At 33.8% G+C, this 167,847-nt stretch carries 161 protein-coding genes, 1 pseudogene and 1 riboswitch; of the genes and pseudogenes, 74 read left to right on the top strand and 88 right to left on the bottom strand.

All coding sequences use genetic code 11. The features are described 5' to 3' along the window. Nucleotides 1-192 precede the first annotated feature (192 nt). From WFH39_RS15340 to WFH39_RS15330, 3 genes are all read right to left on the bottom strand, one after another. On the bottom strand, nucleotides 193-792 hold the full coding sequence (locus WFH39_RS15340) for an IS1096 element passenger TnpR family protein (protein ID WP_336690493.1): 600 nt from the start codon (nucleotides 790-792) through the stop codon (nucleotides 193-195). A 130-nt stretch (nucleotides 793-922) separates the two neighbouring features. Continuing rightward, complete coding sequence (locus WFH39_RS15335; RefSeq protein ID WP_076396548.1) at nucleotides 923-1,954, bottom strand: sensor histidine kinase; 1,032 nt, start codon at nucleotides 1,952-1,954, stop codon at nucleotides 923-925. 51 nt (nucleotides 1,955-2,005) lie between these two features. Beyond that, nucleotides 2,006-2,683 carry a response regulator transcription factor gene (locus tag WFH39_RS15330; RefSeq protein WP_076396546.1) on the bottom strand — a complete coding sequence of 226 codons (678 nt, stop codon included), beginning with the start codon at nucleotides 2,681-2,683 and terminating at the stop codon, nucleotides 2,006-2,008. Nucleotides 2,684-2,875: 192 nt separating this feature from the next. Between WFH39_RS15330 and WFH39_RS15325 the strand changes: the two genes are divergently transcribed. The 3 genes from WFH39_RS15325 to WFH39_RS15315 all read left to right on the top strand — a co-directional run bounded on the left by WFH39_RS15325 (nucleotide 2,876) and on the right by WFH39_RS15315 (nucleotide 8,502). Then, nucleotides 2,876-5,677 carry a TonB-dependent receptor gene (locus tag WFH39_RS15325; RefSeq protein WP_336690492.1) on the top strand — a complete coding sequence of 934 codons (2,802 nt, stop codon included), beginning with the start codon at nucleotides 2,876-2,878 and terminating at the stop codon, nucleotides 5,675-5,677. Between the two features lie 47 nt (nucleotides 5,678-5,724). Next, on the top strand, nucleotides 5,725-7,143 hold the full coding sequence (locus tag WFH39_RS15320; RefSeq protein WP_214590503.1) for a hypothetical protein: 1,419 nt from the start codon (nucleotides 5,725-5,727) through the stop codon (nucleotides 7,141-7,143). Between the two features lie 195 nt (nucleotides 7,144-7,338). Next, nucleotides 7,339-8,502 carry a hypothetical protein gene (locus WFH39_RS15315; protein ID WP_336690491.1) on the top strand — a complete coding sequence of 388 codons (1,164 nt, stop codon included), beginning with the start codon at nucleotides 7,339-7,341 and terminating at the stop codon, nucleotides 8,500-8,502. 102 nt (nucleotides 8,503-8,604) lie between these two features. On the opposite strand, the gene hemL is transcribed toward WFH39_RS15315, so the two are convergent. The 4 genes from hemL to WFH39_RS15295 form a co-directional block, all read right to left on the bottom strand. Continuing rightward, the gene (gene hemL / locus WFH39_RS15310) at nucleotides 8,605-9,888 is read right to left on the bottom strand and encodes a glutamate-1-semialdehyde 2,1-aminomutase (protein ID WP_336690490.1); all 1,284 of its coding nucleotides are present in this window, start codon (nucleotides 9,886-9,888) and stop codon (nucleotides 8,605-8,607) included. A gap of 74 nt (nucleotides 9,889-9,962) precedes the next feature. Further along, nucleotides 9,963-11,021, bottom strand: a complete 1,059-nt coding sequence (locus WFH39_RS15305) for a glucosaminidase domain-containing protein (protein ID WP_235129942.1) — start codon at nucleotides 11,019-11,021, stop codon at nucleotides 9,963-9,965. Between the two features lie 15 nt (nucleotides 11,022-11,036). Beyond that, on the bottom strand, nucleotides 11,037-11,945 hold the full coding sequence (locus tag WFH39_RS15300) for a 1-aminocyclopropane-1-carboxylate deaminase/D-cysteine desulfhydrase (protein ID WP_336690489.1): 909 nt from the start codon (nucleotides 11,943-11,945) through the stop codon (nucleotides 11,037-11,039). A 231-nt stretch (nucleotides 11,946-12,176) separates the two neighbouring features. Then, a complete protein-coding gene (locus WFH39_RS15295) occupies nucleotides 12,177-12,503 on the bottom strand; it encodes a hypothetical protein (protein ID WP_235129940.1) in 327 nt (108 codons plus the stop codon). 40 nt (nucleotides 12,504-12,543) lie between these two features. On the opposite strand from WFH39_RS15295, the gene WFH39_RS15290 reads away from it, so the two are divergent. Together WFH39_RS15290 and WFH39_RS15285 are read left to right on the top strand one after the other, a co-directional pair. Continuing rightward, nucleotides 12,544-12,726: a DUF5522 domain-containing protein gene (locus tag WFH39_RS15290; RefSeq protein WP_029294953.1), complete on the top strand. Its 183-nt coding sequence runs from the start codon at nucleotides 12,544-12,546 to the stop codon at nucleotides 12,724-12,726. Nucleotide 12,727: 1 nt separating this feature from the next. Then, nucleotides 12,728-13,252: a DUF4136 domain-containing protein gene (locus tag WFH39_RS15285; RefSeq protein ID WP_076396528.1), complete on the top strand. Its 525-nt coding sequence runs from the start codon at nucleotides 12,728-12,730 to the stop codon at nucleotides 13,250-13,252. A 63-nt stretch (nucleotides 13,253-13,315) separates the two neighbouring features. On the opposite strand, the gene WFH39_RS15280 is transcribed toward WFH39_RS15285, so the two are convergent. Beyond that, nucleotides 13,316-13,630, bottom strand: coding sequence for a hypothetical protein (locus WFH39_RS15280; protein WP_336690488.1), 315 nt, complete (start codon nucleotides 13,628-13,630; stop codon nucleotides 13,316-13,318). Between the two features lie 222 nt (nucleotides 13,631-13,852). Between WFH39_RS15280 and WFH39_RS15275 the strand changes: the two genes are divergently transcribed. Further along, nucleotides 13,853-15,388: an endonuclease gene (locus tag WFH39_RS15275; protein ID WP_336690487.1), complete on the top strand. Its 1,536-nt coding sequence runs from the start codon at nucleotides 13,853-13,855 to the stop codon at nucleotides 15,386-15,388. A gap of 139 nt (nucleotides 15,389-15,527) precedes the next feature. After that, complete coding sequence (locus WFH39_RS15270; protein ID WP_336690486.1) at nucleotides 15,528-17,588, top strand: endonuclease; 2,061 nt, start codon at nucleotides 15,528-15,530, stop codon at nucleotides 17,586-17,588. Nucleotides 17,589-17,658: 70 nt separating this feature from the next. On the opposite strand, the gene WFH39_RS15265 is transcribed toward WFH39_RS15270, so the two are convergent. The 3 genes from WFH39_RS15265 to namA are packed head-to-tail and all read right to left on the bottom strand — an operon-like array spanning nucleotide 17,659 to nucleotide 19,393. Further along, nucleotides 17,659-17,991, bottom strand: coding sequence for a CCC motif membrane protein (locus tag WFH39_RS15265; protein ID WP_336690485.1), 333 nt, complete (start codon nucleotides 17,989-17,991; stop codon nucleotides 17,659-17,661). A gap of 17 nt (nucleotides 17,992-18,008) precedes the next feature. Beyond that, nucleotides 18,009-18,302: a DUF2752 domain-containing protein gene (locus tag WFH39_RS15260; protein WP_336690484.1), complete on the bottom strand. Its 294-nt coding sequence runs from the start codon at nucleotides 18,300-18,302 to the stop codon at nucleotides 18,009-18,011. 38 nt (nucleotides 18,303-18,340) lie between these two features. Next, nucleotides 18,341-19,393, bottom strand: coding sequence for an NADPH dehydrogenase NamA (gene namA / locus WFH39_RS15255; protein ID WP_336690483.1), 1,053 nt, complete (start codon nucleotides 19,391-19,393; stop codon nucleotides 18,341-18,343). A gap of 98 nt (nucleotides 19,394-19,491) precedes the next feature. On the opposite strand from namA, the gene cdd reads away from it, so the two are divergent. From cdd to WFH39_RS15240, 3 genes are all read left to right on the top strand, one after another. After that, entirely contained in the window at nucleotides 19,492-19,974 is a 483-nt protein-coding gene (gene cdd, locus WFH39_RS15250) for a cytidine deaminase (RefSeq protein ID WP_336690482.1), read from the top strand. Between the two features lie 910 nt (nucleotides 19,975-20,884). Continuing rightward, nucleotides 20,885-21,061: riboswitch (cobalamin riboswitch) on the top strand. A 31-nt stretch (nucleotides 21,062-21,092) separates the two neighbouring features. After that, nucleotides 21,093-22,922, top strand: a complete 1,830-nt coding sequence (locus WFH39_RS15245; RefSeq protein WP_336690481.1) for a TonB-dependent receptor plug domain-containing protein — start codon at nucleotides 21,093-21,095, stop codon at nucleotides 22,920-22,922. A gap of 16 nt (nucleotides 22,923-22,938) precedes the next feature. Further along, nucleotides 22,939-23,982 (top strand): YncE family protein, encoded by a 1,044-nt coding sequence (locus tag WFH39_RS15240; RefSeq protein WP_336690480.1) that lies wholly within the window; start codon nucleotides 22,939-22,941, stop codon nucleotides 23,980-23,982. A gap of 58 nt (nucleotides 23,983-24,040) precedes the next feature. On the opposite strand, the gene WFH39_RS15235 is transcribed toward WFH39_RS15240, so the two are convergent. The 13 genes from WFH39_RS15235 to gldB form a co-directional block, all read right to left on the bottom strand. Further along, nucleotides 24,041-26,386, bottom strand: coding sequence for a hypothetical protein (locus WFH39_RS15235; protein ID WP_336690479.1), 2,346 nt, complete (start codon nucleotides 26,384-26,386; stop codon nucleotides 24,041-24,043). Further along, the gene (locus WFH39_RS15230; protein ID WP_336690478.1) at nucleotides 26,346-27,389 is read right to left on the bottom strand and encodes a hypothetical protein; all 1,044 of its coding nucleotides are present in this window, start codon (nucleotides 27,387-27,389) and stop codon (nucleotides 26,346-26,348) included. The genes WFH39_RS15235 and WFH39_RS15230 overlap by 41 nt, the downstream gene beginning before the upstream one ends. Before the next feature lie 407 nt (nucleotides 27,390-27,796). Beyond that, on the bottom strand, nucleotides 27,797-29,218 hold the full coding sequence (locus WFH39_RS15225; RefSeq protein WP_336690477.1) for a CCA tRNA nucleotidyltransferase: 1,422 nt from the start codon (nucleotides 29,216-29,218) through the stop codon (nucleotides 27,797-27,799). Nucleotides 29,219-29,242: 24 nt separating this feature from the next. Then, nucleotides 29,243-29,587, bottom strand: coding sequence for a nuclear transport factor 2 family protein (locus tag WFH39_RS15220; RefSeq protein WP_336690476.1), 345 nt, complete (start codon nucleotides 29,585-29,587; stop codon nucleotides 29,243-29,245). A 100-nt stretch (nucleotides 29,588-29,687) separates the two neighbouring features. Beyond that, entirely contained in the window at nucleotides 29,688-30,236 is a 549-nt protein-coding gene (locus tag WFH39_RS15215; protein WP_336690475.1) for an L-threonylcarbamoyladenylate synthase, read from the bottom strand. A gap of 207 nt (nucleotides 30,237-30,443) precedes the next feature. Continuing rightward, complete coding sequence (tnpA, locus tag WFH39_RS15210) at nucleotides 30,444-30,869, bottom strand: IS200/IS605 family transposase (RefSeq protein WP_336690474.1); 426 nt, start codon at nucleotides 30,867-30,869, stop codon at nucleotides 30,444-30,446. Between the two features lie 119 nt (nucleotides 30,870-30,988). Next, entirely contained in the window at nucleotides 30,989-31,585 is a 597-nt protein-coding gene (locus WFH39_RS15205; RefSeq protein WP_336690473.1) for a hypothetical protein, read from the bottom strand. A 411-nt stretch (nucleotides 31,586-31,996) separates the two neighbouring features. Then, nucleotides 31,997-32,500 (bottom strand): DinB family protein, encoded by a 504-nt coding sequence (locus WFH39_RS15200; protein WP_336690472.1) that lies wholly within the window; start codon nucleotides 32,498-32,500, stop codon nucleotides 31,997-31,999. Nucleotides 32,501-32,570: 70 nt separating this feature from the next. Beyond that, a complete protein-coding gene (locus tag WFH39_RS15195; RefSeq protein ID WP_336690471.1) occupies nucleotides 32,571-33,011 on the bottom strand; it encodes a GNAT family N-acetyltransferase in 441 nt (146 codons plus the stop codon). 60 nt (nucleotides 33,012-33,071) lie between these two features. Further along, entirely contained in the window at nucleotides 33,072-33,551 is a 480-nt protein-coding gene (locus WFH39_RS15190) for a nuclear transport factor 2 family protein (RefSeq protein WP_336690470.1), read from the bottom strand. Between the two features lie 377 nt (nucleotides 33,552-33,928). Continuing rightward, on the bottom strand, nucleotides 33,929-35,134 hold the full coding sequence (locus tag WFH39_RS15185; RefSeq protein ID WP_290266593.1) for a cystathionine gamma-synthase: 1,206 nt from the start codon (nucleotides 35,132-35,134) through the stop codon (nucleotides 33,929-33,931). 24 nt (nucleotides 35,135-35,158) lie between these two features. After that, nucleotides 35,159-35,485: a gliding motility protein GldC gene (gene gldC / locus WFH39_RS15180; RefSeq protein ID WP_076396489.1), complete on the bottom strand. Its 327-nt coding sequence runs from the start codon at nucleotides 35,483-35,485 to the stop codon at nucleotides 35,159-35,161. A 62-nt stretch (nucleotides 35,486-35,547) separates the two neighbouring features. Further along, nucleotides 35,548-36,531, bottom strand: coding sequence for a gliding motility lipoprotein GldB (gene gldB, locus WFH39_RS15175; RefSeq protein WP_336690469.1), 984 nt, complete (start codon nucleotides 36,529-36,531; stop codon nucleotides 35,548-35,550). Nucleotides 36,532-36,585: 54 nt separating this feature from the next. Between gldB and WFH39_RS15170 the strand changes: the two genes are divergently transcribed. The 7 genes from WFH39_RS15170 (at nucleotide 36,586) to WFH39_RS15140 (ending at nucleotide 41,110) form a co-directional block, all read left to right on the top strand. Continuing rightward, on the top strand, nucleotides 36,586-37,221 hold the full coding sequence (locus tag WFH39_RS15170) for a leucine-rich repeat domain-containing protein (protein ID WP_336690468.1): 636 nt from the start codon (nucleotides 36,586-36,588) through the stop codon (nucleotides 37,219-37,221). Between the two features lie 4 nt (nucleotides 37,222-37,225). Further along, nucleotides 37,226-37,753: a GNAT family N-acetyltransferase gene (locus WFH39_RS15165; protein ID WP_336690467.1), complete on the top strand. Its 528-nt coding sequence runs from the start codon at nucleotides 37,226-37,228 to the stop codon at nucleotides 37,751-37,753. A 57-nt stretch (nucleotides 37,754-37,810) separates the two neighbouring features. After that, complete coding sequence (gene nadE, locus WFH39_RS15160) at nucleotides 37,811-38,602, top strand: NAD(+) synthase (RefSeq protein WP_336690466.1); 792 nt, start codon at nucleotides 37,811-37,813, stop codon at nucleotides 38,600-38,602. 304 nt (nucleotides 38,603-38,906) lie between these two features. Beyond that, nucleotides 38,907-39,407, top strand: a complete 501-nt coding sequence (locus tag WFH39_RS15155; RefSeq protein ID WP_336690465.1) for a ribonuclease domain-containing protein — start codon at nucleotides 38,907-38,909, stop codon at nucleotides 39,405-39,407. Then, a complete protein-coding gene (locus WFH39_RS15150) occupies nucleotides 39,394-40,005 on the top strand; it encodes a matrixin family metalloprotease (RefSeq protein ID WP_336690464.1) in 612 nt (203 codons plus the stop codon). Before WFH39_RS15155 ends, WFH39_RS15150 begins: the two co-directional genes overlap by 14 nt. A 1-nt stretch (nucleotide 40,006) precedes the next feature. After that, the gene (locus WFH39_RS15145) at nucleotides 40,007-40,318 is read left to right on the top strand and encodes a barstar family protein (protein WP_336690463.1); all 312 of its coding nucleotides are present in this window, start codon (nucleotides 40,007-40,009) and stop codon (nucleotides 40,316-40,318) included. A 195-nt stretch (nucleotides 40,319-40,513) separates the two neighbouring features. Further along, nucleotides 40,514-41,110 (top strand): Crp/Fnr family transcriptional regulator, encoded by a 597-nt coding sequence (locus WFH39_RS15140; RefSeq protein WP_336690462.1) that lies wholly within the window; start codon nucleotides 40,514-40,516, stop codon nucleotides 41,108-41,110. A 53-nt stretch (nucleotides 41,111-41,163) separates the two neighbouring features. On the opposite strand, the gene pafA is transcribed toward WFH39_RS15140, so the two are convergent. Then, a complete protein-coding gene (pafA, locus tag WFH39_RS15135; protein ID WP_214590534.1) occupies nucleotides 41,164-42,810 on the bottom strand; it encodes an alkaline phosphatase PafA in 1,647 nt (548 codons plus the stop codon). Nucleotides 42,811-42,909: 99 nt separating this feature from the next. Between pafA and WFH39_RS15130 the strand changes: the two genes are divergently transcribed. The 6 genes from WFH39_RS15130 (at nucleotide 42,910) to WFH39_RS15105 (ending at nucleotide 46,786) form a co-directional block, all read left to right on the top strand. Further along, nucleotides 42,910-43,482 (top strand): DUF6896 domain-containing protein, encoded by a 573-nt coding sequence (locus WFH39_RS15130; protein WP_336690461.1) that lies wholly within the window; start codon nucleotides 42,910-42,912, stop codon nucleotides 43,480-43,482. A 58-nt stretch (nucleotides 43,483-43,540) separates the two neighbouring features. Further along, nucleotides 43,541-43,864, top strand: coding sequence for a hypothetical protein (locus tag WFH39_RS15125; RefSeq protein WP_235129912.1), 324 nt, complete (start codon nucleotides 43,541-43,543; stop codon nucleotides 43,862-43,864). Nucleotides 43,865-43,867: 3 nt separating this feature from the next. Continuing rightward, nucleotides 43,868-44,404, top strand: coding sequence for a GNAT family N-acetyltransferase (locus WFH39_RS15120; RefSeq protein ID WP_336690460.1), 537 nt, complete (start codon nucleotides 43,868-43,870; stop codon nucleotides 44,402-44,404). An 84-nt stretch (nucleotides 44,405-44,488) separates the two neighbouring features. Then, nucleotides 44,489-45,244: an ATP-grasp domain-containing protein gene (locus tag WFH39_RS15115; RefSeq protein ID WP_336690459.1), complete on the top strand. Its 756-nt coding sequence runs from the start codon at nucleotides 44,489-44,491 to the stop codon at nucleotides 45,242-45,244. A 71-nt stretch (nucleotides 45,245-45,315) separates the two neighbouring features. Next, nucleotides 45,316-46,266, top strand: coding sequence for a hypothetical protein (locus tag WFH39_RS15110; RefSeq protein WP_336690458.1), 951 nt, complete (start codon nucleotides 45,316-45,318; stop codon nucleotides 46,264-46,266). After that, nucleotides 46,259-46,786 (top strand): hypothetical protein, encoded by a 528-nt coding sequence (locus WFH39_RS15105; RefSeq protein WP_336690457.1) that lies wholly within the window; start codon nucleotides 46,259-46,261, stop codon nucleotides 46,784-46,786. The genes WFH39_RS15110 and WFH39_RS15105 overlap by 8 nt, the downstream gene beginning before the upstream one ends. A 49-nt stretch (nucleotides 46,787-46,835) precedes the next feature. On the opposite strand, the gene WFH39_RS15100 is transcribed toward WFH39_RS15105, so the two are convergent. The 4 genes from WFH39_RS15100 to WFH39_RS15085 all read right to left on the bottom strand — a co-directional run bounded on the left by WFH39_RS15100 (nucleotide 46,836) and on the right by WFH39_RS15085 (nucleotide 52,128). Further along, entirely contained in the window at nucleotides 46,836-47,762 is a 927-nt protein-coding gene (locus tag WFH39_RS15100; protein WP_029294870.1) for a malate dehydrogenase, read from the bottom strand. 203 nt (nucleotides 47,763-47,965) lie between these two features. Further along, complete coding sequence (locus WFH39_RS15095) at nucleotides 47,966-48,517, bottom strand: biliverdin-producing heme oxygenase (RefSeq protein ID WP_336690456.1); 552 nt, start codon at nucleotides 48,515-48,517, stop codon at nucleotides 47,966-47,968. Between the two features lie 25 nt (nucleotides 48,518-48,542). Further along, entirely contained in the window at nucleotides 48,543-50,735 is a 2,193-nt protein-coding gene (locus WFH39_RS15090) for an ATP-binding protein (protein ID WP_235129905.1), read from the bottom strand. Between the two features lie 379 nt (nucleotides 50,736-51,114). Continuing rightward, entirely contained in the window at nucleotides 51,115-52,128 is a 1,014-nt protein-coding gene (locus WFH39_RS15085; RefSeq protein ID WP_235129904.1) for a nucleoid-associated protein, read from the bottom strand. A 208-nt stretch (nucleotides 52,129-52,336) separates the two neighbouring features. Between WFH39_RS15085 and WFH39_RS15080 the strand changes: the two genes are divergently transcribed. The 4 genes from WFH39_RS15080 (at nucleotide 52,337) to WFH39_RS15065 (ending at nucleotide 53,516) form a co-directional block, all read left to right on the top strand. Further along, nucleotides 52,337-52,501 carry a hypothetical protein gene (locus WFH39_RS15080; protein WP_214590566.1) on the top strand — a complete coding sequence of 55 codons (165 nt, stop codon included), beginning with the start codon at nucleotides 52,337-52,339 and terminating at the stop codon, nucleotides 52,499-52,501. Nucleotide 52,502: 1 nt separating this feature from the next. Then, the gene (locus WFH39_RS15075) at nucleotides 52,503-52,859 is read left to right on the top strand and encodes a DUF7674 family protein (RefSeq protein ID WP_235129903.1); all 357 of its coding nucleotides are present in this window, start codon (nucleotides 52,503-52,505) and stop codon (nucleotides 52,857-52,859) included. Between the two features lie 78 nt (nucleotides 52,860-52,937). Further along, entirely contained in the window at nucleotides 52,938-53,069 is a 132-nt protein-coding gene (locus WFH39_RS15070) for a hypothetical protein (protein ID WP_256041157.1), read from the top strand. A 51-nt stretch (nucleotides 53,070-53,120) separates the two neighbouring features. Continuing rightward, nucleotides 53,121-53,516, top strand: coding sequence for a DUF7674 family protein (locus WFH39_RS15065; protein ID WP_214590568.1), 396 nt, complete (start codon nucleotides 53,121-53,123; stop codon nucleotides 53,514-53,516). Nucleotides 53,517-53,566: 50 nt separating this feature from the next. On the opposite strand, the gene WFH39_RS15060 is transcribed toward WFH39_RS15065, so the two are convergent. Beyond that, entirely contained in the window at nucleotides 53,567-54,082 is a 516-nt protein-coding gene (locus tag WFH39_RS15060; protein WP_336690455.1) for a DUF255 domain-containing protein, read from the bottom strand. Between the two features lie 112 nt (nucleotides 54,083-54,194). Between WFH39_RS15060 and WFH39_RS15055 the strand changes: the two genes are divergently transcribed. Then, nucleotides 54,195-54,752, top strand: coding sequence for a hypothetical protein (locus tag WFH39_RS15055; protein ID WP_336690454.1), 558 nt, complete (start codon nucleotides 54,195-54,197; stop codon nucleotides 54,750-54,752). Nucleotides 54,753-55,036: 284 nt separating this feature from the next. On the opposite strand, the gene WFH39_RS15050 is transcribed toward WFH39_RS15055, so the two are convergent. The 16 genes from WFH39_RS15050 to WFH39_RS14980 all read right to left on the bottom strand — a co-directional run bounded on the left by WFH39_RS15050 (nucleotide 55,037) and on the right by WFH39_RS14980 (nucleotide 80,083). After that, a complete protein-coding gene (locus WFH39_RS15050) occupies nucleotides 55,037-56,110 on the bottom strand; it encodes an endonuclease (RefSeq protein WP_002977387.1) in 1,074 nt (357 codons plus the stop codon). Nucleotides 56,111-56,376: 266 nt separating this feature from the next. Beyond that, complete coding sequence (locus tag WFH39_RS15045; protein ID WP_228457505.1) at nucleotides 56,377-57,117, bottom strand: phosphatase PAP2 family protein; 741 nt, start codon at nucleotides 57,115-57,117, stop codon at nucleotides 56,377-56,379. 200 nt (nucleotides 57,118-57,317) lie between these two features. Continuing rightward, a complete protein-coding gene (locus WFH39_RS15040; RefSeq protein ID WP_002977380.1) occupies nucleotides 57,318-59,378 on the bottom strand; it encodes a heavy metal translocating P-type ATPase in 2,061 nt (686 codons plus the stop codon). A 30-nt stretch (nucleotides 59,379-59,408) separates the two neighbouring features. Continuing rightward, entirely contained in the window at nucleotides 59,409-59,861 is a 453-nt protein-coding gene (locus WFH39_RS15035; RefSeq protein WP_002977378.1) for an MgtC/SapB family protein, read from the bottom strand. A gap of 21 nt (nucleotides 59,862-59,882) precedes the next feature. After that, nucleotides 59,883-61,841: an LTA synthase family protein gene (locus WFH39_RS15030; protein ID WP_336690453.1), complete on the bottom strand. Its 1,959-nt coding sequence runs from the start codon at nucleotides 61,839-61,841 to the stop codon at nucleotides 59,883-59,885. A gap of 160 nt (nucleotides 61,842-62,001) precedes the next feature. Continuing rightward, on the bottom strand, nucleotides 62,002-62,895 hold the full coding sequence (locus WFH39_RS15025) for a cation diffusion facilitator family transporter (RefSeq protein WP_002977374.1): 894 nt from the start codon (nucleotides 62,893-62,895) through the stop codon (nucleotides 62,002-62,004). A gap of 27 nt (nucleotides 62,896-62,922) precedes the next feature. After that, complete coding sequence (locus WFH39_RS15020; RefSeq protein ID WP_002977372.1) at nucleotides 62,923-63,801, bottom strand: bestrophin family protein; 879 nt, start codon at nucleotides 63,799-63,801, stop codon at nucleotides 62,923-62,925. A 17-nt stretch (nucleotides 63,802-63,818) separates the two neighbouring features. After that, nucleotides 63,819-64,583 (bottom strand): methyltransferase family protein, encoded by a 765-nt coding sequence (locus tag WFH39_RS15015; RefSeq protein WP_228370503.1) that lies wholly within the window; start codon nucleotides 64,581-64,583, stop codon nucleotides 63,819-63,821. Between the two features lie 38 nt (nucleotides 64,584-64,621). Then, nucleotides 64,622-65,935 carry an efflux RND transporter periplasmic adaptor subunit gene (locus WFH39_RS15010; protein WP_002977368.1) on the bottom strand — a complete coding sequence of 438 codons (1,314 nt, stop codon included), beginning with the start codon at nucleotides 65,933-65,935 and terminating at the stop codon, nucleotides 64,622-64,624. A 4-nt stretch (nucleotides 65,936-65,939) separates the two neighbouring features. Next, the gene (locus WFH39_RS15005) at nucleotides 65,940-70,304 is read right to left on the bottom strand and encodes a CusA/CzcA family heavy metal efflux RND transporter (RefSeq protein ID WP_002977367.1); all 4,365 of its coding nucleotides are present in this window, start codon (nucleotides 70,302-70,304) and stop codon (nucleotides 65,940-65,942) included. Nucleotides 70,305-70,460: 156 nt separating this feature from the next. Then, on the bottom strand, nucleotides 70,461-70,790 hold the full coding sequence (locus tag WFH39_RS21235; protein WP_050791101.1) for a DUF6660 family protein: 330 nt from the start codon (nucleotides 70,788-70,790) through the stop codon (nucleotides 70,461-70,463). A 417-nt stretch (nucleotides 70,791-71,207) separates the two neighbouring features. Next, nucleotides 71,208-72,479: an ATP-binding protein gene (locus WFH39_RS15000; protein ID WP_002977365.1), complete on the bottom strand. Its 1,272-nt coding sequence runs from the start codon at nucleotides 72,477-72,479 to the stop codon at nucleotides 71,208-71,210. Nucleotides 72,480-72,535: 56 nt separating this feature from the next. Further along, nucleotides 72,536-77,413: a hypothetical protein gene (locus WFH39_RS14995; RefSeq protein WP_002977363.1), complete on the bottom strand. Its 4,878-nt coding sequence runs from the start codon at nucleotides 77,411-77,413 to the stop codon at nucleotides 72,536-72,538. Next, entirely contained in the window at nucleotides 77,410-78,483 is a 1,074-nt protein-coding gene (locus WFH39_RS14990; protein ID WP_002977362.1) for a ComEC/Rec2 family competence protein, read from the bottom strand. Before WFH39_RS14990 ends, WFH39_RS14995 begins: the two co-directional genes overlap by 4 nt. A gap of 72 nt (nucleotides 78,484-78,555) precedes the next feature. Then, nucleotides 78,556-79,161: an alpha-ketoglutarate-dependent dioxygenase AlkB family protein gene (locus WFH39_RS14985; protein WP_002977361.1), complete on the bottom strand. Its 606-nt coding sequence runs from the start codon at nucleotides 79,159-79,161 to the stop codon at nucleotides 78,556-78,558. A gap of 145 nt (nucleotides 79,162-79,306) precedes the next feature. Then, nucleotides 79,307-80,083: an XRE family transcriptional regulator gene (locus WFH39_RS14980; RefSeq protein ID WP_027383734.1), complete on the bottom strand. Its 777-nt coding sequence runs from the start codon at nucleotides 80,081-80,083 to the stop codon at nucleotides 79,307-79,309. 61 nt (nucleotides 80,084-80,144) lie between these two features. Between WFH39_RS14980 and dinB the strand changes: the two genes are divergently transcribed. Both dinB and WFH39_RS14970 read left to right on the top strand, forming a co-directional pair. Then, the gene (gene dinB / locus WFH39_RS14975; RefSeq protein WP_027383735.1) at nucleotides 80,145-81,290 is read left to right on the top strand and encodes a DNA polymerase IV; all 1,146 of its coding nucleotides are present in this window, start codon (nucleotides 80,145-80,147) and stop codon (nucleotides 81,288-81,290) included. An 8-nt stretch (nucleotides 81,291-81,298) separates the two neighbouring features. Then, nucleotides 81,299-84,373 (top strand): DNA polymerase III subunit alpha, encoded by a 3,075-nt coding sequence (locus WFH39_RS14970; protein ID WP_002977358.1) that lies wholly within the window; start codon nucleotides 81,299-81,301, stop codon nucleotides 84,371-84,373. A gap of 16 nt (nucleotides 84,374-84,389) precedes the next feature. Here the strand turns inward: WFH39_RS14970 and WFH39_RS14965 are convergent, their stop codons facing one another. The 11 genes from WFH39_RS14965 to WFH39_RS14915 all read right to left on the bottom strand — a co-directional run bounded on the left by WFH39_RS14965 (nucleotide 84,390) and on the right by WFH39_RS14915 (nucleotide 93,567). After that, nucleotides 84,390-84,731 carry a DUF2511 domain-containing protein gene (locus WFH39_RS14965; protein ID WP_002977357.1) on the bottom strand — a complete coding sequence of 114 codons (342 nt, stop codon included), beginning with the start codon at nucleotides 84,729-84,731 and terminating at the stop codon, nucleotides 84,390-84,392. A 79-nt stretch (nucleotides 84,732-84,810) separates the two neighbouring features. Next, nucleotides 84,811-85,659 (bottom strand): restriction endonuclease, encoded by an 849-nt coding sequence (locus WFH39_RS14960; RefSeq protein ID WP_002977356.1) that lies wholly within the window; start codon nucleotides 85,657-85,659, stop codon nucleotides 84,811-84,813. 11 nt (nucleotides 85,660-85,670) lie between these two features. Continuing rightward, a complete protein-coding gene (locus WFH39_RS14955; protein ID WP_002977355.1) occupies nucleotides 85,671-86,120 on the bottom strand; it encodes a hypothetical protein in 450 nt (149 codons plus the stop codon). A 55-nt stretch (nucleotides 86,121-86,175) separates the two neighbouring features. Next, nucleotides 86,176-87,921 (bottom strand): DUF262 domain-containing protein, encoded by a 1,746-nt coding sequence (locus WFH39_RS14950; protein ID WP_002977354.1) that lies wholly within the window; start codon nucleotides 87,919-87,921, stop codon nucleotides 86,176-86,178. Between the two features lie 82 nt (nucleotides 87,922-88,003). After that, a complete protein-coding gene (locus WFH39_RS14945) occupies nucleotides 88,004-89,029 on the bottom strand; it encodes a hypothetical protein (protein ID WP_002977353.1) in 1,026 nt (341 codons plus the stop codon). 90 nt (nucleotides 89,030-89,119) lie between these two features. Beyond that, nucleotides 89,120-89,650, bottom strand: coding sequence for a hypothetical protein (locus tag WFH39_RS14940; RefSeq protein ID WP_002977352.1), 531 nt, complete (start codon nucleotides 89,648-89,650; stop codon nucleotides 89,120-89,122). 79 nt (nucleotides 89,651-89,729) lie between these two features. Continuing rightward, nucleotides 89,730-89,852, bottom strand: coding sequence for a hypothetical protein (locus tag WFH39_RS14935; protein ID WP_002977351.1), 123 nt, complete (start codon nucleotides 89,850-89,852; stop codon nucleotides 89,730-89,732). Between the two features lie 124 nt (nucleotides 89,853-89,976). Continuing rightward, complete coding sequence (locus WFH39_RS14930) at nucleotides 89,977-90,678, bottom strand: hypothetical protein (protein ID WP_002977350.1); 702 nt, start codon at nucleotides 90,676-90,678, stop codon at nucleotides 89,977-89,979. A 61-nt stretch (nucleotides 90,679-90,739) separates the two neighbouring features. After that, the gene (locus WFH39_RS14925) at nucleotides 90,740-91,729 is read right to left on the bottom strand and encodes a hypothetical protein (protein WP_002977349.1); all 990 of its coding nucleotides are present in this window, start codon (nucleotides 91,727-91,729) and stop codon (nucleotides 90,740-90,742) included. 40 nt (nucleotides 91,730-91,769) lie between these two features. After that, nucleotides 91,770-92,453 carry an AbiU2 domain-containing protein gene (locus tag WFH39_RS14920; RefSeq protein WP_002977348.1) on the bottom strand — a complete coding sequence of 228 codons (684 nt, stop codon included), beginning with the start codon at nucleotides 92,451-92,453 and terminating at the stop codon, nucleotides 91,770-91,772. Between the two features lie 274 nt (nucleotides 92,454-92,727). After that, entirely contained in the window at nucleotides 92,728-93,567 is an 840-nt protein-coding gene (locus tag WFH39_RS14915; protein ID WP_002977347.1) for a hypothetical protein, read from the bottom strand. Nucleotides 93,568-93,734: 167 nt separating this feature from the next. Between WFH39_RS14915 and WFH39_RS14910 the strand changes: the two genes are divergently transcribed. The 10 genes from WFH39_RS14910 to WFH39_RS14865 all read left to right on the top strand — a co-directional run bounded on the left by WFH39_RS14910 (nucleotide 93,735) and on the right by WFH39_RS14865 (nucleotide 100,866). Then, nucleotides 93,735-94,469, top strand: a complete 735-nt coding sequence (locus tag WFH39_RS14910; RefSeq protein ID WP_002977346.1) for a hypothetical protein — start codon at nucleotides 93,735-93,737, stop codon at nucleotides 94,467-94,469. 442 nt (nucleotides 94,470-94,911) lie between these two features. Further along, nucleotides 94,912-96,345: a transglutaminase family protein gene (locus WFH39_RS14905; protein ID WP_027383737.1), complete on the top strand. Its 1,434-nt coding sequence runs from the start codon at nucleotides 94,912-94,914 to the stop codon at nucleotides 96,343-96,345. Between the two features lie 10 nt (nucleotides 96,346-96,355). Then, a complete protein-coding gene (locus tag WFH39_RS14900; protein ID WP_002977343.1) occupies nucleotides 96,356-97,462 on the top strand; it encodes a hypothetical protein in 1,107 nt (368 codons plus the stop codon). A gap of 8 nt (nucleotides 97,463-97,470) precedes the next feature. Further along, nucleotides 97,471-98,586, top strand: coding sequence for an RHS repeat-associated core domain-containing protein (locus WFH39_RS14895; RefSeq protein ID WP_002977342.1), 1,116 nt, complete (start codon nucleotides 97,471-97,473; stop codon nucleotides 98,584-98,586). A gap of 10 nt (nucleotides 98,587-98,596) precedes the next feature. Further along, nucleotides 98,597-98,965, top strand: a complete 369-nt coding sequence (locus tag WFH39_RS14890) for a hypothetical protein (protein ID WP_002977341.1) — start codon at nucleotides 98,597-98,599, stop codon at nucleotides 98,963-98,965. A 48-nt stretch (nucleotides 98,966-99,013) separates the two neighbouring features. After that, the gene (locus tag WFH39_RS14885) at nucleotides 99,014-99,358 is read left to right on the top strand and encodes a hypothetical protein (RefSeq protein ID WP_027383739.1); all 345 of its coding nucleotides are present in this window, start codon (nucleotides 99,014-99,016) and stop codon (nucleotides 99,356-99,358) included. A gap of 4 nt (nucleotides 99,359-99,362) precedes the next feature. After that, nucleotides 99,363-99,713, top strand: coding sequence for a hypothetical protein (locus tag WFH39_RS14880; protein WP_002977339.1), 351 nt, complete (start codon nucleotides 99,363-99,365; stop codon nucleotides 99,711-99,713). Nucleotides 99,714-99,737: 24 nt separating this feature from the next. Further along, a complete protein-coding gene (locus tag WFH39_RS14875; RefSeq protein ID WP_002977338.1) occupies nucleotides 99,738-100,088 on the top strand; it encodes an immunity protein Imm33 domain-containing protein in 351 nt (116 codons plus the stop codon). A 45-nt stretch (nucleotides 100,089-100,133) separates the two neighbouring features. After that, on the top strand, nucleotides 100,134-100,688 hold the full coding sequence (locus tag WFH39_RS14870; RefSeq protein ID WP_002977337.1) for a hypothetical protein: 555 nt from the start codon (nucleotides 100,134-100,136) through the stop codon (nucleotides 100,686-100,688). 28 nt (nucleotides 100,689-100,716) lie between these two features. Next, nucleotides 100,717-100,866 (top strand): hypothetical protein, encoded by a 150-nt coding sequence (locus WFH39_RS14865; RefSeq protein WP_336690452.1) that lies wholly within the window; start codon nucleotides 100,717-100,719, stop codon nucleotides 100,864-100,866. A 31-nt stretch (nucleotides 100,867-100,897) separates the two neighbouring features. Here the strand turns inward: WFH39_RS14865 and WFH39_RS14860 are convergent, their stop codons facing one another. Beyond that, nucleotides 100,898-101,158 (bottom strand): helix-turn-helix domain-containing protein, encoded by a 261-nt coding sequence (locus tag WFH39_RS14860; protein WP_002977335.1) that lies wholly within the window; start codon nucleotides 101,156-101,158, stop codon nucleotides 100,898-100,900. 642 nt (nucleotides 101,159-101,800) lie between these two features. On the opposite strand from WFH39_RS14860, the gene WFH39_RS14855 reads away from it, so the two are divergent. Genes WFH39_RS14855 through WFH39_RS14845 form a run of 3 tightly spaced genes read left to right on the top strand, consistent with a single transcriptional unit; the run spans nucleotide 101,801 to nucleotide 108,685 of the window. Further along, nucleotides 101,801-104,809: a SusC/RagA family TonB-linked outer membrane protein gene (locus tag WFH39_RS14855; protein ID WP_002977334.1), complete on the top strand. Its 3,009-nt coding sequence runs from the start codon at nucleotides 101,801-101,803 to the stop codon at nucleotides 104,807-104,809. Nucleotides 104,810-104,819: 10 nt separating this feature from the next. Continuing rightward, nucleotides 104,820-106,193, top strand: a complete 1,374-nt coding sequence (locus WFH39_RS14850) for a RagB/SusD family nutrient uptake outer membrane protein (RefSeq protein WP_027383741.1) — start codon at nucleotides 104,820-104,822, stop codon at nucleotides 106,191-106,193. Continuing rightward, on the top strand, nucleotides 106,193-108,685 hold the full coding sequence (locus WFH39_RS14845) for an alpha/beta hydrolase family protein (protein ID WP_002977332.1): 2,493 nt from the start codon (nucleotides 106,193-106,195) through the stop codon (nucleotides 108,683-108,685). Before WFH39_RS14850 ends, WFH39_RS14845 begins: the two co-directional genes overlap by 1 nt. 10 nt (nucleotides 108,686-108,695) lie before the next feature. Here the strand turns inward: WFH39_RS14845 and WFH39_RS14840 are convergent, their stop codons facing one another. From WFH39_RS14840 to WFH39_RS14830, 3 genes are all read right to left on the bottom strand, one after another. Next, nucleotides 108,696-108,965, bottom strand: a complete 270-nt coding sequence (locus tag WFH39_RS14840) for a DUF6520 family protein (RefSeq protein WP_002977331.1) — start codon at nucleotides 108,963-108,965, stop codon at nucleotides 108,696-108,698. Between the two features lie 28 nt (nucleotides 108,966-108,993). Next, nucleotides 108,994-110,505 (bottom strand): MauE/DoxX family redox-associated membrane protein, encoded by a 1,512-nt coding sequence (locus tag WFH39_RS14835; RefSeq protein ID WP_002977330.1) that lies wholly within the window; start codon nucleotides 110,503-110,505, stop codon nucleotides 108,994-108,996. 154 nt (nucleotides 110,506-110,659) lie between these two features. Next, nucleotides 110,660-110,860, bottom strand: coding sequence for a hypothetical protein (locus WFH39_RS14830; RefSeq protein WP_002977329.1), 201 nt, complete (start codon nucleotides 110,858-110,860; stop codon nucleotides 110,660-110,662). 343 nt (nucleotides 110,861-111,203) lie between these two features. On the opposite strand from WFH39_RS14830, the gene WFH39_RS14825 reads away from it, so the two are divergent. The 23 genes and pseudogenes from WFH39_RS14825 (at nucleotide 111,204) to WFH39_RS14715 (ending at nucleotide 134,132) form a co-directional block, all read left to right on the top strand. After that, nucleotides 111,204-112,853 (top strand): helix-turn-helix domain-containing protein, encoded by a 1,650-nt coding sequence (locus WFH39_RS14825; protein WP_164720332.1) that lies wholly within the window; start codon nucleotides 111,204-111,206, stop codon nucleotides 112,851-112,853. Between the two features lie 142 nt (nucleotides 112,854-112,995). Continuing rightward, on the top strand, nucleotides 112,996-113,370 hold the full coding sequence (locus tag WFH39_RS14820) for a hypothetical protein (RefSeq protein WP_002977327.1): 375 nt from the start codon (nucleotides 112,996-112,998) through the stop codon (nucleotides 113,368-113,370). Continuing rightward, complete coding sequence (locus tag WFH39_RS14815; protein ID WP_002977326.1) at nucleotides 113,367-114,806, top strand: relaxase/mobilization nuclease domain-containing protein; 1,440 nt, start codon at nucleotides 113,367-113,369, stop codon at nucleotides 114,804-114,806. Before WFH39_RS14820 ends, WFH39_RS14815 begins: the two co-directional genes overlap by 4 nt. Then, on the top strand, nucleotides 114,803-115,438 hold the full coding sequence (locus WFH39_RS14810) for a ParA family protein (RefSeq protein WP_002977325.1): 636 nt from the start codon (nucleotides 114,803-114,805) through the stop codon (nucleotides 115,436-115,438). The genes WFH39_RS14815 and WFH39_RS14810 overlap by 4 nt, the downstream gene beginning before the upstream one ends. Next, nucleotides 115,426-115,812, top strand: coding sequence for a hypothetical protein (locus tag WFH39_RS14805; RefSeq protein WP_002977324.1), 387 nt, complete (start codon nucleotides 115,426-115,428; stop codon nucleotides 115,810-115,812). The genes WFH39_RS14810 and WFH39_RS14805 overlap by 13 nt, the downstream gene beginning before the upstream one ends. Nucleotides 115,813-115,818: 6 nt before the next feature. After that, nucleotides 115,819-116,355, top strand: a complete 537-nt coding sequence (locus WFH39_RS14800; RefSeq protein ID WP_002977323.1) for a hypothetical protein — start codon at nucleotides 115,819-115,821, stop codon at nucleotides 116,353-116,355. A gap of 139 nt (nucleotides 116,356-116,494) precedes the next feature. Next, nucleotides 116,495-116,830 carry a DUF4134 domain-containing protein gene (locus WFH39_RS14795; protein ID WP_002977322.1) on the top strand — a complete coding sequence of 112 codons (336 nt, stop codon included), beginning with the start codon at nucleotides 116,495-116,497 and terminating at the stop codon, nucleotides 116,828-116,830. Between the two features lie 3 nt (nucleotides 116,831-116,833). After that, the gene (locus tag WFH39_RS14790) at nucleotides 116,834-117,139 is read left to right on the top strand and encodes a DUF4133 domain-containing protein (RefSeq protein WP_002977321.1); all 306 of its coding nucleotides are present in this window, start codon (nucleotides 116,834-116,836) and stop codon (nucleotides 117,137-117,139) included. A 12-nt stretch (nucleotides 117,140-117,151) separates the two neighbouring features. After that, nucleotides 117,152-120,212: pseudogene (locus WFH39_RS14785) on the top strand (TraG family conjugative transposon ATPase). Next, nucleotides 120,199-120,858 (top strand): hypothetical protein, encoded by a 660-nt coding sequence (locus WFH39_RS14780; protein ID WP_027383743.1) that lies wholly within the window; start codon nucleotides 120,199-120,201, stop codon nucleotides 120,856-120,858. Before WFH39_RS14785 ends, WFH39_RS14780 begins: the two are co-directional and overlap by 14 nt. Next, nucleotides 120,855-121,529 (top strand): hypothetical protein, encoded by a 675-nt coding sequence (locus WFH39_RS14775; RefSeq protein WP_002977317.1) that lies wholly within the window; start codon nucleotides 120,855-120,857, stop codon nucleotides 121,527-121,529. The genes WFH39_RS14780 and WFH39_RS14775 overlap by 4 nt, the downstream gene beginning before the upstream one ends. Nucleotide 121,530: 1 nt before the next feature. After that, on the top strand, nucleotides 121,531-122,208 hold the full coding sequence (locus WFH39_RS14770) for a hypothetical protein (protein WP_050791097.1): 678 nt from the start codon (nucleotides 121,531-121,533) through the stop codon (nucleotides 122,206-122,208). A gap of 11 nt (nucleotides 122,209-122,219) precedes the next feature. Continuing rightward, nucleotides 122,220-123,029: a hypothetical protein gene (locus tag WFH39_RS14765; protein ID WP_002977315.1), complete on the top strand. Its 810-nt coding sequence runs from the start codon at nucleotides 122,220-122,222 to the stop codon at nucleotides 123,027-123,029. Between the two features lie 11 nt (nucleotides 123,030-123,040). Further along, nucleotides 123,041-124,213 (top strand): hypothetical protein, encoded by a 1,173-nt coding sequence (locus WFH39_RS14760; RefSeq protein WP_002977314.1) that lies wholly within the window; start codon nucleotides 123,041-123,043, stop codon nucleotides 124,211-124,213. A 2-nt stretch (nucleotides 124,214-124,215) separates the two neighbouring features. Then, the gene (traK, locus tag WFH39_RS14755; RefSeq protein WP_002977313.1) at nucleotides 124,216-124,830 is read left to right on the top strand and encodes a conjugative transposon protein TraK; all 615 of its coding nucleotides are present in this window, start codon (nucleotides 124,216-124,218) and stop codon (nucleotides 124,828-124,830) included. Next, nucleotides 124,830-125,210, top strand: coding sequence for a hypothetical protein (locus WFH39_RS14750; protein ID WP_002977312.1), 381 nt, complete (start codon nucleotides 124,830-124,832; stop codon nucleotides 125,208-125,210). The genes traK and WFH39_RS14750 overlap by 1 nt, the downstream gene beginning before the upstream one ends. Next, nucleotides 125,207-126,466, top strand: coding sequence for a conjugative transposon protein TraM (traM, locus tag WFH39_RS14745; RefSeq protein ID WP_002977311.1), 1,260 nt, complete (start codon nucleotides 125,207-125,209; stop codon nucleotides 126,464-126,466). The genes WFH39_RS14750 and traM overlap by 4 nt, the downstream gene beginning before the upstream one ends. Before the next feature lie 3 nt (nucleotides 126,467-126,469). Then, complete coding sequence (traN, locus tag WFH39_RS14740; RefSeq protein WP_002977310.1) at nucleotides 126,470-127,360, top strand: conjugative transposon protein TraN; 891 nt, start codon at nucleotides 126,470-126,472, stop codon at nucleotides 127,358-127,360. Nucleotides 127,361-127,440: 80 nt separating this feature from the next. Beyond that, nucleotides 127,441-129,423 (top strand): type IV secretion system DNA-binding domain-containing protein, encoded by a 1,983-nt coding sequence (locus WFH39_RS14735; RefSeq protein ID WP_002977309.1) that lies wholly within the window; start codon nucleotides 127,441-127,443, stop codon nucleotides 129,421-129,423. 26 nt (nucleotides 129,424-129,449) lie between these two features. Next, nucleotides 129,450-130,265, top strand: a complete 816-nt coding sequence (locus tag WFH39_RS14730; RefSeq protein ID WP_002977308.1) for a M23 family metallopeptidase — start codon at nucleotides 129,450-129,452, stop codon at nucleotides 130,263-130,265. Continuing rightward, nucleotides 130,252-131,433, top strand: coding sequence for a hypothetical protein (locus WFH39_RS14725; RefSeq protein WP_002977307.1), 1,182 nt, complete (start codon nucleotides 130,252-130,254; stop codon nucleotides 131,431-131,433). The genes WFH39_RS14730 and WFH39_RS14725 overlap by 14 nt, the downstream gene beginning before the upstream one ends. Nucleotides 131,434-132,420: 987 nt before the next feature. Continuing rightward, nucleotides 132,421-133,446: a hypothetical protein gene (locus WFH39_RS14720; RefSeq protein WP_185205013.1), complete on the top strand. Its 1,026-nt coding sequence runs from the start codon at nucleotides 132,421-132,423 to the stop codon at nucleotides 133,444-133,446. A 5-nt stretch (nucleotides 133,447-133,451) separates the two neighbouring features. Next, complete coding sequence (locus WFH39_RS14715) at nucleotides 133,452-134,132, top strand: hypothetical protein (protein WP_002977304.1); 681 nt, start codon at nucleotides 133,452-133,454, stop codon at nucleotides 134,130-134,132. Between the two features lie 654 nt (nucleotides 134,133-134,786). On the opposite strand, the gene WFH39_RS14710 is transcribed toward WFH39_RS14715, so the two are convergent. From WFH39_RS14710 to WFH39_RS14685, 6 genes are all read right to left on the bottom strand, one after another. Continuing rightward, entirely contained in the window at nucleotides 134,787-136,190 is a 1,404-nt protein-coding gene (locus tag WFH39_RS14710) for a hypothetical protein (protein ID WP_002977303.1), read from the bottom strand. Nucleotides 136,191-136,623: 433 nt separating this feature from the next. Further along, nucleotides 136,624-137,070, bottom strand: coding sequence for a hypothetical protein (locus WFH39_RS14705; protein ID WP_002977302.1), 447 nt, complete (start codon nucleotides 137,068-137,070; stop codon nucleotides 136,624-136,626). A 109-nt stretch (nucleotides 137,071-137,179) separates the two neighbouring features. Continuing rightward, nucleotides 137,180-137,656 carry a hypothetical protein gene (locus tag WFH39_RS14700; RefSeq protein ID WP_002977301.1) on the bottom strand — a complete coding sequence of 159 codons (477 nt, stop codon included), beginning with the start codon at nucleotides 137,654-137,656 and terminating at the stop codon, nucleotides 137,180-137,182. 362 nt (nucleotides 137,657-138,018) lie between these two features. Then, nucleotides 138,019-138,975: a zincin-like metallopeptidase domain-containing protein gene (locus tag WFH39_RS14695; protein WP_002977297.1), complete on the bottom strand. Its 957-nt coding sequence runs from the start codon at nucleotides 138,973-138,975 to the stop codon at nucleotides 138,019-138,021. A 259-nt stretch (nucleotides 138,976-139,234) separates the two neighbouring features. Beyond that, nucleotides 139,235-139,660: a hypothetical protein gene (locus tag WFH39_RS14690; RefSeq protein ID WP_002977295.1), complete on the bottom strand. Its 426-nt coding sequence runs from the start codon at nucleotides 139,658-139,660 to the stop codon at nucleotides 139,235-139,237. Nucleotides 139,661-139,733: 73 nt separating this feature from the next. Next, nucleotides 139,734-140,093: a DUF6876 family protein gene (locus WFH39_RS14685; protein WP_002977293.1), complete on the bottom strand. Its 360-nt coding sequence runs from the start codon at nucleotides 140,091-140,093 to the stop codon at nucleotides 139,734-139,736. Between the two features lie 360 nt (nucleotides 140,094-140,453). On the opposite strand from WFH39_RS14685, the gene WFH39_RS14680 reads away from it, so the two are divergent. The 3 genes from WFH39_RS14680 to WFH39_RS14670 all read left to right on the top strand — a co-directional run bounded on the left by WFH39_RS14680 (nucleotide 140,454) and on the right by WFH39_RS14670 (nucleotide 143,162). Continuing rightward, complete coding sequence (locus WFH39_RS14680; protein ID WP_002977288.1) at nucleotides 140,454-141,167, top strand: hypothetical protein; 714 nt, start codon at nucleotides 140,454-140,456, stop codon at nucleotides 141,165-141,167. Between the two features lie 130 nt (nucleotides 141,168-141,297). Next, complete coding sequence (locus WFH39_RS14675) at nucleotides 141,298-141,843, top strand: hypothetical protein (RefSeq protein WP_002977286.1); 546 nt, start codon at nucleotides 141,298-141,300, stop codon at nucleotides 141,841-141,843. Then, the gene (locus WFH39_RS14670; protein WP_336690451.1) at nucleotides 141,840-143,162 is read left to right on the top strand and encodes a hypothetical protein; all 1,323 of its coding nucleotides are present in this window, start codon (nucleotides 141,840-141,842) and stop codon (nucleotides 143,160-143,162) included. The genes WFH39_RS14675 and WFH39_RS14670 overlap by 4 nt, the downstream gene beginning before the upstream one ends. 46 nt (nucleotides 143,163-143,208) lie before the next feature. On the opposite strand, the gene WFH39_RS14665 is transcribed toward WFH39_RS14670, so the two are convergent. The 10 genes from WFH39_RS14665 to WFH39_RS14620 form a co-directional block, all read right to left on the bottom strand. Continuing rightward, nucleotides 143,209-143,895 carry a hypothetical protein gene (locus tag WFH39_RS14665; protein ID WP_002977283.1) on the bottom strand — a complete coding sequence of 229 codons (687 nt, stop codon included), beginning with the start codon at nucleotides 143,893-143,895 and terminating at the stop codon, nucleotides 143,209-143,211. A 51-nt stretch (nucleotides 143,896-143,946) separates the two neighbouring features. Continuing rightward, complete coding sequence (locus WFH39_RS14660; protein ID WP_164720334.1) at nucleotides 143,947-145,635, bottom strand: phospholipase D-like domain-containing protein; 1,689 nt, start codon at nucleotides 145,633-145,635, stop codon at nucleotides 143,947-143,949. Nucleotides 145,636-145,868: 233 nt separating this feature from the next. After that, the gene (locus WFH39_RS14655; RefSeq protein ID WP_002977279.1) at nucleotides 145,869-146,696 is read right to left on the bottom strand and encodes a PRTRC system ThiF family protein; all 828 of its coding nucleotides are present in this window, start codon (nucleotides 146,694-146,696) and stop codon (nucleotides 145,869-145,871) included. Beyond that, entirely contained in the window at nucleotides 146,696-147,436 is a 741-nt protein-coding gene (locus WFH39_RS14650) for a PRTRC system protein B (protein ID WP_002977276.1), read from the bottom strand. The genes WFH39_RS14655 and WFH39_RS14650 overlap by 1 nt, the downstream gene beginning before the upstream one ends. 19 nt (nucleotides 147,437-147,455) lie before the next feature. After that, nucleotides 147,456-148,397 (bottom strand): hypothetical protein, encoded by a 942-nt coding sequence (locus WFH39_RS14645; RefSeq protein ID WP_002977274.1) that lies wholly within the window; start codon nucleotides 148,395-148,397, stop codon nucleotides 147,456-147,458. Nucleotides 148,398-148,468: 71 nt separating this feature from the next. Continuing rightward, nucleotides 148,469-148,645, bottom strand: coding sequence for a hypothetical protein (locus WFH39_RS14640; RefSeq protein WP_002977271.1), 177 nt, complete (start codon nucleotides 148,643-148,645; stop codon nucleotides 148,469-148,471). Between the two features lie 31 nt (nucleotides 148,646-148,676). Then, entirely contained in the window at nucleotides 148,677-148,895 is a 219-nt protein-coding gene (locus WFH39_RS14635) for a PRTRC system protein C (RefSeq protein ID WP_002977268.1), read from the bottom strand. 9 nt (nucleotides 148,896-148,904) lie between these two features. Further along, nucleotides 148,905-149,453 (bottom strand): PRTRC system protein E, encoded by a 549-nt coding sequence (locus tag WFH39_RS14630; RefSeq protein WP_336690450.1) that lies wholly within the window; start codon nucleotides 149,451-149,453, stop codon nucleotides 148,905-148,907. A gap of 9 nt (nucleotides 149,454-149,462) precedes the next feature. Further along, nucleotides 149,463-149,900: a hypothetical protein gene (locus WFH39_RS14625; protein WP_002977264.1), complete on the bottom strand. Its 438-nt coding sequence runs from the start codon at nucleotides 149,898-149,900 to the stop codon at nucleotides 149,463-149,465. A gap of 15 nt (nucleotides 149,901-149,915) precedes the next feature. Then, the gene (locus tag WFH39_RS14620) at nucleotides 149,916-150,317 is read right to left on the bottom strand and encodes a single-stranded DNA-binding protein (protein ID WP_002977263.1); all 402 of its coding nucleotides are present in this window, start codon (nucleotides 150,315-150,317) and stop codon (nucleotides 149,916-149,918) included. 1,182 nt (nucleotides 150,318-151,499) lie between these two features. Between WFH39_RS14620 and WFH39_RS14615 the strand changes: the two genes are divergently transcribed. Continuing rightward, on the top strand, nucleotides 151,500-152,291 hold the full coding sequence (locus tag WFH39_RS14615; RefSeq protein ID WP_002977259.1) for a hypothetical protein: 792 nt from the start codon (nucleotides 151,500-151,502) through the stop codon (nucleotides 152,289-152,291). A gap of 54 nt (nucleotides 152,292-152,345) precedes the next feature. After that, nucleotides 152,346-153,440 (top strand): hypothetical protein, encoded by a 1,095-nt coding sequence (locus tag WFH39_RS14610; RefSeq protein WP_002977257.1) that lies wholly within the window; start codon nucleotides 152,346-152,348, stop codon nucleotides 153,438-153,440. A gap of 62 nt (nucleotides 153,441-153,502) precedes the next feature. Here WFH39_RS14610 and WFH39_RS14605 read toward each other — a convergent pair whose 3' ends face one another. From WFH39_RS14605 to WFH39_RS14580, 6 genes are all read right to left on the bottom strand, one after another. After that, entirely contained in the window at nucleotides 153,503-154,339 is an 837-nt protein-coding gene (locus tag WFH39_RS14605; protein ID WP_002977256.1) for a toprim domain-containing protein, read from the bottom strand. A 22-nt stretch (nucleotides 154,340-154,361) separates the two neighbouring features. Further along, nucleotides 154,362-155,453, bottom strand: a complete 1,092-nt coding sequence (locus tag WFH39_RS14600) for a hypothetical protein (RefSeq protein ID WP_027383751.1) — start codon at nucleotides 155,451-155,453, stop codon at nucleotides 154,362-154,364. Next, on the bottom strand, nucleotides 155,437-155,793 hold the full coding sequence (locus tag WFH39_RS14595; protein WP_002977252.1) for a DUF3853 family protein: 357 nt from the start codon (nucleotides 155,791-155,793) through the stop codon (nucleotides 155,437-155,439). The genes WFH39_RS14600 and WFH39_RS14595 overlap by 17 nt, the downstream gene beginning before the upstream one ends. 14 nt (nucleotides 155,794-155,807) lie before the next feature. After that, nucleotides 155,808-156,158 (bottom strand): helix-turn-helix domain-containing protein, encoded by a 351-nt coding sequence (locus WFH39_RS14590; protein ID WP_002977250.1) that lies wholly within the window; start codon nucleotides 156,156-156,158, stop codon nucleotides 155,808-155,810. 204 nt (nucleotides 156,159-156,362) lie between these two features. After that, nucleotides 156,363-157,619 (bottom strand): type II toxin-antitoxin system HipA family toxin, encoded by a 1,257-nt coding sequence (locus WFH39_RS14585; RefSeq protein WP_002977248.1) that lies wholly within the window; start codon nucleotides 157,617-157,619, stop codon nucleotides 156,363-156,365. 9 nt (nucleotides 157,620-157,628) lie between these two features. Continuing rightward, the gene (locus tag WFH39_RS14580; RefSeq protein ID WP_002977244.1) at nucleotides 157,629-157,916 is read right to left on the bottom strand and encodes a helix-turn-helix domain-containing protein; all 288 of its coding nucleotides are present in this window, start codon (nucleotides 157,914-157,916) and stop codon (nucleotides 157,629-157,631) included. 148 nt (nucleotides 157,917-158,064) lie between these two features. On the opposite strand from WFH39_RS14580, the gene WFH39_RS14575 reads away from it, so the two are divergent. Continuing rightward, nucleotides 158,065-158,883 (top strand): hypothetical protein, encoded by an 819-nt coding sequence (locus WFH39_RS14575; protein WP_002977242.1) that lies wholly within the window; start codon nucleotides 158,065-158,067, stop codon nucleotides 158,881-158,883. A 5-nt stretch (nucleotides 158,884-158,888) separates the two neighbouring features. On the opposite strand, the gene WFH39_RS14570 is transcribed toward WFH39_RS14575, so the two are convergent. From WFH39_RS14570 to dnaK, 5 genes are all read right to left on the bottom strand, one after another. Then, nucleotides 158,889-159,419: a hypothetical protein gene (locus tag WFH39_RS14570; protein ID WP_002977239.1), complete on the bottom strand. Its 531-nt coding sequence runs from the start codon at nucleotides 159,417-159,419 to the stop codon at nucleotides 158,889-158,891. 176 nt (nucleotides 159,420-159,595) lie between these two features. Next, nucleotides 159,596-160,267, bottom strand: a complete 672-nt coding sequence (locus tag WFH39_RS14565) for a hypothetical protein (RefSeq protein ID WP_002977238.1) — start codon at nucleotides 160,265-160,267, stop codon at nucleotides 159,596-159,598. Nucleotides 160,268-160,272: 5 nt separating this feature from the next. After that, nucleotides 160,273-161,562: a site-specific integrase gene (locus tag WFH39_RS14560; RefSeq protein ID WP_002977236.1), complete on the bottom strand. Its 1,290-nt coding sequence runs from the start codon at nucleotides 161,560-161,562 to the stop codon at nucleotides 160,273-160,275. Between the two features lie 4 nt (nucleotides 161,563-161,566). After that, nucleotides 161,567-162,166 (bottom strand): helix-turn-helix domain-containing protein, encoded by a 600-nt coding sequence (locus WFH39_RS14555; protein ID WP_228370502.1) that lies wholly within the window; start codon nucleotides 162,164-162,166, stop codon nucleotides 161,567-161,569. 158 nt (nucleotides 162,167-162,324) lie between these two features. Then, complete coding sequence (gene dnaK, locus WFH39_RS14550) at nucleotides 162,325-164,217, bottom strand: molecular chaperone DnaK (protein ID WP_214590575.1); 1,893 nt, start codon at nucleotides 164,215-164,217, stop codon at nucleotides 162,325-162,327. A 435-nt stretch (nucleotides 164,218-164,652) separates the two neighbouring features. Between dnaK and ppk1 the strand changes: the two genes are divergently transcribed. Both ppk1 and WFH39_RS14540 read left to right on the top strand, forming a co-directional pair. After that, a complete protein-coding gene (gene ppk1, locus WFH39_RS14545) occupies nucleotides 164,653-166,725 on the top strand; it encodes a polyphosphate kinase 1 (RefSeq protein ID WP_336690449.1) in 2,073 nt (690 codons plus the stop codon). Beyond that, nucleotides 166,722-167,606 carry a Ppx/GppA phosphatase family protein gene (locus WFH39_RS14540; protein WP_235129897.1) on the top strand — a complete coding sequence of 295 codons (885 nt, stop codon included), beginning with the start codon at nucleotides 166,722-166,724 and terminating at the stop codon, nucleotides 167,604-167,606. Before ppk1 ends, WFH39_RS14540 begins: the two co-directional genes overlap by 4 nt. The last annotated feature ends 241 nt before the right edge of the window (nucleotides 167,607-167,847 follow it).

Below are 167,847 nucleotides of genomic sequence, written 5' to 3'. Positions count from 1 at the left end.
CCCCCCATATTACTCGGTGTTTTGCGCTCTTCTTTTTTTCATTTTTTTTTTTTGGGGGCCCGCCCCCCCCCCCCCCCCCCCCCCAAAAAAACGAAAAAGCGAGTAGCGAAAGCGCGAAACAGCTCCTTATAGTACAGAATAAAAAAGCCCCAAACTTATGTTCAGGGCGGTATATTTTAGAATTTCTTCCGATTATCTTTCATCATCGTTGTCGTCTTCATCATCGAAAGCATCGTCGTTGTAGTCTTCTTCTTCCTCATCATCAAAAGCATCATCATCTTCGTCTGCAAAGTTTCCGGTAGTTCCGAAGTCGTCTTCAAAACCGAAATCATCGTCCATTAATGGCATTGCCGATTTCTTTTTAGAACCTCCTGCGCTTCCGTTTTTACCTGGCGCTTTCAAAGGAACGTTTCCAAATCTGTAGACCGTAATCGGATAATTAACGCCTTTGGTTTCCTCGATAATCTCTACCAATTCGCAGAAAAATTCCCAAAGGTCAAGAAGTCCGTATTGGAACTGAGCTTTATCTCCTACATTTTCGAACGCCTCATCGATGTACACATCCGACATAATTTCTCCGTCGCCATCGTCACTCATATCTTCTAACGGAACACCTTTTACTATTGTTCCGTCTTCTTCAAGCAGATTAAAAGTGGAAAGCTCATCTCCCTGCAAGCTGAATGCACTCTTAATACCTAAATGTAAGTTCCATAGCGTCTGTTTTCCTTTTACTTCGATATCCCGGAAAATATCTTCTTTTGCATCTAATATTACGCGGATTTTATAAACCATCAGTTTTTAAATTACTTTTTGCCGTTGTTATTATGATAAATCTCTGTTGCAAATATAAAATAAATGAGATGTGACAAAAAAATATTTCATCATTTTTTAAAACATTTTTTTTTCATACATTTTGCAAAAATTATTTGCTTTTCTCCAGCATGAAACTGAATTTCGTGCCTTCCAGATAAACACTTTCTACGGTGATGTTTTCGTTATGGGCTTCAAGAATATGTTTTACAATGGCAAGACCAAGCCCGGAACCTCCTTCCCTTCTGCTTCGGCTGGTTTCCACACGGTAAAATCTTTCAAAAATTCTTGGTAGACTTTCGGATTTTATTCCCATCCCGTTGTCTATAACTTCTATTAAAACTTTATTTTTAAGGACGCTGGTTTTTACCACTACTTTTGCTTCCTGTCTGTTGGCATAGTGAATTGCATTGGAAATCAGGTTAATAAAGACCTGCGAAATTTTCTGTTTGTCTGCCTCTACAAAAATCTGTGGTTGCAAAGTCTGGATCTGCAAGCTTGCATTATGCTTTTCTGCTTCGAGATCGAGAAGATCAAAAATTTCTTTAATTAATAAATTAACGTCAAATTTAGAAACGGTAAGATTAATTTCTCCTGCTTCCAGCCTGTTGATCATATCGAGATCCGTTACAATCGCAATTAAACGTTCTACAGATTTATCGATTCTTTCCAGATATTTATCCCGGATCGTAAGGTTATCTACTCCGCCGTCGCGCAGCGTTTCCACATATCCCTGAATGGAAAAAAGGGGTGTCTTCAGCTCGTGGGAAACGTTTCCGATGTATTCTTTCCTGTAACTTTCCATTTCTTTCATCATATCCAGTTCGGTCACTTTTCTTTGGTTGAGGTCTGAAAATCTTTCTCCCAGTTCTTTAATGGTAATGTTTTCATCATCATCATGAACAATTTCCTGCGGTAAAAGCTGCGAAAGACCGCGAACCTGCTTTTTGCCATAGTAATTGAACAAAAGCTCTAGAACGATATAATTGATGATAAAAATCAGGACAAGGCAAATAACCAGTCCGATTTTAAAAAATGGTGTACTGTAATAAATATCTTTTAGTGAATCGAAAATGATTACTAAAAGAAACATCACCAATGTCAGAAGACAAGAGGCGACGAGGGTAAGTCTGTAAAATTTCAATTTTACAAAGTTTTATTGGTTGATGTAAAGGTAAGAAATTGAAATTGAGTATTAAACAATAAGTTTATACCCAATTCCTTTTAATGTCTGAATCGTGTTGATTCCCAGTTTTTCTCTCAGTCTTCTGATGTGAACGTCGATGGTTCTTTCTCCCACGATAACGTCATTTCCCCAGACTTTTTCCAGAATTTCTTCTCTTTTAAAAACTTTTTCCGTGTTGGAAGCCAGCAAATACAGAAGATCGAATTCTTTTTTAGGAAGCAGAAACTGCTGTCCGTTTTTAGAAACCCTGAAATTATCTTTATCAATAATTAAATCTCCGATTTCAATTAATTTAGAGTTGTCTGAAACCTGAGAAGTTAACTGCAATAAAGCGTTTACTTTGGAGATCAGAATTTTCGGTTTGATTAATTTAACAATGTAGTCGTTTGCACCTGCCTGAAAACCGGCTAATTGTGAAAACTCTTCGCTTCTTGCAGAAAGAAAAACAATTAAAGTTTTTTGAAGTTCTTTAATTTTTCTAAGTTCCTGGCAGGTTTCGATACCGTCTTTTTCGGGCATCATGACATCCAATAAAATCAGATCCGGAACAATTTCCTTCGCTTTGTCGATACCTTCATTTCCATTAGTGGCTGTATAAATGTCGTAGCCTTCCTTTTCCAAGTTGTAAGACAGAATCTCTAAAATATCCAGTTCGTCGTCGATTAAGAGGATTTTCTTTTGGTTCATTTTTAATTTTTACGAGTCAAAGTTAATAATATTTTAATCACTGTTTAACAAAACGGGTATCGTTCACATAAAGTTAACAATTATATTCTTTTCTTAATGTTTAGTTAAGAAAAAATTAAATTTTGCTAAACTACCTAACCCATAAATTCTTTATTCCTTTGCACCGAAAGAATCGAGTAAGATATAGTAAAAATGAAAAAACAAATCCACAAGAGCATTATGCTGCTTGCCTTGTTTTCCGCCGGCTATGCATTTGCACAAAGCCAGGTTCTAGAAGGCAGGGTACTGGACGAGAAAGATAACACGCCTATTGAAGGGGTAAAAATCAAGGTAAATGATCAGGAAGTAACAACTGACATTTCCGGAAACTACTCTCTGAGCCTTCCCCCTGGAACCAATTACGTCATCACGGTAACTTCTAACGGATACAACCGAAAAGAAATAAGTGAAGTGGTTGTAAAAAGTGATGCCAATACTCACCTTGATATTGTCTTAGATAAGCCTAATACGTCTGCAAAAGAAAAACAGATTGAAGGGGTTGTTATTAAATCCAACGCAAGAAAAGAAACCATTGCTTCTACCATCGGTCTGCAAAGAAATGCAGGTGTTGTTTCTCAGGTGATTGGTGTGGAAGCTATTAAAAGAAGTCCGGACAGAAACACGGGTGAAGTTCTGAAAAGAGTTTCCGGAGTGAGTTTATTTGACGGAAAATATATTGTTGTAAGAGGTTTATCTGACCGTTACAATCAGGCAATGCTGAATGGCATCCAGTTATCCAGTACTGAGCCGGACAGAAAAACGTTCTCTTTCGACCTTTTTCCTGCTAACGTTATTGAAACACTGGTAATCAACAAAACATTTATTCCGGAATATACCGGAGAATGGGGAGGCGGATTAATTCAGGTAAATACTAAGGATATTCCCAATAAAAATTTCTTCAACGCGCAAGTGGGTGTAGGAGGAAATTCTATTACAATGGGGCAGGAATTTAAAATGCAGAAAGGAGGAAAGTGGGATTTCTTAGGAATTGATGACGGAACAAGAAAACTTCCTGCGGGAATGCCTGCCAAGAATTCTTTCACGCTTCTTAGTGATGCAGATAAAACGGATTATGGAAGAAAATATGTGAAAAATCTGGGGTATGATACGAATGGTTTTCCACAGAATATAAGCTTACAGCTTGATGGTGGTTTCAATACTAAAGTTTTTGGGAAAGATCTGGGAGTAATTGCAGTTTTAAACTACAGCAACAATAAAAGAAGAATTGAAACGCAAAACAGTTTCTTCACGATCAACGGAACGAAAGCAGATACCAACTTCGATTACTATACAGAAAAATATCAGAATGATGTTATTTTAGGAGGTTTGTTAAATTTAACATTAAAGCTGAATAATAATAACAAAATCTCCCTGAAAAACATTATTACCAACAATACGGTAAACCATATGTCTTTCAGAACAGGAAAAGATTTTGAATTTGATCCGGTAAACGGAACAAATATCATGGCAAGAGAGATTGGATTTAAAGAAACTACTTTCTACAATTCCACTCTTAACGGAACTCATAAGATTGATGCTCTCGGCGGTTTTACGGTTAACTGGTACGGAAGTTTCGGAATCCTGGATCAGTACATTCCGTTGTTACAGCGTTTACAGTACAACCAATATCCGGATATCAGCGGAAGCCCATATCTGGCTTTGATCTCTAACGGTCTTTCTCAAAAATCAGGAAGTGTATTCTACTCTACACTTAGCGATTATTTATACAATGCAGGAGGTGATGTTTCCAAAACTTTCGAAATGTTCGGAGGCCAGAAACAAACCATTAAAGGAGGATATTTATTTCAGGTGAAAGACAGGGTTTACAACTCAAGACCTTTCTCTGTAAGACTTGCAGGATATAATCAGTCATTGCTTTCACAACCTTTCGAAACTATTTTCAATTCTGAAAATTTCGGTACCACAGGAAACAAGTTTACTTTCGACGAAATTGCAGGAAACCAGTACAGATATATCGCAAATACGATTTTAAATGCAGGGTATCTGCAGATGGATAACAACTTTACTTCATGGTTCAGAGCAGTTTGGGGATTAAGAGTTGAAAACTTCGATCAGTTGGTAGGAAGCACGAAAAGAAGCGATGACCGTTTTGTAAACACCCGTGTTACAGACTTTTTACCTGCTTTGAATATGACATTCAAGCTTACCAATAACATGAATTTACGTGTTGCAGGTTCACAGACTGTAGTTAGACCTGAATTCAGAGAGGTTTCTCCATTAGCTTATTATGATTTTGATTTGGGAGCTACCGTAATCGGTAATAAATATATCCAGAGAACAAAAATTACCAATGCGGATGTTCGTTGGGAATGGTATCCGAGAAACGGGGAGATTCTTTCGGTTGCGGGATTCTATAAAAACTTTAAAAATCCTATCGAATTATATTTCAACCAATCCGGAGTAGGAACCAGTAATACATTCAATTACTTAAATGTAGACAAGGCAGATGCTTATGGAGCGGAATTAGAATTCAGAAAGAAACTGGACTTTGTAAGTGCATTTAAAAACTTTACACTGGGAGGTAACTTTGCTTTAATTAAAAACAGGGTAACAGATGCTGCAACCAATGTAGACAGACCAATGCAGGGACAGTCTCCTTACACCGTAAACTTAAGCATGCAGTATGATTCTGAAAAATCCGGATGGTCTTCAACAGTACTTTTTAATATGATTGGAAGAAGAATTCTTTATGTAGGAAATGATCAGGTTCCGCCAATCTGGGAAAATCCAAGACCGCTTCTTGATTTCCAGATCGCTAAAAAACTATGGCAGAACAAGGGAGAAATTAAGCTGAATGTTTCGGATATCCTGAACCGTCATGCGAAATTCTATCATGATCTGAACAACAATAAAAAATACGACAGTGCTGATGCACTGGCAATCGACAGAGTAACAGGAACAAACTTCAGTTTAACTCTCGGATACAACTTCTAATTACAATTAAATCAATTATCTAATAAAAAATAATAAGTCTTTATAACATGAAAAAATTTGTTTTATACTCTTTAATGCTTGGTACTTTAGCAACTACTGTTACAGCATGTAGAAACATAGAAGAAGATGGACAAACTATAGTTCAGAACTCAGGCAGCGGAAGCACTGAAAATCTTATTCTTTCAGGAAAGATTACTTCAAATCTTACTCTTAAAGCTAACAATATCTATAAGTTGAGAGGATTGGTATATGTAACAAACGGTGCTACTTTAACCATCGAACCGGGAACTAAAATCGTAGGGGAAGCGGATAAAAACGGAGCATTGATTATTACAAGAGGAAGTAAGATTATGGCAGAAGGTACAGCTGCGAACCCGATTATTTTCACTTCTGAAAAACCAAGTCCGAAAAGAGGAGACTGGGCAGGTCTTGTAATCTTAGGAGCTGCTCCTACCAATTCTTCTTTCAATGGTCAGGCTGGTGTAGGTGAAATCGAAGGAGGAATCAACAACAGTGAAGGTTTAGGTCTTTACGGAGGAACAAATGCTGCAGACAACAGTGGTGTATTAAAATATGTAAGAGTAGAATATGCAGGGTATGCATTTTTACCGGATAAAGAGATCAACGGAATTACTTTCGGAGGTGTAGGTAACGGAACAACTGTGGATTATGTAGAAGTTGCTTATGCAAACGATGACAGTTTCGAATGGTTTGGAGGAACGGTAAACTGTTCTCACCTTATTGCCTATAAAGGTCTTGATGATGATTTTGATACAGATAACGGTTTCTCAGGAAAAATTCAGTTCGGTATCGGGGTAAGAGATTCTCAGGTAGCAGACGTTTCAGGATCTAACGCTTTTGAATCAGACAACGATGCTAACGGATCTTCTTTAACTCCTCAAACGGGTGCAACATTCTCAAACATGACGATTATAGGACCTGTAAACTCTAATTCTACAAGTACAAATGCAGGTACAATTAACGCATTGTTCCAGAATGCATTACAAATAAGAAGAAATTCTGCGATTTCTGTATTCAACTCTGTATTCACAGGATATCCGGTAGGTTTATTTATTGATGCTACAAAAGGTACTCCTACAGACAATAACATCGGAAATTCAAGCTTAGTATTCCAAAACAATATTTTAGCAGGAAATATTACACCGTTAAAATTCGCAGGATCTACTACAACGCCTACAACTTTCTCATTAACAGATCTTACGAACTGGTATAACTCAAACGGAAATTCTACGCTGACTTATTCTGCTGACGTTAAATTAACAGGAGCTTGGGCACCGGCAGGAACAACTCCGAACTTCTCTCCGGCTTCAGGATCTCCATTATTAACAGGAGGTGTATTTACTCATCCAAAGTTAAGCAGCTGGTTTACGGCAGTAACTTACAGAGGAGCTGTTAAAGATGCTACCGATACTTGGTACGCAGGCTGGACAAACTACAATTTGTAATAGTAATTAGTTTCTTCATATTAAATTCAAAAGCGGCATCGGAAAAAATTTTCCGATGCCGCTTTCATGAGTAAGTAAATTTAATTCAGCAAAAAATACCATTGGGAAAATAAGAAGAAAAATGGTAATTTGGTCTTTTCAAATAAAACACAGATCTTTAAAAATCTGTTTAAAGAAGTAAAATCTAAAAACATTATGAAAAACCGCTTTCAGCATATTTTAGCAGCCCTTATTATAAGTACCTCACTTGTTGTTCATTCCTGTAATAAAGAAGATGATGACGTTGCCACTATTCCGGTGGTAGGGATTGCAAAAGATCCGGGTAATTTCAAGGGGGAAGTTACCAGTGGACAGGTTGTAACACTGGATGCCACAAAAGTATACGTACTTAACGGTGCTGTTACTGTAAAAAACGGAGGAAAACTTGTTATTCCGGCGGGAACGCGAATTGTTGCCACAGCGGGCGCATCATCTTATGTTTTGGTGCAACAAGGAGGGCAGCTCTTTGCAAACGGAACCCTTAATTCACCCGTTTCTTTCCGTTCTTCTACAGAAACTTCCGGAAGCTGGGGCGGCGTTGTTATTTGCGGAAAGGCTCCTGTAAATACCGGTGCAGCCAATACTTCTGAAATTTTAAATTCTGCTTACGGAGGAACTTCGGCAACAGATAATTCCGGTTCTCTGACGTATGTAAAGATCGAAAATGCAGGAATCACTTTTTCTACCAGTGTAAAATTCAACGGACTTTCTCTTTTTGGAGTTGGCAGCGATACAAAAGTTGAGAATGTTGCTTTGATTAATAGTGCTGAAGACGGAATCCAGATGTATGGAGGAACGGTAAATCTTTCCAATATTGTCTCCATCGGAAGCGAGGATGATGCTTTTGTATGGACAGACGGATGGATCGGAACCGCTACCAATATTTTCACTAAAAGAAAAACAAACGGTTCTGGAAATACTGCAATAAAAGGACTTAATAATGCTTCGAATACTGCAGCAACTCCGGTCTCAAAACCTACTATTAAAAATGTGACGCTTTTAGGCGGAACTTCGGGAGAATCCAAAGCCATCAGATTATATTCCGGAACATATGCAAGTTTTGAAAATGTAGTGGTTTCTAACTGGACGAACGGATTTTCTATTGAAAGTGATCCTACTGTAACTTATTTTAACGGACAAAGTAAAATTAAAGATGCCTTTTTTGATACGAACGTTACGAATAAAGTAACTGCCACTTCTACTTCCGGTTCCAATGTAACGCTTTTAAGCAATACCTACAACGAGAAATCAGATGCTTTAGGAGCAGGAAACAAATTGGGAAATCCGGCTTGGGCAATCGGCTGGTCTACTTTACAGTAAAAAGTTTATGGTCTAAAATAAAAACATCGGCTTCAGATAAATCTGAAGCCGATGCTGTTTCAACAAAGGATTGAAATCATCGATCCTTTAATATTTTTTCAACTAAGAATATTCGAATTTTCTAACTGCTTCCAGCGTCATATCTATTTCTCTGTCTTTAATCGCATCACTGATGAAATAAGTCTCATAACCGCTCGGCGGAAGATAAACTCCGTTTTGCAGCATCTGATGGAAGAAATTATTAAACAATGCATGATTGGCTTCCTGAGCTTCATCAAAATTAGAAACACTATTGATATGGAAGAAAACCGACATCATCGATCCTTTTCTGTTGATTTTGTGGGCAATTCCTTTTTCGTTTAAAATTTTACCTATTTCAAAATCTAAGGTTTCCGTAGTTTTTGCCAGTCTGCTGAAGAATTCAGGATCATTTTTAATCAACTGTAAAGTTTTCAGTCCGGCTCTCATGGCTAAAGGATTTCCGCTTAAAGTTCCTGCCTGATAAACGCCTCCTTTTGGAGCCAGATGATCCATAATTTCGTTTCTTCCTGCAAAAGCACCTACCGGAAGTCCGCCTCCGATCACTTTTCCGTATGTTACCAAATCTGCTTTTACATTGTACAGTTCCTGAGCTCCTCCGAAAGCAAGTCTGAAACCGGTCATCACCTCATCAAAAATTAATAAAGCTCCGTTTTCGTCGCAGATTATTCTCAATTTCTGAAGGAATTCATTTTCCGGCAAAACACAACCCATATTTCCGGCAACCGGCTCAATAATAACCGCTGCAACTTCGCCCGGATTATGTCTGAAAAGATCTTCAACCTGCTCAAAATCATTATATCTTGCCAGTAAAGTATCTTTTGCCGTTCCAGCCGTTACACCCGGCGAATTCGGATTTCCGAAAGTCGCCGCACCACTTCCCGCTTTTATCAGAAATGAATCTGAATGACCGTGATAACAGCCTTCAAATTTTATGAATTTATCTCTTCCTGTAAAACCTCTTGCGAGTCGGATCGCGCTCATACAAGCTTCCGTACCTGAAGAAACCATTCTGATCTGATCTACATTCGGAACATTTTCTGTAATGAATTTTGCGATTTCCGTTTCCAGTTCTGTCGGAGCTCCGAAAGAGAATCCTTTCTCAGCCTGAATTTTCAGTTCTTCCAAAACTTCAGGATGTGTATGTCCTAAAATGGCAGGTCCCCACGAATTGATGTAATCGATGTACGTATTGTCATCTGCATCCGTAAGATAGGCTCCTTTTGCAGATTTCATAAAAACAGGCACTCCTCCTACAGATTTGAATGCTCTCACCGGAGAATTTACCCCTCCCGGAATGTATTTGTAAGCTTCTTCGAATAAAGCTGAACTTCTTTGATATTTCATATGTAGTTGTTGGTTAACAGTTTATAGCTGTTAGTTTTAACCATCAACCAACAACTATAAACCATCAACGAAAATTAATTTCTGGGTTTTTTATCAATCAAATAAATTACTTGTCCGGCGGAAGGTTTCTGTCCTTCGTCCATCCTATTTTTAGCGTATAATTTATTTAATTTAATTCCGAATTTCTGGGCGATATCATGCATATCTTCGCCTGCTTCGGCTTTGTAGGTTGCAGTATTTCCGTCTGAGTTTTTAGATTCAAGGAAAACAATTTCATTTTTCTTCAGGACATCACTTTCCAGTTCATTCCATTTCATCAGTTTGCTTTCACTGATCTTGAATTTTTTGGCAATAAATTCTACGTTAGTATCTTCAGGAATGATGATGTATTTTAATCCGTCATTTGGGTGACTTTTAATTAAAATGGTATTAAGAATTTCTGCTTTTGTTTTAATTCTTTCCACTCTTTTCTGTTGCTGAGCGTAAGAAGTCTGTTTGTAAGGAACTTCAACAGTTACAGGTTCTTTTACTTTTCTGGTATATTTTTCCGGTTCCAGCTGAGCCATAAAAGTTCTGTCGTCTTTCAGATCCGGATACAGTTTCAGAACGGCGTATAAAGCTTCTTTTGAATTGGTATTGTCAAATTCGTACAATTTATACCTTTCTATTTTTCCAATTAATATGGAAGCGTAACGTGGATTTGTTGCATACCCTGCTTTTTTAAGACCTGTTGCCCACGCTTTATAATCTTTCATATCTAAATTGAAAAGATTAGCGTAATATTTTCTTGTGGATAAAAAGATGGAATGATCTTCATATGACTGTCGCGGATCGTCGTAAACACGGAAACATTCGTTCGGAGCGTCATCGGTGTGCTTCATTGTTTTTCCGGTCCAGTCTTCCTTACATTTAATCCCGAAATGGTTTTTCCCTTCCAGAGCCAATCGGCTTTGTCCGCCTCCTGTTTCCAAAAGTCCCTGTGCAAGCGTGATGGAAGCCGGAATTTTGTATTTTTCCATTTCTTCCACTGCATATTTTGCAAACTTCTGGATATACTGATCTTCGGTTGCCCAAGTCTGGGCTGAGAATTTTGATAAAACTAAAAGGCTTACGATGGTGAAAAGTCTTTTCATGTTTTTCAATTTAGATTATATAATTAAATTTCTGTTCTGTTTTTCTAAAAGCAAATTGGCTCCTTCAATCCCCTGCAAACCGCCGGTGTGAAAGCACAAGATCTTGCTGTTCTCAGGAAAATAATCTTCATCAATTAATTCAAAAATTTTCTGCATCATCTTTCCTGTATAAACCGGCTCCAGCGGAATTCCGTATTTCTCTCTAAAATCATTGATAAAACGGATATTTTCATTCTTTATTTTACCATAACCTCCAAAACTTGAATTTATTAGATCAAAATTTTTCTTAGAAGTTAGTTCTGAAATTTTATTTTCCAGCGAATCGTCGTCAACCGCCTTAAAGCCGATAACTTTCTGATTTTCTTCACTGAATTTTAAAATTCCGGCAACCGTTCCTCCTGTTCCGACTGCGGTGCAAAGATAATCAAAATCTTTTGTATCGTCATTCAGCATCATTTTTACGCCTTCTACAGCGGCTTCGTTGGTTCCTCCTTCCGGTACGATGAGCGCTTCCGGAAATTCTTTTTGTAAAAATTCAGTCAGTTTTTCTTTGTGGCGATATTCTTCGCGGGTTACAAACTGCAGATTCATCCCGTTTCTTTTAGCAAAAAGTAAAGTCGGATTATCGCGCCATTTGTCTTTCAGCTCCTCTCCTCTTATAATTCCCAAAGTCGGAATTCCAGCTAAATTTCCGACCGCAGAAACCGCAGAAATATGATTTGAAAATGCACCACCAAAAGTAATGATGTAGGGTTTTGCAGGATTTCTGGACAGATAATTATTAACATTGAAAAAAAGCTTCCAGTATTTATTTCCTGAAATCTGCGGATGGATTAGATCTTCCCTTTTCATGAAAAGTTTTACCTTTTTATCAATGGGAATTTCCTGAATCGGGATTTTTTCGGATGGAACATTTAATACCATTTAGGCTGAATCTATTTTACAAAAATAGTGTTTTTTGGGTGTTTAGTCTTGCTTTGGACAGGTGAGGTTTATCATTGAAGATAAAGATGGGTAATTTTATTTTTACTTATTTAACCACCCCGTCAAAAATTCTTTCGAATTTTCGCCACCCCTCCAGAGGAGGGGAATTTTGTGACGTGTTATTGGAAATCTAATCTCTGAGAACTATTATCGACGAACGGCTGCCAGATTTTAAAGATATTTTCTGAAACTCCAGAATTTTCTTTTCCTGAGATAATTCAGATTATGTTCATTGGAATAAGCTTCTCTTTCAAAGGAGATTCTTTTGTACGCCTGATAACTGTCTTTCAGTTTAAAAAACCAGTAATAATATTCGATTACATAAAAAATGTAGAAAAAAATGATGAGCATTTCCAACTGCTGCCTTAAATGTATTTTTTCATGATTAATCAATATTTTATTTTTCTTATCTTCGGGATTCCTAATGAAGATAAAAGGGAACAGAGCAATGCCGTTGATTTTTAATTTTTTTAAAGGCTTTTGGCATATAATTATCATACTAACAAATATAAAGTTTTTTGACTTAGAGATTTAACCTATGGCACTTTTTGACATCAAAGAAGGTGAAGACTTTTACTACAACGAGCAGGGTTATAAGGTTTTTACGGAAAAGTTTCATCTGAAGAGAGGACATTGCTGTAAAAGTGGCTGTAGACATTGTCCTTACGGATACGATAAAAAGACCGATACATTTATTAAAAACGATAAAAAAAATAAATAAAATGAAGCGATATATCTTCTTACTGTTGGCTTCGGCTACTTTGGGTTTAACGTCTTGCAGTCCTTTCAACGTACGTTCTGACTATGCGGACACGGCAAATTTTAATTCATACAAAACTTATAAATTAAGAATTGATGATTTAAAACTAAATGATATTGATAAAGACAGAGTTTTGAATGAGCTTTCGAGACAGCTTCAAAGCAAAGGTCTTCAATCCGGAGAAAATCCTGATCTGATTGTAAATGTAAAAGCAAACCATAAAAAAGTAACGGACGTTACCACTACTTCACCTTACGGAGCCTGGGGTTGGGGCGGACCTTTCGGATGGGGAATCGGCATGAACAGAACATGGACGAGCAATTATAATGAAGGAGCCATTATTGTGGATCTGGTAGATGCAAAAACCAATAAACTGGTTTGGCAGGGAATCGGAAGCGGAATTTCTGTTGACAGACCTAAAGCGAAACAAAAGCAAATTCCTGAGATCATGGCGGAAATCATGAAGAATTATCCTCCGATGAAATAAGATATAAATCAATCAAATATATAAGAAAGTCAATGCCGTAACTGCATTGACTTTTTTATTGAATTAGTGATGTCTGGTTCCTTTATGATGATAGCCGACATTTTGGGGATGAACTTCATAATTTTTCTGAATCGTTTCCTGCTGAAATTTTTGATTTGAAGTTTTTTCTGATGTTTCAGGTGTTTTAAAATGAACTTCTTTTCCGTTTTTGTATATTTTACCGTCTGCTGTAAAGTAAGTTTCATCTTTCTGATAGACTTTGCCGTCTTCTCCTGTGAAAGTTTCAGGTTCGTTCTTTGAGTTTTTCAGCTTTCGGCTAAGATAAACCAAAGTTCCGCCGGTAATTAATGCCAGTGCAATTTTTATTTTGTGATTCATAATGGTGATTTTTAAAGAATAACACAAAATATCTGCCAAAAATAATTTTGAAAAGTCATCTTTTTTCGCAAAAAAAGTATGCAATAACTATTCAGAACAACTTTATTCTTAATAAAAAGTAAAGATTTAACACCGTATACAATTCTATGCATAATTAAAATTAACAATTCCGTAATTTTATTTTGATAAAATTATAGTAATCTTAAAGTCTAAAATCTTGACATGAAAAAACAATTACTAATGATTGTATTTGCTTCTGTTTTAGCAAATGCTCAGGCTCCTTCGGGATATTACAATTCGGCAAACGGACTTTCCGGAGCTTCTTTAAAAACAGCTTTAAGTACCATTATTACCAATGGACATCAGGACAAGGGTTACAACGGACTATGGACTGCTTATAAAACCACTGACATCGACAAGAATTATGAAAATGACGGTTCTATTCTGGATATTTATTCGGAAAAACCTGTGGGTACAGATCCTTATAAATTTACGCCGGTTACGAACCAGTGCGGAACGTATTCTGTTGAAGGAAACTGCTACAATCGGGAACATATTATCCCTCAGAGTTTATTTAATCAAGCTTCACCCATGGTATCGGATATTAATTTCATCAGAGCAACTGACGGAAAAGTAAACGGAATGCGCTCCAATTATCCTTTCGGGAAAGTGGGAACCGCAACATTTACTTCAAAGAACGGCTCTAAGTTGGGAAATTCTGTTTCTTCAGGATATGCCGGAACAGTTTTCGAACCTATCGATGAGTTTAAAGGCGATGTGGCAAGAATGATATTTTATTTTGTTACGAGATACCAAAGCAAACTTTCTACTTTTACATCCGGAGATATGTTGGGCAGTTCTGCTTTTCCGGGTTTACAGACGTGGGAATTAAATGTTTTATTGGCATGGCATAATCAGGATCCCGTTTCTCAGGCAGAAATTAACAGAAATAATGCTTCTTATACTTATCAGGGAAACAGAAATCCTTTTATCGATAATCCGAATTACGTGACCCAAATCTGGGGTTCCGCTTCCGGTTCCGGAGGTTCATCCACTCCACCAAGTTCGTCAAGCTGCGGCAATGAAACATTTGAAACAATTCCAGCTGAAAGTTCAGCTTCGTACCTAACAAGAACATGGACGAACAATGGTATTACATGGACAGCAACAGATTCCAGAACAGATCAGACGATCTCCACCAAAGCAATCACGATAAGAGACGGCGCGTTAACTTCAAGCAGTTCAGCGAATGGAATCGGATCTCTGACTGTTACCACGCAACTGAAATTTACAGGTTCTAACGATACCTTCACCGTTAAAGTAAACGGAACAGCGGTAGGAACCGTACCTTACAATACTTCTGCAACAACAACCACTATCAGCAATATTAATGTTTCGGGGAACGTTGTTATAACTTTAGAAAACAATTCTACAACCAACAGAGTTGCCATCGATAATCTGAGCTGGACCTGTTATTCGGGAACTGCAAGACAGGCTCCAAGTATTTCTTCAGCATCAAATTCTGACCAGAATACATTACAGATTTCGCCAAATCCTGTTTCCAATAATGAAATTTTTGTAAAAGGAGAAACGCAGAATATTAAGAAAGCAGAGATCTACAATCTTCACGGAAAAGTAATACAGACCATCGATCAGCCTTTTAAAAACAGTAGAAATTCTATTAAAATTAAAAATCTCGAGCAGGGAATTTATATTTTAAAATTAGACGCTTCTTCTTTGAAGTTTATTGTGAAATAAAATTTAGCTTAATAAATAACAAAAGCCTTCTTTCAATAGAGAGAAGGCTTTTATTTGTATGAATCTTATTAAAAATTAACGATTCTGTAATTCTATATTCATAAATTTTATGGTAATATTACGATCTTAAAAATTTACCATGAAAAAACAGTTATTCATTTTGGGCTTTGCTTCGGTTTTAGCAAATGCTCAGGCTCCTGCGGGCTATTACAATTCGGCAAACGGACTTTCCGGAGCTTCTCTGAAAACAGCACTGAGTTCAATCATCACGAACGGTCATCAGGACAAGGGCTATAACGCACTCTGGACAGGTTTTAAAATAACCGATATCGATAAGAATTATGAAAATGACGGTTCTATTCTGGATATTTATTCTGAAAATCCGACCGGCGCAGATCCTTACAATTTTATTCCTGTAACCAACCAATGCGGAACGTATACAGAAGAAGGAAATTGCTATAACAGAGAACATATTATTCCTCAGAGCTTATTTAATTCTGCTTCGCCGATGTATTCCGACATCAATTTCATCAGAGCAACAGACGGAAAAGTAAATGCCATGAGGGCAGATTATCCTTTTGGAATCGTAGGAACTGCGACTTCGCTATCGTCTAACGGTTCTAAACTTGGAAGTTCTGCTTCACCCGGATATTCAGGGATTGTTTTTGAACCTGTTAATGAATTTAAAGGGGATGTGGCAAGAATGATTTTTTATTTTGTAACCCGCTATCAGAGTAAGCTTGCTACATTTTCTTCTGGAGATATTTTAGGTAATTCTGCTTTTCCGGGGTTGCAGACCTGGGAACTTAATGTTCTGCTGGCTTGGCACAATCAGGATCCTGTTTCTCAGGCGGAAATCAACCGGAACAATGCTACCTATGCTTATCAGGGAAACAGAAATCCTTTCATCGATAATCCGAATTATGTAAACCAGATCTGGGCTCCCGCAGATACACAGGCTCCGACAACAGTGACAGGGCTTAGTGTTTCCGGAACTACTTCAAGCAGCATTTCGCTTTCATGGAATGCTTCAACCGATAATGTCGGGGTTACATCGTATAATGTGTATATGAACGGAAATTTACAGGCAACAGTAAGCTCCACTTCTGCAACTATTTCCGGATTAAGTCCTTCCACCACTTATCCTTTTTATATTGTAGCGAAAGATGCAGCAGGAAATTCATCTCCTAACAGCTCTATTGTTTCAGGTACAACCTATGCCCCGATCGATACACAGGCTCCTTCCACTGTTACCGGTCTTGCGGTTACGGGAACTTCGCCAAGCAGCATTTCGCTGTCATGGAATGCTTCGTCAGATAATGTTGGCGTTACTTCGTATGATGTCTACATGAACGGAAATTTAAAAACATCGGTAAGTGCAACTTCTGCGACCATTTCAGGCTTAAATGCATCCACCACTTATACATTTAATGTGATTGCTAAAGATGCTGCAGGAAATTCTTCAGCCAACAGCTCTACAGTTTCGGGAACTACGGATGCGGTTCCTCCTCCGACAAATTGCGTCTATGAAAATTTTGAAAATATTCCTGCAGGTACAACAGGATATTTAACGAGAACATGGACAAACAACGGCATTACGTGGACAGCAACGGATGCAAGAACGGATCAGACGATTTCCAACAAAGCGATTACAATAAGAGACGGCGCGTTAACATCCAGCAGTTCAGCGAATGGAATTGGATCACTGACTGTAACTACTCAACTGAAATTTACAGGTTCTAACGGAACTTTCACCGTTAAAGTAAACGGAACGGCTGTAGGAACAATTCCTTACAACATCAGCGCAGCAACCATCACAATAAGCAATATTAATATTCCGGGGAATGTGGTGGTAACTTTAGAAAATAATTCTACCACCAACAGAGTTGCTCTTGATGATCTGAGCTGGACGTGTTATTCGGGAACGGCAAAGCAGGTTCAAAGTTTTTCTACTGAAACCATTTCAGCTCAGAATACATTACAGGTTTCGCCAAATCCTGTTTCCAATAATGAAGTTTTTGTAAAAGGAGAAACGCAGAATATTAAGAAAGCGGAGATCTATAATCTTCACGGAAAAGTAATGCAGACAATAGATCAGCCTTTTAAAAACAGTAAAAACTCAATTAAAATTAAAAATCTGGAGCAGGGAATTTATATTCTAAAATTAGATGCTTCTTCACTGAAGTTTATTGTGAAATAAATTTTCTTTTAAGAACAATAAAGCCTTCTTTCGGTTGAAAGAAGGCTTTTATTTTTAAATTAATGAGCAATTATTTACCCATCAGTTCTCTCATTCTTTCCTGCATCAATTGCGGGTCTTTCATAGCGTCCCAGCCAATAGTAGAAATCATGACAACAACGTAAACTACGTATAAAATACTTAATACAATTCCGATGATTGCCATTATTTTTCCGGCATTCAATTGTCCGTAATTTGAATAAGCCGCCGGATTTTTTCTGTAGAGTTCTCCGTCTTTTTTAGCCAGAACCAATGCAATGATCCCTGCAATAAGTCCCGGAAGTCCGTAACAGCAACACCCGACAATTGATACAATTCCCAAGATTAATACCGCCGTTGCGTTAGGTAATTTTTGTTGTTCCATAGTTATAATTTAATTGATTAATGTATAGGTAAGTATAAATGTTTATAAAAATAAGAAGTAACCATAATGACGGCATTGATAATGGCAAGAAAAACCAAAATATTACTGTAATTGCGTTTTCTGTCTATAAAATTCAGAAAGACCGTTCCGAAAAAAAGCAATAAAGTGTAGACTGCAGGAAACATATGAAATGCTTCGCCAAATCTGCATTCAAAAACCATGACGATAGCTCTCTGCGTTCCGCACCCAAAACAATCGATTCCAAAGAATTTCTTGATGGGACAAGGCAGCATAAAGTCTTCTATTTTCATTGTAATGCAGGGTTATGATTCTCAAATATATAAAAAAATTATTTAGAAATTTTTGCTCTTAAATACTGATGCGGAAAAAAGCAGTCTTCATCCATTTCAAAGGAACCCTGAACGGCGATGTAAGGATTTCTTAAGCTTTCTCTGGCGATGAAAATTAAATCTGCCTCTCCTTTCTGCAGAATTTCCTCTGCCTGATTGACTCTCGTAATTAATCCTACTGCTCCTGTTTTTGTTTCTGAATCATTTTTTACCTTTGAAGCAAGCGGAACCTGATAACCTTCGTGAACCGGAATTTTTACTCCGTGAATATTTCCTCCGCTGGAAACATCAACAAGATCAACGGAATGGTTTTTAAGGATTTTAGCAAGTTCGGCACTGTCTTCTATTTCCCAGCCGTTTTCTGCGTATTCTGTTCCGGAAATTCTTACAAATAAGGCAACGTTTTCATTTAATTCTTCGTTAACTGCGTCTACGATTTCAATTAAAAATCGTACTCTGTTCTCAAAACTTCCGCCATATTCATCGGTTCTGATATTAGAAAGAGGTGATAAAAACTGATGGATAAGATAACCATGTGCCGCGTGAATTTCTATTACATCGAAACCTGCATCTACAGATCTTCTTGCTGCCTGTCTGAAGTTTTCAACCTGTTCTTTGATTTCCTCGATGGTTAAAACATGTGGAATTCTTTCGGTCGGATGATACGGAATCGGACTGGGTGCGATGGTTTCCCAGCCTTCTTCTATCGGGATCTGTACATTGTTCCATGTAGATCCTTTTCTTCCGGCATGCGCAAGCTGAATGCCTATTTTGGTTTCTGAGTTCTGGTGTACAAATTCTACAATTTTCTTGAGCTTTTCTGCCTGTTCGTCATTCCAGATTCCCATACAATGGTTGGTAATTCTTCCGCGCGGTTCTACGCCCGTTGCTTCAAGGATGATTAGTCCGGTTCCGCCCTGCGCTCTGCTTCCGTAATGTACAAAATGGAAATCGTTGGCTAATCCGTTTTCGGAAGAATACATACACATTGGAGACATTACCCAACGGTTTTTCAATTCAACATTTCTGAATCTGATTGGAGTGTATAACATTTTTGATCTGATTTTTTGAAATTTTAAAGAATGAGATAATATTGCCCACTTCATGAAAAAGAAGTAAATTTATCCCCCTTTTTTTAAACCCACAATATATGAAAAAAGAAACTCATATCAGTTACGAATATTTCAACAATAACGCTGAACTGAACGATATAGAAAAAAAATTATTTGCAAAAGCAAAAGAAGCGCGCGAGAACGCTTATGCTCCCTATTCTAACTTTTTGGTTGGCTGTTCTGTGCTTCTGGAAAACGGAGAAATTTATACCGGAAACAATCAGGAGAATGCGGCATATCCTTCCGGACTTTGCGCTGAGAGAACGGCTTTGTTCTGGATCGGGGCAAATTTTCCGTCTGAAAAAATAAAGAAAATCTTTATTGTAGGCGGACCAAAGGAGTTTTCTGAGAAAAATCCACCGATTCCTCCATGCGGATCGTGCAGACAGAGTATTATTGAATATGAAACGAAGCAGAATGAAAATATTGAGCTTTATTTTTCTAATCTGAATGATGAGGTGGTGAAGGTAAATTCTATTAAAGATCTTTTGCCGTTTTATTTTGACGGTACTTTTTTATAGTTAAAATGTTTAAATAATAGAATAGATGAATTCAGGTTGGATTTTCGCAAAGTCGCAAAATTGTTTAAGATAGTGTGCTTTAAGGCGCAAGGATTTTATCTGCGATAAAATTTTATCAGCATTATAAAAGATAATTTTTGATTTTCTCCTTGCTTCTTAAAAGAATAGAAATTTTATCAAACCTTTCACCTTAGCGTTTTCCCAATAAGAATATTTTTATTTTAAAAAGTTTAAACAAACTCTTTACTTCTGTTTGGATTTTTATTTAAGGGAAAGTTTTTAAGAAGGGACTTTCTTTCATCATATGAGATTTTGAATGATGCGTATTTAGAATAGAAGAACACATTAGTATTTAAAAATCTATGATTTTCTTCTTTAATGATGTTTATTTTAAAGTAATTAAATAACCTGCTTAAATTTTTTACCACAAAAGAGGCAAAAGATTTAAACCCTTTAGTTTTTTAAGTTTAGTCCTTCAATGGAAAAAAAAGAGCACATAGGTTTAAAAAATCAAAGATTTTTTCTCTTTGCAGACTTTTGAAATACTTTAAATAATGTCTTTTGTATTCTTTAGGTTAAATTTAAAATTAATTTAAAGAAACTTAAAGTAAGATTTTAATACATTTTAAATAATTCTGGCTAAAAATGATTATTTATTTTTCAATAGAATCTGAATTTTATAAAAACTGTTTATTTTCTGCGGTTTTATTTTCCTAGCCCAGATTGAGCGGCATGTCTGAGCTCTTTTTTTGATTCGGCGGCGGCTTTTGCCGCCGCCGAATCAAAAAAAAGCGAGTAGCGAAAGCTGGAAAAGGCTCCTGAAATTGTTTTTCGTATGTAATGCAACAAATCATTGTTTTATTAAAAAGATACTTAATGGGTATTTTTTTTGTCAATAAATTAAAAAAGTTATCTTTGCAAAAATTTTGGTTTCCATTAATTTGGAATGAAAAGGGAATTGGGCGAAAATCCCAAACTGTCCCCGCAACTGTAAATCGCATATAAGATTTCTACGATAAAACCACTGTGAAAACGGGAAGGTGTAGAAAGCGAAAGTCAGGAGACCTGCCAAAATGTAATCTTAAAAACATTGCTTTCGGAGGAAAAGTAAAATAGGAATGGCTTTAAAAAGATCTTTAGTACTGCTTTTTGCATCATACGGTTGTTTTCTTTACGCGCAGGAGAAAACTATTGACACCGTTTATGTTTTTGACAACCAGATGAATAAGGTAAAACTTTTTCATCCGGTTACTACAATTACTCCCAAAGATATCGAAAAAAACTCCGCGAATCTTTCTGAGACGTTACGTTTTCAGTCACCTGTTTACATTAAGGAAAATGGACGTGGCGCGGTTTCTTCGCCTTCTTTCAGGGGAACAACGGCGCAGCAGACTGCTTTTGTGTGGAATGGAATTAACATCAATTCTGTTCTTTTAGGACAGGGAGATGTTAATAATATCGCGATTTTCGGTTATGATGCGCTTGAAGTGAAAGCCGGCGGCGGAAGTGTGGTTTACGGAAGCGGAGCGATCGGAGGAAGTATTCACCTTAACAATGAACTGAAATTTAATGAGGGGTTTCATGCAACTTTACATAGTGAAGTGGCTTCTTATGAGACGTTCCAGAATTATTTTAAAACTTCTTTCAGCAATGCGGATTTCAGTTTTAAGGCATCCGGAAATTATTTCATCAGTCAAAATAATTATGAGGTTCCTGAAAAGCAGTATATCAACCGAAACGGTAAATATTTTAACGGTACAGCGAACATTGGCTTCAGTTACAAAATTGCCCGAAATCAGAAAATTTCTTGGCAAAGCCAGTTGTATGATGCGGAACAGAATTATCCGATCTTCACGGAAAACGGCAATCGTACGAAATATGCAGCGCAGACTTTCCGAAGCCTTCTTACCCACGATATTAATTCAAAATCGATTTCAAACAGCCTGAAAGCGGCTTACACGGAAGAAAATTTCCAGTATTTCGGTGTTTTTGAAGCTCCTAAAACCAGTAGCGGAACGGGAAAAAATCTGATTTTTAAAGATGATTTCAATTATTTCATCACGCCTAAACTGAATGTTAATGTTATTGGGGAGTATCAGATCAATAAAGGAGAGGGCTATCAATCCAGAATTGAGGATGTAAAGAGAAATATTTATTCTGTTGCAGGATTGTTGAGATATTTCCCTACCCAGAAGCTGAGACTGGAAGCCGGAATCAAGAAGGATTTTATTGAAAATATAGAATCGCCTTTACTCTATTCTTTTTCAGGCAAATGGAAGGTTTCTGACTGGTATAGTTTAGGGACAAGTTTTTCAAAGAATTTCAGATTTCCTTCTTTTAATGATCTTTACTGGAATCCAGGCGGAAATTTGGATCTGAAGGCAGAAACGTCTTTGCAGACTGAAATGAATCACGAATTGACGTTTGGAAAATTCATGTTGAGTCTCACGCCTTATTACATGAAAATAAAGGATATGATTCAGTGGATTCCTACTTCTCTGGGATATTGGTCACCAAGAAACGTAAGAAATGTTGAATCTTATGGTCTTGAGTCTAAAATTGGGTTTCAGCACAAGTTTTCAAAGGAACATTCTTTAAAAATAAATACGGGATACAGCTATACGAGATCTGTAGATATTGAGACGAAAAATCAGCTGATGTATGTTCCTCTTCATAAGGTTTTCGGGAATGCAGATTATCATTATAAATTCATGAATCTGTATGTTCAGGGACTGTTCAACGGTAAAACTTTTACCACTTCTGATGAGAATAACGATTATCTTATAAAACCATATTTCGTCCTGAATGCAGGATTGTCTGCAACGGTTGCTAAAAAGTATACTTTAGGATTGAGGGTAAATAATATTACCGACGAGATCTATGAAACGATGGCTTATTATCCTTTACCTAAAAGAAACTACAGTTTTTACATCAACTTAAATTTTTAAAATCAATTATTATATTATGAAATTCAACAGACTTTTTCAGCTTTTACTGGCTTTGATCCTTGTGATTAATGTTTCATGTAGTGATGATGAATATGTAATGCCGTCGCGAGGTGATTATGAAAACGGATATTTTATTGCGAATGAAGGAAACTTCGGAACGCCTACAGCAAGTGTTTCTTTTATTTCTAAAGATCTTTCTGTATTGGAAAACGATATTTATAAGAAAAATAATAACGAAAATCTGGGTGATGTTTTACAGACGATCACATTCAGTGACGACAGAGCTTTTTTGCTTCTGAACAATTCGAATAAAGTACAGGTTGTTAACCGTTATAATTTCAAAAAAACCGGAGAAATTACGGCTCAGCTGGATAATCCAAGATACATGACGATCAGCAACGGAAATCTTTATGTTTCCAACGATAAGTATAACGGAGCAAAATATGTGAATGTTTACAAGCTTTCTGATCTTTCTTTTGTGAAGAAAATTCCTTTCGCGTCAACTTCTACAGCGGAAAGAGTGGTTGAAGCTGGAGGAACGGTATTTGTTCAGAATGCTACTTACAGCTACGGAAGTACGCTTACAAGAATCAATACTTCAACCAATGAGATCATCAACACAGTTTCTGTTCCAAATGGTGAAATCGAAAAAACCATCAGTTACAATAACAATGTGTACGTAATTGCTTCAGGAACATCTAATTCTTACATTTATGAAATTTCTCCAGCAGGAACCATTACAAAAACTACAACCTTAACCGGCATCGCCAATGCAAGAAACCTTGAAATTGATGGCGGAAAATACTATTTCACCTCTTCCAACAAGATTTACACAATGGATATGAATGCAACAACGGCTCCTTCTACTCCACTTATCAATTTTGTAGACGGAGGACAATATTTTACGCTGTATGGTTTCTCTGTAAAAGACGGGAAAATCTTTGCGTCTGATGTGAAGAATTTTACAGCCCCGTCAGAAGTTACGGTATACAATACTTCGGGAACAGTTCTGAAAAAATTCGTAACAGGAATCGGATCTAATGCCACTTATATGAATTAATTTTTTTTGAAATAATATTAAAAGATTACGGCGGAGCTTTCAGCTCCGCCGTAATCTTTTAACGTCTTGCCTTAAAGTAATCCTCAAAAAATTCGCATCCGCTCATCATATCTTCATACTGTCCTGCATATTTACTTTTAAGATCCTGATAATATCTGTTTTTTTCGAGTCTTCTGTCTTCATAGTCATCGGATCGGGAAAAACTGTCAGAATTTTCCTCACCATTAAAATCATAATTATAATTTTCACACCTTCCCTGCATTCTGAGACATAACGCTTTAAATTTTTCAGTTTTCGCGTTTTCCATAGCTTTTCCGTAGTATAATTTTGCCAGACCAGCCGTATTAAATTCCTCATTATCTTCACGGATAGAAAAATTTCCTGCGGAACTTACGAAGTATCTTTTCATCATCCATGCATTCCCATACTGCGACATATTGTAGTAACAGTTGGCAACCAGAAAATAGTAATAATCCCTGTCTTTTTCCTGTGGATTATTAGCTTTGTCGAGATATTCGATTAGTTTTTGGGTTACAGATAATTTAGTTACTCTGAATTTTTCCTTTTCCTCTATAAAATTCGGAGTATATTTTAGATGATAGAAAGGATTCTGATCAAAAATTTTAGCTGATGCAGAATAACTGTCTTTTCCATCGTTCTCCCAAAGTGTATTCTGCGCTTCGTAATATTCTGCACCCAGTTTTTTAAATATATGTAAGGCTGAATTCAGTTTATTCTGTCTTATATATTTTGTTCCCAGAAGATCGTACAGATTATTAACCGACTGTTGGTTCATTTTAAAATTACTAAAAAACAAATCGTTTCCTGAATTTACTTTTTCAGTCTTTTTAATGAAACTCTGCACCTGTTCAGGAGAATAGACTGCATCCATATAATTAAAATAATTTACAAAATAATCTCCGTAAGTATGACGGTCACTTTTTAACGATTTGAAATAAACCAAACTGTTTAGCCTCTCATCCAGAGAAGCATACAAAAGTGCTGCATCATCCGTATTTCCGAGATATTCTAGTTCTCTTCCCAATGCAAAAATAAACCGTTCGTTTTTTCTGTTTTTAATGATAATTTCTTTTGCGGCATCAGGAATTACAGCTTTTCCGTAAGTCTGATCTGCAAAAAGATTTAACGCCTTAATCTGCTCTGCATTTTCCCGGATTTTAGAATCTGCCGGCAACGTTTTTTCCAGATTGCTGATTTGCTTCAGACTTTCAGAATAATTTTTCGTCATGAATAAAAGTTCAGCTTTGGCAAACTTCCAGAAATCAGGATTCTGTACCTTCGATAAATCTGCGGAATTGATAAACTCTAAAAGTTCTTTTGCATATTCTCTGTCCGCTTCCACTCTTCCAAAGACATTTCTTACCGACTGATATTCCTGGTCATACTGAGAACTATATCCGGAATCCGGAATGGCTGGCTCAAACAAAGAATAATAAGGTGTAAAAATCCAGTCTTCCAGTTTACTGATCTCGCGTGACACCAAAAAGCCCAGTCCGTCAAAATTAGAATTGCAGGCATAAATTTCTTTAAGATTATCGATATTTTTACCGGAATTGTAGATGCTGTACATCATTAAAACCCGCGCTTTATCTTTTGGATCATCTATCGATTGCAAGACCTCCTCTTTTAATAATTTATGATCAAAAGCCTGCCATGAAACAAAACGCTTTTCGGGACATTTGGCAAAAACTCTGGCAAAGTAAATATTTTTAAGCCCCTGATTTTTCTCTTCGATTGCCTTAAAATACAAAGCCCAAATATCAATAATATCATTTGCTTTTTCCACAGAAAAATATTGAGCATAAATCTTCGCCAAAGACTTCATATCCCCATTGTAAAAAGCGAGACGAACCGCAAGAAACGCATATCTTTTTCTGATCTCTGAATTTTTGGTTTTGGAAGCTAAAGCAATTGCCTGATGTAATAAAACTGTTCTCTTCTGAGCCGCCGTATTTTCATTTCTTTCCCACGGATCTTCCTGCCATGAATTGAAAAACTCACAGTTTTTGGCAAATTTCAGATAATTAATTGCTTCATTATCTTTAACTGAATATAAATATTTTATAAAAGCGTTGCTGCTTTTTTCATTGATATCCGAAAAACCATATTTTTCCAGAGCAAAATTAATTTCATCTATTGAAACTTTATTCTTACAGTATTTTCTCCAAAGAACTTCATTCTGCAAATCTTTAATTTCAAATTCTTCACCGTCATTATTATAGCCAAAATAAAGAGATGAATAGTAAAAAGACCGATATTCCTGATAAGAAAAATTATCTGGGTCAAGAAAATAAAACCGTACATCATCGCCGTAGGGGTAAAATCCACACGCAAAAAACAGATTACTTAGTAAAATCGCTATAAAAATGGCTGATCTCTTCATTGGTGTAGTTATTTAACTGATTGGCATCTAAATGAAAAAGTGATACGGTAATTTCTTTATCCAGCTTTATATTTTTCTTGATTAATGCAATAGCTTTATTGATTTGTTCTGGTGTAATTTCTTCATATTTGATCTTATCTCCTACTCTCAGATAATCCTTATAATCAATCACGGTATCTTTCGTTACTTCATACCACAGCGGTTTTGTTTCTTTCAGTACTTTTTTCAGATCATTTCCGTTATATAAAACTCCTTTAAACTGATTGTTCTGATACAACTGCATCCAGGAATATAACGGAAGCGCAATATCCATATGCAGCGGATATTTTTTCTTCGTAGTGAGATAGCTTTCCATCTCTTTAAGATCTAAAATTGAATTTTTAGAATCATCCGCCAAAGGATTGATTAAATTATAGCACATTAAAGTAACTTTATCAACCGGCGGAACTCCCATTTTTTCAGGATATTTGTATGGATACAATCTCAGGGTAACAGAAATTTCCTTTTGGGATATCGGCTTTAATTTTTTCAGAAAGTAAAAATATCTGTCTTTTGTAGAAGCTGTCCAGTCACAATCGATCTGAATTTCATTAACAGCAATGGAGTCAAACTTCTCGTTAGTAAATTTATTGATGAGAAAGTTTACATTATCTGCCAGTTTATCAAGATCCTTTTCCGAACTTTTTTTTAATACAATATTCTTAATGTAAACCGTCGGGATAACGGTGTATTTCTTCGGTAAATTTTCTTCGCAGTAAGATGATAGCCTTACATTGGTTTTTGAAATCGGAAAACTTCCCATCGCTTCGGTGTAATCCACTTCAAAATATTTTACATACAGCTTTTCGACATTCTGCTGTTCAAGCATATTTCTTTCGGGAACAGAAACTTCAGAATACGTATCTGTTTTCCAATAGTAAAAGGCATTATGAACTTTTTCCACCTTATTTTCACAGGAAAGAATGAGGAAAAGAAGAGGGACAACTAAAAAGATATTTTTCATCAATAAAATTTTAAATAGGTTACAATTGAATTAAAACATTTCCGCAAATGTAACAACAAAACCCATACCTTTTTAAGATTTTATTAACATTTCATTAAGGTTTTATTATACTTTTATTTTCGCGATCAAATTCCTTAAAATAAAAGTCTCCACCACCCTATAAACCACCAGACCGGAAACCTGAAATACGTGTACAAAAGCGTGAAATTATCAACAATTGGCTGATCTTTTGTCGCTTTTTCAATTTCAAAATCAACAGATAAAAGCGGAATAACAAATCCGAAAAATAAAAACGCAACCAGATATAAAATTCAGTTGCGTTTTTTAATTATTTTAAATTTCCAGACAAGAATGTTGATAAGGAAAATTAAAGCTAAAATACTATAATCAAATGTCCCGAAAAGCATTTAGGCAAGTGTCAATCCAAGCTTTTCCGCTTCCGCAATCACAAAAGTTCTCGCTTCCTCGCTGTCATTTGCAATTTCGCCTTCCAGAATGGCTTCTTTTACTTTTTCCTTTAAAATTCCAATCTCGCGACCTGGTTTCAGATTGAACATTGCCATAATTTCTTCTCCTGAAATTGGTGGCTGAAAGTTTCTTACCTGATCTTTTTCCTCAACTTCTTTAATCTTAACAGCAACATATTCAAAATTTTTCTTGAATTTCTCCTGTTTTTTAGAATTTTTGGTCGTAATATCGGCTTTACAAAGGGTAAACAGATCTTCCATATTTTCTCCTGCATCAAACAATAATCTTCGCAACGCAGAATCCGAAGCATCATCGGTAATCAGAGCAATCGGTCGAGACGAAAGTTTTACCATCTTCTGAACATATTTCATGTCCGGACCTAAAGGCAGTTTCAGTCTCTGGAATAATGTTTTTACCATTTTTGAGCCTAAAAACTCGTGCCCATGGAATGTCCATCCTGTTCCTTCAACGAATTTTTTGGTTGGCGCTTTTCCGATGTCGTGAAGCAATGCAGACCAACGAAGCCACAGATTATCGGTGTTTTCAGAAATATTGTCTACCACTTCCAAAGTATGGTAAAAATTGTCTTTATGGGTTTGTCCTTCCACTTCTTCTACTCCTTTCAGATCAATCAGTTCAGGAATAATTAATTTCATTAAACCTGTCTGTTCCATTAATTTCAGACCAATGGATGGCTTTTTGGAAAGCATGATTTTATTAAATTCCACCATGATTCTTTCCATCGAAACAATTTTGATCCTTTCGGCTTCCTGCTTAATGGCTTCCAGTGAATTTTCTTCAATTTTAAAATTTAAAGTAGAAGCAAAACGTACGGCTCTCATCATTCTCAACGGATCGTCAGAATAGGTTTGAGCAGGTTCTAAAGGTGTTCTTAAAATTCCTTTTTCCAGATCATCTATTCCGTTGAAAGGATCGATCAGTTCACCGAAATTATCCTGATTTAAAGAAATTGCCATGGCATTCACCGTAAAATCTCTTCTTTTCTGATCGTCCTCAATGGTTCCGCCTTCCACTTCCGGTTTCCGGCTGTTTTCGGTATAACTTTCTTTTCTCGCCCCTACAAATTCAAGCTCAAGGTCTTTGTATTTGATCATCGCCGTTCCGTACGTTTTGAAAACAGAAACTTTCATTTTCGGATCAATTTCCTTTCCGACGTTTTGGGCAAGTTCAATACCGCTTTGTTCGGTCACAAAATCAATATCCGTTGATGCTTTTCTTTTCATCAAAAGATCCCGTACATAGCCTCCGACGATATACACAGACTGATTGTTCCGGGCTGCAACCTCCGAAATGATTTTAAAAAGTTTTAAATTTTTATTTTGAGTAAGATTAATTTTCATTTTGTAATACAATAATGCCGCTCATTAATCGTAATGAGCATACATTTTATTAATTTTTTCATCTTCATTAAAAAACATCACTTCCATCGCATGTTTATCCATAATAGATTTGTAAAACAAAGCCACAGAATCTACTCCTTCCGTAGATTTTATAAGCTCGAAGTGAAGATCTGGATATTTTTCCAGTGCTGCTTTCCAATATCCGCGAACCGCAGATTTTCCTTTAAGTGAACTTTCTTTTCCGCCAGTTGCTAATTTTATCATTGGAGTAACAACCTCTATATCATCTGAATAATGAGATAAAATAACATCCAGATCGTGCGAATTCCATGCTTTGATCCATTCTTCGGCAAACTTTTGATGATTCATAGCGATTGTTTTAAAATTGAAGTTCTGCAAAGATAAAACTAAAAAAAGAAATCCTGCCGATACGGATGAATAAGACTTTAAAATATATGATAAAAGTCGATTATTCTCTCAGTACTTTTATCCTGTTGTCGCTCCAGACTTTAATCACCGATGAACCCGAATATTTTGAAACTTTTTCGCGGTCTTCTTCTACTGCATAGTCTACGAGATCAATCATTTCAGGAGAAATATCCGAGAATTTTAACGGACTTTTTTCACCGCTGAAATTTGCAGAAGTAGAAACTAATGGTTTATTCAGCTTTGTAATCAGTTTTTTACAGAAGTCGTTTTTTACCAGACGGATTCCAATGCTTCCGTCTTCAGCTAACAATTCTTTTGGCAATCCTCTCGGGTTTTCATAAACAATTGTTACCGGCTTTTGGCTTAAATCGATAATTTCCCAAGCCATTTCCGGAACATCTACCAAATCCTGTAATCTCTTTTCAGATTCCACCAGAATGATCATGGATTTGTTTTTTTCCCGTTTTTTGATGTCGAATATTTTGTTTACGGCTTCTATATTTGTGGCATCACAGCCAATTCCCCAAATGGTGTCTGTTGGGTATAAGATTGTTCCGCCGGATTTTAAAATTTCTATTATTTTTTCCATATATAATACATTTTACGCTTTAACTAAAGCCAATACTATAATTTATTTTTAATAAAAGGATTACATTCTGCTTCTATTAATTTATCGGTGTAAATTTACAAATCTTCGCGTGAAATCTTCGAAAACAGAGTTTTTATATTCAATAGGAATGGGCTTTAGCCCATTTTGAAAATCATTAAAATCAAATCTGGCTTTAGCCAAACTTTATTATTTAAAATTATATTTATCCAAAAATTCCTGATATTCTTCCGCAAACGATTTCTTTTTGTGATGACTTTCCTGATTTTTAACGTAATTTCTAACTGTTTCAATCATAGATTCAGAAACTGAAACAGCAAAATATTCATCCTGCCAAAAAAACTTTTCTTTTGTCAATGCATTTTTATTGATCCAATGTGAAGATTCTCCTTTCAATAATTGAACAATTTTTTCAATATTCTGATTGGAACCCAGAGAAATTAAACAATGACAATGATCCGAATAACCATTCACAATATCCAGAAAAATTCCTTTTTGCGAGGCATTTTCTTTTATGTGTTTCCAGACTTTTATTCGTAACTCCGGAGTATTGAAATAGGGAATTCTATTTTTCGTTGAGAAAACGACATGGATATAAATTTTAATAAATGGCATTTGTGTTGTTTAGCCAAAAATATGAAATCTATATTAAGTTTTGGCTAAAGCCGAAAGAATGATTTTAAATCAGTAAACGGGCTAAAGCCCGTTTCTATTGATCAATGACAGTTTCATCATTAAGAAGGATCATTAAAAAACCTGTCAAAGTAACTTTTTTTCCTAATTAATGTAAATTTTTCCTGATGAAGAATTTTTCTTATATCTTTTCGGATGATATGCTGTGAAAATAAAACCGGAGCATTTATTCTCCTTCCACTCTTAATCACCGTGTATAAAACCGACTGATCTTTAAAAAAAATTATGATTGTTCTTTCTTCGTCTAGAAAACTAAAGCTGTTTATTGGTTCATTAAGATAAATCAGATTATTGGAAATATTTGAAATTCTGTAATGATACTTTTTGGCATATTCTAAAATTCGTCTTTTGGCTTCTTCTTTATGAATACTGAAGCTGATTTCTTTCAGTCTTTTTTCTGTAAATAAACAATATGAAGAATAAAGTACAAAAATTAGAACAATACTATATATAATATATTCAAAATCACTATTTGCAGATGGAGTAATTTTGTATAAACCAACTATTGAAAAATAAATCAGGGCTCCAAAAATCAAATAATTGGTATACCTGTCAATTTTATCTAAAATGCTCTCATTATAAATGAGCTTTTTAGATTCAATACTTTTGGTAATTTTAAGATTTTTTAAGCTGCGCATTATTTTTCTGCGTTACTTTTAAATAAAGCGAAGAAAGAGTCAGGAATAAAATAGACAAAAGCCATAAAAAATAACCTGATTCTAATTCAATTATTGGAGCTATTCTTCCACTTTTTGTGATTGTTATGTTATCAAAAAACATAAATGAAATTGCTAAAATGACGAAATAATAAGAGCAAAAAATGCTTTGTAATTTCTTTTGATTGTCAAAACTATTCCTAAAAAATAAAGAAGATTTGCAAACAAAACCTTCCCAACGAAATCCGTCAAAATAAGTCCAACCCAATAAAAAAGCTAGATAAGATGGATAATGTATGCTGCCAAAATATTGATAATTTACACAATCTTGAGTCAATGATATTAAAAAAATCACCGAACTGATTAGAATTACAATATTTATTTTTAAATGCGTCACAACTTCGGCAAATACCTTTCCTCAATAATATTCAGATGATGAATATTGTGACCAACAATTAATTTTCCGATGGTTTCGGCAGAAATTTGGTTTCCGTTGGCGGATCCTATATTTTTTAAGGCTTCGGAATTTGCAGTTTCCAAAAGAATCTGAGAAGATTTTCTGATCAGTTGATATTCTTCCAACAGTGAACTCAGTGTTCTTTCATTCGCGAAAGATTGTTTCGCATATAATTCCTCATCAAAACCCGGCAATTCATTTTGGTCACCTCTTGTAAAAGCCAGTATTCTGTACTGAAAAATTCTTTCCGTATCGGATAAATGCAAAAGAAGTTCTTTCAGCGTCCATTTTCCTTCGGCGTAAGCAAAAAGAGATTGTTCTTCTGAAAGTTCAGAATAAATTCCTACAGTTTTTTCTCCGGATTTTTTCAGTTCTTCCAGCCAGTTTTCTGAGGGAATTAAATCTAAATATCTTTGAACGTATTTTTGAAAATCAGTCATAAATTATGAATAATAAGTAATTGGTAATGAGTAATATTTAATAACAATTAAGATTTCGTAAACCGTTACATTATGAAATCTTCCATTCGTAAAAATTCACTTCATCGTAGATTTCGAATCCGCAGCTTGGGTAAAGCTTGTTTCCGATATCGTTGGATTTTCCGGTTTCCAGAAGAATTCCGGCGGCATCGGTTGATTTTGCCATTTCTTGGGATGCTTCAATCAGTTGTTTTGAAAACCCTTTTCCACGATAATTTTCATTCACATATAAATCATTTAACAGCCAATACCGTTTCATTCTTGTAGATGAAAAAAGTGGATACAACTGAACAAAACCGACTAATTTCCCTTCATTTTCAGCAACAAAAATTTCAGAATCCCTGTTTTCAATTCTTTCTGTTAAAAATTTTTCTGCGGCAGGAATATCGGAATCTTTATGGTAAAAAATTCTGTACTGATCGAACAGTTCAGCTAATTGCTGTACATCTGCAAGTTGGACTTTTCTTGTCATAATGGGAGTTTAAAAATTTGTCAAAGCGCAAAAAACTTTATAAAGCTTTAACAAAGTAGATTATAAATGATGATCGTAGCTGAGAACGCGCTTCATTTTCCAGTTTTTTCCGTCCAGAATCCAGAGAATGGTAAATTTTGCACGGCTTCCCTTGTTCCATTTTCCGTTGTAAAATTCAGCAAAATCATGCTCTCCTTCCTGAATGAAAGCATACAGAACATTATTATTGTACAAAGGATATACTTTCATGGAATCTGGAATCAGTTCGCGTTTCACTTTGTTGGGGCCGCCACAAATATTATTTTTAATGGAGGCTTTGAAAGCTTCTTTTCCGGAAGTAATTCCACCTTTATCGTGGTAGAATTCCAAGTCGTTGCTTACAATAGAATCATAATGAGAAAGATCGCATTTATTGAATCCGACATCGAATATCAGACTGTCTAATTTTTTTGCCGTTTTGTACAGTTCATCGGTATTTTTAACCTGAGAAAAGGCAATCTGGCTTACCATTAACAGGAATAAAATCTGGATCTTTCTCATTATGTTTTTATTTTAAAATGTTGTTCAACACTCTGTCATTCTGACGTTAGGAAGAATCTTTTTTAATAAATTTCTGAATTTCTATTCCAACGTTTGTCATTCCGCAGGAATCTTAGCTCTAATTTTTTCAAGCGACTTTCTAATACTATCTAAAGATCCTTTCGGGATGACAAACTTTAATCGTATTTTTCAAATACTGAAAGAATTGACTACAATCTTAGCCACGATTGCAACGGCATCCTTTTGTGAAGCAAAGCGTAGCAAAAGATATAGTGGAAAGCGGGAAATAGCTCCAAAAATTTAAATAAATTCTATTTAGATTCTTTACTCCAATTCGTTCTATACAGAATGGCAAAGTGTTATAAATTGTTTTTAAACTAAGAAAAAGCTCTTTCCAGATCTGCGATAAGATCTTCTGCATCTTCGATTCCTACGCTTAAACGAACCAAATCGTCTGTAATTCCCAATTCTGCGCGTTTTTCTGCAGGAATTGAAGCATGAGTCATCAAAGCAGGATGATTCGCAAGAGATTCTACTCCACCCAAAGATTCAGCTAAAGTGAATACTTTTACTCTTTCTAAAAATTTGATGGCATCTTCTTTTTTACCTGATTTGAAAGTGAAAGAAACCATTCCTCCGAAATCTTTCATCTGAGATTTTGCCAGTTCGTGCTGCGGATGCGATTCTAATCCCGGATAAATTACCTGATCTACAGCAGGATGAGATTCAAGGTATTTTGCAACAGCCATTCCGTTTTCAGAATGTCTCTGAACTCTTAAAGCCAGTGTTTTAATTCCTCTCAACACCAAATAAGAATCGTGAGGTCCTAAAATTCCTCCGCTTGCAAACTGAATGAAGTGTAGTTTCTCTCCCAGTTCTGCATCTTTTGCAATTAAAGCTCCCGCAATAACATCGGAGTGACCTCCCAAGTATTTTGTTGCAGAGTGCATAACGATATCGGCTCCCAGATCAATCGGTCTCTGAAGATAAGGCGTTGCAAAAGTGTTATCCACTGCAACCAGAATATCTTTTCCTTTTGCCACTTCAACAACTGCTTTAATGTCAACCAGTTTCATTAAAGGATTGGTTGGCGTTTCTACCCAGATTAATTTTGTTTTATCTGTAATAACGTCATTGATTTTAGAAACATCATCAAAATTCACGAAGGTAAATTTCAACTGATATTTTTCGAAAAGTCTGGTGAACATTCTGTATGTTCCTCCGTACAAATCGTCTACTGCAACCACTTCATCTCCCGGATTTAATAATTTTAAAACACAGTCGATTGCCGCCAGACCGGAACCGAAAGCCAGACCTCTCGCTCCGTTTTCGATGCTTGCCAAAGAGTCTTCCAAAGCCTGTCTTGTAGGGTTTGCCGCTCTAGAATATTCGTAACCGGAATGTACTCCCGGACTTTTCTGTGCGAAGGTAGATGTTAAAAATACAGGTACATTCACAGAACCTGTTGCAGATTCGTGATGCTGTCCTCCGTGTATTACTTTTGTATTGAAATTCATTGTTTTATATTTTTGATTTGAAGCTGGGGATGATGGAAGCTGGATGCTTTTGTAAACTTCCAACATCAGGCTTCCCTCATCCAGCTTTTTTTACATTTTTATCGCCGATTTTACTGCGAACTCTTCTGCCATCTGCTCCAACCATTGTGCCACATCTTCTTCTCCTGTTGCTCTTTGGTAGGTATTTCCCATAGAAACAAGTACCTGATGAATGAACATTTTCATCTGATCCACCGGCATTTCTTTTGTCCAGAGATCAATTCTCAAAGCTTCCATATTTTTTTCGTCCCAAACGGAGATCATGGTTGCCTTTGTTTCTTCTTTTTCAATTCCGCCGTCCTGTGCGTTCCAGGTGATATTTTCCGGAATGTGGTTTTCATCCAGTTCTACATCTATCGTAATCTGAGTTTTTCTCATAATTTTCTATTTATTCTACTGTATATTGTTTGTCGAATATTTTACATTCAGCGTATTACTTTTTATTTTACTTTCGGTTTATAGCCCGACTGGTTAAAGATCACCGTTGCATCCAATCCTAAGAAATCCTGAAGTTTGGTTTCCGGTTTCTGTTTTAGATATTCTTTACAGATCTGCCATCCTGTGAAAATGGCAATCTGCGGAGAAGATTCGTTATCAATTTCCGTATAAAATTTCGAAAATGGTCCCGGAGCGATAAAACGGTCTTCCAATCTGTGATCGTCTCCAAAAATGATATTATTTTCTACGAAATAATTCCAGATGTTAGCTTCGTTGGAGACTGCCCATTCATACTGCTTCTGGGTGTAGTTCATTTTCAGATATTCCGGATAAGTAGGCAGAAATGCATCTTTAAGAATCATGATTTTACCATTGAGAATCATCATATCTATAAATTTCTGATGATCCGGAGATTCTTTTACAAAACCTTCCGCGAAAATCTGTGCGACTTTCGGAACAATATTATTCGGGTTCATGGATTTCTGGAAGTACATTTCCAAACCTTTATAATTGGGATTTCCGTCTCCCATAAAACCTGTAATATCAATAAAAAGCTGATTTCCCTTCGCATCATAAAAAATCGGATCCTGAACCATCTGCAAAGCCGATGAAAATAAAAATACTTTCGGACTTTTAAAGGAAGGAAAATAAAATCTGATGTGCGAAAACAAATCCTGAAGATCGGTCTGCAGTTTTTTCTGATCTATTTTTGCGACTGCTTCCTGGTAAATTTTAATTTCTTCAGCATCTACTCTTCTTTTGGCAAAATCTGCATCGCTTACCGTTCCCTGAAACCAAGGAAATTTAGCTTTAAAACTTTCCGACGAAACATTCGGATCGTAAAGTTCCTTGGAAATATCTGTAATTTCTACTTTTTCCGCCGGACTTGTAATTTCTACGTTCCATTGATTCTGAGATTCTTTTTTGCAGGAATTCAATCCTAAAATTAATACTAAAGAAAGTGCAGTAATTCTGAAAATCTTCATACTTTTACATGAAATTTAAGTGTACAAAAATACGGATTTAAACATAATGTACTGATGAAAAATAAAATAATTCCGATCCTCATTCTTATTTTCTCTGTATCCTGTTTTTACAGCCAAAGCCTTATTTTTAAAGATAAAAATCTTGAAAAAGCGGTGATTGAAAATTTTGATCTGAACAAAGACGGAAAAATAAATCAGTTTGAAGCCGACAGAATTGAAAATTTATTTTTAGTGAATAAAGGGATTACCAATACCGAAGATCTGCCGTATTTTAAAAATGCTAAAATGATCGTGCTGGACGATAACAGCATTTTAAATCTTTCCCTGAAAAATATGGATCATCTGCAGCTTTTTTCCTGTACAGGATGCAAAATTTCAAATTTTAAGGCAGAAAATCTAAAAATTCTGGCTTCACTGTATCTCGACAACAATCAGATTGAAAATATTTCGCTGAAAACGACACCCAGAATTGATCAATTAACCGTATCTTTAAATAAAATAAAGACCATTGATCTAAGCTCGCTTAAATATTTGAAAAAGTTAAATCTTGAGCATAATCTGATTCAAAAATTAGATATTTCCCAAAATATAAATCTGGAAACCTTAAACGTGACGAAAAATCCGATCAAGGAAACAGACATTAAAAAAGGAGCAGCCAATGTAACGATTTTCGGATTTCAGCAACAGTAATTTTATGCATTTAGAAACACAAAGACTTATTCTGAGAAAATTTGAAGAAACAGATGCAGAACGTCTGTTTCTCCTCGACTCCGATCCTGAAGTGATGAAATACATCGGAATACCTCCTCTTTCCGACATCACCGAATCTGAAAATGTAATTAAAATGATTCAGCAGCAATATCTTGATAACGGTGTCGGAAGACTTGCAGTAATTGAAAAAGAAAGCGGACTGCTGATCGGCTGGAGCGGACTGAAATTAATTACTCAGGAAATAAACGGTTACAATAACATTTACGATCTCGGCTATCGTTTCATCCCGGAATACTGGGGAAAAGGTTATGCGCTGGAATCGGCAAAAGCTTCGCTTGATTTTGGATTTAATGATCTGAAAGCTGAAACCATTTATGCTCATGCCCATTCTGAAAACGAAGGTTCCAATCATATTTTAAGAAAATTAGGCTTTGAAAAAACCGGCGAATTCACCGAACCGGACGGAATTTGCTTCTGGTATGAACTTCAACATCAAAATTACATCAAATAAACATTCAGAATTTTTAATTTTGAATTTCTTTACATAAAACAGACAAAAATATAAACAATGCAGACACAAAAAGTTATAGACCATATTGTAAACTGGCTGAAAGATTATGCCGTAAAAGCAAAAGTAAACGGATATGTAATCGGAGTTTCGGGAGGTGTGGATTCGGGTGTCGTTTCTACGCTTTGTGCGATGACAGGACTTGAAGTTCTTGCGCTGGAAATGCCGATCCGTCAAAAAGCCGATCAGGTAAACAGAGCGCAGGATCATATTGAGGATCTGAAAAAGAAATTTCCAAACGTAAAATCAGAAACCATTAACTTAACTCCTGTTTTCGAAAGTTTTGAAAATATTGTCAGCGCACATTCAGAAGGAAATCCTAATAACAATCTGGCTCTTGCGAATACAAGATCACGTTTCAGAATGCTTAATTTATACTATTTCGGGCAGCTTCACGGACTTTTGGTGTGCGGAACAGGAAATAAAGTGGAAGATTTCGGAATCGGTTTCTACACCAAATACGGCGACGGCGGTGTGGATGTTTCTCCAATCGCAGATCTTTACAAAACGGAAGTTTACGAACTGGCGAGAGCTTTAAATTTAATTGAAAGCATTCAGAATGCAATTCCTACGGACGGACTTTGGGATGCAGAAAGAACGGACGAAGACCAAATCGGGGCAACCTATCCTGAACTGGAAAAAATTCAGAAAGAATACGGAACAAAAACAGCAGAAGATTACGAAGGCAGAGATAAAGAGGTTTTCCAGATTTTCGACAGAATGCATAAAGCGGCAAAACATAAAATGGTTCCGATTCCGATCTGCGATATTCCGGAAGACTGGAGAGCATAAATTAATGTAACAATTTAAAAGTTTAACTATGTAACAATGGATTGCTAAACAGATAGATTGATACATTGAAGTTGTTTAAACTATTTCAGAATTAACCGCAAAAGTCACAAAAGATGAATTAAACTTTTATTTAAAGTTGATCATTATAAATGAAAAAGTTCACAATAGTGTTTAAAAATCTTTGATTTTTATTCTTTTGAGTGCTTTGATTATTATAGAAATTCGCTTTAAGATTGTCTTTTGTACTTTTGCGGTTTAATAAAAGTTTAAACAAACTTATTGTTACATTTTTTAATTTAATACTATGAATGGTAAAATAAGATCTGTCTTTTTCATTTGTTCAGGGCTTCTTTTCGGGATGTCTGTAATGTACGTTTATAATAACTTTATTGCGGATAAAAAGGAAAATTCCTCGAAAAATCCAAGAATTGAATACGGCAGTTCTGAGATTTCGGGTTCAGCATATTCGAATCAGGAATCTATCGATCAGTTGACGGAAGAAAGGAAGGTTATTGCTTACGTTAAACAAAATCATCAGCTTCCTGAATATTACATCACCAAAAATGAAGCAAGAAAGATGGGTTGGAATCCTTCCAAAGGGAATCTGTGTGAGGTTTTGCCCGGAAAAGCAATTGGCGGAGATCACTTCAGCAACAGGGAAAGAACATTACCTGAAGATGAAAAGTATTTTGAAGCGGATGTAAACTATCATTGCGGAAACAGAAATGCAGACCGGATTGTTTTCACGAAAGACGGCGATGTTTATCTCACGAAAAACCATTATAAGAGTTTTGAAAAGCAGTAATTTTTATCATCTGTTGTTCTGTTTGCTTGTAGTATTTTCATGTTCAGAAAAAAAGCAGAAAATTATAGAAAAAGACAAGGAAACAACAATTTTGATCCAGCCATTTAAAGATATTGAAACAGAAAAAGTAAACTTTATAGCCAAAGAAATAGCAAAGATTTGCCCGAATGTGAGAATTCTGAAGCCTATCGATTTTCCTGAAAACACTTACTATAAACCCAGAAACCGATACAGAGCTGATTCCATTATTTCATATTTGGATAAAAAAACGAAAGATGGTTTCGTTATCATTGGATTAACCTCAAAAGATATTAGCGTAACTAAAGGAAAAATAAAAGATTTCGGAGTGATGGGTTTAGGATTCCGACCCGGAAAAGCCTGCGTTGCATCCGACTTCAGATTAAACAAACAAAATTCTAATGAACAGTTTTTTAAAGTTGCCATTCATGAGCTTGGACACACACAAGGCTTAAAACACTGTCCGACAAAAATATGTTTTATGAGAGATGCAGAAGGCAAAAATCCTACAAACGAAGAAAAGGAATTTTGCGAAAAATGTAAAAATGTTCTAATAAGTAAAAACTGGAAATTTAATTGATATGAGTACAATATATATAGATTTTACGGACATCGGAGATTATGAAGATTTCTATGCCCAACTGAAAGAAAAGATCAAACTTCCTGAGCATTTCGGAGATAATCTGGATGCACTTTCTGATGTGATTACAGGAGAACTGGAAATGCCCCTTCACATTGAGTTTGTAAATATGACGGTCGATCAGCTGGAAACTTTTGAAGATCTTCTTCTCACGCTTGAAGATGCTGAGGAAGAAATGGAAGACTTTACTTTCACTTATTTCCTCGAACAGTATGAAGATGACGATGATGATCTGATTGAAGACCAAGAATAAAATAAATGACAAAAAACGCGGAATAATCTGCGTTTTTTTATTTAATAAAGTTTTTAATATCCAATGAAAATGCTCAAAATACTGCCGATTCATCACTTAAAATCAAGGCATCTTTAAGGCATCTGTGTGGTATTAATAAATTTTTAACAAACCTTTCAAATTGTTAATTTTAGATCAAATTAATAATAAAGGCTTATGATCATTTGTGAAAACCTTTTGTTTTCTCATGGCGCTGAACTGCAACACTATAATTCCGGCGATTATATTTTTAAAGAAGAAAGCACTCCAAAATACTATCTGCAGATAAAGTTCGGAACGGTAAAATTAAGCAGCTTTCTGGAAGACGGCAAGGAATTTATCCACGGAATTCCTTTCGATGGTCACTGCTTTGCCGAAACATATATTTTCCACAGCAGAAAGTATGCAGTAAGTGCTGTTGCGGTTACAGATTGCGAAATCATCAGGCTGGAAAAAAATAAACTGATTAAACTCGTATTAGAAAAGCCCGAACTTCTCCTTAAAATATATTCTTACACTGCGGACAGAATGCGCTACAAACATATTACTTCGGCTCCGTTTTCTTTCCGGGATCCGATTACAAAGCTTAATCTCCTTATGTCCCACGTGAAAGCTCATTTCGGTTTTGAAGAACAGTTTTCTTTTCCGGTTCCTTACACCAGACAGCAATTAGCCTCGCTTACAGGAATGCGCATAGAGACTGTGATCCGCGCAATCAAAAAAATGGAACAGCAGAACATTGTAAAAATAGACAATAGTAAAATTTTTATTTAAAAAAAATCCTTAACCAAACAGTCAAGGATTCATTATCTTTTTTGAGTAAAATATTATTTGCCAATAACTTCCGTAATCGGATTCCCGACATTTCCACTCGGAAACTGTATTTTAAGCAATGAAGAAACGGTAGGTGCAATATCCGTCATGAAATAAGCTTTATTGCTTTCACCATGCTGAATTCCCCATCCCATAAAAATTAACGGAATATGCGAGTCGTAAGAATTCCATACACTGTGTGTTGTTCCTGTTTTTGAATACGGAGGAAGCATGGAATCATGTGAAATCAACTGAATATCACCGCTTCTCTGCCTGTTGATCCCGTTAATAATTCTCTGCTTAATCGGTTCAGGAATAGAAGATTCTGAAACTTTATTTACAGGAACAGCATATAAATCTGAAGGATCACTCTCAATTTCTTTTACGGTGAAATCTACAACGTCTTCTAATTTGATATTGTTTTCTTTGAGTAATTTTCTGTCGAAATAAATCTGGTAATTATCCACCGCATTAATTAATTTATCAACCCCGAATTTTTCTTTTAATTTAAGATTGACGTTTTTATCCATTCCGTCTCCGAAGAAACCTGTCGTAATTTTATGTTCCTGTAAGAATCCTACAGAATGGGCACCGCCATGATCTGCCGAAAGAAAAACAGTGTACTGTCCTTTTCCTACTTTGGAATCCAGATAACTGAAAAACTGAGCTAAATCTTTATCGAGTCTCAGATAAACATCTTCCACTTCTATAGAATTCGGACCAAATTTATGTCCTGCATAATCCGTTGATGCCAAATTGATGGCTAACATATCCACAATATCGTCTCCTCCTAACTTTTCACCTTCTATTGCGGCTTCGGCTAATTTCAGCGTTAATGTATTTCCGAATGGCGTATAACGGATATTGTCCTTTTTAGCCTGATAATCTGCGGCTAAATTGCTGTAAGGAAAAGTAGGGGTTTTGGCACTTCCCAGCAATCCTTCCCACGAAGAATTATCAGGTGAACTTTCTGTATACTGATCAATCGGAAGTAAGGTATTCCAGCCGTTGGCAACCAATTTATCCGGTAGATCCTGAGAATTGAAGGTTTTTACCCACTGTGGAAGATCATTCATGTACCAAGAGCTTGTAATAAAGTCTCCTGTGGAATCATCAAACCAGAACGCTCCGTTCGGCGTGTGTCCGGCCGGTAAAATGGAAGCTCTGTCTTTTAAAGAAACCCCGATTACTTTACCCTGAAAATTGGTTGCAAGTCTCAATTCATCGGTAACGGTGGTAGACCATAGATTTTTCGGAGAATGGCTTCCCACTTTTGCATTGGCTGTTCCTACAGGCTTTACACTTTCATCTGTAGTACAATAAACATTTTGTCCGGTTTCTTTATCCATCCAGTCGTTTCCTGCGATCCCGTGAATTGCAGGAACGGAACCTGTGTAAATACACGTGTGTCCTAAAGCCGTAACAGTAGGAACATACGGGATATGAACATTATTTAAAGAATATCCTGTATTTAAAAGTCTTTTGAAACCGTCGTTTCCATATTTGTTGTAAAAACGGTACAGATAATCCCATCTCATCTGGTCTACGACTAAACCTACTACAAGTTTTGGTCTTTCCAACTGAGAATTTTTGTTCTTCTGTGCATTGATTGTAAGTACGGACAAAAAAGCAGCCGCTGCAACCGAAATTTTCCTAAGCATCCCGTAAAATTTTTATTGAGGACAAATTTACGGGTTTTGAAAGTTTTGATGTGTGAAATTTTATTTAATTTTGATTAAATAACTATTACCTGACACTTAATGACGGAAGAAGAAATTCATCTTCATCAAAATTTCTTTGAAAACTGTGCGAAAGAATACAGAAATCTGGCAAAAGAACTCATCTTTATGCTTGTTGAAATTAAAAAAATCAAACTCAACGAAGATTTCCCATTTCTCACGTTTAACAAATTGAAAGAAAACCCGAAATTAAGCCGTGGAAAGGTACAGGATTGGAATTTCTTTATACACGGTTATCACTGTCATTTTATCCACACAAAAACCAGACACGAAGTTGAAGCACCTTTTATGTTCGGAATGGATTTTAGTGATCTTGATCCTTATTTCTTTTTTTTATTTATCGAAACAAATCCTGCCTACCAGCCTCTTCCGTTCACCATTCGGGATAAATTTAAGGATGGTGAAAAAGTCTTAAAAATAATGCTTGAATTGGGTTTGTTTGAAAAAATCAACTCAAATATTGAAGAACATTCCGGAATTGCTGTAAAAGACAGAGAAAAAATCCAAATAAAACTCTATAATGAAGAAATGCATAAAATAGGGAATAAAACGAAATTTAACCTTCTGAAAATGTTCGGAATCAAAAGATTTTAATTAGTTTTGAAAGAACCACAAATATGTAAATATGTTTCGTAACAAAAACTTTTTAATCATGAAAATTTTCAGACCTTTTCTTTTTTCGATATCCTTGTTGTTATTCGGATGGCTGTTTATTAGCAATATTAACCTCATTAATGTTGCCGCCACGCTGAATAAAGCAGAAATCAATTCTGAAATCGGAAAGGTAAATGCATTCAGCAATATTGATCAGCTGAAGGAGTTTACCATTAAAAAAATTAACTCTATGGAAGTAATTCGGGAAAGATTTTCGGAAAATGCCATGATAAGAATCGCTGTTATCTCAGTTCTTGTCCTGATCCAGATTCTGCTTTACGCTACAAAAGGTAATTTTCATGCTCAGAATTCTAAGTTTTAACCCATGGAAATCAGAAAACTGACGGTATTTGAAGAAAATTTCATTCCTGATACTGATTTCAACAGCTACGAAACCGAAAAGATTTTTGTGGTTTCGGCAATTGAATCGAAAAACACTTTTGAATTTAATCTGAGAGAGAAAAATCAATATTATCAAAAGATCTGTAAAACAGAACTTCATGATATTGAACATTTAAACGCGATAGCACAGCAAGGTCATTCTTTCGGAATTTTTGAAAATGAGGAACTTATTGGATGGATTATCTGTGATTACAGAAGGAAAAATAACAGTCTTTTTATTGAGAATTTGTGGATTCATAAAAAGTTCAGGAAACAAAATCTTGGGAGATTGCTGATTAAAAATATTAATCGTGAAGCCAGAGAACTGCAGTGCAGAATGGTGGAAGCAGAAACCCAGAACACGAATTATCCTGCAATAAAGTTTTTTCAGAAAGCAGGATTTCAGTTTACAGGGATCAATACAAAACTGTATAACAACTCAACAGAAACGGCTTTGTTTATGAGCTTTGAGCTGATGTAATAAATTTTCACTTTCTGTTAAAATTTAACTTATCCACAGTTTTTAAAAGTTATCCACAAACAACTAACAATTTTAAGAACCGATATGATTTCAAAAGCTTACATTCAGGAATATGGCAATGGTAAAACAGAACCTGAATTTCTGGAGGTAAAAAACGTTTTGGAATCAAGAGGAGTTGACTGCGAATTTTTTACTATCAAAAAATTACATCGAAATCAGATCCGGCTTAATAAAGAAACGCTGATTGTTGGAGATCATTCATCAATGTTATATACTTTCAAAAGATTGGGGATCAGTTCATTCACCTCATCTTATCCTCAAAGTTTAAGACCTTATTTAAAGCGAACTGTTTGGGAAACAACCTTGAAAAAACTCATGATGCAAAGTCATGAAGAATCTTTAAACACTTTTGTAAAGCCAAAATCTAAAACCAAGCTTTTCACAGGATTTGTAATCAATTCACAACATGATCTTCTCCGTCTGGAATCATTTTCAAAAGAAACAGCTTTATTCTGTTCATCTGTTGTTGAATGGCTTTCTGAATTTCGGGTTTTCGTGAATCAGTCAGAAATTGTAGGAATAAAAAATTACAGTGGCAACGAAAATCTTCAGTTGGATATGGATATGGTAAAAACTGCCATTAAAGATTTCGAAAATTCAGACGAAAGAACAGATGCTTACGGAATAGACTTCGGAATTCTGAGCAGTGGAGAAACTGCATTAGTTGAATGGAATGATGGTTTTGCACTGGGTTCTTATGCTTTGGACAAGGAAATTTATACAGATTTGATTTTGAGTAGGTGGGAAGAAATTTTACAAGAAAGTAATTTAAATCTGTAACTATGGTTTTCCGTAATTTCATCTAATTTTATATAATTATATTTGAAACAATAATATCATGAACCTTACCAATGAATGAAAGAATACTTTTAGCATCATACGCAATAAGAATTAAACACAAAAAAGAAGATGCATATTTAAGCGCCTTTAATGGGGTAGATGATTTTTATAATTTTTTAAAAAAATTTTTTGATTATATATTTAGAAATGTAAATCAGTTAAAGGATAGAGCTGGAAACGAAAATATTCATTTAACATTGGATGAAATACCTATATCAGATGATTCTAAAAGAATATTTTACGGATACTTTTCAAGTGGAATAAGTGGTGATAAATATAAAGTTAAGGATTTAGCAACAAACACAACTTTAATAAATGTTGATAGAAGAAATCATGCTTCTTTCAGAGACGTATTTTTTTACTTTTATATTCCAAAAAATAAATCAATTGGTTATTTAATTTTACAACGTAAAACTCATTTTGGAATAAAGACCAAACTTACACCTGCATTAAATAGTTTTTTAGCAAAAGAAGGCTATATGGAAAATTATTTAGAACTTAAAAATATTGTACATATTTCTGTTTATGAACATATGATGAAGTTCGGAAAACTGAAAAAGGTCGAATTAGTTAAAAATAAAATCCCTAATAATTTAGAAGATTATATAAATAATGATGAAAATTATCAAAAAACTAAAGGAACTTTTAGAACTTCTTTTACAAGTAGAACTTCATTACCTAATAATTGGAAAACATATATAGATAAATTATTAAGAAAGGAATTAAATGAGACAGTAGAAATTGATGGTTTAGATGATAGTTTTACAGATTTAGAATTTCAACTTGATTTGAATGGAAAACAAAAAACTTTTTACATAAAAAATCAACAAAGAGTTCAACCTGACATTGACGTAACCAATAGTATTGAGTTTGAGAATGAGACTCCAAAAACAGAATCATTAGTTCAAAATGCTAAAGAATTGATAGACGATATTATAAAATTAGTTCCTAAAAATGTTTAGTAGAATAAACGTAATTAAAATAATCAAAGCTCATTATAAAAGTTTGAGTAGTTTGAATGGAAATAAAATCACCTTTTCGGATTTAATTTTATTTATAATTATTCCTTTATTTGTATCTGCATATTTAGGAATCAAAGGTATCTCAATGAAGTCCCAAATCTCAAATCTAGTTACTGCATTATCAATTTTGGCTGGATTCTTATTTAATTTATTAGCGATCATTCATAATTCGTTGGGAAAAATAAAAAATGAGATTAGGGCTAGAAATTTAGATGAAGATGCTTTAAAATTAAGATTTGCTAATGAAATTCACGCAAATATTTCTTATAATATTTTAATTGCTATAATAACTGTTGTTTCTTTAGTCTTATATGGATTAAATATAGAATTTGTAGACCTTAAGATCAATAAAATACTTTTGACAATAATTAATTCTACTTGCATTTTCTTAATGATACATTTTTTATTTACTTTACTTATGATTTTAAATAGAATTTACATATTACTCGATAAAGAATAAAAATCCGCGCCCGAAGGGCGCGGATTCCTTGTATATAAAGTTTAAAATATTAAAACTTCAGATCTCCATTCACTTCTCTTACCGCATTGGCAGCTTCAGCGAATTTCAACTGCTCTTCAGCAGTAAGGGTTACGTTTACGATTTTTTCTACCCCATTTGCTCCGATAATGGCAGGAACACCAAGGCAGATATCATTTTGTCCGTATTCTCCTTCAAGCATTAAAGAACATGGGATCATTTTTTTCTGGTCACAAGCAATTGCCTGAACCATTACAGAAACTGCTGCTCCCGGAGCGTACCAAGCTGAAGTTCCTAATAATTTGGTAAGCGTTGCACCTCCTACTTTAGTTTCTTCAATAACGTATTTCTGTTGTTCAGCATCTAAGAATTCTGTTACAGGTACTCCGTTTCTTGTTGCTTTGCTTAATAGAGGAAGCATTCCTGTATCACTGTGAGCAGCGATTACCATTCCGTCTACATCAGAGATCGGAGCTTCTAAAGCTTCTGCCAATCTGTACTTGAATCTTGCAGAGTCTAATGCACCACCCATTCCGATGATTTTATGCTTAGGAAGACCTGAAGTTTTGTGTACCAGATAAGCCATTGTATCCATTGGGTTAGAAACTACGATGATGATTACTTCCGGAGAATGTTTTACTAAGTTTTCAGTAACTTCTTTTACGATTCCCGCGTTAATTCCGATTAATTCTTCTCTCGTCATTCCCGGTTTTCTTGGAATACCTGAAGTAATAACCGCTACGTGAGAACCTGCAGTTTTGCTGTAATCTCCTGTTGTTCCGGTAATTTTTGTATCGAATCCGTTAAGCGATGCTGTCTGCATCAAATCCATTGCCTTACCTTCTGCGAAACCTTCTTTAATGTCTACTAAAACTACTTCTGAACAGAAGTTTTTCATTGCGATGTATTCTGCACAGCTTGCTCCTACAGCGCCTGCACCTACTACAGTTACTTTCATAATATACTTAATTTATTGTTTTTTAATGGTATTACGAAACTTTGCAATTTCATAATATAACTTTTAAAATTTATTTATTTGAATTGTTTGTTTACTTTTGGCTTACAATTGAAAACTCCCAAATTTAACAATTCCTGAAAAATTAGGCAATCTTTCAGGAATTTAATTATCTTTAAAAGTGATATTTATGTTGTAGACAGCAGTTAACGGACATTTAGAAGAAAGGCATACAGTTTTTTAGCCCCCGATAAAACCTCATCATAATTTTTCTCAGAAACCTCATTATCAAGAACTTCCTTAAAGTTCTTCCACATAAATCCTGTATTTTCACGGTAACAGCCGAAAAAGTTGAACGTAACATCATCAAATCCTTCCGTTCTGGAAAGCTGTTTTGCAATAACATTTCCTCCCAGAGTAGAACCTTCAATAACGTACATTGCTCCTAAAGCTTCATTTTCATTTGAAAAACTAAGCTCTTCAGAAACCTGCTGATTTTTCATATCCAGACTTTTAAGATCCTGCTCAATCAAAGGAAGCTTTTTTCTTTTCTCAAGCTGTAAACTTTCTGAGAATTTTTCTGAAAGACTGTTGAAAATTTTATCTTCGGAATGAAGAAGCATCAGGTAATTTCTGCCAATGATCTTTTTATAATCTTCCAGCGTAAAAGTTCTGTCGAATATTTTTTTAGAGTTAAAAAGTTTTTCCGCGGCATCGTGAAATTCTGCCGTATTTTGTTTTAGATATTCAGATACCATAACGGAATTTTAAAGTAATTTGTAATTAAGGTTTTTTGAAGGTAAGAATGAAAGTCGTCCCGTTTTTACTGCTTTCGTAATCTACGCTTCCGCCAAGTCTCTGCATGATTCTGTGCACGATCGATAATCCTACTCCGTTTCCTTTAAACTTTTTCGCATTATCCATTCTGTTGAAAATTTTAAACATTTTATGCTTATTTTCTTCCGGAATTCCGATTCCGTTATCTGCAATTCTGTAGACTACCATATTCTCTTCTTCCTGTCCTCCTATGATTACTTTTGGATTTTCCTGATGAGAAGAATATTTGATGGCGTTATTGATGATATTCAGGAACGCCTGATGAAGCATGGTTTTATCGGCAAGAACATCCGGACATTCATTGATGATAACTTCACTTTCGGAAGTATCAAAAGTTATTTTTGCATTTTCGGCGATCTTTGCAATGGTTTGTGCGGTCTGTAATCTTTCCAGTTCTATTTCGCTGTGTTTGGCACGGCTTAACTGGAGCACATCATGCATCATTTCCGCCATATTATCGATTTCTTCGATGATGGAATTGATTTTATTTCTGCTTTTATCCGAACCGTCCGTAAGACTTTTCAGAAGCATCTGAGCATTAAGTTTCATTACCGTAAGCGGCGTCCCCAGATCATGAGAAATCGTGTAAGAAAAACTGTCGAGTTCTTCATTCACTTTTTTAAGCTCATCATTAAGCCTTTTAATGGTAATGTAATTTTTATGAGACGTTTCAAGGATTAGATCACGAACTGCCTGTAATGCCGCAACGTTTCTGGAGTTCCATCTTTTGGAATTTCCTTTGATGTCTTCGGTAAAAATATGAAAAGAAGTTCTGGGAGAAACCACTCGTGTTTCCTCTCCGTTTTTCACAATTACATCGATCTTCTTTTCAGGATTTCCCGCCCAGTTTATGTGTTCATCAAATTCTTTACGGAACCAGATCAGCAGATTATTTTTAGACTTTTCTATGAAATAAAAAGCCACTCCAGCACACTTTTCATCAAGATCAAGGTCTTTTCCGTGATCTTTCAGAAAACTTCTGCTGAGATAGATATTTTCGTCTATATTTTTATGCGCCCACTGTACAAGATTTTCAATGATTTCCTGGCGGGGAGTTTCTCCATCGGTAACGATTTTGTCGTCAGCAATAATAGCAAGCCCGTCCGCTTCAGGAAGATCTTTTATCTGAGCTTTATTTTCAATTAAAGAATCGAAAAGATTGTTATATTTTAAAAATTCCTCTTTTAATCTGGAACATTTTTCGTTAAGATACAGACGGTATTCAAGCTCTTTTTTTGCTTTGAAGGACGAGTAGGCATTGGAAGCCAAAGCCGTAAAAATTCCTGCCTGAACACGATCTTCAAGATCAATATGTTTTGGCTCTGAGTTCTGGCAGGTAACCAGCCCCCAAAGATAATCATCAATGATAATAGATATACTGAAACTGGAAGAAGCTCCGGAGTTTTTGATGTACTGACCATGAATAGGTGACATACCACGTGATCCGGAATAGGTAAGATCTATGGTTTCACGGGATTTGCTGAGGATAGGAACAGTCTCCGAATGAACATTGCTGAAAATTCTTTTTCTTTTTTTAAGATAAAGTTCTCTTGCCTGTTTCGGAATGTCGGATTCAGGATAATGCAGCCCGAGATAACTCTCGATATTCTCGTCTCTTTTCTCCGCAATTACTTTTCCCGAACCGTCCATCATGAATTTGTAAACCATCATCCGGTCGTAATTCACGATTTTTGAAAGCGTATTTAAAAGCTGATCCCAGATCTCCTGTTCATCATCAATAATGTAAAAATTATCGTATTTGTTGGAGATCCTTTTGTTGGGATTAACGATAACTTTTTCAAACTCAAGAAAAATATTATCCTTGCTTCTGAAAACAGAAAAATGATATTCTGCACCTCCAATAAAGATTTTATCAAAATAGGTTTCGTTTTCTCTTTTCGTAAAGTCGGATAAAGAATTATAAATATCAGAATCTATAATGCTTTTAAAGCTTTCCGGAAAATCCGTAAGCTTCTTATCAAAAAGCTGATCTGCATTTTCGATATTAAATATATCCTCAATATTCTTACTAAAAAAAGCTATGGAATGAGACTTTGCATCAATGCCAATCAGATAACCAAAACTTTGTAAGTAGCCCGGAATATGAATAGGCTCTTCATGACACTCAACAAAATTCATATAATGTTTTGACCTATCAAATATACGACTTTTTTAATCTAAATGGATTTTTTCTATACAAACACATACCACATAAATTTATAAAAATTCAACAAAATATGAGTTTTAAAGAATATTTTTCTTTGTTCATAGGATATACAGAAAATTCAAAACCGGAATTGCAAAAACTACCTTTAACTAAATTTAACCATAAACCGTTATAAATTTTCCCAATTAGCATAAATATACCATATTCATTAAAAATTTTCACCAAAACACCTTTATTTATACAAAAAAAAACACCCATTATTTAAACTTTCAAAATAATGGATGTTTATAAATTATTTTCTGTTTCCTACTTCAGAGAAATCTCAGTCTGTAAAAATGTGAATTCTTATAATTATACTTCTTTTTCGAAATAAAGCATATAATATTTTCCATTTTCGTCTTCACCCTGTGCAATTTTCTGTCGGTCGCCGTGGATGTAGATGTGGAAGTTTTTGTCTAATTTAATGATGCTTTTAAAATGTCTCTGCGTTTTCTTTACAGCCGCTTCACTAATCGGGAATTCTTCCGCAATGTTAATCTGCATATCCTGTTCGTAATCGGTTTTAAAATTGTTGAAACTTTCTATTACGTGTTCGTCGCCCAAAACCTCAGCAGCAAATTCATCCAGCTTAAATTCTTCTTTTTCTTTGAAAAAATTGATTGATTTGTTCAAAAAATCTGCCTGATCTGCTTTGGAAACTTCAAATTCCTGAGGCAATTGCTTTGTGATGTAGTCTTTATACACCATTAAAGCTTCCTGTGTATGGAAATATTCGTCGTCGCGCTGTTTTACCTTTAAAAAATCTTCGAACCAGTAATACATATCCCCGTTTTTATTGTTATCCACAACAGAGAGAACGTATCCTGTTTCTTTATCGTTATTATAGATTAAAGCCGCCTTATCTATTTTAGACAAACCGATTCCCTGATCTTTTTCGATGTCGAAAGTTTCATCATTGGGAGCAATTTTAAGGAAAGATTCTCTTTTTTCGGTTTTAAAAATTCCGATCTTGTCTACTCTTTCGGTTCCTTCTCTTTCGTCTTCAAAATATACAATGAACAATTCCCCACCCTGAACTCTCGGGTTTTCAGCAGCTTCAAAGAGATGTTTGGCGATGTTTTCAGATTCCCAGAGGAATTTCGACTTGTCATCAAAAATCTCGGAAACCGAACTGTACACGGGATTATTCACCAGATAAGAATCGCTGTAAAAATGGAAGGTTTCTTCTGATTTAAAGGAACCTAAGAAGTAATTTTCCAGCAGTTCTGCCATTCCTTCTTCCAATTGCAGTTCTTCCTGAGAAAGCGTTAAAGATTCTCCGTTGATTTTATTTCCGACTCTATGTACTACGATTTTTGAAAACATTTCCTGAATATTTTTGGACTGCAAAGATATTAATAAAATCAGACAATCGCGAGGATTTCCATAATGATAACTATGCTATCATTTTGATAAGATTTTGAAGGATTTTAAAAATCAAAATAAATAAACAAAACATTAATAATCAACACTTTAATTTAAATTAAAATTCAAAGGCATTTCTTTGGCAGCATCATTCTCAAAACATAAGAATATGGACTTAAAAACTTTGAACAGAATAGATAAGCTGAGAAGATTAAAAAGCAAAGGACCGCAAACTCCGAAATGGCTGAAACCCTATCATCTTCTGATTGTTGCTTTTTTGGCGGTTTTTACTTTCGGGGCATGTATTAAAATTTTGGAACTTAATCAACAATAATATGAACTATTTAGAAGCTGCACAGGAAATCAAAGAAGTAATTCCTGAGATTGAAAATGAACTGAAAAAGAACAGAAAGCAAAACTCTTATGGTCTTATCCAGACTTTTACAGACAACATCAGATTGAGAATTAAACAAAATGACCGGAATATTCTGTTTCTATGTCTGAAAAAGATGGATGATATTTACAGAAACGGAGATGCTGTTCTTAAAAACGCTGTGGAACATACGTTTATTTTTTCTCTGGACAATTCTACCGCTTTCTGTAGCGAGGAATACCGAAAAATGATCTTTAGTCATATTTCCAAAGATCTTCAGACCGCCTATTCCAGACAAATCTACAGTCATAACATCTGAGTTTATTACATTTTTTGAAGATCTTATTACAGAAGCATCAAAATTTAAAAATAAAACCTCATTAAAAATCAACCGATTATGAAATCTAAAATAAGAAGAATTTCTGACTGGAAAACGCTCCAAACCACCACCAACAGACATAATATTGAAATTCTGGCAACGCACATCGCTGTAATTGTAGGAGTTTTTGTTTTTGCAGCAATTCTGTAAACTTTGGTACAGTTTTCGCCGCAATAGAAAGTGTTACGAAAAATATTAATTATGATGAATGTACAGATGCCAACTATTAATCAAAAAATAGCTAGTGAGTATTTAAAATTTTTCTATCCACCCCTTCGCACAGAAATTACCCAATTGTCTTCTCAGGATAATTTTGCAGGAATTATGCAGGCAACGATTAATTACCTGAAAAAACTTCTTCAGGAAGCTAAGGTAAATATTATTGCCCACCACATCAAACTGATGGAAATGATCTATAAAGGCGGAGATTCTTATGTAAAAGACATGATCGAAAATCTTTTTGTACGGTCTTTTGAAAGTTTTAAAAAGCACGCTAAGATTTCCCACTGGAAACTTCTTTACCAATATATGCCTGTTACTTTTCAGGTGATCTACAACGACCAGCGGAAGCAGGATAAAATCTTTTTCGGAAAGTAAATTATCTTTAAATATAGTTTCGGCGAAGCCTTTGGCTTCGCCGAAACTTTTTAATTCTTCTTTAAAAAAGTCTGTTTGACCGTCTGAAGTTCCTTGTCGTTCATTTTTGAAGATCTTTTAAGTTTGGCAACAAAAGTATCTACTTCTTCAGCCGTTGACGGACATCCCAGATTTTCGTTTTTATCATTGAAAGAATCCGCAAGAACCTCCCCTTTCGGATTCAGGACGAGCCAGAACGGAAGTCCGGCTTCTTTGCCTTTGTACTTTTCCATCAATGCTTCTCCACCGGGATTTTCAAGTTTTTTCTTCTCGCCTATTTCCTGAACATCAACATAAGCCGCAACAAATTTTTTATCAAAAATCGGCTTTGTTTCAGGTAAATTCATGTTCTTTTCCATGACGTGGCACCATTTGCACCATGATGCATGAAACATCAGCAATACATTTTTATTTTTAGATTTAGCTTCGCTCAGCGCTTTGTTTAAAACAACATCCGCTTTTTCCTGAGCAAAATGTAACTGGAATAATAACAAGCCTAAAAGCAATAGAATTTTAGAAATTTTCATTTTGGATCTGATTTAATTTCTACGAATGTAAACATTTTCTTTGTGCTGTAAAATATTCAGGAAAAAAATAAGTTACTCCAATTCTTTTATTTTTGTAAACAAAAAATTTAAAATGAAGTTGAATAGTACAATCTTCTTACTTCTTACAACCTTTTTTTGTGAAGCGCAGATTTCTAAAAAAGTAAAAATGTTAGCCAGACCTTTAGATACAATACAGTATGCAGAATCTTCACATATCGGAATAGGTGGTGAAAGAAGTAAACTGTATGATGATTTCAGAAAATTAGCGAAAATTGCTACCAATGATGAGCTTTTTTATCTGGCAAAAAACGGAAGCAATTCTTTACGATTATATTCCGGAAAAGAACTTTTTAAAAGAAACGATAAGAGATTTCTTGAGATCTATCAATATTATTATGACAATCCTTTATTCATGAAATATATAGATGGCTGTGTTGGAGAAAGAAATGATATTAAATCTTATTTCAAAGGTGAAATTTATTCCGCAAAAGAGATCATTACCATTAGAGATTCTATTTTAAAAGAAAAAACAGATAATTTTACTAAAGCTCAATTAAAAAGCATTAATGATGAAGGTTATAAAACCTTGAAAATAAAAAGCGTAGAATATTTTTTAAATGAAATTAAAAAAATTGATTCCGGAAAATAATTTCCGGAAAGCAAAAATCCCCGAGCTTTCGCTCGGGGATTTTCTATATTATCTGACTTATTAAGTCTTATTTCACTTCTTCTAATATAATAACTACTATAAATCAAATAGTTATATTTTTATGGTACAAATATGGTACAAAAAAGTTATTCTTTATTTATGTATTAAATATTTACACATAAAAACCTTCTCAACTAATGGGAGATATTATAATTTACAATCTAACCAATATTATAATTTTTTTGACTTAGAACAGTATTTTATAAATAATCTTTTTTATTGATTTATTTTATAATAAACTTTGTATTCAGATCGCCAGTTTTCAAAATATAAATACCCTTAGGAAGATCTGTAAGAATAATTGTATTATCTTTTTGAAATGGATTTTCAATTGTCTGTACTAATTGACCAGTCATATTATAAATCAAAGCAATTTTATATTGTCCTAGATTTTTTCCGCCTAACACATAAATCTTATTATCTTTTACGGGATTAGGAACGATCACAAGACTTTTTGACAAATCTACATCTGCAACTCCCATATAAGCACCCCAAATTAAAGCGACGAACTCAGGACGATCGATGTATGGATTTCTATTACCTTGGTAAGTGAATGCCGCATTATTTCTTGCTATCTCAAAAGGAGAAACAGGATCTAAATTATTCCACTCGAGTAATTGTTTTAATTCCCATGTCTGTAAGCCAGGGTAGGCTGTACTACCTAATATGTTTCCGCTGCTGAAACCTGATAGCTGCGTCTCGTATCTGGTTACAAAATATAATATCATTCTGGCAATATCACCTTTAAACTCATCAATTGGTTCAAAAACAGTCCCCGCATAACCTGCAGATACTGAACTTCCCAGTTTAGAACCGTTTAGTGATGTAAATGAGGTTGATCCTACTTTTCCAAAAGGATAATTTGATCGCATTCCGTTGACTTTTCCGTCAGTAGGTGTAACAAAATGGACATCAGATCTCATCGGTAAATTCTGATTAAATAAACTTTGCGGTACGACATGTTCTCGGTTGTAACAGTCTCCTTCAACACTATAATTTCCACATTGTTTGACTCCATGATTATAAATATATGGATCTGTTCCTGTCGGATTTTCAGAATACATATCCATTACAGTTCCATCATTTTCGTAGAAATAATCCCTATCTGTGCTTTGAAAAGCTGTCAGCAAATTGCCATAGCCATTATCTTGGTGGCCGTTGGTAATGATAGTTTTCAACTTTGACTTTAAAGAAGCTCCTGATAATCCCGCAGTGCCATCATAATAGTTTGACGGAGCCTGTCCATAAACAGAATTTAATACAAGGCTTACCAAAAGAGTTAGTACAAGTTTTTTCATTTTGATTTAAATAAAGGGTTAATATTATGGTTTAAAAAATTTGTTGATAATTTGTCATTTTCCGTCATTATGAGTGTGTGTTTTTTCCGAAGGATGCGAATGAATCTTAACATATTTGATATTAAAATTGTATACCTGATGAATTACCAAAAGGAGCATAAAAAGAAGCCAGCCAACAATAAAAAAAAGATCTTGAGAAGTAAGCCTGTGCTTACCTCTTCGAATAATTTTTCTTCTAAAACGTCGTTTAAATCCCATGTTCTAAATTAGAAGGTTATCTGATAATTAATCCCAAAAGTATTGCTATGACCATTCTTTTGATAAAGAGGGGCAAGCATAGAGACAGATTTTTTGTTTTTATTAGCTGATAAAAACATATTGATTTTCGGAAATAGCCAATAAGCTAATTCGGTTGAAAGTATTCCTACCCCAGCGCCCGCTACTACATCTGTTACCCAGTGTTTGTTATTAATAACTCTGTAAACACTTGTGAATATTGCAAATGGATATCCTGATAAACTGAGCCAATAATTACTGTCTCTATATTCTCTATACATAAACTGCGCTGTTGAAAAAGCAATTGCTGCATGCCCAGACGGAAAAGACATATTGTTGGATTTATCTGGGCGTTCTTCTCCAATTAAATATTTTGAAGGTATTACGATTGCTGTCGATATTAGCTGCGATGTTGCAAGAATAATTGTTCTTTCTCTTAAATTATGCTTGCCTTTCAAACCTGAAATATTAAATCCATAAACCATCACGGCAGGTATGAATTGGGTATAATTATCCAATGTAGAATTATGAAGATTATGGTCTTTTACTTCTTTTCGTACTCCTGCATCAAATTCTTTCATTTTAGGAATAGCGAAACTCATCGCTCCTATGGATATTAAACTTGTAGGGGCTATAAGTCTCTTATAACTAAAATTATTTTCAGGTTTTTGGACAGCAATCGTATCCCCAATTTTTTCACTTACTGTTAAGCTATCCTGTGCTAAAGCCAAATTGCATACTAGCATAAAAAAAAGAACTGGAATCTTATTTATAATATTGATTATCATTGCATTAATTGAAAAATTAGAGTAAATAGTTTTGTTGAATATTTTCAATAAACAACCTGTTCTCGGTTTGAGAACTTTATTTTAATTGATATTTGTTGGAACTTTTCTTAAGTGATTAGTGAAATTAGAATGCTATGTTATTTTTATTTGAAATTCATTCGTTGGATGCGTACAGCATTTAGAATTGCAATCAATGCAACACCTACATCTGCAAAAACAGCTTCCCACATTGTTGCCAATCCTCCGGCTCCAAGAATTAAAACAATTGCTTTGACCACAAATGCTAAAATGATGTTCTGCCAGACAATTCTTTTAGTTTTTTTGCCAATGTTAATAGCCATTGGTATTTTTGAAGGTTTATCATCTTGAATCACGACATCAGCAGTCTCAATGGTCGCATCACTCCCTAAGCCGCCCATGGCAATACCGACATCACTTAAAGCAACCACTGGGGCATCATTAACACCGTCACCAACAAATGCAACGCTCTCATTTTTGGATTTTATTTCTTTCACCTTGTTCACTTTATCCTCAGGAAGAAGGTCACCGAAAGCGTTGTCAATTCCTATTTGTTCTGCGACATATTTTACAACGCTTGTTTTGTCACCACTAAGCATTGTTGCCTTTACATTTAAATTATGTAACAGTTCTAAAGTTTTTTTAGCATCGTCTTTAATACTATCAGCGATAGTTATGTAGCCTGCAAATTTTTTATCATAAGCAATTGCAATAACGGTGTAAACAATTTTTGAAGGATCAACATCATATTGAATATTGAACTTATCCATAAGCTTGAAATTCCCTACGAGTATATCCTTACCGTTGATTACAGCTTTAAGACCATGACCTGCAATTTCCTCAGAATTCTCAACATTAATTGATGTATCCAAATCGCCAACATATTCGTGGATAGCAGTTGCCACAGGATGGGTACTCTTGCTCTCTACAACATTAACCATCTTAAGGATTTCATTTTTATCAAATTCTGATTTAATATCGACTTCCTGAACTTTAAATACTCCTTCCGTCATAGTACCGGTTTTATCCATCACAACATTTTTTATTTCGGCAATCTTATCTAGAAAATTACTGCCTTTAAATAAAATTCCGTTTCGACTTGCTGCACCAATACCTCCAAAATACCCTAAAGGAATTGAAATGACTAAAGCACAAGGACAAGAAATTACCAGAAAGATCAAAGCTCTGTATAACCAATCTCTAAAAATATAATTATCGACAAAAAAATATGGAATAAGACATATCAGTACTGCTAACACAACAACAATCGGAGTATAAACTCTTGCAAATCTTCTTATAAACAGCTCCGTAGGTGCCTTCTGCGCAGTCGCATTTTGAACCAATTCTAAAATCTTACTGAGTTTACTGTCCTCATAAGCTGTATTGATTTTTACCAAAGCAACACTATTCATATTAATCATCCCTGCAAGAACAGTCTCTCCTTTATTTTTTGTATCAGGTTTACTTTCGCCGGTTAGTGCTGCCGTATTAAAAGATGCTGAATCTGAAATAAGCTCTCCATCCAAAGCAAGTTTTTCTCCAGGTTTTAACTGTATGGTTTGCCCTATCTCTGCATTGGAAGCTTTAATAGTTTTTGTTTCGTTATTTTCAATAATTGTCACCTCATCCGGTCTTTGATCAAGAAGAGCTTTAATATTACTTTTTGCTCTTGTTACTGCTAGTGTTTGAAAAACTTCCCCTACAGCATAAAATAACATAACAGCTACACCTTCAGGATATTCACCAATTATAAAAGCTCCTATAGTTGCGATACTCATCAAAAAGAATTCAGAGAAAACATCACCATCCTTAATGCTTTCAAAAGCTTCTTTTAAAACAGGAAGCCCGACAGGGGCATAAGCTGCTGCATACCAAACAATACGAATCCAATCTTTAAACCAGTCTGGTTTAAAATAATTATCTAACGCAATTCCCAACAGAAGCAATAACAATGAAACTATTGCGGGAAGGAACATCTGAAAAGTACTCTTATCACTATTGTCATGATCGTGGTTATGTCCATCGTCATCGGAATGATGCTGTACTTCTTTCTTTACATTTGTTGAACAACAGCCATTATCCTCAACAATGAGTTTTTTGGCTCCTGCATCCTTATAAATCTTGCCTTCCTGAGGCGTACAGCAAAGCTGGTTACCTTGCTCATCGTAAGTGTGTTGATGTTTCATAGAAGTATATTTTAAGTGATTTTTAATTTTTTATTTTAAATTTTTACTTTGCTCCTTCTTTGCAATCCAGTTTTTATACCATTTGAATTTATTCAGGCTTAATACAAAAAGGGTGAGAACAGTTGCTAAAAATGACAATAAAAACATATTTAAGGCAAGAGCCGCTCCAATAGCTGACGCTGCCCATAGTGCTGTAGATGTTGTTAATCCCTGCATATTGCTTGATTTATCTTTTAATGCTAATCCAGCACTTATAAATCCAAGTCCTGCCGGAATTGCTGCAAGCATTCTGGCTATCGCTGATTTATCATCTGTAAGATGAGAGGCAACCGCAACAAAAAGACAAGATGCCAAGCAAAGAATAGCAAACGTTCGTATACCGGCATCTTTATGAGCTGCTTCTCTTTCATAACCTATAATGCTGCCGAATAATATAGATAGCAGCAATTTGCCTGAAAGAATAAGTTCAAATTTTATATCCATGTTGTATCTAACATTACTTGATTATTTTTGTTTCAAACCTTGATTTTTATAGAGATAATATGCAGTTTGATAATTTGCGACAGCCTTGTTAATATACTGATCAGAAAAAATCTTTGGTATCTGTTGATTTTGCGTTTTATTATATAAATAAGCTTCCACTTTCTGCTGAGGGCTCAATATCACAAGTTTATCGTTTTCCATATATCCCAACTTTTGATAGGTACTTACAAAAATTCTAGGAATATAATTGTCGCTCAAAACATTCTTACCATAAAGGTTACTTCTGTAGTTCCATCCCATTAAATCAAATAAAGTTGGATAAAGATCAATTTGTGAACACATTTTTTCAATTTTTAAAGAGTTTTGGTTCGGAAGATTTATAATCATTGCTGGGATATGATATTTGGAAATATCAATTTCATTTTTACCTGCGCTACTTGCGCAGTGATCAGCTACAATCACAAATACTGTATTTTTAAACCACGGCTTACTTCTAGCTTTTTTAAAGAATTGTCCGATAGCATAATCTGTATATTTTATTGCACCTTCCCTACCCGAACCGGATGGTATATCAATTTTGCCATCAGGATATGTAAACGGACGGTGATTGGAAGTGGTCATCACAAAATCATAAAAAGATTTTCCTTGTTTATATTTCTGGTCTGCCTGTTTAATCACTTGATTGTATAAATCTTCGTCACAAATCCCCCATGCATTTTCAAACGTAATTTCTTTCTGGTTGATCGGCGTCCTCAATGCCTGATAGTTTTCTTTTGCCAAAGGATTTCTCTTCTTATCTATAATATCATATCCGTTATTTCCAAAATATTTATTCATATTATCAAAATATCCATCTCCTCCATAAATAAATGTGTTATCGTAACCTTGTGCACTAAAAATTGAGCCTATAGTTGTAAGATGATCATTATCTTCTCTTCTGACAATACTGTTGCCTGGCGTTGGTGGGACAGCTAACGACAAAGCCTCCATTCCACGCACTGTTCTGGTTCCTGTAGCATACATTTGTGAGAATAAAATGCCACCGCCGGCTAAAGAATCTAAATTTGGAGTAAGCCCTTGTTTATTCCCGAAAGTACCCATAAAGTCCGCGCTGAAACTTTCCATTGTTATCATTATAATATTTGGCTTTATAAGATTTTGTTTGCTGGATATTTTTCGTTCTATAGAAAGGTTATTTGAGAAAAATCTTTGATTATCGTTCAAATCAGTTCTAACTATTTTAAAAGCGCTTTCGTTATCAATTAGTTTGTAAAAATGATCGTAATTGATTTCATTGTTTTTATAGGCGGAGAAAAACGAATAAATTCCTGCCTTAGAAATTTCATTTTGATAACGATTGACACTTTTATCTGCTAAACTATTACTGATAAACAAAGAGTATATTATGGTAAGGCAGAAAAATCCTAAAAAAACAATTAGTCTAACCGAAAATTTATGTTGTCCGTTAAATGAAAAAAAGAATATTTTGCTTTTGTAAAACAAAATAAATATTAAGGTCATAAGCAGAAGTATCGATGATATCAAAACGGGTAAAGGGTAAGACTCATTTATGTTATTAATAACTTCGTAAGTATATACCAAATAATCTACAGCAATAAAATTAAATCGGCTCTCAAACTCCTGCCAAAATGTAACCTCGGCAAAAAATGAAAATAAATGTATAAGAAGAAAAATAATAAAAGTGCTGTAGGTAATAATTTTATTGAATAAAGACCTTATGTATTTCTGAGGAAAAATCAATAGATAAAAACTGTATGGTAGCAGAAAGAATAATCCAACTCCAAAGTCAAACAAAAATCCCAGAAGAAAAATTTTCATTATAGGTAACAGAGATAAATCAGCCTTTTGAAAACTGACTGCTAAAAATCCAAATCGGAGAAGTAAAGACGATACCAGATAAAATAAAAAAGAATAAACCAGTAATGTGTAATTGCCCCAATAGTTTTGTTTTAATTTCATATATCTAAATATTTGAAATGATTAATTGCGTAAAAAAATACGTAAGTATGTAATTCATCTTGAATAGACCCAGATTTTTATAATTCATAGTCTATTTGATGTTTTAGAAATTTTCCCATTTACTTATTTCATCTATTAATGCAAGATGGCACAACTGCTATTATAGATGAACCTCCCCCTCTTGGTGCCCTTCAGTTTCAATTTGGAATGTAGTATGGCTAATTTTAAATTCAGAGGTGGCTTTATCTGACAAATTTTTCAAAAGTTTATTGAGATCTTCCTGATGGTCGGCTACTACGTGGGAACTCATCGCATTAACGCCGGAAGTCAATGACCAAACGTGGAGATCATGAAGTTTAATAACTCCTTTTACAGATTCCAAAGAATTTCTAAGCTCTTCTATATTGACATCTTTTGGAGTTCCTTCTAATAAAACATTCACAGCTTCTTTCAAGAGCTTCCAGGTTCTCGGAAATATTAATAACCCTATCACAGCGGAAATAAGGGGATCAGCATAATACCATCCTGTCGTCAACATAATAACTCCGGCAATCATTACTCCTACTGAGGTAAGCGCGTCAGAAAGAACCTCAAAGTAGGCACCCTTCATATTTAGGCTTTCACCTGAATCTTTTCTAATAATCATGATTCCGATAATATTCACCAGCAAGCCTATTCCGGCAACGATCATCATAGCTGTGCTCTGTACTTCAGGGGGATTTTTGAACCTTTGCCATGCTTCAAACAATACATATACAGAAATTCCCAACAGAACTACCGCATTGATTACTGCCGCCAGAATTTCTGTTCGGTAATAGCCGAATGTTTTCTGTGCATCGGCTTTTCTTTCACCAATTTTGATTGCTATAAAAGCAAGGAATAATCCGACCACATCAGTAAGCATATGAGCTGCATCGGCAAGTAGCGCAAGACTTTTAGTAGCTAAACCGCCAATAACTTCGGCAATCATATAAGTGCCACTTAAACATAAGACAATTAAAAGATTTCTTTTATGTTTTGCAGAAGCCGAAATATTTTTATTCTGATCGTTCATAACACTAAGATTTGTATTAGATTAAGCCTACATTTCATAATAGCTTGTACTCACTTCTTTAACTGGTACATTCTTCTCTCCGATCATTTGCAAAAGATTGATTTCAATTGTTTTTGCTAATGATGTCATTGGAGTATCTACCGGTGTATTTTCAAAGGGGTCCTGCATTATGATTGCTGTTTTCTCAATAGCTATAAAAATCACAGGTACAATAATTGTCGTGGCAATCTCAACACCAAGTTGTGAGTCTTCCAGTCCAAATGGCAGAAGAAATGCAAAAACGTAAATCAATGTATGCAGCAAAATGCTGTAGGCACGAGGGAAAACAGTATTTTTTAAACGCTCACATTTTCCCATACTGTCACAAAACCTGATGACCATATCGTTCATCTGTACCAATTTGTATTCAGATAAATTCTCCTGTTCTGCCAATTTCCTAAGGTGATCAGAATGTTTATCTAAAAGGGCATTGGGAATATTTAAAGCATTGATGTTTTGCGATTCTAAGTATTCTCTTACTCTTATTGAAAAAGGTACTTTTCTTAAACTTTCTCCTAAAGCATTCAGCCAGATGATATGTCGTTCTGCAAACTCAGATGTATCGTTTTCTGAGTTAGGGAAAAATTGTTTTATTAATCTCATAAATGATCTTGAATCATTCACAATAGCGCCCCAAACGGTTCTTGCTTCCCACCATCTTTCATAAGATTGTGCAGTCCTGAATGCTAAAAGTAAAGAGACAGCAGTTCCTAAAAGTGCAGGAATACTCAATGGTATGGTAATTTTTTTCAAAAAATCAATGTCGTCTAAAAAGCCTATTAGAAAAGCAAAGCTGACAATCAAAACGATCTGAAATTTAATCTGTTTAACAAAATACCAAACCGAAATTCTTTTGTTTAAAAGCATAATTGAGGATTTTTTAATTATTGACTAAATTTATTTTGCAACATTGTTTTACGTTTTTTTATTACTTTTAAAATAATGTATAGAATCATAGTAAGAATACAGCCTACAATAAAAATCATATTATAATGCGTATGTCTTAGGATAATTTCTCCGGTAATTTCAAAAACAGTAAAAATCAGAAACATGGCAAAAAGTCCGTTTTTTTCTTTTAATAGAACTTTTTTTAAACTGAAGCTAAGATGAGTATTTCTGAAAAGGTATAAATTCGGTATAAAAACCGGTACTTTATCAGCCCACTTAGTATATTGCTCTCCAAATTTTCTTTCTAAAAATTGCTCTTCAGCAAAAACAATCCTTTCATAATAGACCCAATAAAAAAACACAAATGAAATTACAAACCACAGATTTTCAGTAAACATCGCAAGCCCAAGCCACATAAAAAAATTACCTAAGTACAATGGATTTCTGGTTGTACTGTAAATACCTGTAGTGTTTAATTCATCTGCAACCTGCCCTGCTTTTGTATTTCTTCCTGAAGTATTATGCGGAGTAAAACCAACAGTATACACTCTTATAATCAAACCTAAAATGCTTACAGCTAAACAAAGCATCTCAAAGAAAAGTGAACAATCATTATCGTTTTTCAGCAAAACATTTTGGATAAAAACTCCTAAGCCAAGCGCCAGAACGATAATCGGCAAAAAACTTCTGTATCTGAACAGCCAATTTCCCTGGGTTTCTAATTCTTGTTTTAAAGGCATAACTAATATTTTTAAAATCAAGTGAAATCAAGATAGGATTTCACTTGATTATTGATTAATTAATGTCCGTGGTCTCCTGCATTAGAAAGCTTAGCATTCACGAAGAATGCGCCTTTTACCACAATTTTTGCATCAGGTGCAATTGCACTCACAGGCGTAATCGCTGTGTAACCCATATCTGAAGTCCCTTTTACCACTTCAATTTTTTCAAAATTCATTTTCTTAGCCTGCTCCTTTGCATGGTTTCCTGCTTCGGTTTCATTTTTGTGACCGTGTTCCGCCTCTCCTTCATCATGCCCGTGACCATGATCGTCATCTCCTTTTTCTTCAGCGTGCTCTTCCACTTTTTTAGAAGTTTGTACAAATACATAGAATTTACCATCGGCTTCTACAATAGCTTCATTTGGAACGGCGGGAGTTTGTGAATTTCCAAGGCTTACATTTCCTGTAATATTCATTCCGTCAATCAAGCCAGCTTTGTTCCCGGTAACCATTGCATGAACTGAAATCGTTTTACTTTCATTTTCAAAAGATGATCCGATGCTGTACACTTTTGCATTAAAGGTTTCTTCCGGATTGTTGGTGAGCTTAAACTGCACAATCTGACCAACTTTCATTTTGGGAAGATCTCTTTCAAAGACTTGTAAATCCAAATGAATTGAGCTGTTATCGATGATCTCCAAAACCGGTGACGATACATCAACATAACTTCCTATCTGTGCATTAATCGTACTAACTGTTCCGCTGATTGGCGATGTAATGACCAAGCCTGATCTTAGGTTTCCATTGCTTACTTTCCCAGGACTGATTCCCATTAGCTGTAATTGTCTTTGTAACGATGATCTCTGGGTTCTTAAACTTTTTAGCTCCGCATCAGAACTTTGCAGATTCTTTTTTGCTCCAGCATCATTGTCAAAAAGCTCCTTTTGCCTTCTGAATTCCTGCTCTGCATAAGTTATTCTGCTGTTAATAGTCAGATATTGTTCCTGTAACTGAATGTATTCAGGGTTACTGATTGTAGCAATAACCTGTCCCTGTCTTACATAATCTCCTATCTGAACGGTTAATGTCTTAATGACACCTCCATACAGTGAAGTGACCGTTGCCTTTCTGTTATTGGGTACACGAAGAACACCATTTGCCTTAATAGTTGAGGCTAAATCTTTCATTTCTAAAGTTCCAAGACTGATTCCTACAGATTTCATCTGTTCTTCAGTCAGTTCCGCAATAGTTTGCGGAGCTTCTTCGTGACTTTCTTCTGCCTGTTCTGTTTTTGGTTTCTCTTCTCCTTCTGCCGGAGCATCTTTTTTTCCACAGCTGACCGCTAGAATAGAAATTAAGGCTAGAGATACAATGCTATATTTGATTTTCATTTGTCTATTTATTGATGATTGAATTAATGATAACTACAGATTCGTTGACCTGTTGAATAGATTCCAGGTATTTAAGCTGAATATTGGTGGAAGTCTGCAGTGCAAAAAGATATTCTACATAAGAAATTTCTCCTGTTTTATAACCTAATTGTCCTGCTTTGGCAATTTTCTCAGCATTTGGAATCGCTTGATTAACGTAGTAGTCATACTGATTAACATTTTGCTGATATTGATTAAATGCATTTTGCAATTGCGCTTCAAGCTGCTTTTGCTGGAATTTTGCATTTGATTCTGCCATTTGTCTCTGATATTCATAAGACTGGATTCTTGCTTTCGTAGCTCCAAATGTCAAAGGAATAGAAACACCAATTGTTGCCGAATGAAACCTGTTTCCTCCATTGAAATACTGATCCATCCCGTTGATGGTTTGAAATCCTATCAATGACTGATTAGTATATCCGATGGTAAAGTCAGGAAGTCCCAAAGATTTTTCAACTTTCTTATTTTTTTCCGCAATCTGCATTTCCTGATAAAAAGCTTTTACGGTAGGATGCTGTGCAATGGCACTGCTGTCTAAAACATATTGTGCTTGTAGCGGATGATAGTTCTGATCAAATGGAACTGAAATATCCTCTTCAATATTTAGCAATGTTTTTAAATTTTTATAGGCATTGGTAAGATAAACCTCATTCTGTTTAAGCAATAAGTTGATTTCCCCTCTCTGTGTTTCAGCTGTATTGATTTCAATTTTTTTAATATCTCCGGCTTTAAACCTAACCGTTGCAACTCTGATAAAGTCATTGTATAAACTATCCAGATTGCTAAGCTTGGATTTATTAAATTGTAAATACTCAATTTGATAATAATACGTTCGAACCTGTTTCGCTAATTCATTCATAGAAACTTCCCTGTTGATTTGCTTTCCTTTAATCTGTTCCGCAATCAACTCTTTTCTTGCTTTGAACAAAGTTGGAAATGGAATCGTTTGGGAGATCGAAAATGATTGGTCAAATTTCTTAGAGTTATACTGCCCCAATTGAGCATCCACATTCATTTTCGGGAGCTCTTTGGACGTTGGAATCAATGCCTGTGTAGCTTTAATATCCAGATCTCTCGATCGGATTGATTGATTATTCTCAATAGCAGTACGTGTAGCTTCTTCGACTGTTATGGTTCTTCCCTGTTGTGCACTAAAAGTCTGTCCTAAAAATAAAAATCCTAAAACCACAATGGCGGTTACCGATTTGTTATTGATCTTTTTTAAATTAATCTTGGTATTAAAAATAATATACAACATTGGTAAGACAAATAATGTTAAGAAAGTCGCCGTAACCAAACCTCCGATAACAACTGTCGCCAAAGGTTTTTGCACTTCAGCTCCTGCACCTGTAGAAATAGCCATCGGTAAAAATCCTAATGAAGCTACTGTTGCAGTCATTAAAACAGGTCTTAATCTTGTTTTTGTACCTTCCATTACTCTTTTCAGAATATTGGTCTCGCCTTCCTTTTCCAATTGATTAAATGTTCCAATCAATACAATTCCATTCAAAACGGCAACACCAAATAAAGCAATAAAGCCAATTCCGGCACTGATACTGAATGGCATATCTCTCAATAATAATGCGAATACACCACCAATCGCACTCATAGGAATAGCCGTAAAAATTAAAGTGGCTTGCTTAAATGAATTAAATGTAAAATAAAGCAGCATAAAGATTAAGAATAGCGATACTGGAACTGCAATCATTAATCTCTTACTTGCTGCCTGAAGATTCTCAAATTGACCTCCATAGGTAAAATAATATCCTGCAGGAAGTTTTACTTCTTTATCGAGCTTTGATTGTATGTCCTTAACTACACTTTCAACATCACGGTCTTTCACATTGAAACCTATTACAATCCTTCTTTTTCCCGCTTCGCGGCTGATTTGGGCAGGCCCTAATTTGTAACTAATATTAGCAACCTGGGCGAGTGGAATTTGCGTTCCAGAGGCAGTAGAAATCATTAGATTACTAACATCGTCAATATTTGTTCTGTGTAAACTGTCTAATCTTACAACCAGATCGAACCTCCTTTCATTTTCAAAAACCTGACCTGCTGATTTACCTGCAAAAGCTGTACTTACTGCATTATTAACGTCTTCAATGTTTAATCCGTAATTGGCCATTCTGGTTCTGTCATACTCTACGTTAATCTGAGGGAGTCCGCTTACACGCTCAATTTGGGGAGATGTAGAACCTTTAACAGACTGTATTACCTTAGCAGTCTTATCAGCATAAATTGCCAGAGAATCTAAGTTTTCACCAAAAATTTTAACTGCAACATCTTGTCTAATACCTGTCATTAACTCATTGAAACGCATTTGGATAGGTTGGTTCTTTTCAAAGAAAACTCCAGGAATCACTTCTAATTTCTCTGAGATTTCATCAGCGAGTTCGTCATACGTTTTCTTTGTTTTCCATTCTTTCTGAGGTTTCAAGATAACCATCATATCAGTAGCTTCCGGTGGCATTGGGTCGGTAGGTACTTCAGCAGCGCCAGTTTTACCAACAACCATTTTTACCTCATCAAACTGTTTTATAATTCTTGAAGCCTGCATTGAAGTTTCAATACTTTGATTTAAGGAACTTCCTTGTGGAAGGATACAGTGGAATGCAAAATCGCCTTCCTGCAACTGAGGTATAAATTCACCACCCATTCTCCCAAAAACAAATATTGCTACAGCAAAGAGAGCTACGGTTCCTCCAACCAGCCAATATTTTATTTTTAATGCTTTTTCCAATAAAGGCTGATAAACTTTCTGAATTCTGTTCATCATTTTATCAGAGAAATTTTCTTTGTGGCTCATCTTTTTTGATAAGAATAAAGCACTCATCATCGGAATATAAGTCAATGATAAAATCAGAGCGCCCAAAATAGCAAATCCCACAGTTTTAGCCATAGGCGTAAACATTTTACCTTCTACTCCCACCAATGTTAAAATCGGAATGTATACAATTAGAATAATGATTTCTCCAAATGCTGCACTACTTCTGATTTTGGATGCAGAAAGAAAAACTTCTTCATCCATTTCTGCTTGGGTAAGCATTTTTTTTGATTTATTCAAGCCTAAATGATGTAAGGTAGCTTCCACAATAATAACTGCCCCATCAACAATAAGCCCGAAATCAATCGCTCCTAAACTCATCAGGTTAGCACTCACACCAAACACATTCATCATTCCTAATGCAAACAGTAATGATAATGGAATAGCTGATGCTACAATTAAACCTGCTCTTAAATTACCCAAGAAGATAACAAGTACGAAGATGACAATGAGTGCACCTTCAATTAGGTTTTTTTCTACTGTGTCGATTGCTCTTCCAACCAGGTCGGTTCTATCTAAATAAGGTTCAATTACAACGTCTGCAGGAAGAGATTTTTGTATAACTGGTATCTTTTCTTTAATTCTGTTCACCACTTCATTACTGTTGGCTCCCTTTAGCATCATAACAACACCTCCCACAGCATCGACCTGACCATTAAAAGTCATTGCACCATATCTCACAGCACTTCCCAGACGCACTTCAGCAACATCTTTTATGAAGATTGGAACACTGCCCGTATTATTTTTAACTACAATGTTCCCTGCGTCTTCTAAAGATGTTACCAAACCGATTCCACGGATAAAATATGCATTTGGCTTTTTATCAATATAAGCACCTCCTGTATTCTGATTATTTTTTTCGAGAGCGGTAAAAATATCAGATATACTTACGCCCATCGCTCTTAATCTGTCTGGATTTACAGCGACCTCGTATTGTTTTAACTGACCGCCAAAACTGTTGATCTCTGCAACTCCAGGTGTTCCATTAAGCTGTCTTCGCACAATCCAGTCCTGCATTGTTCGCAGTTCTTTAGCATCATACTTTTTCTCACTGCCTTTTTTGGGATGCAGGATATATTGATAAACTTCTCCAAGTCCAGTACTAACAGGGGCAAGTTCAGGAGTTCCAACACCTTGGGGAATTTCTTCTTCTGCTTGTTTTAATTTTTCAGTAACCAGTTGGCGAGCAAAATAAATATCTACCTCTTCTTTAAAAACAACTGTAATCACTGATAGACCGAATCTAGAAATACTCCTAGTTTCCTCAATATCTGGTACATTTGCGATACTTTGTTCAATTGGGAAGGTAACAAGTTGTTCTACTTCCTGTCCAGCAAGTGTGGGACATACTGTGATGATCTGCACCTGATTATTGGTAATATCCGGTGTAGCATCAATTGGCAGTTTGGTTGCGCTCCAAACTCCCCAAATAATCAATAACAAGGTCATGATACCAATGACAATCTTGTTCTTGATACTAAATCTTATGATTTTATCTAACATTGAATTTAATTTTTATTGGATTGCCCAAAGTTAAAATCAGTATAAAACTGAATTTAAAAGATGATGCAAAGATGAATAGGATTACAGTGCAATGATATTGCAAAGTTTCCAAGACAATTTAGATGAAAGGGAATCCTTCCATCATATCAATAAAAATTATATTTTAGGCGGTTGCCAGATTTGGTCGTACACCAAATAAGCGAAGTCGTTTTTCTGAAAATGGATTTTCTTAGAAAAAAACGCAGTAGCGATTCTTGAAAAAACTAGAATTGGTTCGATTTTATAAGATGCCACCGTGGTTCTGCAACAGTTGCAAGAACAAAATGGAGAACAAGAATCTGCCTTCGAATGTGAATCTTCTTGTGTCTTTGAACTTAAAGAATAATTGAAATCTTGCTTAAAAGACTGAGCATTTGCACTATCTAGACATGGCATTATGGATAACGCCACAAAATAGATGATGAAAAGTAGTCTTACAAATTTCATAATGCAAATGTATAAAATATAATTACCAAAAAAATATTTTATCCTAAAATTTTAAGGAAATTATACATTTGATTATGCCGAATCAAAAAAATAAAATACCTACAATACATCTAAGTCATTTATAATTATAGAAAAAAACTGATGCTTTTAGATAAAATTAGATATGTACATTTAAATAATATTGCCACCATAATTTAATTTTAACTCAATTTTTCAGTAAACTAATTTTCATTTTTTTCAAAACAAAATTATATATTAATTTACACTTGATTTTTAGATGAATAATATATTAAATTCTTATATCAATATTGGTCTTTCCAAATTATAATACTTCTTTAATATAGATGTACATATTAAATATTCAAAAAATCATCTTAAAATAGGTTCTAAAATTGAACTGAATTTACGTAATTTTCTTTAGTAACCTTTTTCTAAGAACTGTTTCTGAATCTGTAAAACTGACTCTTTTGAAGGGTAAAAACTAAAGTAATCTAAAACTTTTAAAATTATAGAACTTGAAATATTTATACCTCCCTCCAGAATTTCTAATCGTGAATATTCCTCATTAATAGTGATTTTATCTGTTTTTGTCGTTCTTATCTTCATAAGCGGCATGTGATTCTCGCTGTCCAAATGTAATCTTCTATCTTTTAACTCATTAAATATAATAGAAATACTCAAACCTTCTTTATATAATCCTTCTATTGTTAAGTGTTCAATAAAAACATATAGTTGAGTAAGATAATGTATAATACTTGTATAATAAAACAAGTATTGACCAGAAGGAAATTTTGATGCCCAAGCCCCTCTCAAATGATCACCTTCTAGCCAGTCTTCTACAAAGCTGTTAATCATGCAAAAACTCTCTGACAAATACATTCTCCACAGTTCTTTTCGAGCTCCTAAATCGGAAAAAGCCTCGTAAGAATTTTCAGCAGTAACTAAACTACCCTCGTGTAACGTTCTTGGTATAAATGGCAATGACCATGACGCCTTTACCTGTGCTTTTTCGACAACTTCAAGACATCTTTTAAGACTATGTAAATTACCTTTTTGAAGAGGAGTTATATAAACTTCGCAATTGCCTTTCGATTTTATTAATTCATATGATGATGTCTGCTGAAAAGCTTTTATTTCTGCGTCAAATATTTCTGCGTCAATATTGGGAATGGTATAGCCAAAACTTTTTCTGCGTTGCATTAATCTAACGGCTGCCAACTCAATGAGATCTCGCAAATCGCTGACATTTGATATGGCTGCGCTTTCAGGTCTCTTATTTGTATTTCTATAATACAAAGTACTTGCTCTCATTTCTCCGTCCAGAGTTTTTTTACAAAGAGTTGGAATTTCTTTGAAAGAGAAGATCTTGATTACCACATATTTTAATTCGTTTCTATCTTCCGGAAAATAGACATTGAAATCTACCATTGGTTCTGCATATTTTGAAACCTGATCTCGCATTTCATCATATTTGTAAGTGATAATATTTTTCTGGTCAACTCCTACATTAATAAATTCATTATCCTTTTCCTCAATTCCAATTACAATGTGACCTCCATCTGGTAGATTTGACATTGCCAAGATATCTTTTGTTAGCTTCTTATAATCCCAAGGACTGTTTGCTTTAAAATCTAGTGAAGGGCTTTCCGTTTGACCCTCAATCAATCTTATAAAATCTTCTGTATTCATTTATTTTCCAATTTTATTAATATATTTCCCAAAAATATCTCACGACAAAATGTTAATTATTTAAATTGAAGTAATTCTTCTCGTAACATATAGGCTTTAGGAGAACTTCTTTTGACTAGAAAATCTAAAATAAATAGAAAGTCAGCTAAAGTATTTTTATCTCTTTTTATTTTACCACCATATTTATAAAAAGCTTTTTCAACGAATTTTTCTAAAATATCGTTCTCGACCAGTTCAGCATTTTGGCTTTGGAGCATGGGAACAATCCATGATATTGAGTTAGGCATAAAATTATAAAATGCAATGCCACTTAAAAATTTTATCGATGAATTAATTCTGTTAAATCCTAAAGTAATTATAAAATCTTTGAAATATAAGCTTTTACCATCCAATACTGACCATTTTTCAGAGCTCTCCACCCAGTCAATGTCAAAAAGAAAAATTGGTAGAAATCTCGCATTGCTGTTATTGATCATCCAATCTTTCAAAAATTCCCAAAATATCCAGAAATTTTCGAGTTGAATTCTACCTATCGCTGCTCTAATAAACTCTTCAACTAACTTATATATAAATTTTAAATAATCATCAGGGATACTTTTTTCAGGTGTTTCTATACTTGAATCAAGTATTTTTTTTAAGAGAGGTAATGATAATTCTGTAGGCTGATTCAGCAGATATCGTGGATAATAAAAAGTAAATGCATGTCTACTTTCATAAAAATCCAGCATGCTTGATTTGGGATCATTTAAAAAAACAGTGTGTAGTGTCAGAACATCCTGAATAAATTTGTGGTGAGCAGGAAGAGCCGTATTCCATGGGATGATACGAAGCATGTCATCCAAGTACCACTGAGTATGTAAGTCTAATGAAACGATAATTTCATCAGGTATGTTTATACTTCCTTTGATAACAGAATTAATTAGTACTTCCGACCAATTGTCTTCTTCCGACTTATTAAAATCACGAGCACTTAATTTCCCTTGATGATATAACATTCGCTTTCTCTCGCTTTCTTTATTTTGTGCCTTTAGAATTACGATGGCTTCTGCTAATCCATACCAACAGTTTAAAACAAAATCAGGTTCAAATAATACTAATTCCTGTAAAATAGCGTGCTGCAAAGCGATTCGTTCCCTAGCGTCAAGACCCTTTAAAAGTAAACGGAAAATTAATTCTTTAACCTTCAATTTTAAATCTTGCTCAATATCAACTTTAAAAATATAGCATAATCCTTTAAGAGAAGGTATATTATCCAATAAATCAAAATTAATAGCGTATGGATCTGTTTTCGCTAATTTTTTTGCTTCTAAATTGATAATAGTTTCACAACACCATGCAATTTCATCAGGTTGAAGTTGATTTGAAAAGTCACGAAGAGCAATAGACGCCATAGTACCTGGAGAAACCATAATTTCTCGTCTACCATCTAGTTGCAAAATAAATTCATATCCTATTTTCCAAGTTTCATAGTTATGATCATCAACTTCTTCGTATTCGAAAACTTTTCTTGCCCAAGTCGTATTAGCTGTCGGAACTGTATAATCATTCCCACTTTCTACAACATTTCTAATTGTATCATCATATCCGGGAACTACCTGAACATAATTTTCATATCCCTTTTGATTAAAATGTTTAAATTCATACTTTCTAGCATCCATATCAAACAAAAACTTTTTAAAAAGCCAATCATCTTCCTTGACATTCTCCCACATTCTGTCGACCTGTTTGAATAAAAGTTCATTATACTCTCGTTGATAAAACATATAGTCAGCCACAAATCCAACTAAACCTACATAATACTTATTGCGATGAATTCTTTGATTTGCGGCAATTCGTTCTTTTCTTTCGAATTCTTCGTCATTATAGACATTGCTTCTCATCATATCCGAAGTAGACCTTGTAGAATCCCACTTAAAAAACAGTGGGACACCTAATAAGGAGACAGAAGTTTCATCAACTAAATTAGGAAATGCTTGTAAAATGCTGCAGACCACTCCTAAAATGGCAATATTGTTAGACTCTCTTATCAACCTGTCTAAAAATATGCGTGCTGTTGAAAAATCTTTTTTATCCCCAATTTCTAACAAAGTCTTTTCCAAAGCCATCAGCACTGATATTAAGACCTTATCATAAATTGAAAATCCTCGGTACATAGACCAGTACTCAGGATTCCCATAGTATACACCACACGATCCATCTTCAAAAACAACCTCAATCCTTTCCACCCCTCTCTTTTTTAAAGACAGAAGAATTTCATAATTTTTTTCAAAAGCATCATTTAAAAATGGAATAAGGAAATCAAGAGCTTTTTCACCGTGATACAAAAACATCCAATAAAAAAAAGTCTGATAACCTGATGGTAATCCATAATCATATTCTAAATCTTTATTTAAACCAAAATCATTTACTTTAGGCTCTCGAATAAGCATACTATTAATACTCCCCGGTGCATATTTCTCTTCCTTTTGAGCCCAGTCTTCAGTAGCCATTTGAATAACTTCTTCAGGGAAAAAGCGACAAATTTGATCTGAAATAACACCTCCGGTAATATAAGCTCTTATTTCTCGTAGAAAAGCAGGATCAGTCCATCTTTCATTACCTGTTTCAGGAATCAAGCAAGCTTGAATAATCGAAGCAATAAGTTCCTGATCGGCTGCCGTCAATTTAAAAAGAATTTTAATATATTTTTTTAAATATTCAGAAGATCTCCTGCCTAATCTCCTCTGAATTGAACGACCCTGCAACCTAAAAATAAAATCTTCCAACAGAAAAGCAGCGCTTTTTGCACCAGATGGAAGTATGCCTTGGTTAAATTCAGGGAGCTGTTTTGACCATGATTCAATAAGAGTCAAATGTTTTAATTCAAAATTTTGCAGCTTAATTTCATTAATATTAGCTTTGATAAAATCAATTATATAATCCCATCCGGAGCCAATAGGCAGAAGATCATTAAAATTTCTTTTTTGAGGATCTATTTTTTTACAACTCGTTTGTAGTAAATAGATTATGCGATCCAACAATTTCGCTTCATCTTCAAGAAGCTGTACTTTTAAACTATCCAGTAGTACTTTGGAATGATTTGATCTAAGTGAAACAATCAGTAGCTCATCTTTCCATGAAGGGGACAAAGTATCATCACTTAAGAGCTCGTGCATAAAATATACGGAAGCTTCCGGTTCATATTCATAAAACTCTTCCATCCATAATCTGAATGCCCTTCTCATGGCGGGAGTATTTTCTATCGAAAGTAAAAAATCTTTTGAGTTTGCAATCTCCGATTTTTGATTTCTTATAAATCTGATCAATGCCCAATCTTCCAATATGTCGTGAGAAGGACTGTAAGCACTGGTATCGGACATATCATCCAACTGTAGAATATTATCTTTAACAAGATCAGCAGTCACACTGTTATCGCTCTCATATGTTGTAAAAAGAGACATTTCTCTAGATCTTTTAAGACAAATCTCATAGAAAACAGTTCCTCGTCGTGATTGATTGTCTTCAACAATATATTTCCACATTAACCTTTTAAATTGTAACTCGTCCAAGTGTTCCTCACTTAATAGTTCTGGTATAATTCGTACAGCTTTATCAAGATAATAAGGAGTTCTCAAAAGATGCTTAATCTTAGAATTTTCCATCAATGGCAGTAAGTCAGGAATTTTTTCAACGATTAATTCAACCTCAGCATCATTAAATTCACCTACTTGAAAATAAGCAATATTTTCTGGCAGCTCATAATAGTAATCGATTTTAAACTTCTGTAATAAGTAGTCTCTTATTGTTAAAACTATAGTTATATTTTTATTTTTTTCCAGTATCTGAAGTAGTTCATTAAATGCTCCCGAGCTACCTGACTCTATTAGTTTTTCAAAGCTTTCTATCCAAATTAAAAAATACTTATTTGATAAAGGACTTGCCAATATTTGTTCGATACTAACTTTACATCCGGCTTTTATCAAAGCTTCACTAATTGTTTCACAATACAGGTTTTCAGCGGTAAAAGTTAAAACACTACGATCTCCAGACATTTTCAAATCACTTACAGCTGATTTTGTCAAAGCCGATTTTCCAACTCCCGGGTTTCCATGAACCACTACAAGATTCTTTTCTTTAAGCAATTGCAGGAGGTCTATATTATCACGAGGAACATTAAAATCTCCGATTTTTTCTCTAGTTCTAGAATTAGTGGTTTGTTCATTTTTTTCCATTTCTTCATAACTTAAGAGAACATCTTTATCTGTCTCCGGTTTGATAGAATTGATCAGACTGAACTTAGGATATGGAATCAGCTTATTGTATGCTAAAACTTTGGTCGCCAAAAAAAATCCACCGTCCTCGTATGTATGAATAATACCTGTAAAATAAGTTTTTCCATACAAGATAGAATAAGCGCCACTTCCAGACAATCCTTCAACATTTTCCAAGGCCTGTTGATAATATGTATCGAGAGAATTTTCAGACTTTAGTGTAAATTTATATCGATTGCTCTTGATATCTTCGATAAATTTCATAGGAAAAGATCGATCTGCCTCTTGATCATTAAAATTAGCATACCCTCTAATTTGATAATCTTCCACCATTTCATCAGTATCAATTACCTGACAAAAAAATTGTTTACCTGTAAGTGGAAGAATATTCTTTTTAGAAAGAATCAACAATGCCATATCCTCATCATCATCTGACACAATAACAATATCTGTTTCGGTCAAATTGTATGAATGAAATTCTGATGTTTCCTGATTAAAAATCTCTTCAAGTTTAATATCCGTATTTACATATTCTTTATCGAACTTTTTACCTTCTAAACAATGTTTTGCAGTCAAGACATACACGTCATCAACATCAGGACTCGGGTAGAAAATTACTGCTGTAGCAATTTCGTGGTTACATCTGATTTTGATTGTAGAAAGCTGTGGTATATTTTCATTCATATTTTATGAGTTAAGGGCAGGTACGAAAGTTCTAAGCTGTCAGGTCCTATTTGTGAATAATCACATTCAAATGTATATCTTTCAAAAGCGTCGTCATCGACCTCAAAGATATTTCTCAATTCTTGAGTATCACAAGCAAAATGAATTTTGATAATTTCAGAATTTCTTCTCTCGTTCGTAATGATTCTAACTATAGTCTCTTTATCCGGATGTCTGTTATGGATACCGTTTCCAGTTATCACATAACAATTGGTCTGAACTATTTCCAGCAATTTAGGGCAGGTATTGGCTTTACTGCCATGATGTGATAATTGCATAAACTTCACGGGCAGTGGCCGATCTTTATTATACCCCAATGCATCTAAACTGTCAATTATATCAGAGGGATGACTGTCGGCTAATAAGAGTACTTTTACCTTATCAAACTCGGCAAGAACAGCAATAGAGCTTCCATTAACAGGATCTGTATCCGGTTTAAATTCATTCCCTGTAAGTTCTTCAATTATTTTTTTATGGTCGGATTGATTTTCTTTTCTACCAATTTTACCATTACTTTCTTCTTCTTTCCACAATTCTGTTGCAGCAGCTTCCTTTTCAGGTGTAGGTGAAAGAATGGTCATTTTAAAACCAAAACATTCAATTGGTAATGTTTCAGTATTTATTGGCACTGTGGTAAGAAGATTATTTGCAGTTAAAAAATCCCTAAGTAAAATCCCGTCACCGACTGAGATTTTCCCATTAGATTCCTTTATCATCTCAGGAGAATGATTAAATAAAAAATTCTTTACAGCGTCTTGTTTATTTTCAATTTTTTTGTCCACGACAAAACCTTTTACGGCACCGATATGGTCGCGATCTATATGGCTGATAATCCAATTTTCAATTTGTTCGCCAGAAGACAAAATTTCTTTTATTAATGGGGCAAAAGAATTTTTGTACTCTTTACCATATCCTCCATCAATAAGTATATTATGCCATTGGGAATCTGTTCCTAAAAATCTGATAAAAATAGCATCACCGCCGCCGATATCGAAAAAATGAAAACTAATCCGATGTGTTTTTTGAGTCATAAAATAATGGTTATTAATACTTTCTTATTTTTTCTAAAATAGGAAAAGTTAATTGGATAAGTAAGAGTTTATTTAAATAATTAAACGAAAGGTCAAATTAATCCTTTCTTTCATTTTTACTGTTGATTTAGCAATTCGATGTTCCCAGTTTTCCTGTAAATCCCCTTTCATAATGAGTAACGAACCGTGAGGCAATGGCAAACTGTATTTGCTCTGATGATGGTCTTTTTTTCTGAAATCAAAGTTTCTGGTTTGACCTAAACTGATTGATGCAATCACAGGTCGTTTTCCATAGCGGCTTTCTTTATCTCTGTGCCATGCCACGGAATCATTATTATCACGATACAGGTTTAATAAAACACCATTGAACTGATACCCAAATTCTTTTTCTATCCTTTCTTTTAAAGTATAAAGCTCGGGAGTCCAAGGATTAGTTCCTGAAACATTTCCGTCTGAATCGTAAGAGCTATCATTTCCTCCATACCAAGCAGTAAGGCGGGGTGTTACAACTGTTTTATCATACATCTTCTGAGTTCGCTGTTCCCAAGGTGTCGTTTTCAGCAGTATATCTTTCAATTCATCGGCTTCTTTGCTGCTCAGGAAATGTTCCTTGTATTCCAAAAGGTCTTTTGGAAATTTATAAAACTCTTCCGTATCAAATAAACTCAGCTGACTCATTGCAATTTTCTATTAAAATATTTATATTTGATCTGGCCCGTTTATACGGGATTTTTTTCATCATTTGTGTTTTTGCTTCCCTTAGGAGATTTTTTTTTATGAAGTAATGTTAGGAAACTTATTTTTGAGCTTTATTCAAATGAATTCAATTCTTATCTCCTATTTTTTCTTTAATCTGTTTGATATCGGTCTTGATCTCTGTCATAAAGTTTTGAATATTACGTTCTGCAAATTCATCAGCTCCATATTCTATCGTATTGATACTACAGGCAAATTCCCAGATCTCTTTAATTTCAGATAATGGAATTTTATATGGCTCATAAAATTGATTGTCAGCTTTTACCCATATACTGTCTGCTTCATGAAACTGGAATCTTTTGTAACTGATTCCATCATTAGTGGTGATGAAAATATAAGTCCGGTCCGTTTTCAGATCAGAAAGATTTTCTACATATTTTCCAACAATATAAGTTCCGTTCTTATAAGGCGGCATAGAATCTCCGTCCGCTGGAAACGCTCTAAACTTCCCACCTTTTAAAAAAGGTAAGGATATCGTTTCCAAACTTTCTATGTATTCCGGATCTCCATAACCGTTCAGATAACCCATAGAGGCTTTTTGTGGAATAATCTCAATCTGATCGTTTCCATCCTGATCAACCCTGATAGGCAGAACAATCCTATTGTCAGGGAGCTCCATAATCTCATCAATCGAATATTTGCTGACGTTGATGGTCAAAAGTAAATCGATGCTGATATTATAATATCTTGAAATTTTCACTAAAATATCAAGGGGTGGCGCTGCGGCATCATCTTCATACTTACTATATCGGCCTCGGGTAATTAAAAGATCATCGGCAACCTTTTGTTGAGACAGATTGAGCTTACCTCTTAAATACCGCATGTTTTCTGATAAAATTGACATTGCTATAAATTATAGCAACAAATATACAATTTTTTGCTACAAATCGTGATAATTTTGTCAAATGGAACGAGCGATTGCACATATGGATCTGGATACATTCTTTGTTTCCTGTGAACGGCTGAGAGACTCTGTATTGGAGAATCAGCCCGTGATCATAGGTGGCGGAGATCGTGGTGTAGTAGCATCTTGTTCCTATGAAGCCAGGAAATTTGGGGTTCGTTCTGCGATGCCTTTGCGAATGGCTTTACGCTTATGTCCCGAAGCGCAGGTTATCAAAGGTGATATGGAGTATTATTCCAAAATGTCACATTTGGTGACTGAAATCATTCAGGAAAAAGTTCCTGTTATGGAAAAAGCAAGTGTAGACGAGTTCTATCTTGATCTGTCGGGCATGGATAAGTTCTTCGGCTGCTATCAATGGACAACCGAAATTGCGGAAGCGGTAAAGAAAAATACAGGTCTACCTATTAGTTTTGCATTGTCTACCAATAAAACAGTTTCAAAGATTGGAACAGGTGAAGCAAAGCCAGCCGGTAAATTAGAATTAAAACCGCTCGCAATACAGCCTTTTTTAAATCCTTTATCCGTCAGAAAGATTCCTATGGTTGGTGATGTGACCTTTGAACTCCTTTCAAGATTAGGTGTAAGAAAGATTGAAACACTTGCTAAAATGCCAGTGGATGTGCTTCAGGAATTAATTGGAAAAAATGGAACTGAGTTATGGAAAAAAGCCAATGGCATTGATTTAAATCCTGTGATTCAATATTCAGAGCGTAAATCCATATCAACTGAAACAACTTTTTCCGAAGACACCATCGATATTCCGAATATCAGAAGTATTCTTTCCGGAATGGTTGAACAGTTATGCTACCAGTTAAGACAGGAAAAATGGCTGACCTCAACGGTATCAGTAAGAATAAGATATGCCAACTTTGATACAGAGACTAAACAATGTAAGGTGGCTTATACCTCAGCAGACCACACATTGCTGAAATATATTCTGGAACTCTTCAAGAAAGTTTATACCCGAAGAATGAGAATTCGTCTTGTAGGTGTCAAGTTTACAGGACTGGTTCACGGAAGCCATCAGATGAATCTTTTTGAAGATACCGAAGAGCTGATCTCATTATATCAGACCATGGATAAAATGAAAGACCGTTTTGGTGCTAAAAGCCTTGGAAGGGCTTCCGGTTTTTTGACTCAATAAATAAAATTATGTTCCTCAATTGTCATACCTATCATAGCCTTCGTTATGGGACTATTTCTGTTGAAGAATTAGTTGATCTGGCTATGGATTATAAGCTGAAAGTTCTTGCGCTAACTGATATCAATACCGTAACGGGAATCTATCAGTTTTATAAACTGTGTGAAGATAAAGGCATTAAACCTATTGTAGGCGTTGATGTCAGAGTTGAAAATGAGCAGTATTATATATGCTTAGCGAAGAACCCGAAAGGAATAGCTGAAGTCAACAGGCTTTTGACCGATTATAATTGTGAAAATATTGAAATTCCAAAATCTAATCCTCAATTAGAAAACTGCTTTGTGATTTATACTTTACAAAATAAACCTGATATATTATTGGAACACGAGTTTATCGGAATCAGACAAGATGAGTTAAACCTTTTAATCAATTCTGAATTCAAATCCCTCACTCATAAAATGGTTATCCTTCATCCGGTAACGTTTAAGACTGATGACGAATACGAACTTCATAAAATATTACGAGCCATAGATGGTAATATTCTTTTTACAAAACTGGCTGAAAAAGATTATTGTAGAAAAGATGAGTTGTTTATGAGTAAGAAAACTCTTCTCGATCAGTTTAAGCATTACCCAGAAATCGTTGAAAACACGAAATTTATCGTCAGTCAATGCAGTTTTGATTTTGAATTTAAAACCCCGAAGAATAAAAAATATTATACTGACAGCAAGGAAAATGACTTTAAATTGTTATCCCAGCTTGCTTATGAAGGTTTATCTCATAGATATCCTGATAATAACAGACAGGCTATTGAGAGAGCTGAAAAAGAATTAACAGTTATTCATCAACTTAATTTTTGCGGCTACTTCTTGATTACTTGGGATATTATTCAATACAGTAAGCGTATGGGTTTTATGCACGTCGGAAGAGGAAGTGGCGCTAACAGTATTATAGCTTATTGTTTAGGCATTTCCGACATATGTCCTCTAGAGCTAGATTTGTACTTTGAGCGTTTTCTAAACTTAAACCGTAAAAGTCCTCCCGACTTCGACATCGATTGGAGTTGGAAGAATCGTGACACTATTTTGGAATACATTTTTGATAAATATGGAAAAAATCACGTTGCTTTTTGTGGAACTAATGTGGAGTTCAAGAGAAAATCGAGATTCAGAGAACTGGGAAAAGTCTTTGGACTGCCGAAAGATGAACTAGATCAGCTTTCAAAAAAACCGAGAGAACTACACGATCAAAATTCAATTGTTCAAGAGATTTATAAGTATGAACAGTTGTTAGTTGGATTTCCCAATCAAAGAAGTATGCATTCTTGTGGGATTCTTATTTCCGAAGAACCTATTACAAATTATTCAGTTTTAGAATTTCCTCCAAAAGAATTTCCAATTGTTCAGTTTGATATGCATACAGCTGAGGATATTGGTCTGGAAAAGTTTGACATTCTTTCACAAAGAGGATTGGGAACGATTAAAGATACCGTTAATCTAATTAAAGAAAAAAAGGGAATCAATGTAGATATTGAAGATACCAGAATCTCTAAGGATGAAGTCAAGTGCAATGAATTTTTGAGCATTGGAAAGACCATTGGTTGTTTCTACATTGAATCTCCAGCTATGCGTGGACTTTTGAGAAGATTAAAATGTGATAATTACAAAGTATTGGTTGCTGCATCATCAATTATTCGTCCAGGAGTTGCACAGAGTGGAATGATGCGGGAGTACATTTTCCGACACAATCATCCCGGTCAATTTGAATACTTCCACGATGTATTTGAAAAAGAATTAGGCGAAACCTATGGCATTATGGTTTATCAAGAAGATGTCATTAAAATTGCGATGCACTTTGGTGGAGTTTCTGCAGCTAATGGAGATGTTCTTCGAAGAGCTATGAGTGGTAAAGGACGATCACTTTCAGCTTTACAAAAATTAAAAGATGATTTCTTTGAATCCTGCAAAAGGAAAGGACATCCTGAGCAGCTTTCTCAGGAAGTATATCGACAGATTGAATCTTTTGCCGGCTACTCCTTTTGTAAAGCACACTCTGCTTCTTATGCCGTGGAGAGCTATCAGAGTCTGTTTCTGAAAGCCTATTACCCTATCGAATTTATGGTATCTGCTATTAATAATGGCGGTGGTTTTTACCGAACAGAAGTTTATGTACACGAGGCGAAGATGTCAGGTGCTAAAATTCATAACCCCTGCATTAACCTAAGCGAATTTCATACAACATTATATGGAACAGATGTGTACTTAGGTCTAATGCATATTGAAAAACTTGAAGCTTCTATCAAAGTAAATATCCCGGAAGAAAGGAAAGAAAACGGCGATTACGGATCATTAGAAGATTTTATAAAAAGAGTCAACATTGGTATTGAAACTTTACAGATATTAATTTTTGTCGGGGCTTTCAGATTTACCGGAAAGCAGAAACACGAACTTTTAATTGAAGCAAGATTCCTACTTTCAAAGAATCAATATAAAAGCAAGATCATATCATTATTTGAGGAACCTCAAAAAGATTATAAGCTACCGACAATAGATAGAAACCCTTTTGAAGACGCTTTTGATGAAATTGAAATTTTAGGATTTCCAGTTTCCTATTCGATCTTTGATTTACTCAAGACTAAATACAGAGGTCACGTTTTGGTTAAAGATCTCTTGAAGTATCATAAAAAACAGGTTAAAATGCTGGCATATTTAATTTCCAGGAAACACGTTCCTATCAAGATGAGAAATCATCCTGGAAAGAAAGACGATATGTATTTCGGAACATGGATCGATGCTGAAGGTGAGTATTTTGACACGGCACATTTTCCCGACAGTTTAAAACAATTTCCCTTTAAGGAAGGAGGAGTCTACCTTTTATTAGGAACTGTTGAAGTAGATTATCATTTTCCTACTATTACCATTACTAAAATGGCAAAAATGCCTTTGATTGCCGATCCGCGATATTCGATGGATGATGAAAAATCTAAAGAAATGGAAAGAAGTCTACGGGAAGACGTTAGTATGACTCACCGAAATCCCTATCCACAGGAACATGAAATTGGATTACCAAGAAAAAAGATAAACTGATTCTTTAGTATTCTTGTTATTTATTTTCACAAAGTTCCAGACCTTTAGTGATAAAATCTCCGTATGAAATTTTTAATCCAGCCCATTTGGGATCATCCAACCATATTTCATCAACTTTACTGATAGCAGCATTATTATGTGAAACACCTTTAGCAGTTCCATTTAAAGCATATGTCTTTCCATTGCTGGCCTTGCAGTAAATTTCTTTATATCCAGAACAATAAACTTCAACTTCATCAACTGAAAATGGCCATTTTTCTCCATACTCCAGCTTTGAAAATTTTATTGTATTTCGCTGGACTGGGTTAGAACACGATAATATTAATACTAAAAGTAATAAACTGTAAATAGCTTTCATTTTTTAATTTTGTCAAAGATAGATTTGAAAACTAAATTGACATTACGGGAAACCGTATTACTAAGAACATAAATAGTATTTATGACAAATCTTCTTTATTCACAACAATACCAAGCTGGGTTATAAGAAATGTCTTTTGTTCAAAGATTTGGTTCATAATCATCCATACTTTATCCACTAGAGAAAATGTTTTTTGATGGTCCTTATTAATAATAGTTAGTAAACCTGTGTAGGTAATGCTTTTTATCTTTTGATAATTTCCATTAAAAAACAGTCTATGATCTGTAAAATCGTAAGATTTCAAAACCATTTCAAAAGGTTTTTGAGTGTGTAGATTTTTTTTAAAAACCATTACAGAATCATACAATCTTATTTTTGTGCCATCTTTATTTTCAATATAAACCAAATATTGCTGTGTTTCAGGAAGTATAATTTCATTATCGTCATTTGTTTTAACAACTATTCTTGTGACCTCTGGTCTGCTCACATTGATCTTGAAAAATAAATCTAAAATTCCAAATTCAACTTCCTTCTGTTCATTATCATTATTTTCAGATTCTCTCAGCTGCACTATCTTTATATTATGATGTTCTGCAAACATTTGTGCATCCCGAGTAAATCCATTCCTTGACACAATAATTCCTCTTTGTATATCGGTATCATTGATGATAGAAAGAAGCTTCATAACTGTATCTTTAGTTACTTTTTTTTTCCAGTATTTACATTCGATAGCCGTTTTGTAAGTTTGGCAACCATCAAACTCAGCGGTCAGCACATCAATTTGATGCATAACCCCTGAATTACCTTTTATTTTACAATTCTGCCCATAACCCTCCACTGGAATATGATATTCTTTTTTTAAAGTATCATAAATATATTTTGTCAGAGATTCATAAATCTTCCAATCAAGACTGTTTAATTCATCCATCGTATTTCACATCAAATTACAACATATAGGTCTTCATCTTGATCATATATAGCCTTCCCTGATTTTACCAAAGGATTCCAAACTTTATCAATTGCTTCTGGCGTATTCCACTCACAATAATTATCAGATTTTTTCAAATTACTACTGGAAATTATCCTCTTTCCAAAAATTTCTCTACACTTTAGAAGAAGGCTGATCGAAATTCCTTTCCCCAAATAGTACTTACTACTGTCAGGATATAAGTCAACTACTTTTAAATCAGTTTCATTTTCCATCTCTAATAAAATGAGACTAAAAGAATCATCACTTTCCTTTGACTCTTCATACACTTCAAATACATAAGTAAAACCGTTATATGTCTCATTAAACATATAAGTACATCTAGAAGTAAATTGATAAGTCACATTATTTTTAGTACTTATAAAAATAAACTTTCTGGATTCATTAATCTCTAATATCATAGTGTACATTTTATTAAAAAATAAGATTATCAAACTGTTAACTAAACAAAAAAAATTAGAATTTAAGTTCCTCCATTAGTTTTACTGTCAAAATAACTTGACGCTGTTTTGCAAATTTATCAAATGATGAAAAATTTAAATCATTGGGAAAATAGTACTTTTTCTTATTAATTTTATTTGTAGAAACCCAATCTGCAAGTTGCTTTGCACCTTTTGACTTGTTTTCATTACCATCTAACATTTGGAGATTAATAATGGAATTAAAATACTCCGGATCTGTAAAGTATTCTCTATTAGAATCAGTCAATTGGATATTATTTAATTTTAGCTTTTTTTCATTGAAATTTGATATCGGATGACAATGATCAAGATTAAAATCTCCATCCTTATATTTTAAGTTAGGATAAAGTAATGCGAGTATGGGAAAAGCGTATCTATTTTCTTTCTGAGTATATAAAAGATTTTCTACAAACTCTTTATCGACGTTTATACTTTTATTGGTTTTAGAAAGCCTCTTTGCAATAGCGGCAGCAGGGAAAACTGCCGGAGACTTAGCAATTTCTTTTTTCAAAGTATCTCTGATAGCTTTTAATACACCTTCAGCTTGCCCGCCAAATATTTGATGTAGCAAAACAACATGAAGCCATTTTTTAATAATTGCTCTATCATCTTTATATGCAACTTTCTTATGAAAATCTTTTACTTTATCAGTTTTGTATAAATAATATATAATCGGAAGAACAGCATTTAATGATGTCAGTGTTTTTGGAGCATATCCAAAGTCTACAATAAGTTGAAAGACTTCTTTAATTGCTTTCCTAATATTTTCCCATTTACTTTCAAAATCTTTAGCATTCTTAATACTGAAATTGGTTACTCTAAATTTAATATCATCGTTGTACAAAATCAGATAGGTACGCAAAATCAAATCTTTGTTTACGGCAAAGCCGTATTCCTTTACAATTTCATCAACTAATCCATTAATTTCTTTGCGGGCATCTAGAATCATCCAACCTGAAATAGTTGTTGACATTACTAAATCCGAATAACTTAAGTTAATACCGCCTGAATTTATTCGTATAAAAATATCTAATGCTCTGGTAAAATCAGAACCTTTTTCAAGATAGTAGTGAATAAGTTTCTCAAGATGAACAATATCGTGAAGCCGACTCAATATCTCCTGAGCATCCTGATCTTCTATTTCGTGTTTCTTACAATAAGAATTCAGCTGTGCCATTCCGCGAATACCCAAAATATCTCCGACTTTGAACCATTTATTTCCATCTTCATTTTTTGCTTCTGAAGGTTTTAAAAACAAGAATTCATATTTTCTATCATCGTCACTATCGTTTAAGTCCTTGCTAGAATCCTTTTTATATTTAAGATTTAAATAAAGATATCTTGTAGGAATAGAGTGTTCATTATCTTTCCAAGCCAGATTATATTCGTGATAAGCATAAGAACCTTTCAACCCCAGATAAAGTGCAGTAAGGCGCTGCTGCCCGTCTAAAACGACTTCGAAGCTAGGAAGTTTTTTTGTATCAACTTCTTCTGATCTATTGAGGAATCTTTCTCTATATTTTTTTAAGATCCCATAAAATCGTTGGTTTTGTGTGTTATTACCTTCAACTCTCCAAAGCAACATTGAACCAATTGGATATTGTTGCATAAGTGAGTCAAATAACATCTCTATTTTTCCAGATGACCAAACAAAATCTCGTTGAATTGCAGGAAGTAAATATTGATTGTAATCTATTTTATCGATTGCATCTGCAATTGAAAGCGGAGGAAAAAATGACATAATTTATTTTTTAATTTTAATGTTTTTAGCTTTAAGAACTTTATGTTGATCACTTATAAAGGTCGAGATAACAAAGAGAATATCAATTACTACTCTTTTTATCAAACAAATATTTGCCTTCTTGTATTTCGAGATAGTCGATTACAAAATGCACAACTTTTCTGGCATCCTTCAGGACTTCTGGTGCTAGTCCAGGCACTTTAAATTGATTAATCTCTGAATTATAATTAATCATTTCACTATCAAAATTTTCAATCCCTTTTGGTTTACGTAATCTACAGTAAGGATTTATAATACTTAGATTTAAGGTTTCATTCAAGTTCCAGGAATTCTCAATATTTTTATTATAGAAATCTTTGTGCTTGTAATATAAGTTAGTTAAAATCACTAAGTCTACATTATTGTAATCAGCAGGGTCGCAAAAAGAACCATTAGTAAACAGACCTTCGGGGCCGTTAAGATAACCTACCCAGCTCTGCATATCCTCTCTATCACCACAGCATATTAATAAAATATTGATCTCATTTTCTTTTGATAAATCATTAAATTTTTCGTGCGCGTTAATCAGAAAATCTTTAAGATTATTATCCATACTTTTTAACTCAGAATGTTCTTTCAGAGATTTACCTTGCTTTATTAAACCTTCATCTATCGCATTGGAAAGTATTGACATTATGTCTAGCCTATTGTCAAGTCGACCATAAGTTTGATATTTGAAAGATTCTGTATTTTGTACCTTCTCTCTATTAGTAAAAGCCGCACATTTTACTTCAATATTGTATGTGAAATTGTTAGACTGAAATTTAACGTCTACATCTTTTTGATTTTTAGGGTTTACTTTAGCTTCGACCCTGAAACCATTTTTCTCACAAAAATAATTTGCAACTGCCAGCTCACAGGCACTTTGAATATAAGCTTTTTCGTCAAATTTTGCTTTTTTTAGCTGTAACTTATTTCCCCAGAGATCCTTGAAATCTCTATTGGATATAAACTGTTTAATTTTTGAAACAGATTCAATAAATTCATCAAAATAAATATTTCCGGAATTTTTTGCAATTTTAAGGTAATGACCATCCGGTACATTTAATTCATTAAATTCTTCTCTCATGAAGTGGCAATTAGTTTTGGATTTTAAGAAAATAACTTTTAGAATCACTGGGAAAGTGACTCTTAGATTTAGAGTGAATGACTTAGTTTGCTAAAGTCTCGCAAAGAAATATGCAAGATCAAAGATTTCAATTTCTTGTTTTTGATTATTAATATCATCAATATATATTCTCAAATCACCAACTCTTGTTAAAACACCTTCCATTTCTTTCTTATCGTCATACCAAGAAGTTGAATAAACTACATATAATTCTTTACCAACAACAGTTTCAAAATCAGCTTTTTTTACACTAAAGGGATCAAGAATATATTTATTAAAAATAAATAGAAAGTCAAATTCAAAGTACATATTATCGTAGAACCAATCTTTTACTGAGAGTCTAAGTTTATTACCATGCAAAGAATGATCTATAATATGTTCGTACCCAAAACGATATTCTTTTGGCTTTGGAGCATTAATCCTTAAAAGAACGACTGACTTTTCTTGGAAAATGATTCTGAATGGGCTTTTCTCTACTTGCTTTATAGAATCATGTTTCTTGATAACTGAGCAAAAACAATTGAAATCCTGATCAATTTTTAAATTATTTCTTCTCAAGAATTCAATAATGGAATGTTGCATAACGTAAATTATTAGTTTTTTATAAATTTACAAAAAAAGCCTGAATAGATATTCAGACTTTAGAATGTTTTAAACAGAGTTATTTTTTAGGTGTAGAAGGCTTACTACTTCCTCCACTTGAAGTTTTAGCAGGATTGTTTCCCCTATTTCCTCCAGAAGGATTTCCTGTTTTACTTGGCCAGTTTTTGTTTGAATTACTCATTATTTTAATTTGTTTTAGTGCCTACTACTTTTAACGTCGATGTTGGGCTAGTTTTGACATGATCATGTAATCGAAATACGTGCCAAATGTTAAAAAAAGTTAAAATAAGAAATTATTTTAGGAGCTATCCATTATAATCAAAATCAGCCAATGGATGTTTTACTCTTTCAGCGGTCGGAATTAGAGAATTGAATCTTATTATAACTTTAATTACCTGCTCAATTAGAAGAAGTTGTTCTTTACCAGTAATATTATTAGGTTGGTTTTGAATCAATTCTAATTTAACTTTTGACTTATTTATTACGGAAGTGTTATCTTCAATTTCTAAACTATGATTCGGCTTAGTGTGAATTCCAAAATTGTGCATTGTATTTCGCAAATAGAAAAAATAGATAATCACATCTCTTTCATAAGCTGTAATACCTGCAAAAAAGGAAATCATACTTAATAACTTTTCAAAAGTCTCCTTTATAGAAGTTTTATTAATTGTATTAGCCCTTGCCTCAAAGTGCTTTGCTATAGCTCTAAAGTTGGTTTCAATGGAAATAAACAGAGCATTATAAAAGGCATCTTTAATGAATCCATTAAAATTATGATCTAGATCAACCAGATCATTTTCTACAAATCCTTCCCAAATATTTTCTTGAAGATATTTAATATCACTTAAGTGTGTCGATAATTTAAGAGCAATCAGGTAATTTTGAATGCTTGATGCAATAGCATCCATTGTTATGTTTCTAACATCTTCCAGATCACCGTGATTATTATTAGAAGATGCAAAATTTAGTAATTTCGATACTAGTTCAATCTTTTCGTCAAATTCCATAGATAGTTTTTTAATTTTTATATTTTATTTATTTCAATCCGCTTTACTTCAAATACGAAAGTTATCTGAGTTTTTTGTCTACTAAAGCAAGATATTTCATTCCTGATTGGTCAAAGACATTTTCCGTTTTTTCAATTTTCATCGCGGAATATACAGCATTTGCAAATCCTGGTAATCCCCAAAGCATAGATTTTAAATCTCCGGTGGCTACAATTCCTTGCGTGGCACCAATAATCCCACATACTGATCCGAAAATAATATTTCCTATTTGACTCTCTCCCATTTTTGCGGTTAGCTCACCTTTTCTAATCACCAATTCTCTGATCTTTTCGTTAAATAAATCTGTCCCCTCTATTACTGTGGGATCAAGCACAAGTAATTCAACTCTGCTTGTAAAAGCATCTAACAGATCACCATGCTTCTCCTTGAAGCGCAACATTTTATCTAACTTTATATTTTGTGGAAATGGGATCAAACTTTCTAAAATCGTCTGCCTTTTTTTTTGGTTTTTTAGATTTTTAATACTGTAAAACCTTGACCTTAAATTATCAGTCATAGGAATTCTGTTCGTCTTAGCTCCAATTATGGTAGCTACGAACTTCATTAATTGATCTGCCGTTTTTGTTTCCACTGCATACCAATTTCCCTCTGCTCTACTGGCAAGCCCTAAATTTTCAAGACTATAGAAGACATTATCATCAAACTTATCAGCGTGTATTCTGGCAGAAGAAAACTTCTGAGAATGCACTAAATTCCTTTGACTATTATAGAATCGATTTTGTGCTTTTTCAAGTGAATTTTTATTCTTCTCAATCTCGGTAACGAAAGGTTTTGTTACTTCCCAAGGTTCATCAAATATCTCAATAGGATTTATAGGAACTATCAGAGACATTCTAACAAGCTCCATCATAAACGGGTCATAATTCCGTTCTGGTTGCCAAAGATATTCCTGAGGTACAATCGCAGCAATATCCTTGTAATAAAGAAGAGTTCTTATAGTCCAGTCATTATCCGGTACATTGATATAAGGGTAATATAAAATATCACTCATAGTAATTAGTTTTTAGTTTTTAGTTTTTACAATAATTTGGTTATTCTTTATCTAAGTCATTTCTTTTTTTAACCTGTTCGTCATGATGGTCATTAATTATGGCAAATAAATCTTTCATATTCCAAAGGTTTGTAAACATAAAAGTGGAATTATTAAATCCAGAATTAAAGCGGTTATAGATTCCCTCCGCAATATCAGAAAGTTGCTTTATTTCAGCGAGGCTTTCAACTTCTATCTCACCAAGTTTATCAGGATCGAAGTGAGCATAATAAGAGTCTCGTCTTGCTTTAATTTTCTCAACCAAAAACTCCGCCTGATTAATCTCTTCTCTGGAAATAGCAATAGCATTTTTAATATCTGCTTTATGTTTAAACAGATAGTCATATTCACCTTCACTACCATTTTCAGAAAGCTTACGATTTTTAGTCAGCATCTCTTTGAGTTCTTCGTCAAAATCGCTGTTTTCTAACTTATTCATCAATTTTTTCAGGCTGCGTTTTTCATCCTGAACAAACAGTTTAGACAATGTTAGTGTTGCAAAGGAATAAGCTAGTGCTACATAATGCCCTAAAAAATAACTAAAAGGAGCAATTTTTTCTCTGCTTTCATTATTTTGCTCAATAATCTCGTCAATATTTGAAGTGCAGATAACTAGATCACGAATCATAATTTGGAAATACTGCATAAAGCTATTCAGCTCATCTTTTGTAAAAATATTTTTCATTAAACTAATATAAAAAATTGTTTTTAGTTGTTTCTCCAAACATTTACATCCGTGTAGACAAGCTTTTTCAGCTCATTAAATCGAGTATCATCCAGATCTTTTCCGCAAATGACTTCATGCAAGACCCCCGCGTAATCTTTAATTTCTTGGTTAACAATTTTTGCAACTGTTTCCAGTTGATCTTCTGTAAGATTTATATTTTTATTTTATTATTATCTAGGTTGATAATCTTTAAGGTTTAGTTATAGATTTGTTACAGTATTAAAGAATTTTTTTACAATTTTAGTCCAGCTGCAATACCTAATCCAAAGAATCTTTTTCCTTGATATGCCCAAGCATCTGCATTACTTCCTGTCATAAAATCATATCCATAACTAAAAATAATTCCTATATCATTTCTTGCAATCGTTAAACCTGCTGAAGGAGAAAGAACAAGATTACTTGGATTATAAGTAGTAACAACTTTTTTCTTCAGCGGTTCTTTTCCCAAGCTTGCTGATGAGAATCCGAATGAAGCTCCGGGAGTTACCGACCAGCTGGTACTTGACCTGTGTGAAAAAGTTGTCCAACCCCATGAATATCCAACAGAAAAACCCAAATTAATATTCCCAGTTACGACATTAGCAGAGTACTGATTATTATTATAGTCGACAACTGAAGGTCTAACTTTTACACCTATAGCGTTAATTCCGACAATAACGGTCTGGTAATGCAGAGTAATGCTTCTTGTAGGATCGCCCACTTTATCTCTACTCAATTTCACAAGTTTAAGTTTATTAGGAGTAGCTGCATTAATAATTCTTTCCTGACCGTAACAGGGATCTACTGCGCCTTTAGCATCAGAGCCTCCTTTATCATGCTCTATTTGCCAAGGGTCAATAAATAATTCTCCATCCTTATTGGTTACTAAACATTTAAAAGATTTATTTAAGGCAGGACAAAAACTGTAATTAGTCGTAGTACCGTCAGTAATCACATACCCTTGATCATTTAAATCTTTCAATTTTTCTTTAGAAATGTGATAACGAAATTTGAGTCTGTAGCTGCTAGTTTGTGAATGTAAAAAAGTGATCATGCTGAAAAGCATAAACAATCCCAGAATAATTGTTTTCATGTTTTATTAGTTTTTTGGTTATGAGGTAAATATACAAATATAAGTTCTCAAAATAGAGAAATTTTCATATCCAAATTACGAACTAACTTAATGTTATTAAAATTAAAATATTTCTACTTTTAAACTAATAAATTACAAATACAAAACAATTTTAAAACGAAATAAACATGAACAGACAAAGATTAATCCGAAAATTAAGAATTATTAATCATAAGTTGAATAAAAAATACATTCCAGTAGAGGATAAGCCGTTTGTGAAAATTGCCGAATTAACAGCTATATTGCCTGCACTTGGATTATTTTATTTGTGGCATTATTTTGATTTATTAGGAATTAGCTACTATCGATATTTCAATCTGTCGGACGCAATTGCTGTACTATATGAAAACCTAATGTTAATGATTTTAATTGGAGTGTTATTCTCACCAGGAATCGTCTGTTTGTTGCTGACTGACTTAAAGTCAAGAAGCAAAGGTTTATCAATAATTACATTAATTGTAATTATCGTATTATTAATTTGTGGTTTCGGTGTACTAATCAATATGTACAAATTTGCTACGCCAGTAAATATTGTTTTTATAACAATTATCACTATTTCCAGCTATGTTTACTTTTTTGAAAGTCGAAATCTTGGATTTTGGATGCATTTAGCATTCGCATTTATCTATATGTACGCAACCGCTGCACAGGAAGCAAAGTATATATTAAAAGAAAAACCAAAATTTACAATATACTTAAAGCAACACTCGGAGCAACCAATTCTTACGGAGGAAAGTAGTACAAGGTTCTATCTTTATAAGACTTCTAATTACTATTTTATAAAAGATGAAAAAGAAAATAAAATATTTGGATATTCAATATCAACTCAGGAAGAAACAGTTGTTGTACCACTAACCAGATAGTATTAATGTAATTGTCAGTCCTTCGGATTTTTTTGATCCACTTAAGACTTTGCTCCATGAAGTATTCTTAATATATTTGTGGTAAACAAAAAATAAAAAAAGTATAAGAATAAATAAATCTTAAATACATATAAAAACATTGCGTTAAGCAGTTATTTTCTAAACTCAAATACTGGTACTATAAGAATTCTAAGAAAATGTAACTGCAAGATTCGCCCTTCTGGGGCGTGTTTTGCTGCATTTCTTAGAGGGATTATACCAGTATCCTGAGTTTAGAGTGTCAGTTAATTCACGCTCTTTTTTTATGCCCAAAAACTACAACCAAAAACTAAAAATATAATGAAAATCCCTGAAGTAATATTGGACGGAATCACCGTAATACTACGGTATCAATTTAAAATGACATCCAGTAATATTGCAATAAAAAAACAAAACACAAATTATGCGAAACAGTACAATTTCTATTATACTGCTGTATTTTAGTACAGGATTATCCGCTCAGATTCCAAATCTGCCGACAGGACCAAGTGCATCGACTTCCCCAATTCAAAATTATTCTGAAATATCTTTCAGAAACAATTCTACGTCAAAAAATACGGTATCCATTCCCTCAGTTAATAATTCTTCAAGAAAGTCAGAAATTGAAAGAAGAAACTGGGAAATGCAGCAAAACGATTTTAAAATCGTAGAGAAAGAAAATCGAGAGAAAGAGCAAAAACAGTTTGAACAAAAAGTAAATAATCTAGAAATTTCCGGTTATAATCTGCCATCACTATCAGCTAATTCAGGAACTAACTTCTATTATGATGCCTTGTCTCAACTTAATAATTTAGATCAAAGCAATTATTCATTAGCTGAAGCGAATTTCATTGTTGAAAATGCTTATTCTGAAAGGAAGCTACACTATTCTAATTTCAAAGCCAACATTTCAAAAATAGCTTCTCAGGTTTTGCAAAAAATGAAATCCGGAAAGGTGACCCCAGTCGATAATACTCTGAAAAACATTGCTTTGTTTAAGCATTTCTCAAAGAATTACAAATATGATTTTGATGATTTTATGGGAAAGAAAGAATGGAACAAAATGTTTGTTTCCAAATTACTAAAAACAGGAAAAGGACAATGTCACTCAATGCCTCTACTTTATTTGATGGTAGCAGAATCAATCGGGGCAGATGCTTCATTGGCTATGGCTCCCAATCATACGTATATCCGTTTCAAAGACGATGATAATCAATGGCAGAATATAGAATTGACTAATGGAATCCTTAGTACAAATGCTATGATTTTAGAATCCGGTTACATTGGCTCCGAAGCCTTACTGAATGATGTCTATATGAATAGTTTAAGTAAAAAACAGCTTATGTCATTGTTATATGCAGACTTAGCCAATGGCTATATTCATAAGTACGGAATGGATGAATTTGTCGGAAAAGCATTGGATAAATCTCTTGAACTTTATCCCAATAATATGTATGCTAATTTACTTAAATCAATGTATCAGCAGGCGCGATTTGAATATGTAGCAGCAGAATTAGGAATTCAAAATGTAGAAAATCCTGCAGAACTTGAAAATATAAAATATTTCCCGAAAGGTCTGGAACTTTTAAAAGAAACAAAGATGCAGTTCAACAATATCGACCAGCTCGGATTCAAATTTATGCCAGATGGAGCTTATTCAGAATGGTTGAGCAATATGAACCGTGAAGCCAACAAACAAAGGAGCGAAGAGCTTGCCGAGAAAATTCGTCTTACCAATTTAGAAAAACAGAGAAAAAAGAAGGAAGAAGAACAAAAGAAATTGGAGGAAGAGCGTAGAAAAGCAAAAGAGAAAAAAAGAGAGGAGGAAAAAAATAAACCTAAACCTCTTCTAACATAAAAACATCAAGATGAAAAATCAATATTTTAGAAAATCAATGCAATTTGCTTTGCTTGTAATAGTCTCAATGGTTATTACTGTCAAAGCTCAGCGTAATCAATTTTACGAGGAGGCCTATGCACACATTGACAATATGCTAAGTGGCAAGGAAAAGTATAGTTTTAAGAAAGCTGTCTTAAGTGTTGAGCAGTCTTATTACCAGGGAAAGATTGACACGATAGCGATTAATAATGAACTCAAATTCCTGAAATCATTTGCAGAGCAAATAGTTAAAAGCAGAGAACTGACCTATCAGGGAAATGATAAAGATAAAGTCAGCAAATATGCGGCTCTTTACTCGATCATCTGCCAACCGATACCAGTGATTGTGAAAGACTCTACCATTCAATACAAACCTTTCTCTTACGATTTTACCGACGTCTTTGGTCACGATGATTTACCCAATCTCTTTGTTTCCAAATTACTTGCAACAAAAAAAGGAAATTGCAACTCGATGCCCTATTTGTACAAAATCCTTGCTGAAGAATTGGGAGTTGATGCCAATCTGGCTTTAGCCCCTAATCACGTCTACATCAAGCATAATGTAAAGTCTTTAGGATGGTTTAATACCGAATTGACGAGTGGAATTTTCCCTGAAGATGGTTGGTTAATGGCATCTGGATATATCCATCTGGACGCCATCAGAAACGGTATGTTTATGAAAGCTTTGGATAACAAAGAAAGTTTAGCATTATGCCTATTTGATCTAGCACAAGCTTACAACAGAAGCTTTCCTTCCAACGATGGCGAATTTCTCCTAAAAGTCCTCAATAAAGCTCTCGAAGTTTATCCAAATTTCGCAAAAGCACGCATTCTAAAAGCTGAAACGTATAAAGCCAGATTTCAAAAATTAATGGATAGACAAGATCTAAAGAGTGGGTCTTCAAATAATATCAAACTGGCTTTAGAAAATCCGAAAGCAAAAGAAATATATGATCTGATGGTTCAGGAATACAGTACGCTTTACAAGCTTGGTTACAGACAAATGCCTGAAGGAATGTATTTGGATTGGCTTGTATCTCTGAAAACAGAAAGAAATAAATATGAAAATAAAAAATTAAAAAACAACTTCAAATAACCACGAAAATGAAAAAACTATTTTATGTATTCTTTTTGATAATCGCAGTTTTTCTCAATGCTCAAGTAGAAAAGAATGTTTCAAACAATCCTGAAAAGATTTACGTAAATCCCGTAAAACTTACCAAAGAAGAAAGATTGCGTCCTTATATGGACGAAGTTCTAAAAACGAGGGATACTTTAACACCAGCCGAAGCAGAGCGGAGAAGACAAAACATTGAAGCAGGAAATCCTTTTAAGAAATATGGCTTCTATCCTAAAATTGCTACATTAAGCAAAGGTAAATATTTAGAAGCTCACGACTTAGACAGTATTGTAAGCATTGGATCAGTCCGTTACAATGCAAGAACCAATGAAATTGTTGAATTATTAGATATCAACATAGAAAATGCTGACTCACAACCATATCTTGATACTGCAGGTCGCTGGTTTTCTCCTGATCCACTAAGCGAAGAATACAGACGTTGGTCACCATATAACTACGCAATGAACAATCCATTGCGATTTATTGATCCGGATGGAAGGTCTACCGAAGATGCAGTTGAAGAATCAGAACAATGTTGTCTTTTTGGTATAAGTGGATTAGTGAGATTTATGCCAATCTTTGAAGGTGGCTCAAATGTGAGGCCTAATCCTGTTGTTGAAACAATGACAAAAACTAGTGAAGCAACTACAAAATCTCAGGAACATTTTAACAGAGGTAGGCAGATGGAACCAGAGCAAATAAACAGAATGAATGAAGAAGGACAAAATGTTACAAAGAATACTAAAAATTTTGAAGCAACAGATTCGAAAACAGGTAAAACAGGAGGAACGAGACCTGATGGATTCACCAAAGAAGGAAATCCTGTGGAAATAAAAAATGTAAAAAATCAATCTCTTACAAGACAATTAAGATTTCAGGACAATTTAGTTGATGGAAAAAGGCTAATTTTGAGGATAAACAAGGATGCAAATTTATCAAATCCTTTAAAAGATTCAGGGATTGAAATTCAACCTTATAACCTAACAGGACCAGCTCCTGCAAAAACAGATAACATTAGAGTAAATAACAACCCAGCTCCAAAAATTAAACCTGTCCCAGTAAAAAAAGATCCTTGTGCAGGAATACCAGGTTGTATTTAATTAAAATATTATGGAAGACAAATATATTACAGGCATAAAACAAGTTGTCAAAACTGCTCAAGCATTTTTAAATGAATTTAAAGAGTTTGCTCCATTTGGTTTAATATTTAAAAATAATGAATGGATTGATCTTGGCGCATATGACGAAAACCTTACATCGGATCAAATGAAAAATTTTTTAATTAGTACTATTATAGAAGATTTTAATGAGGGTAACACTGAGTTTGGAGCAGTTTGCGTAGATGCTAAAATTAAAGAAATCGGCGATGTTATTATTATTTACAATACATCAAATGGTAAGGATTGGTTTGAATTAGTTTATAAGTATTATCTCGAAGGAAAGTCGGTTAAAATTATCGAAGAAAATATCGAGTATTAATCCCAATGACATTATTGAAAATGTCTTATAATATTTTTGACTAAAAGATTGGAAATAAGCAGAACAGAAATAGAAGAGAAATTTTTACAACATTCAGTTCAACACGGAGTACTTTATGTAAACGGAGATTATAAAAAAGCAAATAAACTTCACAAAGAATTACATAACCTTTATAACCATGCAAAGGAGCAACGTGAAGAAGAGCTTTTTAGTGAAATGTTGGATAATCCTGACGAATATGTAAAATTGTGGGCGGCCATTTTTACTTTAAAATCAAAACCTGATATAGCTGAGAACATCCTAAAAAAATTATCTACAAATTCGAAAGTAAAAATGACAGCCTCTGCGACTCTTCATTTGTGGAAAGAAGGAAAATTAGAACTATTATTATGAGATTATGAAGAAAATAGTAGACATTGAAACTGCATTAAAAATGTTTGAGGAGGCTTCAATTATTCAAGTAGAATCTACAGAAAATGGTAATTTTAAAGTAGGAAATAAAAATTACGAGAAGGTAATGAATGCAGCTTCATTTCTTAAAAACCAAAATTCAATAGAAAGTTTATTTCAGTTTTTAAACCATCAGCATAAAGGTCCGCGATTATGGTCTGCCTGTTATATCTTACATCTTGATGAAAAGAAAGCGGTCAAAGTTTTAAAAGAAATAATAAAGCAATCGGGAATAATTGGTTCAACAGCTGAAATTACTTTAGACGAGTGGAAAAAAGGAAATCTAACATTTATATAAAATAATTATAGAATCTCAAAAAGAATGGATACTCAAGATTATTTACAAGACCAATTGAAAATTTGTGAAAAGAATTCTCAAATTTCTGATGTAGTAGAGTTAAATACCGTAATTGCATTGGGTCGAAATTTTAATCCCAACATTCAAATAAATGGACTTAGACATCCCCGAACAAAAGGTTTAACTGGTTGGTATATTTGGTCAGGTGAGTTTTCTTATGCAGATGATTTTTTTCAGCCTTCTCACGCCTATCATTTGTTGGAAGATGCTTCTTTTATAATTCAATATCTCGGGCTTCCGGCTGGTAATCGTTTTTTAATAGATAGTAACGGCTACGAGGATATTTGGTATGATGAAAGTTTGTTGGATGTATAATCTTATAACTTTTAATTAATTTCAATCATCAACAATAAAATAACTATGAAAACAAAACTTCTTTTCTTGCTACTAATACAAATTATATTTGTTAGCTGTCAAAAAAAGGTTACTGATTTTAAGCTCGTAAGCTATGATATAAAATCAAACAACGAACTGTCCATTAGTGCTTATACCACTTTGGACAAAGATGGAGTTCTAAATGTTTATCTTGATAGAGAAAGAGATAAAGTATATTATCAATATAAATTAAGCCAGAGTGAACTTGATGAAATCAATAGCTTATCAGATAAAAATTTGGATAAATATGTAATAAAAAAAGCGCTGGATGCAAATCAAGGTTATGCAGGCAGTAGAAATTACTTAAGTTTTAAGGTAAATGGAAAGGAAGACAAAATATGTTTTATTTTACCTTTTATGGATTCTGATTTTAAGAAGGTAATAGATTCGCTGGAAGACAAAATTTATTTGCAGGACGAATCTCAAAGAACTGAAGCATCTCCTATAGATTTCAAAAAAGTAGAAAAAGAAATCATTACACAGAACCAAATTGATAATTATCTTCCAAGCAAGTCATTACCACCTCCTCCGATGCGATAAATTTCATATATTTACAAAAAGCATAAATATGAAAGCAATAAAAATCTACAGTATTGTAGCAACATTGGTAATAGTTGGACTTTCAGTCTGGGTTTACTCAACTAAAAAAGAATTAAAAGAAACAGAAGAAGTTCTTGATCAATGCTCTGATTGGTATTATCAGGAAATTAATAAGTAAAAGAAATCCTAACAAATTAGTTAGGATTTTTTTATTCGTCAATCTTATATTTATTAATATCGAAATCAAAGTCAAAAAGTTCTTTTGGGGTAATACCAAAAGCTGATGACATTTTCAACATCGTTTCTATAGTTGGATTGCCCTTTCCATTTTCAAATTTATTGTAATTGCTTGAATCGAAATTTGAATTCTGCGCAACCTCATCCATTGAGTTATATTTTGTAGCTCGAATCTTTTTCAAATTTTCTGAAAACTCAAGCATAAATAATCTTAAGACTTCTTTGCTATCCATAAATAATGTATTTATGGGCAATTTTGGATTTTTGATTTGAAAATTCGTGGTAATATATTACCATACAATAAATAAAATTACTATATTTGTAAAATAAGTTACAGAATATGTAATTTTGCGATACTTCAAAGAATAATAGAAGCTATTGCTTAGAATCTCAATTCGAAAACTGGTAATTTTAGTATACGAGACGATAAGCAGGAAGCTCACGACCTAGGCGTGGGCTCTCTTATCTGTATACAAGGTATACCAGTACCCCGAATTGGATAATGTAGAGTTCCACGCCGTCTTTTTCCAATGCTGTTCGCTTTTCTACTTCTAAGCACCTTCCAAAAATAGTATCAGATTATATGATACAATGAGGTGTACAACTCATTGCGGCTTTTAAAGCTTTCTCGGGACACAATTTCATTCATATTAAATGGCTTTTAGGTGCCTTGCGGTTAACTAACGACTATCCCCTATCCAAAAGGCACTAAGAAAGTTTTGTTTTCAAATACCTGAATCCAGAAGTAATAATAACTAAAAAATGAAATAAAAAATAATCCTTATAAATAAGAAAGCCCTTCCCTATTCAGTTTGCAGACTTCAGGAAAGAGCTAGGTTTATCAAGGAGTTTAATCAAAAAACCCATACAAAACTATGAAAAAATCCTATTCTAAAATAGGAAGCATTGGTATTGTCTTTTTGTTAACTGCATTATGCAGTAATGCAAAAGCACAAACCAAGACAGTGACCGGAACAGTTACTGTCGGCGAGAATCAGACACCACTTTCTGGAGTCAATGTATCTCAGGAAGGCAGTGATCAAGTTACACAGACCAATTCGAAAGGATTTTACATCTTACAAATAAACGGTGAAAATCCCATCATAATTTTCCGACATCCTGAGTATGCAGAAAAAAGAATTACCGTAAATGGTAAAGCTGTTATTAATCTTTCATTAGATCAGAAAGTACAGGGCATTGAAGAAGTTGTTGTCAATGCCGGATATTATAAAGTAAAAGAGAAAGAAAGTACCGGTAGTATTGCAAAAGTTTCAGCGAAGGATATAGAAAATCAGCCTGTGACTAATGTTCTATCTAGTGTTCAGGGACGACTTGCGGGTGTTACTATCACTCAAAATTCAGGAGTTCCCGGAGGTGGTTATGATATTCAAATAAGAGGTAGAAACAGTTTAAGAAACAAGGACAACAGCACAATTGATGGAAATCAGCCACTTTATGTGATCGATGGTGTTCCGATGGGTGGAGAAATGACATCACTCTATTCGACTGTTATTCTACCCGGAAGAAGTCTTAATCCTCTCAACAGCATCAATCCAAACGACATTGAAAAAATTGAAATTTTAAAAGATGCTGATGCAACAGCAATATATGGCTCCCGTGGTGCTAATGGTGTTGTTTTGGTAACTACTAAAAGAGGAAAGTCAAAACGACTGAATTTAAATTTTAATACATCCTATGGATTAAGTACAGTGATTTCTAATCTCAATTTGATTAATACATCAGAATATTTATCTATGAGAAAAAAAGCATTTGAAAATGATGGAATCAGTACTTATCCTGCAACGGCTTATGATATCAATGGAACTTGGAATCAAGATAGATATACAAACTGGCCGGATAAATTAGTTGGGAACACAGCAGCTTTGTCAAACACACAATTATCATTAAATGGCGGTGGAGAAACAACCAATTTTTTATTGAGCCTTTCAAATAATGAGCAGACCACTGTTTTTGGGGAAGACTTTAAATACAAAAGCAAAAACATTTCCAGCCATATCTCGCATCGATCTGCAGACAATAAATTTCAGATGAATATTGCCAATAGTTTTTCAATTCAGAAAAACAATGTCATTAGAACAGATATTACGAGGCAGGCGTACAATTTAGTTCCAAATGCACCTGAGCTTTACAATTCTGAAGGTGGATTAAACTGGCAGAATAATACATTTGCCAATCCTGTGGCAGCCTACAATAGCACCTATACAAATGAAAACAAGCAATTTCTTAATAGTATTACAACACAGTATGAGGTTTATAAAAACTTATTGCTAAAGCTTAATGGTGGATTTAACTACCAGACATTTGAAGAACTTTCGTTACAGCCCAATACAATTTATAATCCGGCTTATGCTGCGGGTCAGTCAAGCGCAACTTCGACAGCATCTAAGAATAATCAGGACAGATTTTCTTTCATCATTGAACCACAAATTAACTGGAATTACCAATCTGAACATCATAAAATCGATGCTTTGGCGGGAGGAACATTTCAAAGAGAGACAAACGAACAAGGGTCAATTGTAGGTGTAGGCTTTGAAAGTAATGCTTTTATAACAAATATCGGTGCTGCAAGAACAAAAACAGTTTCAGACCAAATCACAAATGAATACAGATACGCCGCATTTTTTGGGAGGCTTAATTATCAATATTTAAATAAATATATAATTAATCTGACTGGCAGACGTGATGGAAGCAGTCGCTTTGGTCCAAATAAAAAGTTTGCCAATTTTGCAGCAGTTGGAGGAGCTTGGTTATTTAAAAAAGAAAAATTTGCCGAAAATCTAGAATGGTTAAGTTTTGGAAAGCTTCGCGGAAGTTATGGTACTGCAGGTAGTGACAACATTGGAGACTATCAATATTTAGATACTTATACTGTCTCATCATCATATATCTATAATTCAGTTACAGGATTGATTCCGTCAAGACTCTATAATGGTAACTATAGTTGGGAAAAAACTAAAAAGCTAGAAGTTGCTTTAGAACTTGGGCTCTTCAAAGACCATATTAATATTACGACAGCTTGGTATAGAAATCTTTCTTCAAATCAATTGGTGGGCTACCAGCTGCCTTCAATCACTGGCTTTACAAGTGTATTGGCAAATCTTGATGCTACGGTCGAAAACAAAGGATGGGAATTTGAGTTGGCAGCTCAGCCACTAAAAACAGGGTCTCTTAAATGGGATACTAATTTCAACATTAGTTTTCCAACAAACAAATTAGTTTCATTTCCGGGACTGGAAGGTTCAACGTATGCCAATCAATTTATCATTGGGCAATCTACTTCAATTATCAAATTGTATCAACTTGAAGGTATCGATCCTAAAACAGGAAAATACAGTTTTACTGATTTCAATGGAGATGGAAAGATATCTTCACCTGAAGATAACAAAGTTGCTCAGGACATAAGTGTAAAGTTCTTCGGTGGGTGGTCGAACAGTTTCAGATATAAAAATTGGGACGTTTCATTTTTGTTTCAGTTCGTTAAGCAAAAAAACAGAAATTACAACAGTATTATAACTGTTCCTGGCAGTATGAATAATCAGCCAGTCGAAGTTTTAGATGTCTGGTCAACGGACAACCCTACTGGTACATATATGCCATATACTTCCGGAGTAAACACGCTTCACACATTTTTTCAAAACAGTACAGCATCAGTGTCGGACGCATCATTTATCAGATTAAAAAATGTACAATTGGGATATCAGATTCCATTAAAAAACAGCGTCTTCAGAAATGTCAAAATATACATTCAAGGACAAAATCTTCTCACGGTAACCAAATATTTTGGTGTTGATCCTGAGTTTTTAGCACTGGGCTATCTGCCACCTCTGAAAACATACTCTTTTGGGTTACAGTTCAATCTTTAAAAAATTTGAAATGAAAACAATTACAAACATTACTATATTATTATTCTCACTATTACTACTCAATCTGATTTCTTGTGAAGAGATGCTGGAAGTTGATGTACCGGAAAATCAAATTGATAAAAACAATGTTTTTCAGGACACTCAAACAGCAAATTCCGCATTATCGGCATTATATTCGAGTTTACGAGATAATTCTCTACTGGCAGGTGATAAGATGGGATTATTTTTGAGCAATTATACAGATGATCTCACTTGTTATGCAACTACCGCAACAAATGGAATCTATGAAATTTCACAAAATCAACTCATTTCCAGCAATGCTGCAGTTTATTCACTGTGGTCAAATACATATCAACAAATCTATTTCTCCAATTCTATCTTAGAAGGTCTTGAAAAATCATCAGGAATTTCAAACACAGACAAAAGAAGAATGAAAGGTGAAGCATTACTGATACGCTGTATTTTATATTTCTATTTACAGCAAATATATGGAGATATTCCTTATTTAACTACAACTGATTACACTGCTAACAACACCTCATCAAAATTGAGTTCTGATGATGTTCTTGTTCGACTTGAAAACGATTTGAACGAATGTTATATATTATTAGCAGACGAATACAGTAACTCCGAAAGAATTTTTGTCAATCGTAAAGTTGCAGAACTGATGATGGCAAAGGTATATTTTGCAGAGCAGAGACCAGCCGATGCGGAAGCTAAATTAAAATCAATAGCTCAAAGTTCTCTTTATACTTTCGAAACTGACATTGCTAAAGTCTTTCAAAAGTCAGGAAAACATATTTTGTGGCAATTAAAACCTAAAAATTCAGGAGATGCAACAAAAGAGGCAAGTTTATATTATTTCACAGGTGCAGCACCTTCGAGCTACGCACTATCGACATCTCTTATGTCCTCCTTTGCATCATCGGATTTCAGAAAATCGAACTGGATGGCAGTAATTACTGTGGGCGCAAACACTTGGTATAGAGCCGATAAATATAAAAATCGCTCAAATAATACCACAGAGTACTCCATTGTTTTCAGGCTTGAAGAAGTTTACCTACTATTATCCGAAAGCTTGGCAAAACAAAACAAACTCAATGAAGCACTGCTATATTTAAATGCTACAAGACAACGTGCTGGACTTTCGGCGGTAACTTCAGGCATTTCACAGTCTGATTTAATTACTGAAATCGCAAGTGAGAACCGTAGAGAATTCTTTACAGAGATGGGGCATCGTTTCTTTGATCTCAAAAGGAATAACAATTTAAATTCTCTTATTTCCTCAAAACCTAATTGGCAGACTAATCATCAACTGTGGCCAATTCCTCAAAAAGATCTTGAACTAAATTCAAATTTAAATCCCCAAAATCCAGGTTACTAATGAGATCATTTAAAAATATAATAATTTTACTGTTACTTGTAGGGATTTCTTTTTGTCAAGGTCAAACGTTGAGAGGCACATTAGAAAAAAAAATGGCTCAGCAATATCGAATAAAAATTCTTGCGATGTCTCCAAAGGGAAACTGGGTTATAGCAGGAAAACATTATGATATTAACAAAGATACTATTGAAATTTTTTCAACAAAGAATAAAATTCAAAAACCTCATCTGTTAACGAAAACCTTAGATATTCCAATTTTTTTACAAGAAGAAGCTGTGGTAGCATTGGCAAAAGATAAAGCTGTCTTAGTTAGTCTGAATGATAGAAGACAGAAGGTTTTTGACAATATTAAAAGAGTTTTTGCGTCTTCAGACACAGGAACTTTTGCATTACTAAACACTGCCGATAAATTGTCTGTCTATAATAACAAAGGGGCATCATACTACGAAATAGATAGTGTAGTCAATATTACGAAAGATAATGTAAGTAAAATTTTTGTCGTAAGAAAGGGTGAAAATAAATACGAAATCTACGACACTTCTTCCCAAAATAAAAAAAAGATCTACGAGAGCCCTGTGCTTATCAAGAGAATTGAAATAAGTGATTCAAAGAAAACACTTTATATAATTGAACAAAACAGTACTGATAAAACGGAAAGTTTAGTTTTATTAGATATCAAATCTGGCAATATCTCAAAACCAATTTTACAAGATATAGATACTGGAGATTACATTGTAGTTAGTGAAATGAATGAAGAAGGAAAGTATTTTGTAAATGGCCAAACGAAGATACCAAAAAACAAAAATGTCGAAATATGGTATGGAAATGATGGTGATTTAAGCAAGCATGACACTGGTTTTGATCCAATTGACAAATATTGGATAATTACAAACAATAATCATGTAAGCGCAATTGATAATAAAGATTCGAAAAAGATTTTTTTATCTGGCAGTGATAAATATCTTTTCGCTTTTAAAAGAGGAAAACTTCAAAATTATACAGTAGATAATCAAAATATTGATTTACAGATTTTAGATACTCAGAATAATACAGCCAAACCCTTTGATATTGTAAAAAGTGCATATTTCACTCTATCCAAAGATGGAGAATTTAGTATTTACAGAGACTTGCAGGATAAATGGGTGTTATGTAATCTTTCTACGATGAAAAAAGGATATATTCAAGATCACAGTCTGCAAAATCCTGTTTTTAGTAAAGACGCGTCATTAATTTACTTTGATTCTCAAAAAGGTATTTTCGTTTATAATATTCAGAAGGATAGACTGATCAAAATTAGCGAAAATCTAAGTAAAAAAGTTAAAATTTTGAATAAAGAGAGTCTACCATTAATTGGGAGCTATTTCAAGATTTACAGATCGTACCTAAAGAATGATAATTCAGTTTTAATAAAAGTCAGAGATGACGAAGAAAACAAAACGTCATATTATACCATTGTAAATAAAGATTTAAAATCAATAATAAAATCCTCAGAAAATTATATTAGAGATTTCTACTACAACAGAAACGCAAATTTTTTTGCTTATACATTAGAAAATTACAACAAACCGATGTCTTTATATTACGTTGATGATCATAAAAAAGAACCAATAATTCTTTTAACCAATGAAAATCGAGATGCTGCAGTAAAGAATCTTAAAATTGAAATAATAAATTATATTAATTCGGATTATCAGAAGTTGAAGGGTATTTTATATTACCCAACTAACTTTGAGCCTAAAAAAAAATATCCTATGATTGTAAGAATTTATCAAATTCAGAATGATTCGGCAAATCAATATGATATTATAGGCTATAATAATCCTGCTTCTTTTGATTTGAGAACTTTACTTGACCAAGGCTATTTCGTTTATTTACCCGATATTGTATTTGGTCCAAAAGGAACAGGTCTTTCAGCATTAGACTGCGTCAATAAAGCATTGGATACAATTCAGAACAGACCGTATATTGATCAGTCGAAAATCGGATTAACAGGGCATTCCCATGGGGGATATGAGACAAACTTTATTGCTACACATTCAAACCGTTTTGCAGCGTATTTATCTGGTGCTGGTAATAGTGATATTGTACGTTCCTATTTTTCTTACAATTATAATTTCCACAGCCCATTTTACTGGCAATATGAAAATGGACAATATGAATTGAAATTTCCTTTCAGTGAAAACAAAAAATTGTACTTTGACAACAACCCCATTTATAATGTTGAGAAAGTGAATGCGCCCATTCTTTTATGGGCTGGTAAAAAAGACGAAAACATAAAATGGGATCAGGTCATGGAATTTTATATTGGGTTAAAAAGGAATAATAAAGATGTTATAGCTCTGTTTTATCCAAATCAGGGGCATAATCCAAGTTTTAATTCAGAGGATAGAAAAGATCTTTATTATCGAACATTAGAATGGTGGGATTATTTTTTAAAAGATAAAACAAACATAGATTGGATTAACAAACAAATGAAAAAGGATGCTTTATAGCATCCCTTTTTTACTGCAGTCTGAAAAGTTCCTCTCCGCACATTGTCGGGTTGTCCGAAATTTTCTCGTGCAAAGACGAACTGCTGTCGCCCGACCAAACACATGGGGCTGTGCCCACTGTGTTACACTGTTGTTGTGCGTTTAGACATTCGCCAGTAACGGCATCAATTCTGTAAGCGTCAACAATTGCTTTTGCTGAATTGCTTTTTGCAGCACTAGTTGCAAATGCTGCGCCTGTGCCAAGTAATACTGTGACTACAGGAATCATTAATTTTTTCATATTAAAGAAATTTGAATTATTGCCTACTCTATTTTAGGTTTTCGGCATTCCCCTTTTCATATAAATTAAGAATCAGTCTAGTAAACTTGTATCTTTTCAATTCTTTGTCAATTAAAACAAAAAGATACATGTCGGTTGCATACATCTGTGTTAGCGCTTTATCATCCTTTTTAGGAATATAAAAGCTTCCTACATATTCCTGTCGGTCAATCCTGTAGATATCAATGATTGAATTTTTCTTCCATGCTTTCTTAGACTCATACTTGCCAATAAGCTTTGATTCCACAAAAAGGAGGTTTTGATTAGTTGTAGGATTTTGATTGTTTTTTAAACTTGGAACATTCATTTTATGTCGACCGTCTGGAATTTTAACCACATTAAATCTAGCTCGGCTTATGGTGTCAATTGTTTTTAAGCGAGATTTCAATTCAAGATCCTCATCCATGATCATATATTCATTTCTGTAATTATATATGTATATAAGATTTTTAAAATTTTGGTTGAGCAACAATTTTCCGTCACTGTCAAATACTCCGTCAATTTGTTTTTGAAGAATATCTGGATTCAATACAACTTTTGGATTTCGATTTAAATCAAGGCTACCCAAAGTGTATTGCTGTGTACTTTTACTCTGCGTTCTTAGTGCAAATCTAGCCGAATCTAAAACGGATAATTGAGTAAAGTATGCGTTCTGATAACTTATTGTTTCTGCATATTGGTCACCAATTTTACCTCTGTAAATTATTGGGACACTTCCATCGTAAAGAAAATAATCGTTTTTAAAGGTCTGAAGCCATAGATTTTTAAAGGAATAGTCTTTCTCATCCAGCTCTATCCTTTGTTGGCTTAAATTTGATAAATCATAATTAATTTCAGAAAATAATAATGGAGCTGTTATATTTCCAAGATATATTTTTTTACTATCTGAGCCTGCAATATAGTATGAATCCAGCTTTAAATCTATTGATTTATCTTCTAGTACTGGATGTATTAGAAATCTTCTAACAAAATTATTCTCTTTTTTTATAATGTATTCTGAAGAATAAAATAGATAAACAACAAGAGAAGTACTCGCGACAAAGACTACAAAAATTTTCACAAAATAGATGATGAATTTTTGTCTATTAATAACCTCAACTAGAATTACGGAAATAAAAGAAAGTAAAATACATCCAAGATTAAATAATAGATGTTCTGTCCAATCCATTTTCTCAAGTATCCCGCCGCAAGAACAGGGAACAAAGTCGCTAAAATTTAGGATAAGATAAATATAGATTGTAAAGGCTATCATAATTCCCATAGAGCTATAAAGCCCAATTAATCGAAATTTGGGAACTATAAGAGTAACTACAATAAGAAGCTCAACAATTATTGTTGCATAAGAAATAAATCCAGCATAAGCACTTAAAAGTGGTGATTGTGCGATCTGAACCTGGAAATTTCCAAAATCCATTATTTTGCTTGCGCTAGCGTAGCAGAATAAAAGAATAAAAAAACAGGCCGTTATTAGCGGCACTTGAAGGAAGACTGATTTTTTCATGGCTAAAAAATTTATTAAAAAACTTTAAAATCAAAATCTGCCCTTTCATTATTATCTTCTTCGTCAATTTTTGAAAGATTTCCCTATACCCGATCTAACGTCGTTGGCTGGATATTATATTTTTGAGGTATAGGGAATCTTTATATCATTTCATTTAGTGTTTCCAATCTTGACCATCCTTTACAGGGGGATCTTTTTCTAATTCAATTTTCATTCTAGTTGAATCAGATGTTTTATTACTTTCCTTTGCAACTCTAGATAGTGCAAAATCATTATCTACTTGCTCATCAACTTGTCTGCAACTTTGCGCACATAAACCCACAATAAGAATTAAAAATGGGATAACTTTTTTCATAATAGTAAAATTTATTAAGGATTATCCCGGCCGGTTTTTCTCAGAATTCTTGGAGTCAAAGGTATTGTCGAAAAGACCGTCCAAACAAGCATATGTGGGTGTGCTTTACAAAGCACGACGTCGTGTTTTATAAAGCACGACAACAAAAAACAATGAAACCGCTTCATTATCAATTGTTTTTAATAATAATTAAATATCTTAATAGAATATTGGGAAAAGCCCTGTTTTATGGAGATTTTACATAAATTTGGCGGTTCTTAATTGAAGCCTACTAACCATGCTTAAAGGATTTTCATTCATTTTGATATTATTCCCCTTTTTTCTGCTGTTAAATGCGCAGAAGATGAGCGAATATGAGATTATCCGAAAAAATTATGAGAATCTTCCTAAAAATGATAAAAGAGCAATTCCTTATGTAAAGACTTATATTCAAAAATCGAAAAATGAAAATGATTTTGAACATTTAACCCAAGGATATCGGGATGCCGTTTTCTTTACTAAAAATGAAAAGCAAAAATTAGTATATTCCGATAGTATGATCTATGCCGCTTTAAAATCACGAGATAAAGATTTGATAGGTTTAGCTTATTTGGGAAAAGGGATTATCTATTACTTTAACTATAAAAAATTTGATCCGGCTTTAGATGAATATTTAAAAGCTTATAACTATTTAAAAAATACTAAAGACGAGTATTTGAAATATAAGGTCGTCTATCATATGGGAGTCGTCAAAAGCTACCTAGGCTATTATTCAGAATCTAAAGAAAATTTCGAAGAATGCATTAAATTTTTTAATAATGAATCAGTTAAACAACTTCATCCAAATGAAGTTTTCAATAATAAAAGGGGATATTTTAACTCTCTTCACCAGTTAATAATCTGTCAGAGAAATCTAAAAAATTTTGCTGCTGCTGATAGTTTAATAAATGTTGGGCTAAAAGAAATTGAGGGGATTGATGAATTTTCTTTGGAAAAGAGTTATTTTTTAAAGTGCAAAGGCATTTCAGCATATAACCGTCAAAATTATAAGCATGCAATCGATATCTTAAATAAATCTTTACCAAAAATATTGAAGGTAGATGATTTTGCGACTGCATCATTAATTTACTCTTACTTAGGAAAGAGCTACTATCATTCTGATAAGGAAAAAGCACTCCATTATTTTGAGATGGTAGATTCAATTTTCGTTCATAAAAATTTTGTTTTACCGGAGACACGTGATAGCTACGAAATTTTAATAAACCATTTTAATAACCTGAACAACACAAAGAAAGAGCTGTACTACACTAAACAGCTCTTATCAGTTGACAGCTTATTAGGAAAAGAGTTTTACTATTTGACCTCAAGAATTCACAAAGAATACGACACGAAGCGATTGTTAGATAACAAAGAAGCTTTAGAGAAGAGAAATCTTCTCACTTCCTTAATGGTAATATTTTTTATATGTCTTTCGCTGCTTTTTATCACACTATACATTTTTAAATATAGGAAGAATAAGAAGATCATGCTGAATTACAGGATACTGCAGATAAAGCTTGACAATCGTCAGCTTGAAAAAATGCTACATCAACATAGTCCCGATACCATTTACGAGGATGAGAAGACATCGATAATTAGTAAGGAGATTTACCAAGATTTACTATTAAAAATAAAATCATTTGAGGATAGACAAGAATATACTCAAATAGGATTAACATTAAATCAGTTGGCGGCTCAATTCAATACTAATACAACATATTTATCAACTTTTATCAACGAATCAAAAGGCGTTAATTTTAAAAATTACCTAAACAATCTTAGAATTGATTACATTACCAATCTAATGAATACTGATAAAAATTACTTGAAATACACAATTGAAGCATTAGCTGAAAAATGCGGTATAGCATCCCGTCAGAATTTTTCAGATCTTTTTTATGAAATTAATGGGATGCGTCCAACAGATTTTATCAAAAAAAAGAAAGAAGAGCAAAAAAATAATAACGGTAAATAGAAATCGAAAATACTAATCTATAATTTTCAAGTGAATTTTACATAATTTTGATGATCTAATCAGGAGAAGAATCTTCTCGTTTGCAAATTGAAATGTGCGAATCCTAATTAGGATTGCCTTAACTATTTTAAAAAATTGCCAAATGAAAGATTTAAAAACCTCAGGCAGATCAAAGACTGCACGAATTACTTTAAGGCTACATGACGAAGTAAAAGAAAAATGGCTGAATCACTGTAATAAATACAACCTTCATCTTTCCGATTATATCATTAGCGGCGTCGAAGGAAAGCTACTTGATAATGACAGGAAAGAAATCATGAATTTCATCGAAAATCAGGTTAATTTATTCTCTAAAATTGAGAATAATATCAATCAGATTGCAAAACATATCAACACCAACAAGCACTTACCCACTACCCTTTTATCTGATTATAATTCAAAGCTTGAAATTCTCAACAGTCTGAAAATTGAGCAAAACAGAATAATCAAAAAAATCTATATTGAACTTGCAAAATGATTGTTAAAATATTAAACAAATCATCCAGTGAGTTCAATGGTGTGATTTATAATGACAAGAAAATTGAAAAAGGAAAGGGAGAACTTTTATCAATTAAAAATTTCCCGGCTCATCTTAATCACTCTTCGGGAGCTCCAGACATAAAAAACTATCTGAAAGCAGTTTCCAAAAATAATTCAAGAATAAAAAATCCGCAGTTTCACGCTACAATATCCGCAAAAGGACGCGAATATTCTAAGGAACAATTGGCGCTTACAGCAGATAAATTCATGGATAAAATGGGCTATGGTGAACAACCGTACATTGTTGTTTTTCATAATGATACTGCCAACAACCACATTCATATTGTAAGTACAAGGGTTAATAAAGACAGCTCAAAGCGTATTGAGAGAGATTTCGAAAAATATAAAAGTCAAACTGCTTTACAGGAAACAATTAAAGAGTTGTACGGTACTGACGTACATCAAAATTTAGAAAAATTGATTGATTATAATTATAGTACGTTACATCAGTTTAAGACACTGCTGGAACTTAATGGATACGGCTATTATGAAAAAAATGATAAGTTAAATATTACAAAAAACGGCGCTTTTATCAAAGTTTTAAATGTCAATGATTTAAATTTTTCAAAAAAAAGTTTTGACGAGAAAAGAAAAAAACAGATATTTGCTCTATTCAAAAAATACAAAGAGGTATTTTCCAACTCGGTTTTCAGAGTATCGGATAAAAACCATGCCTCCTACCAATCAGAGCTTCAATACCATCTGAAGAAAAAATTTGGGATTGATGTTGTTCTTTCATTCAAAGATGATAAACAGCCTTTCGGCTATTCCATCATCGACCACAAAACCAATACGATTTACAAAGGCAGTGATATAATGAAAATGAGTGACCTATTCATTATCAGCTCCCAAGTATTAGACAAAAAGATCTTTGACATTCTGGCCAATTCAAATTTGACAATCGAAACGAAGAACGTTTTTAAAAAGCATTTGGAACAAGAGTACAAATGCGAAATCCAGGATTATATGCTTTTTTTGAAACAATCGAAAAAGACAAATTATAATATCTGGAAAGACACACGAAATTCAACAATAGATCACATCCTAAACTTAAGGAAAGTAAGTAATAATTCGCAGGATAAAATAAAGATCGTCAGTTTCTCAAATGAGGCATTCGTCATTAATAAGATTGACAATGTTGTCTTTACCGTAAAAGAATTGGTCGGAGATTACTATTACAACCTTTATTTATCTCAATTACTAAATCCTCAAAATCCAGGACACCAGTCTATTGTCAATGGCGTGCAAGCTGCAGAAGCATCAAGTTTAGAAGAAATGTTAAAACGCACTTCCCTATTTGATATTTCAGCAGCTTCTCCGCCATCAAGCGAAGAACTAGAAAATAGAAGAAGAAAAAAGAAAAAAAAGAGATGATTATTACGTTTGCAAATCAGAAGGGCGGAGTTGGCAAGACCACTTTAGCCATTGCATTTGCCAACTATCTTTCTATGTTTACCGATAAAAAGGTAAATGTCATCGACTTTGATTTTCAGCGTTCATTTTACAGGCAATGGTCAGAAGACAAAGAATTAAAAGCAGATTATCTTTATGAAGTAGAGAAAATTTCGGAAGAAAATATTCATCTCACGCAGAATGAAAAAGTTTTAATGCAGTTAAAGGAAAGTCAGGAGGTTATTCTTTTTGATACCGCCGGAAATATTCAGAATAATTACACGCAGGTATTACAATACAGTGATGCCATAATAATTCCTTATGGATACTCCAGTGTTACAATGATGTCTACAGTACTGTTTCTCAATCTTCTTAAGCTTATCAAAGTCAAGGCAAAAATATATTTCATCAGAAATAATATGCGCAAAGACGACAGCTACGAATTGAAACCTGTAATGGATGCTGAATTCAATACGATAGGGAAAGTAATTGGCGGATCAGTTCTAACCAGAAAATGTATGCTTAGCATCAACACAAAAGGACTGACATATGAACAAAAGTTAGCTGTCAAAGAAACATTCGATGAATTAATTTATCATCTATGGGAATTTTAGACCGCTATACGACCGATGAAGATAAAGAGGAATTAGCAAAGAATCTCAATATTCTGAGTGACGAGGCAGTCTTATCGAAAAAGGGCATTAAACACAAAACAGCAGATGCAGCAAAAAACACTCGGACAAAGAAAAAACCAACCAATCTAACCGAACTTGATGATAAAACCTTATGCATAATTAATGAATTTGTTGACTCTTACAAGAGTAATGACAAAACCAGCAGAATGATAAGGATACAGGATCATCATTACAGAAAGTTGGTGGGCCTTCGTGCTGACGGGATATCTGTAAGCGAATTTGTAAGTTTTGCGGTGCATCTCGCTCTAAAATCTGACGATTATGAAAATTTCTTAAACATTTTAAAAAAGTGAAAATTTATGGGAAAAGTCCTAATGATTACTGGTTTACTATACATTCTATATTATACCGGCATTGCAGTTTATGACTTATTTATAAAAAAACAGATCGTAAATAGAAATGAAAATGATGGCGAATTGATCAGCCTTGAGAACTTTATTGAAGAAACTCCAGGAGAAATAATAAATATTTATGAAGATGACGTAGAGAATTTAAACTTACCAAGTTCCTATGATTATGAAGAGACAGAATTATCCTCCGAAGAAAACGGCGAACCTTTTAACCATCGACGTTTTGAGGAAGAGCGGGAAATTGAAAACTTCTATGGCGACAATCAACAGGGCAAAGATGAAAAAGAAGTGCGTCAATCATTTCTTTCAAATTTAAGTTCAGTGATCGGAAGCAAAAATTCGGAGGCAATACCTCATCAGAAGGAAATAATTCCGTCAGTTATTTCGGATGAGATGTTTCGAAATTTCTTTGAAAAAGCATCAAGACATATCGTTGTCGGCTCTGAAAGCGGTCAGAGTTTTTACAAATCAAGTTTAGTTTTTTAATTACATTCAGTCAATGATACGGAAAACGCCGTATCTGTTTCGATTCCAAAGCACTTTATGGAGCTTTGGAATCTTTTTTTACCAGACGGTTTCAAATGAAACAATTCAATTATTGTTCAATTAAAATTTTAAAAATCAAATGAAAAATAATATTACAAGCATTAATAAACACCATAAAATTAAAAAAGCGCTGTTCTCCGCAATCTTGGTATTATGCACAAATTTACTTTTTGCTCAGACAGGAGGCGCCGGAGCTATATCTTCGGCAACATCGGATATCGAAGAGTACGTTGAGCCAGTCTCAAACTTAGTTCAAATGATAGGTGCGATCGTAGGCATTGTCGGAGGTGTCCGAATTTACAACAAATGGAACAATGGTGACCAAGACGTCAATAAAGAACTGATTGGCTGGGGAGGTGCCTGTATCTTCCTGCTTCTCGTTCCCACAGTAATTCAGGCATTTTTTGGAATATAAGAAATGGAAGAAAAGAGTTTCTTTCTATACAAGGGGCTAAAGAAGCCCCTTGTGTTTAAAGGTCTGAAAGGAAAGTATATCTATTATGCCGGTGGTTCATTTGCCGGCACAATGGTTTTAGGCATCATTCTAAGCAAAGTTATAGGATTCTTTATAGGGATAGTTCTTGCTTTAGGTATTGGTGCAGGATTGATTTGGAATGTCTTCAGATTACAGAAAACCAAAGGTCTTTTTAACAAAACGCTTAACAAAAATGAGATTTTTATGATTCCTGTAAAAATAAAACTGAAGCAGAAGTACAAACGTTAGGAAATACACACAATGAAAAAGAAAAGCTTTAGTCTGCCATTTATTGGCTACGACTACGGTTCAGAATTTAATGTTAATTATGATGTTCTTATCGGTGAATTTGGAAACCCGATCATTGCCATCCAAATTAAAAATATTGTCACACAGTATTCGGCAGACCGTGCCTTGTATCTGAAGTATCATTCAATACTACTTAATATTATCAGTATTATTGGAGAAGGATATATCGTTCAGAAGCTGGACATTTTCGATAAAAAGATCTACCAGGCGGAAGCACATGAAGAATATTTACAGCAAAAATATTCAGAACATTTTGCGGGAAGAATTTACAAAACAATCGATAGCATTCTGGTATTTACCCACAGGATCGATCAAAGCAAAAAGAAAAACCAGTACAAATATTCAGATAAAAAGTATAAGGAATTGCGAGACAAAGCAGAAAAAATCTTTATGCTTCTGAAGGAAAATGATTTTGAGCCCCATTTTTTCTTTGAAAAGAATTTTGAGTATTACATCTCCTCTATTCTTTCCATGAACTTTGGCAGATCAACAAAAGCTTTTGACAATATAAGGTCACTTGACAGTAATCTCCAGATTGGTAATTCCTATGTGAAGACCATTTCTTTAGTAGATGTTGAAAATATTGAACTGCCCAATGAAATTTACCCTTACACAACGTTGGGTGGAAACGGAGCTATCAAAGATACCGCAGTTGACAATTTTTCTTTTATTAATGACCTGGAACTGTACAATACCATTATTTACAACCAAATTATTGTCATTCCTGATCAGACGGAAAGAGTTAAATTTTTAGCCAATAAAAAAAATCGTCACGAAGGATTTCAGAATGAACCTTTGAATAGGATCTGCGCCGAAGAAATAGGTATTTTGCTGGATAATATTGCTAAGGACGGTCAGCTTATTGTTGACGCACATTACAGTCTTGTCACCAGCTGCCCAACTATTGAGGATTTGGAAAAAATCCAGTCGATGATTGAGAACCAGCTCTTTCAAAAAGGAGTAATTTCCAGTAAAAATTCTTTCAATCAATTGGAGTTGTTTCGAGCATCACTACCGGGGAATGCCAATGAACTAAAAGAATACGATTTGTTTACCACAACGAGTGAAGCCTCGCTGTGCTTTTTTTTTTAAAGAGAGCTACCCCGTAGATGAACCATCCAGTTTTTACCTGAGATTTACGGACAGACAGGGAGTTCCGTTAAAGGTCGACACCGCTGATCTGCCAATGCAGATCGGCAGAATCAATAATCGAAACAAATTTGTTCTTGGACCGTCAGGAAGCGGAAAATCTTTTTTGATGAATAATATCATTGAACAATATTTAGCCTACAATTATGATGTTGTAATTGTGGACACCGGAGACAGTTACAGCGGGACGGCAAAATATAAGAATGGGAAGTATATTCAGTACACCGAAGAGAAGCCAATCACAATGAACCCCTTTGTAGTCAGCCAATCGGAATTTAATATTGAGAAAATTGAGTTTCTAGGAAATCTTATTTTTCTGATATGGCAGGGTGCAGATTCATCGATGACCACCACACAAAAATCCATTATTGATAATCTGCTCTTAGCGTATTACCATCAGTTTTTCAAAGGTGGTACCAATTGGTATCAGCAAAAGACCTCGCGTGAGCTGATTCTATACCTAAGTAAATACAACATCTACGAAGATGATCTTTATAATGAATTTGAGAGCCAATACAGTGAAAATGAAAATTACTATCAAATTTTAGGAATACCAATGGATGCTGAAAGCTCGGACATTAAAAAGGCGTTTCGAAAATTGGCGGTACAGTATCATCCTGATAAAAATCTTGATAAAGCTGATTTTGATGATTCCATATTCGACAAAATACACGAGGCTTACGAAACATTGGTCAATACCGAAAAAAGAAAGACTTACGATGAAAGCCAACTGATCCTTTCAAATACTAAAATAATTGAAAGACCCAAAATCAACAGTGCGGAGTGGGAAAATGCCTTCAGAAAATCACTCATCAAAAAACTGGTAGAGCTTGAAGAAATGCTAGACGTGGAAGAACTTTCTTTCAACACTTTTTATGAGTATTCTGAAAAATTTCTTCCTATTTATCTTTCCAATAAAAAGTTCAAAATTTCTGAAGCTGAATTCAACCTGAGAACATTCCTTTATGTATTGGCTGATTTTTACAAAGGAGGTAGGTATGGAACGACTTTAAATGAAGATGCAGACAACTTATTATTTTATGAGCCCTTTATCGTCTTTGAGATTGATAATGTTAAAGATAATCCTAAGCTGTTTCCTATTGTAACCCTCATTATTATGGATACGTTTATCCAGAAAATGCGTCTGAGAAAAGATAGGCGAAAAGCACTCATTATTGAAGAAGCCTGGAAGGCAATTGCGAGTAAACTAATGGGAAGTTATATTTTATACCTGTATAAAACAGTCAGAAAATTCTGGGGTGAAGCCGTTGTTGTTACACAGGAGCTGGATGATATTATCGGGAATGCTGTCGTAAAAGACAGTATTATTAATAATTCGGATACCTTCATACTTCTCGATCAGACAAAATTCATCGATAATTTTGATAAGATTGCAAAATTGCTCTCACTTAATGAGGTTGAGCAGAGTAAGATTTTCACCATTAATAATCTAAATAATAAAAGCGGTAGAAGCCGGTTCAAAGAATTTTATCTTAAACGGGGCAGCAAAGGTGAAGTATATGGTAATGAAGTTTCACTACAGCAATATTTGACTTATACTACTGAAAAACCTGAAAAATCTGCACTCGAATACTATGTTAATGAATATCGAAACTATCAGGATGCATTGGAGCAGTTTGTTCTAGATATTGATCATCTGAAAGACGGTCTACCAAACTTGGTATCATTGGTAAATATTTACCAAAAACCTATTGACAACGGGTTAATCGAATACTATCATTCATTCAAAAAGCAAAACCCTAGTAAAGATTTCTTCAAAAGTATCAAACGGCTACTTATAGATCAAGATATAACGCTAAAGGAATTTATTAAAAGCAAAAATCAGACTTATGAAAAAATATAGCATCATACTCATGGTCTTTATCATGAGTTTTTATAAAACACAAACTCCCTATATAGATGTACTGACAGCTCCTGCTATGATTTTATATGCCAATCAAATTAAAAGCGAGCAGGAGAAAACAGTCGACGAGATGAATAAACTGCAGCAGGCGCAGGCGGTTGTCTCAACTCAGATGGTTCTGGCCAACGATCTGCAGAATAAATTGTACAAAGGATTAAAAGAGGTAAATGGTACTTTGAAAAACGGCATTCAAGTTCAGAATATTTACAACAACCTTAGCAAAATAATCACGAATGTTGATGGGATATATAACGAAGTGCAGGATGCACCGGAGTACAGCATATTTGCGACAAAATCAATACAGCTGGTAACTAACAAAGCGACCGACATTTATACTGATGTTGCTGATCTGCTGACAAGTGGTGAGCTGAATCTTGCAACTTCAGGAGATCGGAAAAGGCTTCTGTACAATATTGAAAATAACACCCGTCTGCTGAATGTCTATTTGATCAACGTAAAGATGACGATAAGGAGAGCCAAAAGAAAAGGATTCTGGAAATCTATCAATCCATTTCAGACGTATGTCAATACTGACAGGCATATTTTTCAGCAAATATTGAACAACGCAGGAACATTGGGACTATGAAAACTTTATCAAAAACTAAAGTCTGTTTCCTGATTCTGATTTTTTCAAATATACTTAAAGGTCAGCTTACTGGAGGGAATTATATCTGCTACTACCTTATTAACTCTGAAATTCAAAAAACAATGGATGAAAATGAGAAGCAGAAAGAAATGAGAAATAAGCAGCTGACCAATTTAAGTCTGGAATCAGCCAATAAGGAACAATGGAGCAAATACAGGGATGTGACTGAAAAAATTCGTGGAAGGCTTAACAACCTTTCGTTTGCAGTTCAGGCTATTCCGACATCGGTGAACATCGTCAGAGAAATTGATAAGATTTATGAGATACAGTCGAAAATTTATACTGAATTATCTGATGCCCCAATCTGGATTCCTGTCGCACTCAATGGTCAGTATGAGTTTATAAATAGTCTGCAGTTGTATATCAGGCTGATGGCAGGTATAGTTTTATCGTATGGGACGATAAACGAAATGGAAAAGGCCGAACGTAAAATTCTTCTGGATTTTGCTCAAAGTGAAATCAAGACTCTTCGGCAGCAGTCCTACTCTACCCTTCAGAAAATCATCAATGTCAAGAGAAAAATAAAACTGCGTAATAACCTGCTTCAAAATTGGGTGAACAGGGACAAGAAAATCATTCAGGATATCATTAACAATGCAAATCTTTATTAAAATGAAAACATTTCTAATTGTATTTTTTCTGCTTTTACTGAATAATGCAAAGTCACAAACCTATTATCAGCTCTATTATAATTTAGAACTGCAGGCTCAGGTAACGGCCAACCAGGCTGCAAGAGTAGCTTCTGAAAAGCTTTACCAAAATTCTTACGAGAAACAAAGAAAAGCTTACGATGATATCAAGGAAAAGGCTGTGCAGGTTGTGGTCATAAAAAATCACATATATAATCAGCTTCGTAATGTCAATTCAGCACTGAAGCAGGGAAAACAGCTTGAAGCCATATACTATGATTTTACCAAACTTATTGGAAACATGGAGAAAATGCTGGAGCTTTCAGCTCAAAAACCTCAGTATGCCGTATTGATTATGAATTATTATTCTAAGCTTTATCTGCATGCGATGAACTCATATGAAAATATAAGCGAATCGGTTCTCAATGAAGAAAATGATTTTCTTATGGACAGCTACGATCGGCAGAAAATTCTTTCAAAAATACAGCATGAGATAAAAATTATGAATGGCTGGACAGTTCACATTATCAATTACCTGAGGAATGCTGAAAAAAAACCATACTTCCGTCATATTGGTGTTTTCAACAGCTGGTATATACGGGACAAAGGTTTAATCCAAAATATTATTAATAATTATAACCAGAATTTAAACGGTTGGTAAAATTATAATCTATGAAAAACATACTATTAATACTATCATTTCTTCCCCTTTTATCTTTCGTAAAGGGACAGACCATAAAAAGAGTTAAGGACAAACACATTGTAGGTCAGGAGAAAAGGCAGGTCTTTTATCAATGGGGAGACTGGCAGCCTGAACCAAAATACTTTTTGGGCATACAGACTAATTATGCCTATGCCATGGTATGGGGCTGGCTGGCTCCAAGTCGAAACCGTGATTACAAAGGCGGAAATGACATCAGACCTTTAGGACTGGCGGGATTGCAAAACCAAAGATATGCAACAACCTTGGTACAGCAGGACAAAACAAGCGATATTCAGGAAGAAGCAAAGACAACATATGAAGAAAACCTGAAAGAATTCTATCATTATTCCAGTGCGACCTCAGGGGCTGATCCTCTTTATCTGCTTTATTATAAAGATGTACTGAACAGTCTGGATAATTTTGACACCGGATCTTCGGCATTATCTCAGTGGGGATTTACTTCTTCGAAAGCCTGGGAACGATTCAATAATTACGGCATCATCGGAGAATGCAGGCGAAAGATCAACGTCATTCAGGACAAATACAAATTTGCTAAAAGTGCAGATATGCCGAGAGGCAAAAGGATTCTTGCCTACCATGACTGCCTTATCGAATGGCGAAAAATGAAAAAATACCTAGCGTACTTAAACCAGCAGGGAGAGAACAGGTTTAGAGCCGAAGTTAAACTTGAAAGTTACAAAACAAAAAATCCCGGAAAGATTACAAAAGAACGGAGAGATGCAGAGATATTCATGGATGTAATGACGGGGCATTTATAGTTAAAAAAATTATGAAACGAAAAAAGATTTTAAAAAGCATTATGAAAATAATGCTTTTATTCATTCCGTGCTTTGCATTCTCACAGGATACACACAGTGATGAATATTACCAGAAAGCAATGGATTTTCTGCAGGGTGAGGGCGTATTGGAAGGCTGGTTTACTGAAAAGTTCCTACCGCTTTACGACAGCTTTATGACCGCAGAATATGGACAATTTATATTATTTGGACAGGCTGTAGCGGGTTTAGGCGCACTACTCTATCTGGGGAATATAGGATGGCAGATGATAGGCGGAGATCGTGAATGGGAAATAGTACCGATGCTAAAACCCTTCGCCATTGGACTGGTTATTGTGAATTGGGTATCATTTGTCGGTATTCTCCGTACTCCTCTAATCAAGCTTCAGGACGTCTCAGAGAGCAGCTTTGTTGAGAGTCAGCAGGAATTGAATTCTTTAAGATGGGTACGTTTTAAAAAACAGCAGCAGGTTGTAGACAGAATTGTTGAAGAGCAAGCTAAAGCACAAGCTGAAATCCAACAACAGGAAGCCGGAGACCAATCTTTAATAGAAGAAGGACTGGATATGGTTGGAGATGGATTAACAAGTCTTATGAGTCCTGTCTATGAACTTTATCTCAGATTACAGGTTGGTTTACAATTAGCCATATCGAGCGCGCTGGAATTGATTGGGTTATGGATACTTCGAATATGTGTCTATGGGATATTTTTTATCCAGCTGATATTTTCGACCATCTTAATTATTATCGGTCCTATACCGGTTGGGTTATCAGTTTTTCCTGCGTTTTCAAGTTTTCTTTCTCAATGGGTTTCCAGATTCATCAATGTCAATCTTTACGGATTTGTGGCATTTATTATTTTAAAAATCGGAACCCTCCTTCAGCTATTTGCCTTTGAGGCAGAAATTGAGAGATATGATCAGATTATCAATACAGACGGCAGTATAAAGAACATGGATTTGCTGCTTACCTATTCTAGCAGTGGGATCATGTCATTTGGATTGGTCATCGTCTGTTTTTTAATTACAGCCGTAGGAATATTATGTGTTCCTACCCTGGCCAATTATATCATTCCGTCGGGCGGTGGTAATACAGGAGCCATGAGTAAGATGAAAAAAGCAGGAATGGCAATAGCCACTAAAGGAGTTTCATTATTAAAAGGATAATTATGGCAGTTGTAAAAAACATTGAAAAAAAAATCAAGATCAATAAAGTAACTTCCATTGGCTGCATAATTTTATCAGTCATCGTCGTTATTGCAGGATTTGTTTTCTCATATAAACAGATAAAAGATGCAAGAAAATCCATCTATATTTTAGATAACGGGGTTCCTGTTTTAGTCAAGCAGACCGATTTGCTCCTAAACAGACCTGTTGAATATAAAGCTCAAGTCGATATGTTTCATTCTTTATTTTTCACACTTTCAGCAGATGACGATTATATAAAATCTCAGACACGAAAAGCATTGTATCTGATCGATGACAGTGGTATGAAGGAGTATATGAATCTGAAGGAAAAGGGATTTTACAACCAGATCATTTCTTCCAATAGTGTGATGACTATAAAAGCAGACAGCATTAAACTCGATGAGCAGAACTTAAAATTTATTTACTATGGCAAACAGACCATTAACCGAAAGACGCAGCTTATCGTCAGAAAATTGATCACTGAAGGTTTTTTGCAAGATCTTCCCCGATCTCCCAATAATCCTCATGGTGTTCTGATCGAAAAATGGAAAACATTAGATAACTCGGACATTTCCGTAAAAGAAAAATTTAGATAATGGAACAGCAAAATAAAATCATCAGTAAAAATCCATCAACCATATGGAAAAGTGTGGAACAATTTGCAGAACGTCAGCCGAAGAGAACATTTTATCTCATGTTTGGATTGATTTTTTTGTCCACCCTATTCTCAATTGGAAGCTTGATTTACATACAAAAAGTTTCCATTCCTGAATACGAAACGATGAAAAAGCAAAATGTCCTAAAGGATGCTGCTACCTCATTCAACTCGCCGTTTACAGAGACAGAAAAAATTCTGGGTATAAGAGAAGCGCTGAAAGAACTTGATTACTATCGGAAAAAAAAGATATTGAGTTCTTCCGATAGTTCGAGAATTAAATATCTCCTCGATAAATACAATATAAATAATTCAAGATGAAAAAACTCAATTTAAAACAACCTAAATATGTTCTTCCCCTCATCGCCCTGCCATTCGTTTTAATGATAGGGTATTTTTATGTTCAATTCACGGAAAACTCAGGAAAAGACAAAAATAAACTGGCTGAGAGTAAAGACATTTCCACCGATTTCGGAAAAGTTGGAGAACGCTCTGAAATTAAAGGAAAGGCCGACGCTTATGCTGATTTCTTTGATAAAAGAACCGATGGAAGAACCATGATTGACGGTTTCGGTGATGAGCATGAAAGTCTTGAAAAATTTGATGATGATCTTTCAGAGCGACAGAAAAGGCATATTGACAGTATGAATTATGTCAGAGAAAAAGAACGTCTGAATAATCTTTCCCGACAGGCCAATCGACAGTCCTACTATAACGCGATGGATGCTAAACAGTCGAAAGAACGTGAGGATGATCAGTACGACAGAAGTATGAAAATGTTAAAAATGCTCAATGGTGACAATAACGGGGTAAACAATTCAGGAAAAGCTGATACTCGGAGTGCTGAAAATTCCGACTGGAAAAAGGATCAGATGACCTTGATGAGAGAGCAGATGATGTTAATGGATAGTATCGAAAAAGCAAACAACCCTGAACTTAAAAATCAAGCCAAAGCCATTGAGAAAATGAAGAAAAATGAGAAAGAGATGGATTTTTTTCTCAATTCTACATTGGATGTAACAAAAGCCTCGAAAAGCACAGAATTCAATTCGATCTTCAGACAACGTGAAAATAACTTTATCAAAGCTGTGATCGACGAAAACATTAAGGGCTTTGCAGGAAGCAGAATAAGGATTCGCCTACTCGAAGATGTATACGTCGGAAATGCAAAAATATCGAAAGGTACTCCCCTTTACGCATTGATCAGTGGATTTTCACTGCAAAGGGTGAACCTTAACATCGTATCGGTAATGCATCAGAACGAGATTCTTCCTATCAGTCTCAATATCTATGATGTTGATGGCATGGAAGGATTGTATGTCCCAAGTTCGGCATTCCGTGAAATGACAAGATCTATGGGAGAAAACATTGTGCAAGGTCAAAATCTTTCCAGTGGTAGCGCTGATTTTTTTACCACGACGCTTAGCTCAGTATATCAATCCACCTCAAAAACAATATCGGACGTAATACGGAAAAACAAGGCAAAAATTAAATACAATTCTTTCGTTTACCTCATTGACAACAAAGAACTTGAAAAAAAGAAAAAGAACATTTATAAGAAAAACACCAATCCATAATCTATGAAAAATTTCATTATTATCCTTATGCTGATGCTTGTTTCTACGGAGACATCCGCTCAGAATACAGTACTATCGAGAGTATATAAAAATAATCTTCCCGAAATCTATATTACAGGTAATGTCAATCTTCATTTCAGGAGCCCCCAGCCTATTCAGTTTGTTGATTTAAGTACGAAACACCTTATAGGCGATCTTCCTACAGAAAATGTTGTAAGAATTAAAATACAACAGTTTGAAGAGGAAAGCCATTCCGCTACCGACAGTATTAGAATAAAAGAGGAAACTCCGATTTATTATTATGATAATCAGGAATTAGGAATTGTTACCATTGTCGGACAATCCTTTATGGCTCAGTACAAGCTGATCTATAAAGTTGACAGCAGTGCGACTATAATGACCAACATTGAAATTTTACCTGAAGACATGCAGGCTCTTGAATATCCGGATTACCAGATGTCCAGTGCCGAACTCAGAAAATATTCGGTGGAGATTATCAGAAAAAAAGAAGCAAATAAAATACGTAGAAACAGAGATTTGGGAATCGAATCGCAGCTTAATAATGTATACGCTTTTGGTGATTATGTATTTCTAGATATTAGTTTTAAAAACAATACAAATCTCATCTATGATATTGACAAACTTAAGTTTTCTATCGATGATAAAAAGGTTTACAAAGCCACGAATGTTCAGTCTATTGAGATAGAGCCTGTATTCCGTCTGTATGACTTAAAGACATTTAAAAAGTCTTACAGAAATATTTTCGTTTTTAAGAAATTCACTTATCCGAATAACAAGGTTCTAAACATCAGGCTGATCGAAAATCAAATCAGCGGCAGAACAATTAATCTGGAGATTAAATACTCAGATATTTTACAGGCTGACACTTTTTAATATTCATTTACATCTAAAGTATAGCAGACAGCTGGGAACTCCTGGCTGTCTGCTTTTTATATAATTCAATTTGAGAAACAATGCAGGAAAGTAAAGAACAACAAAAAATCTACGGATTCTTTCAGAAAGCAGTCTATATGCTGGTTTTGATTGAATGCAGCATTATCTTTTTTGGAGGTACTCAGATTCCGATACTTCCAAAGCTATTGAAATCATTTGCGAAAATGCCATTTCTATTTCCTCCGTACCATGCCAAACTTGCTGAACTTCTGTTAATCATACTAATTGCAATTGGTACAAAGCCAAAAAAAAATCAAGATATTAATATTACAAAATCAATCCTTTTACCAATAGTCGTTGGATTACTGATGATGTTTGGTTCATTGGCATTTATAGATGATACATTTAGAAAAGACATCCCGCAGTTTACTCCCTATTTTAATATCTATCAGGCTGTTTACGCATTACTTTCATTCGTAGGTGTTTTAATAACCCTTTTAGGTGCTGACAACATCAGCAAGATTATGAAAATCAAGCTTGGTAAAGACCGCTGGAACATTGAAGAAGAATCATTCGATCAAAACAAGGAATTAATTACGAATGACTTTTCAATCAACATCCCTTACTTATTTTATTATAACAAACGGATGAATCACGGATGGATTAATATCAATCCATTCAGAGGTACACTTGTAATAGGAACGCCCGGTAGTGGTAAATCTTTTGGAATTATTAATCCGGCGATCAGGCAATTGATTGGCAAAGGATTTTGTCTCTGTATTTATGATTATAAATTTCCAGATTTGGGAAAGATAGCGTACTATCATTATCAATTGAAAAGGCAACATGACGAGAGCTATAAGCACGAGTTTGCGGTAATTAATCTTAATGAAGTTGAAAGATCAAAAAGAGTCAATCCTTTAAGAAAAGAATATCTCGCTACATTAGCAGAAGCTCAGGAAATGGCGGAAGCAATGGTGTCTTCACTTCAAAAAGGTGGTGGGTCAGGAGGTGGAAGTGATCAGTTTTTCACCCAGTCAGCCATCAATTTTCTAGCATCATGCATCGCTTTTCTTGCAAAATATGAAGAGGGCAGATTTTCGACCTTACCGCATCTGCTTTCATTTATGAACCGTGGTTACGAGGAAATTTTCAATACTCTTTTCACCAATATAGAGCTGCATTCTCTATTATCAACTTTTAAATCGGCTTTTGATAACAGGGCTTTCGACCAGCTGGAAGGACAGATCGGAACACTTAAGATATTTCTATCCAGATTGGCAACGAAGGAAAGTTTCTGGGTATTTTCAGGTGATGATGTCAAACTTAAAATTTCTGACAGAAAAAACCCTACAATCATTGTCTTAGCGTCTGATCCCAATACACAGGATATTAATTCTGCATTATATTCTACCATATTAAATAGACTATTAAAACAGATTAATTCCAAAGGCAATTTACCAAGCGGAATTATTGCCGACGAGCTGCCGACTATTTATATACATAAGATAGATAATTTAATTGCTACTGCAAGAAGCAATAAAGTAGCTGTACTCCTTGGACTGCAGGAAATTCCCCAGTTCCGCCAATTTTATAAAAAAGAAGTTGCAGACACGATTACAGCAATCATCGGAAATATTCTCAGTGGCAGTGCTCGAGATAAAAGTACACTGGATTGGCTTGAAAAAGTATTTGGCAAAGTAAAACAAAAAAGCCAGTCTATGTCAATCAATAATAATCAAACGACCATTTCAATTCAGGAAAAGATGGATAACCTCATTCCTGCCGGTAAAATAGCAGGATTAAAAACGGGAGAAATGGTGGGTATTATCGCAGGTGATGAAAATAATCAAACTGAAGAATATAAAACTTCGGCCATACACGGCAGAATCAATCTTGATATGAAAAGTATCGAGGATGAGGAAGCTAACTATATTGAAATGCCCGTGTATTATAACTTTAAAGACAAGTCAGGAAAAAATGATAAAGAGAAAATCCTGATGTCGAACTTTCTACGAATCAACAGAGAAGTAGAGTTGATCATTAAGGACTTCAATCCGTAACTCTAACAACATAAAATTTAAAAAAAATGAAAAAAACAGTAATACTGATGCATTTGTTAATTTTTTCAAATTTCCTACCTCAATTTAATACGGCTTCCTATAAAGGAAAACTCAATACTATTCGATTGAACTCCTCTTTACAAAATCAATTCACCACCAGCTTTTTGTCTTACCATATTGCAGGGAAGTTGAATAAAAAATATTTTGAGAAGAGTAAAGATTCATTGAATAATGCAGCAAATGAAACTGAGCAAACAACTACTCCACAAGCCAATTCAATTAAAAAAGATGATGATATTCAAGCGACGTCGGAAGACGATTCATTGTCAGAGAATCATCCATCCGAAAAAAAATACAGAAATAAAAAACTTTCATTATTAGAATACGAAAAATACCCAACTGAAGAACTACAGATTATTTATATGCCTTTAGAAAAAATGAAGATCACCTCGAATTTCGGGCATCGCTTTCATCCCATCGATAAAATTGAAAAATTTCATGCCGGTGTTGACCTGCGGGCTAACAGCGATTATGTATTTGCAGTATTGGATGGAATCATTAGTGATACAGGTTACAGTAATGGTGCAGGAAATTACATCAAAGTACAGCACGGCGATTTTGAGACCATATATCTGCATCTGCAAAAAACTTTTTTTTCATTGGGCGACTTCGTCTATGCCGGTGATATTATCGCTATAAGTGGTAATAGCGGGAAAAGCACTGCACCGCATCTGCATTTTTCAGTGAAAGAAAGAGGAAAATATATAGATCCGGTTCATTTCTTAAATGACTTAATAAAAACAAACAACGCAATTTCAGATTACAATTATGGAAAATACTAGCACCTTACTTACAGATGAACTTAGAAAGTTCGGAATCATGAATCAGCAGGATCATTTTTCCGAGAAACTCTCAAAAAAAGAAATTGATGATTTTCTTAAAGGAGGAATTCTCATTGCCGAAAATGATAAAAACAGGCTCACTTTTAAAATAAATGACGATAAGCTTGATGTCAATGTTTATAATAAAGATATAGTCAATCACAAAGACCTTTCAACTGCCGAACTTTTTGAAATTTCTTCAAGCAATAGAAATCTTTACAAAGTGATGGCTGACTATGGAAACATCACTCATATTGGAACAGGGTACTTTAATAAGAACCCGGAAAACGAAATGACCACATTTGTTGAAATAGAAAACGAAAGGGGAAAAACAATCTTTTTCGGAAACAAGCTTGAAGATAGTCTTAAAGATTTTAAAGTTGGAGATAAAATTCAGATTATTCAGACCGGTGTTGAAAAAACGGTTCTTAAAATAGATGATGCTGATGAAAAGGAACTCGCAAAATTTGATAATGTTTTTATAATAAACCCGTTCAAAGAAAAAAATAAGCAGTTCCAGTCCAGGATTTTTGAATTGGATAAAAAAGACAATACGATAAAAGATGTGGATACAACAAAATACGAGCTCAAAAATGTTAACGGTCACAATATCTCAGAAAAACAGCTTCAGCAATTACGAAAAGGTAAAGAGCTTAAGTTAGATGATGAAACCACCATACAGATAAGTCCGGCATCAAAAAATGAGGCTAAATTGAGCGCAAGTTCAAAATCACTCCTGATACTATCCCTTGCGACGGATGGCGGTCTTAGTTTCTTGATCATAAAAGGCATTCAGAAGCTTGCTAGAATGCAGGAAGAAAATCAACTACAAAAAGAAAGTATAAGATATCAGGTCGAGCTTCAAAAACTAAAAGCACACCTGAAATCGAAATCAGAGCAATATCCTGATAATAAAAATATCATAACTGACCTTAATATTGTCAGCAAAGAAATCTCTGCTTCTCAATCCTCTTTAAATGAAAATACTAATAAGGAAAAAGAAAAGAGCAATATTAATCTTCAGGTTAACGATCCAGATATGTATCAAGATGCTAATCAAAAGAAAGAGGAAGAGAAACGAGATGCAGAAGAAGCATCAAGGTCAACATCTCATTCCAGAGGACGGTAATAATGATAATTATCATGCTCCTAAGCTTAGAAACGCTAAAGATATTTCAGGGAAAAATCAGTGAAAATGGAAATCTCTACTTTTTAGGATTCAGAAAGAATAGCTGGACTATTATTTACAGAGATGGCTCATCACTAGAGACAAAGTCTTTTTACCAGATTATAAATCATTTTGGTGATTTGATCATCCATAATATATACTGTTTCAGATACATTTTGGAAGCAATGCTTTTTTTACAAAATAAACATTGTGATTATCTAAGGAATTCGCTAATTATCATTACCGCGTCAAAAAATAAAAAAGAAATAAAATCCTTTTTATTTAGACGATACATTCAGAAAAATCTTGTCGTACCAAAGATTCATTTATTTCATTCACTGCGAAATTTTGAATTAACTGTACTCTATCTTGAACTTTTAGATAAAGGAGTTGTCTCTGAAACCATTCAGCTAAAAGGTCAAAATTATCTAAAGATAAAGTATAAATCAATTCAGATTATACTTGATACAGAACAGCAGACGAAAAGTAAAATTTTGTTTCTGTTAGGTATAAATGATAAGATCTTTAAAATTCGCAATTATGATCTATCACATTTAATGAGTGATAGAAATCTCTATTGGTAACCTCACATCCAAATATATAGCAATAATGAAAAGCGATGACGCATTAAAATCAGAAGTTGAGATTATATCTGAATACTTTAGAAATACAAACAACAGTATTTGGTTAAAAGAAGGGCTCCGTGGTTCAATCTCAAGTGAAATTGACAGCTATAACTCTCTTATAGAAAATCTTCAAAACAAGAGAAAAATGTTTTCCGGAATTGATCTAACTATTTCACCTTTTAATTCCTCAGGAGCAGACTTCAAAATAATTATAAAAAATGACAGCGAAAGACTGCAGCTACTCTCGGGATTGCTAAATTTTCGATCCAAGCAAATAAATGATTTAGATAACAAATTACATAACAATCATAATATTAACAACATGGAAAATAATGTATTTCAATCCAAAAAAGCCGATTTAGAAGTAAAAATCGAACTGCCCAATCAAGAGAAACCGTTTTTTGAAAAAATGTCCACTCCTAATAATTTGGTTAATATGCTGCAAAAAGCGGGGCAGAAATTAAATCCAAATGAGACACTACGCGTTAATTTGAACGGTACTTCATTAGTGCTCACCAAAGAACAAACCGAGAAGCCAGAAATTCTTCAAAACCTGGAAACAGAATACAATAAAGTTAACAGGCTAAAAAACGGGCATCCTGAAGAAAATAGAAATCTACAAGATTTAAAAGATCAGATCAAGTATTTAGGTTTTGGCGAAGAACAAAAAGTTCATACGGAACTGGCTGATAATTTAGCTTCAGATAAAAAAGAATTTATCATCAATATTTCTTCAGATAAAGCATCTTTCAAAAACAATGAAATCAATTTTGAGCTGAAATTTCAAAAATCTGAAAAAAATGAAAACTTCTACTTAAACTCTTTCCTTGCAAATCTTAAGAACAATGAGAAGGATGTCAACTTAAACCATACATTTTCCGCTAATGGAAACTTTACGGCTAAAGAAGCGATCAATCTTTTAGAAGGCAGATCTGTTAAAACGGAGATTTATAATAAACATTTGGATGCAAAAGAGGATGCTTTTGTAAAGCTACAATTGAATGAAGAAAAGAATGAAAAAGGAAATTTCAAGCTTCAGGTTTTTAATAAAAACTACGGAATTGACATTGAAAAGATCATTGATAAAGCAAAACTTCATTTTGATAACGATAAGCACAGAGAAATTACCACCAAATCACTTGAAAAAGGCAATATTGTTTCGGTAAAATTTTCAGATCTGAAAAATAATATAGTCGAAGGAAAAGCAATTCTCAACCCCCAATACAAGATGCTGAATCTGTATGATAATAAGATGAAAAGATTCAACTCTAATGAGCAGGCCTTTCAAAAGGATAATTCGGAAACTAATGAGGTAAAGAATCAGCAGAGCCATTCCCGAAAAATTTAATATCTATGAGAGTTTTTGCTTTATTATTCTTTTGTTTATTTCTAGTTTCTTGTAATAAGGGAAAAAAAATTCAAAGTAAAAGAGGTGGAATTGATATAGTCACGAATATTTATTACAGTGCTTCAAAAGGTCTTGAAGAGCACCAACAGATCATTTTGTCCAAAATGAACTACCAGGATAAGGACTTAATAGAATTAGTCCCCAATATTCAAATTCCAGAAATAATTGACAGTGTATATTATATCCGTGATTCATTATATTTCAGCATTGGAAATACTTTACAGTCAAAATCTTTGATTTTTAAAGATCAAAAATTTGAAAATGGTAGAAATGTCAAAAATAAAAGGTACGGAGCAATGTGGATTGACTTACCTATATCCAACTATCAGCAACGGAAAAATCTAAATGACACTGTACTTTATGGAAAAAAACACTTTAAAAGATTCCAAATTATAAGTAGAGAGACCTACAGTATTTTCTATCTAAATAAAACCGATACTATTCTACCCTATTCTCTTAATCCGCTTGCTGACAAGGACTATGGAGGACGGCTTGAAAGAATTGACAGCTATGATAAAAAAAGAGATTTATTCACAACAATCGTATTGCTGCCTAGGAAACGATGGGATAAAGAAGCTGCGGATATTTTTGAATATAATCATCAAACAAATATTGATTCCAAATAAAAAATCCCAAGCCAAATTGGCTTGGGATTTTTTATTTGATTGAAGTACGTTTTTTTGAAAGTTTAATCAACACTTGATCTGAATCTTTAATTTCAATTAATTGCTCTTCTATAAATAAAAACACATTTTTATCCAAAATAAAAATATCAAAAACAGTGTATCGCTGTTTTGAAAAAAATTTCCCCGTCAAAATAATGCAATTATTATACTTGACTGGAGGAGAAAGCTTAAGAGTAACTTTTGATTTGTTTGTCTTAGCGTAGAAGACAATAAATTTTCTTTTTTCGCTGTACTCAAGAACAAAATAATGTTTGTTATTTAGAACTTTTAGTGAAGTTAAGTAAAATAGGTTTTGAGCATCAATTTCGATCTCTTTTTTTTGATCATGACTATAAATTACGTTATTAAATATTTAAAAAATCAAATAATTTAGTGATAAATATTGCTTCGACAATACAAAGAAAAAGTTTTAAACAAAAAAATCCCCAAGAAGATGGGGATAAAAACTAATAACCATGAAAACTCAAATTAAACTTGAGAATCGCGGCAAAGGTATAAAATATCAGATGATACTTTGTCTCAGGACAATACAATGGCTCTATCCAATCAATTCTAATTATCAATGGAAGCTCCCACTAAATATTTAAAAGCTCACTAATTATATTGATTACCTTCTAAATTTTCTATATCATCTTCCCAGTGAGGTCTATTAAAGCCACTTACTGAATCAGCCAAAAGCAAATCATTTTTTAGAACAGGATAATGGCTTTGTTTATAAAAACAGGTAGTTTCAGCCCAATCAAAATTATTACTGGAAGCAAGCAGCTGAATACTATTACAATGTATCGCTCGGATATCTTTTTCTTTATAATCAAATCCCTGTATTATTTCCTCCGACTTCAAAAATCTTTTTCTTTCTACATATGGTCCGTCCAAATTTTCATAGCCGATATGAATAATTCCTGGACCATCAAGTGGTATTTGATCTACTGCTTTTACAAGAAGTCGTTTTACGTCCTTTGCTTTCATATTTATAGAATGTTCGGAGACACTTGTCCATTTAAGAATACTTATACTTCCTACTTTGTCAATGTAAAGATTTAGAATATCAAAATTTTTATCCTTACCCAATTTATATAGTTCATCGTGGTTAAATACGGTCACATAATTACCCCCACTTTCATATTTTCCAATGCAAACCTCAATTAATTCCGGTGAATTGTTTCTAATATCTCTTTCTTTTAATTCTCTATTTATAGAAGCCAAGTTCAACGGTCTAAATGAAATTTCAATTTCAGAAGTTTGAATTTGTGCTCTTTTATCTCCACTATGAATTTTAAGATATTCATTAAAACAATCAACTAAAATATTTTCGCCTGTCTCTGAAACTGGAACCTTAAAAATAATATCAATGGAATACGACAATTTATATTCTTGCAAAATGGCAGTCAATCGTAAAGATCTGTTTTGCCATTCTGACCTTTCGCTTTCAGAATAATCCGGAACTTTCTGCATTCTTTTACATTCAACCCAATATTGTTGTCCATCTTTTCTAATCTGCAAGTCCGGAGATTTATAATAAGTGCTTTCAGGTATAAAGGATACTTTCCATCCATTTTTACAATATAAATTTGCAACTGCCAGTTCAAAAAAAATGGTATCAGGGTGATTCTTTTTTTCGTTCAATAATTCCTCAATCTTTTTCTCTATCCCATCAATCTCAAGAAGTGTTGAAAGATTCTTCCCTATCATCGAAAAAAACGGAAATATACGAGCGGATTGTAGAGCGTCACCAGATAAAGGTCTTTCAAAGATACTTTCTACCAGATACATATACCATGCAATCCAGTCATCATAAAAAGCAATTGGCATGACGAGTTTGCCATCTTTACTTTCCGCTTTTTTAAATCCATACTGAATAGCTTCAACCTCACGAAAATATGATACAACTTTGTCTCGTCTTTTCAACCATCTTTCATCTCCCATTCTCGACACAAAAAAATTCAATGCTTTTTTTGCATCTATCGCCCAAGGTTCTTTTATGTAAATATTCACCATTTTAAGTAATTACTATTTTATATCTAATATACTTTAAATTTGAAAATGATTGAGATCATTCTGAATGAGCATTTAAAATATGATTAATTGAGTATTTTAAGTTAAAATTTCAACGAGTTCCGAGTTAGTAATAATCCTTTTGAAAAAAGGCAAGATACTCTTTTGTAGGCTCATTTTATATAAATGGACGTCCAAAAGGACATCTTGCACCACAAAAAAAACAAATTATTTTTACAATATCATCTTCAAAAGCCATTTTTTAAAAGTTGAAATCAACATTTGCAATAATGTGTAAACCTACAATTGAACAATTATATAAATATATATTGACAGTATTATTGAATTATATAAACATATAATTCAACAATTCAATAAATACATACTACCGTATTTATACAATTATATATTTAAATTGATGTAGAAATATAGAATGTTATAATTCAACAGAAAAAAATTCCAAAGGAGTTTTGCTGACAAAAGAAACAAGAAATTCAAAAAAAGCGGAAATAGAATAGCTTGAAGAATCAGATTTTTCATTGATGTAATAAGTGTGCATCAATTCATAATAAAGATCAGAATATTTTAGTGGAAGTAGAAAATTGATACTTTCCAATATTCTTTCTTCTTTTGTATTTTCAATCTTAGTTCCTCTCTTTTTATAAAAAACAAGATACTGCTCATTAGGAGCGGTAACCTTATGATATTTTTGCTGAAAACTCTTTTGAACATTCAGTAATGTGACACATAAATAATGTCTATAGGAAAATAGGGATAACAGGTCGTTATCCTTGTAATAAGTAAAACTGCAAATCTTAAAATTGTCCACTAAAGACTTATCGGTTTTTACCAATAAGTTTTTGGTTGCTTTTTTTGCGCACATAGAATGCTTATTTATTAGCCAACTTGCCGATTCAACGACAACAAATTATTACAAATGTAAAACTAAAACCGAAAAATATAAATCATATTTTTACGGCTTTACAAATTATTTAAAGCACAATAGACAATTTTATTTTGTCTTTTTTAAGTTTCTGAACCATTTCAACAGCTTTCTGTCGTTGGAAAACATAATATGCCAACTCTTTTGAAGGGCTGAAAAGGGGTAATTTTCCATTATAAATTCTTATAAACTTGGAATAATACAATCCTTCGTCAGAGGTAAAAATATATATTTTCCTGTGAGAAGCATAATTAATCCAGTCCGCTAATTTATCTTTCAAAATAGCCGGGTCATTTTTAAGTTTAATGGTAAATGATTCATTTCCTTCAAAAGAATCATCTTTAAAAATAAGATTAAAATTACTGACATAGCAGCTTAAAACAATATTGTTTTCAGTTACCATTAAGGGATTATTGATATCTCCCAGTAAATCAATGGTAACATCATTTGCTTTAAAGAACTGTTTTATTAGAAAATTCCTTCTTGCAATGTCCGTAAATAAATTGTGATTTGTACTCTCTTCCATTTCATTGTTATCAGAATTAAACAAATATACTATTTTTTACCTATTAAACCAATTTAAAATATTTTACCTATTATTTCAAAAATATTTTTATATTTACATATTCTTATTAATCAGAATTAATAATGAAAAGAATAATAAAATTTGTGGTGTACGGAGCAATAGCGTTTTACATATTTCTGTTTGCGTTTATAGGTAATACCACTGACAATAATAATGCAAGAAAAATATCTCTAACTTTAGTTATTATCGTCGTTGGCTGGAATGTCTTGAAGAATCCTTTAAAAAGATTCTTTAGGAAAATATTTAATAATAATTCTTGACGATAATAGAAAAGGCTGCCCTATGGCAGCCTTATTATTTTATCAAAGTTGTTCAAGAAATTTCTTTGCTTTTTTAGATGATGCAAATGCTTTCTTGATATTTTCCTCACGCTTAGATGTATTTTTGACAGACCAGCTTTTAAGATATCTTACGGAATTGATAAACTCCTTAGTAATTCCAAATTGGAGGCAGATTAGCATACTACCCATTTCTGCAATAAGTTCTTCAAAAGAGTAACTTGTTAAATCTGAATGACCTTTTAATTCTCTTTTTAATCTGCTTTCGTGACCAGTCCAGTGAATGATCTCGTGAAATAATGTAGAATAATATTTATCTTCAGATATAAAATATTTCTTTTCTGGAATTGAAATTATATCTGTTAAAGGCGTATAATAAGCTGTACTAGAAAGAGTTTGCCTAACTGTTAGATTACCGTTAGTAATAATTGAATTGATAAATTCTTCACTATTACATTGTTCCTGAAAATCCAGTACTAGATTTTCCTCTTCAATGACAGTATCAATATTTAGATCGGCTATATTTTCAATCAGTTCAGCATTAAAAACGGTATAATTCTTTAAACAGCTGATCTTATTAATATTTTCTCTTTCATTCACCGACATTTCTAATACTTGTTCTCTGCTATAGATTTTACCCGTCTCTCTATGTTTGTAGATGAAGCTAAAAAATTCAATGATTGTACCTTTTGCTCCTTTTTTTAGTCTGCCACCGGCTTTCGAAATAGAGTTGAATGTCGCATAATCGGCGGTTTGGAAATTATTGATTAAAGCATCAATATAAAGAGCTACTGTGTTAAAGCCTTGATATTGCTTTTTTGTAAAAAGATTTTTCGGCATTTGAAATTGCACATCAGCATAATGTTCCCAGTCCTGCGGATTAACTTTATCAAGGTTTTCGAGTATTTTTAAAATGAATCTATCTTCATTTTTTTCTTGTGAAGAATCTTTTGAATTACTTTTTTTTGTGAATGTTTTCATAATACTTTATTTAATATTCTGACTTTTCTATTGTTTTATGTGCATTCCAAAAGAAATCTGTCATTCAATAAAACCGGAATGAAAGAATGTAATGAAGGCTTTGAAATCTTTTTGTTCGAAGAATTCAGGAGTGTCTGAAATTATAGCTATGCTGTAATTATAGAGACCCAAAAAGATTTTTTGATTGGAGGATGGATTTCTAATTTCGCATAAGAAAACCGAGAAAGTCAGAATATAAAGGATTAGAAAACAATTAAAATTATTCAATCCTTATTGATAATAATCTTTGAAGATGCTGTGATTTTTTCAAATCGACATATTTGATAAATTCAGGTGTCTTTTTGAACTTCTGAAGTGCTCTGATAAACTTGAAATCTGATTCAATTACACTTGAGACTTTTATACAGGCAGTTCCAATATCTCCAAAGCAGTTGCCTATTCCAAATAAGAGAGAATAGTAAGTTTCTGTAGTAAGCGGTCGGTCATAATGGGCTAGTATCTTTTTACCTTCTTCATCTTCATTTAAAAATCTAAGTTCTTCATTGAACATTGCCTGTGTAAAGAAAACACCATAGTCAACGCCATTGAAATTTTCATAGTTCAAATCAAAGTTTTCTTTCAGAAAGTTATTTACTTCCTCAGCTAATTGAGCTTCTTTTAAATATATAATTGAATAAGTTCCCATAAAATTTATAAGTATTCTTAAGTTTGGAATTTGATAAAACGATTACCTATACATCGTGAGGTTTTCATATTATTTAGTGTTCGCTTGGAAGTAATAGTACATTACCCTCTTTCCAGATGGTAAATTCTTCAAAAAAGAAGTCAGAGAATGGAATAATGGCTGACATTAACTGATTTTCATTTCCGTCAGATGCAGAAAGACTAAACTGCTCATCCTTGATTCTTTTAATCGTCCATACTTGAAAATCTTCACTTTGAAATTTTTGAGAAGTCTGATAAGATGCTATACAGTCCAGAAACCAGTAGCACTCTTCTTCATATGCCACATTTTTGACTCCGTCAGTCAATAATATTCCAAAGATGTAGGAATAGTACTGCTCAGTTCCTGTAAACTGATTGTAAAAATCATTAGCTGAGATTTTGGGATTTTTCATAATTGCCAATTTTTTGGGTTAATATTTAAATTGTTGAGAGCAGTTGATATTTTAACAGCATTGTTTTATAATCTACTTTCTCCCTGTTTTTCATTGCTTCTGACGAAAGAAATTCAGATTCAATACAAAACCGCAATGAAGTATGTAATGGAGGCTATGAAATATTTTTGTCCTTCGGATTTAGGAGTATCTGAAAAAAATGGCGCAGCATTTTATTTAGAAACCCAAAAAGATTTTTTTGTACAGAAACTGTATTTATAGTTTTGCAAACCGAAAACACGGAACATTTAGATTATAGCAGGTTTAAGAGAACTATTATCTATACAACAACAGCTGGATATTTACTATATTTGGTAGCATATGTGGATAAAAGAAAAACCTCAGCAATTATTGGATTCAGGAAGTACAACAGCCAATTTTTTATACAAAAAAGGAAAGGTTTATGTGATGGATAATCATCTATGTGCAGCGTGGTGCTGGTTACAGGAAACAGATATCACTAAATCATACGACTTCTATCATATTGACAGACATAATGACCTATTATACCCTATTCCATCTATCAAGGAAGATTTATTAAATGATAATGTTGATCTTGAAAAAATTACATTTGAAGAATATGTTGAACTTAATGAAAATCATCCGGAGGAACTCAATATAAAAGCTCCGTTGTTCCGCTGGGATAATTATATATTAAATCTAAATGAAGTATATCCGAATTTCTTTGGAACTACACATTTTATAACCAAAGAGCCATATCCGGAAAATGAATTTATAGATTGGGAGTATAAGATAGAAGACTTTCTTAACAGCTTACATCATTGGCTGAAAGATTCCAAAAATGGCGGTATAGTAAATTTGGATATAGATTTCTTTTATTCTAACAGTAAAGGCTATTATCAGATTTATTCTGATGAATTGATCAGAAAAGTCGGGAATGTATTAGTTGAAAATATGGATAAGATAGATGTCATTACAATTGCATTAAGCCCTGAATGCTGTGGAGGTTGGGAAAATGCCTTTAAAACAATGAAAATTCTTGACGAAGTACTCGATTTAGGTATGGAAATGTAATAACTCTTAGTTGCAACAACTCTATATTTTTTTGATAACAAAATCAAGATTAAAAGTAGTTTAGAATGACAATTGACAACTAAAACGATTAATTTGTATATTTGGTGAAAACAATAACTTTAATAACTTAATGACAGAACTTCATCTTGATCTTACTTTAGATAAGCTACAAGGCCCACCAAAAGAGCATATAAAAGTTCACAATTATTGGGCTGCTGTTGGACTTGATCGCTATCATAAAGACTCTAAGGCTGAATTTGAATTTACCATTGACGGAAAATCCAGCAAAAACATTGTTACTTGGGATTCCAATTTTTCAAAAGTAACAATGAAGGAGGATAAAGATATTGCTAATCACGGTGGTGTTGCATTGGCTTGGTTTGTAATGTCAGTAATAATGGATTACAAATATGTAGAACAAACTGAAATTGGCGATGGCGTTGACTATAGATTTTCTAAAACTGAACCTGATGATGATGATTTGAATTTTCTTGACGAAGAATATCATTATGTAGAAATATCCGGTATTTTGGAGGAAAACAAATCAAATACCTTAATAAATCGCATAAAAAAGAAACACGAGCAAATTAATAGAGGTTCAAAAAGAGACCAATCATCATCTGTCGTTGTCACACTTTTTGCCAAACCTACAACCATAAAAGAAATTCATAAATGAAACCAAAGTTACAACATAGAGACGCTATGGATTACTCATTTAAGGCTAAGCAGGCTTTAGATGAAGGTGACTTTGATGCTTCATTAGAACTATACAAAACGGCAGCTAAATTAGAAAGTGAGGTTGCAGATTTCTATTTCGACAAACCAGACCTTGAACCCACAAGGAGTATACTGGTAAGAAGTGCTGCGTTTTTAAATTTAAAAGCTGGACAGATAGAGGAGGCACAAAAGTTTATTTTTTTTGGGTTAACTAACAGTAAAGATGAAGAGGTTAAGGAACAATTGTATGACGCCTTAGAGATTTTAGTTTCTTTAAAAAATATTAATCCTTTTGGGCAGACAAAAGAATATACCTATTTAAGTATTCTTAGACAAAATAGCACACATTATACTATTGAGCCTACCAAGCTTGAATTTGGTCATTCTGTTACTTTAGAAATGATTAAAGACTTTACAGATAATTATTTGAAATCATTAAAGGCATATGCACTTACTAAAGTTAGGCGTTTGGTCAAATTTAGAGATGACAGTATAAGTGAACTTCAAAAAGAAATTGATAGAATTATTAATCCGGTCATCACAAACTCAAGTTATGGAAGTTTTCGATTTTCAATTGCTAATGATTGGATGAAAAGAAATGACGAAGAAAAGGAAATTGTTAATTTAAAATCAAATATTGTTAAAAATTTCCATAATGAAATTTTCATTAATCCTCTTGGTGAACAAGAAATTACCGAAATCAAAGAAGAATTTTCAGAGGAGGAAATAAATGAAATATTCAGGCCATTAGCCAAAATCAAATCAAATAATTCCGGTTACAGCATTGGAGTTTATGACACAGATTCATTTTCAAAAAAGTATATTCCAAAAATTGTTAACAAGCAAAAAAAGGAATTACTTACTACAAAAACATTGTCACAAGAGGATATAGGTGAGCTTGTTACTACAATTGCTCATAAACGTGTTTCTGAAAAAGGTAAAGTTTCAAAGAAAACAATTAGATCGGAAGAATTCAAAAAATATGAAACGACTTTCAAACTAAAGGAGATTGTACCAAAAGACAAACCGTCAGTTTTATTATCTGAGGAAATTCTGATAGATATGTTATTTGATTCAAATATCGGTTTTACATTTTCATTTGACGATTTCAAAATATCATACACTGATATCGAATATCAGAAAGCACTTGACGGATTTAATAATAGTTTTTATTCCAAAATAATTTCATTGATTAAAAAGACTGATTTGAACACTGAAGAAAATGATGACCTAAAAATCATAAGTAGATATATCGGAAATCTTGATGCCTTGAATTAAATAATATCTTAAACTACTTTTTTAAAAAAATCAGTAGTTTAAGTTATTATTTGTTATTGTTTCTCCATAAGAATTCAAATTTCAAAGAATTACTTCTTAATGTGTCAACCGTCTGTTTAAGCTCTTCGCAGTAATCACTTAGTCCAAGATTCATTTCAATTTCAGTTTGAATTTTCCAAAGTGATCGACCTAAGTAATTAATTTCGTTCCTTAATTCAACCATTCTATCTTCGGACATTTTAGAGTTCAAAACAAAATTTGACTCAGAACATACGTAGTCATCACCTGCAAGCACATATTCATTATCATCAGTTTGAATAAATCCTAGTTCGAGTGCCACTTTTTTCGACGCATCAGCAAAAGATTTTCCAATTTGATTTTCTGTGATAGTAATTGTTTGCTCATCTCTATTAATAAATAAGTGAAACAAAACTACATCCTTCATTGAGTTGGTCAAATGTCCATTTTTTCTATGTTCTGGTACAACATACCAATGTAAATCACTATACATATCCAAGACTACAGCTACATAAGTTTTAGTTTCATTTTTAATGAAGTAAAATTTTTTGAATCCGTCTGAAGATGTAATATTATCAGTTATTTTCGGTTTATTTATCCAGACCTTAGCGAAATCTACATTCGGGCTTAAAGGTCTAAGATAAATAACACTTTTTGTTCTCTTACCTTTATTATTTAAATCATCTATTAATTTTTGTAAAGCCTTGTTTGTCATAAGTATTTGGTAACATCGCTATGTAATTAAAAAGTCCCTGCAGCTAGTAAATCAGGAACAGATTAAATCTACAAACATTTTTTTTCTCTTATATTTTAATGCATTTTTATTGTAGAATGATTTTACCCAAGCAAGGTAGTCCGTCTTCAAATGCAATGGATTATCGTTCCCTGAAACTTTTCCCGACATTTCTAAAGCTTTAGATCGCGCATAATAATGATTAAAAATTCTTACAAATTCAGTAAAATAAAGATCACTTAAATCCTTATCACCTCTAATTACCAAAGTATTCTCATCATTATTCAAAATTGAATTATCACTATAATTTGCAGAACCGGAAATGACAATAGGATCTTCACCTAGAGGATCAATAAGTATAATTTTATTATGAATGAAATTTGTCCCTACTCCACTTGGCTTTGCATTCAATAGTAAACCTGAATGTTTTTCTGCGAGCCAATCATATAGACCATCTTTTAAATAAGTTCCATAAATTATTACATTATCATAATCGTTTGAAACTAATGTAGTATGTATAGATCTATTATTATCTAAGATGATGTATTTGAGATTTTCTGTATCTTTAGTTATTATTTCTTTCATATGCTTACTAAAAGAAAATGGAAACATTCCACAAATAAGACTTTTTGAATTATCCATATATTCAGCATACGTTTTAAGAATAGTTTTTTGTTCGCGGGGACTGAAAAATACGGTTATACCCTTGTTAAGATTATCATACAATATATCTTCTTGAATTTCCAAAGTTTGCTTACCTAACACTTCGTTAATTGGATCTTGTGCTAAATATTCCCAATATTGATGAAATTTTTGAGCGACCTCTTCATCTCTGATAATGTGAGCAGCGTTACATTGACCAAAAATTCCTTTTGCTGTTATATTGGTAGACCCCGATAATATCTCAATAGGTTTACCATCTTTCAGCAGTATCATAAATTTATTATGAGCAATATAGCTTTTATTTGCTTCTTCTTTTCTTGGAATTAAAATTTGTCTTGGAATGCCTGCTTCATTTATGGCAAGATTATTTGCTTTCTCCTCTCCTCTGGAATCATAAATTATCTTAACATCAACGCTTCTATCTTCATATGCATCTTTCAATGCTTCTAAAATGGGCAAATATTCAAACTCGTAAAAAGCAGCTCTAATACTATATGTTTCATCTTCAGCTTTTTTGATAAAGTTCAACAAAGCATCATCCAAGCCCTTACCAAGCCACTTTAATGCTCTCAAAGAATTCTCTTCAGATACTCCCTCTGACCAAGGTCTGATATTCCCAAACTCTCTAGCATATGCTAGGCTCCCCGCTACCCCACGGTTAAAATACACTGAGTGTTTTGAAGTACTTTCGTCGGGAATATTAACCTTGATTTTACAGCCAGGTCTATGCTCTAAAAATTTAGGCTTTCCATATACAGGAATTATATTGTAGATATAATCGTAGGTTGATTTTACAGTAAAATCCTCCCACATAAATGATTGGATAGGATGCTCAAAGCTGCTGAATAATTCATTTTTTACTGCGCTCCCAACAGTTTCTTCAAAATATTTAAATCCTTTTAAAAAGTACTTTTCATTTTCTATCAAATCTTCTCTTTCGATAGAAAATCCCAGTAGTCCCTCAGTTTGTTGTTGGGGCATATCAATCGAAAGTATCACTGCTGAAGTTCCTGCAACGCAGGTCACTTCAAGTCCGTTCTCTTTAGCACGTGTTCTCATTGCATTATTGTTTTCAAGGTTAATTACCATAAAGATAATAACAAACTATATTACAATGAGTTAAAAATAAATTAATTTTACAATCATATGATAAAATTTAAAAAGTCCGCAACCTTTTTTTAAAATATTAGGAATGGAATTAGATAGGTATATTTTAAAATGTGGTTGCTCCATATAGGCAAAAATGCGTTTTCGACCATAGGAGAAATTGCATTTTTGCCACCCGATTTCCATCAGGCAACTTTTATAGGCTGTGAGTTAAAATTTTGAAGATTCAGAAAAAATCCCCTGTTTTCGGTCATCCCATTTCGAAATAAATTCCAGAGGAGTGAGCCTCCTAATTGGGCTAAAGAAGAATTAATAAATAAATCCTGTTTCTCAAGTGCTTCTGCCAAACTGCAACTTGGAGTATCATCTACTGTTTCTGACTGTCTCAATAAATCACCGTATTCATCGGTTATAAAAGCAAGATTGGAAACCGTTTCATATTTTTGAGAATCAGGCTGTCTAATATCTCCGATTGTCGAGAGTAATACCTGTCCTGTACATTTACTGTTTCCAAAATCCATCCAATATTTTGCTGTATTACGATGTATATAAGTATCATCCAAAGTTTTTAAAACCTCAGCGATTTCAAATCTTGTTTTCACATTATCGACACAGGAAATAAAAATATTGGCGGTCATATTACTCGTAATCCTGTCCGAAGCGTCTCTTTGAAATTTTCTAGTCTCCGCTTTCCAAGCCGTTCCGAAAAATCGGTTTGTCCTGTTGATTAATGCTGTCGCTTTATTAAGTCCAAGTTCGCTTTCAGCAAAAAGCTGTCTGCCGAGATTTGCTTCTTCTACCCTATCATCATCCCATAACATTACAGAAAGTCCGGGATGATCCATTTCGTTAAGCGCATAATTTATTCTGCCCAAAGCAGTAAGCATCTGCGAACCCGTTCCTCCTGCCCCTATCAGATTTATAGATATTGGGTTTGTCGGCTGAATAAAATTACTATAGGTAAAATGAACTCTTGGCTTATTATTTACAATTGAATTATTTTGAATATTCATTACAGTAGGTTTTTTAATTTAAGATTAGATTTTATAAGCACATCATTTGGAAAATCCTTTCTGTTCTGAACAAGGTCTTTCCAAAGCGAGACACAATTTCCCTTTATAGGATTATGATTGTACATTAAGTGACTGAAATAGGAATTGAAAAAAAAATGCTCCCAAGTAGCCGTAAATTCTTCCAAGGAAGCTGACTTTTTAATTTTAGTATCAACGTTCCCCATACAAACACTCCCGTTATCATAGATGTTAAAAAATGGTGCGTGATATAGCGAAGTCTCTTCTGTTGGTCGCTGATTGTAATCAACAGCAAATATCTTCAAATGCAGTTTATCAGCACACCAAATTAAGGATGGTACTTTCGCTGTACCATTTGGTATTTCCAAATCCTTAGAAAAATATAATTCTCGTTCTGAAAATTCTGTGTACCAAATCACTTTTGCATTTTCTGAATTGTCGATGAGTAAAATATTAGAAGAAATAATTCCCTGTGGTTTAAGAAATTCTTTTTCTCTGCAATTTTGAATTTTAAGTCTTTTTGCTAAATATTTAGCTTCGTTGGTTGTAAGTGGATGTGCATTAATGGGACTGCCATCTTCATCCATATCAAAATATTCAACGTACATATCAGAAAGCTTATCATCACTTTCGTAGAAAACTAATGCTGATTTTGGATGATAAAGATTTTCAAAATCTTCTGTTACATCTTTTGCTTCAATATTATTATTTTTTCGTTTCATAACTAATTCGAGTTAAGATTTATAGACTTGAAAAGTCGCCAAGTATTCCTGCAAGCTGATTAAGAATTTCAAAAACTTCACTTTCAAAATCCAGACTGTTATCTGAAACTTCTTTCCCATCAAAAACTTTGAAAACAATAGGTTCTTGAATTTCAGCATATTCATTGAATTCATTATTTACACTATCGATAATACTTTGATATGCCCATCCTCTATCATCAGCAAAAAATGAAATGTATTTATCCATTGAAATAACGGCTTCATCATTTTCATCGTAATCGAATTCATCATCATTAGAGAAGTCCTTATTATTATTAAAATGTATGTTTCTATAGATGCGTTCTTCGGGAAATTTGCTGTATAAGGAGAAAGCTTTATTAGCAAGATTCAAACATTCAACATCAAAACTATCTTTTGCTTTAAATGAAGTTACACGCTGTTGAAAAAATGACAAATTATTGATAGATGCAATCTTCTGCTCCATAATATCACCAATTAATTCAGCCTGTTGTAATTGCTTTTTATATTCACAATTTTCATCCAATTCTTCATCTTGGTCAATCCAGTCGCTTAGCATTTCATATAACCAAAATAAGTATGAAGCTTCCTGTCTGTAATAAGGAATATCAATAATCCGATACAGATAAGTGCATACAGAAAGTAGCATTTGAGCTGTTTTTCTGTATTTCTTATGATGAAGCATATTATGAAGAGGAACGACAGGAATATAGTAAAGAGTCATTCCTGTACTGATTCTTTCTTCGCTCACAAAATATAGGCAGTTACCTTTGTGCTCCAATTTAATATCCTGCCAATTTTTGATACTCGTTTTCATTTGCTTTCGGCAATGATTCAGAGATAGTGAGATGTTATATGGAAATTCAAAATCTTTATGATCAGATTGAGAAAGATTATAATGCTCTGACATTTGGGAAAGGGATTTATAAAAATCCCTCTCCAATTTTATTGTTTTTGATTTTGACAAATTTGATGTTGTGCTACATTCTTTAAGCTTTGGCAGAAAAGCCGTTTTCAGAAAACCATTGGTATTTGTGCCAATGGGACAGACTTTCTCTGGTCTTTCTGTACTTCCGAACTGTCTTTTTCCTGCTTCATCCATTTCATAAAATCGCCTACCTGCTGATGAACCTGTTTTTGTTTTTTTTCTTCCGGAATTACTATTTTTCCTTTTATAATATTTTGTTGCATTCATCTTAATTTTGATTTAATTCATAAACTGTTATCCTTTAGTTCCCATTACACTTTCAAATTGATATTGAATAGTGTCATCTTTAATCAGAGGAGCGGAAACCTTTGCAGTGGTAAGAATTGGATAATTATTAGCATAAAAATTCATCACTGCTTCTACACTCCATTTTGGTTCGGGGTCTGTCAGGCGAATATCCTGTCCATTATCTTTCAGAATGAAAACCCGTTCTAATTGTGTTGCGAGTAACATAATCTATATTTAAATGTTGGAAATTTCTTGTGGTTCTTGTGGCTCGGAAAAAAGACTTGGAGCAAGATGGACTTCATATTGTCCCTGCTTTTTCCTGATGTTATCTGCCTTATCGGGATAATCTGAAATTTTAGGTAGAGCAGACCACGCATCTTTATATTTGCCCTCCTTTTCAAATTGCACTGCCTTTTGTAAGGATTCAGTAAATTTTTTATCCTTTGTTTCCTTTTCTTTTTTCTCCTTATCACTTTTCTCCTTTTCCATTGCAGATTTCTTCTTGGCTTCTTCCATCTGTTTCATAAAGCTTTCCATATTTACCATTAAACCCGAAGCAGTCTGTAATGGTGTGCCTACCGTTTCAAAGAATCCGTTATCAAGCTCTTCTGCTGTTCCCTTTAAATTAACAGGTGGAATCAATTTTCTTGCTTCGTCTCCACACTGCTCATTATTGAGCAATATGGATAGAACAAAGCCATTTTCTTCTGTTGGTCGAAGTATCAACTGCAAGTCACCTTTTAAATTAAGTTTGGCGAGTTGTCTAAAAAAATTGGTCTGCATAGCTTTCAATTAAGTTGTCTGTGTTAATTCGTTCAGAGAAAATTGGAGAGTCCAATATTCAGTACCCAAATGCTTTTCAAAAGCATTATAAATGGCAGTACCATCAGTAAAAACCTGCATCTGATAACAGTTTAATACAAAATCCAATGGTTTCAATTGACTGATTTCTTCTTCATTAGTTTCCACGAAAAACATATCATTGTTTTGAAACCAATCTTTAATTTCAGAGAAGCTTTCATCCGTAAACCTAAAAAAATCAACTGCTTCATCTTTATAATTAAGCCATTTGAAAAAAGTATCATTTTCAAAAGGTTTTACAGAGTCCAATCTTTCAGTACATAATTCTCTCCATTGTTCAGTAGTATGAATGATTGCAAAATCACTAAATTCATTTGAATCGATGGATTTGATAAAAAGATAATCTGTAGGAATTTTTGATATTTTCATTGTTTAAATTTTAAATTAAAATGGTAAATCATCATCCTTATCTCCGACTAAAGCACTTGCTGTTTGTGGTTTGGCTTCGATGGTTGAATTAGTATTAACATCCGCCTTACCTCCTCCTCCGTGAACTTTAATAAATGATGTGAGAAAATTTAGACCCGAACGAATCTCTCCATCTTTTCCTATCCAAGCACTTGCACTTGGTTTTCCTGTCAGCTCTACCAAAGTACCTTTGGTAAGAATTTTAGCTACATTAGAACTAATCCAGTATGAACAGTTATAAAATGTGGTCTGTTCTACTCTATCTCCTTGTTTATTTTTAAAGCTATCATTTATAGCTACTGAAAAATTAACAACTTGTCTGTCATTTGCTAATGCGTTAACTTCCGCATTCTTTGTAATTCTGCCTACGATGTTCATAATAATTGAATTTAAATTGTTTAAAATTATTTTCGTTTTCTAAAAATTTCTTGAGTGAATTGATTTGGTATCGAGGACACTCGGTTTTCTCTATTGTTTTTCCTAATTGGAAATGATTATTTATATATTTTTTTGATATTTCCGAAGATGTCAAAGAGCATAAGTTGAATTGATTTGTATAACTGAGGTTCCGGTTTTTCTTTGCTTATGACCATAGAAAAAGAGCAGGCGCATAAAACCCAAGGAAAAAGAGTCACTAATTATATTTATTTTCAGGGCTTGAAATATTTTTGTCCGAAGGATTTAGGAGTTTCTGACAAATTATCGGAACTGGTGTAGAAAATTTTTTAGATACCCAAAAAGATTTTTTTGTGAGAAAGCCTCTTTTCTACATTTGCAATTGTAAAAACAAAAACACAGTTATTAAATCAACTTATCAATTTACACTGGTGAATAATATCAAACTAATTGCAATACATATTGTTTACAATCGGTTTATTTGTAAAGATGTAAAGACATAATTTTTGTACTAAAAGATTATATTTTTTCTTTAAAAGCAAAAGCTTAAATTCCTTTTAGAGAAAAAAGAACTTTTATATATTTTTAGAAATACTTTTACTGTACTCCACTATTATCCTGCAGCAGCTGTTTGAGAGGATTTTAAGAATGAGTGTGTTTCCGAAAGATAGATGATCGCTTTTCCGAAAAAGAGATCAGTGCTTTTCCGAACATCAATCAAAATACGAATGAGTGCGTTTCCGAATTTTTCAATCCAACATTCAGTATTTATCCACAATTATCAAAATTTCGACAATGTAAAGAGTTCGTTTCCGAATCTAATAGTATAAAAGAGATAATTTTCGTCCGACTAGTTGGGTTTAGGAGCGCTTTTCCGAAATATCCAGAGTGCTTTTCCGAAATAAAATGAGCGCCTTTCCGAATTGAAGAATTTGCTTAAACCGATTATACTTTTAAATGACATAGTCATAGGCGACAAAATAAACTCAATGGTCACATATGTTCAATTCTTAATCATAGATCGCCTTGAATAAAACTTTTGAATATTCAATTATGACTTTTTACAATCATAAAAGTTCACTCCGCCATTTATAACAATTAGTTTAATAGCAGTAATACGGTTAAATATGAATTTTGTAAAATAATTTAACAAAAGAATTACTGATGAAAAACAACTTTTTTATGCTGCTTTGTTTCTGTGTTAATTCATTTCTGTTTTCTCAGGTAGGAATCAACACCTCATCTCCTGAGACTACTTTTGAAGTTGTAGGAAAAGCAGAAGACATCAATCATTATGATGGAATTCTCCCCCCACGCATTACGGGAGATCAGTTGCAGAAAAAAACATACAATTATTCAAAGAAAGGTGCTGTTATATTTGTCACCACTGCACCATCAAACTTATCAGGTCAGGTAGCTGATATTACAGAGCCAGGGCTATATTACTTTAGCGGATATTCGTGGAAATCTATATCCAATCAAAAGGAACCAATAGAATATAGAATTATTCTGTCATTTGATAACAGCAATGATGATGTTCTGACAGAATCATCAAAGTGGTCTGAGCCTCTTAATCTTTCGTCTGACAAAAATGTTTACTTAACATCCTCAAAACATTATTCGATAGGAACAAAAAAATATGGAGGCTTTAAAGGCTCGGTAACTTTAAGGAAATTAGAAGGGATAGTGAATATAAAATTTGAAATTAGCAGAGCATCTGATGCACCTAATGTTTTAGATGATGTTTTATTTGATATTTCGGGAATATGCAACGAAATCGGATACTTTCCTAAAGATATAGTTTTTATGCAAAATGAAAATTCAACTTATGTAATTCCGGTACTGCTTCAAAATAATACCATATATATTATTGCAGGAAACTTAAATATGATAAACTCAAACGCCACTGGTGAAGTGCAAGGCTACTCAAATTGGATCAAACCTCACTCCAAATAGCTATACCACAAAAGTAGATTCTAAAAACATAGTGAACTATAATCAAATAACAAAATGAAAAACAACTTTCTAAAACTATTTTTTTTATTGATAAGTGCCAACTTTTTCTCACAAGTCGGTATCAATACTCAAACGCCTAAAGCTACCTTAGAAGTAGTAGGCAAACCAGATGATGCCAATCATTTCGATGGGATCATTCTACCAAGAATTAGTGGAGATCAATTGGCAACAAAAACTTACACTACAGCACAGAAGGGAGCAATAGTTTTCGTTCTATCACCTGCCACCAATTTATCAGGGCAATCTGTTCATCTTGAAAAGTCAGGTCTATATTATTTCGACGGTCAAAAATGGGTTCCATTACTTCAAAGTGATCCATTGGAAGTTGTCTCTCAAACAGGTAATACTTCCACGCTGGAACTTATTGTAAAAAATAATCTGAAGCTTGATTTTGATCAAAAAGAAAATTATATCATCGGTAAATCTAGAAGCACTATCGCCGGTGAATACAACTCAATTTTTGCAACGGACTCAAACATAACTTCCGGAAAAGGGAATTCGGCCAGTGCCTATGCAATGTCTCAAGGAGAAATTACTGGAAAACTAAATTATGGAGCGGGGGTATCAGCACTAAATGGTATTATTAATGGAACAATTTCCGGAAACAGGAATATTGGAATCGGTGCAGGAGCAATGTCATATATCACATCAGGCAATGATAATATTTCTATAGGATATCTGTCGGGTACAGGCAATAGAACTGGATCTAATAATGTTTTTATTGGTGTCGGTGCAGGAAGCCCCGCATCTGGAAATAGAAGTATTAGTAATAAGCTGGCAATTCATTCAACACCAGTAACCACCAGTTCAACAAATTTTTGGGATAGCATTACAAACAATTATACAGACTATAAGTTTGCGCTAATCTCTGGAGATTTTTCTGAAAGATGGCTCAATATCAATGGAAAACTGAGTGTTACACCTTCACAAATGCCCGATGCAGACGGAGATCCAGCTTACACCAAAAAAGTTGTAGCCAAAGCGGATGGCAGCTTTGGTTTTGCAACTGAAGTAATTCCTATTCCCCCATCAAATGGAACCTTTATATTAAAAAGTGTGAACGGAGTGCCAGGATGGGTTACTCAATAAGATTAATTTCAAAATGAAACCGCTACTATTAAGTAGCGGTTTTGTCTTTACTGAAAACATCATCACCTTATCAGCCACTGATTCAAATCTTTATAATGTTGGTACATCCAGGAAAAATCTTCAACATTTTTATAGCTGTTGCGGATCTGCTCTACGACAGTTTTTCCCGTTTTATCATTATCAAGAAATAGAGATATTTTTTTGTATTTCTTTAGTATTTTATCTCCCGCTAAGAGCATCGATGTTGAATTAAAGACTAAATAATCTGCATCTGAAGAAAATTTATCATCTTCTATCGTTTTATATGACAAATAATCAAAAAAGCCCTCAAATACAACAATTTCATTATTTTGCTGATTTCCCTTCTTTATTAACGTCACATCTTTTGGTCCGAGGCAGATTTTAGAATATTTATTACGGACTTCAATACCTCCTGAATTATTAAAAAAAGCAATCGCAAAATAATATTTATCTTCTATTTTGTAATGGATCTCTTTGATAAGACTTTTACAATTCAAAACTCCCCTTGACTTAAGATACTCTAGCAACGCAGGATGCTCGACATCGATTGTTTTTAAAACATTATAAGTAAAGCCATCATTTGTTTCAACCACATTATCTATTGTAGGCGAAAAATCAAGCTTATTTAAATATTCAAGCGCTGTTGAAACATTACATTTATTAATAGCTTGAACTATTGATATAACATCATATATTTTACCTGTTCCAAAATCAAAAGCTGTATTCTTAATGAAATCTACAGACAGGCTGGCTGTTTTCTCTTGTCTATCTAATGCAAAATAAAATGCTGTTCTTTTGTTTTCTTTTACAGGGAATAGACCATAGGATTCCATAACCGTCCTGATACTGACGTTTTGTTTTATTTGCTCACAATTCATTGTAAATAAAATATTAGATTAATTAAAAAATGACGGGATATCCATCCGGAAGAAATTTTCCCATTCTTGTGTCCCGGTAAAGTTCTATCATAAGTTGTTGTATCTCCTTTAAAAATACCTTACCACTAAAATCAGAGGATCGTAGTTTTAATTTTCTATTTTTTTTGATAAAGTAATTGTAAGATTTCTCTATCAGCTCTCTTGTCTGTAATATATTTCGATAATGATATGCGAACTGCAGCATTTCCTGCTCCTGCAATCTGTACCTTTTTTTAAAATAATTAATTCGATAGGTGATGAACAAGTGTTCGCTATCTATATTCAAATCTGCTTCCTGAATTTTTTCAGTGGAATATGGATGAATTGCAATGTTTTCTCCTTTGCATTTGAAATTAAATGACACTGTACTGTATTTATCGAGACTGCCCTTAACCTGTTTTAAAAATTTAAAACAAAAATCATTTGCTGTTCGATAATTTAAGTCAAACTTCGAATTAAATGTTGACAGTTTCAATACAGTGCCAGTTGATGGAAGTTTAGCCAGCCAAATTGCAAATATGATATGTTTATTATTTTTAATATTATACACCAACTGATAAAGCATATAATTATATTCCGGTATTACAATTAATTTCTTCAGCCAATAACTGCTGATAAGAAAAGATGTGTAGCCTCTTTCATCGTAGGTTGGTGTTGATATAAGTCCTGCAAAAGTTTTGATTTCCTTACCTTTTCTATTCTGGGACTTATACCATCCCATCTTAAATTTTGCTAAAAACTCATAGGCATTAATTACCTGCTTTGTTGAGCCACTGGGAGAAATTTTGCTATTCTTAATTTTAAGCAGGGCGAAAGTATTATTTTCAGTCTCAAAATCATCATCGAACAAAGAGAGTTGCTTCGGACGATCTTCAGGTCTGAATTGTTCATTACTTATAATAGAGATTATATTAAATATAACCCTTAGCGCATTGATGGGAATGTTGGCGGCTTGACTATTTTCATCAAAGATAAAATCATCAACAAAATGGTTGCCTATTCTTATACTCTCAGGAATTCTTTCATTTTTAAATTCCTTGCGAATGATTTTCTGACTGCTATCTTGTAACGACATCATCTTTTTCTTTATTGCAGTTTATTAGTTCATATTCATTGTTAATTAGAACTAAAGCTCTCTCAACGTCCAGGACAATTTTTCGCCCCTCCTGAGTGATCGCATCTTTAATTTTACCGCTCTTTTTTAATCTCATAGCAGATGAAATACTGCAATTAAATAACTTGGCTATACCTTTAAGACCATACACATACTTTTCATCAATTATTTTATTTTGCTGCAAGGATCTCTTTGTACGATTTGTTATATAAATATTTTCATATTTAAATAAACTTACTAATTCCTCCCCGGTCATTTGCCAAATAAGCTTTTGCTTTAGTTTATTAATTTCGTTAGACATCGATCGCATTTTTATTAGTTATGTTGTCTTCTGCGATTTTTCTTAAAATCCGCTTCACATTCCTCGGTAATTTCCTGCAAGGTCTTTTTCTTGCCTTTAGAAATCCAGTTCAGTATTTCTTCTTCAAAAAAATATAGTTTCTTACCGTTTTTGTAGCATGGGATTTTTCTTTCTCTAACAAGAGTGTAAATGGTTGGTTTCGCTTTACCGATTAAGGATGCTACTTCATCTATTCCGATTGGAATTTTTTTGAGAGGTATAACAACATCTTCTTTTGATACCAGATGCTTTATCTCAGCAAGTTCACGAATTAAGAAGGCGACTGCTTGTGGTAAATTTTCAAATGAAATATTTTGCAAATCCATAATACTTGATTTTAATTATTATGGTGCAAATGAAAAAAGTGTTTTCGCTGTGTTTGAAAAACACGACGAAAACACTTAAAACACTGTGTTTTTGTAATCGATATTAAGCAATAAGTTTTTACCTACTGTTGAAACTTAATTTTTATAGCTCATTCTAAACGTATTAATCAATTAAAATTTATTTACTAAGATTATTTTAAAAGATTAATTTTCAAATGGTAAAAATGCAGATCTCATACGCTCTTGTTCAGATCTGGGTATTCCAATCTCGCTAGCAATACTTTCCCATCCTCTTACAACCGAAATGACTTTTTCAATGATTTCATCCATTTCATTTTCGTTCAGTCTAAATTGAGCGCCCACTTCCTTAGCAAGTTCAAGATCCAAAGCATTATTATCTGTATCAATATTTAGAGCAAGTCCTTCTTTATCCACAGACGGATTAATGTCATAGGCTGGTGAAAGTATCCATCCTTTTGGGGTTAAAATAAATCCGTGATTTCTAAGGTGATCATCTGTGTTTGATATACAAATACTAAACACGATTCTTCTCCATAATTCCTTCAAATTATTGTTAACATCAATACCGTAGTTCGTAATAAAATCAACGATATCAAGGTAACTTGCAGTTGAATCTCTTAATTTTTCTTCATTGTTTCCTGTCATAGTCATAGCTGACGAAAAATGAATTCTTCCGGAGTTTGTTCTATCAAATCTTTTGGTGAAAAATGTATGATAGCTGTTACTTAATTTTTGAATCTTTGTTTCTGACATATTAATTCCGGCATCAGTAGCTAATCGGTATGCCAGATATTCCCACGCTGCCTTATCAATTGTATCATTTTTTGAAGGAAATTTAGCAATCCATAAATTTTTTTCCTGATCCATAACATTAGCTTTCGGTCTTGCACCCCCTAATGAAGATCCTGGAACTACAAGCAGTGCTAATAACCTTTTCATTTTAGGCTCATCTTCATTTTCAAAACTTTTCACGGCTGCCTCCAACTCTCTTAATGATGACCAGGGTGGTGTAGGGTTATTCTCATCATCATCTAAAAAATTTCCATCTATTGAAGTCTTAAATCGCAGAGCACCCATCCTTGTTTGGTCATACACTCCTAATAAATAATCCAGATCATAAAGTTTCTTTTCTTTCTCTCCAGTTTCTTTGGCTACCTGAATAGATTTTCTTTTCATTAGTGTTCTTCCCCAAGTATCAGGCATACTATCCATAAAAACACCAAAATTTTCTTTATTGGTTGGATATTGTGGACCTCCAAACAACTGAAGATCAGGATCTATTAAATTTTGACCCGCACTTTTAATCCACTCTTTATCATATTCAAAACTAAAGGACTTTTTTCCTTTACCCTGATGAGCTGACAAAATCCCCATTAAATGAGGACCTTGAAGGTCAATCCAATCTGCATATACAAATATGTCAACTTTAGTAGATTTCATTTAATTATATTATTTCAGTAATTCTAAATCTTGCAATTTTCTTCCAAATTCATCATCAGATCCAAGCTTTAAAATATCATCGCTAAGACCCAATACTCTCAAAACATTAAAATATGATCCCATTGCCACACTTGGATCACCTTTTTCAATAAGATGTAGTGTTGAACGTACAATTCCGGCTCTCTCTGAAACCTGCTCTGTAGTTAATTTTCTTCTTTTTCGAGCAAGTTTAATATTCTCTCCCATTTGTTCCAGCAGAGCCAAATACTTGGGTAAAATTATTTGTTTCTTTTTCATAATGTCCGTTATTTCATACAAAATTACACATTTTGTATGAAATAACGGACATTTTAAATAAAAATCTCCTCCATTTGACTTTTCAAATAAAAAAGACTAACTTTGTATTATTTTTTATGTATACATAAGTAAATAATACTACGTACTAATGAATTTTGAAAAGATTGTTGATGCTTATATTGCTGGTAGTCCTCACAGAAAGGCTTTAAATAAAAAGGAATTTGATTATTTGGTACAGGAAATTTCGAGTTTTCGCAAATTCAAAAAATTAAGTAAAGAAATTAGCGAATACATACTTCAAAAACATTACACCTTAGAACAAGATTTATATATTTTCAATGACTCCAATCCTGAAGTTGTTGACTTGGTTTATGCGTATAACAAATATACACACTTTAGCCACCATTCAGCACTAATAATGCATCAAATAAGTACTATTGAAAACAACGCCATCTATTTATCAGAAGAGATCGATAGCATTTCCAGTCCTAAAAACACCTTAACTCAAGGAAATATAGATTTAGCTTTTAGTAAACCTCAGAGAGTCACAAAAAATATAAAGCAATTCAGAGACAAAACATTTTACTTTCTTAAAAATCAAAGCAGTACTACAATGGAAACCTTCATTAATGGAGTAAAAGTTTCAAATCTTGAAAAGACACTTATAGACTGTACTGTAAGACCACTATATTCCGGTGGAACAAAAAATATCCTTAATGCATTTGCTATGGTAAAGCAATTAATTGACGCAGATAAATTACATCATCATTATAAAAAATTATCATTTGTATATCCTTATCACCAAGCTATTGGATTCTACTTGGATAATGCAGGTTATAAAGAAGAGTTTTACAGTAAATTTCTGGCAATGAATAGTGATTATGATTTTTACTTAGACTATCAGTTAACTTCACCTCAGTACAATCCGAAGTGGCGAATCCATTACAATGAAGACATTATCCAATAAAAAAATTACTTATAATTTATCTTTATCTTTTCAAGGAAATTTCTGCACACTTCAAAGAGTTGAAAGATATTGTTTGCTTGGATAATACTATGTCTTTGCTGAAAAAGAGTTTCTCTAAATGATTCTGCATCAAAGACTGCATCAGATGGATCTTTTGTCAGGGCTAAATTAACGCTGATACCAGTTGTCAAATCGTTGTTCAAAATACTTCTGATATCAACAAGGGGCTTTAGATAAAAATTTAATTCTCCAATACGCCCCTGACTTTTTGAAAAAGGGAGATCGTGATTTTTGCCGAGTACATCCATATACTCTGTTAGACGAATCCTCATTAATTCTTTCTGCCTCTGAATATCAGTATAAGATATAAGTTCTTTCTTTATCGGGTCAATTTCACTTTCGATCCGTAAGATTTCGTTTTTGGTCACTTCTATATCAAAAAGAGGATTATCTAATTTATCCTGTTCTATAGATAGCGAATTTAATTTACCTTCAATTTGTTGCAGTAAAAAAGGAATATTCTCTACATTCTTCATTTTATGTAAAATCTATTTATGATAAAATTTCTTCTAAAAAAATTTAACTATTAATAATGTATTATAATTTTTTGAAATATTCCCGACATTTAAGTTCGTAAATGGATAGCTTCAGAAATATTAGTAAATGCTCAATAATCGCTACGACTATGCAAGGAGTTAAGATATTTATTATACTAAAATTTTAAATCTCTTTTTATTTTAATGATACCTTTTTCATCATCATCTTTTAAATGACTTTTAATTGAGTCCGTTTCAACATCTTTTAGTGAATGTTGAAAAACTTCTTTTAAAAACAATGCTACTTCATATTGATTTCGCCTATCAAAGTGCTTCCAAATGTTCCAGCCAAAATGATACAAATCCATATTAGATAATTTGTGAACCCTTACAGGGCTAAAATTTTCTATTTTTTCTTTCTTAGCATACTTTGTAATGTAGCTGCATAGGTTTTCTAAATCATTAACAGATGTGTATAGCGCAAATTGCTCCTTTGTATATCTTAATGCAATCTCAAGCTTATTATCGAACTTTACAACTTCTTTAAATTTTAAATCTTCTTTAATATCAGCAATAGTAACAGGTCCAGAAAAGAATTCATTAACCAAAACTAGATTTTTTCTTTTAGTAATAATTCTGCTTATAATTTCATAGATAGTATGCAAAAACAATGTTAGACCTGAATAAATAACAACACCTACGAAAATCACGACTATAAAAAAGATATTTGCCGTAAATTCATCGGACCCTTTATCGATAAAATATGTTCTGACTTGAGTTCCTAAAAGGATACATACCACTATAATGGGTAAATACATACATATTAATTCAAAATTTTTGACTTTCATATTTATTAGTTTGCTTGTATAATTTCTTGGTTTTCTTCTAAAATATTTTCATCCAGCTTAATAGCTCCAGCTGCTCTATTTTTCAGTTCATCAACTACTTTAGCATAAACTTGAGTTGTTGTAACTTTACTGTGTCCAAGCATTTTACTAACTGTATAAATGTCTGTTCCTAAAGAAAGCTGCAATGTTGCAAAAGTATGTCTGAAGCAATGAAAAGTTATATGCTTTGTTATTCCAGCTGATTTGACCCATTTTTCGAGAGGTCTCGAAATCCAAGAGCTATCTTGTAAATTTTCAAATACTAGCTGTTCGGGAAGTCTCGGAGTTCCGCATAAATGAATTGCTTGTTCAGAAATCGGTGTATACTCGACTCCTTTTGTTTTCTTTTGTCTAAATTGAATTTTGATTCTATTTGACTGAACATCAATTTCTTTCCACTTAAGCCTTTTAATATCACAATGTCTTAACCCTGTCAGTGCAGAAAATAAAGATGCTCTTTTCAATTCATCATTTTCACAAGGAGTATTTACTAAAAGATTAAGTTCCTCCAAAGAGAGATGTTCACGGAAAGATTCTTGCTCTCCAATACCTTTAATCTTTGCTGATAAGTCAATTATAAAATAACCATCAATAAAAGCTTGGGAAACTATTGCCTTAAAAATAGAAAAGTACGTTGCAGCACTATTATTTGAAAGAATTCCTTTCTTTTTTCCGCGATAGGGCGCCGATAAAAGATAAAGCTTAAAATCATCAGCAAAACTCAAATCAATTTTTGAAAATCTTAAATCATCTCCGGAAAACTCTATAATAAATTCAATTAAACACCTCCAGTTAGTTCTAATTGAATCAGAACTATTATTTGAGCCGTGTCTTTTCTTTAGCAACCTATTACAGTAATCTATAAATTTTTCTTTTTGTTTTTCTTGCAATTCGGCCTTAATAGCATCGCTATCACTATACAAGTCGACATTATCATATTCTTTTTGGCGTAGTTTACGAATTCCATCAGCATATAACATTGTCTCCCTGTCACGCTCACTCTTACAAACTATAATTCCATTATCATCACGCTTTGGTTTAAAGGCTTTTGTCCCGTCCTTTAGGTTAGTTCTGCTTGTTCTTTTTTTATCCCATTCAACCGTATAAACAATTCTATTGAGATACTCCCTAGAACGTTGCGGTTTATTTTTTCCAGCAATAAATACAGGATAACTCTCCAAATAGACATACCATTCATTTCTATCCTCAGCTTTACGCAATCTAACTGTAACTTGAGTTTTTGAAAGTTGTTTCATAAGCTTAATCTATAGTACCATTATATAATTTGTCAATCTCGCTTTTTGGAGCATAAACATAATTACCAATTTGACGGGTGGGAATTGAGTACTTTCTGATATGCTTGTATACACTCGTATCGTGTAACTGAAATTTTTTGGAAATCTCACCAATAGTATAGCAATTCTCTTCAGAAAGATCATACAAGTTAGGATTAGAATTTTTCTTTTCAATCTTTTCTTTAGATGCCGGAGGAAACATTTCTTGCAAAACTTCACGATTTACTTTTATTAAACGAGTTCCTTCATTAATAGAAGGTATTACATTTTGTTTGATAAGTCTATAAAGTGTTCTTTTTGCAATGTCAAAGAGTAAAACAGCTTCAGGGACTGTCAAGAGAATTTTATCTAAAGGAATCTGATCAATCAGTTCTTGTCTTTTTAATTCTAATTTTTCTTGACGCTTTCTTTTCTGGTAAGCATTTTTTATACACTGCTCACGACAATAAAATGAAGTTACTGTCTTAGGTATAAATTCCTGCGAACAATGCAGACATTCTCTTTTAATCCTTTTAATCATACATATAGAAAAACTAAAGGTAAGAAAAAAAATCTTAAGTGCCACATCTTCTCTGCTTAAGTGCCGGTACAAATATGGTACAAATGTGTAATAAAAAACACTTAAAAAAGCACAAAATCAAAAATCTTTGAAAAAACAAAAATCCCCACAAACATACGCCTGTGGGGATTTTCTATATTTTGTTAATTAATATTAATCAATAACTACTTAACTTCTTCGAAATCTGCATCCTGTACATCTTCTGCACCTCCTGCATTTCCTGTGTTCTGTGCTCCTGCATCAGCTCCCGGCTGTTGTCCTGCTGCATATAATTCTTCTGAAGCTGCCATCCAAGCTGCGTCTAAAGCTTCTGTTTTAGCTTTTACATCGTCTGCATTTTTAGCTTCGAAAGCCGTTTTCAGTTCTCCGTGAGCGGCTTCAATAGCTGCTTTTTTATCAGCAGATAATTTTTCACCAAACTCTTTCAGTTGCTTTTCAGTCTGGAAGATCAATCCGTCTGCTTTGTTGAAGATTTCAACTTCTTCTTTTTTCTTAGCATCGGCAGAAGCATTTTCCTGAGCTTCTTTCTTCATTCTTTCGATTTCTTCGTCAGAAAGACCTGAAGACGCCTGAATTTTAATAGACTGTTCTTTACCAGTTCCTTTATCTTTAGCAGAAACACTTAAGATACCGTTTGCATCAATATCGAATGTTACTTCGATTTGAGGAACTCCTCTTGGCGCAGGTGGAATATCTGTAAGGTCGAATCTACCGATTTCTTTGTTGTCGTTGAACATTGGTCTTTCTCCCTGTCCTACTCTGATGCTTACAGCCGGCTGGTTGTCAGAAGCTGTAGAGAATACCTCAGATTTTTTAGTTGGGATCGTAGTGTTCGCTTCAATTAATTTAGTGAAAACAGAGCCCATTGTTTCGATACCTAAAGAAAGTGGCGTAACGTCTAATAAAAGAACGTCTTTTACATCTCCGGTTAATACACCTCCCTGAATTGCCGCACCAATTGCTACAACCTCATCCGGGTTAACTCCTTTAGACGGTTTTTTACCGAAGAATTTTTCCACTTCTTCCTGAATAATCGGGATTCTTGTAGAACCTCCTACCAAGATTACCTCGTCGATATCTGAAGTAGATAAACCTGCATCTTTCAATGCTTTAGCAACCGGCTCCATAGATCTTCTTACCAAATCTGCAGATAACTGCTCGAATTTAGCTTTCGTTAAAGTCTTCACTAGGTGTTTAGGACCTGTAGCAGTAGCTGTGATATATGGTAGGTTAATTTCTGTTTGTGGAGAAGAAGACAACTCGATTTTAGCTTTTTCGGCAGCTTCTTTCAATCTCTGCAATGCGATTGCATCAGACTTTAAGTCAACACCTTCTTCAGATTTGAATTCATCTGCCATCCAGTTGATGATTACATCATCAAAATCATCACCTCCTAAGTGCGTATCTCCGTTTGTAGACAATACTTCGAATACACCATCTCCTAAATCTAGGATAGAGATATCGAAAGTACCACCTCCTAAATCGTATACCGCGATTTTCTGGTCTTTGTGGTTTTTATCTAAACCGTAAGCTAATGCAGCAGCAGTAGGCTCGTTGATGATTCTTTCTACTTTAAGACCTGCGATTTCACCCGCTTCTTTAGTAGCCTGTCTCTGCGCGTCGTTGAAGTATGCAGGAACCGTAATTACCGCTCTTGTTACTTCCTGTCCAAGATAATCTTCAGCAGTTTTCTTCATTTTCTGAAGCGTCATTGCAGAAATTTCCTGTGGAGTATATTCTCTGTCGTCGATTTTTACTTTTACGGTATCGTTTGGTCCGGAAACTACTTCATAAGGCACTCTTGAAATTTCTTTCGCATCTTCTTTAAAGTGAGTTCCGATGAATCTTTTAATTGAATATACTGTTTTCTTTGGATTCGTTACCGCCTGTCTTTTTGCAGGATCTCCTACTTTTCTTTCACCATCTTCTGTAAACGCAACGATAGACGGCGTTGTTCTTTTACCTTCTGCGTTAGGAATAACAACAGGGTCTTTACCCTCCATTACAGCAACACAAGAGTTGGTTGTTCCTAAGTCAATTCCAATTATTTTACTCATAATATTTTTATATTTTTTTCTAATTTTTAATTTTAATTTACACTCAGTATTTCTCAATATTTATACCATTCAAAATTTTGTGACAAATTGACAGAAACAATCTGAAACAGGAAAAAATAATTTTATTTTTCAGCTTGAAAATTTTAGAAATACAGTTTAGAATAAACCTAAACTTTACTTTTTATATGATTTGAATTTTTGTCACAAAACCTTTTAATACTTGTTAAACCGTATCAATTTTGTCACTTTACGACTTTAAAATAAAAATATCAGTCAGAATTATAATTTTCCAGATAGTTTTTAATAACTTTAATGGATTACAAAAATCATCCGGTTCAGAATCTTTTTCGCTCCATAAATTTAATTAAAGCTTAACGCAAAAAGGTTTCAAAAGATACCACGAATTATTATTTTTGATAAATTATACACTAGAGAATGTCATTACATTTCAATCCGAGAGATATTACCTGGCTTGCCTTCAACGAGAGGGTTTTACAGGAAGCCATGGACGAAAAAGTCCCTTTACATTTAAGAATCCGTTTTTTAGGAATTTTCTCCAACAATTTAGACGAATTTTTCCGTGTGCGGGTTGCAGGTTTAAAGCGCGCCATGGATTTCAAAGAAAAAGTTATTGCAGAATCTTTTTATCAGCCGCCTTCCAAAATTCTCCAGAAGATCAATGATATTGTGATGCGACAGCAGCAGAATTTTGACAAAACGTGGAAGAAAATTCTTGCTGAAATGGCGGAACATCATGTTTACATTAAAACAGCCAAAAATTTATCTTCCAATCAGAAGGAGTTTGTAAGAAAATATTTTGATGAAGTGGTAGAATCCAACGTTATTCCTATTCTGCTTCATGAAAATACACCTATGCCTTACATGCGGGACAAAAGTCTTTATCTGGGTGTCGCAATGCGGAAAAAAGACTGGCAATATTCCAGCAATTATGCCATTATTGAAATTCCTTCAAGATTTGTAGGAAGATTTGTTCTGCTTCCTTCCGAAGATGTGGAAGAGAAAAATGTAATGCTTCTGGAAGATGTGATCACCTTTAATTTACCCCATATTTTTTCTTATTTCGGATATGATGAATTTGCTGCCAATGCTTTTAAGGTAACCAAAGATGCCGAACTGGAACTTGATAATGACATCCGTACCAATTTTGCCGAAAAAATTGAAAAAGGTTTAAAAAACAGAAGAAAAGGAAAACCTACCCGTTTTGTTTTCGATAAAGATATGGACAAGGCTCTTCTTGAGATGCTGATCCGAAAATTAAATCTGACGAAAAAAGACAGCATCATTCCCGGAGGAAAAATTCATAATTTTAAACATTTCATGGATTTTCCGGATGTTTTTGAGAGGTATGAAAAGCCTGTTGAAAGAACTTCTTTCACCCACCCTGCTTTTGAAAACACGGAAAGAGTAACGGATGTTATTCTGAAACACGATGTTCTACTCACCTTCCCTTATCACAAATACAATCCTGTAATTGATCTTCTTCGTGAAGCAGCAATGGATCCCGATGTAAAATCGATTCAGATCACAGCCTATCGTTTAGCGAGCAGTTCGAAAATCATCAATGCTTTAATCTATGCGGCAAGAAACGGTAAAGAAGTAACGGTAATGCTTGAGCTTCAGGCAAGATTTGATGAAGAATCGAACCTTGAATGGAAGGAAATGCTGGAACCGGAAGGAATCACGGTATTGATAGGGCTTCCGAATAAGAAAGTCCATGCCAAATTATGCGTCATAAAGAAAAGGTCTCACAACAAAACCATCCAGTACGGTTTTGTAAGTACCGGAAATTTCAATGAAAAAACCGCCAGAATTTATGGAGATCATCTGCTAATGACCGCAGACCGCGGAATTATGGCAGACATTAATAAGGTTTTTAATGTTCTGAAAAAGCCGAAGGAAGATTATCTGCCTGTTCTTAAAACCTGTAAGAGTTTACTTGTCTGTCCGCAGTTCATGCGTGAAAAGATTCTACATCATATTGATAAGGAAATTGAAGAAGCCAAAGCGGGAAGGCACGCAGAAATGATTGTTAAAGCCAATTCTGTAAGCGATCGCTTTCTGATTGAAAAGTTATATGAAGCAGCACAAGCCGGAGTTGTCATCAGAATGATTGTAAGAGGAATTTACTGTGCGGTGAACCAAAAAGAGTTTAAAGAAAAAATAAAGGCAATCAGCATTGTAGACGAATATCTGGAACACGCCAGAGTGATGTATTTTTACAATAAAGGAGCCGAAGATATGTATATTTCTTCCGCAGACTGGATGACGAGGAATCTGGATTACAGAATTGAAGCCGCTGCAAAAATTACCGATAAAAATTTAAAGAAAGAATTGAAGGATATTCTCGACATCCAGTTGAAAGATAATGTAAAAGCCCGTATTTTAGACAAAAAACTGAGCAACGAATATATTGATAACGATAAGGAAGAGTGCCGTTCTCAGATTGAAACGTATCGATATTTAAAAGCCAAAACGAATAAAAAATGAAGATCGCAGCCATAGATATAGGAAGTAATGCCGCCCGACTTTTGATTAATGAAGTAAAAATAAACAATAAACAGCCCGAATTTATTAAGCTGAATCTTTTGAGAATTCCTCTGAGACTGGGAATGGATGTCTTTAGCTTAGGAAAGATCGGAGAGGAAAGAGAAAAAATGGTAATCGACTCGATGAAGATTTTCAGCGATCTGATGAAAATTTACAAAGTGGAACATTACAGAGCCTGTGCTACGAGTGCCATGCGTGACGCAGCTAACGGACAGAAAATTATTGAAGAGGTGAAAAGAACTTCAGGAATTAATATTGAAATAATTTCCGGAGACGAAGAAGCAACTCTGGTTTTTGAAAATCATGTTGCTGAAGGACTTGATAAAGAATTTGCCTATCTGTACATTGATGTTGGTGGAGGTTCTACAGAGCTTACCTTCTACGAAAACGGAAAAATGAAGTACGAAAAGTCTTTTAATATCGGAACCATACGTTTGCTAAACAATCTGGTAACGCCCGACAACTGGAAAGATATGAAGGAAGAAATCCGAAAAAATATCAACAGCAAAAAGCCGATTGTTGCCATCGGGTCAGGAGGAAACATCAACAAAGTTTTTTCCATGAGCAAAACGAAAGATGGCAAACCGATGTCTCTTTCTCATCTTAAAAAAGTGTATAAAGAGTTTGATGATCTTACCGTTGATGAAAGAATGACAAAATATAATCTTCGCGAAGACAGAGCCGATGTTCTGGTTCATGCTTTACAGATCTTCAACAATGTGATGTCATGGTCGGAAATCAACAGGATTTTTGTACCTAAAATTTCTGTTGCAGATGGTTTAATCCACAATATTTACAGCAAATTGCAGGATAAGAAGTAAACATATTATGGTATAGAAAATTTAAAAGCCGATCAGTTCAATCTGGTCGGCTTTTTTATTTATGGTTTCAGAAGGTTTTTGCATGATTTGAAGGTTTCGGGGGGGGGGGGGGCGCCCCCCCCAAAAAAAAAAACACAAGAAAAAAAGTTTAAAAAAAAAAAAAAAAAAAAAAAAAAAAAAAAAAATTTTATTTTTTTTTAACCAAAAAAAAAAAAAAAATAAAAAAAAAAGAAAAAAAAAA

This window comes from Chryseobacterium sp. MMO-72 (assembly GCF_037146035.1).
Taxonomy (GTDB): Bacteria; Bacteroidota; Bacteroidia; order Flavobacteriales; family Weeksellaceae; genus Chryseobacterium; species Chryseobacterium indicum.
The sequence above is the reverse complement of the archived record's forward strand: the minus strand, read 5'-3'. Positions and strand labels throughout refer to the sequence as shown.

Bases quoted from the DNA above. Each gene is read 5' to 3' on its own strand.
- WFH39_RS15340 (WP_336690493.1), bottom strand. From the start codon at position 792: ATGGTTTATAAAATCCGCGTAATATTAGATGCAAAAGAAGATATTTTC.
- WFH39_RS15330 (WP_076396546.1), bottom strand. From the start codon at position 2,683: ATGAACCAAAAGAAAATCCTCTTAATCGACGACGAACTGGATATTTTA.
- WFH39_RS15325 (WP_336690492.1), top strand. From the start codon at position 2,876: ATGAAAAAACAAATCCACAAGAGCATTATGCTGCTTGCCTTGTTTTCC.
- WFH39_RS15320 (WP_214590503.1), top strand. From the start codon at position 5,725: ATGAAAAAATTTGTTTTATACTCTTTAATGCTTGGTACTTTAGCAACT.
- WFH39_RS15315 (WP_336690491.1), top strand. From the start codon at position 7,339: ATGAAAAACCGCTTTCAGCATATTTTAGCAGCCCTTATTATAAGTACC.
- hemL (WP_336690490.1), bottom strand. From the start codon at position 9,888: ATGAAATATCAAAGAAGTTCAGCTTTATTCGAAGAAGCTTACAAATAC.
- WFH39_RS15305 (WP_235129942.1), bottom strand. From the start codon at position 11,021: ATGAAAAGACTTTTCACCATCGTAAGCCTTTTAGTTTTATCAAAATTC.
- WFH39_RS15300 (WP_336690489.1), bottom strand. From the start codon at position 11,945: ATGGTATTAAATGTTCCATCCGAAAAAATCCCGATTCAGGAAATTCCC.
- WFH39_RS15295 (WP_235129940.1), bottom strand. From the start codon at position 12,503: ATGATAATTATATGCCAAAAGCCTTTAAAAAAATTAAAAATCAACGGC.
- WFH39_RS15290 (WP_029294953.1), top strand. From the start codon at position 12,544: ATGGCACTTTTTGACATCAAAGAAGGTGAAGACTTTTACTACAACGAG.
- WFH39_RS15285 (WP_076396528.1), top strand. From the start codon at position 12,728: ATGAAGCGATATATCTTCTTACTGTTGGCTTCGGCTACTTTGGGTTTA.
- WFH39_RS15280 (WP_336690488.1), bottom strand. From the start codon at position 13,630: ATGAATCACAAAATAAAAATTGCACTGGCATTAATTACCGGCGGAACT.
- WFH39_RS15275 (WP_336690487.1), top strand. From the start codon at position 13,853: ATGAAAAAACAATTACTAATGATTGTATTTGCTTCTGTTTTAGCAAAT.
- WFH39_RS15270 (WP_336690486.1), top strand. From the start codon at position 15,528: ATGAAAAAACAGTTATTCATTTTGGGCTTTGCTTCGGTTTTAGCAAAT.
- WFH39_RS15265 (WP_336690485.1), bottom strand. From the start codon at position 17,991: ATGGAACAACAAAAATTACCTAACGCAACGGCGGTATTAATCTTGGGA.
- WFH39_RS15260 (WP_336690484.1), bottom strand. From the start codon at position 18,302: ATGAAAATAGAAGACTTTATGCTGCCTTGTCCCATCAAGAAATTCTTT.
- namA (WP_336690483.1), bottom strand. From the start codon at position 19,393: ATGTTATACACTCCAATCAGATTCAGAAATGTTGAATTGAAAAACCGT.
- cdd (WP_336690482.1), top strand. From the start codon at position 19,492: ATGAAAAAAGAAACTCATATCAGTTACGAATATTTCAACAATAACGCT.
- WFH39_RS15245 (WP_336690481.1), top strand. From the start codon at position 21,093: ATGGCTTTAAAAAGATCTTTAGTACTGCTTTTTGCATCATACGGTTGT.
- WFH39_RS15240 (WP_336690480.1), top strand. From the start codon at position 22,939: ATGAAATTCAACAGACTTTTTCAGCTTTTACTGGCTTTGATCCTTGTG.
- WFH39_RS15235 (WP_336690479.1), bottom strand. From the start codon at position 26,386: ATGAAGAGATCAGCCATTTTTATAGCGATTTTACTAAGTAATCTGTTT.
- WFH39_RS15230 (WP_336690478.1), bottom strand. From the start codon at position 27,389: ATGAAAAATATCTTTTTAGTTGTCCCTCTTCTTTTCCTCATTCTTTCC.
- WFH39_RS15225 (WP_336690477.1), bottom strand. From the start codon at position 29,218: ATGAAAATTAATCTTACTCAAAATAAAAATTTAAAACTTTTTAAAATC.
- WFH39_RS15220 (WP_336690476.1), bottom strand. From the start codon at position 29,587: ATGAATCATCAAAAGTTTGCCGAAGAATGGATCAAAGCATGGAATTCG.
- WFH39_RS15215 (WP_336690475.1), bottom strand. From the start codon at position 30,236: ATGGAAAAAATAATAGAAATTTTAAAATCCGGCGGAACAATCTTATAC.
- tnpA (WP_336690474.1), bottom strand. From the start codon at position 30,869: ATGCCATTTATTAAAATTTATATCCATGTCGTTTTCTCAACGAAAAAT.
- WFH39_RS15205 (WP_336690473.1), bottom strand. From the start codon at position 31,585: ATGCGCAGCTTAAAAAATCTTAAAATTACCAAAAGTATTGAATCTAAA.
- WFH39_RS15200 (WP_336690472.1), bottom strand. From the start codon at position 32,500: ATGACTGATTTTCAAAAATACGTTCAAAGATATTTAGATTTAATTCCC.
- WFH39_RS15195 (WP_336690471.1), bottom strand. From the start codon at position 33,011: ATGACAAGAAAAGTCCAACTTGCAGATGTACAGCAATTAGCTGAACTG.
- WFH39_RS15190 (WP_336690470.1), bottom strand. From the start codon at position 33,551: ATGAGAAAGATCCAGATTTTATTCCTGTTAATGGTAAGCCAGATTGCC.
- WFH39_RS15185 (WP_290266593.1), bottom strand. From the start codon at position 35,134: ATGTTGGAAGTTTACAAAAGCATCCAGCTTCCATCATCCCCAGCTTCA.
- gldC (WP_076396489.1), bottom strand. From the start codon at position 35,485: ATGAGAAAAACTCAGATTACGATAGATGTAGAACTGGATGAAAACCAC.
- gldB (WP_336690469.1), bottom strand. From the start codon at position 36,531: ATGAAGATTTTCAGAATTACTGCACTTTCTTTAGTATTAATTTTAGGA.
- WFH39_RS15170 (WP_336690468.1), top strand. From the start codon at position 36,586: ATGAAAAATAAAATAATTCCGATCCTCATTCTTATTTTCTCTGTATCC.
- WFH39_RS15165 (WP_336690467.1), top strand. From the start codon at position 37,226: ATGCATTTAGAAACACAAAGACTTATTCTGAGAAAATTTGAAGAAACA.
- nadE (WP_336690466.1), top strand. From the start codon at position 37,811: ATGCAGACACAAAAAGTTATAGACCATATTGTAAACTGGCTGAAAGAT.
- WFH39_RS15155 (WP_336690465.1), top strand. From the start codon at position 38,907: ATGAATGGTAAAATAAGATCTGTCTTTTTCATTTGTTCAGGGCTTCTT.
- WFH39_RS15145 (WP_336690463.1), top strand. From the start codon at position 40,007: ATGAGTACAATATATATAGATTTTACGGACATCGGAGATTATGAAGAT.
- WFH39_RS15140 (WP_336690462.1), top strand. From the start codon at position 40,514: ATGATCATTTGTGAAAACCTTTTGTTTTCTCATGGCGCTGAACTGCAA.
- pafA (WP_214590534.1), bottom strand. From the start codon at position 42,810: ATGCTTAGGAAAATTTCGGTTGCAGCGGCTGCTTTTTTGTCCGTACTT.
- WFH39_RS15130 (WP_336690461.1), top strand. From the start codon at position 42,910: ATGACGGAAGAAGAAATTCATCTTCATCAAAATTTCTTTGAAAACTGT.
- WFH39_RS15125 (WP_235129912.1), top strand. From the start codon at position 43,541: ATGAAAATTTTCAGACCTTTTCTTTTTTCGATATCCTTGTTGTTATTC.
- WFH39_RS15120 (WP_336690460.1), top strand. From the start codon at position 43,868: ATGGAAATCAGAAAACTGACGGTATTTGAAGAAAATTTCATTCCTGAT.
- WFH39_RS15115 (WP_336690459.1), top strand. From the start codon at position 44,489: ATGATTTCAAAAGCTTACATTCAGGAATATGGCAATGGTAAAACAGAA.
- WFH39_RS15110 (WP_336690458.1), top strand. From the start codon at position 45,316: ATGAATGAAAGAATACTTTTAGCATCATACGCAATAAGAATTAAACAC.
- WFH39_RS15105 (WP_336690457.1), top strand. From the start codon at position 46,259: ATGTTTAGTAGAATAAACGTAATTAAAATAATCAAAGCTCATTATAAA.
- WFH39_RS15100 (WP_029294870.1), bottom strand. From the start codon at position 47,762: ATGAAAGTAACTGTAGTAGGTGCAGGCGCTGTAGGAGCAAGCTGTGCA.
- WFH39_RS15095 (WP_336690456.1), bottom strand. From the start codon at position 48,517: ATGGTATCTGAATATCTAAAACAAAATACGGCAGAATTTCACGATGCC.
- WFH39_RS15090 (WP_235129905.1), bottom strand. From the start codon at position 50,735: ATGAATTTTGTTGAGTGTCATGAAGAGCCTATTCATATTCCGGGCTAC.
- WFH39_RS15085 (WP_235129904.1), bottom strand. From the start codon at position 52,128: ATGTTTTCAAAAATCGTAGTACATAGAGTCGGAAATAAAATCAACGGA.
- WFH39_RS15080 (WP_214590566.1), top strand. From the start codon at position 52,337: ATGGACTTAAAAACTTTGAACAGAATAGATAAGCTGAGAAGATTAAAA.
- WFH39_RS15075 (WP_235129903.1), top strand. From the start codon at position 52,503: ATGAACTATTTAGAAGCTGCACAGGAAATCAAAGAAGTAATTCCTGAG.
- WFH39_RS15070 (WP_256041157.1), top strand. From the start codon at position 52,938: ATGAAATCTAAAATAAGAAGAATTTCTGACTGGAAAACGCTCCAAACC.
- WFH39_RS15065 (WP_214590568.1), top strand. From the start codon at position 53,121: ATGATGAATGTACAGATGCCAACTATTAATCAAAAAATAGCTAGTGAG.
- WFH39_RS15060 (WP_336690455.1), bottom strand. From the start codon at position 54,082: ATGAAAATTTCTAAAATTCTATTGCTTTTAGGCTTGTTATTATTCCAG.
- WFH39_RS15055 (WP_336690454.1), top strand. From the start codon at position 54,195: ATGAAGTTGAATAGTACAATCTTCTTACTTCTTACAACCTTTTTTTGT.
- WFH39_RS15050 (WP_002977387.1), bottom strand. From the start codon at position 56,110: ATGAAAAAACTTGTACTAACTCTTTTGGTAAGCCTTGTATTAAATTCT.
- WFH39_RS15040 (WP_002977380.1), bottom strand. From the start codon at position 59,378: ATGAAACATCAACACACTTACGATGAGCAAGGTAACCAGCTTTGCTGT.
- WFH39_RS15035 (WP_002977378.1), bottom strand. From the start codon at position 59,861: ATGGATATAAAATTTGAACTTATTCTTTCAGGCAAATTGCTGCTATCT.
- WFH39_RS15030 (WP_336690453.1), bottom strand. From the start codon at position 61,841: ATGAAATTAAAACAAAACTATTGGGGCAATTACACATTACTGGTTTAT.
- WFH39_RS15025 (WP_002977374.1), bottom strand. From the start codon at position 62,895: ATGAACGATCAGAATAAAAATATTTCGGCTTCTGCAAAACATAAAAGA.
- WFH39_RS15020 (WP_002977372.1), bottom strand. From the start codon at position 63,801: ATGCTTTTAAACAAAAGAATTTCGGTTTGGTATTTTGTTAAACAGATT.
- WFH39_RS15010 (WP_002977368.1), bottom strand. From the start codon at position 65,935: ATGAAAATCAAATATAGCATTGTATCTCTAGCCTTAATTTCTATTCTA.
- WFH39_RS15005 (WP_002977367.1), bottom strand. From the start codon at position 70,304: ATGTTAGATAAAATCATAAGATTTAGTATCAAGAACAAGATTGTCATT.
- WFH39_RS21235 (WP_050791101.1), bottom strand. From the start codon at position 70,790: ATGAAATTTGTAAGACTACTTTTCATCATCTATTTTGTGGCGTTATCC.
- WFH39_RS15000 (WP_002977365.1), bottom strand. From the start codon at position 72,479: ATGAATACAGAAGATTTTATAAGATTGATTGAGGGTCAAACGGAAAGC.
- WFH39_RS14995 (WP_002977363.1), bottom strand. From the start codon at position 77,413: ATGAATGAAAATATACCACAGCTTTCTACAATCAAAATCAGATGTAAC.
- WFH39_RS14990 (WP_002977362.1), bottom strand. From the start codon at position 78,483: ATGACTCAAAAAACACATCGGATTAGTTTTCATTTTTTCGATATCGGC.
- WFH39_RS14985 (WP_002977361.1), bottom strand. From the start codon at position 79,161: ATGAGTCAGCTGAGTTTATTTGATACGGAAGAGTTTTATAAATTTCCA.
- WFH39_RS14980 (WP_027383734.1), bottom strand. From the start codon at position 80,083: ATGTCAATTTTATCAGAAAACATGCGGTATTTAAGAGGTAAGCTCAAT.
- dinB (WP_027383735.1), top strand. From the start codon at position 80,145: ATGGAACGAGCGATTGCACATATGGATCTGGATACATTCTTTGTTTCC.
- WFH39_RS14970 (WP_002977358.1), top strand. From the start codon at position 81,299: ATGTTCCTCAATTGTCATACCTATCATAGCCTTCGTTATGGGACTATT.
- WFH39_RS14965 (WP_002977357.1), bottom strand. From the start codon at position 84,731: ATGAAAGCTATTTACAGTTTATTACTTTTAGTATTAATATTATCGTGT.
- WFH39_RS14960 (WP_002977356.1), bottom strand. From the start codon at position 85,659: ATGGATGAATTAAACAGTCTTGATTGGAAGATTTATGAATCTCTGACA.
- WFH39_RS14955 (WP_002977355.1), bottom strand. From the start codon at position 86,120: ATGATATTAGAGATTAATGAATCCAGAAAGTTTATTTTTATAAGTACT.
- WFH39_RS14950 (WP_002977354.1), bottom strand. From the start codon at position 87,921: ATGTCATTTTTTCCTCCGCTTTCAATTGCAGATGCAATCGATAAAATA.
- WFH39_RS14945 (WP_002977353.1), bottom strand. From the start codon at position 89,029: ATGAGAGAAGAATTTAATGAATTAAATGTACCGGATGGTCATTACCTT.
- WFH39_RS14940 (WP_002977352.1), bottom strand. From the start codon at position 89,650: ATGCAACATTCCATTATTGAATTCTTGAGAAGAAATAATTTAAAAATT.
- WFH39_RS14935 (WP_002977351.1), bottom strand. From the start codon at position 89,852: ATGAGTAATTCAAACAAAAACTGGCCAAGTAAAACAGGAAATCCTTCT.
- WFH39_RS14930 (WP_002977350.1), bottom strand. From the start codon at position 90,678: ATGGAATTTGACGAAAAGATTGAACTAGTATCGAAATTACTAAATTTT.
- WFH39_RS14925 (WP_002977349.1), bottom strand. From the start codon at position 91,729: ATGAGTGATATTTTATATTACCCTTATATCAATGTACCGGATAATGAC.
- WFH39_RS14920 (WP_002977348.1), bottom strand. From the start codon at position 92,453: ATGAAAAATATTTTTACAAAAGATGAGCTGAATAGCTTTATGCAGTAT.
- WFH39_RS14915 (WP_002977347.1), bottom strand. From the start codon at position 93,567: ATGAAAACAATTATTCTGGGATTGTTTATGCTTTTCAGCATGATCACT.
- WFH39_RS14910 (WP_002977346.1), top strand. From the start codon at position 93,735: ATGAACAGACAAAGATTAATCCGAAAATTAAGAATTATTAATCATAAG.
- WFH39_RS14905 (WP_027383737.1), top strand. From the start codon at position 94,912: ATGCGAAACAGTACAATTTCTATTATACTGCTGTATTTTAGTACAGGA.
- WFH39_RS14900 (WP_002977343.1), top strand. From the start codon at position 96,356: ATGAAAAATCAATATTTTAGAAAATCAATGCAATTTGCTTTGCTTGTA.
- WFH39_RS14895 (WP_002977342.1), top strand. From the start codon at position 97,471: ATGAAAAAACTATTTTATGTATTCTTTTTGATAATCGCAGTTTTTCTC.
- WFH39_RS14890 (WP_002977341.1), top strand. From the start codon at position 98,597: ATGGAAGACAAATATATTACAGGCATAAAACAAGTTGTCAAAACTGCT.
- WFH39_RS14880 (WP_002977339.1), top strand. From the start codon at position 99,363: ATGAAGAAAATAGTAGACATTGAAACTGCATTAAAAATGTTTGAGGAG.
- WFH39_RS14875 (WP_002977338.1), top strand. From the start codon at position 99,738: ATGGATACTCAAGATTATTTACAAGACCAATTGAAAATTTGTGAAAAG.
- WFH39_RS14870 (WP_002977337.1), top strand. From the start codon at position 100,134: ATGAAAACAAAACTTCTTTTCTTGCTACTAATACAAATTATATTTGTT.
- WFH39_RS14865 (WP_336690452.1), top strand. From the start codon at position 100,717: ATGAAAGCAATAAAAATCTACAGTATTGTAGCAACATTGGTAATAGTT.
- WFH39_RS14860 (WP_002977335.1), bottom strand. From the start codon at position 101,158: ATGGATAGCAAAGAAGTCTTAAGATTATTTATGCTTGAGTTTTCAGAA.
- WFH39_RS14855 (WP_002977334.1), top strand. From the start codon at position 101,801: ATGAAAAAATCCTATTCTAAAATAGGAAGCATTGGTATTGTCTTTTTG.
- WFH39_RS14850 (WP_027383741.1), top strand. From the start codon at position 104,820: ATGAAAACAATTACAAACATTACTATATTATTATTCTCACTATTACTA.
- WFH39_RS14845 (WP_002977332.1), top strand. From the start codon at position 106,193: ATGAGATCATTTAAAAATATAATAATTTTACTGTTACTTGTAGGGATT.
- WFH39_RS14840 (WP_002977331.1), bottom strand. From the start codon at position 108,965: ATGAAAAAATTAATGATTCCTGTAGTCACAGTATTACTTGGCACAGGC.
- WFH39_RS14835 (WP_002977330.1), bottom strand. From the start codon at position 110,505: ATGAAAAAATCAGTCTTCCTTCAAGTGCCGCTAATAACGGCCTGTTTT.
- WFH39_RS14830 (WP_002977329.1), bottom strand. From the start codon at position 110,860: ATGAAAAAAGTTATCCCATTTTTAATTCTTATTGTGGGTTTATGTGCG.
- WFH39_RS14825 (WP_164720332.1), top strand. From the start codon at position 111,204: ATGAGCGAATATGAGATTATCCGAAAAAATTATGAGAATCTTCCTAAA.
- WFH39_RS14820 (WP_002977327.1), top strand. From the start codon at position 112,996: ATGAAAGATTTAAAAACCTCAGGCAGATCAAAGACTGCACGAATTACT.
- WFH39_RS14815 (WP_002977326.1), top strand. From the start codon at position 113,367: ATGATTGTTAAAATATTAAACAAATCATCCAGTGAGTTCAATGGTGTG.
- WFH39_RS14810 (WP_002977325.1), top strand. From the start codon at position 114,803: ATGATTATTACGTTTGCAAATCAGAAGGGCGGAGTTGGCAAGACCACT.
- WFH39_RS14805 (WP_002977324.1), top strand. From the start codon at position 115,426: ATGGGAATTTTAGACCGCTATACGACCGATGAAGATAAAGAGGAATTA.
- WFH39_RS14800 (WP_002977323.1), top strand. From the start codon at position 115,819: ATGGGAAAAGTCCTAATGATTACTGGTTTACTATACATTCTATATTAT.
- WFH39_RS14795 (WP_002977322.1), top strand. From the start codon at position 116,495: ATGAAAAATAATATTACAAGCATTAATAAACACCATAAAATTAAAAAA.
- WFH39_RS14790 (WP_002977321.1), top strand. From the start codon at position 116,834: ATGGAAGAAAAGAGTTTCTTTCTATACAAGGGGCTAAAGAAGCCCCTT.
- WFH39_RS14780 (WP_027383743.1), top strand. From the start codon at position 120,199: ATGAAAAAATATAGCATCATACTCATGGTCTTTATCATGAGTTTTTAT.
- WFH39_RS14775 (WP_002977317.1), top strand. From the start codon at position 120,855: ATGAAAACTTTATCAAAAACTAAAGTCTGTTTCCTGATTCTGATTTTT.
- WFH39_RS14770 (WP_050791097.1), top strand. From the start codon at position 121,531: ATGAAAACATTTCTAATTGTATTTTTTCTGCTTTTACTGAATAATGCA.
- WFH39_RS14765 (WP_002977315.1), top strand. From the start codon at position 122,220: ATGAAAAACATACTATTAATACTATCATTTCTTCCCCTTTTATCTTTC.
- WFH39_RS14760 (WP_002977314.1), top strand. From the start codon at position 123,041: ATGAAACGAAAAAAGATTTTAAAAAGCATTATGAAAATAATGCTTTTA.
- traK (WP_002977313.1), top strand. From the start codon at position 124,216: ATGGCAGTTGTAAAAAACATTGAAAAAAAAATCAAGATCAATAAAGTA.
- WFH39_RS14750 (WP_002977312.1), top strand. From the start codon at position 124,830: ATGGAACAGCAAAATAAAATCATCAGTAAAAATCCATCAACCATATGG.
- traM (WP_002977311.1), top strand. From the start codon at position 125,207: ATGAAAAAACTCAATTTAAAACAACCTAAATATGTTCTTCCCCTCATC.
- traN (WP_002977310.1), top strand. From the start codon at position 126,470: ATGAAAAATTTCATTATTATCCTTATGCTGATGCTTGTTTCTACGGAG.
- WFH39_RS14735 (WP_002977309.1), top strand. From the start codon at position 127,441: ATGCAGGAAAGTAAAGAACAACAAAAAATCTACGGATTCTTTCAGAAA.
- WFH39_RS14730 (WP_002977308.1), top strand. From the start codon at position 129,450: ATGAAAAAAACAGTAATACTGATGCATTTGTTAATTTTTTCAAATTTC.
- WFH39_RS14725 (WP_002977307.1), top strand. From the start codon at position 130,252: ATGGAAAATACTAGCACCTTACTTACAGATGAACTTAGAAAGTTCGGA.
- WFH39_RS14720 (WP_185205013.1), top strand. From the start codon at position 132,421: ATGGAAAATAATGTATTTCAATCCAAAAAAGCCGATTTAGAAGTAAAA.
- WFH39_RS14715 (WP_002977304.1), top strand. From the start codon at position 133,452: ATGAGAGTTTTTGCTTTATTATTCTTTTGTTTATTTCTAGTTTCTTGT.
- WFH39_RS14710 (WP_002977303.1), bottom strand. From the start codon at position 136,190: ATGGTGAATATTTACATAAAAGAACCTTGGGCGATAGATGCAAAAAAA.
- WFH39_RS14705 (WP_002977302.1), bottom strand. From the start codon at position 137,070: ATGTGCGCAAAAAAAGCAACCAAAAACTTATTGGTAAAAACCGATAAG.
- WFH39_RS14700 (WP_002977301.1), bottom strand. From the start codon at position 137,656: ATGGAAGAGAGTACAAATCACAATTTATTTACGGACATTGCAAGAAGG.
- WFH39_RS14695 (WP_002977297.1), bottom strand. From the start codon at position 138,975: ATGAAAACATTCACAAAAAAAAGTAATTCAAAAGATTCTTCACAAGAA.
- WFH39_RS14690 (WP_002977295.1), bottom strand. From the start codon at position 139,660: ATGGGAACTTATTCAATTATATATTTAAAAGAAGCTCAATTAGCTGAG.
- WFH39_RS14685 (WP_002977293.1), bottom strand. From the start codon at position 140,093: ATGAAAAATCCCAAAATCTCAGCTAATGATTTTTACAATCAGTTTACA.
- WFH39_RS14680 (WP_002977288.1), top strand. From the start codon at position 140,454: ATGTGGATAAAAGAAAAACCTCAGCAATTATTGGATTCAGGAAGTACA.
- WFH39_RS14675 (WP_002977286.1), top strand. From the start codon at position 141,298: ATGACAGAACTTCATCTTGATCTTACTTTAGATAAGCTACAAGGCCCA.
- WFH39_RS14670 (WP_336690451.1), top strand. From the start codon at position 141,840: ATGAAACCAAAGTTACAACATAGAGACGCTATGGATTACTCATTTAAG.
- WFH39_RS14665 (WP_002977283.1), bottom strand. From the start codon at position 143,895: ATGACAAACAAGGCTTTACAAAAATTAATAGATGATTTAAATAATAAA.
- WFH39_RS14660 (WP_164720334.1), bottom strand. From the start codon at position 145,635: ATGAGAACACGTGCTAAAGAGAACGGACTTGAAGTGACCTGCGTTGCA.
- WFH39_RS14655 (WP_002977279.1), bottom strand. From the start codon at position 146,696: ATGAATATTCAAAATAATTCAATTGTAAATAATAAGCCAAGAGTTCAT.
- WFH39_RS14650 (WP_002977276.1), bottom strand. From the start codon at position 147,436: ATGAAACGAAAAAATAATAATATTGAAGCAAAAGATGTAACAGAAGAT.
- WFH39_RS14640 (WP_002977271.1), bottom strand. From the start codon at position 148,645: ATGCAACAAAATATTATAAAAGGAAAAATAGTAATTCCGGAAGAAAAA.
- WFH39_RS14635 (WP_002977268.1), bottom strand. From the start codon at position 148,895: ATGTTACTCGCAACACAATTAGAACGGGTTTTCATTCTGAAAGATAAT.
- WFH39_RS14630 (WP_336690450.1), bottom strand. From the start codon at position 149,453: ATGCAGACCAATTTTTTTAGACAACTCGCCAAACTTAATTTAAAAGGT.
- WFH39_RS14625 (WP_002977264.1), bottom strand. From the start codon at position 149,900: ATGAAAATATCAAAAATTCCTACAGATTATCTTTTTATCAAATCCATC.
- WFH39_RS14620 (WP_002977263.1), bottom strand. From the start codon at position 150,317: ATGAACATCGTAGGCAGAATTACAAAGAATGCGGAAGTTAACGCATTA.
- WFH39_RS14615 (WP_002977259.1), top strand. From the start codon at position 151,500: ATGAAAAACAACTTTTTTATGCTGCTTTGTTTCTGTGTTAATTCATTT.
- WFH39_RS14610 (WP_002977257.1), top strand. From the start codon at position 152,346: ATGAAAAACAACTTTCTAAAACTATTTTTTTTATTGATAAGTGCCAAC.
- WFH39_RS14605 (WP_002977256.1), bottom strand. From the start codon at position 154,339: ATGAATTGTGAGCAAATAAAACAAAACGTCAGTATCAGGACGGTTATG.
- WFH39_RS14600 (WP_027383751.1), bottom strand. From the start codon at position 155,453: ATGTCGTTACAAGATAGCAGTCAGAAAATCATTCGCAAGGAATTTAAA.
- WFH39_RS14595 (WP_002977252.1), bottom strand. From the start codon at position 155,793: ATGTCTAACGAAATTAATAAACTAAAGCAAAAGCTTATTTGGCAAATG.
- WFH39_RS14590 (WP_002977250.1), bottom strand. From the start codon at position 156,158: ATGGATTTGCAAAATATTTCATTTGAAAATTTACCACAAGCAGTCGCC.
- WFH39_RS14585 (WP_002977248.1), bottom strand. From the start codon at position 157,619: ATGAAATCTACTAAAGTTGACATATTTGTATATGCAGATTGGATTGAC.
- WFH39_RS14580 (WP_002977244.1), bottom strand. From the start codon at position 157,916: ATGAAAAAGAAACAAATAATTTTACCCAAGTATTTGGCTCTGCTGGAA.
- WFH39_RS14575 (WP_002977242.1), top strand. From the start codon at position 158,065: ATGAATTTTGAAAAGATTGTTGATGCTTATATTGCTGGTAGTCCTCAC.
- WFH39_RS14570 (WP_002977239.1), bottom strand. From the start codon at position 159,419: ATGAAGAATGTAGAGAATATTCCTTTTTTACTGCAACAAATTGAAGGT.
- WFH39_RS14565 (WP_002977238.1), bottom strand. From the start codon at position 160,267: ATGAAAGTCAAAAATTTTGAATTAATATGTATGTATTTACCCATTATA.
- WFH39_RS14560 (WP_002977236.1), bottom strand. From the start codon at position 161,562: ATGAAACAACTTTCAAAAACTCAAGTTACAGTTAGATTGCGTAAAGCT.
- dnaK (WP_214590575.1), bottom strand. From the start codon at position 164,217: ATGAGTAAAATAATTGGAATTGACTTAGGAACAACCAACTCTTGTGTT.
- ppk1 (WP_336690449.1), top strand. From the start codon at position 164,653: ATGTCATTACATTTCAATCCGAGAGATATTACCTGGCTTGCCTTCAAC.
- WFH39_RS14540 (WP_235129897.1), top strand. From the start codon at position 166,722: ATGAAGATCGCAGCCATAGATATAGGAAGTAATGCCGCCCGACTTTTG.